This window comes from Streptomyces sp. TG1A-8 (genome assembly GCF_030499535.1).
GTDB lineage: Bacteria > Actinomycetota > Actinomycetes > Streptomycetales > Streptomycetaceae > Streptomyces.
In genome coordinates, this window is sequence record NZ_JASTLB010000001.1 from 2,132,326 (window position 1) to 2,361,050 (window position 228,725).

General features: G+C 72.9%; 197 protein-coding genes, 5 tRNA genes, 6 pseudogenes and 2 riboswitches (2 of these 210 only partly in view). Of the genes and pseudogenes, 67 read left to right on the top strand and 141 right to left on the bottom strand.

Going from position 1 to position 228,725, the window contains the following annotated elements:
- From QQY24_RS08780 to rpsB, 8 genes are all read right to left on the bottom strand, one after another.
- Positions 1-1,468: the 5' portion of an iron ABC transporter permease gene (locus tag QQY24_RS08780; protein ID WP_301972112.1), read on the bottom strand. Its footprint begins 134 nt before the window's first position; 1,468 of the gene's 1,602 nt are visible here — the first part of the coding sequence; its start codon is at positions 1,466-1,468; its stop codon lies off the left edge, out of view.
- A gap of 68 nt (positions 1,469-1,536) precedes the next feature.
- A complete protein-coding gene (locus QQY24_RS08785) occupies positions 1,537-2,619 on the bottom strand; it encodes a thiamine ABC transporter substrate binding subunit (RefSeq protein ID WP_301972113.1) in 1,083 nt (360 codons plus the stop codon).
- A 77-nt stretch (positions 2,620-2,696) separates the two neighbouring features.
- Positions 2,697-2,803, bottom strand: a riboswitch (TPP riboswitch).
- Positions 2,804-2,845: 42 nt separating this feature from the next.
- Positions 2,846-3,952, bottom strand: a complete 1,107-nt coding sequence (gene rlmN, locus QQY24_RS08790; protein ID WP_301972114.1) for a 23S rRNA (adenine(2503)-C(2))-methyltransferase RlmN — start codon at positions 3,950-3,952, stop codon at positions 2,846-2,848.
- Positions 3,953-4,060: 108 nt separating this feature from the next.
- A complete protein-coding gene (locus QQY24_RS08795) occupies positions 4,061-5,212 on the bottom strand; it encodes a phosphatidate cytidylyltransferase (protein WP_301972115.1) in 1,152 nt (383 codons plus the stop codon).
- The gene (gene frr / locus QQY24_RS08800; protein ID WP_301972116.1) at positions 5,212-5,769 is read right to left on the bottom strand and encodes a ribosome recycling factor; all 558 of its coding nucleotides are present in this window, start codon (positions 5,767-5,769) and stop codon (positions 5,212-5,214) included. The genes QQY24_RS08795 and frr overlap by 1 nt, the downstream gene beginning before the upstream one ends.
- 182 nt (positions 5,770-5,951) lie before the next feature.
- Positions 5,952-6,710 carry a UMP kinase gene (gene pyrH / locus QQY24_RS08805; protein WP_301972117.1) on the bottom strand — a complete coding sequence of 253 codons (759 nt, stop codon included), beginning with the start codon at positions 6,708-6,710 and terminating at the stop codon, positions 5,952-5,954.
- A 191-nt stretch (positions 6,711-6,901) separates the two neighbouring features.
- Positions 6,902-7,738, bottom strand: coding sequence for a translation elongation factor Ts (gene tsf / locus QQY24_RS08810; protein WP_301972118.1), 837 nt, complete (start codon positions 7,736-7,738; stop codon positions 6,902-6,904).
- 155 nt (positions 7,739-7,893) lie between these two features.
- Positions 7,894-8,790 carry a 30S ribosomal protein S2 gene (gene rpsB / locus QQY24_RS08815; protein ID WP_301972119.1) on the bottom strand — a complete coding sequence of 299 codons (897 nt, stop codon included), beginning with the start codon at positions 8,788-8,790 and terminating at the stop codon, positions 7,894-7,896.
- Positions 8,791-9,063: 273 nt separating this feature from the next.
- Between rpsB and QQY24_RS08820 the strand changes: the two genes are divergently transcribed.
- Positions 9,064-9,696, top strand: coding sequence for a murein hydrolase activator EnvC (locus QQY24_RS08820; RefSeq protein ID WP_301972120.1), 633 nt, complete (start codon positions 9,064-9,066; stop codon positions 9,694-9,696).
- On the opposite strand, the gene QQY24_RS08825 is transcribed toward QQY24_RS08820, so the two are convergent.
- The 17 genes and pseudogenes from QQY24_RS08825 to QQY24_RS08905 all read right to left on the bottom strand — a co-directional run bounded on the left by QQY24_RS08825 (position 9,686) and on the right by QQY24_RS08905 (position 22,714).
- Positions 9,686-10,243 carry a TetR/AcrR family transcriptional regulator gene (locus tag QQY24_RS08825; RefSeq protein ID WP_301976183.1) on the bottom strand — a complete coding sequence of 186 codons (558 nt, stop codon included), beginning with the start codon at positions 10,241-10,243 and terminating at the stop codon, positions 9,686-9,688. The genes QQY24_RS08820 and QQY24_RS08825 overlap by 11 nt on opposite strands.
- An 84-nt stretch (positions 10,244-10,327) precedes the next feature.
- Positions 10,328-11,170: an RNA polymerase sigma factor WhiG gene (whiG, locus tag QQY24_RS08830; protein ID WP_301972121.1), complete on the bottom strand. Its 843-nt coding sequence runs from the start codon at positions 11,168-11,170 to the stop codon at positions 10,328-10,330.
- A gap of 341 nt (positions 11,171-11,511) precedes the next feature.
- A complete protein-coding gene (dprA, locus tag QQY24_RS08835) occupies positions 11,512-12,672 on the bottom strand; it encodes a DNA-processing protein DprA (protein ID WP_301972122.1) in 1,161 nt (386 codons plus the stop codon).
- Entirely contained in the window at positions 12,669-14,294 is a 1,626-nt protein-coding gene (locus QQY24_RS08840; RefSeq protein WP_301972123.1) for a YifB family Mg chelatase-like AAA ATPase, read from the bottom strand. Before QQY24_RS08840 ends, dprA begins: the two co-directional genes overlap by 4 nt.
- A 1-nt stretch (position 14,295) precedes the next feature.
- The gene (locus tag QQY24_RS08845; protein ID WP_301972124.1) at positions 14,296-14,691 is read right to left on the bottom strand and encodes a YraN family protein; all 396 of its coding nucleotides are present in this window, start codon (positions 14,689-14,691) and stop codon (positions 14,296-14,298) included.
- A 76-nt stretch (positions 14,692-14,767) separates the two neighbouring features.
- The gene (locus QQY24_RS08850; protein ID WP_069765426.1) at positions 14,768-15,076 is read right to left on the bottom strand and encodes a DUF2469 domain-containing protein; all 309 of its coding nucleotides are present in this window, start codon (positions 15,074-15,076) and stop codon (positions 14,768-14,770) included.
- 56 nt (positions 15,077-15,132) lie between these two features.
- A complete protein-coding gene (locus QQY24_RS08855; RefSeq protein WP_301972125.1) occupies positions 15,133-15,666 on the bottom strand; it encodes an NUDIX hydrolase in 534 nt (177 codons plus the stop codon).
- Positions 15,656-16,375 (bottom strand): signal peptidase I, encoded by a 720-nt coding sequence (gene lepB, locus QQY24_RS08860; protein ID WP_301972126.1) that lies wholly within the window; start codon positions 16,373-16,375, stop codon positions 15,656-15,658. Before lepB (QQY24_RS08860) ends, QQY24_RS08855 begins: the two co-directional genes overlap by 11 nt.
- A 68-nt stretch (positions 16,376-16,443) precedes the next feature.
- Positions 16,444-17,376 (bottom strand): signal peptidase I, encoded by a 933-nt coding sequence (gene lepB / locus QQY24_RS08865; RefSeq protein WP_301972127.1) that lies wholly within the window; start codon positions 17,374-17,376, stop codon positions 16,444-16,446.
- The gene (gene lepB, locus QQY24_RS08870; RefSeq protein WP_301972128.1) at positions 17,306-18,418 is read right to left on the bottom strand and encodes a signal peptidase I; all 1,113 of its coding nucleotides are present in this window, start codon (positions 18,416-18,418) and stop codon (positions 17,306-17,308) included. Before lepB (QQY24_RS08870) ends, lepB (QQY24_RS08865) begins: the two co-directional genes overlap by 71 nt.
- Positions 18,411-19,106: a signal peptidase I gene (gene lepB / locus QQY24_RS08875; protein WP_301972129.1), complete on the bottom strand. Its 696-nt coding sequence runs from the start codon at positions 19,104-19,106 to the stop codon at positions 18,411-18,413. The genes lepB (QQY24_RS08870) and lepB (QQY24_RS08875) overlap by 8 nt, the downstream gene beginning before the upstream one ends.
- A gap of 45 nt (positions 19,107-19,151) precedes the next feature.
- Positions 19,152-19,502 carry a 50S ribosomal protein L19 gene (gene rplS / locus QQY24_RS08880; RefSeq protein ID WP_143636014.1) on the bottom strand — a complete coding sequence of 117 codons (351 nt, stop codon included), beginning with the start codon at positions 19,500-19,502 and terminating at the stop codon, positions 19,152-19,154.
- A gap of 134 nt (positions 19,503-19,636) precedes the next feature.
- The gene (gene trmD / locus QQY24_RS08885; RefSeq protein ID WP_301972130.1) at positions 19,637-20,470 is read right to left on the bottom strand and encodes a tRNA (guanosine(37)-N1)-methyltransferase TrmD; all 834 of its coding nucleotides are present in this window, start codon (positions 20,468-20,470) and stop codon (positions 19,637-19,639) included.
- Positions 20,470-21,011, bottom strand: a pseudogene (gene rimM, locus QQY24_RS08890) (ribosome maturation factor RimM). The gene trmD and the pseudogene rimM overlap by 1 nt, the downstream one beginning before the upstream one ends.
- Positions 21,012-21,093: 82 nt before the next feature.
- Positions 21,094-21,333, bottom strand: coding sequence for an RNA-binding protein (locus QQY24_RS08895; RefSeq protein WP_005479813.1), 240 nt, complete (start codon positions 21,331-21,333; stop codon positions 21,094-21,096).
- Between the two features lie 5 nt (positions 21,334-21,338).
- Positions 21,339-21,758 (bottom strand): 30S ribosomal protein S16, encoded by a 420-nt coding sequence (gene rpsP / locus QQY24_RS08900; RefSeq protein WP_301972131.1) that lies wholly within the window; start codon positions 21,756-21,758, stop codon positions 21,339-21,341.
- 359 nt (positions 21,759-22,117) lie between these two features.
- Positions 22,118-22,714, bottom strand: coding sequence for a hypothetical protein (locus QQY24_RS08905; RefSeq protein WP_301972132.1), 597 nt, complete (start codon positions 22,712-22,714; stop codon positions 22,118-22,120).
- 515 nt (positions 22,715-23,229) lie between these two features.
- On the opposite strand from QQY24_RS08905, the gene QQY24_RS08910 reads away from it, so the two are divergent.
- The gene (locus QQY24_RS08910; RefSeq protein WP_301972133.1) at positions 23,230-24,084 is read left to right on the top strand and encodes a class I SAM-dependent methyltransferase; all 855 of its coding nucleotides are present in this window, start codon (positions 23,230-23,232) and stop codon (positions 24,082-24,084) included.
- A gap of 117 nt (positions 24,085-24,201) precedes the next feature.
- Here the strand turns inward: QQY24_RS08910 and ffh are convergent, their stop codons facing one another.
- From ffh to QQY24_RS08935, 5 genes are all read right to left on the bottom strand, one after another.
- Positions 24,202-25,758, bottom strand: coding sequence for a signal recognition particle protein (gene ffh / locus QQY24_RS08915; protein WP_301972134.1), 1,557 nt, complete (start codon positions 25,756-25,758; stop codon positions 24,202-24,204).
- Between the two features lie 231 nt (positions 25,759-25,989).
- Complete coding sequence (locus QQY24_RS08920) at positions 25,990-28,446, bottom strand: [protein-PII] uridylyltransferase (protein WP_301972135.1); 2,457 nt, start codon at positions 28,444-28,446, stop codon at positions 25,990-25,992.
- Between the two features lie 26 nt (positions 28,447-28,472).
- The gene (locus QQY24_RS08925) at positions 28,473-28,811 is read right to left on the bottom strand and encodes a P-II family nitrogen regulator (protein ID WP_301972136.1); all 339 of its coding nucleotides are present in this window, start codon (positions 28,809-28,811) and stop codon (positions 28,473-28,475) included.
- On the bottom strand, positions 28,808-30,151 hold the full coding sequence (locus QQY24_RS08930) for an ammonium transporter (protein WP_301972137.1): 1,344 nt from the start codon (positions 30,149-30,151) through the stop codon (positions 28,808-28,810). The genes QQY24_RS08925 and QQY24_RS08930 overlap by 4 nt, the downstream gene beginning before the upstream one ends.
- A 330-nt stretch (positions 30,152-30,481) precedes the next feature.
- Positions 30,482-31,966: a hypothetical protein gene (locus QQY24_RS08935; protein ID WP_301972138.1), complete on the bottom strand. Its 1,485-nt coding sequence runs from the start codon at positions 31,964-31,966 to the stop codon at positions 30,482-30,484.
- A gap of 457 nt (positions 31,967-32,423) precedes the next feature.
- On the opposite strand from QQY24_RS08935, the gene QQY24_RS08940 reads away from it, so the two are divergent.
- Positions 32,424-33,086, top strand: coding sequence for a bifunctional DNA primase/polymerase (locus tag QQY24_RS08940; RefSeq protein WP_301972139.1), 663 nt, complete (start codon positions 32,424-32,426; stop codon positions 33,084-33,086).
- A 99-nt stretch (positions 33,087-33,185) separates the two neighbouring features.
- Here the strand turns inward: QQY24_RS08940 and ftsY are convergent, their stop codons facing one another.
- The 5 genes from ftsY to QQY24_RS08965 form a co-directional block, all read right to left on the bottom strand.
- A complete protein-coding gene (gene ftsY, locus QQY24_RS08945) occupies positions 33,186-34,388 on the bottom strand; it encodes a signal recognition particle-docking protein FtsY (protein WP_301972140.1) in 1,203 nt (400 codons plus the stop codon).
- 337 nt (positions 34,389-34,725) lie between these two features.
- Positions 34,726-36,144: a sugar porter family MFS transporter gene (locus tag QQY24_RS08950; RefSeq protein ID WP_301972141.1), complete on the bottom strand. Its 1,419-nt coding sequence runs from the start codon at positions 36,142-36,144 to the stop codon at positions 34,726-34,728.
- A gap of 229 nt (positions 36,145-36,373) precedes the next feature.
- Positions 36,374-40,111, bottom strand: a complete 3,738-nt coding sequence (locus QQY24_RS08955; protein WP_301972142.1) for an AAA family ATPase — start codon at positions 40,109-40,111, stop codon at positions 36,374-36,376.
- A 249-nt stretch (positions 40,112-40,360) separates the two neighbouring features.
- A complete protein-coding gene (locus tag QQY24_RS08960) occupies positions 40,361-40,564 on the bottom strand; it encodes a hypothetical protein (protein ID WP_014675251.1) in 204 nt (67 codons plus the stop codon).
- A gap of 390 nt (positions 40,565-40,954) precedes the next feature.
- Positions 40,955-41,236 carry an acylphosphatase gene (locus QQY24_RS08965; protein ID WP_301972143.1) on the bottom strand — a complete coding sequence of 94 codons (282 nt, stop codon included), beginning with the start codon at positions 41,234-41,236 and terminating at the stop codon, positions 40,955-40,957.
- 183 nt (positions 41,237-41,419) lie between these two features.
- Here QQY24_RS08965 and QQY24_RS08970 point away from each other — a divergent pair, with 183 nt between their 5' ends.
- Positions 41,420-42,580, top strand: a complete 1,161-nt coding sequence (locus tag QQY24_RS08970; protein WP_301972144.1) for a CAP domain-containing protein — start codon at positions 41,420-41,422, stop codon at positions 42,578-42,580.
- Between the two features lie 63 nt (positions 42,581-42,643).
- On the opposite strand, the pseudogene QQY24_RS08975 reads toward QQY24_RS08970, so the two are convergent.
- Positions 42,644-43,207 (bottom strand): annotated as a pseudogene (locus QQY24_RS08975) (flavodoxin family protein); the annotation flags it as partial.
- Positions 43,208-43,346: 139 nt separating this feature from the next.
- Here QQY24_RS08975 and QQY24_RS08980 point away from each other — a divergent pair.
- Complete coding sequence (locus QQY24_RS08980; RefSeq protein ID WP_301972145.1) at positions 43,347-43,742, top strand: helix-turn-helix domain-containing protein; 396 nt, start codon at positions 43,347-43,349, stop codon at positions 43,740-43,742.
- Here the strand turns inward: QQY24_RS08980 and mutM are convergent.
- The 9 genes and pseudogenes from mutM to QQY24_RS09025 all read right to left on the bottom strand — a co-directional run bounded on the left by mutM (position 43,715) and on the right by QQY24_RS09025 (position 53,253).
- Complete coding sequence (mutM, locus tag QQY24_RS08985) at positions 43,715-44,575, bottom strand: bifunctional DNA-formamidopyrimidine glycosylase/DNA-(apurinic or apyrimidinic site) lyase (RefSeq protein WP_301972146.1); 861 nt, start codon at positions 44,573-44,575, stop codon at positions 43,715-43,717. The two genes, QQY24_RS08980 and mutM, sit on opposite strands and share 28 nt — an antisense overlap.
- 82 nt (positions 44,576-44,657) lie before the next feature.
- Positions 44,658-45,548, bottom strand: coding sequence for a ribonuclease III (rnc, locus tag QQY24_RS08990; RefSeq protein ID WP_301972147.1), 891 nt, complete (start codon positions 45,546-45,548; stop codon positions 44,658-44,660).
- An 8-nt stretch (positions 45,549-45,556) separates the two neighbouring features.
- Entirely contained in the window at positions 45,557-45,730 is a 174-nt protein-coding gene (gene rpmF, locus QQY24_RS08995; protein ID WP_003951102.1) for a 50S ribosomal protein L32, read from the bottom strand.
- Between the two features lie 2 nt (positions 45,731-45,732).
- Positions 45,733-46,386 carry a DUF177 domain-containing protein gene (locus QQY24_RS09000; RefSeq protein WP_301972148.1) on the bottom strand — a complete coding sequence of 218 codons (654 nt, stop codon included), beginning with the start codon at positions 46,384-46,386 and terminating at the stop codon, positions 45,733-45,735.
- A gap of 131 nt (positions 46,387-46,517) precedes the next feature.
- Positions 46,518-47,621 (bottom strand): ATP synthase F0 subunit B, encoded by a 1,104-nt coding sequence (locus tag QQY24_RS09005; protein WP_301972149.1) that lies wholly within the window; start codon positions 47,619-47,621, stop codon positions 46,518-46,520.
- Between the two features lie 131 nt (positions 47,622-47,752).
- Positions 47,753-48,232 carry a pantetheine-phosphate adenylyltransferase gene (gene coaD, locus QQY24_RS09010; RefSeq protein ID WP_301976184.1) on the bottom strand — a complete coding sequence of 160 codons (480 nt, stop codon included), beginning with the start codon at positions 48,230-48,232 and terminating at the stop codon, positions 47,753-47,755.
- 26 nt (positions 48,233-48,258) lie between these two features.
- Positions 48,259-48,846, bottom strand: coding sequence for a 16S rRNA (guanine(966)-N(2))-methyltransferase RsmD (rsmD, locus tag QQY24_RS09015; RefSeq protein ID WP_301972150.1), 588 nt, complete (start codon positions 48,844-48,846; stop codon positions 48,259-48,261).
- Between the two features lie 202 nt (positions 48,847-49,048).
- Positions 49,049-51,255 (bottom strand): annotated as a pseudogene (gene recG, locus QQY24_RS09020) (ATP-dependent DNA helicase RecG).
- Between the two features lie 195 nt (positions 51,256-51,450).
- Positions 51,451-53,253 carry a DAK2 domain-containing protein gene (locus QQY24_RS09025; protein WP_301972151.1) on the bottom strand — a complete coding sequence of 601 codons (1,803 nt, stop codon included), beginning with the start codon at positions 53,251-53,253 and terminating at the stop codon, positions 51,451-51,453.
- Positions 53,254-53,515: 262 nt separating this feature from the next.
- Here QQY24_RS09025 and rpmB point away from each other — a divergent pair, with 262 nt between their 5' ends.
- Positions 53,516-53,701: a 50S ribosomal protein L28 gene (gene rpmB, locus QQY24_RS09030; RefSeq protein WP_003993230.1), complete on the top strand. Its 186-nt coding sequence runs from the start codon at positions 53,516-53,518 to the stop codon at positions 53,699-53,701.
- A gap of 117 nt (positions 53,702-53,818) precedes the next feature.
- On the opposite strand, the gene thiD is transcribed toward rpmB, so the two are convergent.
- Entirely contained in the window at positions 53,819-54,604 is a 786-nt protein-coding gene (gene thiD, locus QQY24_RS09035; protein WP_301972152.1) for a bifunctional hydroxymethylpyrimidine kinase/phosphomethylpyrimidine kinase, read from the bottom strand.
- Complete coding sequence (locus QQY24_RS09040; RefSeq protein WP_301972153.1) at positions 54,601-55,566, bottom strand: thiamine-phosphate kinase; 966 nt, start codon at positions 55,564-55,566, stop codon at positions 54,601-54,603. Before QQY24_RS09040 ends, thiD begins: the two co-directional genes overlap by 4 nt.
- A 205-nt stretch (positions 55,567-55,771) precedes the next feature.
- Here QQY24_RS09040 and QQY24_RS09045 point away from each other — a divergent pair, with 205 nt between their 5' ends.
- Together QQY24_RS09045 and QQY24_RS09050 are read left to right on the top strand one after the other, a co-directional pair.
- The gene (locus tag QQY24_RS09045) at positions 55,772-56,005 is read left to right on the top strand and encodes an Lrp/AsnC family transcriptional regulator (RefSeq protein ID WP_301972154.1); all 234 of its coding nucleotides are present in this window, start codon (positions 55,772-55,774) and stop codon (positions 56,003-56,005) included.
- A 20-nt stretch (positions 56,006-56,025) separates the two neighbouring features.
- Complete coding sequence (locus tag QQY24_RS09050; RefSeq protein ID WP_301972155.1) at positions 56,026-56,544, top strand: DUF3515 domain-containing protein; 519 nt, start codon at positions 56,026-56,028, stop codon at positions 56,542-56,544.
- 15 nt (positions 56,545-56,559) lie between these two features.
- Here the strand turns inward: QQY24_RS09050 and QQY24_RS09055 are convergent, their stop codons facing one another.
- The 3 genes from QQY24_RS09055 to QQY24_RS09065 all read right to left on the bottom strand — a co-directional run bounded on the left by QQY24_RS09055 (position 56,560) and on the right by QQY24_RS09065 (position 59,651).
- Positions 56,560-57,717: a D-alanine--D-alanine ligase family protein gene (locus QQY24_RS09055; RefSeq protein WP_301972156.1), complete on the bottom strand. Its 1,158-nt coding sequence runs from the start codon at positions 57,715-57,717 to the stop codon at positions 56,560-56,562.
- Between the two features lie 93 nt (positions 57,718-57,810).
- A complete protein-coding gene (locus QQY24_RS09060) occupies positions 57,811-58,821 on the bottom strand; it encodes an NAD(P)H-dependent glycerol-3-phosphate dehydrogenase (RefSeq protein WP_301972157.1) in 1,011 nt (336 codons plus the stop codon).
- Positions 58,818-59,651 carry a 1-acyl-sn-glycerol-3-phosphate acyltransferase gene (locus QQY24_RS09065; protein ID WP_301972158.1) on the bottom strand — a complete coding sequence of 278 codons (834 nt, stop codon included), beginning with the start codon at positions 59,649-59,651 and terminating at the stop codon, positions 58,818-58,820. The genes QQY24_RS09060 and QQY24_RS09065 overlap by 4 nt, the downstream gene beginning before the upstream one ends.
- Before the next feature lie 153 nt (positions 59,652-59,804).
- Here QQY24_RS09065 and cofC point away from each other — a divergent pair, with 153 nt between their 5' ends.
- Both cofC and QQY24_RS09075 read left to right on the top strand, forming a co-directional pair.
- Positions 59,805-60,443 (top strand): 2-phospho-L-lactate guanylyltransferase, encoded by a 639-nt coding sequence (cofC, locus tag QQY24_RS09070; protein ID WP_301972159.1) that lies wholly within the window; start codon positions 59,805-59,807, stop codon positions 60,441-60,443.
- A gap of 9 nt (positions 60,444-60,452) precedes the next feature.
- The gene (locus QQY24_RS09075; RefSeq protein ID WP_301972160.1) at positions 60,453-60,656 is read left to right on the top strand and encodes a hypothetical protein; all 204 of its coding nucleotides are present in this window, start codon (positions 60,453-60,455) and stop codon (positions 60,654-60,656) included.
- 77 nt (positions 60,657-60,733) lie between these two features.
- Here the strand turns inward: QQY24_RS09075 and QQY24_RS09080 are convergent, their stop codons facing one another.
- The 4 genes from QQY24_RS09080 to leuC form a co-directional block, all read right to left on the bottom strand.
- Positions 60,734-61,390, bottom strand: a complete 657-nt coding sequence (locus QQY24_RS09080) for an HU family DNA-binding protein (RefSeq protein ID WP_301972161.1) — start codon at positions 61,388-61,390, stop codon at positions 60,734-60,736.
- Positions 61,391-61,527: 137 nt separating this feature from the next.
- Complete coding sequence (locus tag QQY24_RS09085) at positions 61,528-61,758, bottom strand: hypothetical protein (protein ID WP_301972162.1); 231 nt, start codon at positions 61,756-61,758, stop codon at positions 61,528-61,530.
- A 307-nt stretch (positions 61,759-62,065) separates the two neighbouring features.
- Positions 62,066-62,659, bottom strand: coding sequence for a 3-isopropylmalate dehydratase small subunit (gene leuD, locus QQY24_RS09090; protein ID WP_301972163.1), 594 nt, complete (start codon positions 62,657-62,659; stop codon positions 62,066-62,068).
- Between the two features lie 5 nt (positions 62,660-62,664).
- Entirely contained in the window at positions 62,665-64,089 is a 1,425-nt protein-coding gene (gene leuC, locus QQY24_RS09095) for a 3-isopropylmalate dehydratase large subunit (RefSeq protein ID WP_301972164.1), read from the bottom strand.
- Between the two features lie 208 nt (positions 64,090-64,297).
- On the opposite strand from leuC, the gene ndgR reads away from it, so the two are divergent.
- Positions 64,298-65,017 carry an IclR family transcriptional regulator NdgR gene (ndgR, locus tag QQY24_RS09100; protein WP_301972165.1) on the top strand — a complete coding sequence of 240 codons (720 nt, stop codon included), beginning with the start codon at positions 64,298-64,300 and terminating at the stop codon, positions 65,015-65,017.
- A 310-nt stretch (positions 65,018-65,327) separates the two neighbouring features.
- On the opposite strand, the gene QQY24_RS09105 is transcribed toward ndgR, so the two are convergent.
- The 8 genes from QQY24_RS09105 to QQY24_RS09140 form a co-directional block, all read right to left on the bottom strand.
- Positions 65,328-65,400, bottom strand: a tRNA-Glu gene (locus QQY24_RS09105).
- 28 nt (positions 65,401-65,428) lie between these two features.
- Positions 65,429-65,500, bottom strand: a tRNA-Gln gene (locus QQY24_RS09110).
- Between the two features lie 20 nt (positions 65,501-65,520).
- Positions 65,521-65,593, bottom strand: a tRNA-Glu gene (locus QQY24_RS09115).
- A 29-nt stretch (positions 65,594-65,622) separates the two neighbouring features.
- Positions 65,623-65,695 (bottom strand) — tRNA-Glu (locus QQY24_RS09120).
- A 21-nt stretch (positions 65,696-65,716) separates the two neighbouring features.
- Positions 65,717-65,788, bottom strand: a tRNA-Gln gene (locus QQY24_RS09125).
- A 296-nt stretch (positions 65,789-66,084) separates the two neighbouring features.
- Positions 66,085-67,569, bottom strand: a complete 1,485-nt coding sequence (gene gltX, locus QQY24_RS09130; protein WP_301972166.1) for a glutamate--tRNA ligase — start codon at positions 67,567-67,569, stop codon at positions 66,085-66,087.
- Complete coding sequence (locus QQY24_RS09135) at positions 67,562-68,347, bottom strand: fumarylacetoacetate hydrolase family protein (RefSeq protein ID WP_301972167.1); 786 nt, start codon at positions 68,345-68,347, stop codon at positions 67,562-67,564. The genes gltX and QQY24_RS09135 overlap by 8 nt, the downstream gene beginning before the upstream one ends.
- 479 nt (positions 68,348-68,826) lie before the next feature.
- Positions 68,827-69,015: a hypothetical protein gene (locus tag QQY24_RS09140; protein WP_301972168.1), complete on the bottom strand. Its 189-nt coding sequence runs from the start codon at positions 69,013-69,015 to the stop codon at positions 68,827-68,829.
- 565 nt (positions 69,016-69,580) lie between these two features.
- Here QQY24_RS09140 and QQY24_RS09145 point away from each other — a divergent pair.
- The 8 genes from QQY24_RS09145 (at position 69,581) to QQY24_RS09180 (ending at position 80,249) form a co-directional block, all read left to right on the top strand.
- Entirely contained in the window at positions 69,581-73,474 is a 3,894-nt protein-coding gene (locus QQY24_RS09145; protein ID WP_301972169.1) for a nitrate- and nitrite sensing domain-containing protein, read from the top strand.
- A 9-nt stretch (positions 73,475-73,483) separates the two neighbouring features.
- Complete coding sequence (locus QQY24_RS09150; protein WP_070022333.1) at positions 73,484-73,897, top strand: roadblock/LC7 domain-containing protein; 414 nt, start codon at positions 73,484-73,486, stop codon at positions 73,895-73,897.
- A 111-nt stretch (positions 73,898-74,008) separates the two neighbouring features.
- Complete coding sequence (locus QQY24_RS09155; RefSeq protein WP_019058642.1) at positions 74,009-74,407, top strand: DUF742 domain-containing protein; 399 nt, start codon at positions 74,009-74,011, stop codon at positions 74,405-74,407.
- Positions 74,388-74,963: an ATP/GTP-binding protein gene (locus QQY24_RS09160; RefSeq protein WP_030937832.1), complete on the top strand. Its 576-nt coding sequence runs from the start codon at positions 74,388-74,390 to the stop codon at positions 74,961-74,963. Before QQY24_RS09155 ends, QQY24_RS09160 begins: the two co-directional genes overlap by 20 nt.
- A 379-nt stretch (positions 74,964-75,342) precedes the next feature.
- Positions 75,343-78,615, top strand: a complete 3,273-nt coding sequence (locus QQY24_RS09165) for a nitrate- and nitrite sensing domain-containing protein (RefSeq protein WP_301972170.1) — start codon at positions 75,343-75,345, stop codon at positions 78,613-78,615.
- Positions 78,616-78,625: 10 nt separating this feature from the next.
- On the top strand, positions 78,626-79,039 hold the full coding sequence (locus tag QQY24_RS09170) for a roadblock/LC7 domain-containing protein (RefSeq protein ID WP_004983065.1): 414 nt from the start codon (positions 78,626-78,628) through the stop codon (positions 79,037-79,039).
- A gap of 93 nt (positions 79,040-79,132) precedes the next feature.
- Entirely contained in the window at positions 79,133-79,687 is a 555-nt protein-coding gene (locus QQY24_RS09175) for a DUF742 domain-containing protein (protein ID WP_301972171.1), read from the top strand.
- Positions 79,668-80,249, top strand: coding sequence for an ATP/GTP-binding protein (locus QQY24_RS09180; RefSeq protein ID WP_093769009.1), 582 nt, complete (start codon positions 79,668-79,670; stop codon positions 80,247-80,249). The genes QQY24_RS09175 and QQY24_RS09180 overlap by 20 nt, the downstream gene beginning before the upstream one ends.
- A gap of 177 nt (positions 80,250-80,426) precedes the next feature.
- Here QQY24_RS09180 and QQY24_RS09185 read toward each other — a convergent pair whose 3' ends face one another.
- From QQY24_RS09185 to QQY24_RS09210, 5 genes are all read right to left on the bottom strand, one after another.
- A complete protein-coding gene (locus QQY24_RS09185) occupies positions 80,427-80,618 on the bottom strand; it encodes an acyl-CoA carboxylase epsilon subunit (RefSeq protein WP_301972172.1) in 192 nt (63 codons plus the stop codon).
- Between the two features lie 57 nt (positions 80,619-80,675).
- A complete protein-coding gene (locus QQY24_RS09190; protein WP_301972173.1) occupies positions 80,676-82,271 on the bottom strand; it encodes an acyl-CoA carboxylase subunit beta in 1,596 nt (531 codons plus the stop codon).
- Positions 82,272-82,789: 518 nt separating this feature from the next.
- Entirely contained in the window at positions 82,790-83,305 is a 516-nt protein-coding gene (locus QQY24_RS09195; protein WP_301972174.1) for a hypothetical protein, read from the bottom strand.
- Between the two features lie 546 nt (positions 83,306-83,851).
- Positions 83,852-85,237: a hypothetical protein gene (locus QQY24_RS09205; RefSeq protein WP_301972175.1), complete on the bottom strand. Its 1,386-nt coding sequence runs from the start codon at positions 85,235-85,237 to the stop codon at positions 83,852-83,854.
- 61 nt (positions 85,238-85,298) lie between these two features.
- On the bottom strand, positions 85,299-85,451 hold the full coding sequence (locus tag QQY24_RS09210; RefSeq protein ID WP_301976422.1) for a hypothetical protein: 153 nt from the start codon (positions 85,449-85,451) through the stop codon (positions 85,299-85,301).
- A 469-nt stretch (positions 85,452-85,920) separates the two neighbouring features.
- On the opposite strand from QQY24_RS09210, the gene QQY24_RS09215 reads away from it, so the two are divergent.
- Both QQY24_RS09215 and QQY24_RS09220 read left to right on the top strand, forming a co-directional pair.
- Positions 85,921-87,789, top strand: a complete 1,869-nt coding sequence (locus QQY24_RS09215) for a ricin-type beta-trefoil lectin domain protein (RefSeq protein WP_301972176.1) — start codon at positions 85,921-85,923, stop codon at positions 87,787-87,789.
- 271 nt (positions 87,790-88,060) lie between these two features.
- A complete protein-coding gene (locus QQY24_RS09220; protein WP_301972177.1) occupies positions 88,061-88,663 on the top strand; it encodes a GPP34 family phosphoprotein in 603 nt (200 codons plus the stop codon).
- Positions 88,664-88,835: 172 nt separating this feature from the next.
- On the opposite strand, the gene cimA is transcribed toward QQY24_RS09220, so the two are convergent.
- The gene (gene cimA, locus QQY24_RS09225; protein ID WP_301972178.1) at positions 88,836-90,446 is read right to left on the bottom strand and encodes a citramalate synthase; all 1,611 of its coding nucleotides are present in this window, start codon (positions 90,444-90,446) and stop codon (positions 88,836-88,838) included.
- A gap of 343 nt (positions 90,447-90,789) precedes the next feature.
- Positions 90,790-91,359 carry an agmatine deiminase family protein gene (locus QQY24_RS09230; RefSeq protein ID WP_301972179.1) on the bottom strand — a complete coding sequence of 190 codons (570 nt, stop codon included), beginning with the start codon at positions 91,357-91,359 and terminating at the stop codon, positions 90,790-90,792.
- Between the two features lie 62 nt (positions 91,360-91,421).
- Between QQY24_RS09230 and QQY24_RS09235 the strand changes: the two are divergent.
- A pseudogene (locus QQY24_RS09235) lies at positions 91,422-91,637 on the top strand (integrase core domain-containing protein); the annotation flags it as partial.
- Here QQY24_RS09235 and QQY24_RS09240 read toward each other — a convergent pair.
- The 5 genes from QQY24_RS09240 to QQY24_RS09260 form a co-directional block, all read right to left on the bottom strand.
- Positions 91,634-92,725 carry a branched-chain amino acid aminotransferase gene (locus tag QQY24_RS09240; protein ID WP_301972180.1) on the bottom strand — a complete coding sequence of 364 codons (1,092 nt, stop codon included), beginning with the start codon at positions 92,723-92,725 and terminating at the stop codon, positions 91,634-91,636. The pseudogene QQY24_RS09235 and the gene QQY24_RS09240 sit on opposite strands and share 4 nt — an antisense overlap.
- Positions 92,726-93,040: 315 nt before the next feature.
- Complete coding sequence (locus QQY24_RS09245; protein ID WP_301972181.1) at positions 93,041-94,084, bottom strand: 3-isopropylmalate dehydrogenase; 1,044 nt, start codon at positions 94,082-94,084, stop codon at positions 93,041-93,043.
- Between the two features lie 170 nt (positions 94,085-94,254).
- Complete coding sequence (locus QQY24_RS09250) at positions 94,255-94,386, bottom strand: hypothetical protein (protein WP_015493350.1); 132 nt, start codon at positions 94,384-94,386, stop codon at positions 94,255-94,257.
- Positions 94,387-94,743: 357 nt separating this feature from the next.
- Positions 94,744-96,375: an L-glutamate gamma-semialdehyde dehydrogenase gene (gene pruA, locus QQY24_RS09255; RefSeq protein WP_301972182.1), complete on the bottom strand. Its 1,632-nt coding sequence runs from the start codon at positions 96,373-96,375 to the stop codon at positions 94,744-94,746.
- Between the two features lie 38 nt (positions 96,376-96,413).
- On the bottom strand, positions 96,414-97,340 hold the full coding sequence (locus QQY24_RS09260) for a proline dehydrogenase family protein (protein ID WP_301972184.1): 927 nt from the start codon (positions 97,338-97,340) through the stop codon (positions 96,414-96,416).
- A gap of 178 nt (positions 97,341-97,518) precedes the next feature.
- Between QQY24_RS09260 and QQY24_RS09265 the strand changes: the two genes are divergently transcribed.
- Positions 97,519-98,688, top strand: a complete 1,170-nt coding sequence (locus tag QQY24_RS09265; protein WP_301976185.1) for a CdaR family transcriptional regulator — start codon at positions 97,519-97,521, stop codon at positions 98,686-98,688.
- A gap of 177 nt (positions 98,689-98,865) precedes the next feature.
- Positions 98,866-99,828, top strand: a complete 963-nt coding sequence (locus QQY24_RS09270; RefSeq protein WP_367657985.1) for an MFS transporter — start codon at positions 98,866-98,868, stop codon at positions 99,826-99,828.
- A gap of 217 nt (positions 99,829-100,045) precedes the next feature.
- Here QQY24_RS09270 and serA read toward each other — a convergent pair whose 3' ends face one another.
- The 6 genes from serA to QQY24_RS09300 form a co-directional block, all read right to left on the bottom strand.
- Entirely contained in the window at positions 100,046-101,635 is a 1,590-nt protein-coding gene (gene serA / locus QQY24_RS09275) for a phosphoglycerate dehydrogenase (RefSeq protein ID WP_301972185.1), read from the bottom strand.
- 271 nt (positions 101,636-101,906) lie between these two features.
- On the bottom strand, positions 101,907-102,905 hold the full coding sequence (gene ilvC, locus QQY24_RS09280) for a ketol-acid reductoisomerase (RefSeq protein WP_301972186.1): 999 nt from the start codon (positions 102,903-102,905) through the stop codon (positions 101,907-101,909).
- Between the two features lie 117 nt (positions 102,906-103,022).
- The gene (gene ilvN, locus QQY24_RS09285) at positions 103,023-103,547 is read right to left on the bottom strand and encodes an acetolactate synthase small subunit (RefSeq protein WP_301972187.1); all 525 of its coding nucleotides are present in this window, start codon (positions 103,545-103,547) and stop codon (positions 103,023-103,025) included.
- A 19-nt stretch (positions 103,548-103,566) separates the two neighbouring features.
- Positions 103,567-105,414 (bottom strand): acetolactate synthase large subunit, encoded by a 1,848-nt coding sequence (locus QQY24_RS09290; RefSeq protein WP_301976186.1) that lies wholly within the window; start codon positions 105,412-105,414, stop codon positions 103,567-103,569.
- Positions 105,415-105,656: 242 nt separating this feature from the next.
- Positions 105,657-108,692 carry a bifunctional diguanylate cyclase/phosphodiesterase gene (locus tag QQY24_RS09295; protein WP_301972188.1) on the bottom strand — a complete coding sequence of 1,012 codons (3,036 nt, stop codon included), beginning with the start codon at positions 108,690-108,692 and terminating at the stop codon, positions 105,657-105,659.
- 383 nt (positions 108,693-109,075) lie between these two features.
- A complete protein-coding gene (locus QQY24_RS09300; protein WP_301972189.1) occupies positions 109,076-110,017 on the bottom strand; it encodes a 2-hydroxyacid dehydrogenase in 942 nt (313 codons plus the stop codon).
- Between the two features lie 76 nt (positions 110,018-110,093).
- Here QQY24_RS09300 and QQY24_RS09305 point away from each other — a divergent pair, with 76 nt between their 5' ends.
- Entirely contained in the window at positions 110,094-111,092 is a 999-nt protein-coding gene (locus QQY24_RS09305) for an aldo/keto reductase (RefSeq protein ID WP_301972190.1), read from the top strand.
- Positions 111,093-111,210: 118 nt separating this feature from the next.
- A complete protein-coding gene (locus QQY24_RS09310; RefSeq protein ID WP_301976187.1) occupies positions 111,211-112,353 on the top strand; it encodes a sorbosone dehydrogenase family protein in 1,143 nt (380 codons plus the stop codon).
- A 116-nt stretch (positions 112,354-112,469) separates the two neighbouring features.
- Here QQY24_RS09310 and QQY24_RS09315 read toward each other — a convergent pair whose 3' ends face one another.
- From QQY24_RS09315 to QQY24_RS09370, 12 genes are all read right to left on the bottom strand, one after another.
- Entirely contained in the window at positions 112,470-113,087 is a 618-nt protein-coding gene (locus tag QQY24_RS09315; protein ID WP_301972191.1) for a hypothetical protein, read from the bottom strand.
- Positions 113,088-113,122: 35 nt separating this feature from the next.
- Positions 113,123-113,698 carry a GNAT family N-acetyltransferase gene (locus QQY24_RS09320; RefSeq protein WP_301972192.1) on the bottom strand — a complete coding sequence of 192 codons (576 nt, stop codon included), beginning with the start codon at positions 113,696-113,698 and terminating at the stop codon, positions 113,123-113,125.
- Between the two features lie 181 nt (positions 113,699-113,879).
- The gene (gatB, locus tag QQY24_RS09325; protein ID WP_301972193.1) at positions 113,880-115,394 is read right to left on the bottom strand and encodes an Asp-tRNA(Asn)/Glu-tRNA(Gln) amidotransferase subunit GatB; all 1,515 of its coding nucleotides are present in this window, start codon (positions 115,392-115,394) and stop codon (positions 113,880-113,882) included.
- Between the two features lie 15 nt (positions 115,395-115,409).
- Positions 115,410-115,652 (bottom strand): hypothetical protein, encoded by a 243-nt coding sequence (locus QQY24_RS09330; RefSeq protein WP_301972194.1) that lies wholly within the window; start codon positions 115,650-115,652, stop codon positions 115,410-115,412.
- Positions 115,649-117,148 (bottom strand): Asp-tRNA(Asn)/Glu-tRNA(Gln) amidotransferase subunit GatA, encoded by a 1,500-nt coding sequence (gatA, locus tag QQY24_RS09335; RefSeq protein WP_301972195.1) that lies wholly within the window; start codon positions 117,146-117,148, stop codon positions 115,649-115,651. Before gatA ends, QQY24_RS09330 begins: the two co-directional genes overlap by 4 nt.
- Before the next feature lie 6 nt (positions 117,149-117,154).
- On the bottom strand, positions 117,155-117,451 hold the full coding sequence (gene gatC / locus QQY24_RS09340; RefSeq protein ID WP_030231941.1) for an Asp-tRNA(Asn)/Glu-tRNA(Gln) amidotransferase subunit GatC: 297 nt from the start codon (positions 117,449-117,451) through the stop codon (positions 117,155-117,157).
- Positions 117,452-117,555: 104 nt separating this feature from the next.
- Positions 117,556-118,050, bottom strand: coding sequence for a cupin domain-containing protein (locus tag QQY24_RS09345; RefSeq protein WP_301972196.1), 495 nt, complete (start codon positions 118,048-118,050; stop codon positions 117,556-117,558).
- A 34-nt stretch (positions 118,051-118,084) separates the two neighbouring features.
- Positions 118,085-120,313: a bifunctional diguanylate cyclase/phosphodiesterase gene (locus tag QQY24_RS09350; RefSeq protein ID WP_301972197.1), complete on the bottom strand. Its 2,229-nt coding sequence runs from the start codon at positions 120,311-120,313 to the stop codon at positions 118,085-118,087.
- Between the two features lie 257 nt (positions 120,314-120,570).
- A complete protein-coding gene (ligA, locus tag QQY24_RS09355) occupies positions 120,571-122,766 on the bottom strand; it encodes an NAD-dependent DNA ligase LigA (protein ID WP_301972198.1) in 2,196 nt (731 codons plus the stop codon).
- Between the two features lie 15 nt (positions 122,767-122,781).
- A complete protein-coding gene (locus QQY24_RS09360; RefSeq protein ID WP_301972199.1) occupies positions 122,782-123,789 on the bottom strand; it encodes a methionine synthase in 1,008 nt (335 codons plus the stop codon).
- A gap of 30 nt (positions 123,790-123,819) precedes the next feature.
- Positions 123,820-124,518, bottom strand: a complete 699-nt coding sequence (locus QQY24_RS09365) for an SDR family oxidoreductase (RefSeq protein ID WP_301972200.1) — start codon at positions 124,516-124,518, stop codon at positions 123,820-123,822.
- Between the two features lie 7 nt (positions 124,519-124,525).
- Positions 124,526-125,065 carry a TIGR00730 family Rossman fold protein gene (locus QQY24_RS09370; protein ID WP_301972201.1) on the bottom strand — a complete coding sequence of 180 codons (540 nt, stop codon included), beginning with the start codon at positions 125,063-125,065 and terminating at the stop codon, positions 124,526-124,528.
- A 51-nt stretch (positions 125,066-125,116) separates the two neighbouring features.
- Between QQY24_RS09370 and QQY24_RS09375 the strand changes: the two genes are divergently transcribed.
- Both QQY24_RS09375 and QQY24_RS09380 read left to right on the top strand, forming a co-directional pair.
- On the top strand, positions 125,117-125,440 hold the full coding sequence (locus QQY24_RS09375; protein WP_301972202.1) for a DUF427 domain-containing protein: 324 nt from the start codon (positions 125,117-125,119) through the stop codon (positions 125,438-125,440).
- Between the two features lie 51 nt (positions 125,441-125,491).
- Positions 125,492-126,274, top strand: a complete 783-nt coding sequence (locus QQY24_RS09380) for an alpha/beta fold hydrolase (protein WP_301972203.1) — start codon at positions 125,492-125,494, stop codon at positions 126,272-126,274.
- A 16-nt stretch (positions 126,275-126,290) separates the two neighbouring features.
- On the opposite strand, the gene mnmA is transcribed toward QQY24_RS09380, so the two are convergent.
- The 4 genes from mnmA to QQY24_RS09400 form a co-directional block, all read right to left on the bottom strand.
- Entirely contained in the window at positions 126,291-127,418 is a 1,128-nt protein-coding gene (mnmA, locus tag QQY24_RS09385) for a tRNA 2-thiouridine(34) synthase MnmA (RefSeq protein ID WP_301972205.1), read from the bottom strand.
- A gap of 103 nt (positions 127,419-127,521) precedes the next feature.
- Positions 127,522-128,691, bottom strand: coding sequence for a cysteine desulfurase family protein (locus QQY24_RS09390; RefSeq protein ID WP_301972206.1), 1,170 nt, complete (start codon positions 128,689-128,691; stop codon positions 127,522-127,524).
- Positions 128,692-128,853: 162 nt separating this feature from the next.
- Positions 128,854-129,132: a DUF4190 domain-containing protein gene (locus QQY24_RS09395; RefSeq protein ID WP_301972207.1), complete on the bottom strand. Its 279-nt coding sequence runs from the start codon at positions 129,130-129,132 to the stop codon at positions 128,854-128,856.
- A 32-nt stretch (positions 129,133-129,164) separates the two neighbouring features.
- Positions 129,165-129,332 (bottom strand): hypothetical protein, encoded by a 168-nt coding sequence (locus QQY24_RS09400; protein ID WP_301972208.1) that lies wholly within the window; start codon positions 129,330-129,332, stop codon positions 129,165-129,167.
- A 144-nt stretch (positions 129,333-129,476) separates the two neighbouring features.
- Here QQY24_RS09400 and QQY24_RS09405 point away from each other — a divergent pair, with 144 nt between their 5' ends.
- Entirely contained in the window at positions 129,477-130,169 is a 693-nt protein-coding gene (locus tag QQY24_RS09405; RefSeq protein ID WP_301972209.1) for a TetR family transcriptional regulator, read from the top strand.
- Here the strand turns inward: QQY24_RS09405 and QQY24_RS09410 are convergent.
- Complete coding sequence (locus QQY24_RS09410; protein ID WP_301972210.1) at positions 130,129-131,109, bottom strand: YafY family protein; 981 nt, start codon at positions 131,107-131,109, stop codon at positions 130,129-130,131. The genes QQY24_RS09405 and QQY24_RS09410 overlap by 41 nt on opposite strands.
- Positions 131,110-131,210: 101 nt before the next feature.
- Here QQY24_RS09410 and QQY24_RS09415 point away from each other — a divergent pair, with 101 nt between their 5' ends.
- On the top strand, positions 131,211-131,810 hold the full coding sequence (locus tag QQY24_RS09415) for a TIGR03086 family metal-binding protein (RefSeq protein WP_301972211.1): 600 nt from the start codon (positions 131,211-131,213) through the stop codon (positions 131,808-131,810).
- Here the strand turns inward: QQY24_RS09415 and QQY24_RS09420 are convergent.
- The 10 genes from QQY24_RS09420 to QQY24_RS09465 all read right to left on the bottom strand — a co-directional run bounded on the left by QQY24_RS09420 (position 131,797) and on the right by QQY24_RS09465 (position 143,031).
- Positions 131,797-132,657 (bottom strand): thioesterase family protein, encoded by an 861-nt coding sequence (locus QQY24_RS09420; protein ID WP_301972212.1) that lies wholly within the window; start codon positions 132,655-132,657, stop codon positions 131,797-131,799. The two genes, QQY24_RS09415 and QQY24_RS09420, sit on opposite strands and share 14 nt — an antisense overlap.
- Before the next feature lie 153 nt (positions 132,658-132,810).
- Positions 132,811-133,470 (bottom strand): trimeric intracellular cation channel family protein, encoded by a 660-nt coding sequence (locus QQY24_RS09425; protein WP_301972213.1) that lies wholly within the window; start codon positions 133,468-133,470, stop codon positions 132,811-132,813.
- A gap of 190 nt (positions 133,471-133,660) precedes the next feature.
- On the bottom strand, positions 133,661-135,109 hold the full coding sequence (locus QQY24_RS09430) for an ABC transporter ATP-binding protein (RefSeq protein ID WP_301972214.1): 1,449 nt from the start codon (positions 135,107-135,109) through the stop codon (positions 133,661-133,663).
- On the bottom strand, positions 135,106-136,200 hold the full coding sequence (locus tag QQY24_RS09435) for an ABC transporter ATP-binding protein (RefSeq protein ID WP_301972215.1): 1,095 nt from the start codon (positions 136,198-136,200) through the stop codon (positions 135,106-135,108). Before QQY24_RS09435 ends, QQY24_RS09430 begins: the two co-directional genes overlap by 4 nt.
- Positions 136,197-137,204: an ABC transporter permease gene (locus tag QQY24_RS09440; protein ID WP_301972216.1), complete on the bottom strand. Its 1,008-nt coding sequence runs from the start codon at positions 137,202-137,204 to the stop codon at positions 136,197-136,199. Before QQY24_RS09440 ends, QQY24_RS09435 begins: the two co-directional genes overlap by 4 nt.
- 72 nt (positions 137,205-137,276) lie before the next feature.
- A complete protein-coding gene (locus tag QQY24_RS09445) occupies positions 137,277-139,043 on the bottom strand; it encodes an ABC transporter substrate-binding protein (RefSeq protein WP_301972217.1) in 1,767 nt (588 codons plus the stop codon).
- Between the two features lie 34 nt (positions 139,044-139,077).
- Positions 139,078-140,076, bottom strand: a complete 999-nt coding sequence (locus QQY24_RS09450; protein WP_301972218.1) for an ABC transporter permease — start codon at positions 140,074-140,076, stop codon at positions 139,078-139,080.
- A 362-nt stretch (positions 140,077-140,438) separates the two neighbouring features.
- Complete coding sequence (locus tag QQY24_RS09455) at positions 140,439-141,233, bottom strand: enhanced serine sensitivity protein SseB C-terminal domain-containing protein (RefSeq protein ID WP_301972219.1); 795 nt, start codon at positions 141,231-141,233, stop codon at positions 140,439-140,441.
- Between the two features lie 297 nt (positions 141,234-141,530).
- A complete protein-coding gene (locus QQY24_RS09460; RefSeq protein WP_301972220.1) occupies positions 141,531-142,298 on the bottom strand; it encodes an enhanced serine sensitivity protein SseB in 768 nt (255 codons plus the stop codon).
- Between the two features lie 64 nt (positions 142,299-142,362).
- Entirely contained in the window at positions 142,363-143,031 is a 669-nt protein-coding gene (locus QQY24_RS09465) for an AAA family ATPase (RefSeq protein ID WP_301972221.1), read from the bottom strand.
- Between the two features lie 153 nt (positions 143,032-143,184).
- Positions 143,185-143,284: riboswitch (glycine riboswitch) on the top strand.
- 153 nt (positions 143,285-143,437) lie between these two features.
- On the opposite strand from QQY24_RS09465, the gene gcvT reads away from it, so the two are divergent.
- The 4 genes from gcvT (at position 143,438) to QQY24_RS09485 (ending at position 147,816) form a co-directional block, all read left to right on the top strand.
- Positions 143,438-144,565 carry a glycine cleavage system aminomethyltransferase GcvT gene (gene gcvT / locus QQY24_RS09470; RefSeq protein ID WP_301972222.1) on the top strand — a complete coding sequence of 376 codons (1,128 nt, stop codon included), beginning with the start codon at positions 143,438-143,440 and terminating at the stop codon, positions 144,563-144,565.
- Between the two features lie 108 nt (positions 144,566-144,673).
- Positions 144,674-145,051, top strand: a complete 378-nt coding sequence (gene gcvH / locus QQY24_RS09475) for a glycine cleavage system protein GcvH (RefSeq protein ID WP_301972223.1) — start codon at positions 144,674-144,676, stop codon at positions 145,049-145,051.
- A gap of 14 nt (positions 145,052-145,065) precedes the next feature.
- Positions 145,066-146,331 carry a serine hydroxymethyltransferase gene (glyA, locus tag QQY24_RS09480; RefSeq protein ID WP_301972224.1) on the top strand — a complete coding sequence of 422 codons (1,266 nt, stop codon included), beginning with the start codon at positions 145,066-145,068 and terminating at the stop codon, positions 146,329-146,331.
- Positions 146,332-146,448: 117 nt separating this feature from the next.
- Positions 146,449-147,816, top strand: coding sequence for an L-serine ammonia-lyase (locus QQY24_RS09485; RefSeq protein ID WP_301972225.1), 1,368 nt, complete (start codon positions 146,449-146,451; stop codon positions 147,814-147,816).
- 24 nt (positions 147,817-147,840) lie between these two features.
- Here QQY24_RS09485 and QQY24_RS09490 read toward each other — a convergent pair whose 3' ends face one another.
- Positions 147,841-148,608: a thioesterase II family protein gene (locus QQY24_RS09490; RefSeq protein ID WP_301972226.1), complete on the bottom strand. Its 768-nt coding sequence runs from the start codon at positions 148,606-148,608 to the stop codon at positions 147,841-147,843.
- Between the two features lie 290 nt (positions 148,609-148,898).
- Between QQY24_RS09490 and QQY24_RS09495 the strand changes: the two genes are divergently transcribed.
- Positions 148,899-149,453: a GH25 family lysozyme gene (locus tag QQY24_RS09495; RefSeq protein WP_301972227.1), complete on the top strand. Its 555-nt coding sequence runs from the start codon at positions 148,899-148,901 to the stop codon at positions 149,451-149,453.
- Between the two features lie 22 nt (positions 149,454-149,475).
- Here the strand turns inward: QQY24_RS09495 and QQY24_RS09500 are convergent, their stop codons facing one another.
- From QQY24_RS09500 to QQY24_RS09535, 8 genes are all read right to left on the bottom strand, one after another.
- Complete coding sequence (locus tag QQY24_RS09500) at positions 149,476-150,135, bottom strand: NADPH-dependent F420 reductase (RefSeq protein WP_301972228.1); 660 nt, start codon at positions 150,133-150,135, stop codon at positions 149,476-149,478.
- 187 nt (positions 150,136-150,322) lie between these two features.
- Positions 150,323-150,535, bottom strand: a complete 213-nt coding sequence (locus QQY24_RS09505) for an EF-hand domain-containing protein (protein WP_301972229.1) — start codon at positions 150,533-150,535, stop codon at positions 150,323-150,325.
- A gap of 188 nt (positions 150,536-150,723) precedes the next feature.
- Complete coding sequence (locus QQY24_RS09510) at positions 150,724-151,911, bottom strand: beta-propeller fold lactonase family protein (RefSeq protein WP_301972230.1); 1,188 nt, start codon at positions 151,909-151,911, stop codon at positions 150,724-150,726.
- Positions 151,911-152,711 carry a polysaccharide deacetylase family protein gene (locus QQY24_RS09515; protein ID WP_301972231.1) on the bottom strand — a complete coding sequence of 267 codons (801 nt, stop codon included), beginning with the start codon at positions 152,709-152,711 and terminating at the stop codon, positions 151,911-151,913. The genes QQY24_RS09510 and QQY24_RS09515 overlap by 1 nt, the downstream gene beginning before the upstream one ends.
- Before the next feature lie 93 nt (positions 152,712-152,804).
- A complete protein-coding gene (locus QQY24_RS09520; RefSeq protein ID WP_301972232.1) occupies positions 152,805-153,308 on the bottom strand; it encodes an ATP-binding protein in 504 nt (167 codons plus the stop codon).
- Between the two features lie 282 nt (positions 153,309-153,590).
- Positions 153,591-154,358 (bottom strand): enoyl-CoA hydratase/isomerase family protein, encoded by a 768-nt coding sequence (locus QQY24_RS09525; protein WP_301972233.1) that lies wholly within the window; start codon positions 154,356-154,358, stop codon positions 153,591-153,593.
- Between the two features lie 80 nt (positions 154,359-154,438).
- Positions 154,439-155,665 (bottom strand): Ig-like domain-containing protein, encoded by a 1,227-nt coding sequence (locus QQY24_RS09530; protein ID WP_301976188.1) that lies wholly within the window; start codon positions 155,663-155,665, stop codon positions 154,439-154,441.
- A 183-nt stretch (positions 155,666-155,848) separates the two neighbouring features.
- Positions 155,849-157,081 (bottom strand): Ig-like domain-containing protein, encoded by a 1,233-nt coding sequence (locus tag QQY24_RS09535; protein WP_301972234.1) that lies wholly within the window; start codon positions 157,079-157,081, stop codon positions 155,849-155,851.
- Between the two features lie 214 nt (positions 157,082-157,295).
- On the opposite strand from QQY24_RS09535, the gene glgX reads away from it, so the two are divergent.
- Together glgX and QQY24_RS09545 are read left to right on the top strand one after the other, a co-directional pair.
- Positions 157,296-159,557: a glycogen debranching protein GlgX gene (gene glgX, locus QQY24_RS09540; RefSeq protein ID WP_301972235.1), complete on the top strand. Its 2,262-nt coding sequence runs from the start codon at positions 157,296-157,298 to the stop codon at positions 159,555-159,557.
- Positions 159,558-159,902: 345 nt separating this feature from the next.
- A pseudogene (locus QQY24_RS09545) lies at positions 159,903-160,307 on the top strand (hypothetical protein); the annotation flags it as partial.
- Between the two features lie 30 nt (positions 160,308-160,337).
- On the opposite strand, the pseudogene QQY24_RS09550 reads toward QQY24_RS09545, so the two are convergent.
- Positions 160,338-162,208: pseudogene (locus QQY24_RS09550) on the bottom strand (ABC transporter ATP-binding protein).
- Positions 162,205-163,998: an ABC transporter ATP-binding protein gene (locus QQY24_RS09555; RefSeq protein WP_301972236.1), complete on the bottom strand. Its 1,794-nt coding sequence runs from the start codon at positions 163,996-163,998 to the stop codon at positions 162,205-162,207. The pseudogene QQY24_RS09550 and the gene QQY24_RS09555 overlap by 4 nt, the downstream one beginning before the upstream one ends.
- A gap of 448 nt (positions 163,999-164,446) precedes the next feature.
- Between QQY24_RS09555 and QQY24_RS09560 the strand changes: the two genes are divergently transcribed.
- From QQY24_RS09560 to QQY24_RS09570, 3 genes are all read left to right on the top strand, one after another.
- Positions 164,447-166,504: a M4 family metallopeptidase gene (locus QQY24_RS09560; protein WP_301972237.1), complete on the top strand. Its 2,058-nt coding sequence runs from the start codon at positions 164,447-164,449 to the stop codon at positions 166,502-166,504.
- Between the two features lie 249 nt (positions 166,505-166,753).
- Complete coding sequence (locus QQY24_RS09565) at positions 166,754-168,409, top strand: M4 family metallopeptidase (protein WP_301972238.1); 1,656 nt, start codon at positions 166,754-166,756, stop codon at positions 168,407-168,409.
- A gap of 71 nt (positions 168,410-168,480) precedes the next feature.
- Positions 168,481-169,002 carry a DUF1990 domain-containing protein gene (locus tag QQY24_RS09570; RefSeq protein ID WP_301972239.1) on the top strand — a complete coding sequence of 174 codons (522 nt, stop codon included), beginning with the start codon at positions 168,481-168,483 and terminating at the stop codon, positions 169,000-169,002.
- A 67-nt stretch (positions 169,003-169,069) separates the two neighbouring features.
- On the opposite strand, the gene QQY24_RS09575 is transcribed toward QQY24_RS09570, so the two are convergent.
- Positions 169,070-171,688: a glycosyltransferase family 1 protein gene (locus QQY24_RS09575; protein ID WP_301972240.1), complete on the bottom strand. Its 2,619-nt coding sequence runs from the start codon at positions 171,686-171,688 to the stop codon at positions 169,070-169,072.
- Between the two features lie 387 nt (positions 171,689-172,075).
- Here QQY24_RS09575 and QQY24_RS09580 point away from each other — a divergent pair, with 387 nt between their 5' ends.
- The 4 genes from QQY24_RS09580 (at position 172,076) to glgB (ending at position 179,818) form a co-directional block, all read left to right on the top strand.
- Complete coding sequence (locus QQY24_RS09580) at positions 172,076-174,199, top strand: alpha-1,4-glucan--maltose-1-phosphate maltosyltransferase (protein ID WP_301972241.1); 2,124 nt, start codon at positions 172,076-172,078, stop codon at positions 174,197-174,199.
- Positions 174,196-175,896 (top strand): maltose alpha-D-glucosyltransferase, encoded by a 1,701-nt coding sequence (treS, locus tag QQY24_RS09585; RefSeq protein ID WP_301972242.1) that lies wholly within the window; start codon positions 174,196-174,198, stop codon positions 175,894-175,896. The genes QQY24_RS09580 and treS overlap by 4 nt, the downstream gene beginning before the upstream one ends.
- Positions 175,897-175,982: 86 nt before the next feature.
- Positions 175,983-177,407: a phosphotransferase gene (locus QQY24_RS09590; RefSeq protein WP_301972243.1), complete on the top strand. Its 1,425-nt coding sequence runs from the start codon at positions 175,983-175,985 to the stop codon at positions 177,405-177,407.
- A gap of 170 nt (positions 177,408-177,577) precedes the next feature.
- Positions 177,578-179,818: a 1,4-alpha-glucan branching enzyme gene (gene glgB, locus QQY24_RS09595; protein WP_301976189.1), complete on the top strand. Its 2,241-nt coding sequence runs from the start codon at positions 177,578-177,580 to the stop codon at positions 179,816-179,818.
- A gap of 79 nt (positions 179,819-179,897) precedes the next feature.
- Here the strand turns inward: glgB and QQY24_RS09600 are convergent, their stop codons facing one another.
- The 4 genes from QQY24_RS09600 to QQY24_RS09615 all read right to left on the bottom strand — a co-directional run bounded on the left by QQY24_RS09600 (position 179,898) and on the right by QQY24_RS09615 (position 184,619).
- On the bottom strand, positions 179,898-182,129 hold the full coding sequence (locus QQY24_RS09600; RefSeq protein ID WP_301972244.1) for an AAA family ATPase: 2,232 nt from the start codon (positions 182,127-182,129) through the stop codon (positions 179,898-179,900).
- Between the two features lie 169 nt (positions 182,130-182,298).
- Entirely contained in the window at positions 182,299-182,631 is a 333-nt protein-coding gene (gene trxA / locus QQY24_RS09605) for a thioredoxin (protein WP_301972245.1), read from the bottom strand.
- The gene (locus QQY24_RS09610; RefSeq protein ID WP_301972246.1) at positions 182,628-183,056 is read right to left on the bottom strand and encodes a MerR family transcriptional regulator; all 429 of its coding nucleotides are present in this window, start codon (positions 183,054-183,056) and stop codon (positions 182,628-182,630) included. The genes trxA and QQY24_RS09610 overlap by 4 nt, the downstream gene beginning before the upstream one ends.
- A 183-nt stretch (positions 183,057-183,239) precedes the next feature.
- Positions 183,240-184,619: a cation:dicarboxylase symporter family transporter gene (locus QQY24_RS09615; protein ID WP_301972247.1), complete on the bottom strand. Its 1,380-nt coding sequence runs from the start codon at positions 184,617-184,619 to the stop codon at positions 183,240-183,242.
- A gap of 153 nt (positions 184,620-184,772) precedes the next feature.
- Here QQY24_RS09615 and QQY24_RS09620 point away from each other — a divergent pair, with 153 nt between their 5' ends.
- Together QQY24_RS09620 and QQY24_RS09625 are read left to right on the top strand one after the other, a co-directional pair.
- Positions 184,773-186,398 (top strand): sensor histidine kinase, encoded by a 1,626-nt coding sequence (locus QQY24_RS09620; RefSeq protein WP_301972248.1) that lies wholly within the window; start codon positions 184,773-184,775, stop codon positions 186,396-186,398.
- Positions 186,395-187,084, top strand: coding sequence for a response regulator (locus QQY24_RS09625; protein ID WP_301972249.1), 690 nt, complete (start codon positions 186,395-186,397; stop codon positions 187,082-187,084). The genes QQY24_RS09620 and QQY24_RS09625 overlap by 4 nt, the downstream gene beginning before the upstream one ends.
- 75 nt (positions 187,085-187,159) lie before the next feature.
- On the opposite strand, the gene QQY24_RS09630 is transcribed toward QQY24_RS09625, so the two are convergent.
- Positions 187,160-188,185 carry an ATP-dependent 6-phosphofructokinase gene (locus tag QQY24_RS09630; RefSeq protein WP_301972250.1) on the bottom strand — a complete coding sequence of 342 codons (1,026 nt, stop codon included), beginning with the start codon at positions 188,183-188,185 and terminating at the stop codon, positions 187,160-187,162.
- A 246-nt stretch (positions 188,186-188,431) separates the two neighbouring features.
- Here QQY24_RS09630 and pta point away from each other — a divergent pair, with 246 nt between their 5' ends.
- From pta to pyk, 3 genes are all read left to right on the top strand, one after another.
- Positions 188,432-190,522 carry a phosphate acetyltransferase gene (gene pta / locus QQY24_RS09635; protein ID WP_301972251.1) on the top strand — a complete coding sequence of 697 codons (2,091 nt, stop codon included), beginning with the start codon at positions 188,432-188,434 and terminating at the stop codon, positions 190,520-190,522.
- Positions 190,519-191,727 carry an acetate kinase gene (locus tag QQY24_RS09640; RefSeq protein WP_301972252.1) on the top strand — a complete coding sequence of 403 codons (1,209 nt, stop codon included), beginning with the start codon at positions 190,519-190,521 and terminating at the stop codon, positions 191,725-191,727. Before pta ends, QQY24_RS09640 begins: the two co-directional genes overlap by 4 nt.
- Positions 191,728-191,826: 99 nt before the next feature.
- Complete coding sequence (pyk, locus tag QQY24_RS09645; protein ID WP_301972253.1) at positions 191,827-193,251, top strand: pyruvate kinase; 1,425 nt, start codon at positions 191,827-191,829, stop codon at positions 193,249-193,251.
- Positions 193,252-193,350: 99 nt separating this feature from the next.
- Here pyk and QQY24_RS09650 read toward each other — a convergent pair whose 3' ends face one another.
- The 4 genes from QQY24_RS09650 to QQY24_RS09665 all read right to left on the bottom strand — a co-directional run bounded on the left by QQY24_RS09650 (position 193,351) and on the right by QQY24_RS09665 (position 197,711).
- Positions 193,351-194,820 carry a hypothetical protein gene (locus QQY24_RS09650; protein WP_301972254.1) on the bottom strand — a complete coding sequence of 490 codons (1,470 nt, stop codon included), beginning with the start codon at positions 194,818-194,820 and terminating at the stop codon, positions 193,351-193,353.
- Positions 194,810-195,364, bottom strand: a complete 555-nt coding sequence (locus tag QQY24_RS09655) for a DUF6114 domain-containing protein (RefSeq protein ID WP_301972255.1) — start codon at positions 195,362-195,364, stop codon at positions 194,810-194,812. Before QQY24_RS09655 ends, QQY24_RS09650 begins: the two co-directional genes overlap by 11 nt.
- Positions 195,365-195,480: 116 nt before the next feature.
- Positions 195,481-196,119: a DUF6230 family protein gene (locus QQY24_RS09660; RefSeq protein ID WP_301972256.1), complete on the bottom strand. Its 639-nt coding sequence runs from the start codon at positions 196,117-196,119 to the stop codon at positions 195,481-195,483.
- 620 nt (positions 196,120-196,739) lie between these two features.
- On the bottom strand, positions 196,740-197,711 hold the full coding sequence (locus tag QQY24_RS09665; protein ID WP_301972257.1) for a tetratricopeptide repeat protein: 972 nt from the start codon (positions 197,709-197,711) through the stop codon (positions 196,740-196,742).
- A gap of 209 nt (positions 197,712-197,920) precedes the next feature.
- Between QQY24_RS09665 and QQY24_RS09670 the strand changes: the two genes are divergently transcribed.
- A complete protein-coding gene (locus QQY24_RS09670) occupies positions 197,921-198,544 on the top strand; it encodes a TetR/AcrR family transcriptional regulator (protein ID WP_301972258.1) in 624 nt (207 codons plus the stop codon).
- Positions 198,545-198,568: 24 nt separating this feature from the next.
- Here QQY24_RS09670 and QQY24_RS09675 read toward each other — a convergent pair whose 3' ends face one another.
- The 5 genes from QQY24_RS09675 to QQY24_RS09695 form a co-directional block, all read right to left on the bottom strand.
- A complete protein-coding gene (locus tag QQY24_RS09675) occupies positions 198,569-200,269 on the bottom strand; it encodes a methylmalonyl-CoA mutase (protein WP_301972259.1) in 1,701 nt (566 codons plus the stop codon).
- 92 nt (positions 200,270-200,361) lie between these two features.
- Positions 200,362-200,700: a DUF3817 domain-containing protein gene (locus tag QQY24_RS09680; protein WP_301972260.1), complete on the bottom strand. Its 339-nt coding sequence runs from the start codon at positions 200,698-200,700 to the stop codon at positions 200,362-200,364.
- A 43-nt stretch (positions 200,701-200,743) separates the two neighbouring features.
- Positions 200,744-201,253 (bottom strand): MarR family winged helix-turn-helix transcriptional regulator, encoded by a 510-nt coding sequence (locus QQY24_RS09685; protein WP_301972261.1) that lies wholly within the window; start codon positions 201,251-201,253, stop codon positions 200,744-200,746.
- An 83-nt stretch (positions 201,254-201,336) separates the two neighbouring features.
- The gene (locus QQY24_RS09690) at positions 201,337-201,630 is read right to left on the bottom strand and encodes an MTH1187 family thiamine-binding protein (RefSeq protein ID WP_301972262.1); all 294 of its coding nucleotides are present in this window, start codon (positions 201,628-201,630) and stop codon (positions 201,337-201,339) included.
- A complete protein-coding gene (locus QQY24_RS09695; RefSeq protein ID WP_301972263.1) occupies positions 201,627-201,971 on the bottom strand; it encodes a DUF3817 domain-containing protein in 345 nt (114 codons plus the stop codon). Before QQY24_RS09695 ends, QQY24_RS09690 begins: the two co-directional genes overlap by 4 nt.
- Positions 201,972-202,132: 161 nt before the next feature.
- On the opposite strand from QQY24_RS09695, the gene QQY24_RS09700 reads away from it, so the two are divergent.
- The 4 genes from QQY24_RS09700 to QQY24_RS09715 all read left to right on the top strand — a co-directional run bounded on the left by QQY24_RS09700 (position 202,133) and on the right by QQY24_RS09715 (position 204,790).
- The gene (locus QQY24_RS09700; protein ID WP_301976190.1) at positions 202,133-202,765 is read left to right on the top strand and encodes an AIM24 family protein; all 633 of its coding nucleotides are present in this window, start codon (positions 202,133-202,135) and stop codon (positions 202,763-202,765) included.
- Position 202,766: 1 nt separating this feature from the next.
- Entirely contained in the window at positions 202,767-203,417 is a 651-nt protein-coding gene (locus QQY24_RS09705) for an AIM24 family protein (protein WP_301972264.1), read from the top strand.
- Positions 203,414-204,220 (top strand): AIM24 family protein, encoded by an 807-nt coding sequence (locus tag QQY24_RS09710; RefSeq protein ID WP_301972265.1) that lies wholly within the window; start codon positions 203,414-203,416, stop codon positions 204,218-204,220. The genes QQY24_RS09705 and QQY24_RS09710 overlap by 4 nt, the downstream gene beginning before the upstream one ends.
- A gap of 93 nt (positions 204,221-204,313) precedes the next feature.
- On the top strand, positions 204,314-204,790 hold the full coding sequence (locus tag QQY24_RS09715; RefSeq protein ID WP_301972266.1) for a MarR family winged helix-turn-helix transcriptional regulator: 477 nt from the start codon (positions 204,314-204,316) through the stop codon (positions 204,788-204,790).
- A gap of 266 nt (positions 204,791-205,056) precedes the next feature.
- On the opposite strand, the gene meaB is transcribed toward QQY24_RS09715, so the two are convergent.
- Entirely contained in the window at positions 205,057-206,013 is a 957-nt protein-coding gene (gene meaB, locus QQY24_RS09720; RefSeq protein WP_301972267.1) for a methylmalonyl Co-A mutase-associated GTPase MeaB, read from the bottom strand.
- A 38-nt stretch (positions 206,014-206,051) separates the two neighbouring features.
- Positions 206,052-207,251 (bottom strand): acetyl-CoA C-acetyltransferase, encoded by a 1,200-nt coding sequence (locus tag QQY24_RS09725; RefSeq protein ID WP_301972268.1) that lies wholly within the window; start codon positions 207,249-207,251, stop codon positions 206,052-206,054.
- Between the two features lie 149 nt (positions 207,252-207,400).
- On the opposite strand from QQY24_RS09725, the gene mce reads away from it, so the two are divergent.
- The 7 genes from mce (at position 207,401) to QQY24_RS09760 (ending at position 217,286) form a co-directional block, all read left to right on the top strand.
- Positions 207,401-207,841 carry a methylmalonyl-CoA epimerase gene (gene mce, locus QQY24_RS09730; protein ID WP_301972269.1) on the top strand — a complete coding sequence of 147 codons (441 nt, stop codon included), beginning with the start codon at positions 207,401-207,403 and terminating at the stop codon, positions 207,839-207,841.
- Between the two features lie 208 nt (positions 207,842-208,049).
- A complete protein-coding gene (scy, locus tag QQY24_RS09735) occupies positions 208,050-212,063 on the top strand; it encodes a polarized growth protein Scy (RefSeq protein ID WP_301972270.1) in 4,014 nt (1,337 codons plus the stop codon).
- Between the two features lie 183 nt (positions 212,064-212,246).
- Positions 212,247-213,182, top strand: coding sequence for a cellulose-binding protein (locus QQY24_RS09740; protein ID WP_301972271.1), 936 nt, complete (start codon positions 212,247-212,249; stop codon positions 213,180-213,182).
- Between the two features lie 95 nt (positions 213,183-213,277).
- A complete protein-coding gene (locus tag QQY24_RS09745; protein WP_301972272.1) occupies positions 213,278-214,231 on the top strand; it encodes an ATP-binding cassette domain-containing protein in 954 nt (317 codons plus the stop codon).
- Between the two features lie 4 nt (positions 214,232-214,235).
- Positions 214,236-215,009, top strand: a complete 774-nt coding sequence (locus QQY24_RS09750) for an ABC transporter permease subunit (RefSeq protein ID WP_301972273.1) — start codon at positions 214,236-214,238, stop codon at positions 215,007-215,009.
- A gap of 130 nt (positions 215,010-215,139) precedes the next feature.
- Positions 215,140-216,414, top strand: coding sequence for an ABC transporter ATP-binding protein (locus QQY24_RS09755; protein WP_301972274.1), 1,275 nt, complete (start codon positions 215,140-215,142; stop codon positions 216,412-216,414).
- Complete coding sequence (locus QQY24_RS09760; protein ID WP_301972275.1) at positions 216,411-217,286, top strand: ABC transporter permease; 876 nt, start codon at positions 216,411-216,413, stop codon at positions 217,284-217,286. Before QQY24_RS09755 ends, QQY24_RS09760 begins: the two co-directional genes overlap by 4 nt.
- Positions 217,287-217,296: 10 nt before the next feature.
- Here the strand turns inward: QQY24_RS09760 and QQY24_RS09765 are convergent, their stop codons facing one another.
- Entirely contained in the window at positions 217,297-217,629 is a 333-nt protein-coding gene (locus QQY24_RS09765; RefSeq protein WP_301972276.1) for an ATP/GTP-binding protein, read from the bottom strand.
- A 221-nt stretch (positions 217,630-217,850) separates the two neighbouring features.
- Here QQY24_RS09765 and QQY24_RS09770 point away from each other — a divergent pair, with 221 nt between their 5' ends.
- Positions 217,851-218,879: an LLM class flavin-dependent oxidoreductase gene (locus QQY24_RS09770; protein WP_301972277.1), complete on the top strand. Its 1,029-nt coding sequence runs from the start codon at positions 217,851-217,853 to the stop codon at positions 218,877-218,879.
- A gap of 105 nt (positions 218,880-218,984) precedes the next feature.
- On the opposite strand, the gene QQY24_RS09775 is transcribed toward QQY24_RS09770, so the two are convergent.
- Positions 218,985-219,377, bottom strand: a complete 393-nt coding sequence (locus tag QQY24_RS09775; protein ID WP_301972278.1) for an SCO5389 family protein — start codon at positions 219,375-219,377, stop codon at positions 218,985-218,987.
- Positions 219,378-219,675: 298 nt separating this feature from the next.
- Between QQY24_RS09775 and nucS the strand changes: the two genes are divergently transcribed.
- Positions 219,676-220,347, top strand: a complete 672-nt coding sequence (gene nucS, locus QQY24_RS09780; protein ID WP_301972279.1) for an endonuclease NucS — start codon at positions 219,676-219,678, stop codon at positions 220,345-220,347.
- A gap of 277 nt (positions 220,348-220,624) precedes the next feature.
- Here the strand turns inward: nucS and QQY24_RS09785 are convergent, their stop codons facing one another.
- The 3 genes from QQY24_RS09785 to QQY24_RS09795 all read right to left on the bottom strand — a co-directional run bounded on the left by QQY24_RS09785 (position 220,625) and on the right by QQY24_RS09795 (position 224,796).
- Positions 220,625-223,126, bottom strand: coding sequence for an ATP-binding protein (locus QQY24_RS09785; RefSeq protein WP_301972280.1), 2,502 nt, complete (start codon positions 223,124-223,126; stop codon positions 220,625-220,627).
- A 328-nt stretch (positions 223,127-223,454) separates the two neighbouring features.
- A complete protein-coding gene (locus QQY24_RS09790) occupies positions 223,455-223,778 on the bottom strand; it encodes an STAS domain-containing protein (RefSeq protein WP_301972281.1) in 324 nt (107 codons plus the stop codon).
- Positions 223,779-223,947: 169 nt separating this feature from the next.
- On the bottom strand, positions 223,948-224,796 hold the full coding sequence (locus tag QQY24_RS09795) for a 3-hydroxyacyl-CoA dehydrogenase family protein (RefSeq protein WP_301972282.1): 849 nt from the start codon (positions 224,794-224,796) through the stop codon (positions 223,948-223,950).
- A 556-nt stretch (positions 224,797-225,352) separates the two neighbouring features.
- Between QQY24_RS09795 and QQY24_RS09800 the strand changes: the two genes are divergently transcribed.
- Genes QQY24_RS09800 through QQY24_RS09810 form a run of 3 tightly spaced genes read left to right on the top strand, consistent with a single transcriptional unit; the run spans position 225,353 to position 227,316 of the window.
- Entirely contained in the window at positions 225,353-225,571 is a 219-nt protein-coding gene (locus QQY24_RS09800; protein WP_301972283.1) for a hypothetical protein, read from the top strand.
- Positions 225,568-226,455 (top strand): XRE family transcriptional regulator, encoded by an 888-nt coding sequence (locus QQY24_RS09805; RefSeq protein ID WP_301972284.1) that lies wholly within the window; start codon positions 225,568-225,570, stop codon positions 226,453-226,455. Before QQY24_RS09800 ends, QQY24_RS09805 begins: the two co-directional genes overlap by 4 nt.
- A 12-nt stretch (positions 226,456-226,467) precedes the next feature.
- Complete coding sequence (locus tag QQY24_RS09810) at positions 226,468-227,316, top strand: hypothetical protein (RefSeq protein WP_301972285.1); 849 nt, start codon at positions 226,468-226,470, stop codon at positions 227,314-227,316.
- Here QQY24_RS09810 and QQY24_RS09815 read toward each other — a convergent pair.
- On the bottom strand, positions 227,308-227,949 hold the full coding sequence (locus QQY24_RS09815) for a TetR/AcrR family transcriptional regulator (protein ID WP_301972286.1): 642 nt from the start codon (positions 227,947-227,949) through the stop codon (positions 227,308-227,310). The genes QQY24_RS09810 and QQY24_RS09815 overlap by 9 nt on opposite strands.
- Positions 227,950-228,005: 56 nt before the next feature.
- On the opposite strand from QQY24_RS09815, the gene QQY24_RS09820 reads away from it, so the two are divergent.
- A protein-coding gene (locus QQY24_RS09820) for an ABC transporter ATP-binding protein (RefSeq protein ID WP_301972287.1) crosses the window boundary here: on the top strand, positions 228,006-228,725 show its 5' portion. Its footprint extends 90 nt past the window's final position; only the first 720 of its 810 coding nucleotides appear in the window; it begins with the start codon at positions 228,006-228,008; its stop codon lies beyond the right edge, outside the window.

The following is a 228,725-nucleotide window of genomic DNA, read 5'->3' on the forward strand; positions in this document are numbered from 1 at the left end:
CCACGGCGACCGGGAGCGTCGGGTCGTCCGGGCGCGCGATGAACACCGTCGCCCCGAACTCGCCGAGGGAGACGGCGAACGCGAACCCGGCCGCGACCAGCAGCGCCCTGCGCACCAGCGGCAGGTCGACCTCCCGCCACACCCGCCGGGGCGACGCCCCGAGCACGGCCGCCGCCTCCCGCAGCCGCCCGTCCACCGCCCGCAGCACGGGCAGCATGGTCCGCACCACGAAGGGGACACCGACCAGCGCCTGGGCGAGCGGGACGAGGACCCACGACTGGCGCAGGTCCAGCGGCGGCCTGTCCAGCGCGATCAGGAAGCCGAAGCCGACGGTCACGGCGGAGACGCCGAGCGGCAGCATCAGCAGCGCGTCGAAGCCGCGCACCAGCCGTCCGGCGTCCCGGCGGGCCAGTGCGGCGGCGGCGAGGCCGCCGATCAGCACGGCGATGGCCGTGGCGGCGGCGGCGTACTGGAGCGAGGTCCACACGGCGTGCAGCGGAGCCACCAGGAAGGTGCCGCCGTCGGTGCGCGTCAGCGCCCGGTAGTAGCCGAAGCCGGACGCGTCGAGGGAGCGCCCGACGAGCACGGCCAGCGGCAGCACCAGCAGCAGCGCGACGGTGGCGAGGACCGAGACGAGCAGCGTCCACTGTCCGGCCCCGCGCGGCCGGCGCGCGGTCACCGAGGCGTCGACCAGGTGCAGCGCGCTCTCGCGCCGGCGGACGGTCCGGGCGTGCACGACCAGGACGGCGCCCACCGCGGCGAACTGCACGACGGTGAGCACCGCGGCCGTGGTCAGGTCGAAGACCTCGGAGGTCTGCCGGTAGATCTCCACTTCGAGCGTGGCGAAGGTGGGGCCGCCGAGGATCTGCACCACGCCGAAGGAGGTGAAGGTGAACAGGAAGACCATCAGTGCGGCGGCGGCCACGGCGGGCGCCAGGGCGGGCAGGACCACCTGCCGCCAGGCCTTGGCCGCGGACGCGCCGAGCATCCGGGCGGCCTCCTCCTGCCGGGGGTCGAGCTGGGCCCACAGCCCGCCGACGGTGCGGACGACGACCGCGTAGTTGAAGAAGACGTGGGCCAGCAGGATCGCCCACACCGTGGTGTCCAGCCGTACCCCCCACAGCTCGTCCAGCAGCCCGCCGCGCCCGACCAGGGCCAGGAAGGCGGTGCCGACGACGACGGTCGGCAGCACGAACGGGACCGTGACGACGGCCCGCAGCAGTTGTCTGCCGGGGAAGTCGAGGCGGGCGAAGACGTAGGCGGCGGGCAGGGCGGCCAGCAGGGTGAGGGCGGTGGAGGCGAGCGCCTGCCAGCCGGTGAACCACAGCACGTGCCGGATGTCCGGCCGGGTGACCACGTCCGCCATCCGCCCGAACTGCCAGGCGCCGTCGGCCCTCAGCCCGCGTGCCACGATCGCGGCCACGGGCCAGGCGAAGAACACCGCGAAGAACGCGACGGGCGGGGCCATGAGGCCGAGCCGCGCCGCGCTCCCCGTGCGGCCGCCCCTGCGGGGGGCCGCGCCGGGCGCCGCTCCGGCTACTTCAGTACGAGCGACGTCCACGACTTGACCCACTGATCGCGGTTGGCGGCGATGGTGCCGGGGGACATGGTCTCGGGGTCCTCGGCGGCGGGCCCGTACCGCGTGAAGTCGGCGGGCACCGCGGTGCCCTCCACCACCGGGTAGACGAACATGTTCAGCGGCATGTCCCGCTGGAACTCCCCGGACAGCAGGAAGTCGAGGAACGCCTTGCCGCCCTTGGGGTTCCCCGCGTGGCTCAGCAGCCCGGCGAACTCGACCTGCCGGAAGCAGGTGCCGGCCGCCACGCCGGTCGGGGCGGTGCGGGGCCGCTTCGCGGCGTAGATCACCTCGGCGGGCGGGGAGGAGGCGTACGACACCACCAGCGGCCGGTCGCCGCCGGCCTTGCGGCCTCCGGCCGAGCCGGAGAACTCCTGGTCGTAGGCCTGTTCCCAGCCGTCGACCACTTTGACGCCGTTGGCCTTGAGCTTCTGCCAGTACTCCGGCCAGCCGGTCCCGCCGAACCGTGCGGCGCTGCCGAGCAGGAAGCCGAGGCCGGGCGAGGAGGTGGCGGCGTTCTCGGTGACGAGGAGGTTCTTGTACGCGGGCTTCGCGAGGTCGGCGAAGGTCTGCGGCGGGGCCAGCTTGTGCTCGTTGAAGTACGCCTTGTCGTAGTTGACGCAGATGTCGCCGTAGTCGACGGGCGTGACGCGGTGCCGGGCCCGGTCGAGCTGGTAGGCGGCGCCGACCCGGTCGAGGCCCTTCGCCTCGTACGGCTGGAACAGGCCGTTGTCGAGGGCGCGGGACAGCAGTGTGTTGTCGACGCCGAAGAAGACGTCGCCCTGCGGGTGGTCCTTGGTCAGGATCGCCTTGTTGACGGCCTGCCCGGCGTCGCCGTCCTTCAGGACCCGGACCGTGTACCCGGACCGCTTCTCGAAGTCCTTGAGGACGCTCTTGGAGACGGCCCACGAGTCGTGGCTGACCAGGGTGACGGTCTTGGAACCGCCCGCTCCGCCGGCGTCCGCGCTGCCGCAGCCGGCCAGTGCCGGCAGCGCGATCAGCCCGAGCCCGGCGGCCACGGCCACGAAGGTCTTGGTGTGCACTGGATGTCCTCCTGGGGTTGGCCAGGAAGAGACGCGGCCCCGTCCGGCCTCGGCGGAGGCCGGACGGGGCGCAACAGCTTGAGTGGTGACCGAACTTCCTACCCAGAATGACCTGGGCGAGGTTCAGAGGGTCTGCGGCCGGTTGCCGCACTCTCAGCGCTGTGGCGCTCCCCTGTCGGAATATGCAGATGTACGGCTGGTATGAAGTTGTGGTGACGGGCTCAGGTTACCGCTCGGTGGCCGCCAGCTGACCACAGGCCCCGTCGATCTCCTGTCCCCGGGTGTCCCGGATGGTCACCGGCACCCCGTGGGCCGCGACGGCCTCCACGAACGCCTTCTCGTCCTCGGGCCGCGAGGCGGTCCACCGGGAGCCCGGCGTCGGGTTGAGCGGGATGAGGTTGACGTGCACGGGCCTGCCCCTGAGCAGTCGTCCGAGCCGGTCGCCGCGCCAGGCCTGGTCGTTGATGTCCCGAATGAGCGCGTACTCGATCGACAGCCGGCGGCCCGTCTTCTCCGCGTACTCGAAGCCGGCGTCGAGCACCTCGCGCACCTTCCACCGCGTGTTCACGGGGACGAGGGTGTCGCGCAGCTCGTCGTCGGGGGCGTGCAGGGAGATCGCCAGCCGGCACTTGAAGCCCTCGTCGGCGAAGCGGTGGATGGCCGGCACCAGTCCGACGGTGGAGACCGTGATCCCGCGCTGCGACAGCCCGAGCCCGTCCGGCGCGGGATCGGTGAGCGCCCGGACGGCACCGACGACGCGCTTGTAGTTGGCGAGCGGCTCGCCCATCCCCATGAAGACGATGTTGGACAGCCGCGCCGGGCCGCCGGGCACCTCGCCGTCGCGCAGCGCCCGCATCCCGTCCACGATCTGGTGGACGATCTCGGCGGTGGACAGGTTCCGGTCCAGGCCCGCCTGTCCGGTGGCGCAGAAGGGGCAGTTCATCCCGCACCCGGCCTGCGAGCTGATGCACATGGTCACCCGGTCCGGGTAGCGCATCAGCACCGACTCCACGAGCGTGCCGTCGAACAGCCGCCACAGCGTCTTGCGCGTGGTGCCCTGGTCGGTCGACAGGTGCCGCACGACGGTCATCAGCTCGGGGAACAGCGCCTCCTGGAGCTTGCCGCGCGACCCGGCGGGGATGTCGGTCCACTGCTCGGGGTCGTGCGCGTACCGCGCGAAGTAGTGCTGCGAGAGCTGCTTGGCACGGAACGGCTTCTCACCGATCCCGGCCACGGCGTCCTTGCGCTCGGCGGGCGTGAGGTCGGCGAGGTGCCGCGGCGGCTTCTTGGCTCCGCGCGGGGCGACGAAAGTGAGTTCTCCGGGCTTGGGCATGGTGCTCCCAGTGTCGCAGATCGAATCGCGGGCCCGTGCGGGCCGGCCACGGCAGCGGGCCCCGCCCTGCCGAGCAGGAGGGGGCCCGCAAGCCGTGGCGCGCGCGGCTCAGGCGGAGCCGACGAACACGACCATCAGCAGCCACACCACCGGGGCCGTCGGCAGCAGGGAGTCCAGGCGGTCCATGATGCCGCCGTGACCGGGGAGCAGGGCGCCCATGTCCTTGATGCCCAGGTCCCGCTTGATCATGGACTCGCCCAGGTCGCCCAGCGTGGCACTGGCCGCGACCGCCAGGCCCAGCAGCAGTCCCTGCCACCAGGCGCCGTCGTCGATCAGGAACTGCATGCACAGCGCCCCCGCGACCGTGGCGAACAGCACCGCGCCGAGCAGGCCCTCGCGGGTCTTGCCGGGACTGATGCGCGGGGCCAGCTTGTTCCGGCCGAAGCGCCAGCCGACGGCGTAGGCGCCGGTGTCACTGACGACCGTCAGGACCAGGAAGGTCAGGACACGCCGGGGACCGTCGTCGGCGGTGAGCAGCAGCGCGACGAACGTGGCCAGGAAGGGCACGTAGAAGGCCGCGAACAGGCCCGCGGTGACGTCCTTGAGGTAGCCCTCCGGCGGTTCCGTCATCCGCCAGACCAGCACGGCCAGCGCGGTCAGCGCCATGGCGACCCAGGCGCCCTCGGCACCGCGGACGTACCCGGCGACCACCATCGCCGCACCGCCGACGGCGAGCGGCACCAGCGGCGCCTTGATGCCCTTGCGCTCCTGCAGCCTGCTGGTCAGCTCCCACAGGCCCACGACCACGGCGACCGCGATGACGCCGACGAACACGGCCTTGACGACGAACAGGGACGCGATGATCACCACACCGAGCCCGGCGCCGACACCTATGGCCGCGCCCAGGTCACGGCCCGCGCTCTTCTTCTGCGGCGCGGGGGCCGGCTGCGGGGCGTCGGACATGGGCTCCGGATTCTGCCTCTGGGCTCGGTACGTCTGGGCTCGGAACGTCCCGTCGCGGAACGCCTGGTCCGGGTACGGGGGGCCACCCGGGCGAGCCGCCCCCCGGCCGCCGTCCCGGTCCGCGCCGTACGGAGGCGCGTCGGACACGACGGGCATGGGGCGGGTCTGCTGCGGCGCCTCAGGCGCATCGTACGCGGGACCCGCCGGGGCGGCCCCCTGGACGGGCCCGCGTTGCGCGGGCCCCCAGTACCCGGCCTGCCCGGCGGGCGGTGGCGCTCCCCAGGAAGAGTCGCTCATCAGACTTCGAGCAGCTCCGCTTCCTTGTGCTTCAGGAGCTCGTCCACCTGGGCGACGTACTTCGCCGTGGTGTCGTCCAGCTCCTTCTCCGCGCGGCGGCCCTCGTCCTCGCCGACCTCGCCGTCCTTGATCAGCTTGTCGATCGCGTCCTTGGCCTTGCGGCGCACCGAGCGGATGGAGACCTTGGCGTCCTCACCCTTGCCCTTGGCGACCTTGATGTACTCGCGGCGGCGCTCCTCGGTCAGCTCGGGGAACACCACCCGGATGATGTTGCCGTCGTTGCTGGGGTTGACGCCCAGGTCGGAATCGCGGATCGCCTGCTCGATGTTGCGCAGCGCGCTCTTGTCGAACGGGGTCACGACCGCCATGCGCGGCTCCGGCACGGAGAACGAGGCCAGCTGGTTGATCGGCGTCGGGGCGCCGTAGTAGTCGGCCACGATCTTGTTGAACATCGCCGGGTGCGCACGGCCGGTGCGGATCGCGGCGAGGTCCTCCTTGGCGACCACGACGGCCTTCTCCATCTTCTCCTCGGCCTCGAGGAGGGTCTCTTCGATCACCACTTGCTCCTGCGTGTCTTGAGTAAGGCCCGGCTGCGGTTCCTGTGTCGGGCGGCGGCCGGCTGCGTCGCGTCCTCTTCCTGCACGGTTCCCGACCGGCAGGACATTGTCCATCCCCCGGCCGGGGCGCGTCCCGTCCGTCCCCGGGCGGGTGGCGCACCCCGGGCGCCGGGGTGTGCCGGTCAGTCCCGGCTGCCCTGGTCGCCCACGAGCGTGCCGATCTTCTCACCCTTGACGGCCCGCGCGATATTGCCCTCCGCGAGCAGCTCGAACACGACGATCGGCAGCTTGTTGTCGCGGCACAGCGTAATGGCGGTGGCGTCGGCGACCTTGAGGTCGCGGGTGATGACCTCGCCGTAGCCGAGGGCGTCGAACCTGACGGCGTCCGGGTTGGTCCTGGGGTCGGAGTCGTAGACCCCGTCCACGCCGTTCTTGCCCATGAGCAGCGCCTCGGCGTCGATCTCCAGGGCGCGCTGGGCGGCGGTGGTGTCGGTGGAGAAGTACGGCATGCCCATACCGGCGCCGAAGATGACCACACGGCCCTTCTCCAGGTGGCGCACGGCGCGCAGCGGGATGTACGGCTCGGCGACCTGGCCCATGGTGATGGCGGTCTGCACCCGGCTGTCGATGCCCTCCTTCTCCAGGAAGTCCTGGAGGGCCAGGCAGTTCATCACGGTGCCGAGCATGCCCATGTAGTCGGAGCGGGCACGGTCCATGCCGCGCTGCTGGAGTTCGGCGCCGCGGAAGAAGTTGCCGCCGCCGATGACGACCGCGATCTGCGCGCCGTCGCGGACGACGGCCGCGATCTCACGGGCGATCTTGTGCACCACGTCCGGGTCCACGCCCAGGCCCCCACCGCCGGAGAAGGCCTCTCCGGACAGCTTCAGCAGAAACCGGCCGCGTACTTTGCCGTCGTCGCTCTTCTGGGCCTTGGTGGTCATGGGGATCCCGCCTCTTTCACCTGTTGCACACACGAAGAAGGCCATTGCCGGTGGGGTCGCTTTTCGCTCCCATGCGCGGCAATGGCCTCCTCGTCAGATCTGCTGCCGTCCGCCACGTGCCCGGGTGCGGCGGTGTGCGCGGACGACTGCTGTCGACCCTATCGGGGTCGCGCGTCGATCGCGGTACGGACTCAGATGCCGACCTTGATGCGCGAGAAGCGCTTCAGGGTGACACCGGCCTCTTCCAGGACCTTCTGGACCGACTTCTTGTTGTCGAGCGCGTACGGCTGGCCGAGCAGCGTGGCGTCCTTGAAGAAGCCGTTGAGACGACCCTCGACGATCTTGGCGATCGCGGCCTCGGGCTTGCCCTCGGCGCGGGTGGTCTCCTCGGCGATGCGACGCTCGGACTCGACGACCTCGGCCGGGACGTCCTCCTTGGAGAGGTACTTCGGCGCGAAGGCGGCGATGTGCTGGGCGACGCCCTTGGCGACCTCGGCGTTCGGCTTGTCGAGCTCGACGAGGACACCGATCTGCGGGGGCAGGTCGGGCATCGTGCGGTGCATGTAGGCGGTGACGAAGCCGTCGGAGAACTGCGCGAAGCGGTCCAGGACGATCTTCTCGCCGAGGTTGGCGTTGGCCTCGTCCACGAACGCCTGGACGGTCTTGCCGGCCTCGATCTCGGAGGCGAGCAGCGCCTCCAGGTCGGCCGGGGAGGTCTTGGCGACGTGCTCGGCGATGGCGTTGGCCACGGCCTGGAACTTGTCACCCTTGGCGACGAAGTCCGTCTCGCACTTCAGCTCGACCAGGACGCCGGAGGAGTTGTCGTCGGCGATGATCGAGACCACGGCGCCGTTCTCGGCGGAGCGGCCCTCGCGCTTGGCGACGCCCTTCTGGCCCTTGATGCGCAGCGCCTCGACGGCCTTCTCGACGTTGCCCTCGGCCTCGTCCAGCGCCTTCTTGCAGTCCATCATGCCGGCGCCGGTCAGCTCACGGAGCTTCTTGACGTCGGCGGCGGTGTAGTTCGCCATGAGTCTGTGAGTCTTTCTCGGAAGTCTTGGGAGATCAAGGATCCGCACGGTCCGCGTCCGCGGTCCGCGTGCGGTCGCGGACCGCGGACGCGGTGCCAACCTGCGGGTGGACGGCGGGGGCGGACTTCATGCCGCCCCCGCCGTCGACGCTGGCGTCAGGCCTGCTCGCCCTCGGCGGCCGGGGCCTCGGCGGCGGGGGCCTCGGTGGCGGGGGCCTCGGTGGCGGCGTCGGCGGGCTTCTCGGCCTCGTCGGCCGGCTTCTCGCCCTCGTCGGCCTTCTTCTCGCCCTCGAGCAGGTCGCGCTCCCACTCGGCGAGCGGCTCGCCCGCGGCCTTCTCGCCCTTGTCACCGGTGGCGACGCCGGAACGGGCGATGAGGCCCTCGGCGACGGCGTCGGCGATCACGCGGGTGAGCAGGGTGACGGAGCGGATCGCGTCGTCGTTGCCCGGGATCTTGTAGTCGACCTCGTCGGGGTCGCAGTTGGTGTCGAGGATCGCGACGACCGGAATGTTCAGCTTCCGGGCCTCACCGACGGCGATGTGCTCCTTCTTGGTGTCCACGATCCAGACGGCGCTGGGCACCTTCTGCATCTCGCGGATACCACCGAGGGTCTTCTCCAGCTTCGCCTTCTCGCGGGAGAGGACCAGCAGCTCCTTCTTGGTCAGACCGGAGGCGGCGACGTCCTCGAAGTCGATCTGCTCCAGCTCCTTGAGGCGCTGCAGACGCTTGTAGACGGTCGAGAAGTTGGTGAGCATGCCGCCCAGCCAGCGCTGGTTGACGTAGGGCATGCCGACGCGGGTGGCCTGCTCGGCGATGGCCTCCTGCGCCTGCTTCTTCGTGCCGACGAACATGACCGTGCCGCCGTGGGCGACGGTCTCCTTGACGAACTCGTAGGCGCGGTCGATGTACGACAGCGACTGGAGCAGGTCGATGATGTAGATGCCGTTGCGCTCCGTGAAGATGAAGCGCTTCATCTTCGGGTTCCAGCGACGGGTTTGGTGACCGAAGTGGACGCCGCTCTCCAGCAGCTCCCGCATCGTGACGACGGCCATGGCCGTATCTCCTCGAGTTTCTCGGTTGTGCCGCGCCCGCCGGACGGCGGACGCGCCTGACGCCCGCGGTGCGCCGTTGCCGCGAAGGACCGAGGGGCGCTGATACGAACCGTTTCCGGACCTCGTACCGGGGCGTGCGAAGTCGACCCGGTGACCCGGATCGCCAGAAGAAGTGTACGGGACCGGCGGGGCGGTGGGTGACGCCGCTGTCCACAACCGGGCGGTGGTCCACAGTTCCCGGCCAGGACCGGCGGGGTGCGGGACGGTTCTCCCATGCGACGAGTGAAGCGACGAGTGAAGCGGCGGACGACGCCGGTACCGGCGCTCCGGGCGGCCCCGCTCCTGGCCGCGGCGGTGGCCCTGCTCACCCCGCCGGCCCGGGCACAGCCGCCTCCCCCGGCGCCCCCGCCGCCCCCGCGGGCACCGGTTCCGGCCGTTGCCCGCGCCTGGCCGGTGGGCGTCCGCCCGACGGTGGTACGGGGCTGGGAACCCCCGGCGACGGCGTACGGTCCCGGCCACCGCGGCGTGGACCTGGACGCCGCGCCGGGTACGCCCGTACGGGCGGTGGCGGCGGGCCGGGTGGCCTACGCGGGCCGGGTGGCCGGGCGGGGCGTGGTCTCGGTGGAACTGGCGGGAACGGACCTGCGGACCACGTACGAACCGGTGCTCCCGTCGGTGGAGAAGGGGGAGCGGGTGGCGGCGGGCGAGGTGGTGGGGACGGTGGAGCGGACCGGCCCGCACTGCCGGGCGACGTGCGTCCACTGGGGGCTGCTGCGCGGCGGGGCCTACCTGGACCCCCTGTCCCTGCTCCCGTCCCGGCTGCTGCGCCGGGGCCCGTCGAGGCTGCTCCCGGTGCTCGGGGTCCCGGTCCCCGCCCGGCCGCCGCGGGGCGGGGTCAGCCCCTGACGCCCCGCAGGACCATGGCCACGGCGCAGTCCGTCACCACGGAGGGGTCCTCGGCGGCCCCCAGTTCGATGCGGCGCACCGCCGCGTCCACGATCCCCTGGAGCAGTATCGCCGCCAGCCGGGGCTGCCCGTGCCCCAGCTCCCCCAGCGCCTCGACGACCATCGCCACGAGCCCCCCGTGGGCCGCCCGGATCCTCTCGCGCGCCCCGGCGTCCAGCTCGCTCGCGGAGATCGCGACCACGGCCCGGTGGCGCCGGTCGCCCACCAGTGCCAGCTGCTGCCGCACGTATGCCTCGACCTTGCCCTCGGGGGACCCGGCCCGCTCCATCGCCGACTCGACCTCCGCCGCCCACACGGGGAAGTCGGCCTCGCACAGCTCCTCGACCACGGCGGCCCGCGAGCGGAAGTACTCGTACACGGACGACCGGGCCAGCCCCGTGCGCTCGGCCAGCGCGGGGAAGGTCAGCGCCTCCGTCCCGCCCTCGGACAGCAGGGCACGAGCCGCGTCCAGCAGGGCGGCTCGCTGCATCGACCGGTGCTCGGCCACGGAGGCCGCTCGAATCCTTGGCACGCCGACCACTTTACGGACACCCCGCCCCGGCCGGGAGCCACTCGCCCTGTGACGCCGCCTTCAGCGGCCGAAGCTCGCCAGTTTGGCGCGCAACTGCAGCACCGACTTGGTATGGATCTGGCTGACCCGGCTCTCGGTCACTCCGAGCACGTTGCCGATCTCGGCGAGGGTGAGGCCCTCGTAGTAGTAGAGCGTGACGACGGTCTTCTCCCGTTCGGGCAGCGTGTTGATCGCCCGCGCCAGGAACCTGCGCAGCTCCCGGTCCTCGGCCACCTCCACGGGGTTGTCGGCGGCGGTGTCCTCCAGCGTGTCCATGAGGCTCAGCCGGTCACCGCCCTCGCCGCCGACGTGCAGCAGCTCCTCCAGGGCGACCACGTTGGCCAGCGACAACTGGCTGAACACGGCATGCAGGTCGTCGACCCGCATGCCCAGCTCGGCGGCGACCTCACCTTCCGTCGGGGTGCGCCGCAGCCGCGCCTCCAGCGTGGCGTAGGCCCGCTCGACGTTGCGCGCCTTCTGCCGCACCGACCTCGGGATCCAGTCCAGCGCCCGCAGCTCGTCGATCATCGCGCCCCGGATCCGGGTGATCGCGTACGTCTCGAACTTGATCTCCCGGTCGATGTCGAACTTCTCGATCGCGTCGATCAGCCCGAACACCCCGGAGGACACGAAGTCGGCCTGTTCCACGTTGGGCGGCAGTCCGACGCTCACCCGGCCGGCCACGTACTTGACGAGCGGCGAGTAGTGCAGGATCAGCTGCTCCCGCAGCCGGTCGTCCCCCGTCGCCTTGTACGACCGCCACAGCTCGTCGAGCGTCGAGGGAGCGGGCGGCCGCACGCTGCCACCGTCGCGGGCGGCTGGGGGGATCGCCGCCCGGTCGGACCCGGAGGTGTGCTGGGGCATTCGTCGCCTTGTGCCGTTCTGCCGTGAAGTGTCGTGAACTGCCGTGAGGTGGGGCGTACGGAGGGAGGTGGGGTGCCGTGGGAGGCGGTGGGGTGTCGGGGCCGGCTGGGTGGGCTGTCGGTTCGGTGCCGGGTTGGCGCGGTCTGCGCCACGGCCCTCGTGAGCGTAGCGTGACTGGGCAGTCGCGGTGTGCGAACGACGAGGCTCCACCCTTGCGCGGGTCTCGCCGTCCTGCCGCACGGCGGCGGCCGGCTCCCTGTGCCGCGCGACCGGGTCAAGACGCCAACTCCGGGAACTGGCAAGGGCGTCGGGGCCTCCCCCGGACGGCCGAACACGGTCGGTCAGGACGTACCGCGGCCGGTGCGGACCGAGGTCAGCGCCTGGCGTGTCAACTTCCAGCCGTCGCCGTGTCGTTCGACATACCCGAGCGCCCGGAGCTCGTACAGCCTCGCGATCGCGTCGTCCCGCGTGGTCCGGGCGTCGCGCGCGATCTCGTCCACGTCGGCGGCACGGCCTCCGGGCAGGGCGGCCAGGACCTGCCGGGCGGCGGGGTGCAGCAGGTCCAGCGGGAGGACGGGGCCGCGCCGGGGCGGGGCGAGCTCACCGATGTCGCCCACGAGTTCCACGACCTCGGCGGCGTCGGTGACCAGGAGGGCCTCCGCGCGCAGCAGTTCGTGCACGCCGGCGGAGAGCGCGCTGGTGACCGGTCCCGGCACGCCCATGGTGAACCGGCCCAGCCGCCGGGCGGCCCGCGCGGTGGCCAGCGAACCGCTGCGGCACGCGGCCTCCACGACGACGGTGCCCCTGGTCAGGGCGGCGATCACCCGGTTGCGCAGGATGAACCTGCTCGGTGTCGGGTGATCGCCGGGCGGCAGCTCGCCGACGACGAGTCCCTGTTCCGCGATCCTGTTGATCAGTGCGGTGTGGCCGCGCGGGTAGGGCCGGTCGACCCCGCAGGCCAGGACGGCGACGGTGGCTCCGCCCGCGGCCAGCGCGCCCCGGTGGGCGGCGCCGTCGATGCCGTACGCGCCGCCGGACACGACCACCCAGCCCCGCTCGGCGAGCCCCGAGGCAAGGGAGGCGGCCACGTGCGCGCCGTACTCGGTGCAGGCGCGCGCGCCCACCACGGCGACGGAGCGGAGCGCCCACATCCGCAGGCCGGGCCTCCCCCGCACCCACAGCCCCGTGGGCCGGCCGTCCCCCAGGTCGTCGAGTTGCCCGGGCCACTCGGCGTCCCCCGGGCACACGAACCGCGTCCCGGCCTCCCGCGCGGCGTCGAGGTCCCGCTCCGGCTCGGCCCGCCCGGCCCGCGCGACGAGCCCGGCCCACCGCTCGGCACTCACCCCCGGCAGCGCCGGCGCACCCGTCCGCAGCCTGCGCACCACCTCCTCCACCCCGAGCTCCCGCACCCAGCGCCCACCGACCTCGTCCCCGGGTTCGATCACCCGGGCGAGGAACACCCGCCCGAGCAGGTCCTCGCGCGTGCCGCTGCCGGCGCTCACGCGGATGCCCCGAGGGCCATGGGCACGCCCCGCGGGACGCCGGTGCGCAACTGCAGGGCCAGGGCGACGTCCGTGGCGTCCGGGCGGTCGTGGCCCACGAGGTCCGCGACCGTCCAGGCGACGCGGAGCACCCGGTCGATCCCGCGGGCCGTGAGCACGCCCCGCTCCAGGCTGCGTTCGGCCTCGTCCATCGCGCCGGGGGCGGCGTGGAAGCGGCTGCGCAGTTCCCGGCCGGGCACTTCGCCGTTGGTGCGCCAGACGGATCCGGCGAGGCGGGCGGCGGCCCGCTCCCGGGCCGCGCGCACCCGGTCGGCGACGGTCGCGGTGGACTCGCCGCGGGTGCCCGGTTCCGTGAGCTGGGCGCGGGTGACCGGGTCGATCCCGACGCGCAGGTCGACCCGGTCCAGCAGCGGTCCGGACAGCCGGGACTGGTAGCGGCGGATCGCCGACGGAGGGCAGTCGCACAGGGCGTCCCGCTGCGAGAAGCGTCCGCAGGGGCACGGATTGGCCGCCAGGACCATCAGGAACCTCGCCGGGAACCGGACCACCCCCGCACTGCGGGCGATCACCACGTGCCCGGACTCCAGGGGCTGCCGCAGGGCGTCCAGGGTCCGGCTGTGGAACTCGGGGGCCTCGTCCAGGAACAGCACGCCCCGGTGGGCCAGGGACACGGCGCCCGGCCTGGCGACGCCCGGTCCGCCGCCGACGAGCGACTGCAGCGTCGCCGAGTGGTGCGGGGCGCAGTAGGGCGCGACGTCGATGAGCGGCCTGCCCGGCGGGAGCAGTCCCGCCACCGAATGGACCGCGGTGACCTCCAGGGACTCCTGCCGGGTGAGCCGGGGAAGCACGGCGGGCAGCCGCTCGGCGAGCATGGTCTTGCCCGCGCCCGGCGGTCCTTCCAGGAACAGGTGGTGTCCGCCGGCGGCGGCCACCTCCACGGCGGTGCGCGCCGGGGTCTGGCCCACGACGTCGGCCAGGTCGTGGTCCAGGTCCTGCTGGGCCGCGCCGACGCCGCGCATGCCGGTGGCCGCGCCGCTGCCGGGCATGCGCAGGCCGGCCAGCAGGGGATCGGGGCGTCCCCGCTCCTGCGGTTCCTCCTCGGGCACGGGCTCGTCGGCGAGCACGGCGATCAGTTGCCGCAGGCTGCGGACACCGAGCACCGACACGCCGGGTACCAGCGAGGCCTCGGCGGCGGCGCACTCCGGTACGACCACCTGGTCGTAGCCCGCGTCCGCGGCGGCGAGCACGGCGGGCAGGATGCCCCGCACCGGCCGCACCCGGCCGTCGAGGCCCAGTTCCCCGATCATGACGATGTCGGCGAGGACCCGGGGGTCGATCCGCTCGGCGGCGCCGAGCACCGCGCAGGCGACGGCCAGGTCGAAGCCGGAACCGGCCTTGGGGACCGACGCGGGGCTGAGTCCGACGGTGAGCTTCTTCTGCGGCCACTCGCCGCCGGAGTTCACCACCGCCGCCCGGACCCGGTCCCGGCTCTCCGTCAGGCTCTTGTCGGGGAGGCCGACCAGGGTGAAGGCCGCCACTCCGGGTTCGAGGTCGGCCTGGACCTCGACGACCACGCCCTCGACGCCGACCGGGGCGACGGAGCAGGTGCGGGCGAATCCCATCTCAGGCCACCCCCCGCGCGTGCTCGACGCGAGGGGCGCCCCGACGGGGCACGAGGACGCCCACGAGATCGATGCGGACGCCCCCCGGCGGGGCCCCGCCGTGCGCCTGGACCCAGCGCTCGGCCAGGTCCAGCAGCCGCCGGGCCTTCTCGGGCGTGACGGCGGCCATCGGGTGCTGGAAACCGCCGTCCCTGCGGGTCTTCACCTCGCAGACGACCAGGGTGCTCCCGTCCCGGGCCACGATGTCGATCTCACCGGACCGCCCGCAGCGCCAGTTGCGCTGCAGGATCGTCAGACCGGCCCGCGCCAGCCGCCGCGCGGCCAGGTCCTCGCCGTACCTGCCCAGTTCACTGCGTGCCTTGCTCATGTCGGCACCACCTCCGGCGCCCACGGTCACGCATTCCGGCCCAAGGTGTTGATCTTGGTGGATCACCCGGCGGTTGTGGACAACCCCGTCACCCGGACGGGGGCGGTCAGCCGCCCGGCAGCTCCAGGTCGTTCTTGTTCAGCTCCTCGATGTTCACGTCTTTGAACGTCAGCACGCGGACCTGCTTGACAAAGCGGGCCGGTCGGTACATGTCCCAGACCCAGGCGTCCGCCATGGACACCTCGAAGAACACCTCACCCTGGACCGAGTGCACCTGCATCTCGTAGTCGTTGGTGAGGTAGAAGCGCCGCTCGGTCTCGATCACGTATTTGAACAGACCGACGACATCTCGGTACTCCCGGTAGAGCTTCAGCTCCATCTCGGTCTCGTACTTCTCGAGGTCCTCGGCGCTCATGGCATGTTCCCCTTCAGCCGTGCGGTCCCACCATTGTGCGCCAGTCCGACGAGCCCTCAGACGATTTCCGTGTCCAGGGTCACGGGCCTGGCGGGGGGACCTTCGTCGAGCAGCGTGCGCAGCAGCCCGGCGAGTCTGGTCGGATACACCGTCTCACGTGCCCGGGCCAGTTCCCGACACGTCCACCAGCGCGCTCCGGCGACAGTGCGCCGCTCCAGCTCCGTCAGGCCCAGGGTCCCGGTGGCCGTCCGGCTCGTCCGCGCCAGGTAGTACCACTCGTCCTGGTCCCAGCGGCGGCCCGCGAACGGGAAGGAGCACCGCCGGCGCCACAGCACGGGACCGAGTTCGACGTCGGTGATTCCGGTCTCCTCGGCGAGTTCCCGCAGTGCGGCCTCCTCGTGCGTCTCGGTCCCCTCCAGGCCGCCGCCGGGGGTGAACCACCAGTCGTCGGCCGGGTCGTCCGGCTCGTGGCCGTGCAGGAGGAGGATGCGGTCCTCTGGGTCGAGCAGGACCACCCGGGCCACCTTGCGCAGGCCGCCTCCGTGCGCGTCCCCGGCCGGCCCCGCGGGTTCAGCGGGTTCAGCGGACACCGACGGGCTCCGGCCGGGGGCGGGAGCGGCCCAGGCGCTTGGCGACCGGGCCGTACGCGCCGCCGCCGAGGACCAGCACGGCACCGGCGACGATCATCAGCTCGATGGTGCCCAGCGGGCCCGGCCGGGAGAGGGGGCCCAGGGTCTCGAAGCCGGTGGGGCGCCCGAGCATGCCCTTCACGGGCCAGACGACGGCGTCGACGCGGGCGGACACCGCCGAGCGGGCGACCGTGCCGCCGGCCGCGTCGGTCAGGTGGGCGGTGGAGTCCAGGGAGCCCTGGCGCTCGTCGCCGAGGAGGAACAGCCGGCCCTCGGGGACGGTCACCGCCGGGATCCTCCTGGTCTCGGCCGGGGAGCCCTCGGGGAGGTACGGCTCGTCGATCCGCTTGCCGTTGACGGTCAGCTTGCCGTCCGTGCAGCAGGAGACGGTGTCCCCGCCGACGGCGACGACCCGCTTGACCACGTCGGCGTTGGCGACCCAGTTCTCGTCGCGGAAGACGACCACGTCACCGCGCCGGATGTCGCCGCCGTCGACGCGCTGGGCGAGCACCCGGTCACCGGCGCCGATCGTCGGGGTCATCGAGCTGGTCGGCACGGTGTACGGGCGGTACACCACCGCTCCCCACACGAATCCGCCGAGGAACAGCACGAGGCCCAGTGCCACGGCCAGCCCGGACAGGCGCTGGCCGATCCCGCTCTCACCACTCATGGCCCCGGACCCTACCCGGCGGTACCGGGGCTTGCCCACCCTGCCCGGCGGAGCGGGAGGGCCCGGCCTCAGCGCGCCCCGGTCCGCGTCGCCCGCCTGCGCCGCCACGCCGCCACCGGCAGCACCGGCAGCACGGCCGCCACCGCCGTGCCCTCCGGGGCCACCGTGAGGGACTGCGCGGCCGGGGACCGCTGTCCGAGGCCGGTCTGGTCGAAGGTGTCCGGGACCGGCAGGGTGTCCCAGCGGTTGATCGGCCAGGCCTTGACGATGGCGCGGCCGACGACCTTGTCGACGGGGACCATGCCGTGGTGCTCGTCGGACTGGTTGTAGCGCGAGTCACGGGAGTTCTGGCGGTGGTCGCCCATCACCCAGATGTAGCCCCGGGGGACCTTCACCTTGAACTGGCCGCCCTGGTCGTCCTGGCTGCACGGCGTGTTGCCGGGGTAGACGTACGGCTCGTCCAGCGCCTTGCCGTTGACGGTCAGCGGGCCGGTGCCCTGGCACTGGACGGTGTCGCCGCCGACGCCGATGACCCGCTTGATCAGGTCCTTCTCCTCGGCGGACGGCATCAGGCCGATCCAGCTGAGGACCTTCTGCACCGGGTTCGGATCGGGTGTCGGCTCGCCGGCCAGCCAGTTGTCCGGGTCGTGGAAGACGACGACCTCGCCGCGCCCGGGCTCGGAGCCGAACCACGGGGTCAGCTTGTCGACCAGGACGCGGTCACCCTGCTGGAGGGTGTTCTGCATGGAGTCGGACGGGATCGAGAACGCCTGCACCAGGAACGTCTTGATCAGCAGTGCCAGGACCAGCGCGACGCCGATCAGGATCGGCAGCTCCTTCCAGAAGGAGCGCGGCTGCCTCGGCGGGCGTGCGCCCTCGTCCGTGCCCCCGCCGCCGGTCCGGGGCACCTGCCCGTCCTCCGGCGCACCGTCACCGGCCGCCGGGGAGCCGGAGCCCCCGGACGTCACGGCGCCGTCCGAGGGGGATGCGCCCGCTTCCACGGGGTGCCCGCGGTGCTCCTCGCCGTCGTGTCCCGACCGTGCGCCAACCGCCACATCCCCCACGCCAACTCCTCACTCCGTGCCGCCGCCCGCGCCCTGTGCGGCGCAGGCCCACCACTCCCATAACGAGCGGGAGTTCCGCAGGGGTCGGGAGCTGGGTCATTCGGTTCCGATCGTCGGGGGCAACCCTATGCGACAGCCGCGACGCCGAGGCCGGCCCCGACACGGACTGGACAACGCTTGCGAAGGTTTTAGGTTCCCGCAGGCGCGTCCAGTGGGCGACCGGCCAGCCGATGAACATCGCCCGGCCGACCACCGAGTGCTCGGAGACCGTGCCGCCGTACGGCGTGTTCTGGTGGACCCGGGAGTCCGCGGAGTCGTCCCGGTGGTCGCCCATCACCCACAGGCGCCCTCGGGGGACGGTGACGTCGAAGGGGGTGGAGGAGGGGGCGTTCCCCGGGTACAGGTAGTCGCCCTCGGTCAGGGGTACGCCGTTGACGGTGACCCGGCCCTGTGCGTCGCAGCACTTGACGTGGTCCCCGCCGACGCCGATGACCCGCTTGATCAGGTCCTTCTCGTTGTCGGAGGGCAGCAGGCCGATGAAGGTGAGGCCTTCCTTGACCTGCTTGACGACGACGGGGTCGTGCTTCTCGGTGGTCTGCTCGCCGGCCAGCCAGCCGCCCGGGTCGTGGAAGACGACCACGTCCCCGCGGTGCGGCTCGGAGCCGAACCACGGGGTGAGCTTGTCGACCAGGACCCGGTCGCCGATCCGGATCGTCTGCTCCATGGAGCCCGACGGGATCACGAACGCCTGGACGAGGAAGGTCTTCAGGACCAGCGCGATGAGGACGGCGACACCGACCAGGAGGGGGATCTCCCGGACGGCCGAACGTCTGCGCTTGCGCTTGACCTTGCGCTGGAGCTTGCGGCGCTCCGCGCGCGTGCGGCCCCCGGCGGGCGCGGAGGTGCGGCGGGTACCGGTGGGCAGCGGGTCGTCCGCGCCGCCGCCGGACCCTCCGCGCGGTTTGCCGCGGTTACCCATGGGCGCCCCCCGGGGCGGGCACGCGCGCGTAGGCGGCGGGCCGCCGTACGTGCGTCCAGTGGGTGCGGGGCCACACGATCCAGTCGGCGCGGCCGATGACGTCGCCGACCGGGATCATGCCGCCGCCGGGCGAGCCGAGGTGGTCGCGGGAATCGCTGGAGTCGCCGCGGTGGTCGCCCAGGACGAACAGGCGGCCGGCGGGCACGACGACGTCGAAGGGCACGCTGGAGGGGGCGTCCCCGGGGTACAGGAACGCCGTCTCGTCGACGGACCGGCCGTTCACCCGGAGCCTCCCCTCCTCGTCGCAGCAGACCACGTGGTCCCCTCCCACCCCTACAACGCGCTTGATGTAGTCGGCGTCCCCGAAATACCCGGTTCCGTCGAAGACGACCACGTCGCCGCGGCGCGGCCGGGCACCGAAACGGTACGCCAACTTGTTGACGAGAACGCGGTCCCCGATCCTCAATCCCCGTTCCATGGATCCGCTCGGGATCTGGAACGGCTGCGCCACGAAGGTGCTGAGGAGCAGCAGGAACGCCAGGCAGACGAAGAGGGTGAGGGTGATCCTGCCGCCCGGCAGCCAGTCGGCGGCCCGTGACACCAACGACGAACGCGACCGTCCCTCCGGTCCCGGGGTGTCCGGGCGGGAGGAGCGGTCGCGTTGCGTCGGCTGCGCTTCGGTGTCCATCGGAGAGGGATGCTATCCCGCCCCGCCACGGACTCCGGAAGGCGCTCAGTTGTCGCGCTTCTCCTTGATCTTCGCGGCCTTGCCGCGCAGCTCACGGAGGTAGTACAGCTTGGCGCGGCGCACGTCGCCACGGGTGACCAGCTCGATCTTCTCGACGATCGGGGTGTGCACCGGGAAGGTGCGCTCGACGCCGACGGAGAACGAGACCTTGCGGACCGTGAAGGTCTCGCGGACCCCGGAGCCCTGGCGGCGGATCACAACGCCCTTGAACTGCTGCACGCGGGAGCGGTTGCCCTCGATGACGCGGACGTGGACGTTGACGGTGTCACCCGGGCGGAAGGCCGGGACGTCGCTGCGCAGCGACGCGGCGTCGACGGTGTCGAGCAGGTGGGACATTTCGTCTGCTTTCCTCGCTGATGCCACAGGTCATCAACGGAAACTAGGGGTACGGGAGGTGTGCCGTGCGGGTCGGGCGGGCGTCGTGTCCCCCTGTGGCAGGGGCGCACGCCGGACGGGCGCACAACAGCGGCCTATTCTTCCACGTCCCCGGTCCTGCGCCAAAACCGGCCGTACGGCTCGCCCCCGGGGTCCGGGGACCAGCCCAGGATGGAAAGCATCTCGCGGTCCTTCCTGTCGAAGGCCCGGGGGTCGCAGCGCTCGATCAGGTCGGGCCGGCTGGCGGTCGTCCGCTTCAGCGCCTCGTCGCGGCGCCAGCGGGCGATCCTGCCGTGGTGGCCGCTGAGCAGCACCTCCGGGATGTCCCGGCCGCGCCACACGGGCGGCTTGGTGTAGACGGGGCCTTCCAGCAGGCCGGCCATCGCCCCGGGCGCGAAGGAGTCGTCCCGGTGGGACTCGGCGTTGCCGAGGACGCCCGGGAGCAGGCGGGCCACGGCCTCGGTGATGACCAGGACGGCCGCCTCGCCGCCGGCGAGGACGTAGTCGCCGATGGAGACCTCGTGGACGGGCATGCGGGCCGCGTACTCGTCCGTCACCCGGCGGTCGATGCCCTCGTAGCGGGCCGGGGTGAAGATCAGCCAGGGCCGCTCGGAGAGCGCGACGGCGAGTTCCTGGGTGAAGGGACGGCCGCTGGGGGTGGGGACGATCAGCGCGGGGTCCCGGGCGCCGGACTCGTAGCCGTCGGCGAGGACCGTGTCCAGGGCGTCGCCCCAGGGCTCGGTCTTCATGACCATGCCGGGGCCGCCGCCGTAGGGCGTGTCGTCGACGGTGTTGTGCCGGTCGTAGGTCCAGTCGCGCAGGTCGTGCACGTGGACGTCGAGCTGTCCGCGCGCGCGCGCCTTGCCGACCAGGGAGACGTTCAGCGGGTCGAGGTACTCGGGGAAGATCGTGACGACGTCGAGGCGCATCAGGACTCTTCCCGGGACGACGCGATCTCGGCGCGGTCGTCGATCAGTCCCGGCGGGGGGAGACGACGGCCTTCTGCTGCTCCAGGTCGATCTCGACGACGATCTCCTGCACGAAGGGGATCATCACCTCGCTGCCGTCGGGCCGCTCCACGACGAACAGGTCCTGGGAGGGCAGGTGCGAGACCTCCGTGATGCGCCCGACCCCGCTGCCGTCCTCGGTGACCACGTCGAGGTCGATGAGCTGGTGGTCGTAGTACTCGTCCTCGCCCTCGGGGAGTTCCTCGGGGTCGACCTCGGCGATCAGCAGGGTGTTGCGCAGGGCCTCGGCGGCGGTGCGGTCGCCGACGCCCTCGAAGCGCAGGAGGAGGCGGCCGCTGTGGACGCGGCCGGTGGCGATGGTGAGCGGCCCGGCGGAGGCCGGGTCGGTGGCCAGGACGGCGCCCGGGGCGAGCCGCAGCTCGGGCTCGTCGGTACGTACCTCGACGGTGACCTCGCCCTTGATGCCGTGGGCGCGGCCGATCCGTGCGACTACCAGCTGCACGTGTCCAAATCTCCTGTCGTACGACTGCGGGCCGGGGACGGCCCAGTGGCCCTCCCCGGCCCGAGCCGGTTGCGATGAAGCGTCAGCGGACGTGGTCCACGTCGACCAGGTCGACGCGGACACCGCGGCCGCCGATGGCGCCCACGACGGTACGCAGGGCGCGCGCGGTACGGCCGTTGCGGCCGATCACCTTGCCGAGGTCGTCGGGGTGGACCCGGACCTCCAGCACGCGTCCGCGGCGCAGGTCGCGCGAGGCGACCTGCACATCGTCAGGGTTGTCGACGATGCCCTTCACGAGGTGCTCAAGCGCCTCTTCGAGCATGCTGCTCAGGCCTCGGTGGACTCGGACTCGGCAGCGGCCTCGTCCTTCTTCTCAGCCTTCTTCTTCTGGGTGATCGCCTCACCCTTGCCCTCGTCTTCACCGCCGAGGGCCTCGAACGACGGACGCGTGGCCTTGGGCTCGGCGACGAGCAGCGGCGCCGGAGCGGGCTCGCCCTTGAACTTCTGCCAGTCGCCGGTCTTCTTCAGGATGGCGAGCACGGGCTCCGTCGGCTGAGCGCCGACACCGAGCCAGTACGCCACACGCTCGGCGTCCACCTCGATGACCGACGGGTTGTAGGTCGGGTGGTACTTGCCGATCTCCTCGATGGCCCGGCCGTCACGGCGGGTACGGGAGTCGGCGACGACGATGCGGTAGTGAGGCGAACGGATCTTGCCCAGACGCTTCAGCTTGATCTTGACTGCCACGGGAGTGGGTTCTCCTGGATTTGACGTGGTTGGGCACGGCGGAACTGCCGCGTGGGGTTGCGGTACCCGAGTGCCCGATGGACGCGTCAGCCGGAGGAGAGAGGGGTCCTGTGCGGCTGTCGAGTACAGCTAGCCATTGTGCCACACCCCGCCGGGCGCTCCCGGCCGAGGGTGCGCCCCGTACCGGCCGGCGGCGCGGGAACGGCGCGTGCGCGGTCCGCCCCGGGACACGGGGCGTCACCGTCGTGCGGTCCGCCGCGCGGGTGCAGGAGCGGCGGCCGGACCGCCGCTCCCGCACCCGCGCTCCGTGCCCGGTTCGACCGGCAGCCACGAGATGCCGGTGCGCCGCGGGCCCGCGGTCACGCCGCGCCGGCCACCTCCGGGATCCGGAAGGGCTTGCCGCAGCCGCCGCAGACGATCGGGGCCTGGGCCAGGACCGAGGGGACCACCCGGACGTTGCGGCCGCAGTCGCAGACCGCCTTGACGCGGACGCCACCGCCGGAGGAGCCGTGCCGGGCGGCCGGGCCGCGGAAGGTGCGGGAGGTGTCGGAGGAGGTGGCCGCCGTGTGCGCCTTCAGCGCGCGCTGCAGCCGCTCGATGGTCGGGCGGTAGCGCCGCTTCGCCTCGGGGTTGAGCGTGACCAGCGAGAAACCGCTGCTGGGGTGCGGCTCCTCGGAGTGGTCCAGACCCAGTTCCTCGGCGATCGCGAGGAAGCGGCGGTTGTGGTAGCGGCCGGCCCGGGAGGTGTCGCGGACCCCGCGGGCGGCGGCGATGCCGTGGACTGCCTCATGGAGCAGTCGTTCGAAGGAGAGTTCGTGTCCGCACGCGGACGACGACTCCCCGATCAGGGACTCCGGCGCGGCGAGGTCCGGCAGCTCGGGGTGGTACCGCTGAATGTCGGCCCACGCCTGCGCCAGCTCCGCGGCGAGAACAGGTGGTGTCTGTGTCGTGCTCACGTAATCACAACGAGCGGGGGTACCGCTGTGTTCCTATTCCGGGGCATCCCAAATAATTTGCACGTACCCGTCAGTTGGCACCGATGCGGCCTGACGAGGGCGGGTGCGCTGATCTGCGGAGAAGCCTCACAGCCCGTACCAAGCTGGTGCGTAGGCCACGGCACGGTCCGGCGCACGGGCGCGGACGCGGCGGGGATCGGCGGATGCGCAAGGGGCGATTCGGCCGCTTCGGGGACCGGGCCGCCGTCTCGATGGGCGTACGGGCGTCCGTGTCGTCCGTGTCGTCCGTGAGGTTACCGGGTACCCGTTCACTGCCTGTCACCGGGCCGTCCACGGATTGCCGGGGTGTGAAATCCCGTCACACGCACCAGCAGACCGCAAGCCACGCCCCATGCCCCCTGGACGGCGCCGCGAGCCGGGAGTTACCTGGCATACGTGGAGAGTGCGAGCGCACGGCACGGGGGCCACGCCATCGGGCACAGCGGCGAACTGTCGGCGGATTGGGGCGCTTACCTATGACACCTACGCTCGTGCGGGAACACCTGTCCCACGCGGACCCCGTGCCACCCCGCGTGGACCCGTGCGCACGCGCGCGTGACTGGTCCGAGATCCAGGAGCGGATGCTGGTCCCGCTCTTCGAGACCGTCTACGAGCGACTTGAAGTGGGCCGGGCCACCCGGCTGCTGGGCCTGCGCTGCGGGTCCGGGCTGGCGCTGCTGATGGCGGCGGCCAGAGGAGCCGCGGTCACCGGTGTCGACCCCTCGCCCGAACGGCTGGCCCTCGCGCGTGAGCGCCTGCTGCCGCCGGGCGGCACGCGCGCGCGGACGGGCACGAGGCTCGTGGACGGCACCCCCCGGGACGCGGCCGGCGCGGGGACGCCCGCATACACCCTGGTGACCGTCTTCGAGCCGGTCGGCTGCCTGGCCGACGACTCCGAAGGACTCGGCGGCCTGCTGGCGGGGGCGCTGCCCCTGGCCGGACACGGGGCGGCCGTGGTGCTGGCCGGCTGGGGTCCGCCGGAGCGCTGCGCCACCGCCTCGGTGCTGCGGGTGGCGGCGGAACTGGCCGATCCCCTGCACGGTGCGCGCCGCTGGCGGCCCCCGCTGCGGGACGACCTGGAGCAGGTCGCCCAGCGGGCGGGGCTGAAGCCGGACGGCTCGGGACGGGTGGCCTGCCCGTTCGGGTACGCCGACGTCGACAGCGCCGTGCGGGGCCTGCTGTCGACCGGTCTGTTCGACGCGGCGATCGCGGCGGCGGGCGGCAGGCAGGTGGACAAGGAGCTGGCGGAGGCGCTGCACCCGTACCGGCGCGAGGGCGGGACGGTGTGGATGCCGAACGTGTTCCGCTACCTGATCGCCCGCGTGCCCTAGGGACACCGCCCGCCGCCCGGGCGGCGGGCCGCGGCGGCGCTCACGCCGGGACGTGCGCGGGCCCGGGGCCGCCGGGACGTGCCGCCGGGGGCGGGCCCGGCCCGCGCGGGGGTCGGCTCAGCCCATGAACTTCTTGAACTCGTCCGGCAGCTCGAACTCCTGGCCGCCCTGCTGCGGCAGCCCGAACGCGTTGCCGCCCTGGGCGGCGGCCTCGCGCCGCTGGGCCTCCTCCAGCTCCTGCTGCTTGCGCTTCATCGGGTTGCCGGAGCGCTGCTTGCCCTTGGCCTTCTTCTGCTGCTTCCGGGCCCGGCCGGGGCCGCCGCCCATCCCCGGCATCCCCGGCATCCCCGGCATCCCCGGCATGCCGCCCTGGGCCATCCGGGACATCATCTTGCGCGCCTCGAAGAACCGCTCGACCAGGTTCTTCACCGCGCTGACCTCGACGCCGGACCCCTTGGCGATGCGGGCGCGGCGGGAGCCGTTGATGATCGTCGGGTCCTGGCGCTCGGCCGGGGTCATCGACTTGATGATCGCGGCGGTGCGGTCGACGTCCCGCTCGTCGATGTTCTGGATCTGGTCCTTGATCTGGCCCATGCCCGGCAGCATGCCGAGCAGCTTGGAGATGGAGCCCATCTTGCGGACCTGCTCCATCTGGGCCAGGAAGTCGTCCAGGGTGAAGTCCTGGCCCTTCTTGGACGCCAGCTTCGAGGCCATCTTCTGGGCCTCTTCCTGACTGAACGTCTTCTCCGCCTGCTCGATCAGGGTGAGCAGGTCGCCCATGTCGAGGATGCGGGAGGCCATCCGGTCCGGGTGGAAGGCGTCGAAGTCCTCCAGCTTCTCGCCGTTCGACGCGAACATGATCGGCTTGCCGGTGACCTGGCGGATCGACAGGGCCGCGCCACCGCGGGCGTCGCCGTCGAGCTTGGACAGCACCACGCCGTCGAAGCCGACGCCGTCGCGGAAGGCCTCGGCGGTGTTGACGGCGTCCTGGCCGATCATCGCGTCGACCACGAACAGGATCTCGTCCGGGGAGACGGCGTCGCGGATGTCCGCGGCCTGCTGCATCATCTCCTGGTCGATGCCGAGGCGGCCGGCGGTGTCCACGATCACGATGTCGTGGACCTTGGACTTCGCGTAGCCGATGGAGTCCTCGGCGACCTTGACCGGGTCGCCGACGCCGTTGCCCGGCTCCGGGGCGTAGACGGCGACACCGGCGCGCTCGGCGACGACGCTCAGCTGGTTGACGGCGTTCGGGCGCTGGAGGTCGCAGGCGACCAGCAGCGGCGAGTGGCCCTGCTCCTTCAGCCAGCGGCCGAGCTTGCCCGCGAGGGTGGTCTTGCCGGCGCCCTGCAGACCGGCCAGCATGATGACGGTGGGGGGCTGCTTGGCGAAGCGCAGGCGCCGGGTCTCGCCGCCGAGGATGGTGACCAGTTCCTCGTTGACGATCTTCAGGACCTGCTGGGCCGGGTTCAGCGCCCGGGAGACCTCGGCGCCGAGCGCGCGCTCCTTGAGGTTCTTGATGAACGAGCGGACGACGGGCAGCGCCACGTCCGCCTCGAGGAGGGCGATGCGGATCTCACGCGCCGTGGCGTCGATGTCCGCTTCGCTCAGCCGGCCTTTCCCGCGGAGGTTTTTGAAAGTCGCGCTGAGGCGGTCGGAGAGAGTGTCGAACACGGCGGCGTCGGTCCTCGGAGTCGGGGGCGGTCTGAGCGTCTTCCAGGGTATCCGGCCCGGCAGGGTAACGGACCCCGCCCGCCGCTTTCGGCGTGCGGGGCGCGCCCCGCACGCCGCGGGGGCCGCAGGGCGTCCGGACCGGTCCCGGGAAGACCTCCCGGTCCGGACCTTCCGCGCACGTGTGCGCGGAAGGTCCGGACCGGCGGTCACGGGGTCGGGGAAGACGGGGGGTCAGGCCCGCAGCGTCTCCTCCAGCACGCGCGCCACCGAGGCCGCGTCCTGCTCCGGCAGCGGCGCGCCCGCGCCGGTCGTGACGTAGAAGGCGTCGACCGCGTTCGAGCCCAGGGTGCTGACGTGCATGCTCCGCATCCGCACTCCGGCCTTCTCCAGTGCCATCCCCATGCGGAACAGCAGGCCCGGGGCGTCCTGGGCCCGCACCTCGATCACGGTGGCGTGGCGGGAGGCCGCCGGGGCCACCGTCACGCGGGGCGGCGGCGCCACCCAGCCGCGGCGGCGCGGGTAGGCGGCGTCGCGCTCGGCGAGCCGGCCGGCGATGTCGAGGGTGCCGTCGAGGGCGCGGACGAGGTCGGCGCGCAGGCGGGCGGCCTGCGGCAGGGAGCCGTACTCGGCGGCGACCCGCCAGTTCAGCAGGAGGACCGAGTCGTCGCCGCCGTCGTCGACGTCGTCGGGCAGGGTCAGGGTCCGCAGCTCGGCCGTGCGGACGGTCAGCCGGTGCACGGCCAGGACACCGGCGACCGCGGGCAGCACGCCGGGCCGGTCGGGGACGGCGATGAGCAGCTCGACGCCGAGCGGCTCGGGCTCGCCGCAGGGCTCCTCCGGCACGGGTTCCCGCTGCGCGCGCAGGGCGAGGACCGGGCCGCCGGTGCGGAAGGCCTCGATCGCCAGCCGTTCCTGCTCGGCCGTGGGCGCGGCGGGCTCCGGCTCCCCGGGCACGTCGCCGGCGAGGACGGCGGACACCCGGCGCACCAGGTCGGCGACGAGGGAGCCGCGCCAGGAGGACCAGGCGGCCGGGCCGGTGGCCAGCGCGTCCGCCTCGGTGAGGGCGTGCAGCAGTTCCAGGGTGCCCTGGGTGCCGACGGCCCCGGCGACCGAGCGGACGGTCGCCGGGTCCTCCAGGTCGCGGCGCGTGGCCGTCTCGATGAGCAGCAGGTGGTGGCGCACCAGGGCCGACAGCACCGCCACGTCGGCGCGGTCGAAGCCGATCCGGGTGGCCACGTCCTTGACGATGATCTCGCCGGCCACGGAGTGGTCGCCGGGCCAGCCCTTGCCGATGTCGTGCAGGAGGGCGGCGACGAGGAGCAGGTCGGGGCGGCTGACGCGGCGGGCCAGCTCGGAGGCGCGGACCGCGGTCTCGATCAGGTGCCGGTCCACGGTCCAGACGTGGACGGCGTTGCGCTGCGGGCGGCAGCGGACCCGCTCCCAGTCCGGCAGGATGCGGCTGACCAGGCCCTCCGCCTCCAGCGCCTCCCAGACCTCGACGGTCGGCCGGCCCGAGCCGAGCAGCGTCACCAGTTGCTCGCGGGCCTCGGCGGGCCAGGGCGTGGGCAGCGGGCGCACGGTGCCGGCCATGCGCCGCACGGCGTGCAGGGAGAGCGGGAGGCCGGCCTGTGCGGCGGCGGCCGCGGCGCGCAGCGGCAGCACGGGGTCGCGTTCGGGGCGCGCGGCGCGGGCGAGCACCACCTCGCCGTCCTGCTCGACGACGCCCTCGGCGAGCGGTGACCGCTCGGTGACCGGCTTTGCGCCGCCCAGCATGGCGCGCAGGCGCGGGCGCACGGCGCGCGAGCGCAGCACGCGTCCCACCTCGCGCCAGGTGACGTCGCTGGCGTAGGAGATCACCCGCGCCGCCTCGTACACCTGCCGCAGCAGGGTGTCGGCGTCCAGCAGGCCCAGTTCGGCGGCCACCTGGTCCTGTTCCTGCAGGGCGAGCCGGTCGGTGGCGCGGCCGGTGGCCAGGTGCAGGGCGTCGCGGACGTCGAGCAGGCGCCGGCGGGCGTCGGCGAGGCCCTCGCGCGGGGCGTCGGCCAGCCAGGACGCGGCCACGGCGCGCAGGACGGTGGCGTCCCTGAGGCCGCCGCGGGCCTCCTTGAGGTCGGGCTCCAGCAGGTACTGCAGCTCGCCCTGGCGTCCGGCGCGTTCGGTGCACAGTTCCTGCAGCTCGGGCAGGCGCCTGGGCGCCTGGTTGCGCCAGTCGGCCAGCACGGCGGTGCGCAGTCCGGCGCTCAGGCCCAGGTCGCCGGCGAGGTGGCGGGCGTCCAGGAGGCCGAGCTGGACCTTCAGGTCCTCGCCCGCCGTCCTGCGGGCCTCGGCCGGGGTGCGCACGGAGTGGTCGAGGGAGAGGCCGAGGTCCCAGACGGGGTACCAGAGGCGGTCGGCCAGGGCGGCGACCGCGCCGGGGTCGCCGTCGTCGTGCAGCAGCAGGAGGTCGAGGTCGCTGCGCGGGGACAGCTCGCCGCGGCCGTAGCCGCCCACCGCGACGAGACAGACCCCCTTGACGTCGCCGGCCGCCGCCGTGAAGAGCCCGGCCAGCCAGTCGTCGGTCAGTTCGGCGAGGGCCGCACGGCGCGGCGGCCCGGACCGCGCCCCCTCGGTGAGGAGGCGCAGCCGGGCCGCCGCGTAGCCGCTGGGTCCCGAGTCATCCGCTTCTTTCCGCACATCAGTTCGCGTCACCCAGCGACTCCTGTCTTCCTGTCGTGTCAGAGCGCGTCCGGGCCGCGCTCGCCGGTACGGACGCGCACGGCCGTCTCGACCGGCAGGGACCAGACCTTGCCGTCACCGATCTTGCCGGTGCGGGCCGCCTTGACGATGACCTCGATGAGCTGCTCGGTGTCGTCGTCCTCGGCCAGTACCTCGATGCGGACCTTGGGGACCAGGTCGACGGTGTACTCGGCACCGCGGTAGACCTCGGTGTGGCCCCGCTGGCGACCGTAGCCGCTCGCCTCGGTGACCGTCAGCCCGTGCACGCCGAAGGCCTGCAAAGCCTCCTTGATCTCGTCCAGCCGGTGGGGCTTGACGACGGCGGTGATGAGCTTCATGCGTCCACCTTCCTGCTCTGCGCGGCGGCCGGGCTCGGGGCGTGGGCGGTGCCGGCGACGCCGCCGCCCGCACCGCTGAAGTCGTACGCGGTCTCGGCGTGCTCGGCCTGGTCGATGCCGGAGACCTCCTCGTCCTCGGTGACCCGCATGCCCATGGTCCTGTCGAGGAGGAGGGCGAGGACGGCCGAGGCGATCAGGGAGTAGGCGAGGACGGCGAAGACACCGGCGCACTGCTTCCACAGCTGGTCGAAGGAGTGGTCGCCGTAGAAGACGCCCGTCGCGGTGGACTGGCCCTTGCCGGTGGCGAGGAAGCCGATGAGCAGGGAGCCGATGATGCCGCCGACCATGTGGACGCCGACGACGTCGAGCGAGTCGTCGTAGTTGAACCTGAACTTCAGGCCGACGGCCGCGGCGCAGGCGACACCGGCGACGGCACCGACCGCGATCGCGCCGAGCGGGGAGACCGCGCCGCCGGACGGGGTGATCGCGACCAGGCCGGCGACCGCGCCGGAGGCGGCGCCGAGCGTGGTGAACGCGCCGTGGCGGATCTTCTCGTAGGCGAGCCAGGCCAGCATGGCGGCGGCGGTGGCGACCTGGGTGTTGACGAACATCAGCGCGCCGACGCCGTCGTCGTTGCCGAGCCAGGAGCCGGCGTTGAAGCCGAACCAGCCGAACCACAGCAGGCCCGCGCCGAGCATGACCAGCGGCAGGCTGTGCGGGCGCATCGGGTCCTTCTTGAAGCCGCGGCGCCTGCCGATGACCAGGATGACGCCGAGCGCCGCGGCACCGGCGTTGATGTGGACCGCCGTACCGCCGGCGAAGTCGATCACACCGAGCTCGTAGGCCCAGCCGCCGGCGCCCCAGACCCAGTGGGCGACCGGGAAGTAGACGACCGTGGCCCACAGGACGATGAACAGCGACCACGCCGAGAACTTGACCCGGTCGGCCAGGGCGCCGCTTATCAGGGCCGGGGTGATGATCGCGAACATCAGCTGGAAGACCATGAAGACGAAGACGGGGATGGTGTAGCCGTCCCAGAGGTCCGTGAGGCCGATGTCGCTGAGGCCGACCCAGCCGGAGTTCCACCCGATGAGGCTGCCGGAGTCCGTGCCGAAGGCGAGGGAGAAGCCGTAGAGCACCCACAGGATGGTGACGATGCCCATGCTGATGAAGCTCATCATCAGCATGTTGAGGGTGCTCTTGACGCGGACCATGCCTCCGTAGAAGAAGGCCAGGCCCGGGGTCATGACCAGCACCAGGGCGGAACAGATGAGCATGAAGCCCGTGTTCGCGGATGACAGTTTGGGTGCCTCCGCGGCAAGCGTGATGGCTGGTGCCATCGGCGTCTCCTCGTCGGTTGGTACGGCCCCGTGCGGGCGGTGCCTGAGCGGTCCGGTCAGTGAGGGGCGGGCCGGCTGTGCGCCATGAGATTGACGCAGCGCGGTTTCGGTGGGCGCCCCCCGTTGTTTCGCCGGGGTGACGAAGGCGTCCGGCGTGTTACGCGTCGGTGAAGTGCGGGATGCGCGGCCGGGGGACCGTTATCGTGGCGCGACCTTCCCGGGAGGCGGGGAAACCGGCCGCGGCGGTCCTCTCGACTGACCTGGCGCGGGGGAGCCGGGTCGGGCGGTTCGGGAGGACCGGCCGCGGCCGGGGACCGGGTGCTGCCGCGCTCAGACCGCCTCGGCGGCCTCCGGCAGGTCCGTGGCGAGCTGGTCGACCAGGTCGGCCACCGCGGCGAGCCCGCCGAAGTCGCGGACGGCCGTGTCGACGGTCTTCCGGATACGGGTGTTCACCCGCTCGGAGCGGACCTTCTGGGCGGTCCGCATGGCCTGCAGGGCGTACTCCGTGCTGCGCTCGGGCTCGCGCTGCAGCAGGTGCACGGTGGCCATGCCGATCAGGTTGAGCGCGTACGACCGCTGGTGCTCGGCGTCCTGGGCGAACAGCTCGACGGCCTTGCGCATGAGCGGCTCGGCCAGGGAGGCGTAGGTGGGGCTGCGGCCGGCGACGTAGGCGAGGTCGCGGAAGGAGTGGGAGTTCTCGCCGTACAGCTCGGCCTCGGAGAAGAAGCGGATCCAGTCGGGGTCCGGCTCGTCCCACTCGTCGACCTCGGCGAAGGCGTCCTCGGCCATGCGCACCGCCCGCTTGCACTTGCCGGGCTGGCCCATGTTGGCGTACGCGCGGGCCTCCATCGCATACAGCATGGACTGGGTGCGGGGGCTCGCGCAGTCGCGGCTGCCGTACTGGGCGAGGTGGACGAGTTCCAGGGCGTCGTCGGGCCGGCCCAGGTGGATCATCTGACGGCTCATGCTGGACAGGACGTAGGAGCCGAGCGGCCGGTCGCCGGCCTCCTTGGCGGCGTGCAGGGCGAGGACGAAGTACTTCTGCGCGGTGGGCTGGAGGCCCACGTCGTACGACATCCAGCCGGCGAGTTCGGCGAGCTCGGCGGCGACCCCGAAGAGCCTGCGCGTGGTGGCCTGCGGCTGGGGCTCCTGGAGGAGGTCGGTGACCTCGTGCAGCTGGCCGACGACCGCCTTGCGGCGCAGGCCGCCGCCGCACTGGGCGTCCCACTGGCGGAACATCACCGTGGTGGACTCCAGCAGCTCCAGCTCCGGCCGGGACAGCCGGCCCGGCCTGCGGGAGTCCAGGACGGACTCCGGGACGGACCCGGACGGGACCGGCGAGGCGGGGGCGGGCACCAGCCAGCGCTGGAGGGGCTCGATGAGGGAGGGCCCGGCGGACAGGGCCAGGGAGGTCCCGAGGAAGCCGCGTCGCGCCAGCATCAGGTCGCTGCGGGAGAACTCGCTGAGCAGCTCCACGGTCTGCGGCCCCGTCCAGGGCAGGTCGACGCCGGACGCGGAGGGCGCGGGGCGGGCGGCGCGCAGGCCGAGGTCCTCGACGGAGACGACGCAGCCGAAGCGCTCGGAGAACAGCTCGGACAGGATGCGCGGGATCGGCTCGCGCGGGTTCTCCCCGTCCAGCCAGCGGCGTACCCGGGAGGTGTCCGTGGAGATGTGGTTGGCCCCCAGCCGGCGGGCCCGGCGGTTCACCTGGCGGGCCAGTTCGCCCTTGGACCAGCCGCTGCGCACGAACCAGGAGCCGAGCAGTTCGTTGGGGCGCTTGTCCGCGTTCGCGCCGCCACCGCCGTTGCCGCCCACTGGAACGCCCCCACTTCCCGAGACCACTTGCCGCCGAGTGCGCCGAGCCCTAACAGAATGCCGGTGAACACGGCCTCGCGTCCGCCGGTTCCCACCCTTCGAACGCGGTGGCGGCTTGCCCCCGGCATACCCACGAGTGCATGTGCCCCGAGGCCCCGCGCACTCACGGTAATCCCACGATCACCGGTTCAACCTCGGCCGCCCCGAAAACGCCACCATTCGCCACCCCTTCGATGGAACTCCGGGCGGCCGGCACGCGATTCACTTGACACAGGACCGCCGGAAGTGGGCGGAGCGATGTGCGCTGGGGCGCGCGCCCTTCGGCGCACGCCCCCCGGTGCCACCGGACGCCGCCTTCGTCCCGCGCGAGAGGGGGAAGGCGGTTCCACAGGTCACGTTCCGCTTCCGTGCCGTTCCTCGTCGTAACCACCGGCGCGCTGGACCCGTTGGAGGAGGCATGGACTTCACGATCGGCGGCATCCGCGAGATCCGCTCCGGCGCCCGTCGGCGGGGCCGTTCCCCGGAGTGCACCGCCGTCGCCGAGTTCACCGGGCTGTGCGGCTGGGACGTGGTGCCGGGCGCGCGGGCCGCGGCGGGCGCCTGCTCCTGCGGGCGCTCCGGCTGCCGGGCACCGGGCGCCCACCCCCTCGACTTCGCCCCCGTGGTGCCGGCCGGGGCCACGCTCGCCGAGGTGACCGAGGTGTGGGCCGGGTTCCCGGGCGCCGCCGTGATGCTGCCCGTCGGCCGCTCCTTCGACGTCATCGAGGTCGCCGCGCCGGCCGGGCGGCGCGCGCTGGTGCGCCTCGAACGCATGGGACTGCCGCTCGGTCCGGTCGCCGCGACCCCGGACGGCCGCGCCCACTTCCTGGTCGCTCCCGGCGCCGCCGCCGACCTGCCGCGACTGCTCTACCGGATGGGCTGGGACGACCCGGCCGCCCTGGACCTGCACGGCCTCGGCCCCGGGACGCACATCACGGCTCCGCCCTCCGACCGGGGCGGCCTCGGCCCGGTGCGCTGGCTGCGCCCGCCGGCGCTGGACTCGGCGGCGCGGCCTCCGGCGGCCCGGCTGCTGCTGGGCACGCTGGCGTACGTGGCCCACCGGTCGCGGACCCGGACGTGAACGGCGCCGCACGGCACCGGACACGGCGAAGCGCCCGACCCCGTCCACGTCCCGGGGGCGGGCGCTTCTCGTTGCCGGGCACCTACGCCGGTCCGCGGCTCACTCGCCGATCAGCGCGTCCACGAACGCCTCCGCCTCGAACGGCGCCAGGTCGTCCGCGCCCTCGCCGAGGCCGATCAGCTTGACCGGGACGCCCAGTTCGCGCTGGACCGCGATCACGATGCCGCCCTTGGCGGTGCCGTCCAGCTTGGTGAGCACGATGCCGGTGATGTCCACGACCTCCGCGAACACCCGCGCCTGGACCAGGCCGTTCTGGCCGGTGGTGGCGTCGAGGACGAGCAGCACCTCGTCCAGCGGCGCGTGCTTCTCCACCACGCGCTTGACCTTGCCCAGCTCGTCCATGAGGCCGGTCTTGGTGTGCAGGCGGCCGGCGGTGTCGATGAGGACGACGTCGACCCCCATCTCCTTGCCCTCCTTGACCGAGTCGAAGGCGACGGAGGCGGGGTCGCCGCCCTCGGGCCCGCGCACGGTGTAGGCGCCCACGCGCTCGCCCCAGGTCTGGAGCTGGTCGGCGGCGGCGGCGCGGAAGGTGTCCGCGGCGCCGAGGACGACGGTGCGGCCGTCGGCGACCAGGACGCGGGCGAGCTTGCCGGTGGTGGTCGTCTTGCCGGTGCCGTTGACGCCGACCACCATCACGATGCCGGGCTTGCGGCCCTCGGGTTCGGTCCTGACCGTGCGGTCGGCGTCCGTGCCGACCAGCTTGATCAGCTCCTCGCGGAGCAGGCCGCGCAGTTCCTCCGGGGTGCGGGTGCCCAGCACCCTGACCCGCTCGCGCAGCCGCTCGACCAGTTCCTGGGTCGGCTGCACGCCGACGTCGGCGGTCAGCAGCGTGTCCTCGATCTCCTCCCAGGTGTCCTCGTCGAGGTGTTCGCGGGACAGCAGCGTGAGCAGGCCCTTGCCCAGGGCGTTCTGCGAGCGGGACAGGCGGGTGCGCAGGCGGACCAGGCGCCCCGCGGTGGGCTCCGGGATCTCGATCCCGGGAGCCTCGACGGGGGGAGGCTCCGCGACGACGACCGGTGTCGGGCCGCCCGGGAGATCCACCTCCTCGATGGTCCGGCGCGGTTCGTCGCGCGGCGTCTCGGCCTCGTCGCCGACGTGCGGCTCGGCCGGGGGCGCGGTGATGTCGGGCGCGGAGGGCGGGGGCGGGGGCAGCGGCTTCCTGCGCCGGCTGCCGACGACCAGCCCGCCGAGCGCGCCGAGCAGGACCACGGCGATGACTACAGCAAGGATGACGGTTTCCATAACCCGTCCAGTATCGGCCATGGGGTGCGGCGGCACCCTGCTTGCGACCGTGCGATCCCGTTGCGTCGCACGGGGTGCGGGCGCCGGGCCGGGTGCGGGCACCGGGCCGTGGCCGCCTCCCGCCCACCGGTCCGCGGCCCGCCCCGCGGCCGTGCGCGGCCGGCGCGCGAGCGCCCCGGCCGGCGGTGGCCCCCCGGGGACGCTCCCCCGCCGGGCCCCGCACCGCCGCGTACGGCACCGCCGCCCCCGGACCGGGCAGTGGCCGGTCCGGGGGCGGCGGACGGTACGGGGAGAGGGGCGGCGGGGACTTGGCCCTTCCCCCCGGGTCGGGGTGCGGTCAGCCCATCTCCTCCAGCGTCTTGCCCTTCGTCTCCTTGACGAACTTCAGGACGAACGGGATGGAGAGCGCGGCGAAGACCGTGTAGATCACGTAGGTGCCGGAGAGGTTCCAGTCGGCCAGCGACGGGAAGCTCGCGGTGATGGCCCAGTTGGCGATCCACTGCGCGCAGGCGGCCACGCCCAGGGCGGCGGCTCGGATCCGGTTCGGGAACATCTCGCCGAGGAAGACCCAGACCACGACGCCCCAGGACAGGGCGAAGAACAGGACGAACACGTGTGCGGCGATCAGGGCGACCCAGCCCTGGGTGCTCGGCAGCTTGCCGTCGACCAGGTGGTAGCTGAACGCCCACGCCTCCAGCGCGAGGCCGACGGCCATGCCGACCGAGCCGACGAGGGCCAGCGGCTTGCGGCCGACGCGGTCCACGAAGATCATCGCGATCACGGTGCCGATGATGTTGATGATCGACGTCGTGAAGGAGTAGAGGAAGGAGTCCGTCGGGTCGACGCCGACCGACTGCCACAGCGTCGAGGAGTAGTAGAACGCGACGTTGATGCCGACGAACTGCTGGAAGACCGACAGGCCGATGCCGATCCAGACGATCGGCTTGAAGAGGAAGCCGCCGCCGAGCAGGTCGCGGAAGCTCGACTTCTCCTCGCGCCGCATGGCCGTCTCGATCTCGTGGACGCGCGCGTCCAGGTCGACGCCGCCGCCCTCGACCTCGCCGAGGATCTGCCGGGCGCGGTCGTGCTTGCCGACGGAGATCAGGAAGCGCGGGGACTCGGGGATGGCGAAGGACAGCAGACCGTAGAGGACGGCCGGGACGACCATCACGCCGAGCATGACCTGCCAGGCCTCCAGGCCCATCAGCTTGCCGCGCTGGTCGCCGTCGGCGGCGTTGAGCAGGCCCCAGTTGACGAGCTGGGAGACGGCGATGCCGACGACGATCGCGGCCTGCTGGAAGGAGCCCAGGCGGCCGCGGTAGGCGGGCGGGGCGACCTCGGCGATGTAGGCCGGGCCGATGACGGAGGCCATGCCGATGGCGAACCCGCCGATGACGCGCCACAGCGCGAGGTCCCACAGGGCGAAGGGCAGCGCGGAGCCGACGGAGCTGACCGTGAACAGCACGGCGGCGATCTGCATGCAGCGGATGCGGCCGATCCGGTCGGCTATGCGGCCGGCGGTCGCGGCACCGATGGCGCAGCCGATCAGGGCGACGGCGATGACCTGGGCGAGAGCCGCGGAACCGACGTCGTAACGGTCGCGGATGGCCTCGACGGCGCCGTTGATCACGGAGCTGTCGTAGCCGAAGAGGAAGCCGCCCATGGCGGCTGCCGCCGCGATGAAGATGACGTGCCCGAGATGTTCGGGGTGAGCCGTCCTGGCTTCTGGCTGAGGTGCCTGCGCTGTGCTGGTCACGAAAAACTCCTCGGGCCGCGGCAACGCTGCCGGGGTGGGGTGATCCCTTTCAGGTATCCGGTGAGGCGCGGGTTCACGCCCACTCACACCTGAAGGTAAAAGCAACGTTGCAGAGACTATGCCTTCAAGTTTCGAAGTCAATAGGCCAGGCACTGCGACTTACGAGATATATGGGGTCGTTACGTGTTCAAACCTTGAACTCAGAGTGAAGATGATCTGAAAATGTGCATCAGCGGAGCCGCTGGGAGATCACCTTGGACACGCCATCGCCCTGCATGGACACGCCGTAGAGCGCGTCGGCGATCTCCATCGTGCGCTTCTGGTGCGTGATCACGATCAGTTGCGAGGCCTCCTGCAGCTCCTGCATGATCCGGATCAGCCGCTGGAGGTTGGTGTCGTCGAGCGCGGCCTCGACCTCGTCCATGACGTAGAACGGACTCGGCCGGGCCTTGAAGATCGACACCAGCAGCGCGACGGCGGTCAGCGACCGCTCGCCGCCCGACAGCAGGGACAGCCGCTTGACCCTCTTGCCCGGCGGCCGGGCCTCGACGTCCACCCCGGTGGCGAGCATGTCGTCCGGGTCGGTCAGCACCAGGCGGCCCTCGCCGCCGGGGAACAGCCGGCCGAAGACGCCCTCGAACTCGCGCGCGGTGTCCCGGTAGGCCTCGGTGAAGACCTGCTCGACGCGCTCGTCCACCTCCTTCACCACCTGGAGCAGGTCGGCGCGGGTCTTCTTCAGGTCCTCCAGCTGCTCGCCGAGGAACTGGTGCCGCTCCTCCAGCGCCGCGAACTCCTCCAGGGCGAGCGGGTTCACCTTGCCCAGCCGCTGGTACGCCCGCTCGGCGGCCCTGAGCCGCTGCTCCTGCTCGGCCCGCACGAAGGGCCGGGGCCGGTTGCGCGGGTGCCCGGGGTCCTCGGGCAGCTCCTCGCCCTCCGCGGGCGGGGAGGGCGGCACGGGCCGGCGCGGGCCGTACTCCGCCACCAGTCCGGCCGGTTCGACCCCCAGTTCCTCCAGCGCCCTGGTCTCCAGCTGCTCGATGCGCAGCCGTTTCTCGGCGCCGAGGACCTCGCCGCGGTGCACCGAGTCCGTCAGCTTGTCGAGTTCGGCCTTCAGTTCGCGGCCGGCGGTGCGGGCGGCGGTCAGCTCCTGCTCGCGCGCGGCCCTGGCGGCCTCGGCGGCGGCGCGCTCCCGCTCGGCCCGGCCGAGCGACACCTCGACGTGCGCGAGGAGCTGCCGGGCGCCGGCGGCGACGGCCCCGGCGACGGCGGCCTCGTGGCGCAGCCGGGCCCGCCGCCGCTCGGCACGCGCGCGCGCCTCGCGCTCCGCACGGGCCGCCCGGTCCAGCCCGTCGGCCCGCCCGGCCAGGCCCTTGACCCGCTCCTCGTGCGTACGGACCTGCAGGCGGGCCTCCATCTCGGTCTGCCGGGCGTTGGCCCCGTCGGCGGACAGCCGGTCGCGCACGGAGGTGTCCGGCTCCTCCTCGGCCGGCATCTCCTCGGCGACGGCCAGCCGCTCGGCCAGCTCCTCGGCCTCCTGCACGGCCGCCTCCAGCGCCTCCTGCGCGCGGGCGGCGGCCGCGGCGGACCGCTCGGCCTCCCCGGCGGCGCCGCGGGCCTGTCCCGCCAGCCGTCCGAGCTGCTGGGCCACGGCCGACTTCTCCCGGTCGGCGGTCCGGCGCCGCTCCCCCAGTTCCTCCACGCGCGCGGCGGCCCGGGTGCGCCGTTCGGCCGCCGCGTGCTGCGCCCGCGCCAGCTCCTCGCAGCCCACGGCCAGCTCCGCCAGCTCCGCCGCGGCCTCGTCCACCCAGGCCCGCACCTCCAGCAGGCTGGGCGCACCGGCCGACCCGCCGTGCGCGAAGTGGGCGCCGAGCAGGTCGCCCTCGGCGGTGACGGCGGTCAGCCCGGGGTGCGCGTGGACCAGTTCCTCCGCGTCCTGCAGGGTCGCGACGACGACGATGCCGCGCAGCAGGCGGCGCACGGCGGGCACGAGCTCGGCGGGAGCGCGGACGAGGTCGGCGGCGAAGGGCGGCCCGGCGCGGCGCACCTCGGCTCCGGCCCGGTCCGGCCCGCCGGCGGGCTCCTCGGCCTCCCCGGTGCCGCACGGCAGGCCGCCCGCTCCGCCGTCCGGTGCCGCCCCCGCCCCGGCCGGCGGCCCGGGCACCGCCGCGCCCACCGCGTCCGCACCGCCCGTGGCCGTGGCCGCAGGGGCGGGGGCACCCGGGCCGCCGGCCGGGGCGGGGGGCCGCGGGGAACCGGCCAGCAGCAGTGCCGCTCGTCCGGCGTCCTGTTTGCGCAGCAGTCTGATCGCCTCGGCGGCCGACGCCGGGGTCGTCACGGCGACCGCGTCCGCCGCCGCGCCGAACGCGGCCGCCAGCGCGGCCTCGTACCCGGGCGTCACCTCCAGCAGCTCGGCCGCCGGACCCAGCAGGCCGGTGAGCCGGTCCCGGGCACCCAGCAGCGTGCCGGTGCCGTCCTTGCGCCTGAGTCCCAGCGCGAGCGCGTCGTGGCGGGCCCGGGTGGCGGCGCGCCGGCGTTCGGCCACGGTGGCCGCCTCACGGGCCGCGCCGAGGGCGGCCTCGGCCTCGGCGAGCTGCCGCCCGGCCTCCTCCTGCCGCTCGGCCAGCTGCGCGTCGTCCGCGTCGAGTCCGTCCACCTCGGCCTTCAGCGCCTCGTACTCCTCCCGGGCCCGGACGGCGCGCTCCCGGGCCTCGTCGCGGGCGGTGGCCAGCCGGTCGATCTCGGCCTGCGCGGAGGCGGCACGCGAACGGGCCGCGCCGACCTGACCGGACAGACGGGCCAGACCCTCGCGCCGGTCGGCGAGGGCGCGGGCGGCGTCCCTGAGCCGGCGTTCCTCGCCGGCCAGCTCCCGTTCCAGCCCGGTGCGGTGGGCGACGGTGTCGTCCAGGGCGCGCCGGGCCGCCTCCAGGGCCGCCTCCAGTTCGGCCTCCTGTTCGCGGACGCGGGCGGCCTCGCGCTCCATGTCCTCGGGGTCACGGCCGCGCCGCTCCTCGGGGGGCGCGGAGGCCGCGCTCCGCACGCGGGCGTCGGCCAGCGAGACGGTGCCGCGGACCCGTTCGGCCAGCTGGGACAGCTCGTACCAGGTCTGCTGGGCGCGCTGGAGGCGCGGCGTGAGCCGCCGCACCTCGTCCTCCAGCAGCGACTCGCGCTGCAGTGCCTTCCCCAGCTCCTGCTCGGCGGCCTCCTTGCGCTCCTTCAGCGCGGCCTCGTCGGCGATCTCGGCCTGCAGCGCCTCGCGCAGGCGCACGAGGTCGTCGGCCAGCAGCCGCAGGCGGGCGTCGCGGAGGTCGGCCTGGATGACGGCGGCCCGGCGGGCGACCGCCGCCTGGCGGCCGAGCGGCTTGAGCTGGCGGCGCAGTTCGTCGGTGAGGTCCTGCACGCGCGCGAGGTTGGCCCGCATCGCGTCCAGCTTGCGCAGCGCCTTCTCCTTGCGCCTGCGGTGCTTCAGCACGCCGGCGGCCTCTTCGATGAAGGCACGGCGGCCCGTCGGATCGGCGTGCAGGACGGAGTCGAGCTGACCCTGGCCGACGATGACGTGCATCTCGCGGCCGATGCCGGAGTCGGAGAGCAGCTCCTGGACGTCGAGCAGGCGGCAGGTGTCGCCGTTGATCCGGTACTCGCTGCCGCCGTTGCGGAACATGGTCCGCGTGATGGTGACCTCGGCGTACTCGATGGGCAGCGCCCCGTCGGAGTTGTCGATGGTCAGGGAGACCTCGGCACGGCCCAGCGGCGGACGGCCGGTGGTGCCGGCGAAGATGACGTCCTCCATCTTGCCGCCGCGCAGCGACTTGGCGCCCTGCTCGCCCATGACCCAGCTGAGGGCGTCCACGACGTTGGACTTGCCCGAGCCGTTCGGTCCGACGACGCACGTGATACCGGGTTCGAACCGGAACGTGGTCGCCGAGGCGAACGACTTGAAACCGCGGAGGGTCAGGGCCTTGAGGTGCACGCCTTTGGACTCTACCCGCCGCCGGTATCTCACTCCACGGACACTCGCGACCCCACGGTTTCGCCCATGGGCGGGCAGGGCACACCAGATGTTGAAGACGGTGAAAGGATGCGCGGGGGAAGAAGGCGGGGGAAGAAAGAAGGGACGCCGAAGCGTCCCTTGCAATACTGACAGCCGGATTCCGGTTGTCTGACACTGTGCAGTTGAGACGGGCAGCCGAACCACTGCTGTCCTGGGACGATGCAGCGATCAGGTGAGCGCAGGCTCCGCCTGGTGTGCGTCGATGCTCTCCATGATCCTGTCCTGAGAGGCGGCGGCCGTCAGCGCCTCGTTCTCCGCCTGGATCCGTACGAGCTCGGACTCCAGGTCCTGAACGCGCTGCTGCAGCCGTCGCATCTCGGCGAGGAGTCGAGGGTCGGAGCCGCCGACGTAACCGAGAAGCGCCTTTGCCATGATGGATGGTCCTCCACACTGAGTGACCGACCGATGCGGTGTGGGTCGTGAGGGATTCGCACCCGCGGTGCTTGGCATGCTCCGGTCCTGCTCCGCTGTTGCCATGCCAAACAGCCAAGGTGCGTGGGGCTTTCAGCGTCTCACCAAAAAGTTTGACGGTCAACACGATCACGCGCTGTATTGGCGGGCGAACCCGGGGCGCACGGCCGGGAAGCGGCGGCGCGGCGACTCCTGCGGGGCCCACAAGACGTGACGACCGGCGTCGGCCGACTGTTCCCGCGGAGCCTGCCACGCGAGGCCGTCCTTGGCAACCACCAGGTCGTTTCCACTTCCCGCACGTGCCCGTGGCGGTTCGCCGGGGTCCGGCCCGCGGGGCTCTGCGAAAACGCGTCAGCGGACGGCGAAGCCGTCGTAGCCGCCGCGGGGTGTGTCCCAGATCTCGGTGACACCGTCCACATGACCGGGCGTGTCGCCGCGCTGGAGCCAGTCGAGGAGTCCCTCGCAGCCCGCGCGCGGCCCCTCGACGACCACTTGGACGCGGCCGTCGCCCAAATTGAGAGCAAAACCACTCAGGCCGCCGATCTCCAGCGCCTTGGCGCGCGTGAACCAGCGGAAACCCACCCCTTGGACCCGTCCGCGGACCCAGGCGACCAGTCGTACGTCCTCGCTCATGGGGGCAACCTAACCGCCCGGTGCCGGCTGGGACACGTCCGCCTCCCTTGGCATGGGGTACCGTCCCGACCCAATGAATCTCATATGAAACTCACTCGATCGAGTGGGTTGGGTTGGCCGGAGGGGGTCAGTCGCCCACGGGGCGCCGGGGTCGGCCGCGAGGACGAGGAAGAGGGCAAGGACATGGGACGCCACCGACGCTCCGCCGACGGCCGCGCCACCACCGGCCGGGCCGCGCAGGCCACGCCCACGCGCCGCTCCGGGCCGGACAGCGCCGATCCGCCGCACTCGTACGAGGCCGGGCGCGCCCCCAGGGGCATCGCGCCGTACCTGAACCCCGAGGCGTACACCGAGACCAACGCCAGGAGCACGGCCTACCTCTTCGCCGGGGACGGCGAGCCGTCGCCCGCCTCCCCCGGCGGGAGCGGTTCCACCCCGGTCGGTGGCGGTGGCTCCACCCCGGGCGGCGGCCCCCTTCCGGAAGACGGCCCGTCGGGCGGTCACCGGCGCCGGAAGAAGGCCGCGCGGCCGGTCCGCACGGGGCTGCTCGGCGTCTCCGCCGCCGTCGCCCTCGGCACCGTCGCGGTGACCACGGGCGTGGTGCCGGGGCTGGAGCACTACCGGCTCGGCGGCGGCACGACCACCACCGGCGGCGACCGGGTGCAGGCCGTGGCGTCGCCCGGCAACACGGCCGCCGAGCAGGGCGGCACCTCCGGCAGCGCCGACGCACCGGGCGGGAGCGCCTCCGGCGCCTCCTCCACCGGCAGCGCTCACCGGCGTCCGGCCTCCCCCACCCCGTCCGCCTCCCCCTCGAGGTCCGCCTCCCCCTCACCCGCCCGGACCAAGGCGCCGTCCCGCAAGCCGGCGGCACCGCCGACGGCCACGCCGTCCCGGCCGGCGGCCGCCCCGTCGCACGCGGCGACCAGCGCGCCGGCGCGGACCTCCGCGCCGGTGACGGTGTCGGCGCAGGCCGCCGCCGAGGCCGAGGTGATCAGGCTCGTCAACGAGGAGCGGGCGAAGGTCGGGTGCAGTGCGCTGGCGGCGAACTCCTCGCTGACCGGGCTGGCCGAGGCGTTCAGCGCCGACATGGCCGCACGGGGCTTCTTCGACCACACCGACCCGGACGGCGCGACCCCGTGGGACCGGGCCGCGAAGGCGGGCGTGACCGACCTCGGCGGCGAGAACATAGCCCGCGGCCAGGCGGACGCGGCAGCGGTGATGGAGGCCTGGATGAACAGCGCCGGCCACCGCGCGAACATACTGAACTGCGACTTCAGGACCCTCGGGGTCGGCGTCCACTACGGCGCGGGCGGACCCTGGTGGACGCAGGACTTCGGCTACTAGGGCCCCGTTCGGATCCCGCCGGGCTCGCGGGGTCCGGCCCGGTCGGGGCGGGAGAACCCAGGCGGCCGCGCGACCCCGGGCGAATGCCCGTGCCGTCCGCGTCACCCGGCGTCCCAGGTGCCCCGCCGTGGCCGTGCCGCACTCGTGGACGGCGTCCGGGCCCTCGTCGACGTCGGTCCGGGCCCCGGCGCCCGCGAGGACACCGAGGCGGTTGAGGTCGTTCTCGGAGCCCCCGCTGCTGTTCCGGCCCGGGAGCAGGCCGAGGTGGACCCGGTGCATGCCGTGCTGGGCGGCGAGGATCTGGAAGAACTGCAGGGTGTGCAGCTCGTCGCCGCTCCTGGAACCGGACTTGGTGAAGCCGGCGGCCGGCTTGTCCCGCCGGCCCTGGCCGGGCCAGCGCCCCGAGGCGGCCTCGGCGAAGACGTGGAAGGCGCCGGCGGCGGTGCCCATGTGGGTGGGCGAGCCGAAGACGATCGCGTCGGAGCGGTCCAGCACCTCCCACTGCCCGTCGGTGATCTCGTCGACCTTGATCAGGTGCACCTCGGCGCCGGCGTCGGCGGTACCGGCACGGACGGCCTCGGCGAGCACGGCGGTGTGGCCGTGGCCGGAGTGGTAGGCGACGGACACGACGGGGTGGTCATGGCGATGACTCCTCGGATCACTGGAAGGAGCCCTGCGGCGGTTCAAAGCACTTTCCGCAGGAAAGCACTAACCAATGGTTGGTGCAACCTGTCGGCCAGCGCTGCGGTCGCGTACGCTTGTCGGCATGACCGGCACCACCCAGGAGCAGGACGACCTCGCCTACGACGTGTTCGCCCGGGCGTGCCCCTCGCGCGGCACGCTGGAGCACGTCACCGGACGCTGGGGCGCACTGACGCTCGGCGCGCTGCACCGGGGCTCGCTGCGCTTCAACGAGCTGCGCCGGCGGGTCGACGGCGTGAGCGAGAAGATGCTGTCCCAGACGCTGCACGCGCTGGAACGCGACGGCCTGGTGCACCGCGAGGCACAGCCGACCAACCCGCCCCGCGTGGACTACGAACTGACCCCGCTGGGCCGGCAGGTCGCCGAGCGGCTGCTCGCCCTGATCCACTGCGTGGAGGGCGCCATGGACGACGTCCTGGCGGCCCGCGCGCGTTACGACGGGAGGCGCGGCGCCCTCTGACACGTCGGGCAGAAGTAGCTGGACCGGTTCATCCAGGGACGCCGGCGGACGGGTGTCGCGCAGCGCCTGCACGGCAGGCCCTCACGGCCGTACGCGTCCAGGGCCCGGTTGAAGTAGCCCGACTCGCCGTTGACGTTGACGTACAGGCTGTCGAAGCTGGTGCCGCCCGCGGAGAGGGCCGCGTTCATCACGTCGCGGACGTGGCCGAGGAGCTCCGCGGTGCGCGGCCGGGTGAAGGCCGCCGTCGGCCGCTCGTAGTGGACGCGGGAGCGCCACAGCGCCTCGTCCGCGTAGATGTTGCCGACGCCGCTGATGAGGGACTGGTCCAGCAGGGCCCGCTTGACGGTGGTCCGCCTGCGGCGCAGGGCCAGGTGGAAGGCCTCGTCGTCGAACAGGGGATCCAGGGGATCGCGGGCGATGTGCGCGATGACGCCGGGCAGGCCGTCGGGGGTGTTGTCGTGCAGCGACAGGCCGCCGAAGGTGCGCTGGTCCACGAAGCGCAGCTCGGTGCCGAGGGCGTCGGCGAAGCGGACGCGGACGCGCAGGTGCTTCTCGTCCGGGGCGTCGTGCGGCTGCACCAGCAGCTGGCCGCTCATGCCGAGGTGGGCGAGGACCGACTCGTTCGTCTCCTCCAGCGGCAGCCACAGGTACTTGCCGCGCCGGCTGGGCGTGCCGATGTGGTGGCCCTTGAGGCGGTGCGCGAAGTCGTCGGGGCCCGCCACGTGCCGGCGCACGGCGCGCGGGTGCAGCACCTCGACGTCGGCGACGGTGCGGTGGGCGACCCACCGCTCGAGACCGCGCCGGACGACCTCGACCTCGGGCAACTCGGGCATCGGGACTCCCGTACGGACCGTGGGGGAACCGGGCGCCCGCCCCGGTGCGAGGGACGGGGCGGGCGCCCGGTGCTGCCTTGCGTCAGGCGGGCGCGGACGACGGGTCGCCGTCCTTGGCGGCGATCTCCCGGACCGCCTCGGCCCGGCCCGCGGCCTCGACTGCCGCCGTCACCTGGCCGACGGCCGCTTCGGCCGCCTTGGCGCGCTCGTCCGCGACGGCCCGGATGGACCGCCAGGCGGACTCGGCGGCCTGCTGCTCCGCCTCCTTCTTGCTGCGGCCGGTGCCGGTGCCGTACGAGACGCCTCCGACGCGGGCGGCAGCAGTGAAGGTCTTCTCGTGGTCGGGGCCGGTCTCCGTGACCAGGTACTCGGGCACGCCGAGCCCCTCGATCGCGGTCAGCTCCTGGAGACTGGTCTTCCAGTCCAGGCCGGCTCCGAGGTTGGAGGACTTCTCGATCAGCGGGTCGAAGAGCCGGTGCACCAGCTCGGACGCCGCGTCGAGGCCCTGGTCGAGATAGACCGCGCCGATCACCGCTTCCAGGGTGTCGGCAAGGATGGACGCCTTGTCCCGGCCGCCCGTGCCCTCTTCACCGCGGCCGAGCCGGATGAAGGCGCCCAGGTCGAGGCCGCGCCCCACCTCCGCCAGCGCACGCGAGTTGACCACCGCGGCCCGCAGCTTGGCCAGTTGGCCCTCGGGCAGGTCGGGGTGGGTGCGGTACAGCGTGTCCGTGACGACGAGGCCGAGCACGGAGTCCCCGAGGAACTCCAGCCGCTCGTTCGTCGGCAGACCGCCGTTCTCGTACGCGTAGGAACGGTGGGTCAGCGCACGCACCAGAAGGGCGGACTCAAGCCGGTAGCCGAGCCGCCCTTCCAGAAGCGTGTGGGACGAGGCCGTGTTGTCCGCCTTCTTCTTGGCGGGTGCGTCCGCCTTGGCGTCTTCCGCCTTCTTGGGACTGGACACAGTGCCTCTCACCAGCCCGCTCAGACTTCGAGGACCTGGCGCTTGTTGTAGGTGCCGCAAGACGGGCACGCGATGTGCTGCTGCTTGGGCTCGTGGCAGCGCTCGCACGCAACCAGGGTGGGGACCGCAGCCTTCCACTGCGACCGGCGGTGGCGCGTGTTGCTGCGCGACATCTTCCGCTTCGGAACAGCCACGGCTACTTCTCCTGCTTCTCGTCGGCGCGTGCTGATCGAGGCGCGCCGCCGCTCATCTCGTCCTTCTCGCCGTCTTCGAGTGAACCGGCGAGTCCCTGCAAAGCCGCCCAACGGATGTCGACGGCGTCGTGGTGGTGGTCCGGGTCGTCCGCGAGCCGCACTCCGCACTCGGAGCACAGACCCGGGCAGTCTTCCCGGCACACCGGCTGCATCGGCAGTGCGAGCACCACCGCGTCGCGCAGCAGAGGTTCGAGGTCGAAGAGTCCGTCCTCGAGGAAGAACCTGTCCTCGTCGTCCTCGGCGTCGTCGCCCGGTTCCGCGATCACGCGGCCCCGGTCGTCGGCGTCAGGGTACGAGAACAGCTCCTGGAAGTCCGCTTCGAGCTCCAGCTCGACCGGTTCCAGACACCTTACGCACTCCCCCTCGGTCCGCGCACGGGCGGTGCCCGTCACGAGCACCCCCTCCATGACCGACTCGAGCCGGAGGTCGAGTTCCACCGGGGCGCCTTCCGGCACCCCGATGACGCCCTGGATACCGAGGTCCCGGGGGGCGTCGATCGTGCGGTTCAGGCGCTGCAGCGCGCCGGGCCGCCGCCCCAGCTCGTGTGTGTCGAACACGAGGGGGTTGCGGTGGTCAAGACGCGTGTGGGGAGCCATTCCTGCTTTCGATCTTCGAACTCGGAGGGCCGCCGCCCGTCGGTGTTCCGGGCAGCGGTGATCGCGGACGTACACGCAACCGAAGAGCCAGGATACTGGACCTTTCACTCAGGGCCCAATCCGGTGGCCCGCTACAGGCCGCGGCCCTGCTCGTACGCGCGCAGCTGCTCGGCGCTGATCATGCTCGTGTCGAAGAGGCTGGTCTCGTCGAGGGCGGCGTAGCCCTGCTGGGCCTGCTGGGGTTCCTGCGCCTGCTGGGGGGCGTAGGCGGACTGCTGGGCCCCGTAGCCCTGGAGGGAGGCGTCCGGCGCCGGGGCGTAGCCGGGGGCGGGGGGGTAGGTGTCCGCCTGCTGGTAACCGTACGGGTCCTGCTGGGCGTAGCCGGTCTGCTGCGGGAAGCCGCCGTAGGGGTCGGGCTGCTGCTGGTAGCCGTACGCCGGCTGCGGTTCGTACCGCGGCTCCGGCTGCGCGGGCTCCTGCGGCTGCCGGTCGCGGCGGCCGCCGGGGGTGTCGGCCTCGGCGAGGGCGGCCAGGTCGGCGAGGTAGTCGGCGTCGCTGGAGTGCTGGAAGGTCGTGGTGTCCTCGGCGAGGGCGCCGAGGTCGTCGGTGGCGATCCGGCCGTGCAGTTTCTGCCGGCCGCGGCCGACGGCCTCCAGGGTCTTGGCGAGGACCGCCTCGAAGGCGCCCAGCTTGGCGTCCACGTACTGGTTGGCGTTGTGGCGCAGGGTCTCGGGATCGTGGCTGCGCTCGGGGGCGTCCTCGTCCTCGTAGCCGTTCTCGTCCAGGCCGGGGCCGGTGCCGAGCAGCTTCTCGCGGCCGCGGCCGACCGAGCCGAGGGTCTTGGTCAGGACGACCTCGAAGTTGGCGAGCTTGGAGTCGACGTAGTCGTCGGCCTCGGCGCGGACCTCCTCGGCCTCCTGGCGGGCCTCGGTGAGGATCCGGTCGGCCTCGGCCTGGGCGCGGCGGGCGATCTCGGTGCCGGCGACCAGCGAGCCGCGCTCGCTGCGGGCGTCCTCGATGATCCGCTCGGCCTCCCGGCGGGCCTGCTCGACCATCTGCTCACGGTCGCCGATCAGCTCCTGCGCCTGGGCGAGGGAGCCGGGCAGGGCCTCGCGGACCTCTTCGAGCAGCGCGAGCAGCTCGGCGCGGTTGACCACGCACGAGGCGGACATGGGCATGGACCGGGCACCGGCGACCGTGGAGACGATCTGGTCGAGCTTCTTCTGGACGTCCACCTGTACTCGCCACTCTCTACAGCTGTGTTGGAGACGGACGGGACGACTGTACGGCCCCGGCGCGACCGGCGGACACCGGGTGACGCGCTGTCGCCCGGCCGGGGGTCCCGCGGGCGGGCGGGGCGGCGGGCTCAGTCCTTCCTCAGCCGCCCGGCCAGGGCGGCCAGCACCGCGGGCGGCACCAGGTGGGAGATGTCGCCGCCCCAGGCCGCGACCTCCTTGACCAGGGAGGAGGACAGGAAGCTGTAGACCGGGTTGGTGGGGACGAACAGCGTTTCGACGCCGGTGAGGCCGTTGTTCATCTGGGCCATCTGCAGCTCGTAGTCGAAGTCGCTGACGGCACGCAGGCCCTTGACGATGGCGGGGATGTCGCGCTGCTTGCAGAAGTCGACGAGGAGGCCGTGGAAGGCCTCGACCCGGACGTTGGCGTACTCGGCGGTGACCTCGCGGATCAGCTCGATCCGCTCCTCCACCTCGAACAGGCCTTTCTTGGACTTGTTGATCATCACCGCGACGTAGACCTCGTCGTACAGACGGGAGGCGCGGGCGATGATGTCGAGGTGTCCGTTGGTGATCGGGTCGAACGACCCGGGACAGACGGCGCGGCGCACTTGTGATCCCTCGCTCTCCGGTCCGGTCATCGTGCGTCTTCGCACGTAGAGGCGGCGCGACCGTACCAAAACGTTCCCTCGCCGTAACGACGGGACCGCAGGGCCTCGAAGCCGTCCGGCCAGTGGAACGCGCCGCCTCTGGTGCTGCGCTCCACGGTGACGAGGGCTTCTCCGGCGAGCCAGCCCTCCGAGCGGAGTGTGAGCAGGATCTCCCGAAGATCGCCGTCCCGCACGGCGTACGGGGGGTCCAGGAAGACCAGGTCGTACGGCTCGGCCGGGGGTGCCGTCCCGATGATCTGTTCCGCCTTGCCCGTGCGCACCTCGGCGCCGGGCAGGCCCAGTTCCCGCACGTTCTCCCGGACGGTCCTCGCCGCGCGGGCGTCCGACTCCACCAGGAGCGCGTGGCCCGCGCCGCGGGAGAGGGCCTCCAGGCCCACGGCTCCCGAGCCGGCGTACAGGTCCAGGACCCGTTCGCCGTCCAGCGGGCCGCCGAGGAGGGACTGCCAGGTGGAGAACAGGCCCTCGCGTGCGCGGTCGGAGGTCGGCCGGGTTCCGGTGCCGGGCGGTACGGACAGGCGGCGTCCGCCGGCCCGGCCGGCGATCACGCGGGTCATATGGGGGTTCCTCCTGCGTGGGTGGCTTGCCGTGCCCAGTCTGGCAGGCGGGCGGGACGGGTGCCCGGCCGCCGCCGGACCGCAGCGGGCGGACGGCGGCCGTTCGCGCCCGCGCGGCGGGGCCGCGTGCCGGTGGGGCACCGCCGTCGGCGCGGCGGGACCGCCCGCCGGCCGCGGGCCCGCGGCCCGGGCGACTCCGGTCTCAGCCCTTCTCCAGGTACTGCTCCCGTTCCTCGTCCAGCAGGGCGTCCAGGGCCGTGCGCAGGCCGGGGAGGCGCTCCAGCTCCGGGTCGGCCGCCACCACCGCCGCCGCCTCCTGCCTGGCCTCCGCGATGACCTCCTCGTCCTCGATGACCGCCAGGACCCGCAGGCTGGAACGGGCACCGGACTGGGCCTGGCCGAGGACGTCGCCCTCACGGCGTTCCTCGAGGTCGATGCGGGAGAGCTCGAACCCGTCGAGCGTGGCGGCGACCGCGTCGAGGCGCCGGCGGGCGGGGGCCGCCCCGGGCGTCTCGGTGACCAGCAGGCACAGGCCTGGGGCCGAACCCCGGCCCACCCGGCCGCGCAGCTGGTGCAGCTGGGAGACGCCGAAGCGGTCGGCGTCCATGATCACCATGACCGTGGCGTTGGGGACGTTGACGCCGACCTCGATGACCGTGGTGGCGACCAGGACGTCCGCCTCGCCGGCGGCGAAGCGGCGCATGACGGCGTCCTTGTCGTCGGGGTGCATCCGGCCGTGCAGGACCTCCACCCCGAGGCCCTGGAGCGGACCGCGGGCGAGCTGGTCGGCCACGTCCAGGACGGCGAGCGGCGGACGCCGGGCGGCCTCGTCCCCGGCGGGCTGGTGCTGGACCGCCTTCTTCGGATCGTCCTCCTCGTCGCCGATGCGGGGGCAGACGACGTAGGCCTGGTGGCCGTGCGCGACCTCCTCGCGCACCCGCTCCCAGGCGCGGGCCAGGAAGTGGGGTTTGTCGGCGGCGGGGACGACGTGGCTGGCGATCGGGGAGCGGCCGGCCGGCAACTGGTCCAGGACCGAGGTCTCCAGGTCGCCGAAGACGGTCATGGCGACCGTGCGCGGGATGGGGGTGGCGGTCATGACCAGCAGGTGGGGCGGCTGCCTGCCCTTGCCGCGCAGCGCGTCGCGCTGCTCGACGCCGAAGCGGTGCTGCTCGTCCACGACCACCAGGCCGAGGTCGTGGAACTGCACCTTGTCCTCGATGAGGGCGTGGGTGCCGATGACGATGCCGGCCTCGCCGGTGGCCAGGTCCAGCAGGGCCCGGCGGCGGGCGGCGGTGCCCATGGAGCCGGTGAGCAGGACCACCCTGGTGGCGTGCTCGGCCCCGCCCAGCGTCCCCCCTCGGCCAGCTCGCCCATCATCTCGGTGACCGAGCGGTGGTGCTGCTGGGCGAGCACTTCGGTGGGGGCGAGCAGGGCGGCCTGACCGCCCGCGTCGACCACGGCGAGCATGGCGCGCAGGGCGACGAGGGTCTTGCCGGAGCCGACCTCGCCCTGCAGGAGCCGGTGCATGGGGTGCTCGGTGGCGAGGTCGCCGAAGATCTCCTCGGAGACCTTGCGCTGGCCCTCGGTGAGGGTGAAGGGCAGGCGGTCGTCGAAGGCCGTCAGGAGGCCGTCAGGCTGCGGTCTGCGGGGGACGGCGGGGAGCTGGGCGTCGGCGTGCCGGCGGCGGGCCAGGGCGACCTGGAGGACGAAGGCCTCGTCCCACTTCAGGCGGGCGCGGGCGCCGGCGATGTCGGCCCTGGTCTGCGGGCGGTGGATCCTGAGCAGGGCCTCGGGGAGGGGGAGCAGGCCGCGCCCCTCGCGCAGGGCGTCGGGGAGCGGGTCCAGGGCCTCCTGGGCGCTGGGCAGGACCGTCTGGACGGCCTTGCCGATCTTCCAGGACTCCAGCTTGGCGGTGGCGGGGTAGATCGGGATCAGGGCGCCGGCCCAGGTCTCGACCGTCTCCTCGCCGTCGCCGCGCAGCAGTTCGTAGGCGGGGTGCGCCAGTTGCAGACGGCGGTTGAAGACGGAGACCTTGCCCGAGAACATCGCGCGGGTGCCCGGCAGCAGGTCCTTGTGGGGCTTGTGAACGCCGTTGCCGAAGAAGACCAGTTGGAGCCGGCCGCTGCCGTCCGTGATGGTGACCTCCAGGCGCTGGCCCTTGCCGCGCGGGGCCCTGGCGGAGGCGAAGCTGTGCAGGCGCGCGTCGGCGACCTGGGCGACCACGGTGACGTGCTCGTCCATGGGCAGGTTGGCGAGGTGGGTGAGCTGGCCGCGCTCCTCGTACCGGCGCGGGTAGTGGTGCAGGAGGTCGCCCACGGTGTGCAGGCCGAGGTGCTCGGCCATCACCTTCGCGGTGGCGGGGCCGAGCACCTTCTTCAGTGGTTCTTCCAGTGCGGGCACGGGATCCATTGCACACCACGGCGCCGACAATGGCACGGACGGTGCCGTGTGCGTGCCCGGAACGCCCTGGTCAGGCGGGTCGTCCGAGCCTGGGGCGGCGCGCTGCGGAGGACGGCGCGCCGCGCGTGGGGGACGGCGGGGACTGCGGGGGACGCGGACGGGGACGACGTGGTCCGGGGCGCGTCCGGGGCCGCTCGGGCGGACTCACTCCACTCCGATGAGCAGCAGCGCGCCCTGCCGGCCGCCCCGGTGCACCACCGTGTCCACGGCGAGGTAGGACTCGCGGACGCGGGTCTCCAGGCGGTCGGCGACGCTCCGCGGCGCCTCGTCGCCGACGACCAGGGTGACCAGCTCGCCGCCGGCCTGGAGCATGCGGTCGAGGACGGTCCCGGCCGTGGCGGTGACGTCGCCGCCGATCACCGCCACGTCGCCGTCGATCAGGCCCAGTACGTCCCCGGCCTGGCAGATGCCGGCCGTCGTCCAGGACTGGCGTTCGGCGACGACGACCTCGCCGTAGCGGGTGGCGCCCGCGGCCGAGGTCATCTGGACGACGTCCTCGTCGAAGCGGCGGCCCGGCTCGTGCACCGCGAGCGCGGCGATGCCCTGGACCGCGGAGCGGGTCGGGATCAGCGCCACCCGGATGCCCTCGGCGCGGGCCTGCTCGGCCGCCGCGGCGGCGGTGTGGCGCAGTTCGGCGTCGTTGGGCAGCAGCACGACCTCACGGGCGTGGGCCCGCCGCACCGCCTGCACCAGTTCCCCGCTGGCGGGCGGCTCGCCGGGGCGGGCGAGGACGGCGGTCGCGCCGGCCTCGGCGTAGAGCCCGGCCAGGCCCTCACCGGGGACGACGGCGACGACGGCCCGCTGGGCGCGCTCGCGCGGCGACCGCTCGCCGCCGGTGTGCGCGTCGCCGAGCCCGAAGTGCGTGATCCGGATGCGGTACGGCCGCCCGGCCTCGACGCCCGCCTCCACGGCGGCGCCGGCGTCGTCCACGTGCACGTGGACGTTCCACAGCCCGTCGCCGCCGACCACGACGAGGGAGTCCCCGAGGGCGTCGAGCCGCTCCCGCAGCCGGGCCACGGCCTCGTCGCCGGCCTCCAGGAGGTAGATCACCTCGAAGACGGGACCGCCGGCCGCCTCACCGCCGTCGTCGCACGGCCCGGCCCCGGAACCGGCCGCCCCGTGCCCGTACCCGGCCGGACCGCCGGTGCCTTCCGCGCGCGCGTGCCCGGCCGGGGCGGCAGCGCCCTCCCCTCGCGCGTGCGCCGCCGACTCCGCGGCGGTGACCACGCGGGCGTGCGCGTCGGAGACCGTGTCCGGGAAGCCCGCCGAGGGGTACCGCGCGGCCGGCGCCTCCCCCGTGCACGCCTCCACCAGGGCCCCCAGCACCGCGACGAGCCCCCTGCCGCCCGCGTCGACCACCCCGGCCCGCCGCAGCACGGCCAGGTGGTCCGGAGTCGCCGCCAGGGCGGCCCTGGCACCTTCGTAGGCCGCCCGCACGACCGTCCCGCAGTCGTCCCCGGCGGCCCCGGCGGCCTCGGCGGCGGCCGAGGCGACCGTCAGCACCGTGCCCTCGACGGGGCGGGCCACGGCCTCGCGGGCGGACGCGGCGGCGTGCCGCAGCGCCAGCCGCAGCACCGCGCCACCGGCGCGGGAGGTCTCCCCCGGCTCCTCCCGGACGAGCACCTGCGCCATGCCCCGCAGCAACTGCGCGAGGATCGTCCCGGAGTTGCCCCGGGCCCCGATGAGCGCCCCGTGCGCCATCGCGCGCATCGCGTCGGCGAGCGCCGGCTCCCCGGGCCCGGTCTCGTGCCCGGCGAACACCGCCTCGACGGCGGCGGTGGCCGATTCCACGGTGAGGTAGAGGTTCGTCCCGGTGTCCCCGTCGGCCACCGGATAGACGTTGATCGCGTCGATCTCCTCGCGGGCCCGCCCCAGGGCCCGCAGCGCCAGACCGCACCAGGTGCGCACCGCGAGAGCATCGAAGAACGTCTGCGGCACCTGCGCCACCTGCGCCTCCCTGACTGGCTGGACGTGGGACGCAGCGTAGACCCCGCGGTGGCGGCGGCCTCCGCAGGAGGGCCGGGGCGGGTGCCTGAGCTGCCATGGTAGTTTCGCTGTACGGGCGCAGCCGTTGTATGCTGCTCCGGTTGCCCGATCCTGATCGGGCCATTCCCCCCGGCAGCGCCACTCAAGATCTCAGGTTCTGAGGATCTCGATCCCGGCATGCCGGGATCAACCGTAAGTGCATCTGAAGTCTTTGGAGTGACCCGTGGCTGCCAACTGCGACGTCTGCGGCAAGGGGCCGGGCTTCGGCAACAACATCTCGCACTCGCACCGCCGTACGTCCCGCCGCTGGAACCCGAACATCCAGCGTGTGCGTACCGTGGTCGGCGGGACGCCGAAGCGCGTGAACGCTTGCACCTCGTGCATCAAGGCCGGCAAGGTCTCGCGCTGACGTTTCATCCCCCACGCTCGCGAGAGCAGGGGGGACATCCGCGCGCGGCCACTGTCCGGTTCGCTGCACTGAGCCGGTCCACCTGAGGGTGGGCCGGCTTCTTGCCGTCCCCGTGGCTCAGGCCCGCAGGCGCCAGCCGTGGTCCACCGGCCCGATCCCCGCGCCCAGCGCGAACCCGGCCGCGATCGCCCCGGTGACGTACTCCTTGGCCCGCGCCGCCGCCTCCGGCACGGACAGCCCCTTCGCCAGCTCCGACGCGATCGCGGACGCCAGCGTGCACCCCGTGCCGTGGGTGTGCCGGTTGTCGTGCCGCGGCGCCCGCAGCCAGTGCTCCTCGAAGCCGTCGGTCAGCAGGTCCACGGCGTCCCCCGCCAGGTGCCCGCCCTTGACCAGCGCCCAGCGCGGCCCGTACTCCAGCACGGCCGCGGCGGCCCGGCGCAGGTCGTCCTGCGACTCCACCCGGACGCCCGTGAGCTGGGCCACCTCGTCCAGGTTCGGGGTCGCCACGGTCGCCACCGGCAGCAGCCGCGTGCGCAGCGACTCCAGAGCGGAGGCGGCCAACAGCGGATCACCGTGCTTGGAGACGCCCACCGGGTCCACCACGGCCGGCGCGTCCGTGGTGGAGATCAGTTCGGCGACCGTCCCGACCAGTTCCGCCGAGGCGAGCATCCCGGTCTTCACGGCCTGGACGCCGATGTCGTCCACGACGCTGCGGTACTGGGCGCGCACCGCCCGGGCCGGCAGTTCCCAGGTGCCCTGCACCCCCACGGAGTTCTGCGCGGTCACCGCCGTGATCACGCTCATGCCGTGCACGCCGAGGGCCAGCATCGTCTTCAGGTCGGCCTGGACGCCGGCGCCCCCGCCGGAGTCCGAGCCCGCCACGGTGAGGACGCGGGGGATCACGACTCGATGTCCCCGAAGTGGTCCCAGCCGCCCTTGCTGGTCCAGGGAGCCCCGTCGACCGTGACCTGCGGCAGCGCCGAGGGGCTGAGGACCTCGCCGATGACCTTCCAGCGGGCCGGGAGCTTGGTGTCGGGCGGGAAGGTCGCCACGATCGCGTGGTCCTCTCCCCCGGACAGCACCCACTGCAGCGGGTCGACGCCGACGGCCTGCCCGATGTCGTGCATCTGGGTGGGGATGTCGATGGCGCCGGAGCGGATGTCGATGCGCACCTTGCTGGCCTCCGCGATGTGGCCGAGGTCGGCGATCAGCCCGTCGCTGACGTCGCACATCGCGGTCGCGCCCAGCGCGGCGGCGGCCGGGCCCGCGTGGTACGGCGGCTCGGGGCGCCGGTGGGCCTCCACGAAGGCGCGCGGCGAGTGGAAGCCGCGCGAGAGCACCGCGTAGCCGGCCGCGGACCAGCCCAGCCAGCCGGTGACGGCCACGAGGTCGCCGGGCCGGCTGCCGGAGCGGGTCACCGGCTCCTGGTTGCGCAGGTCGCCGAGCGCGGTGATCGACACCATGATCGTGTCGCCCCGCACGACGTCCCCGCCGACCACGCAGGCGCCCGCGACCTGGCACTCGTCGCGCAGGCCGTCCATCAGCTCGCTCGGCCAGGTGACCGGCAGCTCGGCCGGGACGACCAGGCCGAGCAGCAGCGCGGTCGGCACGGCGCCCATCGCGGCGATGTCCGCGAGGTTCTGCGCGGCCGCCTTGCGCCCGACGTCGTACGCCGTGGACCAGTCGCGGCGGAAGTGCCGCCCCTCCAGCAGGATGTCGGTGCTCGCCACCACCCTGCGGTCGGGCGCGGCGACCACCGCCGCGTCGTCACCGGGGCCGACCCGGACCGCCGGGGTGGTGGTGAGACGGGAGGTCAGCTCCCTGATGAGCCCGAACTCACCTAGCTCACCCACTGTGCCCTTCATTGTCCTCAAGCCCCTTCCGTGCCTGTCCGTGCCCGGTCGCGCGTCCCCAGTGTCCCCGATACGGTCGAGGTGACCGTCAACTTCCGTCCTGTCCGCGCTCCGCCGCGCAAGCCCGCTCCCCGCAGGTCTCCCCGCGGACAGTGGCGACGCGATACCGTGGCGTTCCTTTCCCCCACATGATCCTCGTGGCCGCCCTGGAGGTTCCGTGGTACAGGCGTACATCCTGATCCAGACGGAGGTCGGCAAGGCGTCGACCGTCGCCGAGACGATCGGCAGGCTGCCCGGAGTGCTCCAGGCCGAGGACGTCACGGGGCCGTACGACGTCATCGTGCGCGCCCAGGCCGACACCGTGGACGACCTCGGCCGCATGGTGGTCGCGAGGGTCCAGCAGGTGGACGGCATCACCCGCACCCTGACCTGTCCGGTCGTGCACCTGTAGCCCCCGTCTACCCTTGGCCGGTGAACATCTCGCGGCACCGGTCCCTCGCCCTGCTCGCACCCGCCCTGCTGATCGCGGTCGCGGGCTGCTCCCCGGGCGGCGACGGCGCCACGGTCGCGGTTCCCAGTCCCGACGCGAGGACGGCCGGGCTGTGCCGGGACCTGCACCGGGCGCTGCCCGGGAAGCTGGACGGCTTCGGCCGCGACGACCCCGAGCCCCGGTCCGCCTACACGGCGGGCTGGGGAAGCCCGGCGATCATACTGCGCTGCGGTGTCGTACGGCCGCCGAAGATGGTCGACCCCGAGGTGGCCGAGGGCGGCGACCCGGACGCGCTCGCGGGCGGGGTGGACGGCGTCGACTGGCTGATGGAGAAGCGCGGCGACGGCACCTGGCGGTTCACCACGGCCAACCGTGAGGCCTACGTCGAGGTGAGCCTGCCCGAGGGGATGTCGGGGCAGGAGGCCGGCGCCGCGGTCCTCACCGGTCTGGCGCCCTCGGTCAAGAAGGCGATCCCGGAGGGGATCGCCTCCATGCGGTGAGGCGGGCGCGCGGGGTCAGCGCAGTCCGGTCGGGCGGCGCAGCGCGGCCCGCACCAGGCGGTCCACCAGTTCCGGGTAGCCGATGCCGGTGGCCTGCCACATCTGCGGGTACATCGAGATCGGCGTGAAGCCGGGCATGGTGTTGATCTCGTTGATGACGAACCCGCCGTCCTCGGTGAGGAAGAAGTCCGCGCGGACCAGGCCCTCGCAGGAGGCCGCCTCGAACGCCTCGACCGCGAGCCGCCGCACCTCGGCGGTCTCCTCGTCGGTGAGCGGGGCCGGCACGATGCCGGGCGTGGAGTCGATGTACTTGGCCTCGAAGTCGTAGTAGGCGTGCGCGTCCGGGGGCGGGATCTCGGCCGGGACGGAGGCGCGCGGCCCGTCCTCGAACTCCAGGACCCCGCACTCGATCTCACGGCCCCGCAGCGCGGCCTCCACGAGGATCTTCGGGTCGTGCCGCTGTGCCTCGGCGATGGCCTCGTCCAGGCCGGACAGGTCGTCGACCTTGGTGATGCCGATCGAGGAGCCCGCGCGCGCGGGCTTCACGAACAGCGGCCAGCCGTGCTCGCCGGCGAAGTCGACGACCCTCCTGCGGGCGGCGGACTCGTCCCGCTCCCACTCGCGCGGCCGGATCACCAGGTACGGGCCGACCTTGAGCCCGAAGGAGGTGAAGACCCGCTTCATGTACTCCTTGTCCTGGCCGACGGCCGAGGCGAGCACGCCGGAGCCCACGTACGGGACCCCGGACAGCTCCAGCAGGCCCTGCAGGGTGCCGTCCTCGCCGTAGGGGCCGTGCAGCACCGGGAAGACGACGTCGACCTCGCCGAGCGCCTTGGGGACGCAGCCGGGCTCGCTGTAGACGACCTCGCGGCTGGCGGGGTCGACGGGGAGCACCACCGCGCCCTCGGGCGACTCCGCCAGTTCCTCGACGCTGGGGGTGCGGCGGTCGGTGATGGCCATCCGCTCCGGCTCGTCGGCCGTCAGGGCCCAGCGGCCGTCCGCGGTGATGCCGATCGGCAGGACGTCGTACTTCGTCCGGTCGATCGCCTTGAGGACGGCGCCGGCGGTGACCACGGAGATCCCGTGTTCGGAGCTGCGCCCGCCGAACACGACGGCCACCCGCGGTTTCCGCGACGGCTGCTCGGGGCTCTGGGGAAGGTTCTCGGTGCTCATATCGCGATGAGGGTACCCGCAGGCAGCCGGCAAGTCAGCGCGCGCTCCCGCGCCGTCGCTGAGCGTCGCGCGGACGGTCGCGCAGCGTCGTCCTCAGCGCCTTTCGGGTTTGGCGCTGCGCGACATCAGCTCCTTGACGGCGGTCACCGGCGACTTGCCCTCGTGCACGATGGCGACGACCGTCTCGGTGATCGGCATGTCGACGCCGTGCCGGCGGGCCAGGCCGAGCACGGACTCGCAGGACTTGACGCCCTCGGCGGTCTGCCGGGTGACCGCGATGGTCTCCTGCAGGGTCATCCCCTTGCCGAGGTTGGTGCCGAAGGTGTGGTTGCGCGACAGCGGCGAGGAGCAGGTGGCCACGAGGTCGCCCAGGCCGGCGAGTCCGGAGAAGGTCAGCGGGTCGGCGCCGAGCGCCATGCCCAGCCGGGTGGTCTCGGCGAGGCCGCGCGTGATGAGCGAGCCCTTGGCGTTGTCGCCGAGTCCCATGCCGTCGGCGATGCCGACCGCGAGGCCGATGACGTTCTTGACCGCGCCGCCGAGTTCGCAGCCGACCACGTCGGTGTTGGTGTACGGCCGGAAGTACGGGGTGTGGCAGGCCGCCTGGAGCCGCCGGGCGACGGCCTCGTCGGTGCAGGCCACGACCGCCGCGGCCGGCATCCGGGCGGCGATCTCCCGGGCCAGGTTGGGTCCGGTGACCACGGCGACGCGCTCGGCGCCGACCTGGGCGACGTCGCCGACGACCTCGCTCATCCGCATGGTGGAGCCGAGTTCGACGCCCTTCATCAGGGAGACGAGGACGGTGCCGGGCGCGAGCCGCGGGCTCCACTCGGCGAGGTTGGCGCGCAGGGTCTGCGAGGGGACCGCGAGGACGGTGAAGTCGGCGCCGCGCAGGGCCTCGGCGGGGTCGGCGGTGGCGCGCAGGGTCCCGGGGAGTTCGACGCCGGGCAGGTAGTCGGGGTTGGTCCGCGTGGAGTTGACCGCCTCGGCCAGCTCCGGGCGGCGGGCCCACAGGGTGACCTCGCAGCCCGCGTCGGCGAGGACCATGCCGAAGGCGGTGCCCCACGAGCCGGTGCCCATGACGGCCGCCCGGACGGGCGTGCTCACGTGCCGTTCTCCTCTTCGGTGCGCAGGGCTTCGTCGCCGGCCGGCGTGCTCGCCCGGCTGCGGGACGGCGCCTGCCGGGCCCCCGCGTTCGCGGTCTGCGCCCGGGTCCTGCGGCGCTGCTCGATGCGTTCGCGGCGCGGGTCGTACGGCGTCGCGGGCGCCTTCTCGCCGCGGATCTCCTCCAGCTGGCGGGTGATGGCCGCCATGATGACCTCGGTGGCCTCCCTCAGGACGTCGGCGGTCATCTCCTTGCCGTAGAACCGCGAGAGGTCCACGGGCGGGCCCGCGAGGACGTGGTGGGTCTTGCGCGGGAGGAGGCGGGGCTTCTTGGCGTAGGGCGGCAGCAGTTCGTTGCAGCCCCACTGGGCGACCGGGATCACCGGGCACCTGGTCTGCAGGGCCACGCGCGCGGCACCGGTCTTGGCGGTCATGGGCCAGCCGTCCGGGTCGCGGGTGAGGGTGCCCTCGGGGTAGAAGGCGACGCACTCGCCGCGCTCCACGGCCGCGATCGCGGCCCGGAAGGCACTGAGCGCGTCCGTGCTCTCGCGGTAGACGGGAATCTGCCCGGTGCCGCGCATCGCGGCGCCGACGAATCCCTTCTTGAAAAGCCCGCTCTTCGCCAGGAATCGCGGAACCCGTCCGGTGTTGTACTGATAGTGCGCATACGCGAAGGGGTCCACATGGGAATTGTGGTTCACCGCGGTGATAAATCCGCCCTCGGCCGGAATGTGCTCCATTCCACGCCAGTCCCGCTTGATCAGAACCACCAGCGGCGGTTTGCAGATCACCGCGGCGAAGCGGTACCAGAAGCCGATTCTGCGGCGGGGCACAAGGACACCTTCCTCTAGGGCTGCCACCCCGGCTGGGGCCGCACAAGTGTCGCCCCGGGTCGCCGGTCTGTCGAGAACACCGTACGCCCCGCCCCCGCGCCCGCCGACGGGTCCGGGTGACAATGAACGTGACAAGGGAGGGACGGTACGCCGGTGCAGTGGACCTTGGTCATCCCCCTGAAACCGCTGGCGCGGGCCAAGAGCAGGCTCTCCGACACCGCCGGCGACAGGGTGCGTCCGGGGCTGGCCCTCGCGTTCGCACAGGACACCGCGGCGGCGGCGCTGGCGTGCCCGGCGGTCGAGGGTGTGGTGGTCGTCACGGACGACGCGCTGGCCGGGCGGGAGCTGGCGGCGCTGGGCGCCCGCGTCGTCCCGGACGCGCCGGGCGGCGGCCTGAACGCCGCCCTGGCGCACGGCGCCGCGGCCGTGCGCGCGGTGCGTCCGGGCACCGCGGTGGCGGCGCTCAACGCCGATCTGCCGGCCCTTCGCCCGCGGGAATTGTCCCGGGTGCTGGCGGCGGCCGCCGCATTTCCGCGCGCATTCCTCGCGGACGCCGCCGCACTCGGCACCACCCTGCTGGCGGCGGCTCCCCACTGCGCCCTGCGCCCTGCTTTCGGCACCGGTTCCCGGGCCCGGCACCGCGCCTCGGGCGCCGTGGAACTCCGGCTCACCGGGGTGGACTCGGTACGGCAGGACGTGGACACCGGCGCGGACCTGCGCGCGGCGCTGGCTCTCGGCGTGGGGCCGCGCACGGCGGCGGCGAGCGCGCGGCTGCTGATCGCGGAGCAGTAGGCTGCCGTCATGCAGGCGACCGCGTACACGTACGACCCCGACACCCGCAGCGGGCAGGTGCTGCTCGACGACGGCACCCCGGTGCCCTTCGACGCGGCGGCCTTCGACGCGGGCGGGCTCAGGCTGTTGCGGCCCGGGCAGCGGGTGCGGATCGAGACGCGGGGCGAGGGCGACGCCGTCCGGATCACCCTGGTGACGCTGCAGACCCTGTAGGCACAGGCGTCACACACGCCGCGGGCCGGGCTCCCAGGAGGGAGTCCGGCCCGGCGCGTGATGCTGCCCTGGCGGTCTCAGGACGCCTTGCGGGCAGTGGCCTTCTTGGCGGTGGTCTTGCGGGCCGTCGACTTCTTGGCCGGGGCCTTCTTGCCGGTGACCTTCTTGGCCGGGGCCTTCTTCGCCGCGGTCTTCTTGGCGGCGGCCGTGGACGCGGAGGTCTTCTTGGCGGCGGCGCCCGACGTGGCGGTCTTGGCCGTCGTCTTCTTGGCGGTGGTCTTCTTCGCGGCGGCCGCGCCCCTGCCGGCGGTCGTCTTCTTCGCCGCGGTCGTCCTGGCCGCACCGGTCGCCTTCTTGGCGGCGGCCTTCTTGCCGGCGGCCTTGGCGATGGTGGTCGGCGGACCGGACAGGCTGCCCTTGGGGGCCTTCTTGACCGCGATGTCGTTCTTCGGGAGCTTCTTCGAACCGCTCACCAGGTCCTTGAAGCCCTGGCCCGCGCGGAAGCGCGGCACGGAGGTCTTCTTGACCCGAACCCGCTCGCCCGTCTGGGGATTGCGGGCGTAACGGGCGGGGCGGTCCACCTTCTCGAAGGAACCGAAGCCGGTGACCGAGACCCGGTCGCCCGCGACGACCGCGCGGACGATGGCGTCCAGGACCGCGTCGACGGCATCGGCGGCCTGCTGGCGACCGCCCATCTTGTCGGCAATCGCTTCTACGAGCTGCGCCTTGTTCACGTCTTCCCCTTCGGAGACATCGCCAGAACCAAAGTGTTCAAGCTTTTTCGCACATTAGGCAGATATATACCGCAAATCAAACACGAAACGGGCTTATCACCCTTGTGCCGCAGCGAACTCGGTCGTCCCCTATCGATTCAGTGGTCCTCTTCGGGGATCCGACCCTCGTCGAGGTCCGCGGTGAACCGTTCGAGCCGCCTTTCCGCGCCGGCGGGATCGTGCTTGGCCGAGGCCGTGATGACCAGCAGCTTCCGGGTCAGCGTCATCCGTACGCCCTCCGGGACTTGCAGTGCGCGCACCCTTGCGTGCGCTTCCTTGAGCTGGTTCGCGACCGCCGCATAGAGCTGGAGTTGGCCGTCGTGTCCCATGCACAGATTGTGCCATCTGGGGCGAGTTGTCGCCTGCGCAGGGGGGCAACTGCCGCCTCCAACGGCCCTGTCGGGTGATCCGGACGGCTCGGCCACGGGGGGCGCGTACCCGGCCAACATCCCCGCTAACCTGGGGAGTTGGCCGGAGCGCCGGGGGCGGGCGGGGCTGTTCGGGTGCAGACATGGCTGTACCCCCAATCGTGGCGATCGGGGGTACGGACGGGGTGTTGGGGTGGCCGAAACTCGACCGGCCGGGGCCCGGGCCGGAGCCGGACCGGCTCAAGATCGAAGCCGGGCCGGTTCCGGATCAGACCCGGAGGGTGCGCGGCTTGTGGGAGGGCCGCCCGGTCTCGTAGGCCGCGATGTCTCCCTCGGCCTGCAGGGTGATGGAGATGTCGTCCAGGCCGTTGAGCAGTCGCCAGCGGGAGTTCTCGTCCAGCTCGAAGGGGGCGGTGATGCCCTCGGCGCGCACCTCGCGCGTCTGCAGGTCCACGGTGATCTCCGCGGTGGGGTCCTGCTCCGTGAGCTCCCACAGCGCGTCGACGACCTGCTGGTCCAGCACCACCGTGAGCAGGCCGTTCTTCAGCGAGTTGCCCCGGAAGATGTCCGCGAAGCGGGCCGAGATCACGGTCTTGAAGCCGTAGTTCTGCAGCGCCCAGACGGCGTGCTCGCGGGAGGAGCCGGTGCCGAAGTCGGGGCCGGCCACCAGCACCGTGGCGCCCTGCCGCTCGGGGTGGTTGAGGATGAAGCCGGGGTCCTTGCGCCAGGCCTCGAACAGCCCGTCCTCGAACCCGTCCCGGGTCACCTTCTTGAGCCAGTGGGCGGGGATGATCTGGTCGGTGTCGACGTTGCTGCGGCGCAGCGGGACGGCCCGGCCGGTGTGGGTGGTGAACGCTTCCATGATTCTCAGACTCCAGCAGGCGCGGGGGCGTCGGACAGGTCGGCGGGCGAGGCCAGGTGGCCCAGGACCGCGGTCGCCGCCGCGACCTGCGGCGACACCAGGTGGGTGCGGCCGCCCTTGCCCTGCCGGCCCTCGAAGTTGCGGTTGGAGGTGGAGGCGGAGCGCTCGCCCGGGGCGAGCTGGTCGGGGTTCATGCCCAGGCACATCGAGCAGCCCGCGTGCCGCCACTCGGCGCCGGCCTCCTTGAAGACCACGTCCAGGCCCTCGGAGACGGCCTGCAGACCCACGCGCGCGGAGCCCGGCACGACCAGCATCCGTACGCCGTCGGCGACTTTGCGGCCCTTGACGACGTCGGCGGCCGCCCGCAGGTCCTCGATGCGGCCGTTGGTGCAGGAGCCTACGAAGACGGTGTCCACACTGACCGAGCGCAGCGGCTGGCCGGCCTCCAACCCCATGTACTCCAGGGCCTTTTCGGCGGCGAGGCGCTCCGATGCGTCTTCGTACGAAGCCGGGTCGGGGACGGACGCCGAAAGCGGCGCGCCCTGGCCGGGGTTGGTGCCCCAGGTGACGAACGGCGACAGTTCGGAGGCGTCGATGACGACCTCGGCGTCGAAGACGGCGTCCTCGTCGGTGCGCAGGGTGCTCCAGTACGCGACCGCGGCGTCCCAGTCCGCGCCCTCGGGGGCGTGCGGGCGGCCCTTGAGGTAGGCGAACGTCGTCTCGTCGGGGGCGATCATGCCCGCACGGGCACCGGCCTCGATGGACATGTTGCAGACGGTCATCCGGGCCTCCATCGAGAGCTTCTCGATGGCGGAGCCGCGGTACTCCAGGACGTAGCCCTGGCCGCCGCCCGTGCCGATCCGCGCGATGATCGCCAGGATCAGGTCCTTGGCGGTGACGCCCTCGGGCAGCTCGCCCTCGACGGTGATCGCCATGGTCCTGGGGCGGGCCATGGGCAGCGTCTGGGTGGCCAGCACGTGCTCGACCTGCGAGGTGCCGATGCCGAACGCCAGGGCGCCGAAGGCACCGTGCGTGGAGGTGTGCGAGTCGCCGCAGACCACGGTCGTGCCGGGCTGGGTCAGGCCCAGCTGCGGGCCGACGACGTGCACGACGCCCTGCTCGACGTCGCCGAGCGGGTGCAGGCGCACGCCGAACTCGGCGCAGTTCCTGCGCAGCGTCTCCAGCTGGGCGCGGGAGACCGGGTCGGCGACGGGCTTGTCGATGTCGAGGGTCGGGGTGTTGTGGTCCTCGGTCGCGATGGTGAGGTCGAGACGGCGCACCGTCCGGCCGCTCTTGCGCAGACCGTCGAAGGCCTGCGGGCTGGTCACCTCGTGCAGCAGGTGCAGATCGATGTAGAGGAGGTCGGGCTCGCCCTCGGCGCGCCGGACGACGTGGTCGTCCCAGACCTTCTCCGCGAGTGTCCTACCCATCGCTTTCCCTCCGGCCGGCGAGCGTCCACCGGCCCAACTAGAGATCTTGAGGAGGCGGGCGGCCCCCCGGTGCGCGGCCGGGCCGCCCCTGATCCGGGCGTCCGCCGCCGGGCCCTTGCGGTACACGGGCCACTGTGTGGTTCCAGGGTGGCGCGTTCCACCGAAAATTGAACTTGCGTTTCACAGAGTGAGACGTGAGTATCGTTGCATGGACAACAGCAGCGGCGTCGGCGTTCTGGACAAGGCGGCCCTCGTCCTGAGCGCCCTGGAGTCCGGCCCGGCCACCCTCGCGGGTCTGGTCGGGGCCACCGGACTGGCACGACCCACGGCCCACCGCCTGGCCGTGGCCCTGGAACACCACCGCATGGTGGCACGCGACATGCAGGGCCGGTTCATCCTCGGCCCGCGCCTGGCGGAACTGGCCGCGGCCGCGGGTGAGGACCGCCTCCTGGCCACCGCCGGCCCGGTGCTCACGCACCTGAGGGACATCACCGGCGAGAGCGCCCAGCTCTACCGGCGCCAGGGCGACATGCGCATCTGCGTGGCCGCCGCGGAGCGCCTGTCCGGCCTGCGGGACACGGTGCCGGTCGGCTCCACCCTGACCATGAAGGCCGGCTCCTCGGCGCAGATCCTGCTCGCCTGGGAGGAGCCGGAGCGCCTGCACCGCGGCCTGCAGGGCGCCCGCTTCACGGCGACGGCCCTGTCGGGCGTGCGGCGGCGCGGCTGGGCCCAGTCCATCGGCGAGCGCGAGCCGGGCGTGGCCTCCGTCTCCGCGCCCGTGCGGGGCCCGTCCAACCGCGTGGTGGCCGCCGTGTCCGTCTCCGGCCCCATCGAGCGCCTGTCGCGCCACCCGGGCCGCATGCACGCCCAGGCGGTCATCGACGCCGCGTCCCGCCTGTCGGAGGCCCTGCGCCGCTCGGGCGGCTGAGCCGCACCGCTCCGGGCTCCGGGGAGGGCGGGCCCCAACGCCGCGGCAGGCCCTCCCCGTCGTCCCGGGCACCCGTGCGCCGTGGTGGACCCGGAGCCGCGCGGCGGAGGGGACCGCCGCCGCGGACCCGCGCCTCGTCGTGCACCACTGCCCGGAGGAGCAGGTGGAGGCGGTGGCGCCGACCGCGCCGTACGAGCCGGTACCGCTCGGTCCGCGCCGGTCGGCGGAGACCGAGGGGTCGCGCCGGCGTTTCGGGGAAGTGAGGTGTACACGCGGAAGGGCCCTCCCGGGGAGGGCCCTTCCGATCACGTACCCCCGACCGGATTCGAACCGGCGCTACCGCCTTGAGAGGGCGGCGTGCTAGGCCGCTACACAACGGGGGCGAGGATCTTGCGTTTCCGCAGATCCGAGCTGGTCTACCTGGACTCGAACCAAGACTAACTGAACCAGAATCAGTCGTGCTGCCAATTACACCATAGACCAATGATGGTTTAGACCAGTCGTACCCCCGACCGGATTCGAACCGGCGCTACCGCCTTGAGAGGGCGGCGTGCTAGGCCGCTACACAACGGGGGCCCTAGCGATTCCGACTTGATCGGAACCAGTACCCCCGACCGGATTCGAACCGGCGCTACTGCCTTGAGAGGGCAGCGTGCTAGGCCGCTACACAACGGGGGCTTTGCAGATGAGCTCTGCGAGCTGGCCTACCTGGACTCGAACCAAGACTAACTGAACCAGAATCAGTCGTGCTGCCAATTACACCATAGGCCACTGGAACTCAATCCCTCGCGGGGACCTCGTTCTAGATCGCTCCTCCGGATCCCGGCCTCTCGGCCCGCTCCCCGGCGGCGCAGGAAGAACATTACCCGAAGGTGGACGGGGCTCCAAAACGAGTATCCGGAGCGGGTGGCGCGGGGAGTTCGGCGACGCGGTTCCCGGCCCGCAGGAGGCGGGCACGGGCGGCCGGCGCGGCGGCCCGGCACCTCCGCGGCGGCCGGCCGTCCGCCGCCACGGCGGAGGGGCGGCGCCCGGAGATCCGGGTACCGCCCCTCACGGCGTGGTGCCGGTTACGAAGCCAGCTTCGCCAGCGCGGCGTCGATCCTGGCCAGCGTCTTCTCCTTGCCCAGGACCTCCAGGGACTCGAAGAGGGGCAGGCCGACCGTGCGGCCGGTGACGGCGACGCGGACCGGCGCCTGGGCCTTGCCCAGCTTCAGACCGTGGGCCTCGCCGGCGGCCAGGACGGCCTCCTTGAGGGACTCGGCCGACGCCCAGTCCGCGGACCGAAGCTTCTCGCGGGCCGTGCGCAGCAGGGCGTCGCTGCCCTCCTTCATCGCCTTCGTCCAGCTCGCCTCGTCAAAGACCGGCTCCGGCAGGAAGAGGAAGTCGACGTTGTCGGTGATCTCGGAGAGGACCTTGAGGCGGGTCTGGGCGTGCGGGGCGATCGCCTGCCACTTGACCTCGTCGAAGTCCTCCGGCGCCCAGGGGGCGAACGGGGCCTTCAGCCACGTCCGGCAGCGCTCGGTGAAGTCCTTCACGTCGAGCATGCGGACGTGGTCGGCGTTGATCGCCTCGCACTTCTTCAGGTCGAAGCGCGCCGGGTTGGGGTTGACGTCGGCGATGTCGAAGGCCGCGACCACCTCGTCGACGGAGAAGACGTCCCGGTCGGCGGAGAGCGACCAGCCGAGCAGCGACAGGTAGTTGAGCAGGCCCTCGGGCAGGAAGCCCTGCTCGCGGTAGAGGTTGAGCGAGGCCTGCGGGTCGCGCTTGGAGAGTTTCTTGTTGCCCTCGCCCATCACGTACGGCAGGTGCCCGAAGCGGGGGATCTCCTTGGCGACGCCCAGTTCGATCAGTGCCTTGTACAGGGCGATCTGCCGGGGGGTGGAGGAGAGCAGGTCCTCGCCGCGCAGGACGTGGGTGATCTCCATCAGGGCGTCGTCGACCGGGTTGACCAGCGTGTACAGCGGGGCGCCGTTCGCGCGGACGATGCCGTAGTCCGGGACGTTCTCGGGGAGGTACGTGATCTCGCCGCGGACCAGGTCGGTGAAGGTGATCGCCTCGTCGGGCATGCGGAAGCGGACGATCGGGGTGCGGCCCTGGGCCCGGTACCGCTCGGCCTGCTCGGCGCTCAGGTCACGGCAGTGGCCGTCGTAGCCGGAGGGTCGGCCGGCGGCGCGGGCGGCCTCGCGGCGGGTGTCGAGCTCCTCCTGGGAGCAGTAGCAGTGGTAGGCGTAGCCGCCGTCGAGCAGCTTGCGGGCGACGTCGGCGTACAGGTCCATGCGCTGCGACTGGCGGTAGGGCGCGTGCGGGCCGCCGATCTCGGGGCCCTCGTCCCAGTCGAAGCCGAGCCAGCGCATCGCGTCGAGCAGCTGGTCGTACGACTCCTCCGAGTCGCGGGCCGCGTCGGTGTCCTCGATGCGGAAGACCAGGGTGCCCTGGTGGTGCCGGGCGAACGCCCAGTTGAACAGGGCGGTGCGGACCAGGCCCACGTGGGGGTTACCGGTGGGCGAGGGGCAGAAACGGACGCGTACGGGGGAGCCGGGTGCGCTAGCCACGCTTGACAACCTTGTTGGTGAGAGTGCCGATGCCTTCGATGGTGACGGCGACCTCGTCGCCGACGTTCAGGGGGCCGACCCCCGCGGGGGTGCCGGTGAGGATGACGTCACCGGGGAGCAGGGTCATGGCCTCGGAGATGTTGACGACCAGGTCCTCGATGGAGTGGATCATCTCGCTCGTGCGGCCCAGCTGGCGCTGTTCACCGTTGACGGTGAGCTGGACGGTCAGGTCGTTCGCGCGGTCCAGGTCCAGGTCCGTCTCCACCCAGGGGCCGAGCGGGCAGGAGGTGTCGAAGCCCTTGGCGCGGGCCCACTGCTTCTCGCGCCGCTGCACGTCGCGGGCGGTGACGTCGTTGGCGCAGGTGTATCCGAAGACGACGTCCTTGACGCGCTCGCGCGGGACCTCCCGGCACATGCGGCCGATGACGACGGCCAGCTCGGCCTCGTGGTGCAGCTCCTCGGAGAACGGCGGGTACTGGATGTCGTCGCCGGGCCCGGTGACCGAGGTGGACGGCTTGAAGAAGGCGAACGGGACCTCGGGCACCTCGTTGCCCAGCTCCTTGGCGTGGTCGGCGTAGTTGCGGCCGAACGCCACGACCTTGTTGGGGAGCACCGGGGGGAGCAGCCTGACCTTGCTCAGCGGCACCTTCGTCCCGGACAGCTCGTAGTCCGCGAACGGGATGCCCCTGATGATGTCGAGGACGAGTTCGTCCTGCTTGTCGCCCTCGACCGCGCCGAAGGCGACGTTCCCGTCGATGGAGAACCTGGCGATGCGCACGGGATCCTTGCGCCCCTCATGAGAACCGGCGTACTGACGCCCCAGGTTAACCGGTCGGGCGGCCCGGCGGTCGGTCGGTGCGGCGTGGCGGCGGGGGTCGTTCCGGCGCGGAGTTCCCGCGTGTCCGGACGCCGGATTCCGGACTCCCGCCGCCCGGAAAGTCCCGTTCCCCCGCCGCCACGGCGCCCGCGGCCACGGCAACGACGCCGGTCACGGCCGTACGGCCGCGCACACGGGGCTCCGGACGCCATCCTCGCGGGGTCGGAGGAGGACGTGTGGAGTCGCGGCGGACGCCACGGGGAGGGGGGAAGAGGGGAAGGACGGAAGAGAGCGGAGAAGGGGGAACCGCAGTGCCGGGGCCGGGCGCGGGCGGCGGGGCCGGACGGCGGGCACCGGAAAAGATATAAGGGGCGCGGCCGGGGGACCACCACGAGGCGGGTGGTCCCCCGGCCGCGCCCCACGGGCGTGCCGCCCGTTCGTCACTCGTCGGCCGCCGCCTGGACCGGAACCTCCATCAGCACGGTGCGCCTGGGGTTCGCCGTCTGGGCGGGGAGGTCGACGCGGTGCTCCGGCAGCTCGGGCATCTGCAGCTGCTCAGCGTCCTTCAGGTGTGCCAGGGTCGTGCGCCGCGGGTTGGCTGTGGTGCGGAACATCATCGTCGTCTTCACCGTTGTGTCCTGTGACCTCGTCGCATCGGGTTGGCAGGGCGCGCCATCTTGCAAAGCGTCAGGCTAAACATCCGTTTCCCCGTCATCCCTGCGAACTTCCCATGATCGATGTGTGAGTTTGCTCACGAATCGAAGGACAAAACCGTCAATCCCGGCCGACAACCGCCCTCGAGGAAACGGACATTGCGCGCGTGAAGCTCTCATTCCGCTCCTGATCATGGCGACTGGGACAGCGGACGCCCGACGACGACTCGCAGGAGAAAGACCGTTTTGGACGAGATGGGCTTCCACCCCTCGTAATCCGGTCCTCACATTCCGTCACGGAGGTCACCGCTCGGGGCGCGGCCCTTGTTGGAGATCCGGCACTGTGCTGGAATTCCACGGACCGCCGCGGGAACGAACCGGCGCAGGGGGCGCGACGCAGCGCCGAGCGGCGGCCAGACAGGGGGAACCAGCGCCGGTCACTCAAGACCACACGGGGGGCGTATTCAGGGCGCTCTCCACGACGCCGACACCGTGCCCCTCCGCGAGCGGAGGGGCGCCTGGTCCAGAGGTTGCGACGCTAGTGCAGGGACGTTTCAAGAGGGATGGCAGTGCTTCGGCGGAGCCGGAGCCGCACGGCGGGACCGGCCGCGGTTCCTCGCCCCAGCACGCCCAGAACCCGGGTCCGGGCCCGTCCGCCGACGGCGCCGGGCGCCACGGCGCGTCGTCTGCCAGGGGTTCGTCGAAGGCCGGCGGCCCCGCGCCGTCCGCGAAGGCGGCCAAGACGGCGCCGACCGGCGCCGGCTCGCGCCTGGCCCTGCGCAACTGGCGCATCTCCACGCGCCTGGTGTCGCTGCTCGCACTGCCGGTGGTCGCGGCGACCTCGCTGGGCGCGCTGCGCATCAACCAGTCCTTGGACGACATCCAGCAGCTCGACAACATGAAGCTGCTGACCGACATGACCAAGCGGGCCACCGAGCTGGCCGCCGCGCTCCAGGAGGAGCGCGACCAGTCCGCCGGTCCGCTGGCGCACGGCCTGAAGGCCAGCGACTACACCGTCAAGGGCTACCGGGAGAAGACCGACCGGGCCCGGCAGAACTTCGAGGACGCCACCGAGGAGATCGACGACGCCAGCAGGAACGGCCACCTGCAGGGCGTCCGCGACACCGTGGTCGGGCTGGTCAGCCAGCTGGACACGCTGGCCAAGGTGCGCAGCAGCGCCTACCAGTCGGAGCAGAACTCGACCCAGACGATCGAGGCGTACCACCGGCTGATCACCCAGCTGATCGACCTCTCCCAGTCCATGGCGGAGGCCTCCAGCAACCCGGAGATGATCGAGCGCACCCGCGCCCTGGCCGCGTTCTCCACCGCCAAGGAGTACGCGTCCGTGCAGCGCGCCGTCATCGCCGCGGCCCTGAACTCCACGAACACCAAGAAGGGCAAGCTCTCGGAGAACGACCGCCTCTACGGCGAGTCGGCGTACGAGAGCGAGGGCTCGGAGCTGGCGATCTTCCGGAAGATCTACGCCAGCCAGAACGCCGAGGAACTCCTCAAGCCGATCGAGCAGGGCAACCCGACGATCGAGTCGGCCGACCTGTACGCCAAGCGCTCCCTGGCCTCCCCGGACGGTCTCACCGACCAGCCCGCCCGCTCCTACCGCGACTGGGTGGACGACAGCTCGACCAAGATCGAGCAGATGAAGAAGATCGAGCACACGCTGCTCGAGGACATGGAGCAGAAGGCCCGCGAGCTGCGCAGCGCCTCCGAGCGCGACGCGATCATCTCCGGTGCGCTGATCCTGCTCGTGCTCGGCATCTCGCTCGTCGGCGCGTTCGTCGTGGCCCGGTCCATGATCCTCTCGCTGCGGCGGCTGCAGGAGACCGCCACCAAGGTGGCCCAGGACCGGCTGCCCGAACTGGTCAAGCAGTTGTCGGAGGCCGACCCGCAGGACGTGGACACCTCCGTGCAGTCGGTCGGCGTGCACTCCCGGGACGAGATCGGCCAGGTGGCCGCGGCCTTCGACGACGTGCACCGCGAGGCGGTCCGCCTGGCCGCCGAGCAGGCCCTGCTGCGGGGCAACGTCAACGCGATGTTCACCAACCTCTCGCGCCGCTCCCAGGGCCTGATCCAGCGCCAGCTGTCGCTGATCTCCGAGCTGGAGTCCCGCGAGGCCGACCCCGACCAGTTGTCCTCGCTGTTCAAGCTCGACCACCTCGCGACCCGCATGCGCCGCAACGGCGAGAACCTCCTCGTCCTCGCCGGCGAGGAGCCCGGCCGCCGCTGGACCCGGCCGGTCCCGCTGGTCGACGTGCTCCGTGCCGCCGCCTCCGAGGTGGAGCAGTACGAGCGCATCGAGCTGGCCTCGGTCCCGACCACCGAGGTCGCCGGCCGCGTCGTCAACGACCTCGTGCACCTGCTCGCCGAGCTGCTGGAGAACGCGACCTCGTTCTCCTCCCCGCAGACCAAGGTCAAGGTCACCGGCCACGCGCTGCCCGATGGCCGGGTGCTGATCGAGATCCACGACACCGGCATCGGCCTCTCCCCCGAGGACCTCGCGGCGATCAACGAGCGGCTCGCCTCGCCGCCCACCGTGGACGTCTCGGTCTCCCGTCGCATGGGCCTCTTCGTGGTCGGCCGGCTCTCGCAGCGCCACGGCATCCGCATCCAGCTGCGCCCGTCGGACTCCGGCGGTACGACCGCGCTGGTCATGCTGCCCGTCGACGTGGCCCAGGGCGGCAAGAAGCCCGCTCCCGGCAAGCCCGGCGCCCCCGGGGCGGGCGGCGGTCCGGCGGCCGCGCAGGCCGCGGCCGGGGCGGCCGCCGCCCGGCGCAACGGCGGCGCCCTCGGCGGCGCGCCGGCCGGCGGTGGACGTCTCGGTGCCGGTCCCGGTGCGCGCGGTCAGGTCGGCGCCGGCCAGGGGTCCCGGGCCGCGCTGCCCGGCGCCGGCCAGGGCGGCCGTCCCGGTGCGCCGGGCGGGGCGCGTGGTCCGCAGGGTCCGGGTGCCGGTGCGCCGCAGCAGGACCGGCCGGTCCCGGCGGGTTCCGGTGCGGGCGGCTTCGGCGCCGGCGGCTTCGGCGCGGGCGGTCCGGACGCGGGCGGCTTCGGCGGCCGGGCGCCGGGTGCCGGGCAGGACCTGCAGGCCGCACGGCCCGGCGGTCCGCAGCAGGACCTCTTCGGCGGTCGCGGCCAGGTCCCGACCCGTGGTGGTGCCGGCGCCCCCGACCAGGGCCGCCAGCCGCAGCTGCCGCCGCGCGGCGGTCCACGGGCCGAACTGCCCGGCGCCACCGCGCAGTCGCGCGCCGCGGACTGGAACAACGGGGGCGCCCTGCCGTCGCGCGCCTCGATGGACGCCCCCCGCGGTCACGACGAGCAGGACCCGGCGCAGACCGCGCCCATGCCGCGCATCGACGACCGGCAGGGTCCGGGCTCGACCGCGGAGATGCCGCGGATCGACGCGCAGGGTCCGGCCGTGACGGGTGAGTTCCCGCGCGCCGACCTGAGCGGCGTCAACGGCTCCCGGCAAACCGGCCAGTTCGCCCGTCCCGGCGCCGAGGACCCCCAGCAGACGGGTCAGTTCCAGAGCCCGGGTCCGGAAGGTCCGCAGCAAACCGGCCAGTTCGCCCGTCCTGGTACCCAAGGTTCCCAGAACACCGGCCAGTTCCAGCGACCGGGCACCGAGAACCCGCAGCAGACCGGCCAGTTCCAGCGGCCCGGTACCCAACAGGGCAACGGCGAGTTCGTGCGCTCGGACGTCTTCGGCTCCCCTGCCGCCGGGGAGCAGGGCGGTGCGCAGGACCCGGAACGGTTCGCGGCCCCGCAGGCCTACGACGGCGGGTTCGACAACGGGTTCGGCGGCGGCTTCGACGCCGGCTCCACCGGACAGCACGCGCTGCCCGGCCGCCGGGACCCCTCGCGCACGGGCCAGTTCGAGCGGCCGCAGCCGCCCGGCCGGGACGGCTTCGGCGGCCCGCGCCCGCAGGCCCCGCAGGCCCGCCCGGTCCACCACGAGCCGGAGGCCCTGCCGCCGGCCACCGGCCCGGGCGACGGCCGGACCCCGCTGTACGACACTCTGGAGACCAACTGGTTCCACGGCGGCCAGCAGGAACGGCAGCCGGACCCCGCGCCGGCCGCCCCCGCCCAGCAGCCGCAGTCCCCGGCGCCGGCTCCCCAGCGTTCCGCCACCAGCTCCTGGCGCACCTCGCCGAACGACGAACTCGTCCGGCAGGCCGAGCGCGTGCGGCAGCCCGCGGCGGGTGGTGTCACCACCTCCGGCCTGCCGCGCCGGGTGCCCCGCGCGAACCTCGTCCCGGGCACCGCCCAGCAGCAACAGCACCAAGCCGGTCCGCAGGTCTCGCGTGCGCCTGACGACGTACGCGGCCGGCTGACCAATCTCCGTCGGGGCATCGCTCAGGGCCGTCAGGCCGGCAGCGGCCAGACCGGCAGCTTCCCGAGCCCCACTCACCAGCAGGAGCGTTAGTTGAGTCCGATGAGCCAGGCGGCACAGAACCTGAACTGGTTGATCACCAACTTCGTGGACAACACCCCCGGGGTGTCGCACACGGTGGTGGTCTCCGCCGACGGCCTCCTGCTGGCGATGTCCGAGGGCTTTCCGCGGGACCGCGCCGACCAGCTCGCGGCCGTCGCCTCCGGGCTGACCTCGCTGACGGCCGGGGCGTCCCGGATTTTCGAGGGCGGCACCGTGTCGCAGACGGTCGTCGAGATGGAGCGGGGGTTCCTCTTCCTGATGTCGGTCTCCGACGGGTCGTCCCTCGCGGTCCTGGCCCACCCGGAATGCGACATCGGCCTCGTCGGCTACGAGATGGCACTGCTCGTCGACCGTGCGGGTGCGGTACTCACCCCGGACCTGCGCGCCGAACTCCAGGGCAGTCTGCTCCACTGACCGTCCCCGGCACCACCCGCCTCACGAAAACACCGTCCGGCCGCCACAATCCCCCCACCGGCCCCGTCAGACGGCACGACTGACCGACCTGCTGTCCCGCCCGGAGGATTCATGACCCCGCCCACCGCCTCTCATGATCCGTACGCGGAACCGTACGGAGACGAGGGCGACCAGCCACTGGTACGTCCGTACGCGATGACCGGTGGTCGGACCCGGCCGCGCTACCAGCTCGCCATCGAGGCGCTGATCAGCACCACGGCCGACCCGGCAGCGCTCATGGGACTGCTCCCGGAACACCAGCGCATCTGCCACCTGTGCCGCGAGGTCAAGTCCGTCGCGGAGGTGTCGGCGCTGCTGGCCATGCCGCTCGGTGTGGCCCGGATCCTGGTCGCCGACCTCGCCGAGGCCGGCCTGGTCGCCATCCACCAGCCTGGTGGCGACGAGAACAACGGCGGCGCTCCGGACGTGACGCTGCTCGAAAGGGTGCTCAGTGGACTTCGCAAGCTCTGACGGGGGCCGGGCCACCACCTCCGCGAAGATCGTGGTGGCGGGCGGCTTCGGCGTGGGCAAGACCACGTTCGTCGGCGCCGTCTCGGAGATCAACCCGCTGCGCACGGAGGCCGTCATGACGTCCGCGAGCGCGGGCATCGACGACCTCACCCACACCGGGGACAAGACCACCACCACGGTGGCGATGGACTTCGGCCGCATCACCCTGGACCAGGACCTGATCCTGTACCTGTTCGGCACCCCCGGCCAGGACCGGTTCTGGTTCATGTGGGACGACCTGGTGCGCGGCGCGATCGGCGCGATCGTCCTGGTGGACACCCGGCGTCTCGCGGACTGCTTCCCGGCGGTCGACTACTTCGAGAACTCCGGCCTGCCCTTCGTCATCGCCCTCAACGGCTTCGACGGCCAGCAGCCCTACTCGCCCGACGAGGTCCGCGAGGCCCTGCAGATCGGCCCCGACACCCCGATCATCACGACCGACGCCCGCCACCGCGCGGACGCCAAGAGCGCGCTGATCACGCTGGTGGAGCACGCCCTGATGGCACGACTGCGGTAGCACCCAAATACACGGGCGCCAAGGCAGTTGTGGTGGACCTCGCGGAGCCGGCTGTGGCCTTGGACACGGCCGGCTCCGGTGTTCATAACGTTTCGGCAGAGGAATCGGGAGGTATCGACACGCGTCGCGGTCGGGCGGTGCCCCTATGCTCACGGATGTCCGGCCTTTTGGCGCCGCTCGCTCTGTATGACCGTTTTATCTTCCCCTTACCCGGATGGCGTTCCGGGCTCTCCACTGTTTGGAAGTGGGCTGGATGACGTGCTGGAATGCCTGAACTGCCCCCCAGTCCGAGACGTACTCAAGAGTGGTCTGTGGCGAACCGGGCTCTGAGAGACTGCGGCACGACGTAGGTGCCGACCGCCGAGAGGTTGTTGGTCGAGTGAGGCGAAGCAAGAACGGTCCCGAGCCGTCGGCGCGGGGCAACTTCACCCCGCCGCCGCGCGCTGCGGCGCCCACCCGCACACCCGGCGCGGAGCCCACGGCGACTGCCGCGCGCGGCGGCGGGCGTCTCTCCCCTCGCAACTGGCGGGTGCCGACCCGGCTGAACGCCATCCTGCTCATACCCGTGATGGTCGGCCTCGTCATGGGCGGCTTCCAGGTGAAGAACTCGATCGACACCTGGCAGGAGGCGCGGGACGCGGAGAACACCGCCCGTCTGGTGCGCGCCGCCCTCACCTACGCCGACGCCCTCGAAACCGAACGGGACGTCACCGCGGCCCCGCTGCTGCTGGGCAACGGCAAGCAGACCGTCACCGACGCCCGCAGGCAGACCGACCGGGCGGCCGACGCCTTCGACCGGGCGGCGCTGAACATGCCGCACAAGTCCGGCCTGGAGCGCCGGCTGTCCCTGTTCCGCAAGGTGGAGCCCCGGCTGCAGACGCTGCGCACGACCGCGTACACCGCCAAGGCCACCGGCGTGCAGACCGAAGAGGGCTACGTCGAGGTCAGCCACCCCCTGATGGAGTTCGCCAACGAACTCGGTCTGGGCACCGGCAACATCACCTCCTACGGCCGTACCGTCTACGCCATCTCGCTCACCAAGGCCGCGCTGTCCCTGGAACGCTCGATCGGCATGCACCTGCTGATCAAGCCCGGTCCGGACGACCCGAACCTGTCGACCCAGCGCGTCTCGCTGTCCTCGTACGCCTACCTGGAGCGGATCGCCCGCGAGGAGTACCTCGGCGGTGGCACCGCGGCCGACGCGGCGACGCTGACCGCGGCCGAGAAGAAGATCGCGACGGACGGTGCCGCGCAGGCCGCGGCGGCCGGGCGGGAGGACCCGCACTACGTCCCGCCGCCGTCCAACCCGTCCACGATGGTCGCGGCGCTCGCGACGCTGAAGGACACCGCTCCGGCCACCCGCCGGGGCCTGGCCGCCCGGGGCATCACCGCCGACAACTGGTGGGCGGTGAACACGCTCAAGTACAAGGCCTACCGGCAGATCGAGTCGGACATGGCCGACCGGGCCGTGAACGAGGCCTCCGACATCGCCGACGACGCCAAGACCTCCGCGTTCATCACCGGTGCCGTGGTCGTGATCGCCCTGCTGCTCGCCTTCGTCCTGGCCGGTGCCGTGGCCCGCCAGATGAGCCGCTCGATGCGCCAGCTGCGCAACGCCGCCTTCGGCATCGCCGAGCAGCGCCTGCCGATGCTGGTCGACCAGCTCTCCCGCACCGACCCGGGCCGGGTGGACACCCGGGTGGCGCCGATCCCGATCTCCTCGACCGACGAGATCGGCGAGGTCGCCCGCGCCTTCGACCAGGTCCACCGCGAGGCGGTGCGGCTCGCGTCCGAGCAGGCGCTGCTGCGGGGCAACATCAACGCGATCTTCACCAACCTCTCGCGGCGCAACCAGTCGCTGATCGAGGGCCAGTTGACCCTGATCACCGACCTGGAGAACAACGAGGCCGACCCGGACCAGCTGGAGAACCTCTTCAAGCTGGACCACCTGGCCACCCGTATGCGCCGCAACGGCGAGAACCTGCTGGTCCTCGCCGGCGAGGAGCCCGGCCGCCGCTGGGACCAGCCGGTGCCGCTGGTCGACGTGCTGCGCGCCGCCTCCTCCGAGGTGGAGCAGTACGAGCGCATCGAGCTGTCCGGCGTACCGGAGGCCGAGATCCACGGCCGCGCGGTCACCGACCTCGTGCACCTGCTCGCCGAGCTGCTGGAGAACGCCACCACGTTCTCCTCCCCGCAGACCAAGGTCCGTGTCACCGCCACCCGGCTGCCCGACGGCCGGATCATGATCGAGATCCACGACAAGGGCATCGGCCTGACGGCCGAGGACTTCGCGGACATCAACCACAAGCTGGCCAACCCGCCGACCGTGGACGTCGCGATCTCCCAGCGCATGGGCCTGTTCGTGGTCGGCCGGCTGTCCGACCGGCACGGCATCCGCGTCCAGCTGCGCCCCTCGGGCGAGCAGGCCGGCACGACCTCGCTGGTCATGCTGCCGGACGCGATCACGCACGGCGGCAGCGGCGGGACACCGCTGGACCGCGAGGAGTTCACCGTCTCGCAGATCATCCCGGAGCAGCAGTTCCCGGGTGAGGGCTTCGACCAGCTCCAGCCGATGCGCACGGCGGCCGAACTGGGCTTCGACGACAGCCGGTACACCGACGCCCCCGACGGCGCCCGCGGACTGGACCCGGTGGGCCGCTCGCTGATGCGTGAGGAGCGCCGGGCGGCCCTGGAGGCCCAGGACCACGGCCAGCCGCAGCAGGACACCGCCGAACAGCCCTCCTACGGCGACCAGTTCGACGTACCGCAGGGCTACGACGCCGGCGGTACGGGCTACACCGGGCAGCCGGCGGCCTACGACGGCCGGCAGGCGTACCCGGAGCAGCCCCGGCAGACGTACGGGGAGCAGCCGACCGGCGCGTACGGGGAGGCGTACGGAACGCCGTACGCCGAGCAGTACTACGCGCCGAACGGCGGGCTGCCGCAGGACGGGACGGGTTCCGACGGCGGCGGTTACCCCGATGTCGCGTACCCGGAGCCCGCCCGGGAGGAGGCCGGGTCCGCGCACGCCGCCGCGCCCGACGCCTTCGGCTCCTACCGGACTCCGGCCCCGGTTCCGGCCCACCAGGACGACTGGCCCCGGCAGGACGGCTACCACGACGGCACCCCGGCCCAGTACGCTCCGGAAACGGAGTCGTCGCAGGCCGGTGACGCGAGCGAGCCCGACGGCGTAGGCTTCGACCGTCCGGGACCGGCCTCTCCCGCCGCCCACGGGCTGACCGACGCCGGGCTGCCCCGCCGCGGATCCCACGCGGGCGGTTCCAACGGCTCGAACGGCACGGAGCGCGTGCAGCGGGAAACGCCGGCTCCCGCGCCGGACGGCTCTCCGGGCGGCGACGGCGACTGGCGTTCGGCCAACGACGAGCGCTGGCAGCAGGCCGCACAGCTCCGGAAGCCCAAGGCAGGCGGGGTCACCGCCTCCGGCCTGCCCAGGCGCGTGCCCAAGGCCAACCTGGTCGAGGGCACCGCCGAGAGCACTCCCCAGGGAGGCCCGCAGGTCTCCCGTGCCCCGGAGGACATCCGGGGCAGGCTGAGCAACCTGCGCCGCGGCGTCCAGCGCGGACGCAGCGCAGGCAGTGAAACGAACGGCCAGGGCTTCGGTCCTGACAGCACCTACGACCAGGAGCGTTAGTGTGAGCCCGATGAGCCAGGCGGCACAGAACCTGAACTGGTTGATCACCAACTTCGTGGACAACACCCCGGGGGTGTCCCACACGGTGGTGGTCTCCGCCGACGGACTCCTTCTGGCGATGTCCGAAGGCTTTCCCCGCGACCGCGCCGACCAGCTCGCGGCCGTCGCCTCCGGTCTGACGTCTCTGACGGCAGGCGCCTCGCGTATCTTCGAGGGCGGCAGCGTGAACCAGACGGTTGTGGAGATGGAGCGGGGGTTCCTCTTCATCATGTCCATCTCGGACGGTTCGTCGCTCGCTGTCCTGGCCCACCCGGAGGCGGACATCGGTCTCATCGGGTACGAGATGGCCCTGCTGGTGGACCGCGCGGGCACCGTCCTCACCCCGGATCTCCGCGCGGAGCTCCAGGGAAGCCTTCTCAACTAGTAATCGGACGGTGCGTATTCGCGTCCCGGGGCCTTAAGGTTTCGGGACGCGACTCGACACGGATGGATCCCGGCGCAGTCGGAGGAGGAGAACGTGGCAACACCCCCAGGCGGTCCGTACTCGGACAACTGGTCGTACGGCCCTGCCCAGGGCCCGGGCGACGGCTCCTGGTACGACGTCCCCTCCACCCCCCGCCACCGCCGGCCCTACGCCCCGCAGGGCCCCGGCCCTTCGCCGTACGACCAGCCGCCCGCGCCGCGCATCCAGCCGGTGCAGCCGCACCGCCCCGAACCGGCGCCGGCGGCGAACAACCCCCTGGTGCGTCCGTACGCCATGACCGGCGGCCGGACCCGCCCGCGCTACCAGCTCGCCATCGAGGCGCTGGTGCACACCACCGCTGCTCCGCACCAGATGCAGGGCCAGCTGCCCGAGCATCAGCGGATCTGCAACCTGTGCCGGGAGATCAAGTCGGTGGCCGAGATCTCGGCCCTGCTGACGATTCCCCTCGGCGTGGCCAGGATCCTCGTCGCCGACTTGGCGGAGGCAGGCCTGGTCGCCATCCATCAGCCCGGCGGCGACGAGAACGCCGGTGGCCAGCCAGACGTGACACTGCTCGAAAGGGTGCTCAGTGGACTTCGCAAGCTCTAGCGGCGGTCCTTCCCGCTCCACCACCTCCGCGAAGATCGTGGTGGCGGGCGGCTTCGGCGTGGGCAAGACCACGTTCGTCGGCGCCGTCTCGGAGATCAACCCGCTGCGCACGGAGGCCGTCATGACGTCCGCTTCGGCAGGCATCGACGACCTCACCCACACCGGGGACAAGACCACCACCACGGTGGCGATGGACTTCGGCCGCATCACCCTGGACCAGGACCTGATCCTGTACCTGTTCGGCACCCCCGGCCAGGACCGGTTCTGGTTCATGTGGGACGACCTGGTGCGCGGCGCGATCGGCGCGATCGTCCTGGTGGACACCCGGCGTCTCGCGGACTGCTTCCCGGCGGTCGACTACTTCGAGAACTCCGGCCTGCCCTTCGTCATCGCCCTCAACGGCTTCGACGGCCAGCAGCCCTACTCGCCCGACGAGGTCCGCGAGGCCCTGCAGATCGGCCCCGACACCCCGATCATCACGACCGACGCCCGCCACCGCGCGGACGCCAAGAGCGCGCTGATCACGCTGGTGGAGCACGCCCTGATGGCACGACTGCGGTAGTCCGGCGGCAGCCGACAGGTGGGCGGCCCTCCCCGGTTCGTACCCGGGGAGGGCCGCCCTCGTGTCCGCCGTGCCGGCGCCCGCGGGCCGGCGGTGCCGGACCGCGGGCGGCCGGCCGCGCACACCGAGAAGGGGCCCCTCGACCGAGGGGCCCCTTCTCACCGTTGACGTGCGCTCCTAGTGCCAGCTGTGCGGTGCGCGGAAGCCGGGCTCGCGCTCCAGACGGCGCCAGCCCGCCTTCGGGCGGCCACCGCCGTGGGCCGGGGCCGTCGGGCGGGCGGCGGCGCGGGCCAGCAGGACGGCCGTGAGGGCGGCGACTTCCTCGGGCTCGGCATGGCCCTTCTCGACGCGGATGTCGGGCGTGTTCATGGGTGTCGGTCTCCGTGAGAGAGGGGTCCGCGGGGTTGCCGCGGCGGGTCCGCCCGGTTACTGCGGCGGGTTGCCGTGCTTGCGGGAGGGCAGGTCGGCGTGCTTGGACTGCAGCATCGCCAGGGACTTCACCAGCACTTCGCGGGTCTCGGCCGGGTCGATGACGTCGTCGACCAGACCGCGCTCGGCCGCGTAGTACGGGTGCATCAGCTCGGCCTTGTACTCCTTGACCATCTTCTGCCGCATCGCCTCGGGGTCCTCGGCCTCGGCGATCTGCCGGCGGAAGATGACGTTGGCCGCGCCTTCGGCGCCCATCACCGCGATCTCGTTCGTCGGCCAGGCGTAGGTGAGGTCGGCGCCGATGGACTGGCTGTCCATGACGATGTAGGCACCTCCGTACGCCTTGCGCAGGATCAGCGAAATCCGCGGCACGGTCGCGTTGCAGTAGGCGTACAGCAGCTTCGCGCCGTGGCGGATGATGCCGCCGTGCTCCTGGTCCACGCCGGGGAGGAACCCCGGCACGTCCAGGAAGGTGACGATCGGGACATTGAAAGCGTCACACATCTGAACGAAGCGCGCAGCTTTTTCGCTCGCCTCGATGTCCAGGACACCCGCCAGCACCTGGGGCTGGTTGGCGATGATGCCGACGACCTGGCCGTCGAGCCGGGCCAGGGCGCAGATGATGTTGCGCGCCCAGCGCTCGTGGACCTCCAGGTACTCGCCGTCGTCGACGATCTCCTCGATGACCTTGGCCATGTCGTACGGGCGGTTGCCGTCGGCCGGGACCAGGTCGAGGAGGACGTCGGAGCGGCGCTCCACCGGGTCGGAGCACTCCACCCGCGGCGGGTTCTCACGGTTGTTCTGCGGCAGCAGCGACAGCAGGTAGCGCACCTCGGCGATGCACGTCTCCTCGTCGTCGTACGCGAAGTGGCAGACGCCGCTGGTCTCGGCGTGCACGTCCGCGCCGCCCAGGCCGTTCTGGGTGATCTCCTCACCGGTGACCGCCTTGACGACGTCCGGGCCGGTGATGAACATCTGCGAGGTCTCGCGGACCATGAAGACGAAGTCCGTCAGGGCCGGCGAGTAGGCGGCGCCGCCGGCGCACGGGCCGAGCATGACGGAGATCTGCGGGATGACGCCGGAGGCCCGGGTGTTGCGCTGGAAGATGCCGCCGTAACCGGCCAGCGCGCTGACGCCCTCCTGGATGCGGGCGCCCGCGCCGTCGTTCAGGGAGACCAGCGGGGCACCGGCCGCGATGGCCATGTCCATGATTTTGTGGATCTTGATGGCGTGGGCCTCGCCCAGCGCGCCGCCGAAGATCCGGAAGTCGTGCGCGTACACGAAGACCGTGCGGCCCTCGACCGTGCCCCAGCCGGTGACCACACCGTCGGTGTACGGCTTCTTCGACTCCAGGCCGAAACCGGTCGCCCGGTGCCGGCGCAGCTGCTCGACCTCCTGGAAGGAACCCGGGTCCAGGAGCAGCTCGATGCGCTCCCGTGCCGTCAGCTTGCCCTTGGCGTGCTGCGCCTCGGTCGCCTTCTCGCTGGGGCCCGCCACGGCCTGCGCACGGATCTCGTGCAACTCGGCGACCCGCCCGCGCGCGTCCGCCGGCTCGCCGGTCGGCTCACCCGTCGTCTCTTCCAAAACGGTCATGTAGCGACCATACGAAGGACACCGAGAAAAGCGAGCCGTCGACTCCGTACAGTCTCCGGACCGTTTTCCTGGTACCACTGAACAGAACCACAGCGGTATGCAGCCATTCCGACTGCTCAGAGGGCATCGCCGTTGTGGGGGCACCACAAAGCCGTCACCCGAGCGCCACCTCGCATTCACGGGTGGCGCATGCCATCCCCGGGGTGACACGGACCCTCGGACGGCCGACCGCCGCGCGGGCTCCACGGTGTCGCCGGGCCCCCGGGGCCGAGCGGACCGGGCGGTCCCGGACGAGGTCCGGCGGCCGTCCCGTGCGGGCGGGCCGCCGGCGCGAGGGGTGGCGCGCCCCTGCGGGGCACCGGCGCGCCCGCGGCCGGGGCTCCCACCCTACCCGCCTCCCGGATGCCTGCGGCGGTCGGGCCGGGACCGGGCACGGTGGCGGCCCGGCGGCGGGCACGGGCGGTCCGGTGCCGGCGGGCGGCACGGGCCGGCCGGTGCCACCGGTCACCGCCGCCGGCTCAGCAGCCGCCGCAGTTGTAATAGAGGACGTCCCAGTGGCTGCCCTCGTCGGCGTAGATGTTGCCGGAGCCGGACTTGTACTGGGGAGCGCCGTCACCGCGCAGGCCGATGTAGGTGAAGGTGTTCTTGACGTACGAGGTGATGCAGGTGTTCTTGCCGTAGTCGAGCTTGTAGCCGTTCCAGTGGGAGTACGTGCCCGACGCGTGCCCGGTCTCGGTGCCGCCGGTGATGTTCAGGGCGCAGCCGCTGGCCCCCTTGAGGGTCTGGGCGCCCTGGGCCGTGGAGAGGTTGAGCTGGTCGAAGGACGTACAGGTGGGGTTGTTGCGGTCGGAGCAGTTGCCCGAGGACGACCAGGTGATGCCGACGTCGCGGAACATCCCGGTGGCGGTCGCGTGACTGATCTTGGTGACGGCGAAGGCGTCGGTGGCGGTGCCGACGACGGCGACACCGGGGGCGACGACGAGGGCGAGTGCGGTCAGGACGGAGCGGGTCTTCAGGACCTTCGTGACCTTCATGGGGAGCCTTTCCTGCGGTCGACCGTGCTTCCTGTGGGGCGGCTGTGCAGGTGGTGCACGCCGATGGTGCCCGAGTTCTACGCGCGTCCGCTAGAGGGCGCACGGGATCACTGCGAGCGCGGGCCGCGGTACCGTGCGCTTGATGCCGGCACCGGCAACGCCGACCGCGGCGGCCACCTGGGGACCGCGGACCTCTTGGGGCCGGGGAGTTCCCGGCGATGACCTCCCGCTCCAGCGGGGCCGGGCCCCGGGCGGCGACGGCCGCCGCGTCACCGGCGCCCTGACCGTCCCCGGCGTCACCGGGCCGCTCACCGTCGGCCCGGAGTTCAGCGGCTCCGCCGGGGACCCGTTCGGCAGCGGGCGCGCCGGTTTCGGGGGCGGGGCGGAGATCCTGCGTTCCGAGCGGGGGCCGACGTGGAACGCCGCGCCGCGGACCGGTGGCGTCCCCGACAGGACTGGGCCGGCCTCCGGCGCCCCGGCGACCAGGGACGCGTGGGCCCCGGGCGGTTCGCCGGCCCGCCCCCGGCGCGGCCGTGGGCCGCCCGCTCAGAAGCCTCCGCCGAAGTCCCCTCCGCCGCCTCCGCCGCCTCCGCCGCCGTCGAAGCCGCCCCCGCCGCCGTCACCGAAGCCGCCGCCGAAGTCACCGGGGTCGAAGTCGGCGCCGGAGGTGTCTCCGCCGTCGTAACCGCCGCTTCCGGGGTCCCCGTACCCGAAGTCGCCGTACCCGCCGCCGTAGTCGACCGCGTAGGCGGGTGCGGCCATCATGCTGCCGAGCGCGGTGCCGACGAGCAGGCCGGGCAGGACGCCGCCGCCGAAGTAGCCGCCGGCCCAGGGACCGTAGGCCGGCCCCGCGTCCCAGTAGGGGCGGCGGCCGTAGTCGGTCTCCACCTCGCGGACCGCCGGGTCGCGGCCGTCGGCCAGCCGGGTGGCGTCCGCCGCGCAGACCGGGACCTCGCGGGGTGCGCCGCCGGGCGGAGTCCAGGCGGCGTCGGTGACCGAGGGGCCGTGGCGCGGGTCGAAGAAGCACGGCGGACGGCGCTCCGGCAGCGGGCGGCCCTCCCGGCGGGCGACCAGTTGCGCGAGGGAGAAGCGGCCGTCCTCCAGGGCCTCGGTGACCATGCGGACGTCCTCCGGCCTGCGGGCCCCGGCCATGTACTGCTTGGCCTTGTCGTAGGCGTCCAGGGCCCGTTCGTAGTCCCCGCGCATGGCGTCGTCGGCGCCCGCCTCGGCCGGGTGGAAGTCCAGCCGGTCCAGCTCCTCGCCGAAGGCCGTGATGTCCTCGTCCACGACGACCCGCAGCCGGTCCAGCGCCACCCGCTGCTCCCCGTCGCGGCGCCGCCGGTTGCGGCGGACCAGCGTGTAGGCGCCCGCACCACCGGCCACCAGCACCGCGCCGGCCGTGATCAGCGCCGTGCCGGACACCCCGCCGCCGGAGCCGGCGGAGTCCCAGCCGGCAGGGGCGTGACCGCCCATGTTGGCGAGGGCGCGGTCGGTGAAGTCGGTGAGCTGGGCCCTGGCGTCCTCGCCCTGGACGCTGGACACCAGGTTCTGCCGGGCCGCCGCCGGCAGGACCGAGGAGTCGGCGCGGGCGTCGAAGCGGTCCCCCAGGCGGATGCCGTACAGGCCGGTGACGCCGGTGGCCGTGCGCAGTTCGGCGAAGAGCCGCTGCGCGGGGTAGTCGGCGGGCAGCACCGCGATGAACAGCGGTCTGTCCGCGCGTTCGATGCGTGCGGCGAGTGCGTCGGCGTCGGCCTCGGACAGCTGCTCCGAGGCTGCCGGGTCGACGTAGACCGGACTCTCGCGCAGGGCCCGGGCGATCGTCGAGACGCTGGTGTCCGCGCTCGCGCCGGGCGCGAGCACGGACATGACCACCAGCGTCAGGGCGGCCAGCAGCAGGGCCGGGAGGCTTCGGGTCCGCAGGACGGCCTTCATTCTTCGAAACTACCCGAAGCCCCCCAATTCAGTCATGTGTGCGAGGGGGAAAACAGCGGTCTCACGCGGCCCGGTAGGCCTCCGGCGGTTTCCGCACCGCCTGCGCGTACGCGCCGGTCAGCAGCGGGTGGCCCGCGTCGGCGAAGGGATTCGCCACCGCCTGCGTGATGTCCTGTCCGGCCTTGCGCTGGACGATCAGCCGTGCCTCGGCCACCAGCCGGCGCCCGGTGCGGTCCGCGCCCGTCCGCTCGGCCGCCGCCCCAGGTGAAGATGCCCTCGGCCGGCCGGGAGGCGAAGGGGACCTCGCCCTCGAAGCGGTCGACGGGGAGGGGTGCGGGGTCACCGGCGCCGACGGCGCTGCCCGCCGCGGACACGGGCAGCGGTGCGGTCAGCACGGCGGTGGAGGCGAGCAGGGCGGTTCGTCGCACGGCCCTTCCCCCGGCTCAGGGCGCGCACAGGTGGCTCATGGTTCACTCATGACTTAGATCACGACGTGAGTTAACAAGCGGCCCGCAGAGCCGTCAAGACTTCACGTCAGAAGTGGTGCGGGACCGACGGCGGCCCGGATCAGGGGCGTTGTGCGTTCGGATGCTGAATGCGCGACCCCTTGACGCGGGTGCGCGACCGTCATTTACTCACGGCTCGCATGCCCCCATCCCCCACCGACAGAAGGGCGGCGCACCATGAGAAGACCCCAGCGCGCGACTCGGCTCCTGCTGGCGGGCCTGCTGGCCTCCGCCGGGCTGACCACCCTCGGCGTCCCCCACGCGCAAGCGGCCGGGGAGCAGGTCACGGCCTGGCTCACCACCACCGACGACTCCGGCGGGCGGCACGTCGTGCGCGGACTGCAGGCGCAGACGCCGTTCGCCTTCCAGTCCGGCACCGGTGGCGGCGGCGAGAACATCACCGTGGACGAGAACACCCGCTACCAGACGTTCACCGGCGGCGGCGCGTCCTTCACGGACACCGCGGCCTGGCTGATGAACAGCAGCGGCGCGCTGTCGCAGGCGACGCGGGACGCGACCATGCGCAAGCTGTTCTCGCCGACGGATGGCATCGGCCTGTCGTTCCTGCGCAACCCGATGGGGGCCTCCGACCTCGCGCGGTACGGGTACACGTACGACGACGTGCCGGCCGGGCAGACCGACCCGAACCTGGCCAAGTTCTCCATCGCGCACGACCTCGCCGACGTCGTCCCGCTGACCAGGCAGGCCCTGCAGCTCAACCCGTCCCTGACGGTGATGGCCTCGCCGTGGACGGCGCCGGCCTGGATGAAGGACAGCGGCTCGCTCAACGGCGGCTGGCTGAAGGCGGAGGACTACGGCGCCTACGCCTCCTACTTCGTGAAGTACCTCCAGGCGTACAAGGACCAGGGCGTCAACGTCTCGTACGTCACCGCGCAGAACGAGCCGACGTGCTGCTCGGGCTATCCGTCGATGAGCTGGAACGCGAGCGGGCTGGCCTACTTCACCAAGAGCGAGCTGCTGCCCAAGCTCCAGGCGGCGGGCCTGTCCACGAAGGTCCTCGCGCACGACTGGAACTGGGACGTCTACGACTCCTACGCGGCCCAGACCGTGGACGACGCGGCGGTGCGCAACCACCCCAACTTCGGCGGGATCGCCTGGCACGGCTACGGCGGTGACATCGCCAAGCAGACGACCGTGCACAACCAGTACCCGACGCTGGACGCGTTCGGCACCGAGCACTCCGGCGGCACCTGGATCGCCAACCAGCAGCGCGAGGACATGTCCGACATCATCGACTACACGCGCAACTGGGCGAAGTCGGTGACCAAGTGGTCGCTCGCGGTGGACCAGAACATGGGCCCGCACAACGGCGGCTGCGGCACCTGCACCGGGCTGGTCACCGTGCACAACGGGGACGGCGCGAGCGGGAGCGTCGACTACACCGTCGAGTACTACGACATGGGCCACCTGACCAAGTTCGTCCGGCCGGGCGCGCAGCGCATCGCGTCCACGGCGTCGGCCGCCGTGCCGAACGTGGCCTGGCGCAACCCGGACGGCAGCAAGGCGCTGATCGCGTACAACGACTCCTCCTCGGCGAAGAGCGTCACCATCAACTGGGGTTCCCAGCACGCGACCTACTCGCTGCCCGGGAAGACCTCGGCCACCTTCACCTGGTCCGGTGCCCAGGCGAGCGGCGGCGGCCAGAGCGGCTCGTTCGTCGGCCTCGCCGGCAAGTGCCTGGACGTGGCGAGCGGGTCGACCGCGAACGGCACGGCGGTGCAGCTCTACGACTGCAACGGCAGCACCGCCCAGAAGTGGACCGTGGCGGCCGACGGCTCGATCCAGGCGCTCGGCAAGTGCCTGGACGTGGTGTCGGCCTCGACGGCGGACGGCGCGAAGGTCCAGCTGTACGACTGCAACGGAACCGGTGCGCAGCGGTGGTCGTACAACGCCTCCACGGGCGATGTGGTGAACACGGCCGCCAACAAGTGCCTCGACGTGACGGACAACTCCTCCGTCAACGGGGCGAGGGCCCAGATCTGGACCTGCACGGGGGCCGCCAACCAGAAGTGGAAGCTGCAGTAGGGCGGAGTCCGGCAGGCGCGGTGCCGCGGCGGCGGGCTCCCGCCGAGCGGCGGTCGCCGGGCGGCTGGGGGACGATGGGGGGACCGGCGGTCGCGCCGGTCTCCTCCACCGAGGGAGCGGCGGGCATGCGCGGGTTCCCGGCCGGGGCCTCCGTCCCGGTGCCGGAGGGCACCGGGACGGAGGAGGCCGCCCGGCGGCGGGCCGCCGGGGCCGTCCGCTCCCGGCCGTCCGCCCCGCCACGTCCCCGAGTCCGTCCGTCCCGGAGCGCCGTATGACCACACCGCAGGATGTGTTCCTCGTCGGCCTGGACGTCCCCGGCGACCGCCCCGTCGAACAGGGCGACCTGTCGCTGGCGCTCGCGGGGGCCGAGCTGATCGACCTCCTCGGCGTCCGGGCCCTCACGCTGGAGGGTGAGCGCATCGTGCCCGGGCCGCTGCCCACCACGGGCAACCGGCTCCTGGACGAGGCGGGCGCGGCGCTCGTCCGCGGGGAGCCGTACGAGACGGTCGAGGACTGGCTCTGGCGGCGGGGACAGGGGCTGGCCGCGGCCTACCGGGACGTCCTGGAGTCCGAGGGGCAGCTCACCGGCAGACCCCGGCGCTGGCCGTCCCTGCGGCGCGCGGGCGGCGCCCCGGCCGACACCCCCGCCCGGCGGCGCGCGGCCGACCGCTGGTGGGCCCGTGAACCCGTCCTGGCCGGACTCGCCGCCGCCCTGGGCATCCGGGACGGACGGCCGGCCGCGCAGGAACCCGACGACGAGGCGGTCGTCACCGTGCTGGTGGCGGTCGGCGACGCGGTGACCGAGCTGGAGGCCGTGCGCGAGCGGCGGCGCATCGAGAACGCGGCCTTCGACAACATCTGGCGGGCGCCCTGACCCCCGCAACATCTGGCGGCCGCCCTGACCTCCGCTGCCGGACCGGTTCGCCGACGACCCGGGAGCCGCCCCCGCCGCCGCGGAGGCCGGCGCGTCCGGCGGCAGGCCGCGGGCCGGGTTTCGGGGCGGAGGAGCGCCGGCCCCGGTCCCGGCCCCCGGCGGGCGGCCGCGACTACTCCGCCGGCTCCACGCCCGCCCGCAGCAGGCCGTAGGTGTAGGCGTCCTCCAGGGCCTGCCAGGAGGCGGCGATGACGTTCTCCGCCACGCCGACCGTGGACCACTCCCCCGCGCCGTCGGAGGTGGAGATCAGCACGCGGGTGGTGGAGGACGTGCCGTGCACGCCCTCCAGGATGCGGACCTTGTAGTCCACCAGTTCCAGCCTGGCGAGCTGCGGGTAGATCTTCTCCAGGGCCACGCGCAGCGCCCGGTCCAGGGCGTTGACCGGGCCGTTGCCCTCGGCGGTGGCCACGATCCGCTCGCTCTTGGCCCACAGCTTGACCGTGGCCTCGTTGGCGTGGGTGCCGTCGGGGCGGTCCTCGACGATGGCCCGCCAGGACTCCACCCGGAAGTACGTCGGGGGCCTGCCCTCGACCTCGCTCCGCAGGAGGAGCTCGAAGCTCGCGTCGGCGGCCTCGTAGGTGTAGCCCCTCAGTTCCCGTTCCTTCACGCGCTCGACCACGCGGCCGACCAGTTCGCGGTCGCCGCCGAGGTCGATGCCGAGTTCCTTGCCCTTCAGCTCCACCGAGGCGCGGCCGGCCATGTCGGAGACCAGCATGCGCATGGTGTTGCCGACCAGCTCGGGGTCGATGTGCTGGTACAGGTCCGGGTCGACCTTGATGGCCGAGGCGTGCAGGCCGGCCTTGTGGGCGAAGGCGGAGACACCGACGTAGGGCTGGTGGGTGGAGGGGGTCAGGTTGACGACCTCGGCGATGGCGTGCGAGATGCGGGTCGTCTCGCGCAGCCTGCCCTCGGGCAGGACCTTCTTGCCGTACTTCAGCTCCAGGGCGGCGACCACCGGGAAGAGGTTGGCGTTGCCGACGCGCTCGCCGTAGCCGTTCGCCGTGCACTGGACGTGGGTGGCGCCGGCGTCGACGGCGGCCAGCGTGTTGGCGACCGCGCAGCCCGTGTCGTCCTGGGCGTGGATGCCCAGCCGGGCGCCGGTGTCGGCGAGGACCGTGGAGACGACCGCGTGGACCTGCGCCGGGAGCATGCCACCGTTGGTGTCGCAGAGGATGACGACGTCGGCGCCGGCCTCGGCCGCGGTGCGGACGACCGCCTTGGCGTACTCGGGGTTGGCGCGGTAGCCGTCGAAGAAGTGCTCGCAGTCGACGAACACCCGGCGACCCTGGGCGCGCAGGTGGGACACGGTGTCGCGGACCATCTCCAGGTTCTCGTCCAGCGTGGTGCGCAGCGCGAGTTCCACGTGCCGGTCGTGCGCCTTGGCGACCAGCGTGATCACCGGGGCACCGGCCTCCAGCAGCGCCTTGACCTGCGGATCCTCGGCCGCCTTGCCACCGGCCCGGCGGGTGGCGCCGAAGGCGACCAGCTGGGCGTGCCGGAAGTCGATCTCCTGCCGCGCGCGGGCGAAGAACTCGGTGTCCCGCGGGTTGGCACCGGGCCAGCCGCCCTCGATGAAGCCCACGCCGAAGTCGTCCAGGTGCCGTGCGATGGCGAGCTTGTCCGCGACGGTGAGGTTGATGCCCTCGCGCTGCGCGCCGTCGCGCAGCGTGGTGTCGAAGACGTGGAACGAGTCGTCGGGCTCGCTGGTTGCCGTCTCGGTCATGGTCTCAAGGCTCCTGTTGTGGATCTTCGGTCTTACCGGAATGACCGGCTCCACCGTCCCCCCAATACTCCCCCGCGCTCGGTTCCCGGCTGCGGGTGGGCCGGAAAACGAAAAAACCCCTCGCGGGTGCGAGAGGTCTGCGCGCGGGTCGGGGACGACGGTGGCCACCCGCACCTGGTCGTACGAGGTGGTCACTGCGGACCGGCGCGCCTGCTGCCCATAATCATGGCGAACGAGAGCACGCGGGCAGTCTGGCACAACCCGGCTCCCGGATCACCGCCCGTCTCAGGATGCGGTCGCCGGTGTGGACGCGCCGTGGCGCACGGCACGGGTGGGAGCGGCATCAGACGGCCGGGACGGCCGGTGCGAGGAGCGCGTCGGCGAGGAACTCCCGCACGTGCGCCATGACCCGCTCGTAGTGGTCGATGTAGGAGGAGGCGGCCCAGTGGCCGTCGGCCTCCAGGACGGTCGGGGCGGGGACCTCGACCACCTCCAGGCTGCGTCCGCGCGCGTGGGTCGCCGCCCTCAGGATGCCGATGGCCTCCTCGGTGACCTCGTGGGCGGGGTGGGCCGGGTCCGGCTGGCGGTGGGCGACGACCACGCCGGGGCGGGCGAAGGCGGCGACGATGTCGACGTGGCCGAGGGTGCCGTAGCCGCCGGTGGTCCCCCGTGCCCCCCGGGCGGCGGGGAGGGGTGGTCGCCGGTCAGGCCGCGCGGCGGCCAGACGGCCCTGCGGGTGCCGAGGTGGGCGTGGATCTCCGCCTCGACCCGCGCGCGACCAGTGCGGGTTGCGCTCGGGGCCCGGCTGGACCGTCTCGGTCAGCAGCACGGTGCCCTCGCCGTCGACGTGGATCGCGCCGCCCTCGTTGACGAGGGGGCCGCGGTAGCTCTTCGCGCCCGCGAGGTCCGCCACGTGCGCGGCCAGCCCGGCGTCGTGCTCCCAGCGGGCCCAGTCCTGGGCGCCCAGCCGTTGAACGTCCAGACCGGCCGCAGACCAGCGGCAAGGTCGAACGCTTCAGCCGCGCCCTGCTCGACGAATGGGCCCGCGCCCGCCCCTACCGCTCAGAAGCCGAACGGCGCGAGACGTTCCCCGACCGGCTGCACACCTGCACTCACCGCCGCGGACACACCGCGCTGAAAGGCCAACCACCCGCCAGCCGCGTCCCCGACCTCACAGGGCGGTACACCTAGGCCAGCAGGTGCATCCAGCCGTGCCGGTCCTCGGTGATGCCGCGCTGGACGTCCAGGAGGGCCCGGCGCAGGCGGAGCGTGACCTCGCCGGGCTCGGCGCCCGACTGCTTCCACTCGGCGCCGGAGCTGCGCTTCACCGTGCCGACCGGGGTGATCACGGCCGCGGTGCCGCAGGCGAAGACCTCGGTGAGGGTGCCGTTCTCGGCGTCGCGCTGCCACTGCTCGACGGAGACGCGGGCCTCCTCGGAGGCGTAACCGAGGTCACGGGCGACGGCCAGCAGGGAGTCGCGGGTGACGCCCTCCAGGATGGAGCCGGTCAGGGTGGGCGTGACGATCCGGTCGCCGTAGACGAAGTACAGGTTCATGCCGCCGAGTTCCTCGACCCACCGGTGCTCGACCGCGTCGAGGTAGCAGACCTGGTCGCAGCCCTGGGCGGCGGCCTCGGCCTGGGCGAGCAGCGAGGCGGCGTAGTTGCCGCCGGTCTTGGCGTCGCCCATGCCGCCGGGGACGGCGCGGACGCGGTCCTCGGACACCCAGATCGACACCGGCTTCACGCCGCCGGGGAAGTAGGCGCCGGCCGGCGAGGCGATGACGACGAACAGGTACTCGTTGGCGGGCTTGACGCCGAGACCGACCTCGGTCGCGATCATGAAGGGACGCAGGTAGAGGGACTCCTCGCCACCGTGCGCGGGCACCCAGTCCTTGTCCTGCCGGACCAGGGCGTCACAGGCCTCGACGAAGGTCTCGACGGGCAGCTCCGGCATGGCCAGGCGCCGGGCGGAGCGCTGGAAGCGCTTGGCGTTCTGGTCCGGGCGGAAGGTGGCGACCGAGCCGTCGGGCCGGCGGTAGGCCTTCAGTCCCTCGAAGATCTCCTGGGCGTAGTGCAGGACGTTGGTGGCCGGGTCGAGCGGGATCGGCGCGTACGGGACGAGCCGGCCGTCGTGCCAGCCGCGGCCCTCGGTCCACCTGATCGTCACCATGTGGTCGGTGAAGTGGCGGCCGAATCCGGGATCGGCCAGGATCGCCTCGCGCTCTGCGGCGGCCAGCGGGTGGGCGGAGGGCTTGAGCTCGATCGTGGGCGTCGTCATGAGCGAGGATCCTTCTCTTCCGGGCGGAGGTCGGGGCGGCTTCGGGCTCGGCCCGCGGTCCGGGGAGGACCCCCGGAGGACGCGGCACCGGTGATGGCGGGCCGCGCCCGTGCCCGCACCCCCAGTCGTCGGTACTGGGACGTCCGGGTTCTCCCTCATACCGCGGCTCCGCGCTCGATTATCGCGCGGGGGCGGCGGGGGACGGAATCGGGGTGGAGCGGCGCGGGGCCGGTGGTGGGACCCGGCGGAAACACGCGGAAGCCGCCGGGTGGTCGCTGTGACCCGGCGGCTTCCGAGCGGTGCTGCCCGGCCGGGTCAGCCGGCTACTCGGGCGGCGAGCGCGTCGCCGATCTGCGCGGTGCTGCGCGCGGGCAGGGACGCGCGCTCGGCGAGGTCGGCGACGACCGCCCCGTCGATGCGGTCCGCCTCGGCCTCGTGGCCGAGGTGGCGCAGCAGCAGGGCGACCGACAGGACGGTGGCGGTGGGGTCGGCCTTGCCCTGTCCGGCGATGTCCGGCGCCGAGCCGTGGACCGGCTCGAACATGGACGGGAACTCGCGGCTGGGGTTGATGTTGCCGGAGGCGGCCACGCCGATGCCGCCGGCGACGGCCGCGGCGAGGTCGGTGATGATGTCGCCGAAGAGGTTGTCGGTGACGATCACGTCGAACCGCTCGGGCTGGGTCACCAGGAAGATGGTGGCCGCGTCGACGTGCAGGTAGTCGGTGGTGACCTCGGGGAACTCCCGGGCCACCCGGTGGAAGGTGTCCGTCCACAGGTGCCCGGCGAAGGTCAGCACGTTGTTCTTGTGGACCAGCGTGAGCTTCTTGCGCGGACGGGCCTGGGCGCGGGCGAAGGCGTCACGCACGACGCGCTCGACACCGTAGGCCGTGTTGACGGACACCTCGGTGGCGACCTCGTGCTCGGTGCCCCGGCGGATGGTGCCGCCGTTGCCGGCGTACGGACCCTCGGTGCCCTCGCGGACGACGACGAAGTCGATGTGCGGGTCGCCGGCGAGCGGGGTCGAGAAGCCGGGGAGCAGCTTGCTCGGGCGCAGGTTCACGTAGTGGTCGAAGGCGAAGCGGAGCTTGAGCAGGAAGCCGCGCTCCAGAACGCCGGACGGAACCGAGGGGTCGCCGATCGCGCCGAGCAGGATGGCGTCGTGCCGCTTGAGGGCGTCGAGGTCGGCGTCGGTGAGGGTCTCACCGGTGGCGTGGTAGCGCTTGGCGCCGAAGTCGTACTCCTCGGTCTCCAGCTTCACGTCCTGCGGCAGGACGGCGGAGAGGACCTTGAGACCCTCGGCCACGACTTCCTGGCCGATGCCGTCACCGGGGATCACTGCGAGATCGATGCTGCGAGACATGTCGGCACCCTACTCCTCGTCCCAGTTGATGACACGCGCCGTCCGTCATGCGGACGGCGCAGGTACCCGGACCGGTGGCGGACACGGAGCCCGCCCGAAGGCGCGGCGCGGCGGACGGGCCGCGCCGCACCTGTCGCGGGTGCGGCTCCCGGCTCGGTGGGCGCGCCGGCTCAGTGGCCGGTCTCACCGCCGTTGTCGCGGCGGTCGAGGGCGCGCTGGAGGGCGGCGGCGGCGTTCTTGCGGTCGGACTCGCTCGTGCGGGACACGTGGCGGACCCGGCGGCGGACGGTCGTCTCGGCCATGGGACATCGACTCCTTCGGAAAGCCGCGGAGAACCGGAGTACGGCAAGAGGGGTACGAGACGCCAAAGGGGCGGGAGAGCGGTGCCGCAGGGATTGCCTGCACGGGGCCCGGCTCACTGACCGCCATTCGCTGGATCGAGCGATGCGTTCGGCTCCTACAAAACTAGGGGAGCCGGACGCATCTGTCTGCACAATTACTCGGACTTCCTACTATCTGAGACGGCGAACCCGCCCGCCCCGCGGTGACCTGGGACGATGCGGGACGCCGACGACGACCGGCCGACCCGGACACGGCGACGGGCCGGGAAGCCCGCCCGGTGGCGGGGCTTCCCGGCCCGTGCCGGCCGGGGCCGGCGGTCAGCCCATGTGCGGGTAGGTGTAGTCGGTCGGCGGGACCAGGGTCTCCTTGATCGCACGGGTCAGCGTCCAGCGCAGCAGGTTCTGCGGGGCGCCGGCCTTGTCGTTGGTGCCGGAGGCGCGGCCGCCGCCGAAGGGCTGCTGGCCGACGACGGCGCCGGTCGACTTGTCGTTGATGTAGAAGTTGCCCGCGGCGTACCGGAGCTTCTCCATCGTGCGGGCCGCGGCGGCGCGGTCGTTGGCGATGACCGAGCCCGTCAGGGCGTAGTCCGACACCGACTCCATCTGGGTCAGCATCTCGTCGTACTTCTCGTCCTCGTAGACGTGCACGGCGAGGATCGGGCCGAAGTACTCGGTGGTGAACACCTCGTTCTCCGGGTCGGTGCACTCGATGACGGTCGGGCGCACGAAGTAGCCGACCGAGTCGTCGCAGTCGCCGCCCGCGACGATCGTGCAGGCGGGGTCCTGCCGGGCGCGGTCGATGGCCGCCTTGTTCTTGGCGAAGGCGCGCTCGTCGATGACGGCGCCGATGAAGTTCGAGAAGTCGGTGACGTCGCCCATCGCGATGCCGTCGACCTCGGCGGCGAACTCCTCCTTGAAGCCGGAGTTCCAGATCGACGCCGGGATGTACGCCCGGGAGGTCGCCGAGCACTTCTGGCCCTGGTACTCGAAGGCACCGCGGGTCAGGGCGGTCTTCAGGATCGCGCGGTCGGCCGAGGGGTGGGCCACCACGAAGTCCTTGCCGCCCGTCTCGCCGACCAGGCGCGGGTAGGAGCGGTACTTCTCGATGTTGTTGCCGACCGTCTTCCACAGGTACTGGAAGGTCTTGGTCGAGCCGGTGAAGTGGATGCCGGCCAGGTCGCGGTGCGCCAGCGCGACCTCGGAGACCTCGATGCCGTCGCCGGTGACGAGGTTGATGACGCCCTTGGGCAGGCCCGCCTCCTCCAGCAGCCGCATCAGCAGGACGGCCGCGTGGGTCTGGGTCGGGGACGGCTTCCAGACCACCACGTTGCCCATGAGGGCCGGGGCGGTGGGCAGGTTGGCCGCGATCGCGCTGAAGTTGAACGGCGTGATCGCGTAGACGAACCCCTCCAGCGGGCGGTGGTCCAGCCGGTTCCACACGCCCGGGGAGTTCGCCGGGGGCTGCTCGGCGAGGATCTGGCGGGCGTAGTGGACGTTGAAGCGCCAGAAGTCGACCAGCTCGCAGGGGGTGTCGATCTCGGCCTGCTGGGCGGTCTTGGACTGGCCGAGCATCGTGGAGGCGGCGATGGTCTCGCGCCACGGGCCGGACAGCAGCTCGGCGGCGCGCAGGATGATCGCCGCGCGGTCGTCGAAGGCCATCGCGCGCCAGGCCGGCGCGGCGGCCAGCGCCGCGTCGATGGCGTCCTGCGCGTCCTGCCGGGTGGCGTGGCGCAGGGTGCCGAGCACGGCCCCGTGGTTGTGCGGCTGGACCACCTGGAAGGGCTCGCCGCCGCCCATCCGCTTCTCCCCGCCGATGGTCATGGGCAGGTCGACCGGGTTCTCGGCCAGCTCCTTGAGCCTGGCCTCCAGCCGGGCGCGCTCGGGCGAGCCGGGGGCGTAGCCGTGCACCGGCTCGTTGACCGGGGTGGGGACCTGGGTCACAGCGTCCATGAGATCCGTAACTCCTTGCTGGGGGCGGGTGGGTGGGCTCAGCCCTTGCTGACCATGGAGCGGAGGAAGAACCGCAGGTTGGCGGGCTTCTCCGCGAGGCGGCGCATGAAGTAGCCGTACCAGTCGGTGCCGTAGGCGGTGTAGACCCGCATGCGGTGGCCCTCGGCGGCGAGCCGCAGGTGCTCGTCGCCCCGGATGCCGTAGAGCATCTGGAACTCGTACTCGGCCGGCTTGCGCCCGGCCCGGTGGGCCAGTTCCTGGGCGATGGAGATCAGACGCGGGTCGTGGGACCCGACCATCGGGTACCCCTCTCCCTCCATCAGTGTCTTCAGGATGCGCACGTAGGCCTTGTCGATCTCGCGCTTGTCCTGGTACGCGACCTCGGCGGGCTCCTTGTAGGCGCCCTTGACCAGACGGACCCGGCTGCCGGCGGCGGCGAGGCGGCGGGCGTCCTCCCCGGTGCGGAAGAGGTAGGCCTGGATGACGCAGCCGGTCTGCGGGAAGTCCTTGCGCAGCTCCTCGTGGATGGCGAACATCGAGTCGAGGGTGGTGTGGTCCTCGGCGTCCAGGGTGACCGTCGTGCCGATGGCCGCGGCGGCCTCGACCACCGGGCGGACGTTGGCGAGGGCCAGCTCGTGGCCGCCCTCCAGCGCCTGGCCGAACATGGACAGCTTGACCGACACCTCGACCTTCTCGCCCAGCCGGAGCCGCTCCAGGTGGGCGATCAGCTCCAGGTAGGCGTCCCGGGCGGCCCCGGCCTGTCCGGGGGTGGTGATGTCCTCGCCGACGACGTCCATCGTCAGCTCCAGGCCGCGGGCCGTCAGGTCCTCGATGACCGGCACGATGTCGGCCACGGTCTCACCGGGGATGAAGCGGTCGACGACCTGCTTGGTCACCGGGGCCGCCGAGATCAGGCGTCGCATCCGGTCGCTGCGCGACGCGGCGAGAATCACGGGACCCAGCACGGGGCACCTCCACAGACAGGGCCGAAAGGCCGCCACCCGGCTTTCGGGTACGGCACGGAGAACCACCGTGAAACCTAGGGATCTCTTCGATCGTGGGCCATCGACAGCTGTCACGCATCCGTTCCCGGGTTCTCGGACAGATGTATGAAGCGGCTGGAAAGTGCGGGAGAATGCCCGGGTGGCGGCGGACTACAAGGGTGACTACCAGGAGCTGGTGGACGAGATCTCGGAGCTGCTCGGCGCCCCGGCGACCCTGGAGAACCGCGACTTCGAGCTGATCGCCTTCGGCGCGTACGACAGCGACGGCGAGCTGGACCCGTCCGCCCTGGACCCGGTGCGCACCCGCTCGATCCTCACCCGCCGCTCCACGCCGGCGGTGCGGGCGTGGTTCGAGGGCTTCGGCATCACCCGCGCGACCGGGCCGGTGCGGATCCCGCCGGCCCCGGAGGCGGGCGTGCACCGCGGCCGCGTCTGCCTGCCGGTGCGCCACCGGGGCGTCGTGCTCGGGTACGTCTGGCTGCTGGACGGCGAGCCGGGTCCGGACGACCGGCAGCTGACCGCCGCCCTGGCGGTCGCGGCCCGCATCGGCGCCCTGCTCGCCGACGAGGCGCAGGCCGGGGCCGACCTGACCCGGGAGCTGCGGGCGGTGCTCACCGCCGAGCGGGGCTGGCAGCGGGACATGGCGGTGGCGGAACTGCGGACGGCGCTCGGGGCGCGCGCGGACGGGCCGCACACGGTGGTGTGCGTGGCCCCCTGGCCCTGTGCCGACCCGGACGACGCCCCGTCGGTGCGGACGATCCCGGGCGCGACCGCGCTGTGCACGGTGCCGTGGGGCACGACCGCCCAGTCCCTGGCCCTGCTGGTGCGGCTGCGCTCGGCGGACACGGTGTCGCCGGCGGTGTCGGCGGCGGGACGGCTGCTGGACCGGGCCGACGGCACGGGCGCCGCCGGGGTGGCCGCGGCGCGCACCGGGCTCGCCGGGCTGGGGGAGGCCTGGCAGGAGGCGGTCGGCGCGGCCCGCGCGGCGCTGGCGGAGCCGGGGCTCGGGCCGGTCGCCGAGTGGGCGCACATCGGTCCGTACCGCGTGCTGACCGCACTGCCCCCGGGGGCGGCCCGCGATCCGGCGGTCGCCCCGCTGCTGGTCCCGGCCCACCACGAACTGGTCCGCACCGCCGAGGCCTACCTGGACTGCGCGGGCCAGGCCGGCCGGACCGCCGCCGCCCTCGGCATCCACCGCCAGACCCTGTACTACCGGCTGTCCCGGGTGGAGCACCTGACCGGGCTGGACCTGGACGACGGCGAGGACCGGCTGTTGCTGCACATGGCGCTGAAGGCGGGGCGGTTGTAGGGCGCGGGCCGGCGGGCCGCCACGAGGTCCGCCACGGCCGGGACACCGGGGATGCGGGTGACGGGCGCGGGGCGCGGCCCCGGGGCGCTCAACCGCGTCCGGCGTCCTCCATGACCCGCCGCAGCCCCTCGGTGAGCCGGTCGGCGGTGGTGGCCGAGTCCGCGTGGAGCACTTCTGGTGGGGGTCGGTGTTCCTGGTCAACCCGCCCGCCATGGCCCTGCTGCCGGTCCTCGGCCCGGTGCCGCTGCCGGAGTCGCGGGATCCCGGGCCCGGCCGCTTCGACGCGCCGGGCGTCCCGCTGTCGGTGGCCGCCGTGCTCCCCGTCGTCTACGGCCTGAAGGGAGTCCCCTCCGAGGGCTGGCACCCGCGGTACGTCGTCGCGGTGGCGGCCGGTCTGTTCTTCGCCGTGCTCTTCGCCCACCGCCAGCGCACCCCGGCCTCCCCGCCGATCCCGCCGGCGCTGCTGCGGGGCCGCGGCTTCACCCGGCGCTGGTGCTGATCCTGGTCTCCGCGTTCGGCATGATGGGCTCGGCCCTGTTCACCACGCAGTACCTGCAGTCGGTCCTCGGCCGCAGCCCGCTGCAGGCGGCGCTGTGGAGCCTGCTGCCGCCGGTGCTCATCGGCGTGGCCGCGCCCGTCACCGGACAGCTCGTCGCCCGTGGCGCGAACCGCGGCCACGTCGTCGCCGCCGGCTTCGACGTCTCCGCGGCCGGCTACGCACTGCTCGCCCGGGCCGGCGCCGGCTCCCTCTGGCTGGTGCTCACCGGGGCCGGCGTCCTGACCTGCGGCGCGGTGACGGTGATGTCCCAGCTGACCGACCTCGCGATGGGCACGGCCCCGGTGGCACGGGCGGGCACGGCCTCCTCCCTGCTGGAGGCCGGCACCGAGTTCGGGGGCGCGCTGGGCATGGCGGCCTCGGCTCCGTCGGCACCGGGATCCACCGGCACGAGATGCCGGCCGCGCCGCCGGCCGGGGCCCGCCAGACCCTCGGCGGCGCGCTCGCGGTCGCCGGCCGGCTGCCGGGGCGTACGGGAGAGGCCCTGGCGGCGGCCGCGCGGGAGGCCTTCACCAGCGGGATGCGCGGAGCGGCGGTCGCGGGGGCGGTGGTGCTGGTCCTGGCGGCGGTCGCGGCGGCCGTGACGCTGCGCGGGATCCGCGGGTGCCGGCCGGCGGGCGCCGGGTCGCCGGCGAAGGACACGGGGACGGCCGTGGCCTGAGCGCCCGGGCCGGCACGGGGGGACGCCGGACGGGCCGGCCGGCGTCCTGGCGCACGGCCCGTCCAGGGCGAACGGGGTTCCGGGGGCGCCGTCCCCGCGCGTGACGGCCTCACGCGGCCGTCACCCGGGACGAACGTGCCTCAGACCAGGTTCACCGAGCGGGCGGAGGTCGCGCCGATCTCCGCGGCGACCTCGGCCAGCACGGTGGGGCCCACCGTGTCGTCCACGGTCAGGACGGCCAGCGCCTCCCCGCCCACGGCCGCGCGGGCGACCTGCATGCCGGCGATGTTGATGCCGCCCTCGCCGAGGATGCGGCCGACGGTGCCGACGACACCGGGACGGTCCTCGTAGCGCAGGACGGCCATGTGGTCGGCGAGCGCCAGGTCCACGTCGTAGTCGCCGACCGCGACGATCTTCTGGATGTGCTTGGGGCCGGCCAGCGTGCCGGAGACCGACACCTCCTCGCCGTCCGCCAGCGTGCCGCGCACGGTCACCACGTTGCGGTGCTCGGCCGACTCGGAGCTGGTGGTCAGGCGCACCTCGACCCCGCGCTCCTGCGCGAACAGCGGCGCGTTGACGTAGGACACGGTCTCGTCGACGACGTCCTCGAAGACGCCCTTGAGCGCGGACAGCTCCAGCACCTTCACGTCGTGCTGGGTGATCTCGCCGTAGACCTCGACGTCCAGCCGGACGGCGACCTCGCCCGCGAGGGCGGTGAAGATGCGGCCGAGGCGCTCGGCGAGCGGCAGGCCCGGCTTGACGTCCTCGGCGATGACCCCGCCCTGGACGTTGACGGCGTCCGGCACCAGCTCGCCGGCCAGGGCGAGGCGGACGGACCTGGCGACGGCGATGCCCGCCTTCTCCTGGGCCTCGTCGGTGGAGGCGCCGAGGTGCGGGGTGCACACGACCTGGTCCAGCTCGAACAGCGGGGAGTCGGTGCAGGGCTCCTTGGCGTACACGTCGAGGCCGGCGCCGGCGACCCGGCCCTCCTTCAGCGCCGCGTACAGCGCCTCCTCGTCGACGATGCCGCCGCGGGCCGCGTTGACGATGCGCACGCCCGGCTTGACCTTGCGCAGCGCCTCGTCGCCGATCAGACCGAGTGTCTCGGGGGTCTTGGGCAGGTGGACGGTGATGAAGTCGGAGACCTCGAGCAGTTCGTCCAGGGAGAGCACCTTGACGCCCATCTGGGCGGCCCGCGCGGGCTGCACGTAGGGGTCGTAGGCGACCACCTTCATGCCGAAGGCGGACATGCGCTGGGCGACGAGCGCGCCGATGCGGCCCAGGCCCACGACGCCGAGGGTCTTCTCGGCCAGCTCGACACCCGTGTACTTGCTGCGCTTCCACTCGCCGTTCTTCAGCGCGGCGTTGGCCTGCGGGATGTTCCGGGCCGTGGAGAGGATCAGGCCGCAGGCCAGCTCGGCGGCGGTCACGATGTTGGAGGTCGGGGCGTTGACGACCATCACGCCGGCCTTGGTGGCGGCGGCGACGTCGACGTTGTCCAGGCCGACGCCGGCCCGTGCGACGACCTTGAGCTTCCTCGCCGCGGCGATGGCCTCGGCGTCGACCTTGGTGGCGGACCGGATCAGGATCGCGTCGACGTCGGCGATGGCGGGGAGCAGTTCGGCTCGGTCGGCACCGTTGGTGTGCCGGATCTCGAAGTCCGGGCCGAGCGCGTCGACGGTGGCGGGCGACAGCTCTTCAGCGATGAGTACGACGGGTTTCGAGCTCACGTGAGTCCTCACAAGTCCAATGCGGACGGCCGTCCCGACGGCCGCTGGCGGAGGGGTGCTAGCCGCGTGGAAGACGCACGACGCTGTGGGCCTGACGCGTATGTTGCGCAGCAGTCTAGTGGCGTCGTGGTCGTCGTATTACGCCGCTGCGGAAGGATCACCCGTCCGTGGCCGGACGGGTTGGACAACGGTGCCCAGACGGATCGGAGAGGGGGCGGGAGGGTGGGGAAAGGGGGCCGGAGCAGTGTGCCCCAGCCCCCTGACACGGGGCTTACGCCTCCTCGTCGACCCAGCTCATCAGCTTGCGCAGCTGCTTGCCGGTGGTCTCCAGCAGGTGCTCGGAGTCCTGCTGCCTGTACTCGTTGTACTTCTTCAGACCGCCGTGGTACTCGTCCATCCACTGCCGCGCGAAGGAGCCGTCCTGGATCTCGGCGAGAACCTTCTTCATCTCGGCCTTGGTGGCGTCGGTGACGATGCGCGGGCCGGTGACGTAGTCGCCCCACTCGGCGGTCTCGGAGATGGACCAGCGCATCTTCTCCAGGCCGCCCTCGTACATGAGGTCCACGATCAGCTTCAGCTCGTGCAGGCACTCGAAGTAGGCGATCTCCGGCTGGTAGCCGGCCTCGGTCAGGGTCTCGAAGCCCGCCTTGACCAGCGCCGCGGTGCCACCGCAGAGGACGGCCTGCTCGCCGAACAGGTCGGTCTCGGTCTCCTCGGTGAAGGTCGTCCTGATGACGCCGGCGCGGGTGCCGCCGATGCCCTTGGCGTACGACAGTGCCAGCTCGAAGGCGTTGCCGGAGGCGTCCTGCTCGACGGCGGCGATGCACGGGACGCCGCGGCCCTCCTCGTACTGGCGGCGGACCAGGTGGCCCGGGCCCTTCGGGGCGACCATGCAGACGTCGACGCCGGCCGGGGGCTTGATGAAGCCGAAGCGGATGTTGAAGCCGTGGCCGAAGAACAGCGCGTCGCCGTCCTTCAGGTTGTCCTTGACGGACTCCTCGTAAACCTGGCCCTGGATGGGGTCCGGGACCAGGATCATGATGACGTCGGCCTCGGCGGCGGCCTCGGCCGGGCTCACCACGCGCAGGCCCTGCTCCTCGGCCTTCGCCCTGGACTTCGAGCCCTCGTGCAGACCGACCCGGACGTCGACACCCGAGTCGCGCAGCGACAGCGCGTGGGCGTGGCCCTGGCTGCCGTAGCCGATGACCGCGACCTTGCGGCCCTGGATGATGGACAGGTCGGCGTCAGCGTCGTAGAACAGCTCGGCCACTTTGGGTTCTCTCCTTGGTGTGCTGATGGTGCGTCCCACCGTATGCCGGTGGGGGGAGGGGGGTTCCGGGGTCTCGGCATACGGGCGGCCGTGGTCACCGGCCGCCCGCGCACGGCCCTATGCGGTTCGGTCCAGGGCGCGCAGCGACCGGTCCGTGATCGACCGGGAACCGCGTCCGATCGCGATCGTGCCGGACTGCACCAGTTCCTTGATGCCGAACGGCTCCAGCATCTTGAGCATGGCGGACAGCTTGTCGGTGGATCCGGTGGCCTCGATCGTGACGGCCTCCGGGGAGACGTCGACGGTCTTGGCGCGGAAGAGCTGGACGATCTCCACGATCTGGGAGCGCGTCTCGTTGTCGGCGCGGATCTTCACCAGGACGAGTTCGCGCTGCACGGCCTGGCCGGGCTCCAGCTCGACGATCTTGAGCACGTTGACGAGCTTGTTGAGCTGCTTGGTCACCTGCTCCAGCGGCAGGTCCTCGACGTTCACCACGATGGTGATGCGGGAGATGTCGGGGTGCTCGGTGACGCCGACCGCGAGCGAGTCGATGTTGAACCCGCGGCGGGAGAACAGGGCGGCGATCCGGGCGAGGATGCCCGGTGTGTTCTCCACCAGGACGGAGAGCGTGTGCTTGGACATGTCTTCGGGTCTTCCTCGCTCAGTCGTCTTCGTTGTCGCCGAAGTCGGGGCGGACGTCCCGCGCGGCCATGATCTCGTCGTTGGAGGTGCCGGCGGCGACCATCGGCCACACCATCGCGTCCTCGTGGACGATGAAGTCGACGACGACCGGGCGGTCGTTGATGGAGTTCGCCTCCTCGATGACCCTGTCCAGGTCCTCGGGGCGCTCGCAGCGCAGGCCCACGCAGCCCATCGCCTCGGCCAGCTTCACGAAGTCCGGCACGCGCGTGCCCCTGGCGTCCGGATTGACGTCCTCGGGGCCGCTGTGCAGCACGGTGTTGGAGTAGCGCTGGTTGTAGAAGAGGGTCTGCCACTGGCGGACCATCCCGAGGGCACCGTTGTTGATGATGGCGACCTTGACCGGGATGTTGTTCAGGGCGCAGGTGGTCAGTTCCTGGTTGGTCATCTGGAAGCAGCCGTCGCCGTCGATCGCCCAGACCGTGCGGTCGGGCCGGCCGGCCTTCGCGCCCATCGCGGCCGGGACCGCGTAGCCCATGGTCCCGGCGCCGCCGGAGTTCAGCCAGGTGGCGGGCCTTTCGTACTGGATGAAGTGCGCGGACCACATCTGGTGCTGGCCGACGCCCGCGGCGAAGATCGTGCCCTCGGGGGCGAGCCGGCCGATGCGCTCGATGACCTGCTGCGGGGACAGCGAGCCGTCCTCGGGCAGGTCGTAGCCGAGGGGGTAGGTCTCGCGCCAGCGGTTCAGGTCGCTCCACCAGGCGGTGTAGTCGCCCCGGTGGCCCTCGCTGTGCTCCTTCTGCACGGCCTGGACCAGGTCGGCGATGACCTCGCGGGCGTCACCGACGATCGGCACGTCGGCGGCGCGGTTCTTGCCGATCTCGGCCGGGTCGATGTCGGCGTGCACGATCTTGGCGTGCGGGGCGAAGCTGTCCAGCCTGCCGGTGACGCGGTCGTCGAAGCGGGCGCCGAGGGCGACGATCAGGTCGGCCTTCTGCAGCGCGGTGACGGCGGTGACCGACCCGTGCATGCCCGGCATCCCCACGTGCAGCGGGTGGCTGTCGGGGAACGCGCCGAGCGCCATCAGGGTGGTGGTGACGGGCGCTCCGGTGAGTTCGGCGAGGACCTTCAGCTCGGCGGTGGCACCGGCCTTGAGGACACCGCCGCCGACGTAGAGGACGGGCCGCTTGGCGGCGGTGACGAGCTTGGCCGCCTCGCGGATCTGCTTGGCGTGCGGCTTGGTCACCGGGCGGTAGCCGGGCAGGTCCGTGACCGGCGGCCAGGAGAAGGTGGTCTTCGCCTGCAGGGCGTCCTTGGCGATGTCCACCAGGACCGGGCCCGGACGCCCGGTGGAGGCGATGTGGAAGGCCTCCGCGATGGTCCGCGGGATGTCCTCGGCCTTGGTGACCAGGAAGTTGTGCTTGGTGATCGGCATGGTGATGCCGACGATGTCCGCCTCCTGGAAGGCGTCCGTGCCGATCGCCTTGGAGGCGACCTGGCCGGTGATCGCGACCATCGGCACCGAGTCCATGTGGGCGTCCGCGATCGGCGTGACCAGGTTCGTCGCACCCGGGCCCGAGGTCGCCATGCAGACGCCGACCCGGCCGGTGGCCTGCGCGTACCCCTCGGCCGCGTGACCGGCGCCCTGCTCGTGGCGGACCAGGACGTGCCGGACCCGGGAGGAGTCCATCAGCGGGTCGTACGCCGGGAGGATCGCACCGCCGGGAATGCCGAACACCGTGTCCGCGCCGACCTCCTCGAGGGAGCGGATGAGGGACTGCGCGCCCGTGACGTGCTCGACGGGGGCGGACTGCTGTCCTCCGGAACGGGGCCGCGGCTGCGGATGGGCCCCGGTGGCCTGCTCGGTCATCGTCATTCTCTTCTCGATGCTGAGGGTTTTTGCGAGGTTCGTGCGCTGTGCGGCTGCTGTACGGCAGGTGCCCGTGCAACAAAAAACCCCTCGTGCCATAGGGCAAGCGAGGGGAGCGCGCCGGCGAGGTCGCTGGGGGTTCCGGATCGTCCTCCGGTGGATCCCAGCTCAGCCGACGCGCTGTCCAAGTACGAGAATTCGGGTGCGCATGGAACTGACCCTCTCCCGGCACACACCACCTGTCAAGTGGGTGGGACGGGAGTCTCAGCATGTGAACGAAGGGCTGTACCGCCACCGAAGACGGCGGACACGCCTGCGGTGTACACCCCGGATCCGCCCCCACCGGCGAAGACCGGCTCGGCCGGTGCGTGCGGCACCGGATAATGGCCGGATCCGAGCGCCCGGCGCAGCCGGTACTCCTCCAGCGGCCCGGAGAACGCCATGCCCTGGGCGTGCGTGCAGCCCATCGCGCGCAGCGCCATCACCTGTTCCGGCAGGTCCACGCCCTCGGCCACGGACTGGAGCCCCAGGTCGCCGGCGATGCGCAGCAGCCCGCTCGTGATCTTGTGCAGCGGAGCGGACTCCACGACCCCCTCGACCAGGGTGCGGTCGAGCTTGAGGATGTCCACGGGCAGCTTCCTCAGGGCCGTGATGGTCGCGTAGCCGCTGCCGAAGCCGTCCAGCGCGATCCGCACCCCGAGCCGGCTGAGCGCGGCCAGCCGCCGCTCCAGTTCCTCCAGACAAACCCGGGGGTCGAGGTCGCACAGTTCGACCACCAGCGCGCCGGGCGGCAGGCCGTGCCGGTTCAGCAGCGCCTCCACCGAGCCGAGCGGCACCGAGCGGTCCAGCAGCCGCCGGGCGCTCGTCCGGACGGTCACCGGGACGACGAGTCCGGCGGCGGCCCGCTCCGAGGCCCGCTCGACGGCCTCCTGGAGGATCCAGCGGTCCAGTTCGGCGGTCTTGTCGGCGTCCTCGGCCACCCGCAGGAACTCGGCCGGGGTGAACAGCACCCCCTGGGAGGAGCGCCAGCGCGCCTGGGCGGAGACCGCCGTGACGCGGCCGTTGCGCAGGCAGACCACCGGCTGGTGCAGCAGCGTGAACTCGCCGTCGTGCAGCGCGGCCCGCAGCCGGGTGGCCAGCTCGGCCTTGCGCACGACGTCCTGCTGCATCTGCGGCCGGTACAGCACCACGCGGCCCTTGCCGGCCGACTTGGCGCGGTACATGGCGAGGTCGGCGTTGCGCAGCAGCTCGCCCGCGCCGAGGCCCGGTTCGGCGAAGGCCACGCCGATGGAGGCGTTGACCCGGACATCGTTGCCGTCGATGGCGTACGGCTGCGAGAGGGTCGTCCTGAGACGGTCGGCGAGCTCCACGATGTCGCGCTCCCGGGCGGCCCGGTCGTGGGTGCCGTCCCCGACGATCAGGGCCGCGAACTCGTCGCCGCCCAGCCGGGAGGCGGTGTCGCCCTGGCGGACCGCGTCCTGGAGCCTGCGGGCGGCCTGGACCAGCAGTTCGTCCCCGGCCTGGTGCCCGATCGTGTCGTTGACCGCCTTGAAGCCGTCCAGGTCGATGAAGAGCACGGCCGTGCCGCGCAGGGCGGCGCCGCGGTCGGTGGCGCGGCGGCCGGACAGCGCCTGCTGGACGCGCCGGGTGAACAGCGCGCGGTTGGGCAGGTCGGTGAGCGGGTCGTGCTCGGCGTTGTGCTGCAGCTGGGCCTGCAGCCGCACCCGCTCGGTGACGTCCCGGCTGTTGAAGATGAGGCCGCCGTGGTGGCGGTTGACGGTGGACTCGACGTTGAGCCAGCCGCCACCGCCGGACCGGAAGCGGCACTCGATGCGGGTGGTGGGTTCGTCCTGGGGCCGGGCGGCGAGGAAGCGGCGCACCTCGTGCACCACGCAGCCCAGGTCCTCCGGGTGGATGAGCGCGGCCAGTTCGGTGCCCACCAGCTCCTCGGCGGGCCGTCCGTAGACCCCGGCGGCGGCCGGGGAGACGTACCGGAGGATGCCGTTGGGCGCGGCGATCATGATGACGTCGCTGGAGCCCTGCACCAGGGAGCGGAAGTGGCTCTCCTTCTGCGCCAGCTCCTGGGTGAGGGTGATGTTGTCGAGCAGCATGATGCCTTGGCGGATGACCAGCGCCAGCACGACGGCGCCCGCGGTGACCAGCACCACGTGGTCGGGCCGGCGACCGTTGAGGACGTTGTACAGGATGCCCAGGGTGCAGACGGCGGCGGCGAGGTACGGGGTGAGCGCGGCGAGGGAGCCGGTGAGCGGCCGTCCCGCCGGGTACCGGCCGTGCTCGCCCGCCGGTCCGGGCACCGGCGGGGGCACGGACACGGGCGCGGGCGGCGCGCTGCGCTGTCCCGGCACGTGCTCGTGGACCACGCGTGTGTGCCCGTCGGGGGCGCGCCGTCCGCCGTCCCGTGCTCCGGGGTGCCGGGAGGCGGCCCAGGGGGCGTAGGCGAGCAGCAGCGAGCCGCCGAACCAGCCCGCGTCCAGCAGCTGTCCGGAGTGGTAACTGCCGTGCAGCAGCGGTGAGGTGAACAGCGCGTCGCACAACACGGTCAGGGCGAGTGCGCCGATCGCGGTGTTCACCGCCGTGCGGTTGCCCGGAGCCCGTCGGAAGTGCAGGGCGAGGACCATGCTGACGAGCACGATGTCGAGCAGCGGATAGGCCAGGGAGAGCGCGGTGTGCGCCACGCTCGGCCCGTCGAAGCGGGCCGCCTGGGCGAGCGCCAGGCTCCAGGAGAGAGTGAGCAGCGAGCCGCCGATCAGCCAGGCGTCCAGTCCCAGGCAGATCCAGCCGGCTCTGGTCACCGGTCGTTTGGCGAGGACGAGCAGGCCCACGATGGCGGGCGGCGCGAAGCAGAGGAAGAACAGGTCGGCGTAGCCCGGGGTGGGCACGGGCCGCGCCAGGACCACCTCGTACCACCCCCACACGGCGTTGCCGAGGGCCGCCATCGCCGAGGAGAGGGCGAACAGCAGCCAGGCCGGCCGGAAGCGGATCCGCGGGCTGCGGCCGTAGAGGAAGCAGGAGACGGCGGCGGCGCCCGCCGCCGCGCTCAGTCCGAAGTCGCCCATGATCAGCGCGAGTGTGTCGGAGCCCCAGTTGAAGGCGGACCCGACGGCGTAGGCCGCGCAGACGAGGGCGAGGGCGAGTTGCTGGACCACGCGCCCGTCGCCGACGGCCGGCGGCCGGGGCGGCGCTCCCTGCGGCAGCGGCGCGCACGGCGCGCTGTCGCGTACGGCGGCCGTGGTCGTCACGGTGGTCGACGCGTTCACCGGGGCCTCCCGGTCCGCGTCGCCCCCGGGTCGCGCGCGTCCCGGTGCGCCGGGCGCGCGTGCCTCCTGCGCACGCTGTGCCTGAGGTGGTTGCCGTGATGGCCGGCGTGATGGCCGCGTCCGTCCGTGGCCGTGCGCCACGGTCGCCGTCGGCGGCTCCGCCTCGTCGGATCGGTGGTCCATAGGCCGTGCATCGCCCGTCGCCCCCCTCACAGATCTGAAATGTCCATCCCCGGCGCCGAAACGGTCAGCGGCGCGTCCCCTGTCGGGACGATACACCAGGATCGTCACTCAGGGACATAGCTTCTCTACTCTCCGTGACGACCAGCGGAGATGCCGGCACGCCCTGCGTCCGAAAGGTTGCGGAGGGTGCCGGAAGCGGGTTATGGGCCCGTTGTCAGGATCATGTTCCTCAGGGGCTCGCGGTTCACGAACCTGTTCAGCTGGTCCACCAGCAGCCGCCGGGCGCGCGGCGCGAAAGCCGAGGTGGGGCCGCCCGCGTGCGGGCTGATCAGCACACCGGGCGCCCGCCACAGGGGGTGCTCCGGCGGCAGCGGCTCGGGGTCCGTCACGTCCAGGGCGGCGGTGATCCGGCCGCTGCGCACCTGCGTGAGCAGCGCGTTCGTGTCGACGACGGGTCCGCGGGCGACGTTGACGAGCAGCGCCCCGTCCTTCATCCGGCCCAGGAACCCGGCGTCCACCAGGCCCCGGGTGGTCTCCGTGAGGGGCGTGGAGAGGATCACGACGTCCGCTTCCGGGAGCAGCGAGGGCAGGGCGGTGAACGGGTGCACGGGACCGCGCGCCGTGGCACGCCCGGAGCGCGCGACGCGCGCCACCCGCGCGAGTTCGAAGGGTTCGAGCCGGTCCTCGATGGCGGCGCCGATGGAGCCGTAGCCGACGATGAGGACACCGCGGTCGGCGAGGGCCGGGCGGAACCCGCCGAGCCACTCGCCCCGGTCCTGGGCCCGCACGAAGTCGGGGACGCCGCGCAGGGAGGCGAGGATCAGGGCCAGCGTCAGCTCGGCGGTGCTGGCCTCGTGGACCCCGCGCGCGTTGCACAGCCGCACCCCGGCACGCAGATGGGGGAGGCCGGGCTCGACGTGGTCGATGCCGGCCGAGAGCGTCTGCACGACCTGGACGGCCCCCATCGCGGGCAGCGGACGTACGCCCACCGTCGACGGCTTCATGTAGGGCACGACGTAGAAGACGCAGTCGCCCGGGTCCGCGGGGAACTCCTCACCCCCGTCCCAGAACAGGTACCGGGGCCCCTCGGGCAGTCCTTCGATGTCCTCCGGCGGGAGGGGAAGCCATACGTCTGCGGTCATGCCCAGGAGGCTATGTCAGGCGAACACCCGTGCAGAGGTTAGGTTGGGGGCCGGGCTGAGGGAGGTTCACGGGCAGGTGGAGCGCAGGACGATCGGCGCGGGGGCGCCCGCGGTGGGGGCCGTCGGACTCGGGTGCATGCCGATGAGCTGGGCCTACAGCGGGTCCCGGCGGCGCGGCGAGGAGTCGATCAGGGCGGTGCACCGGGCGCTGGACCTGGGCGCGACCCTGCTGGACACGGCGGACATGTACGGGCCCTTCACCAACGAGCTGCTGCTCGGACGGGTGCTGAAGGAACGGCGCGCGGACGCCTTCGTGTCGACGAAGGTGGGGCTGCTCGTGGGTGAGCAGCACATCGTGGCCAACGGCCGCCCGGGGTACGTGAAGCGGGCCTGCGACGCCTCGCTGCGGCGGCTGCAGACGGACGTGATCGACCTCTACCAGCTGCACCGCGCCGACCCGGAGGTCCCGGTCGAGGAGACGTGGGGCGCGATGGCCGAACTGGTGCGGGCCGGAAAGGTGCGGGCGCTGGGCCTGTGCGCGGTGGGCGCGCGCGGCGGGCGCCGCTCCGGGTCCCGGCCGTACGACGCGACCCTGGGCCAGCTGCAGCGGGTGCAGCAGGTCTTCCCGGTGGCCGCGGTGCAGGCCGAGCTGTCGGTGTGGTCGCCGGAGGCGCTGGAGGCGCTGCTGCCGTGGTGTGCGGAGCGGGGGGTGGGTTTCCTGGCGGCGATGCCGCTGGGCAGCGGCTTCCTGACCGGCACGCTCACCCCGGGCGAGGGCTTCGAGCCGGACGACCCGCGCGCCCGCCACCCGCGCTTCACCGCCGAGATGATGGCCGCCAACCAGCCGATCGTCGCGGGCCTGCGCCGGATCGCCCGCCGCCACGGCGAGCACGTCACCCCGGCCCAGGTGGCCCTGGCCTGGGTCCTGGCCCAGGGCCGGCACGTGATCGCGGTGCCCGGCACCAAGCGGGAGCGCTGGGCGGCGGAGAACGCGGCTGCGGCCGGGCTGCGGCTGACCCCGCGGGACCTGGTGGAGGTGTCCTGGCTGCCGGCGGCGCAGGGGTCGTGGGACTGATCGCGCGCATGCGGCGGGGGCGGATCGGGAACCCTTCAGGGCGCGAGCGGTGTACGACCGGGCGAAGCCGCCGCCCGGACGCCGCCCCGAAGGGACCGTGACCGTGCCACGTCGAACCGTGCCCGCCCTGCTGGCCGCGGCCGCCCTGCTGCTGTCGGCCGGCTGCTCCTCCGGCGGCGACGGGGGGTTCCCGGCCGGCGCGCCCAGCTCACGGGCGGGCACGGCGCCGGGCCCCTCCGCGCGGGCCACCGGGCCGGCCCCGCCGGCCAAGGGCTCGGTGAAGGTGCTGCGCACGGTGGCCGAGGGCCTGAGGAGCCCGTGGGGCCTGGCCCCGCTGCCCGGCGGGGGTCTGCTGGTCTCCTCCCGCGACGAGGGGACGATCACCCGGATCGACGGCCGGACGGGCGCGAGGACCGAGCTGGGCAGGGTGTCCGGGGTCTCCCCGGACGGTGAGGGCGGCCTGCTCGGCATCGCCCTGTCCCCCGCCTTCGCCTCGGACCGCATGATCTACGCCTACTTCACCTCCGCCTCGGACAACCGCATCGTGCGCGTGCTGTACGACGGCAGGAGGCCGGCCGGTGAGCAGCTGGGCGCCCCGGACACCGTCTTCAAGGGAATCCCCAAGGGGTTCGTCCACAACGGCGGCCGGATCGCCTTCGGCCCGGACGGGATGCTCTACGCGGGCACCGGCGAGAGCGGCGAGCGGGGTCTGGCGCAGGACCGCGGGTCGCTGGGCGGCAAGATCCTCCGGATGACCCCGGAGGGCGAACCGGCCCCGGGCAACCCCTTCCCGGACTCCCCGGTGTACTCGTACGGCCACCGCAACGTGCAGGGCCTGGCCTGGGACGCCCACCAGCGGCTGTTCGCCTCGGAGTTCGGGCAGGACACCTGGGACGAGCTGAACGCGGTCGAGCCGGGCGGCGACTACGGCTGGCCGGACGCCGAGGGCAGGTCCTCCAACGCCCGCTTCCGGAACCCGGTGGCCCAGTGGCACACCGACGACGCCTCGCCCAGCGGCATCGCGTACGCCGACGGCGTGATCTGGATGGCCGGGCTGAAGGGCCGGCGCCTGTGGCGGATCCCGCTGGAGGGCACCCGGGCCTCGGCGAGCCCCCAGCCGTTCCTCACCGGCGCGTACGGCCGCCTGCGCACGGTGGTCGCGGCGGGCGGCGACAGGCTCTGGCTGGTGACGAGCAACACGGACGGCCGGGGCTCGCCGAAGAAGGGGGACGACAGGGTCCTGGAGGTCCGGGTGAGGTGAGCGGAGCCGACCGCCGGCCGGGGGTGGGTGCGGCCCCTTTCCGGCGGACCGGGGTCCCGGGGCGCGCGGGCACGGGCGGCGCAGGATTCCCCGGGCCCCCGCGAAGTGCGCGCTCCTCAGCCGGCCGAGGGCAGCCCCAGCAGCGCGCCGGAGTACTTCAGGACGGCCAGGAGCAGGCCGACGACGCCGAGCGAGACGCCCGCCCACGCGACCGACTTGATCCAGGCGGCCTGCGGACGGCCGGGGGTGCCGAACGCCGGCCGGACGAGCACGACCACGCCGGTGATCAGCGCGAGCACCGCGAACAGGCCGGCCCACAGGGCGGTGGTGCGCCAGGCGTCGCCGTAGACCTCCTTGATCTGCGTGGCGACGCCGGCCGTGGTCGAGGTCCTCAGCTGGCCGACGAGGGTCTCGCGGGCGGCGGCGACCGTGCCGATCCAGCCACCGGTGAGCGAGACCAGGCCCAGCGCGGCGGAGACGACGGCGCCGGCGCCCTGGCCGACCCCGGACTGCTCCCGCTCCCCGGACCCCGCGTCGGCGGCTCCCGCTCCCGCCTCGTTCCCCGCTTCCGCCCCCACCCCTGTTCCCGCCTCCTCGGCGGCGTCCCCGGCCGGCCCCCGGTGCGGTTCCGCACCGCCGGCCGCGGCCCGGGCCGCGCCGGTGGCGTCCGCCCCGGCCGCCCCCGGCTCCTGCTCGTCGTCGGTCCTGGTGACGTCGTCCGTCTTCGTTGCCATGCCCGGAACCGTACGGACACTGTCTGAGAGGCGCCTTAACGTGCGCGGCGGGCGCCCCGTCCGCGCGCCGCCCGCCACTCGGGGGCCAGCACCGCCCAGATCTCGGTGTCCGCGCGCACACCGCGGTGCGGGTGGTTCTCCCGGAGCACGCCCTCACGGGTCATCCCGAGGCGCCGCGCCACGTTGAGGCTGCCTTCGTTGGCGGAGGAGGCGCGCCACTCCGCGCGGTGCATGCCGCGCTCCTCGAACGCCCAGTCCAGCAGCACGCGCATGCCGCGGGTGACGAGCCCGCGCCCGGCCGCCGCCGGCTCCAGCCAGCAGCCGGCCTCGCAGACCCCGCTCGGGGTGTCCCAGACCCGGAACAGCAGGCCGCCGACCAGTTCCCCCTCCAGCCAGATCCCGTGCAGGCCGCCCGCGTCGGCGGCACGCCGGTCGGCGTACGACCGGATCCAGGCGCGGGCGCCGTCGAGGTCGCCCACCACGTCCGGCAGGCCGATGTGCCGGCCGATGTACTCCCGCCCCCGGTCGATGTTGGCGAGCAGTTCCGGCGCGTGCCAGACCTCCAGGGGGCGCAGTTCGGCGCCGTCCTGGCCCAGGGATGCCGCGTACATCGTGCCGCTGTTCCTTCCGCCGTCGCGTCACCGGGACCGCCCCGGGCCTCCCACGGGCGCCCCCGCGTGCGCCCCGGCCGGACCGGTCCTCCGGCCCCGGGCCGGGGCCGGTGCGGGCACCGGGGCCGACGGCGCGGCCCCGGAGCGGATGCCTCCGGGGCCGTGCCGGCCGTCGCCCGGGTCAGCCCTCGCCGACGCCGAGCTTCTCCAGGATCAGCTCCTTGACGCGGGCCGCGTCGGCCTGGCCGCGGGTGGCCTTCATGACCGCGCCGACCAGGGCGCCGGCCGCGGCCACCTTGCCGCCGCGGATCTTGTCGGCGACGCCCGGGTTGCCGGCGATGGCCTCCTCGACGGCGGCGGTCAGCGCGCCCTCGTCGGAGACGACCTTCAGGCCGCGCTTCTCCACGACCTCGTCCGGGGTGCCCTCGCCCGCGAGGACGCCCTCGATGACCTGGCGGGCCAGCTTGTCGTTCAGGGAGCCCTCGGACACCAGGGCGGTGACCCGGGCGACCTGCTCCGGCGTGATGGCCAGTTCGTCCAGCGCCTTGCCGGACTCGTTGGCGCTGCGCGCCAGTTCGCCCATCCACCACTTGCGGGCGGAGGCCGCGTCGGCACCGGCGTCGATCGTGGCGACGATCGGGTCCAGCGCGCCCGCGTTGAGGATCGCCTGCATGTCGGTGGCCGAGACGCCCCACTCCGCCAGCAGCCGGTTGCGGCGGGCCAGCGGCAGTTCGGGCAGACCGGCCCGGATCTCCTCGACCCACGCGCGCGAGGGCGCGACCGGCACCAGGTCGGGCTCCGGGAAGTACCGGTAGTCCTCGGCCTCCTCCTTCACGCGGCCCGAGGTCGTCGACCCGGTGTCCTCGTGGAAGTGGCGGGTCTCCTGGACGATCGTGCCGCCGGACGACAGCACGGCCGCGTGCCGCTGGATCTCGAAGCGGGCCGCGCGCTCCACCGAGCGCAGGGAGTTGACGTTCTTCGTCTCCGAGCGCGTGCCGAACCTGTCGGCGCCCTTGGGCATCAGCGACAGGTTGACGTCGCAGCGCATCTGGCCCATCTCCATGCGGGCCTCGGACACGCCGAGCGCGCGGATGACCTCGCGCAGCTCACGGACGTAGGCCTTCGCCACCTCGGGGGCGCGCTCGCCGGCGCCGACGATGGGCTTGGTGACGATCTCGATGAGCGGGATGCCCGCGCGGTTGTAGTCGAGCAGGGAGTGGGACGCGCCGTGGATGCGGCCGGTGGCACCGCCGACGTGCGTCGACTTGCCGGTGTCCTCCTCCATGTGGGCGCGCTCGATCTCCACGCGGAAGGTCTCGCCGTCCTCCAACTGGACGTCGAGGTAGCCGTTGAAGGCGATCGGCTCGTCGTACTGGGAGGTCTGGAAGTTCTTCGGCATGTCCGGATAGAAGTAGTTCTTCCGGGCGAAGCGGCACCACTCGGCGATCTCGCAGTTCAGCGCGAGCCCGATCTTGATCGCGGACTCGACGCCGGTCGCGTTGACCACCGGCAGGGCGCCGGGCAGGCCGAGGCAGACGGGGCAGGTCTGCGAGTTGGGCTCGGCGCCCAGCTCGGTCGAACAGCCGCAGAACATCTTGGTCCTGGTGCCGAGTTCGACATGGACCTCGAGGCCCATGACGGGGTCGTACGACGCCAGCGCGTCCTCGTACGACACCAGGTCGGTCGTGGTGGTCACGGTGTTACTTCCCTCTCAGCCCAGCAGGACGTCGTCGTCGCCCAGCCGCTTCAGCTCGCGGTAGAGGATGGCGAGGCCGGTGACGATGGCGGCGGCGGACACGGCGGCGTCGATCAGGCGCAGCGTGTCGCTCTCGGAGCGGGCCAGATTGGCCTGCTTGGCGACGCTGACCGCGCCGAACGCGGTCGTGGCCATGGACAGGTACAGGCCGGACTTGGACTTCTTGAATCCCTTGGCCTTGGACAGTGCCTTGCTCACAGCGACGGAGCCTCCTCCAGCAGCGGGTGTCCCCACTTTTCCACGAAGGCGGCCTCGACGGCGGCGCCCACCTTGTACAGCCGGTCGTCCTTCAGCGCCGGGGCGATGATCTGCAGGCCCACCGGGAGGTTGTCCTCCGGGGCGAGGCCGCAGGGCAGGGACATGGCCGCGTTGCCCGCCAGGTTGGCCGGGATGGTGCACAGGTCGGCGAGGTACATCGCCATGGGGTCGTCGGCGCGCTCGCCGATCGGGAAGGCCGTGGTGGGCGTGGTCGGCGAGACGATGACGTCCACCTGCTCGAAGGCCTTCTCGAAGTCGCGCGTGATGAGGGTGCGCACCTTCTGCGCGGAGCCGTAGTAGGCGTCGTAGTAGCCGCTCGACAGGGCGTAGGTGCCGAGCATGACGCGGCGCTTGACCTCGGGTCCGAAGCCCGCCTCACGGGTGAGGGAGGTGACCTCCTCGGCGGAGTGCGTGCCGTCGTCGCCCGTCCTGAGGCCGTAGCGCAGGCCGTCGAAGCGGGCGAGGTTGGAGGAGCACTCGGAGGGGGCGATCAGGTAGTACGCCGACAGGGCGAGGTCGAAGGACGGGCAGTCCAGCTCGACGATCTCGGCGCCCAGTTCCTTCAGCAGGGCGACGGACTCGTCGAAGCGCTGCACGACGCCGGCCTGGTAGCCCTCGCCGCGGAACTGCCTGACCACGCCGACCCGCATGCCCGCCACGCTGCCGTTGCGGGCGGCCTCGACCACCGGCGGGACCGGCGCGTCGATGGAGGTGGAGTCGAGCGGGTCGTGCCCGGCGATGACCTCGTGCAGCAGGGCCGCGTCCAGGACCGTGCGGGCGCAGGGCCCGCCCTGGTCGAGGGAGGACGAGAACGCCACCATGCCGTAGCGGGAGACCGCGCCGTAGGTCGGCTTCACGCCGACCGTGCCGGTGACGGCGGCCGGCTGGCGGATGGAGCCGCCGGTGTCGGTGCCGATGGCGAGCGGCGCCTGGAAGGAGGCCAGCGCGGCGGAGGAGCCGCCGCCGGAGCCGCCGGGGATCCTGGTGAGGTCCCAGGGGTTGCCGGTGGGGCCGTAGGCGCTGTTCTCGGTGGAGGACCCCATGGCGAACTCGTCCATGTTGGTCTTGCCGAGGATGACGACGCCGGCGGCCTTCAGCCTCCGGGTGAGCGTCGCGTCGTACGGCGGGATCCAGCCCTCGAGGATCTTCGAGCCGACGGTGGTCGGGACGCCCTCGGTGGTGAAGATGTCCTTGAGCGCGAGCGGGACGCCGGCCAGCGGGCCGAGCTCCTCGCCGCGCGCCCGCTTCTCGTCCACGGCGCGGGCCTGGGCGAGCGCGCCCTCGCGGTCGACGTGCAGGAAGGCGTGGACCTTCTCGTCGACGGCCTCGATGCGGGCGAGGTGGGCCTCGGCGACCTCGACGGCCGTCAGCTCGCCGGAGGCGATCCTCGCGGCGGTCTCGGCGGCCGTCAGCCTGATGATGTTGGTGTCCGTCATGACGGTTTAGTCCTCCCCCAGGATCTGCGGCACCTTGAAACGCTGCTGCTCCTGGGCCGGGGCGCCGGAGAGCGCCTGCTCGGGGGTGAGCGAGGGACGGACCTCGTCCGGCCGCATGACGTTCGTCAGCGGGAGCGGGTGTGAGGTCGGCGGCACGTCTTGGTCGGCGACCTCGCTGACGCGGGCGACCGCGCCGATGATGTCGTCCAGCTGTCCCGCGAAGTGTTCGAGTTCTTCGGGCTTCAGCTCCAGACGCGCCAGCCGGGCGAGGTGGGCGACCTCCTCGCGCGTGATGCCAGGCATGCAGCGATCCTCTGGGGTGAGTGCGTGTGGTTTGGGCCCAATCCTATGGGGCGGGGCCGGGTGTCCGTGAAACGCTGTGCCGGGCCGCCGGCTCCCGGGTGCCGTCAGCCTCGGCGTCCGTCCCAGGTCCCGCTCCTCAGGAAGTGGTTGTCGTACCGCTCCTGGACCTCCAGCAGGCTCTCGGGGGTGAGTTCGCCGAGACGGACGCGCTGGAGGTGGCGGAAGTAGTCGAAGCGCTCGACACCCGGGGCGATGACGATCAGGAGGTCGGCGGTGCCGCCGGGAGGGGCGGCGAAGGCGTGCGGGCGGCCGGGCGGGACGACGACCAGGTCGCCGCGGCGGGCGGTGACGACGACGTCGCCGGACAGCAGTTCCGCCTCGCCGTCGAGCAGGAAGAACATCTCGGCGGAGTTGCGGTGCAGGTGGGGACGGGCGCCGTCGGCGCCCTCGGTGAGGGTGACGCGCACGGTGGACAGGGCGCCCCCGCTGGCGCTGCTGTCGGCGAGCAGCTTGACGGCGACGGGCGCCCGGCCGACCACCTCGGCCTGCGCGTCGCGGACCAGCACGGTTTCCTCGAACGTCGGCACGAACAGGGACATGGTCCTCCTGGACGGGCGGGCGGGCTCTCGGCGGTCACTCGGCGGCGGGCAGCGCGGCGCGGGGACGCTGCCAGCCGCAGGAGCTGCGCGCGCGCAGCCAGGCCGTCATCTCCTGGGGCGGCATCGCGGCGGCGACCAGCCAGCCCTGCACCGCGTCGCAGCCGAGGTCGCGCAGCCGCTCCCAGGTCTCGTCGTCCTCCACGCCCTCGGCGACGACCAGCAGGCCCAGGGAGTGCGCCAGGTCGATCGTGCAGCGCACGATCTCCGCGTCCTCGTGGTCCACGGCCAGCCGGGCCACGAACGACCGGTCGATCTTCAGCTCGCTGACCGGCAGCCGGCGCAGGTGCACCAGCGAGGAGTAGCCGGTGCCGAAGTCGTCCAGGGACATCTTCACCCCGTGCCCGGTGAGCGCGGCGAGGGCGTCGGCGGCCCGCTGCGGGTCCTCCAGCAGGACGTGTTCGGTGATCTCCAGCTGGAGCGCGCCGGCCGGGACACCGTGCCGGGCCAGCCGGGCGGCGACCGATCCGGCGAACCCGGGGGTGTGGACGTCGCGCGGGGAGACGTTGACGGCCACCGGCACCCGCAGTCCCTGCGCCCGCCAGCGGGCGACCTGTCCGAGCGCGGTCTCCAGGACGTACTCCGTCAGGTGGGGCATCAGCCCCGAGGACTCGGCGATCGCGATGAACTCGTCCGGCGGCACCTTCCCGCGCTCGGGGTGGACCCAGCGCACCAGCGCCTCCAGCCCGGCGACCTGTCCGTCGAAGCGGACCTTGGGCTGGTAGTGCAGCTGCACCTCGTGCGCGTCCAGGGCCCGGCGCAGGTCGCCCAGCAGGCCCAGCCGGTCGGGGGTGTTGGAGTCCCGCTTGGACTCGTAGACCTCGACGCCGGTGCGGTCCCGCTTCGCCTGGTACATCGCCACGTCGGCCCGCCGCAGCAGGCCCTCGGCGTCCAGGGCGTGGTCGGGGAAGACGGCGACGCCCGCGCTGGCCTCCAGCACGAGGGTGAGTCCGTCGAGGTCGAGCGGGGGGCCGAGGGCGGCGACCAGGCCGCGGGCGATGCGGGTCGCCGACGTGGTGGAGTCGGCGACGGGCAATAAGACGGCGAATTCGTCGCCACCGAGCCGGGCGGCCTCCGCTGCGGGCGGCAGGGCGAGTCGGAGCCGGTCGGCGATCTGCAGCAGCAGCCGGTCGCCGGCGAGGTGGCCGAGCGTGTCGTTCACCGACCGGAACCGGTCGAGGTCGATCAGCACGAGGGCGGTGCGGGCGTCGATGCGGTCGGCGTCGTCCAGGGCCGTCCAGATCCGCTCCAGCAGCCACTGCCGGTTGGGCAGCCCGGTGAGCGGGTCGCGCAACTGCTCCTCGGCGCGGGCCCGGGCCATCCACAGGGTGGAGTCGAGGGCGATCAGCGGGATCGCGAAGAGCGGGAGCAGCAGGGGTTCGGCGTCGGCGACCACGCACACCAGCGGGGCGATGCCGAGCGTCGCGACGGCGACCAGGCCCTGTCTGACCAGGGCGGCGCGGGCGACGGCGGCCAGGGCCTCGCCGCGCGGGGCGTGCAGGTACCACAGCAGGCCGCGGGCGACCGTGAGGTAGACGGCGGCCGCGAGCACCACCTCGGGCACGGTGGCGGGGCTCCAGCCGGCGGGCCGCCAGGGCGCCTCGACGCTCGGTACGCGGCCGAAGGCGCCGAGCACCAGGGCGCCGGCGCCGATGCCCAGGATCTCCACGGCGCCGTGCAGCACGCCCTGCCGCCGGCGGTGCCGCCTGGCCGTGCCGACCAGGACGACGACGGTGAGGCTGACCATGCCGGCGGGCATCCAGCCGTACAGCAGCAGGACGGCGAGGGTGAGGGCGGCGCCGGAGCCGGTGCCGCCCCACCAGCGGGCGCGGCCGAGCATGACGAGGTGGCCGACGATGACGCCGGTGAGCAGGGCCAGCGACCAGCCGACCGCGCCGCCCGGGAAGAGGGCGTGGTGTCCGGTGAAGGCGCGGTGGAACCCGGCGCCGAGGACGCAGGCCGCGGCGGCCACGGCGGCCAGGGACAGCGGGGGCAGGGGCAGGCGCCGGCCGGGGGCGGCGCCGGGCGGGGTGAGGGCCTGCGCGAGGGGGGCGTGCGCCTCGGCCGCGGTGCCCGGTGCGGTGGGGCGGGTCCGGCCGTCCGGGCGTTCGCCGCGCCGGCCCGGCCACCGGTGCCCACGCCACGCGCCCGTGCGGCGGCTCAGGCGCAGCCGTACGTGCGGGGCGGCGCTCTCGCTCGGTTCCATTCCCGTCCCTCTCACAGCCGGCGGTGCCCACGCCACGCGGCCCGTTGCCCGGCAACCGTCTGCGGCTCCGCGTCGAAAGACCCTTCCCCGCGCCCCGCGGGCACGGGGATGCCCCGACCGCGGCCGGGCACGGCAGGTGCACGTTCCCACAGTAGGCCGCGCGGGGCGGCCCCGGACAACGGTCGCCGACGGTTGCCCGAATGCGTACGGGCCACCCGTATGCATCTGATATGCGCCGAACGGGTGGCCTTCAACCGCTACTCCTCGGTCGGAAGCGCGACTTCGGCCGCCGCGTCCGGGCCCCGCTCCAGCAGGACGCCGAAACCGTCCTCGTCCAGCACCGCAACCTTGAGCTGCACGGCCTTGTCGTACTTCGAGCCGGGGTTGTCACCCGCGACGACGAACGAGGTCTTCTTCGACACCGAACCGGTCACCTTGGCGCCGCGGCTCTGCAGGGCCTCCCTGGCACCGTCCCGGGTGAACTTCTCCAGCGTGCCGGTGACGACGACGGTGAGTCCCTCCAGCGGGCGCGGCCCCTCCTCCTCCCCGGACGACCGGTCCTCCAGCGGGACTCCGGCCGCCTTCCACTTGCGGACGATCTCGCGGTGCCACTCCTCGGCGAACCACTCCTTGACGGCGGCGGCGATGATGGGGCCGACGCCGTCGGTGGCCGCCAGCTCCTCCTCGGCGGCCTGTTCGATCCGGTCCAGGGAGCGGAACTCGCGTGCGAGGGCCTGGGCCGCCACCGGGCCGACGTGCCGGATGGACAGCCCGTTGAGGAATCTGGCCAGTGGCCGCTGCTTGGCCGCCTCGATGTTCTCCAGCAGCGCGAGGGTGTTCTTCTTCGGCTCGCCCTTCTGGTTGGCGAAGACCGTGACGACCTTCTCCTCACCGGTCCTGGGGTCCCGCTTGGGCAGGCCGCTGTCCGGGTCGAGGACGTGGGCCTTGATGGGCAGCAGCTTCTCCACCGTCAGGTCGAACAGGTCGCCCTCGTCCACCAGCGGCGGGTCGGCCGGCTCCAGCGGGCGGGTGAGCGCGGCGGCGGCCACCTGGCCGAAGTGCTCGATGTCCAGGCACTCGCGGCCGGCGAGGTAGGCGACGCGCTCGCGCAACTGGGCGGGGCAGGTACGGCCGTTGGGGCAGCGGAGGTCGATGTCGCCCTCCTTCATGGGCCGCAGCGGTGTCCCGCACTCGGGGCACTCGCCCGGCATGACGAACTCCCGTTCGCTGCCGTCGCGCAGGTCGGCCACCGGGCCGAGGATCTCGGGGATGACGTCACCGGCCTTGCGCAGGACGACCGTGTCGCCGATCAGCACGCCCTTGGCCTTGACGACCTCCTGGTTGTGCAGGGTGGCGAACTCGACCTCGCTGCCCGCGACCGTGACCGGCTGGACCTGGGCGTACGGCGTGATGCGGCCGGTGCGGCCGACGCCCACCTTGATGTCGACGAGCCTGGTGTTGACCTCTTCGGGCGCGTACTTGTACGCGATCGCCCAGCGCGGGGCGCGCGCGGTGGAGCCGAGGCGGCCCTGCAGGCGCAGTTCGTCCAGCTTGACGACGACACCGTCGATCTCGTGTTCGACGGAGTGGCGGTTCTCGCCGTAGTGCGCGATGAACTCCCGCACGCCGTCGAGGTCGTCCACCACCCGGTTGTGCGGGGAGGTGGGCAGGCCCCAGTCCTTCAGCAGGCCGTAGGCCTGGGAGAGGCGGGTCATGCCGGTGAAGCCCTCCAGGGCGCCGATGCCGTGGACGACCATGTGCAGCGGGCGGGAGGCGGTGACGCGCGGGTCCTTCTGGCGCAGCGAACCGGCGGCGGCGTTGCGCGGGTTGGCGAAGGGCTTGTCACCGCCGGCGACCAGGCGTTCGTTGAGTTCGAGGAACCTCTCCATCGGGAAGTAGACCTCGCCGCGGATCTCCACCAGGTCGGGCACCTCCGCGCCGTGCAGGCGGTCCGGGACCTCCGTGATCGTGCGGACGTTCGGGGTGATGTCCTCGCCGGTGCGGCCGTCGCCGCGGGTGGCCGCGCGGGTGAGGCGGCCGCGTTCGTAGGTGAGGTTGACGGCGAGGCCGTCGACCTTCAGCTCGCACAGGAAGTGGTAGTCCTGGTCGCCCAGTTCCCGCGCGATGCGGTCGGCCCAGGTGGCGAGTTCGTCGTCGTTGAACGTGTTGTCGAGCGAGAGCATCCGCGAGCGGTGCTGGACGGCGGTGAACTCCGTCTCGTAGGAACCCGCGACCTTCTGGGTCGGCGAGTCCGGGGTGCGCAGTTCCGGGTACTCCTCCTCCAGTGCCTGCAGCGTCCTCAGCAGTTCGTCGAACTCGGCGTCGCTGACGACGGGGGCGTCCTTGACGTAGTACCGGAAGCGGTGCTCCTCGACCTGCTCCGCGAGCCGGGCGTGCTCCTCGCGGGCCCCTGCGGGCACCGCCGTCGTCTCCGCTTGCTTGTCGCCGGCCACCGTGTGGTCCTCCCGTTACTCTGGGTTGTCCGCGAGGGATCTCGCCGCCCGGACGCAGTGGGCGAGCACCTGGCGCGCGTAGGCGGGGGAAGCGCCCGCCAGACCGCACGCCGGGGTGACCGTGACCGCTTCCGCGAGCAGCCCCGGGCGCAGCCCCAGCCTGCGCCACAGCGTCCTGACACCCATGACGCTACCGGCAGGGTCCGACAACGGGCCGTCCGTGCCCGGTACGACACCGGTGAACAGCCGCGTACCGGCCTCCACGGCCTCGCCGATCGCGTCGTCGTCACGTTCGGTGAGCAGCGAGAGGTCGAAGGAGACGGCGGCGGCGCCCACCCGGCGCAGCAGGGCGAACGGCACGTCGGGCGCGCAGGAGTGGACGACGACCGGTCCGCCGCCGTGGACGCCGACGACGTCGCGCAGGGCGGCCTCCACGACCTGCCGGTCCACGGCCCGGTGGGTGCGGTACCCGCTGGCCGTGCGCACCCGCCCGCGCAGGACGGCGGTGAGGGAGGGCTCGTCGAGCTGGAGGACGATCCGGGCGCCGGGGACCCGGCGCCCGACCTCGTCCAGGTGGAGCCGCAGGCCCTCCGCCAGCGAGGCGGCGAGGTCGCGGCAGGCGCCGGGGTCGGAGAGGGCGGCCTCGCCGTTCCTCAGCTCCAGGGCGGCGGCCAGCGTCCACGGCCCGACCGCCTGCACCTTCAGGTCGCCCTCGTAGCCCTGCGTGAACTCCTCCAGGGCGTCGAGGTCCTCGCGCAGCCAGGAGCGGGCCCGCCCGGTGTCCCGGCCCGGCCGGTCGCCGAGCCGCCAGCCGCTGGGCTCCACGCGCGCGTACAGCTCGACCAGCATCCCCGCGGTCCGGCCGATCATGTCGGCGCCGGGGCCGCGGGCGGGCAGCTCCGCGAGGAAGGGGAAGTCCTCGAGGCTGCCGGTGACGGTCCTGGCGGCCTCCCTGGCGTCGCCTCCGGGCAGGGAGCCGATGCCGGTGGCCCCCGGGAAGTGGAACTCGCTGTTTTCGCTCACCGGAGCAGCCTACGGAACCCCGGGGGCGGCTCAGCGCCCCGGCCGGACCGTCAGGTCGTTGACCTCCGCGTCCCTCGGCAGGTCCAGGGCCAGCAGGATCGTGGTGGCGACCGACTCGGGGTCGATCCACCGGCCGGGATCGTAGTCCTTGCCCTCCTGCTGGTGGACCTTCGCCTGCATGGGGCTGGCGGTGCGGCCGGGGTAGACGGAGGTGACGCGGACCCCGTTGCCGTGCTCCTCCTGGCGCAGGGAGTCGGCCAGGGCCTTCAGGCCGTGCTTGGAGGCGGCGTACGCGGACCAGCCCGCGTGGGCGTTCAGACCGGACCCGGAGTTGACGAAGACCACGTGGCCGCGGGCGGCGCGCAGCTGGGGCAGGAAGTGGCGGGTCAGCTCGGCGGGCGCCACCAGGTTGACGTTGAGCTGGTGGCGCCAGGACCGGGGGGTCAGCTCGGCGACCCCGCCGAGGTCCACCACGCCCGCGACGTGCAGCAGCGAGTCCACCCGGTCCGGCAGCGCCTGGTGGGAGAACGCCCAGGACAGCTTGTCCGGGTCCGCGAGGTCGCCCACCAGGGTGCGCGCGCCGGGGTACCCGGCCGCCAGCTCCTTCGCGCGGCCCGCGTCGCGCGCGTGCAGGACGAGGTCGTCCCCGCGCGCGTGCAGGCGGCGGGCGACGGCCGCGCCGATGCCGGAGCCGGCTCCGGTGATCACATGAGTTGCCATGCCCGCCATGCTCGCATCACCGGGCGGACAGGGACTCCTCCAGGTGGGCCAGCGCGCCGGCCGGCTCCGCGGCGAAGAACACCAGCTCCGACAGCGGGCGGGGCAGGAAGCCCTCGTCCTCCATGCGGCGGAACTGCTCCTCCAGGCCGTCGTAGAAGCCGGCCGTGTTCAGCAGCACCACGGGCTTGTCGGTGCGGCCGTGCTTCTTCAGCTCCAGGATCTCGGTGGCCTCGTCCAGCGTCCCGGTGCCGCCCACCATGATCACCACGGCGTCGGCCTTCTCCAGCAGCAGCCTCTTGCGCTCGGCGAGGTCGGCGGCGACGACCATCTCGTCGGTGCCCGGGCGCGCCTTGTTCGCCAGGAACTCGACCGAGACGCCCAGCAGCCGGCCGCCGGCCTCCTGCACCCCGTCGGCGACGACCTTCATCAGGCCGACGTCGGAACCGCCCCACACCAGGGTGTGCCCGCCCTTGCCGAGCAGTTCGGCGAACTCGCGCGCGGGGCGCGTGTACCGCTCGTCGAGGTCGGCGGCGGAGAGGAAGACGCAGATGTTCATGACGTCCACCGTACGCGGGAAGAAGCCGGTCCCCGCGGGTACTGTCCCGGTATGACCCAAGGACACAGCATCACCATCGAACGGGGCGGGCGGCACGTGCGCGTGGTGCACGGCGACCAGGTGCTCGCGGAGACCGACCGGCCCCTCGTGCTGCGCGAGACGGGCTCTCCGGCGCGGTACTACATCCCCGCCGAGGACGTCCGCCTCGACCTGCTGACCCCCTCCGACACCCACAGCTTCTGCCCCTTCAAGGGCACGGCGTCCTACTGGTCGCTGCCGGACGCGCCCGACCTCGTCTGGGCGTACCCGGACCCAAAACCGGCCGTGGCGGAGATCAAGGGCCACCTCTGCTTCTCCGAGGCCGAGGTGTCCTGACCGTCGTGTCCTGACCGGGGAGCCGCGTCCGGTGCGGCAGTCTGGACGGACATGGACAAGAAGACGACTTCCCGCGACGGGACGTCCCTCGCGTACGGGGTGGCCGGCCGGGGGCCGACGGTGATCCTGGTGAGCGGCGCGCTGTCCACCGGCGGCACCGTGGCGCCCCTGGCACGGCGGCTCGCGGACGCGTGCACGACCGTCGTCTACGACCGTCGGGGCCGCGGCGGGAGCGGTGACACCGCGCCCTACGCGGTGGAGCGCGAGGTCGAGGACCTGGCGGCGCTGATCGACGCGGTGGGCGGCGGGGCGGCGCTGTACGGGGTGTCCTCGGGCGGCGCGCTGGTGCTCCGGGCGGCGGCGAGCGGACTGCCGGTCACCCGGGCCGCGGTGTACGAGGTGCCGTTCGCCGACTTCCTGGCGGGCGGCGCGGAGCGGGAGGCCGTCTACAAGGACCAGCTGGGCAGGGCGCTCGCCCAGGGCCGGCGCGGCGATGCGGTGGAACTGTTCCTGCGCCTGACCGGCCTCGGCGAGGCCATGATCCAGCGCGCCCGGCAGTCCCCGATGTGGGCCGGCCTGGAGGCCGTCGCGCCGAGCCTGGCGTACGACGACGCGGTCATGGGCGACGGCCTGCTGCCCCGCGACCGGCTGGCGGCGCTCCCCGTGCCGGTGCTGTCCGTGGCGGGCGGGGCGAGCCCTCGGTGGATGCGGGAGGCGGGCCGGGCGGTGGCGCAGGCGGTGCCCCGGGGCACGCACCGGATCCTGGAGGGGCAGACCCACGCGGTGGAGCCGGAGGTGCTGGGGCCGGTGCTGGCGGAGTTCTTCGCCGGGTGACCCGTCGTCCGCCGGGTCACACCGCCGCCGACGCGCGCGTGGTGGACGCGATCGTCGCCGAGCCGACCACGCGGGTACCGTCGTACAGGACGATCGCCTGGCCGGGGGCCACCCCGCGGACCGGCTCGGCGAAGGTCACGCGCAGTTCGCCGCCGACCGGTTCGGCGCTCACCGCGGTCTCCCCGCCGTGGGCGCGGAGCTGGGCGGTGTAGGTGCCGGGGCCGGCGGGCGCGGTGCCGCACCAGCGGGGCCTGACGGCGGTCAGGGCGGTGACGTCCAGGGAGGCGGCCGGGCCGACGGTGACCGTGTTGGTCACCGGGGAGATGTCCAGGACGTAGCGGGGCTTGCCGTCGGGGGCCGGGGTGCCGATGCGCAGGCCCTTGCGCTGGCCGATGGTGAAGCCGTACGCGCCCTCGTGCGTGCCGAGCCGGGTGCCGGACTCGTCGACGATGTCGCCCTCCGCCCGGCCCAGCCGCTTCGCGAGGAAGCCCTGGGTGTCGCCGTCGGCGATGAAGCAGATGTCGTGCGAGTCGGGCTTCCTGGCCACGGCCAGGCCCCGGCGCTCGGCCTCCGCGCGGATCTCCTCCTTGGTGGTGACCGTGTCGCCGAGCGGGAACAGGGCGTGGGCGAGCTGCCTGTCGTCCAGCACGCCGAGGACGTAGGACTGGTCCTTGGCCATGTCGGAGGCGCGGTGCAGTTCGCGCGAGCCGTCCGCGCCCACGACCACCCTGGCGTAGTGGCCCGTGCAGACCGCGTCGAAGCCGAGGGCGAGCGCCTTGTCCAGCAGCGCGGCGAACTTGATCTTCTCGTTGCAGCGCAGGCAGGGGTTCGGGGTGCGTCCGGCCTCGTACTCGGCGACGAAGTCCTCGACGACGTCCTCGCGGAAGCGGTCGGCGAGGTCCCAGACGTAGAACGGGATGCCGATGACGTCGGCGGCGCGGCGGGCGTCGCGCGAGTCCTCGATGGTGCAGCAGCCCCGCGCGCCGGTGCGGAAGGACTGGGGGTTCGCGGAGAGCGCGAGGTGGACGCCGGTCACGTCGTGGCCCGCCTCGACCGCCCGGGCGGCGGCGACGGCGGAGTCCACGCCGCCCGACATGGCGGCGAGGACGCGGAGGGGGCGGGTGCGCTGCGGGGTGTCAGTCATAGCCCTTCCAGGGTACGGGGGCGCGGGAACCGGGACCGCCGGACATCCGCCGGCGGCCACCGGGGGCGGGGCGGACCGGCGGCCGGGGCGGCGGGCCCGGGCCTCAGGTCAGGCCGGCCGCCCGGGCCCGCTCCACCGCCGGTCCGATCGCCCGGGCGACCGCTTCGACGTCGGCCTCGGTGGAGGTGTGGCCGAGGGAGAAGCGCAGGGTGCCGCGGGCCAGGTCGGGATCGGTGCCGGTGGCCAGCAGGACGTGGCTGGGCTGGGCGACGCCGGCGGTGCAGGCGGAGCCGGTGGAGCACTCGATGCCCTGGGCGTCCAGCAGAAGCAGCAGGGAGTCCCCCTCGCAGCCGGGGAAGGTGAAGTGCGCGTTGGCCGGCAGGCGGCCCCCGGGTGCCGGGTCGCCGCCGAGGACGGCGTCCGGGACGGCCCGCAGGACGGCGTCGGCCAGCCGGTCCCGCAGTGCTCCGATCTCGCGGGCGAACCACTCGCGCCGCTCGGCGGCGAGCCGGCCGGCCACCGCGAAGGAGGCGATGGCGGGCACGTCGAGGGTGCCGGAGCGGACGTGCCGCTCCTGGCCGCCGCCGTGCAGCACGGGCACGGGGGCGTGCTCGCGGCCGAGGACCAGCGCGCCGATGCCGTACGGACCGCCGATCTTGTGGCCGGAGACGGTCATCGCGGCGAGGCCGGAGGCGGCGAAGTCGACCGGGACCTGCCCGAAGGCCTGGACCGCGTCGGCGTGCAGCGGGACGCCGAACCCGGCCGCGACCTCGGCGAGTTCACGGACCGGCATGAGGGTGCCGATCTCGTTGTTGGCCCACATGACGGTGGCCAGGGCGACGTCGCCGGGGTCGCGGGCGATGGCCTCGCGCAGCGCCTCGGGATGGACGCGACCGTGGGAGTCGACGGGGAGGTACTCGACGGTGGCGCCCTCGTGCTCGCCGAGCCAGTGCACGGCGTCCAGGACGGCGTGGTGCTCGACGGGGCTGGCCAGGACGCGGGTGCGGGCCGGGTCGGCGGCGCGGCGGGACCAGTACAGGCCCTTCACCGCGAGGTTGTCGGCCTCGGTGCCGCCGGAGGTGAGGACGACCTCGCTGGGACGGGCGCCCAGCGCCTCCGCGAGGGTTTCGCGGGACTCCTCGACCGTGCGGCGGGCCCGGCGGCCGGAGGCGTGCAGGGAGGACGCGTTGCCGGTGATGCTCAGCTGGGCGGTCAGTGCCTCCGCCGCCTCCGGGAGCATCGGGGTCGTGGCGGCGTGGTCGAGGTATGCCATGGTGGGCCCGATTCTACGGCGCGGTGCGCCGCGCCCGGCCCCGGCCGTGCGCATCCGTGCCCGCGCCGCGGGCACCCGGAGCCACCGCGGGCCGTGCCCGCCGCGGCGCCCTGCGGGCGGCCGGGCCGCCCCGCCGTCCCCGGGGCCGCGCCCGCGGCCGGCTCACATGCTCCACGACACGGTGTGGGACGTCTGCATGGCGATCGCCAGGACCGCCAGGTCGGCCACGCCGAGGGCCAGGCCCAGGCAGGCGCGTCCGCGGCGGGTCGTGCCGCGCCACAGGGAGACGGCGGCCAGGACGACGGCGACGGGGCCGAGGAAGACGTTGAGCACGAGCAGGCCGAGGAGGCCGAGGACGAAGGACGCCACGGCCATGCCGTCGGCGTCGCGGGTGCGCGGCCGGGTGTCGGCGCAGCCGGTGGCCGGTGCGGTGAGGTGCATGGTGCTCAGCTCCTGGAGGTCGGTCCGGACGGTCAGTTGGCCGAGGTGCGGCGACGGCGGCCGTGACGCTCGCGGAGCGCGAAGACGCCGAGCCAGACGGCGATGACGACGGCCGCGGCGGCGCTGACGTCCAGTGGTGCGTGGGCGACGGTGCCCAGCACGACGCCGAACAGCATGAGCGCGGCGACGAGGAACAGCATGGGGTGCGATCTCCCTCCGAGGTGTCCCGGGCAGGTCCCGTGTGACATTTGGGTGAACAGTTGTAGTAACACTTGTTCACTGACATCGAGTCTAACGCGCCCCGCGGCTTTCCAATTACGGAGAACAGTTGTTAACTGGATGACATGAGTCACACGCTCGGCATCCGGCAGGCCCAGAAGCAGAAGACCCGGCAGGCGTTCCTGGACGCCGCGCTGGAGCTGCTGGAGGAGCAGAGCCTGAGCAGCCTGGGCCTGCGCGAGGTCACCCGGGCCGTCGGCGTGGCCCCGACCGCCTTCTACCGCCACTTCCGCTCCACCGCCGACCTCGGCGTGGCCCTGGTCGACGAGGCGCTGGGCAGCCTGCACCCGATGGTGCGGACGACGGTGTCCGCGGCGGGCGACAGCGAGGAACGCATCGCGCGCGCCATCGAGCTGATCGCCGGCCACGTGGACGCGTACCCCGCGCACGTCCGTTTCATCGCCCGCGAGCGGCACGGCGGGGTCCAGCCGGTGCGCGAGGCCATCCAGGCCCAGCTGGCCCGGTTCGCCGCGGAGGTCGGGGCCGAGCTGTCCCAGGACCCCCAGGCCGCGGGCTGGAACGAGGACGACCTGCTGATGCTGGCGCACCTCTACGTCGACCAGATGCTGATCACCGCCTCGCTGTTCCTGGACGCGCTGGAGGCACCGCGGGAGGAGCGGGAGCGGGTCACCCGGCTCGCCGCCCGGCAGTTGCGGCTCATCAGCATCGGCCGCCGGCACTGGCTGGACCGAGGCGGCCGGCGGCGCCCCGGCGGGGTCAGCCCCCGGCGTCCTCCGCCTCCCGGTACAGGGCCGTGACGGAGCGGACCGCCGCCAGCAGCTCCGCGCGGGCCTCGGGCGGGTCGAGGACCTCCACCTGGTCGGAGAAGCCGAGCAGGTGGCGGACCGCGCGCAGCACCGGGTAGGTCAGCCGGGCGGTGACCCACTCGCCCTCGCCGTCGTCGTGCAGCGGCTCGGTCAGCTGGGCGGCGGCCATGCGCCGGAACATGTCGAGGCGGGCGCGCCGGATCCGGACCGTGACGTCGATCGCGTCCGGCGGCCGCTCCTCCACCCGGCGGCGCACCACCTCCCAGACGTCGGCGAGTTCGACGCCGGGCCGGCGCCGCACGGGTTCGTCCAGCGGGCGGGCCGAGCGCACCCGGTCGGCGCGGAACAGCCGTGGTGCGCCGCGCCGGTCGGCGACCAGGTACCAGACGCCGGCCTTGGCGACCAGACCGTAGGGGTCCACGGTGTACGTGCGCGGCTCGCGCTGCCCGCTGTGCCGGTAGCGCAGCCGCAGACGCCGGTCGGAGAAGACCGCGTCCTGCAGCACCTCCAGGTCGACGGTCCGGTGCGGGCCGCCGCGCCAGCGGGTGGCGTCCACCATGATGCGGCGGCCGGCGGCCTCGGCGGCGGGCCGGTGCGGTTCCGGCAGGGCCGCCATCACCTTGCGCAGGGCCGAGCCGAGCGCCGCGTCCAGGCCGAGCGCGGCGTGGGCGCCCCGGGCGGCCAGGACGAACAGGGCCCGGGACTCGTCGGCGGTCAGCCCGGTGACGTCGGTGCGGAACCCGGCGAGGAGTTCGATGCCGCCGTGCCGGCCGCGCTCGGCGTAGACGGGGACGCCGGAGGCGGACAGCGCCTCGACGTCCCGGTAGATGGTGCGGACCGACACCTCCAGCCGGCCGGCGAGTTCGCGCGCGGGGACGCGGCCCCGGGTCTGCAGGAGCAGCAGGATCGACAGCAGCCGGTCGGACTTCACGCGCCAAGGATTCCGCCGCCGCGGAACCCGGCGCAAATGCTGACGGGTTCTGTCAGGTTATCCGCGCATCCTCGGCGTACCGACCAACGGAGAGGCACACCATGACCACCACCGGTTTCACCGACCCGCGCCCCGTCTACACCCGCGCCACCGAGCAGGCGGCGGCCGTCATCAGGACGGTGCGCCCCGAGCAGCTCGGCGACCCGACGCCCTGTTCCGAGTACGACGTACGGGCCCTGCTGGCGCACGTCGTCGGCGGCACCCGGCGGACCGCGGTGGTCGGCGAGGGCGGCGACGGGTTCGCGGTGGACCCGTCCGTCGGGGGCGTCGGGGACGACGGCTGGGCGGCGGCCTACGACGAGGTGCGCGCCCGGGTGCTGAAGGCCTGGGAGAGCGACGAGCGCATGACCACCACGGTGCGGGTGCCCTGGGGCGAGGTCCCCGGCCACGCGGCCCTGTCGGGCTACGTCATGGAGATCGTCACCCACACCTGGGACCTCGCCGAGGCCCTGGGCCGCCCGCACGGACTGGACCCGGAACTGGCCGAGTTCGCCCTCGCCAACGCGCGGCGCGTGCTGCCCGACTCCCGCCCCCGGGACGCCGCGACCCCCTTCGACGCCCGCCGCGAGGCCTCCGAGGGGGCCGGGGCCTACGAGCGGCTGGCGGCCTGGATGGGGCGTGCGCCGCTCAGCCGAGCCTGACGCGGGCCAGCTGGCGCGACTGGGCGACCAGGCGGTCCTCGCTGTCCCAGACCTCGGCGTCCTCCTCCAGGAAGCCGCCGGCGAGGTTGCGGGTGGTGATGGACACCCGCAGCGGGCCGGGGGCCGGGCGGTGGCGGACGTGGACGGTGAGTTCGATCGTGGGCACCCAGCCCTTGAGGCCGATCTCGAAGGCGGTGGGCGGCAGGGCGTCCACGGCGAGCAGGAGGGACAGCGGGTCGGCGTCGCGGCCGTCCGCGAGGCCGAACCAGGCCCGCATCTCGCCCTTGCCGGAGGGGGCGCCCAGCGCCCAGCCGAGGGTGGCCGGGTCCAGCTTGAGCAGCAGGCGGTCGGTGATGGCCGAGCTGCCGGGGACCGGAGCGGGTGAGTCGTCCGGCCCGAAGCACCGCTCCAGGGGCGGGATCGCGGGCGGGGTCGCCGTCGTGCGGACGTCGTCGGGGAGTGCGGCGAGGTCGCCGTAGGAGGCGAGGACGCGGATGCGTTCGACCTCGTCGCCCTCGTCGTCGTACTGGAAGAGCGAGGCCTGGCCGGTGGAGAGGGTGCGGCCGGTGCGCACGGTCTGCGTGCGCACGACCGCCCTGCCGGGCCGGGACGCGGTCAGGTAGTGCGCGGAGACGGTGAAGGGGTCCGGGTGCGGCAGGGCGTCCGCGAGGGCCCGGCCGAGCACGGCCAGCAGGTAGCCGCCGTTGACGGCGTTGATGATGGTCCAGCCGGCGGAGAGGTCGATGTCGTACACGCCGGGACCGCGCCGGACGACGGCCGTGTCGCGGTCGAACTCGCTGTCGCCGATCACGGCCCGCGTGGCGGGTGCGGAAGCTGCTTCTGACATGGCTGAACGGTACAACAAGAGATTACTAAGCGGTAGCTTTGAACGGTCCGGCGGGATGGCGGACCGGCCCGCCGGACACCGGGGGCCGGACGGCTCCCCGGACCGGGACGGGTCCCCCGTCGGCCCGCCCGCGCCCCGCGGGAGCACCCGCGTCTAGTCCTCGGTCACCGTCGAGCGCCGGTTCCACGCCCGCGGCGCCCGCCAGTGGAACCGCATCGCGAGCAGCCGCAGGACGAAGGCCGTGACGACCGCGAGGGCGCTGGTGAGCGGGGTCAGGACGTCGTGGCGGATGCACAGCACCACCATCGTGGCACCGACGATCGCCGGGACCGCGTACAGGTCGCGGTCCCAGCGCAGCAGCGACGGCACCTCGTTGGCGAGCACGTCGCGCAGCACGCCGCCGCCGACCGCGGTGGCCAGGCCCAGGGTCGCGGACGCGGTCAGGCCGAGCCCGTGGTCGTACGCCTTGGTCGTACCGCTGACGCAGAACAGGCCGAGGCCGGCCGCGTCGAAGACCAGGACGGCCGCCTGGATCCGCTCCACGTGCGGGTGCAGGAAGAACACCACGAGCGTGGCGAGCAGCGGGGTGACGAAGTAGCCGAGGTCGGTGAACGCGGCCGGGGGCACGGCCCCGATGACCAGGTCGCGGAACATCCCTCCGCCCAGCGCGGTGACCTCGGCGAGCACGGCGATGCCGAACACGTCGAAGTTCTTGCGGACGGCCAGCAGCGCGCCGGAGATCGCGAACACGAAGATGCCGATGACGTCGAGCGTGTGCTGGACGGAGGGACTGAAGAGTTGCTGGAGCTGCACCCGGACATTCTCACCCGCCGGCGCGTGTGAGCCTTGCGAAGCAAGGCTCACCGGACGGCCTTCCCGCGGTGTGGACGCTCACACGGGCGGGGCCTCGGACCGGCCGGTGCACACCGAGGGCCGTCGCGGTCGCGGCGGCCCTCGGTGTGCGGTACGCGTGCCGGGCCGGCGCGGGCCGGCCCGGCACGGGCTACTCGTCGGCCGTGTCCCCGGCAGCCGCGGTCCCGGCCTCGCGCGCCGTCTGCTCGGCGACGGCCTCCGGCGCCCCGGACGGGGCGTCGGCGGCGGCACCGGTGGAGCCGGTGGCCTCCTCGACGGGCCCGTCGGCCCCGGGCGCGGCCTTCCCGGTCGAGACCCTGTCCCCCGGACCGGTCCCCGGACCGGCCGCCGGCGCGGTCCCCTCGCCGGCCGTGTCCCCGGCAGCCGCGGTGCCGGCCTCCCGGGCGGCGGCGTCCCCGGGGGCCGCCGCCCGCGCGGACGCCGCCGCCCCGCGCGCCGCGCCGTCGGAGACCACCGCGTCCGGCACCAGCTGCGAAGCCTCCTTCGCCGCCGACAGCAGGACCGTGTCCTGCGGGGCCTGGTCGGCGAAGTTCTCCGGATGGTGGCAGGCGACCCGCTGGCCGGCCCTCAGCTCCACGAGCTGCGGCTCGGTCGTCCGGCAGATCTCCGTCGCCTTCCAGCAGCGGGTGTGGAAGCGGCAGCCCGAGGGCGGGGCGATCGGCGACGGCACGTCACCGCGCAGCAGGATGCGCTCGCTCTTCGCACCCCGCCGCCGGGGGTCCGGCACCGGCACCGCCGACATCAGCGCCTTGGTGTACGGGTGCATCGGCGCCTCGTACAGCGAGGTGCGGTCGGCGATCTCGACGATCTTGCCCAGGTACATCACCGCGATCCGGTCCGACACGTGCCGGACCACCGAGAGGTCGTGCGCGATGATCACGTAGGTGAGGCCCAGTTCCTCCTGGAGGTCGTCCATGAGGTTGACGACCTGGGCCTGGATCGACACGTCGAGCGCCGACACCGGCTCGTCCGCGACGACCAGCTTCGGCTTCAGGGCGAGCGCGCGGGCGATGCCGATGCGCTGGCGCTGGCCGCCGGAGAACTCGTGCGGGTAGCGGTTGTAGTGCTCGGGGCTGAGACCGACCAGCGACAGCAGCCGCTGGACCTCCTTCTTGACCCCGCCCTCGGGCTCCACGCCCTGGAGCCGGAAGGGCGCCGAGACGATCGAGCCGATGGTGTGGCGGGGGTTCAGGGAGCCGTACGGGTCCTGGAAGATCATCTGGATGTCGCGGCGCAGCGGGCGCATCCGGCCGCTCGACAGCCGTGTGATGTCCTGGCCCTCGAACGTGATCCTCCCGCCGGTCGGGTCCTGGAGGCGGGTGATGACCCGGCCCATGGTCGACTTGCCGCAGCCCGACTCGCCCACCACGCCCAGGGTCTCGCCCTTGCGCACCTCGAAGTCGATGCCGTCGACGGCCTTCACGGCGCCGACCTGGCGCTGCAGGATGCCCTTCTTGATCGGGAAGTGCTTGGTCAGTCCCTCGACCCTGAGCAGCACCTCGCGGTCCGCGGAACCGTCCCCGGGAGCGGACGCCTGCTGCGGGACCACGGCCCCGTCCGTCTTCTTGGTCTCACTCACAGCTTCGGCGCAATCTCTTCGGTCCAGATCCGCTCACGGTCCTCGGCCGGGAGGTGGCAGGCGGACCAGTGCCCGGTGCCCACCAGTTCCAGCTCGGGGCGCACCGTGCGGGTGACGTTCCCCTTGGGGATGTCCGCGTACGGGCAGCGCGGGTGGAAGGCGCAGCCCGAGGGGACGTTGATGAGGCTCGGCGGCGAGCCCTTGACCGGGATGAGCCGTTCGGAGGTCTCGCGGTCGATGCGGGGCATCGAGCCGAGCAGGCCCCAGGTGTAGGGGTGCTGCGGCCGTTCGAAGACCTCGTCGGCCGGGCCGCGCTCCACGCACCGGCCGCCGTACATCACCAGGACGTCGTCGGCGATCTCGGCGACCACGCCGAGGTCGTGGGTGATCATGACCACCGCGGAGCCGAACTCCTTCTGCAGGTCCCGGATCAGGTCGAGGATCTGCGCCTGCACGGTCACGTCGAGGGCGGTGGTCGGCTCGTCCGCGATGAGCAGCTCGGGGTTGTTCACCAGCGCCATCGCGATCATGGCGCGCTGGCGCATGCCCCCGGAGAACTCGTGCGGGTAGCCGTCGACGCGCTTGGCGGGCTCGGGGATGCCGACCCGGTCGAGCATCTCCACGGCCCGCTTGCGGGCGACCTTCCTGCTGACGTCGTGGTGCACCCGGTACGCCTCGACGATCTGGTCGCCGATCTTGTAGTACGGGTGCATCGCGGACAGCGGGTCCTGGAAGATCATCGCCATTTCCCGGCCGCGGAGCTTGCGCACCTCGTCCGGGGCCGCGGAGACCAGCTCCTTGCCGTCCAGCCAGATCTCGCCGGACATCTGCACGTTCTTGCCGCGCGCCCCGAGCCGGTGCAGGCCCATGATCGCCAGCGAGGTGACGGACTTGCCGGAGCCGGACTCGCCGACGATGGCGAGGGTCCTGCCCTTCTCCAGCGAGAAGCTGAGCCCGTCGACGGACTTGACCAGGCCGTCGTCGGTCGGGAAGTGCACCTTGAGGTCGCGGACCTCCAGGAAGGCTTCGGGCGCCCGGCGGGCGGGGGCGGGCTCCCCCGCCGTGGCGCCGGTCTTGGAGAGTTCGGTCACGAGAGCCTCACCCGCGGGTCGGCGGCGGCGTAGAGCACGTCCACCAGGAGGTTTGCGAAGACGACGAAGAAGGCGGCGAGGAGCGTCACGCCGAGGATCTTGGGCAGGTCGTTGTCGGTGATGCCCTGCACCGCGTACTGGCCGATGCCGGGCAGCGAGAACACCGACTCCGTGATCACGGCACCGCCGAGCAGCAGGCCGATGTCCATGCCGAAGACCGTGATGATCGGGGTGAGGGCGGCGCGCAGTCCGTGCCGGGTGACGACGGTGCGCTCCCGCAGGCCCTTCGCCCGGGCCGTGCGGATGAAGTCCTCGTTCATCGTCTCCAGCATGCCCGAGCGGGTGAGCCGCGCGTAGATGGCGGAGTACAGCAGGGCGAGCGAACACCACGCCGGGAAGAGGGTGTTGGCCCACTGCGAGGGGTTCTCGGTGAACGGGACGTAGGTCTTGCCGAAGATCGGCCACTGGTACTCGAAGAGCAGGATCGCCAGGTTGCCCGTGAAGAACATGGGCAGCGAGACGCCGGTGAGCGCGACGCCCATGAAGGCCCGGTCGAGCACCGAGCGCGGCCTCAGCGCCGAGACGACACCGGCCACCACGCCCGAGACCAGCCACAGGACGGCAGCGCCCACGGCCAGTGAGAGGGTGATCGGAAGACGCGAGGTGAGCTCCGGCCAGACCGCCTGGTGGTTCTTGAAGGAGTAACCGAAGCAGGGCGCGTCACAGTGCACCGTGGTGGGGCCGAGGTCGTAGGTGGCGCCGGCCACGATCCCCTTGATGAAGTGCCAGTACTGGACGTAGACGGGCTGGTCCAGACCGAGGTTGTGCTTGACAGCGGCGATGTCCGCCCTGGACGGGCTCTTGCCGATGTACTGCTGCGCCAGCTGGTCCGCCGTCTGGCCGACGAGCCGCGGCAGCAGGAAGAAGATGGCGAAGGTGACCGCGGAGACGACCAGCAGCAGGATCACTGCCGCGAACGTCCGGCGGAGGATGTACGAGATCACGGGGACCGGCGCTGGTGCCCGCGGGCCGCGAAGCCCGCGGGCGCCAATGCCTTCACCTGCCTTCCGAGGCTGCTACTTCGACGCGACGCCGATGTTGAGGTAGTCGTACTGACCGCTGAAGGCCGCCGTGGAAACCAGGTTGGTGTAGTTCTGCGGGCGGGCCAGCAGGACCTTGAAGTAGGTCAGCGGGACGAGGACGGCATCGTCCATGGTCTTCTTGTCGATCTGCGTGTAGAGGCTGTTGCGCTCGGCGTCGTCCTGGGTGCCGATCGCCTTGCTCAGCAGGTCGTTGACCGCCTTGCTGTCGTACTGCGACAGGTTGGTGTTACCGGACTGGCTGATCGCCTTGCCGTTCAGGATCTGCTGCAGGAAGCCGTAGCCGGAGGGCCAGTCGGCACCCCACTGCATCATGATCAGACCGATGTTCTGCTTCTCGGTGAACTTCGGCACACCGGCGTAGTCGGTGAAGTACTTGCCCGACGGGTACTGCTTCAGGTTGGCGTTGATGCCGACCTTCTTCAGCGAGTTGATGATCGCCGTGGCGGCGTCGATCTCCTGCGGGCGGTCCGAGCGGGCCGAGATGTTGGTCGTGACCGAGGACTTGCCGCAGGCCTTCAGCTGCGCCTTGGCCTTGGCGGCGTCGCCCTTGTTGCCCGAGGAGGCGTAGACGTCGGACTTCTGGTAGCCCGGGATGTCCGGCGGCAGGACGGTGGAGGCGATGTCGCCGCGCACCGGGCCGCCCTCGGCGGTCTGCACCGAGACCTTGTCGATCGCGTACTGCACGGCCTTGCGGCACTCGGCCTTGTCGAACGGCGCAACCTTGGTGTTGATCGCCATGTACACCAGGCGGCCGCCGAAGGTGTTGTCCGTGGCGGCCTTCTTCGAGTTGTCGGTGAGCACCTTGGCCTGCGTGGAGGCCTGGACGCCCGTGCCGGCGAGGTCGATCGCGTCACCGGCCAGGACGTCCTGGTCGATGGTCTCCGGGTTGACCTTCAGCTTGACGACGATCTTGTCCGGCAGCTGCTTGCGCAGCGGGTCGGTCTTCGCGTCCCAGTTGGCGTTGCGCACGAGGACGGCCTGCCTGCCGTCGTCGTAGCTCTGGAACTTGTACGAGCCCGAGGAGACGATGTGCTTGACGTAGTCGACGCCCGTGTCCTTGGCCTGCGGCACCGGAGCCGTCTGCGGGGCCGCGACCAGGTAGTCGAACTCCTGGAAGGCCTGCTTCAGGTGGAAGACGATCGTGGTGTCGTCCGGCGTCTCGATGGAGGACAGGCCCTTGGCGCTCTTGTCCTTGTAGGGGCCCTTGTACTTGTCGCCGCCGGCCAGGAACTGCTGGAAGTAGTTCGGGCCGAGGGAGAGCACGTCACGCGCGAAGTTGGAGCGCTCGACGGCGTACTTGACGTCCTTCGAGGTGATCGGCGTGCCGTCCTCGTACTTCAGGCCCGCACGCAGCTTGTACGTCCAGGTCTTGCCGCCGTCGCTCGACACGCCCTTGCTGGCCGCGAGGTCCGGGACGAGGGTGTTGCCCTTCGAACCGGGGCCCGGCTGGAAGGTCATCAGCGGACGCGCCCACAGCCGGCTGAGGTTGTACATGTACGCGTAGTACGTGTTGCCGGGGTCGAACGAGTCCGGGACGTCGGACAGCTCGTAGGTGAGCGTGCCGCCCTTCTTGTCGGACGCGTTGACGACGCCCTTGGTCGCGGCGTTGGCCCCGGCCGACGTGTTGTCCTTCTGGTTGTCATCGGCCTTGCTGCAGCCCGCGAGAAGCAGGCTGACGGAGCCGATGGCCGCGGTGGCGGCCAGCGCTGACCTTCGCATGATGGGAGCTTTCCCCTCCATTGATCGGAAAATTTTCGGGCTCTCGCGGCAGGCGTCAGCGGCTGCGCGGGTCGAGAGCGTCGCGGAGACCGTCGCCCAGCAGGTTGAACGCCAGGACGGTCACGAAGATGGCGAGTCCAGGAACGATCATGTACTGGGGATCGACCTGGTAGTAGGTGACCGCCTCGCGGAGCATGCCGCCCCAGGACGCCTGCGGGGGCTGGATGCCGACGCCGAGGAAGCTCAGCGACGCCTCGAAGAGGATGTTGGTCGGGATGAGCAGCGTCGAGTAGACGATGATCGGGCCGACCAGGTTGGGCATCAGCTCCCGGAACAGGATGTACGGGGCCTTGGCGCCCATGCCCCGGGAGGCGTCCACGAACTCGCGCTCGCGCAGGGCGAGGGTCTGGCCGCGGACGATCCGGCCCAGGTAGGGCCAGTTGAAGAAGCCGATGACGAAGATGAGCACGCTCAGGTGGAGCGGCAGCCCGTTGAGGCCGAACGCGCCGCCTTGCAGGGTGGCGGAGATCGCGATGGCGAACAGCAGGAGGGGGAAGGCGAGGAAGGTGTCCATCAGCCGGCTGATGACCGAGTCGACCCGGCCGCCGTAGTAGCCCGCGACCACGCCCAGGATCGCGCCGATGACGTTGGACAGGATGGTCGCGCCGAACGCGACGACCAGCGATACCCAGGAGCCCTCCAGGATCCGGGTGGCGATGTCGCGGCCGAACTTCGGGTCCACGCCCAGCAGGTGGTCCAGGCTCATCCCGCCCCAACTGCCCTTGGGCAGGGAGGTGTCGGGAGTGATCAGGTCCTGGTGGAAGGCGTTGGGGTCGAGGCCGAACAGGGCCTGGAGGGGGCGCGAGAGGATCGCGAGGACGATCAGCAGGATCACGATGACGCCGCCGGCGACGGCGGCCTTGTCCCTCTTGAACCGGGACCACGCGATCTGGCCCAGGGAACGACCCTCGATCTGCCCCTTACCGGCACCCTCCAGCACAGCCTCCGGCTGTGCCTCGGCTGCCGCCCCGGTGGTCTCGATCGGTGCGGTCACGGTGAGCGACCCCTCTCGCCGGTGGTGACCGGCCTGCGCCTGCCGCGGATTGCGGCTTTGTCGACTTGCCATCGATCACGAGGCCTGCGGACTCGTGTCTGAGTCGCGAGTCTTCAGCTTCGTCGCGATCACCCGCCAGGGGGGACGGGGAAAGTATGCGCAACCGTGATGCAGTCCGGGGGATTCCGTTATCCGATCGGCGGGTAACGGCGAACGGACGCGGGGCAGTTGGGACCTAACGACAATTTTTGCGTGGTTCGGGACGTTCGGCCGTCATCTACGCGCGAAGAGACGGGCCGGGAACGTGGATCCTGCCGCCGGGACTCCCCAGCGCCGTTTCCGGCGGACCGCCGGCGGACCTGTCAGTAGCCGCTGCCTACCGGAGGGTAGCCGTACCCGGTGGCCGGGGCCTGCGGCGGGGGCGGCGCCGCGTGGGCCCCGCGGTCGTAGAACGGGCGGGCGTTGGCCCGCATCCACATCACGACCGGGTCGTGCTCGTCGGTCATCGCCACCGTCGACACGGGCAGCCCCTCGGGGACGGCGCCGACGGACTGCTGCATCATCGCGCGCACCGAGTCCACCGCGGCCGGGGAGGTGTCGTACACGTCCAGGCCCAGGGCGAGGTACGGCGCGCCGAGCGCGGGCTGCACCCAGGCGCGGCGCAGCGAGCGCAGGGCCGGGGTGCGGTGGGCGTTCTGCGCGAGCAGGGCGTAGAACTGCGGGATCTCGATGCCGGGTTCGGACAGGCGCAGCGGGCCGGCGGGCTGGCGGTCCAGGCCGGTGGCGATGCGGCGCAGGTCCGGCCAGGGGACGCCGACGCCGCCGCCGGGGGCGTGCGGGTTGAGCCAGAGGCCGTAGTGGTCCGGGTAGAGCGTGCGGGCCACGTCGAGCCCGTCGGCCACCTCGTAGGAGCGGTTCCAGCCACTGGCCGACAACTCCTGCGCGGACGTCACGCAGGGGGCGTAGGGGAAGCCGTCCACCTCCATGTTCCCGTACTGGGCGTCCGGGGATCCGGCCTGGCCGTGCCACAGCAGCATCCAGACCTGGCCGGAGGACGGGGTGGCGAGGGCGCGCAGCAGTGCCTCGTAGGCGTCGTAGCGCCCGGGGGTGACCTGGCGCAGCATGTGTTCGACACTGCCGCTCGGGCTCGCGCTCACCTGTCTTACCGCCCCTTCTCGTGGAGTGCCCCGCGTGTGGGGGACAGCTTATGCGTCCGGTGGCCCGGGGCCCGGTGTCCGTCCGCGGCCCCCGGCGTCCCCCGGGCCGGGCGGCGGTGCCGGCCGCTGGGGCCCGTCGTCCGGACCCCGCCGGGCTCGCGGGCCCCGGCACCGCACCCCGCCGCGCCGTCGTCGGCTGCCGCGGCTGCCGCGGCTGCGCCGTGACGCCCTCCCCCGCCTCGCGGTGCACGGCGCCGGACCCCGCTCCCCGATCCGGCCGGATCCGAACGAAAGACCCTAGTGGCCGAACTGGTAGAAGGGACGGACGCTGGTCCTGAGCCAGTCGGCCACCGGGTCCTGGGCCACGTCCAGCAGCACCAGGTTGACCGGCCACCTGACCGGGACCCTGCCGAGGGCCCTGCCGAGGGCTTCCAGGGGGAGGGCCCTGAGGTCGCCCTCCGTCTGGGACAGCTCCACGCCCACGAACATCACCGGTTCGGCCGTCTCGACGGCGGCCAGGCAGCGGCGGGCCGCCAGGACCACGCCCGTCCCGGCGAACTCGGCGGAGGCGGCGGAGAGGAAGTCGACCGGGTCGTCCTGCCAGTCGGGCTCGAAGAGGCGGACGCGGCCGCCGGAGCCGGGTCCGTCCAGCGGGGTGCGGCCGGTCCGGCACAGCTCGGCCACCGCCTCCGGCGGGAGCGGGACGCCGACCACCCCGCCGGGGTTGACGGCGATGCCCGCCTGCGGGGGCAGGCCGCGGGCGAACTCCACGGCCGGGGCGATGGTGTAGGACAGGTGGGAGCCGGCCGCCTGGCGGAACTGCTCCTCGGAGCTGAAGACCGGCACGTAGACCTGGCCGTCGATCTCCAGGGTGGGCAGGTCCAGCGCGCCGCTGTGCGGGCCGCCGCCGTTGGGCAGCGGGACCCAGACGAAGCTGCGGCCCAGGACCTCCACGATCCGGCCGCCGGCGCCGGGTGCCCCGAGGGAGACCGAGAGCACCTCCTCCAGCTCGTTGCCGGGCCAACCGCCGTGCGGGTGGGGGTGCGCCTGTGCCGGGAAGTCCATCTGCCTACCGCCTGCCGAGAACCGTGCTGTGGCCCAAAAGGCTAACGGGTGCCCGGGGCGGTCCTCAGCCGGTGAACACGATCCGCCGCAGGGCGTCCGCCGCGGCCCGGTCCAGCAGGACCGCCGAGCCGCATCCCGCGGGCGGCTCCCCCCTCTCCACCGCGTCCAGCAGGCGGGCGCTCGCCCTGCGGTGGCGCCGGAAGGCGTACCGGGACACGCCCCGGCCGCGCTCGCGCTGGCCCTCCCGGGCGGTGCCGGGGGCGACGTCGAGCAGGAGCAGGTGCAGGGTGCCGCCGCGGCGGCGCGCCTCGTGGGCCAGCCAGGCGCGCACCCAGGCCTGGGTGCCGCAGTCGTGCACGACGGCTCCCTCCCCGGTGCGCAGGACGCGGCGCAGCCCGGCGTAGTGGGCGAGGCGGACCAGGGGGCGGTAGAGGGCGTACGGCAGGCGGCGGGGCAGGCGGGCCGCCCAGCGGTCGCGGGCGTCCTGGGAGTCGACGCGGTGACCGGGGACGGCGCGGCGCATCAGCGTGGACTTGCCGCTGCCGGGCAGGCCGGTGACCACCACCAGGTCGCGGGGGCCGAAGAGCAGGGCGTGCGGACTGCGGCCGGCGCGGTCGCGCAGGTCACGGACGACCGGGGCCGGGCGCCCGGCCGCGCGCCGGCGGGCCGGGGCGGAGGGCTGCTGCGGTACCGCGACACCGGCGGTGGCGGCGCAGGCCGTGGTCCTGTTCACCGTGATCGTCCTCCCCAGTGGGCACGGTCGTCTCATGCCCGTCGCGTGTAAAGGGAAGGTAATGCCCGATGTCCGGCGGTTCGGTGCGCGTTCGACCACAGGTCCGTCACGACGAGCCGCTATAGTGTGCCCCCCAACTGCATACCGGCCGCTTGAATCCGCGCGGGAGAGTCCCCGGCAGCACTGACGCCGGGGCGCCGAAGGAGCAAGTCCCTCCCTTGAATCTCTCAGGCCCCGTTACCGCGCGGGCGAGGCACATCTGAAAAGCGGGCCGCCGTGACGGCGGTCCCACCCACGGTGCAAGCCGTCGACCACTCCCAGCGAGGGTCGCGGCGAACCTCTCAGGTTCCGATGACAGATGGGGAGGAAGATTCCTCGCCCGTCATCCCTGGGAGACGACCGACCGATGAGCAGCACCGACCCCACCGGACCGCGCCGTACCGCGCTCGATGCCCTGCACCGCTCGCTCGGCGCGACGATGACCGACTTCGCCGGCTGGGACATGCCCCTGCGCTACGGCTCCGAACGCGACGAGCACATCGCCGTGCGGACCCGGGCCGGCCTCTTCGACCTCTCCCACATGGGCGAGATCACCGTCACCGGCGCCGGAGCGGCCGCCCTCCTGAACCACGCCCTGGTCGGCGACATCGCCTCCGTCGGCGTCGGCCGCGCCCGCTACACCATGATTTGCCGGGCCGACGGCGGCATCCTGGACGACCTGATCGTCTACCGCCTGGCCGAGGCGGAGTACCTGGTCGTGGCCAACGCCTCCAACGCCCAGGTGGTGCTGGACGCGCTGACCGAGCGGGCCGGGGGCTTCGCCGCCGAGGTCCGTAACGACCGGGACGCGTACGCCCTGATCGCGGTCCAGGGCCCGCGGTCCCCCGGCATCCTGAAGTCCCTCACGGACGCCGACCTGGACGGCCTGAAGTACTACGCCGGCCTGCCCGGCACGGTCGCCGGCGTGCCGGCACTGATCGCCCGTACCGGCTACACCGGCGAGGACGGCTTCGAGCTGTTCGTGAAGCCGGAGCACGCCGTGGAGCTGTGGCAGGCGCTGACCGGGGCCGGTGAGGGCGTCGGCCTGGTGCCGTGCGGCCTGTCCTGCCGGGACACGCTGCGCCTGGAGGCGGGCATGCCGCTGTACGGGCACGAGCTGACCACGTCCCTGACGCCGTTCGACGCCGGGCTCGGCCGGGTGGTGAAGTTCGAGAAGGAGGGCGACTTCGTGGGCCGCGAGGCGCTGGCCGAGGCCGCCTCCCGGGCCCGGGAGAACCCGCCGCGGGTCCTGGTGGGCCTGGTCGCCGAGGGCCGCCGGGTGCCGCGCGCCGGGTACGCCGTCGTCGCGGGCGGCGCCCGGATCGGCGAGGTCACCTCCGGCGCCCCCTCCCCCACCCTGGGCAGGCCGATCGCCATGGCCTACGTCGACGCGGCGTACGCGGCGCCGGGCACCGGGGGCGTCGGCGTGGACATCCGGGGCACCCACGAGCCGTACCAGGTCGTGGCACTGCCCTTCTACAAGCGCCGGAAGTGACACCGCCGTGCCCGCGGCGGTGATGTCGGGCACACCGGCACCGCTCACGCGCGCCCTCAGCACTCCCCCCTTCACCAGCACTCCCCCGCGTACAGGAGAATTCAGGCCATGAGCAACCCCCAGCAGCTGCGCTACAGCACGGAGCACGAGTGGCTGTCCGCCGCCGAGGACGGCGTCGCGACGGTCGGCATCACCGAGTTCGCGGCCAACGCGCTCGGCGACGTCGTCTTCGCCCAGCTCCCCGAGGTCGGCTCCACGGTGACCGCGGGCGAGACCTGCGGCGAGCTGGAGTCGACCAAGTCGGTCTCCGACCTGTACTCGCCGGTCACCGGTGAGATCACCGAGATCAACGAGGACGTCGTCGCCGACCCCTCGCTGGTGAACTCCGCCCCCTTCGAGGGCGGATGGCTGTTCCGGGTGCGCGTCACGGAGGAGCCGGCCGGCCTGCTCTCGGCCGACGAGTACACCGCCCAGAACGCCGGCTGAGGAGTCGTGGCCGTATGACTGTCCTGAACACGCCCCTGCACGAGCTGGACCCGGAGATCGCCGCCGCGGTCGACGCCGAGCTGGTCCGCCAGCAGTCGACGCTGGAGATGATCGCCTCCGAGAACTTCGCGCCGCTGGCGGTGATGGAGGCGCAGGGCTCGGTCCTGACCAACAAGTACGCCGAGGGCTACCCGGGCCGCCGCTACTACGGCGGCTGCGAGCACGTCGACGTCGCCGAGCAGATCGCCATCGACCGGATCAAGGAGCTGTTCGGCGCCGAGTACGCCAACGTGCAGCCCCACTCCGGCGCCTCCGCCAACCAGGCGGCCCTCTTCGCGCTGGCCCGGCCCGGGGACACCATCCTCGGCCTGGACCTGGCGCACGGCGGCCACCTCACCCACGGGATGCGGCTGAACTTCTCCGGCAAGCAGTTCGACGTGGTCGCCTACCACGTGGACACGGAGACCGGCCTGGTCGACATGGCCGAGGTCGAGCGGCTGGCCAAGGAGCACCGCCCGAAGGTGATCATCGCCGGCTGGTCGGCGTACCCGCGGCAGCTGGACTTCGCCGCGTTCCGCCGGATCGCCGACGAGGTCGAGGCGTACCTGTGGGTCGACATGGCGCACTTCGCGGGCCTGGTCGCGGCGGGCCTGCACCCGAACCCGGTCGAGTACGCCGACGTCGTCACCTCCACCACGCACAAGACGCTGGGCGGTCCGCGCGGCGGCGTCATCCTCGCCCGGCAGGAGTTCGCGAAGAAGCTGAACTCGTCCGTCTTCCCCGGTTTCCAGGGCGGTCCCCTGGAGCACGTGATCGCGGCCAAGGCGGTCTCCTTCAAGGTCGCCGCCTCGGAGGAGTTCAAGGAGCGCCAGCGGCGTACCGTGGAGGGAGCGCGGATCCTCGCCGAGCGGCTGACGGCCGCCGACGCCCGCGCGGCCGGCGTGAACGTCCTGTCCGGCGGCACGGACGTCCACCTCGTCCTGGTGGACCTGCGCGCCTCCGAGCTGGACGGCCGGCAGGCCGAGGACCGGCTGCACGAGGTCGGCATCACGGTCAACCGCAACGCGGTCCCGGACGACCCGCGCCCGCCGATGGTCACGTCGGGCCTGCGGATCGGCACGCCCGCACTGGCCACCCGCGGCTTCACCGCCGAGGACTTCGCCGAGGTCGCGGACGTGATCGCCGAGACGCTCAAGCCGTCCTGCGACACGGAGTCCCTCAAGGCCCGGGTGAAGGCCCTGGCCGGCAAGCACCCGCTGTACCCGGGTCTGAACAAGTAGATCCGTTCCACCCCGTACCGCGCACGCCGCACGACCCGGAAGGCGTGCGCGGTACGGGCCGGTGCCCACCCCCGCACCGCACCCCCTTGTGCACCACCCCCGTAGCGAGGAGTTCCCGTGGCCGTCTCGGTCTTCGACCTGTTCTCGATCGGCATCGGCCCGTCCAGCTCCCACACGGTCGGCCCGATGCGCGCCGCGCGCATGTTCGCCCGCCGGCTGCGCAACGAGGGCCTGCTGGAGTCGGTCGCGTCCCTGCGCTGCGAGCTGTACGGCTCACTCGGCGCGACCGGCCACGGCCACGGCACCCCGAAGGCGGTGCTGCTCGGCCTGGAGGGCGCCTCGCCGCGCACGGTGGACGTGGAGACGGCCGACGAGCGGGTGGCGGGCATCCGGCGGGCGGGGCGCCTGCGGGTCCTCGGCGAGCACGAGATCCCCTTCTCCTACGACGACGACCTGGTGCTGCACCGCCGCGAGGTGCTGCCGTACCACGCCAACGGGATGACGGTCCGGGCCCGCGACGCCTCCGGCGCGGAGCTGCTCGCCAAGACGTACTACTCGGTCGGCGGCGGCTTCGTGGTGGACGAGGACGCGGTCGGCGCGGACCGCATCAAGCTGGACGACACGGTCCTGAAGTACCCCTTCCGCACCGGCGACGAGCTGCTGCGCCGCACGCGGGAGACGGGTCTGTCGATCTCCTCGCTCATGCTGGAGAACGAGCGGGCCTGGCGCACGGAGGAGGAGATCCGCGCGGGCCTGCTGGAGATCTGGCGGGTGATGCGGGAGTGCGTCCGGCGGGGCATGTCCCGCGAGGGCATCCTGCCGGGCGGGCTGAGGGTGCGGCGCCGCGCGGCCGTCTCCGCCCGCCAGCTGCGCGCCGAGGGCGATCCGCTGGCGCACGCCATGGAGTGGCTCACCCTGTACGCGATGGCGGTGAACGAGGAGAACGCGGCCGGCGGCCGCGTGGTGACCGCCCCCACGAACGGCGCGGCCGGGATCATCCCGGCGGTCCTGCACTACTACATCGACTTCGTCCCCGGCGCCGACGAGGACGGCGTGGTCCGCTTCCTGCTGGCCGCGGGCGCCATCGGCATGCTGTTCAAGGAGAACGCGTCCATCTCCGGCGCCGAGGTCGGCTGCCAGGGCGAGGTCGGCTCCGCCTGCTCCATGGCCGCGGGCGCGCTGGCGGAGGTGCTGGGAGGCTCGCCGGAGCAGGTCGAGAACGCGGCCGAGATCGGCATGGAGCACAACCTGGGCCTCACCTGCGACCCCGTCGGCGGCCTGGTGCAGATCCCCTGCATCGAGCGCAACGGCATGGCCGCGGTGAAGGCGGTCACGGCGGCCCGGATGGCGATGCGCGGCGACGGCTCGCACAAGGTGTCCCTGGACAAGGTCATCAAGACGATGAGGGAGACGGGCGCGGACATGTCCGTCAAGTACAAGGAGACGGCGCGGGGCGGCCTGGCGGTGAACATCATCGAGTGCTGAGCGGAGGGGACCGGGACGGCCGCGTCAGCGGTTCGCCGGCACGGAGGCGCCGGCCGGGGCCGGGCCCAGGGCCGCGTGGATGCCCGCCCAGACGGACGGCTGTCCGGGGACGAGGAAGAAGTGGCCGCCGGGCAGGACGTGGCGGGTGAAGGCCCGGCTCGTCAGCTCGGCCCAGCGGTCCACCCCCTCGGTCCGGACCACGGGGTCGTCCGCGCCGGTGAACGCCGTGACCGGCACCGGCAGGGGCGGCCCCGCGACGTGGCGGTAGGACTCCACCAGCGCGAAGTCGTTGCGCACGTAGGGCAGGATCAGCTCCCGCAGCTCCGCGTTGTCCAGTGCCTCGGCCTCGGTGCCGCCCAGCCGCCGCAGCTTGTCGACGACCGCCTGGTCCCCCTCGCCCGACACCCGGTCGACGGCGCGGTCGGGATCGTGCGCGGCGGCGCCCCCGGAGACGAACAGGTGCACCGGCGCGACGCCCGCGTCGGTGAGGAGCCGGGCGGTCTCGTAGGCGACCAGGCTGCCCATGCTGTGCCCGAACAGGGCCACGGGCCGGTCCAGCAGGGGCCGCAGCTCGTGCGTGACCATCTCCGCCAGCCGGCGGGCGTCGCCGACCAGGGGCTCGCCCAGCCGGTCGGCGCGACCGGGGTACTGGACCGCGCACACCTCCACGGCGGGCGAGGCCGACCGGTGCCAGGTCCGGTAGAACGCCGCGGAACCGCCCGCGTGCGGGAAGCAGACCAGCCGCGTCGCGGCGTGGGGCCGCCTGTCGAAACACCGGAACCAGTTGGACATGCCCACCCCGTACTCGCGCTCCGCACCGACGGCCGCGGCGCCGGGCCGCCCCCTGACGGTGGGTGGCCTCCCGACGGGTACACCCGGCCGGCGCGATGCTAACACGGGCCGGTGGTGCGGAGCTTGGGCCACTGCGGCGCCGACACAAGCCCCTGACCAGCCAGTTGGCCGCGTCCGTGGCCCGGGGGCCCGGCCCTGCGGGCACGCGTCCGGGGCGGGAGCGCGGCCGGGTCCCGGGCGACGCGCCGCTGTGATGTTCCGACCGGGCCGCCACAGGGCACAAACCACCCATGCTGCACGGCATCGACATAAGCGCGTACCAGTCGTCCTCGTACGACACGGACGGCATCTCGTTCGTCTTCATCAAGGCGACGGAGGGCCGTTCGTACATCAATCCGAAACTGTCCGCCCAGACCAAGCGGGCCCGGGACGCCGGCCTGGTCGTCGGCTTCTACCACTTCCTGTGGCCGGGCCACATCTCCGCCCAGGCCGAGTACTTCGTCGCGCACGCCCCCGAGAAGGCGGGCGACCTGCTCGTCGTCGACTGGGAGACGACGAGCGAGGGCACCCATGCCAGCAACGCGGAGAAGGACCAGTTCATCCGCAAGGTGAAGGAACTACGGCCGCACAACCGGGTGCTGCTGTACGCCAACCGGAACTACTGGCTGAACGTGGACACCACCTCGTACGCCGGCGACGGCCTCTGGATCGCCGACTACGTGAGCGCGGGCAATCCCCGCATCAAGGCCAGGTGGCGCTTCCACCAGTACACCAGCGACCCGCACGACAAGGACGTGGCCGACTTCGCCAGCAAGGCCGCACTGCGCGAGTGGGCCACGCCCTGAGGCGTCCCGGGCCGGCAGCGGCCTAACCGCGGAAGTCCGCCGGCCGTTCCGGGGACGCCGCCGTCAGCGCCTTCTTCACGGCCTCCACGCCCGCCCGCAGGCCGTAGACCGGGGTGCCCGGCTGCTGGCGCCAGGAGTCGTCCAGGCCGCCCGTGTCGACGGTGTCGAAACCGAGCGCGTCGATGAGCTCGCGGACGCGCCGCTTGGCGGCCTCGTCGTCGCCGGCGACCGGCAGGGCGATGCGGTCGGGATCGCCGGCCGGGCGGGGGCGGTCCAGGATGTCCTGGGCGTAGGTGCCGTTGAAGGCCTTGATCACGGGATGGCCGAGGTGCCGTTCGGTCCAGCGGCTCTCGGTCAGGCCCTCGTCCTCGATGGCCGCGATCCGGCCGTCGCGCTGCGGGTAGTAGTTGCCGGTGTCGATCACGGCGACGCCCTCGGCCGCGCCGTCCAGCAGGCCGGACGGCAGGTCGGGCACCGCCTTCAGGGGGACGGTGACCACGACGACCTCGGCCCCCCGGGCCGCCTCCTGCGCGCGTACCGGGGTCGCGCCGGTCTCCTCGGCCAGTTCCGCGAGCGTCTCGGGGCCGCGCGAGTTGGCCACGGCCACGTCGTGGCCGAGTGCGGTGAGCCGCCGGGTGAGGTTGCCGCCGATGTTGCCCGCGCCGATGATGCCGATCCTCATGACAGGTCCCTCCAGTTCGATGCATGCGCATGCTCCTGACGGAGGGCGTCAACCCCGGTCGCGGACCGGCTATTCCGGCGGGTGCGCCAACCGGGTGAGGCCGGCCGGAACCGGGGGCGGAGCCGTGGCCGGACGCGGCGGAGGGGGCGCCCGCCACCACTCGGGGCGGGCACCCCCTCCGGGCGCGTCACTTGCTCAGGTAACCCCAGAACTCGTCGAACGACAGCACCTTGTCGCCGTTGAGGTCGCGGGTCCTGATGAGGGCCTCCGCCACCGTCTCGGTGACGTTCCAGTCACCCTGCCGGGCCAGGGCGGACTTGAACTCCGCCGCGGTGATGAATCCGTCACCGTCCGCGTCGATCCGCTGGAACTGCTTGCGTGCTTCCTCGATGTCCGCCACCGATCCGCCCCTTTTGCTCGTGTTTCCCGCGCCGTACTGGCGTACTGACGCTGGTCAGATTAACGGCCCGTACGCGCCTCCGGTGCGGCGCCCGCCCGGGCGGGACCCCCGCGGGCGCGGGACGGGGTCCCCCCGGACGCCCGTCGGCGCGCGGGCACCGGGCGGGCGGGCGGCCCGGCGGCGCCGCTTCAGCGGAAGATGCCGGTGTGCCCCAGGGAGTAGCGGCCGGGCTGCGGGTAGACGGCGAGGCCGTGCGGGCCGCCGCCGACCTTGACGCGGGCCAGTTCCGCGCCGGTGCGGGTGTCGATGGCGTACACCTCGGCGTCGTAGCGGCCCGAGAGCCACAGCACCCTGCCGTCGGCCGAGACCCCGCCCATGTCGGGGCTGCCGCCGCCGGGCAGGTGCCACTTCCTGGTCAGCCGGCCGCGGGTGAAGTCGAAGACCGAGACGGAGCCCTCCCCCCGGTTGGAGACGTACATCTCGCGCGAGTCCCGGCTGATGTACAGCCCGTGGGCGCCCTTGCCGGTGGCGAGGAACCGCGGCTCGGTGAAGGCGTCGCCGTCCAGGATCCACAGCCCGTTGGCCATCATGTCGGCGACGTAGAAGCGCTTGCCGTCGGGGGAGATCTTGACGTCCTGCGGCATGGCGCCCCGGAACGGCAGCTTCTGCCGGGCGACGACCGCCATCCGCGCGGTGTCGACCTTGAGCAGGTCCCCGCTGAACTCGCAGGAGACGATGAAGTACCGCCCGTCAAAGGAGAAGTCGGCGTGGTTGACGCCGTAGCAGTCCACGGGCACCGACCTGACGACCCTCATGGTGTGCGCGTCGCGGAAGACGAGCCGGCGGTCCATGGAGGCCATGACGACGGCGTGCTTGCCGTCGGGCGTGAAGTAGAGGTTGTACGGGTCGTGCACGTCGACCGGCGTGCCCGCCCTGCCGGTGCGCGGGTCGATCGGGGTGAGGCTGTTGCCGAGGTCGTTGTTGACCCAGAGGGTCCTCAGGTCCCAGGACGGTACGACGTGCTGGGGCTGCCGGCCGACCGGGATGGTCCCGACGACCTTGTAGGTGCGGGGGTCGATGACGGTGACGGTGTCGGATTCGGTGTTGGGGACGTACACCCGGGCGGGGAAGTCCCTGACGACCGGGGAGAGCCGGCCCGGCCGGTCGGCGGCGTAGACGTCGGCCGGGTCCTGCACCGGCGGCATCCCGGGCAGGGCGTTCGCCTGCCGCCCCCTCACCTGCGGGCGGTCCGGGGCGGTGCTGCCGCGGGCCTCCCCGGCGCGGTGCGGGGTGCCGTCGCCGCACGCGGACAGCAGGGTCAGGGCGGCGAGGGCGGCACCGGCGGCCAGCAGGCGGGCGGCGTTCGTGGATCGCATCAGCTCAGCAGCTCCGTGGTGGTGACCGCGCGCAGTCCGCGGCGGCCGAGTTCGTCGAGTACGGCGGGGAGGGCGGCGGCCGTGTCGGGATACCCGAAGTGCAGGCTCACGACCGAGCCGGCCCGCGCCTCGGCGAGGACCTTGCGGGTGACGGCGTCGGCGCCGGGGCGGGTGTGGTCGAGCGAGTCGACGTCGTAGGACAGCACGTGCGGGTAACCCGCGGCGCGGGCCAGCCGGATGACGAGCGGGGAGGCGGCCGGGGAGCGGGAGGGGCGGAACCAGGTGCCGATGGAGCCGGTGAGCCGCCTGAGCCGGTCCGCGCAGTCGGTGATCTCCCGGCGGGCCTCGGCCTCGGGCAGCGCGTTGACGGCGACGTGCCGCTGGGTGTGGTTGCCGAGGTCGTGCCCGCCGTCCAGGATGCGGCGGGCGAGGTCCGGGTGGGCGTCCAGCCAGGTGCCGACGGCGAGCACGGTGAGCCGGGCGCCGCGCTGTTCGGCGGTGCGCAGCAGGGCGCCGGCCAGGCCGGGGTCGCCCTGGCCGTGGAAGGTGAGGGCGACCTGGGGGCGGGTGCGCGGACCGTGGGTGATCTGGGCGGGCCGGCCGGGGCGGGCCCGGGGGGAGGGCGCCGGGCGGGAGGCGGCCGGGGGGCGGCCGGACGCGCGGGCGGGCGGGGCGGGGGTCGCGTCGTCCGGCGGGGCGTCACGGCCGGCACCGCAGCCGGCTGCGAGCGCTCCTGCGGCGACGAGCCCGGCGCCCGCCCGCAGCGCCCCGCGTCGGTTGGTCGTGGTCACCCGCACCATTTAAGGGGTGAAGGACGGGAAAACCACCGATTGACCCCTTTGTGGGGCTTTTCCGGGTCGCGGCGCGGTCCGGCCCGCAGCGCGGCCGACGGCCTAGTGGCCGGCGACCTTCATCTCGAACCACGTCGTCTTGCCGCGTGGCAGCAGGTCCACGCCCCAGCGGTCGGCCAGTTCGTCCACCAGGAACAGGCCGCGGCCGCTGACGTCCGTCTCCCGGACCGGCATCAGACAGGGCAGCCCGCGCGAGGGATCGCGGACCTCGACGCGGATCCAGCCGCGGCGGCGGCGCATGCGGAGGACGAAGACACGGGCTCCGGTGTGGCGCACGGCGTTGCCGACGAGTTCGGAGACGAGCAGGACCACGTCCTCGGTCATCCCGGGGGGCAGCCCCCAGTGGCGCAGGACGACGACCTGGGCGAGCCGGCGCGCGGTGGCGGCGGACTCCGGGCGGGACGGCAGCGGGACGTCGGCCTCGGCGGGGTTGCCGTACAGGTCCAGCGCCTTGAGCGCTCGCTCGTCCTCGACCGCGGGCGACCAGCGCGCCGCGGTCGCACGACTGTCTCTCCGCGGCTGTCCGATGCCCTCCAGCCCCGCCATGCCCCCATGATGGCCGCCCCCGGGGGGCTCCGTGGCCGTTCCGGAGGAATACGCCCCCCGTACGCTCCCGCCGCCCACCCCCCCGCCGGCATATGCCGGCGACATGCCGATGTCCGGAGCAGCCCGTGCGACCTGCGGTGACGGCTCACTTCCGGGCAATCGTCAGGCTCCCTCGACGAGGCAGGCTTAAGGTTGCGTTAAGGCTCCCATAAACCGCCCCATTGAGGGACCCGGATCGGACAACCCGTCAATTAAAAGGCTTTCGGGGAAAGTTCACGAGGTTCAGAGGAACTTCGCCTTGCCCGGTCCTTCCTCCACGAAACTGCGCATTCCCCGCTCGCGGTCCTCGGTGGCGAACAGGCCCGCGAACCAGTTGCGCTCCACGGCCAGCCCGGTGCCCAGGTCGGTCTCCAGGCCGGTGTCGACCGACTCCTTGGCCGCGCGCAGCGCGATCGCCGGGCCCTGCGCCAGCCTCGCGGCCCAGGCGTGCGCCTGCTCGTACACCTCGGCGGCCGGGACGACCCGGTCCACCAGGCCGATGGCGAGGGCCTCGTCGGCCTTGACCTGGCGGCCGGTGAAGATGAGGTCCTTGGCCCGGGAGGGGCCGATCAGCCGGGGCAGGCGCTGGGTGCCGCCGGCGCCCGGGATCAGGCCGAGGAGGATCTCGGGCTGGCCCAGCTTGGCGTTGTCGGCGGCGATGCGGAAGTCGGCGCACAGGGCCAGTTCGCAGCCGCCGCCGAGTGCGTAGCCGGTGACCGCGGCGACGACGGGCTTGGGGATGCGGGCGACGGCGGTGAAGGAGTCCTGCAGGGCGCGGGCGCGCAGGACCATCGCGGCGTGGTCCATGTCCTGCATCTCCTTGATGTCCGCGCCCGCCGCGAACACCCGCTCGCCGCCGTAGATCACCACGGCGCGCACGTCCTCGCGGCGGGTGGCCTCCTCGGCGAGTTCCTTCAGCCGGTCCTGGACGGCGACGTCCAGCGCGTTCATCGGCGGACGGTCCAGACGCAGGGTTCCGACGCCTTCGGCGACTTCGAGAGTGACGGTCATGCCGAGCAGGTTAACGGGGACCGACGGCGGCGGGCCCGGTGCCGTCGGTCACGGCACCGGGCCCGCGCCCGCGGCCGGGGTCACTTCTTCCAGTCGGCCCAGGACATGTTCCAGCCGTTGAACCCGTTGTCCGGGGCCACCGTCTCGTCGTGGGAGTTCTTGACGACCACCACGTCGCCGACGATCGAGTGGCTGAACATCCAGGCGGCCGGGGCGGAGGCGTCGGAGCCGCCGCGCACGTCGCGCAGGCCGACGCAGCCGTGGCTGGCGTTGTAGTGGCCGAAGGCGCCGCCGCCCCAGTAGTTGCCGTGCAGGAAGGTGCCGGAGGTGGTGAGGCGGATGGCGTGCGGCACGTCCTTGATGTCGTACTCGCCTCCGTAGCCCACGGTCTCGCCGTTCATCCGGGTCACGGTGAGCTTCTCGCTCATGACCATCTGGCCGTTCCAGGTGTCGTAGCCGGGCTTGCCGGTGGTGACCGGGATGGTCTTGACGACCCTGCCGTCCTGGGTGACCTTCATCGTGTGCTTCCGGGCGTCCACGACGGAGACCTGGTTGCGGCCGATGGTGAACTCCACGGTCCTGTGCTGCTTGCCGTAGACGCCCTCGCGGCCCTGGACGCCGTCGAGGTCGAGGTCGACGGTGACCTTGGTGCCCGCCTTCCAGTACTTCTCCGGGCGGAAGTCCAGGCGGTCGTTGCCGAACCAGTGTCCCTCGACGTCGACGGGCGGCTCGGTCCTGATCCTGACGGCCTTCTCCACGTCCTCGGGACGGGTGATGCCCCGGGTGAAGCGGAGGGAGAACGGCATGCCGACGCCGACGGTGGAGCCGTCCTCGGGGGTGAAGTGGCCGACGAAGGTGTTCTTCGGCGTGAGCGTGGTGAACGTGGAGTCCTCGGCGGCCTCGCGGCCCCGGGAGTCCTTCGCGACCGCGTGCACGGTGTACCTGGTGGCGGCGGCCAGGTGGGCCGACGGGGTCCAGGAGGCACCGCCGCCCGTGATGCTGCCGTCGACCTTCACGCCCTTGGCGTCCTGGACGGTGACCTCGGTCAGCCTGCCCCGGGCGACGCTGACCTTCAGGGCGCCGCTGGTGTCGACGCCCTTGGCGCCGGTCGCGGGCGCGATGCTGACGGCGGCCGCCGACTGCCCGCCCTGCCGCGCACCGGGGCCGCCGCCCTCGGCGTCCCCCGCCCCGGACCCGGAGTCCCCGCCCCCGCCACAGGCGGTCAGGGACAGCAGCAGGGCGCCGGCTATGACCCCCGGCCCCTTGCGGCCCCGCCCCCGGCTCCTCGCCGGCCCCGCCCCCGGTATCGGCCGCACGTTCAAGTCGTTCTCCCCTCCAGAGCCCCAGGTCAGGCCCATGCCCCCGCGCGTCCGGCGCGCGCATTGGCGCATAGTAACCGCCGGGTTCGGAGCGGGGTGCGGGGCGAATGTCACCGTTCCGTCGCAACTTCCGCCGTGCGCCGCCGCCCCGGACCCGGGGCCCTGATCCGGTCACTCGACCGCGCCGCCCGCCTTCCACTCCCGCCAGGTCATGTTCCACCCTCCGAGGCCGTTGTCGGCGGCGACCGTTCCGTCCCGGCTGTGCACGACCTCGACGACGTCCCCGATGAGACTGCGGTCGAAGAACCAGCCCGCGGGGGTGTCCGGGCTGCCGCCCTTGACGTCCCTGAGGCCCACGCAGCCGTGGCTGACGTTGGCCCGGCCGGGGGCGTCCGGCGCCCAGTAGTTGCCGTGCAGGAAGGTGCCGGAGTCGGTGAGCTTCATGGCGTGCGGGACGTCGGGGATGTCGTACTCGCCGCCGAAGCCGACCGTGCGGCTGTCCATGCGGGTCACCTCGTACATCTCCATCACCACCATCCTGCCGTTGTAGGTGGCGGTCCCGGGGGCGCCCGCGGTGACCGGCACGGTGGCCAGCAGCCGTCCGTCGCGCCGGACCTGCATGGTGTGCCCGGCCGCGTCGACGCGGGAGACCTGGTCGCGGCCGACGGTGAAGGCGAACGTCCGGTCCTGCAGCCCGTAGACCCCGGGCGCCCCTTCGACGTCCCGCAGCCGGAGGCCGACGGTGACCTCGGTGCCGGGCTTCCAGTAGTGCTCGGGGCGGAAGTCCAGGCGGCTCCTGCCGAACCAGTGCGGCCGGATCTCCACGGACGGCCTGGCGGTGACCCGCACGGCGCGTTCGACGGCGGCGCGGTCGGTGATCCCGTGGCTGAAGGAGAGGGAGACGATCATGCCGGTGCCGACCGTGGAGCGGTTCCCGGGGGTGACGTAGCCGATGAACCGCTCCTCGGGGACGTACGTCGTGAAGGTGGTGTGCCGGGCCGCGCGGCGGCCGTGGGCGTCCCGCGCGACCGCGTCCACGGTGTACTCGGCGGCGAGGGCCAGCCGCTTCTCGTCCGGTTCCCAGGTCCGCCCGTCGGCGGCGATGTGCCCGGGGACCGGGGAGTCGCGGGCGTCCTGGGACCTGACGACGCTCACCCTCTCCAGCCGGCCGCCGGGCGCCCGCACCCGCAGCCGCCCGCCGGGACGGACGACCCCGCTGCCGTCGTCCGGGGTGACGCGGATGACGTCCTCGGGGGCCGGGGGCCTGCCGGGGGGCCCGCCGGTGCCCAGCGGGCCCCGGCCGTCCGCGGAGCAGCCGGCCGCCCCCGCCAGCAGTCCCGCCCATGTCAGTACGGCGGCCAGCGCGGCCCCCGCGCGCCGTGCGCGTCCTTGTACGTGCCTCACACGGGACTCAACGACGCGGCGGACGCGGGGAAACGTGAGTGCGACCCCCGCGCTGGGCAGAACAGGGGGGAGGACGAGGAAGGGGAGCCGCCGCGCCGCGCCGGAGCCGTCGGGGCGCAGCCGTACCGGGCGGCCGGGCGTGCCGCGGGCCGGGAGGTCCGGGCACGGCCGGCCCCCGGGCCCCGGGGCGATCCACGGGAAGAGGGGCCGACAGGTGACGAGCGCAGCCGAGCAGCGGGCACGGGCGAAGGAGCCGGCCGCCGAGAGCGGGCACCAGGCCGCGGCGGCCGGCGGCGCCCGGCGCCCCGTGCCGTCCGGCCCGCCCGTGTGGCCGGGTGCGCCGACCCCGCTGGGGGCCCGGTTCCGGGTCGGCCCGGACGGGGTCGCGGGCACCAACTTCGCGCTGTGGGCGGGCGGGGCCGAGGCGGTCCGGCTGTGCCTGTTCGACGAGCGCGGCCGGGAGGCGCAGGTCCCGCTGACCGAGCTGACGCACGAGATCTGGCACGGCTTCGTGCCGGGCGTGATGCCCGGGCAGCGGTACGGCTACCGGGTGGACGGCCGCTGGGACCCGTGGACCGGTGCCCGCTGGAACCCGGCGAAGCTGCTGCTGGACCCCTACGCGCGGGCGGTGGACGGGTCCGGGGACAACGACTACGGCCGGCTGCCGCCGGAGGTCTACGGGCACGTGCGGGACTGGCCGGAGCAGCACGTCGCCGACACCGTGCGCGACGACCGGGACTCGGCGCCGTTCGTGCCCAAGGGGGTCGTCGTGCACGACGACGACGACTGGTCCGGCGACCGGCGCCCCAAGACGCCGTGGGCGGACTCGGTGATCTACGAACTGCACGTGCGGGGCTTCACCCGGCTGCACCCCGGCATCCCCGAGGAGCTGCGCGGCACCTACGCGGGGCTGGCGCACCCGGCCGCCCTGGACCACCTGGTGCGGCTGGGCGTCACGGCCGTCGAGCTGCTGCCCGTCCACCAGTTCGCGCACGAGGACCACCTGCTGCGCCGGGGCATGAGGAACTACTGGGGCTACAACTCCATCGGCTACTTCGCCCCGCACGCCGCCTACGCGGCCTCCGGCACCGCGGGCCAGCAGGTCGGCGAGTTCAAGCGGATGGTCCGCGCGCTGCACGCGGCCGGCATCGAGGTGATCCTCGACGTGGTCTACAACCACACCGCCGAGGCCGGGGAACTGGGTCCCACGCTGTCCCTCAAGGGCATCGACAACCGCGGCTACTACCGCCTCCAGGACGACGCCCGCCGGTACGCCGACTACACCGGCTGCGGCAACACCCTGCACGTCGTCCAGCCGCAGGTGCTGCGCCTGATCACGGACTCGCTGCGGTACTGGGTCACGGAGATGGGCGTGGACGGCTTCCGGTTCGACCTGGCCGCCGCGCTCGCCCGCTCCATGCACGACGTCGACATGCTCTCCCCCTTCCTGGCGGTGATCGCCCAGGACCCGGTGCTGCGCCGGGTGAAGCTGATCGCCGAGCCCTGGGACATCGGCTCCGGCGGCTACCAGGTGGGTGCCTTCCCGCCGCTGTGGACGGAGTGGAACGACCGCTACCGCAACGCCGTGCGGGACTTCTGGCGGGGCGCGCTGCCCGACGTGCGCGACCTCGGCTACCGGCTGTCCGGTTCCAGCGACCTGTACGCCTGGGGCGGCCGGCGCCCCTACGCCTCGGTCAACTTCGTCACCGCGCACGACGGTTTCACCCTGCGCGACCTGGTGTCGTACGAGGCCAAGCACAACGAGGACAACGGCGAGGACAACCGGGACGGCACGGACGACAACCGGTCCTGGAACTGCGGGGCGGAAGGGGAGACCGACGACGGGCGAATACGGGCGCTGCGCCGCCGCCAGCTGCGGAACCTGCTGACCACCCTGCTGCTGTCCACCGGCGTGCCCATGCTGGTGGCCGGCGACGAACTCGGCCGCACCCAGGGCGGCAACAACAACGCCTACTGCCAGGACAACGAGGTGAGCTGGCTGGACTGGTCCCTGCTGGACGACCCGGCCTGGCGCCCCCTGTTCGACCTGACCTCCCGGCTGATCGCCCTGCGCCACCGGCACCCGGTGCTGCGCCGCCGCGCCTTCTTCTCCGGCCGCGCCCACTCGGCGGACGGGCTGCGCGACCTGGCCTGGTTCACCCCGCGGGGCGAGGAGATGACCGAGGGCGACTGGTACGCCCCCGCGGCCACGCTCGGCATGTACCTGTCCGGGCGGGACATACCGGGCCGGGACGAGCGGGGCGCGCCCGTCCTGGACGACAGCTTCCTGGCCGTGCTGCACCCGGGCGACCGGCCGGCCCGGTTCGTCCTGCCGGGGCCGCCGTGGGCGGAGCGCTACGAGGTGGTGGTGGACACCTCGCGCGAGGACCAGACCGGGGCGCCGGGCACGGTGCACCGGGCGGGCGCGCGGATCACGGTCCCGGAGCGGGCCGTCCTGCTGCTCCGGGCGGAGTAGGGCCCGCCGCTCCCGCCCGCTCCGCCGCTCCCGGCGGGGCGGGCCCGTGCCGCCGGTGTCGGCCGGCCCCGTGCGACACCCGCGTGTGACACGGGTCACGTCCGCCGGATGCAGTGCGGGAGGGGGTGCAGGGCCTTTCCTCTGGTGCGGACAGCCGGCGAGGGCGGGGACCGTGGACGGAGCAGGCCCGGGCCGGTGGGTACGACGCGTTCGTGGCGGCCCGCCGGTCGGTGCCGTTCCGGCCGGCCCGGCTGCTCACCCGGGACGGCCGGCACCGGGCCGAGGACCTGTTGCGGGGCCCCGGCCGGGCTGCGGTCCGTCCGGCCGGAGGCCGCCGGGGAGACATCGGGCGCGTGGGCGCACGGCTTCGACTACGGCAGGCTGGCCTTCAAGGTGCTCACCTCCGTCCCCGTCGGCCACTTCGACTACCTGTTCGCGTGGCCGTTCGCGGACGCCGTCTCGGTCGGTGTGGTCCTGCTGGCGTGCGCGCTGCTGCCGCTGCTGCTGCGGCTGCGCCCCCCGGCGGTGCTGGTCGTCCACACCGTGCTCACGCTGGTCCTGGTCCTGGGCAGCCGGCAGATCTTCGCCAACGTCTCCCGCTACCTGCTGCCCTGCTTCCCGCTGTTCGTCCCCCTGGCCCTCGGCATGCGCCGCCTGAGCCTGCCCGTCCAGTGCACCCTGCTGGGCATCGCCGCCGTGGCCTCCGGCTCGTACGCGGGCTACGCGCTGTTCGAGCTGGGGATACCGTGATCCCGCCCGCCCCCACCGGGCGGGACCCGGTCACGCCAGGCTGTCCCGCCACGCCCGGTGCAGGTCCGCGAACCGGCCGGTGCCCGCGATGAGTTCGTCCGGGCGGCCGTCCTCCACGATCCGGCCGCGCTCCATCACCAGCACCCGGTCCGCGATCTCCACGGTCGACAGCCGGTGGGCGATCACCACGGCGGTACGGCCCCGCAGCACCGTCGACATCGCCCGCTGGACGGCCCGTTCCCCGGGGACGTCCAGCGAGCTGGTCGCCTCGTCCAGGATCAGCACCGCCGGATCGGCCAGCAGCGCCCGTGCGAAGGCGACCAGCTGGCGCTGGCCGGCGGAGATGCGCCCGCCCCGCTTGCGGACGTCCGTGTCGTACCCGTCGGGCAGCGCGCGGATGAACCCGTGCGCGCCGATCGCCTCCGCCGCCCGCTCGATCTCCTCGCGGGTGGCGTCGGGCCGGCCGATCGCGATGTTGTCCGCGACCGTGCCGGAGAACAGGAACGCCTCCTGCGTCACCATGACGACCCCGCGCCGCAGTTCGGGCGCCGCCAGCTCGCGCAGGTCGACGCCGTCCAGCAGCACGCGGCCCTCGGAGGGGTCGTAGAACCGGGCGAGCAGCTTGGCCAGGGTGGACTTGCCGGCGCCCGTGGAGCCGACCACGGCGACCGTCTGCCCGGCCGGCAGGGTCAGGTCGAAGCGGGGCAGTACCTCGCCGCCGGTGCGGTAGGTGAACCGGACGCCGTCGAAGACGACCTCCCGGCCCGGGAGGCCGTCCTCCAGCGGCGGCAGTCCGCGGGGGTCCGACGGCTCCGGCACGGACGGGGTCTGCGCCAGCAGCCCGGCGATCTTCTCCAGGGAGGCGGCGGCCGACTGGTAGGAGTTGAGGAACATGCCGAGCCGGTCGATCGGGTCGTACAGCCGCCGCAGGTACAGCACGGCCGCCGCCAGCACGCCCAGCTCCAGCGAGCCGGACGCCACCCGGTGGGCGCCCCACAGCACGATCGCCGCGACCGCCGTGTTGGCCACCAGCCGGGAGCCGACCACGTACCGGGCCATCTCCAGCAGCGCGTCGCCGTTCGTCCGCTCGTGCCGCCGGTTCAGCACGGCGAACTCGGCGTCGTTGGCGGCCTCCCGCCGGAAGGCGCGCACCGGGCGGATGCCGTTCATCGTCTCCACGAACTTCACGATCACCGCCGCGATCGCCGTGGACCGCGCCCCGAACACCCGTCCCGCGCGCCGCTGGTAGAGCCGTACGAGCAGGTACAGCGGCACCAGGGACGCGACCGCGACCGCGCCCAGGCCCGGATCCAGCCACAGCAGCATCGCCGAGATGTAGACGAAGGACAGCACGACGGTCACCAGTTCCTGCAGCCCCTCGTTGAGGAGCTCGCGCAGCGACTCGACGTCCGTCGTGGAGCGGGAGATCAGCCGGCCCGAGGTGTAGCGCTCGTGGAAGTCGACGCTCAGCGCCTGCGCGTGCCGGAAGATCCGGCCCCGCAGGTCCAGCAGCACGTCCTGGCTGACCCGCGCGGAGGCCACGGTGAACGCGGACTGCAGCCCGCCGGAGGCCAGCGCGCACAGCAGGTAGCCGACGGCCACCGCGGCCAGCGGACCGCGGTCGTGGTCCCGGAAGGCCGGTACGGCGCGGTCGAGGGCGTACGCCACCAGCAGCGGGCCCGCCTGCGCGGCCGCCTGCTGGAGCAGCAGCAGGAGCATGGCGCCCGCGGCCCGGGCCCTCGGGGGGCGAGCAGCGAGCGCAGCAGGCCGGCCGTGGCGCCGGGTGCGACGGGCAGGACGTCCCGGTCGAAGGGGTCACCGGTGGTGCCGGCGCCGTCCGGGTCCGGAGAGCGGGAGGGGTCGTCGTCCGCGGCCGGGGTGGCGGTCGTCGTGGTGGTCATCGGCGGTCCCCTCGTTCCTCGCCGGACATCAGGTGCGCGTACTCGGCGTCGGCGCGCAGCAGTTCCTGGTGCGTGCCGACGGCGGTGATGCGGCCGCCCGACAGCAGCGCGACCCGGTCGGCGAGCAGCACGGTGGACGGGCGGTGGGCCACGATCAGCGCGGTGGTGTCCGCGAGGACCCGCCGCAGCGCGGCCTCCACGGCGGCCTCCGTGTGCACGTCCAGCGCGGACAGCGGGTCGTCCAGCACCAGGAACCTCGGCCGGCCCACGACCGCGCGGGCCAGCGCGAGGCGCTGCCGCTGGCCGCCGGACAGACTCAGCCCCTGCTCGCCGACCCGGGTGTCCGCCCCCTGGGGCAGCGCGTGGACGAACTCGGCCCGGGCGACGGCCAGGGCCCGGTCCAGCTCCGCCCTCCCGGCACCGTCGGCGGCTCCCATCAGCACGTTCTCGCCGACGCTCGCCGAGAACAGGGTGGGGTCCTCGAAGGCGACCGCGACCTCGGCCCGCAGTTCCTCCCGGGACATCGCGGTGATGTCCACGCCGTCGAGGGTGATGCGGCCGGAGGTCACGTCGTACAGGCGCGGCACGAGGGCGGTGAGGGTCGTCTTCCCGCTGCCGGTGGCCCCGACGAGGGCCATGGACTCGCCGGGGCGGATGTGCAGGTCGACGCGGTCCAGGAGGGGCGGGGAGCCGGGCGGGGCGTCGGGGTGGCGGAACCGGACGCCCTCGAACCGCAGGCCGTCCGCCGCGGCGGCCCGCGCGCGCGGGCGCGCGGCGGTGCCCCCGGCCGTCTCCTCCTCCGGCGCCTCGTCCCGCACCTCGAAGTACCGCTCCGTCGCCGTCGCCGCCTCCTGGCTCATCGCCAGCAGGAAGCCGATCGAGTCCACCGGCCACCGCAGCGCGAGTGCCGTGCTCAGGAAGGCGACCAGCGTCCCCGCGGACAGCTCCCCGTCGGCCACCCGGACGGCGCCCAGCACCAGCGCCGCCCCGATCGCGGCCTCGGGCAGGGTCACGATGACCCCCCAGATGGTCGCCAGCAGCCGTGCCTTGTGCAGTTCCGTGCCGCGCAGCCGGCCCGACAGCAGGTGGAAGGCCCGCGCCTGGCTGCGGTGCCGGCCGAAGCCCTTGATGACGCGGATGCCGAGCACGCTCTCCTCGACCACCGTCGTCAGGTCGCCGACCTGGTCCTGCGCGCGCCGCGCGACCTCGGCGTACCGGCGCTCGAAGACCACGCAGGTCCACATGACCGGGACGACGGGACCGAGGATGACCAGCCCCAGCACCCAGTCCTGCACCAACATGATCACCACGCCGACGAGGATCGTCACCGTGTTGACGAGCAGGAAGGTCAGCGGGAAGGCGAGGAACATCCGCAGCAGCATCAGGTCGGTCGTGGCCCGGGAGAGCAGTTGGCCGGACGCCCACCGGTCGTGGAAGGCCGCCGGCAGCCGCTGCAGATGCCGGTACAGGCCGGCCCGCATCTCCGCCTCGACGTGCGACAGTGGACGGGCCACCAGCCAGCGCCGCGTCCCGAACAGGACCGCCTCGACGATGCCGAGCAGCAGCAGGCACAGCGCCCCGAGCCACACCCCGGCCGGGTCCCGGCCGGCGACCGGCCCGTCGACCATCCACTTCAGGACGAGGGGGATCACCAGCCCCGTGCAGGAGGCGACGACCGCGACGACCGCGGCGGTGAACAGGCGGGCCCGCACGGGGCGTACGTACGGCCACAGCCGCAGCAGGGTGCGGACGGCCGAGCGGTCCCGGGTGGTTGCACGTGTCGTGGACATCGACGCGAGCCTACGGATCCGCACGCGCGGCGCCCACTGGGTTTCGGCCGGACCGCCGGCCGCCGGTCCGGGACCGGTGCGTCCGGCCGGCGTCACCGTCCCGCGCGCCCGGGGCGGACACCGGCCGCTCCCGCGCGTCCTGACGGTCCGTCCGGCGGAGCGGCCGTCGCCCTCCCGGGGACCAGGACGGCGAACGGTCGCATAACGAACACGGATATCCGGACAACGGACCATTTCCGGCCAAGTTGGTGACATGGTCCTGACAGGTCACCCGATCCCCTGCCACTCTTCCCACGGCCGGCTCACAGCGGCTCCACACCTCCCGCACATTTCTCGTGACCCGGCCGCGCACGTGGTTCCGCGTACCGCCCCGTTCTGCCCGGACGTCCCGACCCGCCGTCCGGTCTTCCCTGGCCGCGCGACCCGCGGTCACGCAGAAGGAGTCAGTGTGAGAAGCACCTCCCGCAGACGCACCCTCCGCGCCACGCCCCGCACCGCGCACCGCCGCACCGCCGCCGTCGCCCTCGCCGGCGTCGCCGCCCTGATCTCCGCCGCCGTCCAGGCGGGCGCCGCGAGCGCGGCCCCGGCCGGACCGCGGACGGGCGGGGCCGGCCCCGCCCACCTGGCCCTCGCCCTCACCCCCTCCCAGCGCGCCGAGCTGATCCGGCACGCCGACGCCGCGAAGGCGGACACCGCCCGCGCGCTCGGCCTGGGCGCCCGGGAGCAACTGGTCGTCCACGACGTCGTCGAGGACGTCGACGGCACGCTGCACACCCGCTACGAGCGCACCTACGCCGGCCTGCCGGTGCTCGGCGGCGACCTGATCGTCGACACCGCGAGGTCGGGCGCGACCAGGCGTGTCGTCAAGGCCACCGACGCCGTCCTGGAGGTCCCCGGCCTCACCCCGGCCGTACCGGAGTCGGCCGCCGAGCGGCAGGCCGTGCGGCGGGCCGAGTCCCTCGGCGGCACCCGGTCCACCGCCGACAGCGTGCGCAAGGTGGTCTGGGCCGGCTCCGGCAAGCCCGTCCTCGCCTACGAGACGGTCGTCGGCGGCCTCCAGGACGACGGCACCCCCAACCAGCTGCACGTCATCACCGACGCCGCCACCGGCAAGAAGCTCTACGAGTACCAGGGCATCGAGACCGGAACCGGCAAGACCCTGTACTCCGGCACGGTCACCCTGAACACCACGCTGTCGGGCTCGACCTACCAGCTGAACGACACCACGCGCGGCAGCCACAAGACCTACAACCTGGCCCACAAGACCTCCGGCACCGGCACGCTGTTCACCGACGCCGACGACGTCTGGGGCACCGGTGTGGCCTCCAGCTCCACCACCGACCAGACGGCCGCCGCCGACGCCGCCTACGGCGCCGCGGTCACGTGGGACTTCTACAAGAACACCTTCGGCCGCAGCGGCATCAAGAACAACGGTGCCGCGGCCTACTCCCGCGTCCACTACGGCAACTCGTACGTCAACGCGTTCTGGGACGACAGCTGCTTCTGCATGACCTACGGCGACGGCTCGGGCAACACCCACCCGCTGACCTCGCTGGACGTCGCGGGCCACGAGATGAGCCACGGCGTCACCTCCAACACCGCCGGCCTCAACTACTCCGGCGAGTCGGGCGGCCTGAACGAGGCCACCTCCGACATCTTCGGCACCGGCGTCGAGTGGTACGCCAACAACGCCTCCGACCCCGGTGACTACCTCATCGGCGAGGAGATCAACATCAACGGCGACGGCAGCCCGCTGCGCTACATGGACAAGCCCAGCAAGGACGGCGGCTCCGCCGACTACTGGTCCTCGTCCGTCGGCAGCAAGGACGTGCACTACTCGTCCGGCGTCGCGAACCACTTCTTCTACCTGCTGTCCGAGGGCAGCGGCGCCAAGGTGGTGGGCGGCGTCGGCTACGACTCGCCGACCGCGGACGGACTGCCGGTCACGGGCATCGGCCGGGACAAGGCGCTGCAGATCTGGTACCGGGCGCTGACCACCAAGTGGACGTCCACCACCAACTACGCGGGCGCCCGCACCGGCACCCTGGCGGCGGCCGGCGAGCTGTACGGAACCACCAGCGCCGAGTACGCGGCCGTGCAGGACGCCTGGGCGGGCGTCGGGGTCGGCACGCGCTCCGGGGGCGGCACCGGCGGCGGCACGTCGTACGAGAGCACCACGCCGGTGGCCGTTCCGGACAACGGGCCGGCGGTGACCTCCTCGATCACCGTCTCCGGCAGGACCGGGAACGCGCCGGCAGGCCTCCGGGTGGGCGTCGACATCGCGCACACCTGGCGCGGTGACCTGGTGATCGACCTGATCGGCCCGTCGGGCACCGCCTACCGCCTGAAGAACTTCTCCTCCTCCGACTCGGCGGACAACGTCAACGAGACCTACACGGTCGACGCCTCGTCGGAACCGGCCGACGGCACCTGGAAGTTGAGGGTGCAGGATCAGGCCACTTATGACACCGGGACGATCAACGGGTGGAAGCTGACGTTCCCGTAAACCACACGCATCGAACCCGGTAACAGGGCGGCGCCCGCGGCACCTCCGCCCTCGAACGGCACCCGTTCACACGGCTGCAACATTCACCTGACGGTCGACTTTCAGCCAACATCACTTCAGGGTCCTGACATGTACGCGCCCCTGATGTCACTCTCTCTCCACCCGCCGCAGCACACAGCAACTCCACATCGGCCCACTTCCGGCCAGTAACCCCACGCTGTCCGGTCTCCCCCACGAGAAGGAGCTTCCGTGAGCCCCCTCTACGCGCGTCACAAGCGCACCACTCTGGCCATCGCCACCGCTGTCGCCGCCGGAGCCCTACTCTCCACCGGTCTGACCACCAGTGCCTCCGCCCAGACCCCGGCCGGGTCCGCCGCCGCCAAGCCCCTGGCGGCCGCCCCGACCACCCTGACCGCCGCCGCCCGCACCACGCTGATCCAGCAGGCGCAGGCCGACGCGGCCGGGACCGCGCAGCAGATAGGCCTCGGCGCCAAGGAGAAGCTCGTCGTCAAGGACGTCGTCAAGGACGTCGACGGCACGCTGCACACCCGCTACGAGCGCACCTACGCCGGCCTGCCGGTGCTCGGCGGCGACCTGATCGTCCACACCGCCAAGTCGGGCAAGACCGAGGGCGTCACCAAGGCGAACAAGACGGCCATCAAGCTGGCCTCGCTCAAGCCGCAGATCACCGCCGCCAAGGCGGAGAAGCAGGCCGTGAGCGCCGCCCGGACGCTGGGCTCCGCCAAGACCTCCTCGGACGGCGCCCGCAAGGTGATCTGGGCCGGCTCCGGCAAGCCCGTCCTCGCCTACGAGACGGTCGTCGGCGGCCTCCAGGACGACGGCACCCCCAACCAGCTGCACGTCATCACCGACGCCGCCACCGGCAAGAAGCTCTACGAGTACCAGGGCATCGAGACCGGAACCGGCAAGACCCTGTACTCCGGCACGGTCACCCTGAACACCACGCTGTCGGGCTCGACCTACCAGCTGAACGACACCACGCGCGGCAGCCACAAGACCTACAACCTGGCCCACAAGACCTCCGGCACCGGCACGCTGTTCACCGACGCCGACGACGTCTGGGGCACCGGTGTGGCCTCCAGCTCCACCACCGACCAGACGGCCGCCGCCGACGCCGCCTACGGCGCCGCGGTCACGTGGGACTTCTACAAGAACACCTTCGGCCGCAGCGGCATCAAGAACAACGGTGCCGCGGCCTACTCCCGCGTCCACTACGGCAACTCGTACGTCAACGCGTTCTGGGACGACAGCTGCTTCTGCATGACCTACGGCGACGGCTCGGGCAACACCCACCCGCTGACCTCGCTGGACGTCGCGGGCCACGAGATGAGCCACGGCGTCACCTCCAACACCGCCGGCCTCAACTACTCCGGCGAGTCGGGCGGCCTGAACGAGGCCACCTCCGACATCTTCGGCACCGGCGTCGAGTGGTACGCCAACAACGCCTCCGACCCCGGTGACTACCTCATCGGCGAGGAGATCAACATCAACGGCGACGGCAGCCCGCTGCGCTACATGGACAAGCCCAGCAAGGACGGCGGCTCCGCCGACTACTGGTCCTCGTCCGTCGGCAGCAAGGACGTGCACTACTCGTCCGGCGTCGCGAACCACTTCTTCTACCTGCTGTCCGAGGGCAGCGGCGCGAAGACCATCAACGGCGTGTCCTACAACTCGCCGACGTACAACGGCTCCGCCGTCACCGGCATCGGCCGCGCCAAGGCGCTGCAGATCTGGTACAAGGCGCTGACCACGTACATGACCTCGACGACCAACTACAAGGCCGCCCGCACGGCGACCCTGAACGCGGCGTCGGCCCTGTACGGCTCCTCCAGCGCCGAGTACCAGGCCGTGGCGGCGGCCTGGGCGGCGGTCAACGTCAGCTGACCTGACGGTAGTCGATGTCGGGCGGTACCCGGGAGGCGATTCTCGCGGGTACCGCCCTACTCTTGTGACCCATGTCCTCGGCGCCCTTCACCTACGAGCCGGTCGGCGCGACGCGCGACGACCTCGGCTTCTGCCCGCCCGGCTTCCACCCGATGTTCGTGCGCACGCGCCTCGGCGAGGGCCCGGAGCTCTTCCGCCGGGCGGCCGAGGCGGTCCTCACCTGGCGGATGCACCGCGCGGTGGGCGTCGGCATCGACGCGGGCGCCGACCGTGCGGCCCCCGGCGTGGACGTCACGGTCACCCTGGCCGGCCTGGTCAAGGCCCCCTGCCGTGTCGTGTGGACGGTGACGGAACCCCGCCGCGCCGGCTGGGCCTACGGCACCCTGGCGGGCCACCCCGAATGCGGCGAGGAGGCCTTCGTGGTCGACCGCACCGGCGACGGCACGGTCTGGCTCACGGTCGCCGCCTTCAGCAGGGCGGCCAGGTGGTACTCCCGCGCGGGCGGCCCGGCGACCCGCGGCCTGCAGCAGGCCCACGCCCGCCGCTGCGGGGCGGCCCTGCGCCGGCTGTGCGCGGAGCCGGAAGGGGCCTGAGGCGCCGGAGGCGCACGGGCCGGCGCGGCGGACACGGGGTGCCCGCCGCGCGGCGGCTCCGCCCCGGTCAGCGCAGCAGCACCCCCGAGCCCGCCACCACGTCCTGCGGCGGGACGGCGACCAGGCCGGTCTCCGCGGCCGAGGTGAGCAGGCGGTGGGCCGGCAGGATGCGGACCGTGTAGCCGTAGGGGCCGGTGCGGTCCAGGCAGAGGGGCCCCTCGTAGAGCCACCGGCCCTCCGGGTCGGGGTTGCCGACCGGTTTCAGCGGGACCGTCGTGGCGCCGGTGATGCGGTCCTCGGAGTCGACGCGGCCGGAGACGGCCTGGACCTCGACGTCGTCCGGGGCGAGGCCGCCGAGGGCCACCCGCACCCGCAGGCCCACGCTGGTGCCGAGCTCCGCGGTGGCCGTCGTCACGGTCGTCTCCACGTGGCCCACGCCCACGCCGGGCCAGGCGGCCCGCACCCTGGCCTTCCAGTCGGCCAGCTCGCGGGCGGTGTCCGGGGTGAGCGCGCGGTGGGACAGGGCGGCCGGCGCGTACAGGCGGTCGACGTACTCGCGGACCATCCGGCCGGCCAGCACCTTCGGCCCCAGCAGGGTGAGCGTCTGGCGGACCATCTCGATCCAGCGGTCGGGCAGACCGCCCCGGCCGCGCTCGTAGAAGCGCGGGGCCACCCGCTGTTCGAGCAGGTCGTAGAGGGCGGCGGCCTCGATGTCGTCGCGGCGGTCGGGGTCGGTGCCCGTGCCGTCCGCGGTCGGGATGGACCAGCCGAAGTCCGGCTGGAACCACTCGTCCCACCAGCCGTCCAGGACCGAGAGGTTGAGGCAGCCGTTCAGCGCCGCCTTCATCCCGCTCGTGCCGCAGGCCTCCAGGGGGCGCAGCGGGTTGTTCAGCCAGACGTCGCAGCCGGGGTAGAGCTTCTGCGCCATCCCCATGCCGTAGTCGGGCAGGAAGACGATCCGGTGGCGGACGCGCGGATCGTCGGCGAACCGCACCAGCTCCTGCACGAGCCGCTTGCCGCCGTCGTCCGCCGGGTGCGCCTTGCCCGCGACGACGATCTGCACCGGGCGCTCCGGGTGCAGCAGCAGCTCGGTCAGCCGGTCCCGGTCGCGCAGCATGAGCGTCAGGCGCTTGTACGACGGGACGCGGCGCGCGAAGCCGATGGTCAGCACGTCGGGGTCGAGCACGCCGTCGATCCAGCCCAGCTCCGCGTCCCCGGCGCCGCGCTGCCGCCAGGACGCCCGCAGGCGCCGCCGCACCTCCAGCACGAGCTGTTCGCGCAGGGTCCGGCGCAGCTCCCAGAGCTCCTGGTCGGAGATCTCGGTGACCGAGTCCCAGCGTTCGGAGCCGCCGACGGTCAGGGCGTCCTCGGCCCGCTGGGCGCCGACCCGCCGGGCCCCGAGCCCGAGCACCTCGGGGGCGACCCAGGTCGGCGCGTGCACCCCGTTGGTCACGGAGGTGATCGGCACCTCCTCGGCGTCGAACCCCGGCCACAGCCCGGCGAACATCTCCCGGCTGACCTGCCCGTGCAGCAGGGACACGCCGTTCGCCCGCTGGGCCAGGCGCAGGCCCATCACGGCCATGTTGAACAGGTTCGGCTCGCCGCCGGGGTAGGTCTCCCGGCCCAGCTCCAGGATCCGCTGCACGTCGATGCCCGGCAGCTCGGCGTCCGGCCCGAAGTGGCGGGTCACCAGCTCCCGGTCGAACCGGTCGATCCCGGCGGGCACGGGGGTGTGCGTGGTGAACACGGTCCCGGCCCGCACGGCCTCCAGCGCCGGGTTGAAGTCCAGTCCCGACGCGCACAGTTCGGCGATCCGCTCCAGGCCGAGGAACCCGGCGTGCCCCTCGTTGGTGTGGAACACCTCGGGCTCCGGGTGCCCGGTGAGCCGGCAGTACGCCCGCACCGCCCGGACACCCCCTATGCCCAGTAGCATCTCCTGCAGCAGCCGGTGCTCGCTGCCGCCGCCGTAGAGCCGGTCGGTCACCCCGCGCTCGCCGAGGTCGTTGTCCTCCACGTCGGAGTCGAGCAGCAGCAGCGGCACCCGGCCGACCTGGGCGAGCCAGATCCGGGCGTGCAGCCCGGTGCCGCCGGGCAGGGCGAGGGAGACCCGGGCCGGTGCGCCGTCGGTGTCCTTCAGCAGGGTGAGCGGCAGTTCGTTGGGGTCCAGCACCGGGTAGTGCTCCTGCTGCCAGCCGTCCCGGGACAGGGTCTGGCGGAAGTAGCCGTGCCGGTAGAGCAGGCCGACGCCGATCAGCGGGACGCCGAGGTCGCTGGCCGCCTTCAGGTGGTCGCCGGCGAGGATGCCGAGGCCGCCGGAGTACTGGGGCAGCGCGGCGGTGATGCCGAACTCGGGCGAGAAGTAGGCGACGGCGGCGGGCAGCCCGTCGCCCTGCCGCTGGTACCAGCGCTCGCCGGTCATGTAGTCGTGGAGGTCGTCGGCGACCGCGGTGAGGCGGCGCAGGAACCGGCGGTCCTGGGCGAGCTCGGCGAGCCGTGCCGTGCGCACCCCGCCCAGCAGCCGCACCGGGTCGCCCTCGGCGACGGCCCAGCGTTCGGGATCCACTGACTGGAACAGGTCGCGCGTCTCGGCGTGCCAGGACCAGCGCAGATTGCGCGCCAGGTCGCTGAGCGGCCGGAGGGGCTCGGGGAGAACGGGACGGACGGTGAACCGACGGATCGCCTTCACATTCCACCTCGGACGCGTCGCGGGGTGAGACGCACGGCGCTGTACGTCTCGTCGTCACTGTCGACGGTAGTGGTTACTGGAGGGTCGGTGGGGACGAACCGGAACCGGGTGTCGGTGTGCCGGAAGCAGAGGCGGCGGTCGCGGGGGGCGTGGAGAACGTCCGACCGGGCACCCGGAGAAGGGAGCGGTCCTGTGTCCGGACGGAAGTGTGCAGACGAACGAGCCAGAAGTTGACGGAATGCCGGATTGCCCGCTCATCCAGGGTGGAAAGCTCTCCCGGTACGCCCCACAGCGCACCACGGCACCTCCAGCACGTCCGTACCGCCGCAGGACCCACCTCCCCTCGTCCATCCGCCCACACCCCCGTTGACGCGGACAGGAGCGGTCATGCCCGCCAAGCACCACTCGTCAGCACCCCCGACAAGCAGCAAGGGAGCAGGAAAGAAAGCAGCCGGCAAGAAGCCCGGGAAGAACGCGGGACACCCGCTCGACCCGGGCCCGTCCCGGGAGCTTCCGCCCTTCGCCGGTGCCACCGCCGTCGGCCGGATACCCGTGCTCGACGTGCGCCCGGTCGTCCAGCAGGGACGCAGACCGGCCAAAGCCGTGACCGGCGAGTCGTTCGAGGTGTCGGCCACCGTGTTCCGGGAGGGGCACGACGCCGTCGCCGCGAACGTCGTCCTGCGTGACCCCGAGGGCCGCCCGGGCCCCTGGACCCCGATGCGGGAACTGGCGCCGGGCACCGACCGCTGGGGTGCCACCGTGACCGCGGGCGACCCGGGCCGCTGGACCTACACCGTGGAGGCGTGGTCGGACCCGGTCACCACCTGGCGGCACCACGCGGAGGTCAAGGTCCCGGCCGGGATCGACACCGGCCTGGTCCTGGAGGAGGGCGCTCGGCTCCACGAGCGGGCCGCCGCCGGGGTCCCCGAGGAGCTGCGGGACGTCGTCCTGGCCGCGGTGGCCGCCCTGCGGGCGGAGGACCGCCCGCCCGCCTGGCGGCTCGCGGCGGCGCTGGCGCCGGGGGTGGTGGAGGTGCTGGCCCGTCACCCGCTGCGGGAGCTGGTCACCGCCTCCGACCCGATGCCGCTGCTGGTCGAGCGCGAGCGGGCGCTGTACGGCTCGTGGTACGAGTTCTTCCCCCGTTCCGAGGGCACCGCCGAGCAGCCCCACGGCACCTTCCGCACCGCCGCCCGCCGGCTGCCGGCCATCGCCGGGATGGGCTTCGACGTCGTCTACCTGCCCCCCGTCCACCCCATCGGCACCACCTTCCGCAAGGGCCCGAACAACACCCTCACCGCCGGCCCCGACGACGTCGGCGTGCCCTGGGCGATCGGCTCCCCCGAGGGCGGCCACGACGCCGTCCACCCCGCGCTGGGCACGCTGGAGGACTTCGACCGCTTCGTCGCCCGCGCCCGCGAGCTGGGCCTGGAGATCGCCCTGGACTTCGCCCTGCAGTGCTCCCCCGACCACCCCTGGGTGGACAAGCACCCCCAGTGGTTCCACCACCGCTGCGACGGCACCATCGCCCACGCCGAGAACCCGCCCAAGAAGTACCAGGACATCTACCCCGTCGCCTTCGACGCCGACATGGACGGCCTGGTGCGCGAGACGGTGCGGATCCTGCGCCACTGGATGGCGCACGGGGTGCGGATCTTCCGCGTGGACAACCCCCACACCAAGCCGGTGGTCTTCTGGGAACGGGTCATCGGCGAGGTCAACCGCACCGACCCGGACGTGATCTTCCTGGCCGAGGCCTTCACCCGGCCCGCGATGATGCACACCCTGGCCCAGATCGGCTTCCAGCAGTCCTACACCTACTTCACCTGGCGCAACACCAAGCAGGAACTGACGGAGTACCTCACCGAGCTGTCCGGGGAGGCGGCGGCCTACATGCGGCCGAACCTCTTCCCCAACACCCCCGACATCCTGCACGCCTACCTCCAGCACGGCGGCCGGCCCGCCTTCGAGGTCCGCGCCGTACTGGCCGCCACCCTCTCCCCGGCCTGGGGCATCTACAGCGGCTACGAACTGTGCGAGAACACCCCGCTGCGCGAGGGCAGCGAGGAATACCTCGACTCCGAGAAGTACCAGCTCAAACCCCGCGACTGGGAAGCCGCCGCCCGCGAGGGCCGCACCATCGCCCCCCTCATCACCCGGCTCAACGCCGTCCGGCGCGACAACCCGGCCCTGCACCGGCTGCGGAACCTGCGCTTCCACCACGCCGACAACGACGCGGTGATCGCCTACTCGAAGCGGTCCGGGTCGAACACGGTTCTGGTGGTCGCCAACCTCGACCCGCACCACACCCAGGAAGCCACGGTCTCGTTGGACATGCCACAACTCGGCCTGGAATGGCACGAGTCGGTGCCGGTGAGCGATCTGCTCACCGGCGAGACCTATCACTGGGGCAGGGCCAACTATGTGCGACTGGAACCGGGCCGCAGGCCCGCGCATGTCTTCTCGGTTCTGCGACCGTCCCACCCGCAGATCGGAGGGTCACCCACCACATGATCGTCAATGAGCCCGTCCCGGACACCTTCGAGGACACCCCAGCCAAGGACCGCCACCCGGATTGGTTCAAGACCGCCGTCTTCTACGAGGTCCTGGTGCGCTCCTTCCAGGACAGCGACGGCGACGGCGTCGGCGACCTCAAGGGCCTGACCGCCAAGCTGGACTACCTGCAGTGGCTGGGCGTGGACTGCCTGTGGCTGCCGCCCTTCTTCCAGTCCCCCCTGCGCGACGGCGGCTACGACGTCTCCGACTACACCGCCGTCCTGCCCGAGTTCGGCGACCTCGCCGACTTCGTGGAGTTCGTCGACGCCGCCCACCAGCGCGGCATGCGCGTGATCATCGACTTCGTCATGAACCACACCAGCGACCAGCACCCGTGGTTCCAGGAGTCCCGGCGCGACCCGGAGGGCCCCTACGGCGACTACTACGTCTGGGCCGACGACGACAAGCAGTACCAGGACGCACGGATCATCTTCGTCGACACCGAGGTCTCCAACTGGACGTACGACCCGGTGCGCAAGCAGTACTTCTGGCACCGCTTCTTCTCCCACCAGCCGGACCTGAACTACGAGAACCCGGCCGTGCAGGAGGAGATGATCTCCGCACTGAAGTTCTGGCTGGACCTGGGCATCGACGGGTTCCGACTGGACGCCGTGCCGTACCTGTACCAGCAGGAGGGCACCAACTGCGAGAACCTGCCCGCCACGCACGAGTTCCTGAAGCGGGTGCGCAAGGAGATCGACGCCCAGTACCCCGACAAGGTGCTGCTGGCGGAGGCCAACCAGTGGCCGGAGGACGTGGTCGACTACTTCGGCGACTACCGCTCCGGCGGCGACGAGTGCCACATGGCCTTCCACTTCCCCGTCATGCCGCGCATCTTCATGGCCGTGCGCCGCGAGTCCCGCTACCCCGTCTCGGAGATCCTCGCCAAGACCCCCGCGATCCCCTCCAGCTGCCAGTGGGGCATCTTCCTGCGCAACCACGACGAGCTGACCCTCGAAATGGTCACCGACGAAGAACGCGACTACATGTGGGCCGAGTACGCCAAGGACCCGCGGATGCGCGCCAACATCGGCATCCGCCGCCGCCTCGCCCCCCTGCTGGACAACGACCGCAACCAGATCGAGCTGTTCACCGCCCTGCTGCTGTCCCTGCCCGGCTCGCCGATCCTCTACTACGGCGACGAGATCGGCATGGGCGACAACATCTGGCTCGGCGACCGCGACGCCGTGCGCACCCCCATGCAGTGGACGCCCGACCGCAACGCCGGCTTCTCCTCCTGCGACCCCGGACGCCTCTTCCTCCCCGCGATCATGGACCCGGTCTACGGCTACCAGGTCACCAACGTCGAGGCCTCCATGGCCTCCCCCTCCAGCCTCCTGCACTGGACACGGCGCATGATCGAGATCCGCAAGCAGAACCCCGCCTTCGGCCTGGGCTCCTACACCGAACTGCAGTCCTCCAACCCCGCGGTGATCGCCTTCCTGCGCGAGTACGAGGACGACCTGGTGCTGTGCGTGCACAACTTCTCACGCTTCGCACAGCCCACGGAGCTGGACCTGCGGCAGTTCGGCGGCCGGCACCCGGTCGAGCTGTTCGGCGGGGTGCGCTTCCCCGCCATCGGCGAGCTGCCCTACCTGCTGACCCTCGCGGGCCACGGCTTCTACTGGTTCCGGCTGCGCCGGGAGACCGCCTAGTCCGGCCGGGTGGGGCGGTTTCCGCCGCCCCACCCGGGGCACGCGAGAGTAATACCCCGACGACCCGGGGAAAGGACGTGACGCCCATGGCGGAGACGGTCGCCCCTTCCGGCACCACCAGCACGACCCACCACCTCCTCACCTCGATCGAACCGCTGCTGCGCGAGTGGCTGCCGAGGCAGCGCTGGTTCGCGGGCAAGGGACGCCCGGTCACCGGCTTCACCCCGGTGGCCGTCACCGAACTGCTGCCCCCCGACGGCCGTCTGGGCCTGTACCACCTGCTGGTCCGCGTCCACCAGCCGTCCGCCCTCGGCGCCCCGGCGCACGTCGGCGACTGCTACCAGCTGCTCATAGGCGTGCGCGAGGCGCTGCCGCCCTGGCTGGCGCCCGCGCTGATCGGACACGTGGAGGACGGACCGCTCGCCGGACGTACGGTGTACGAGGCCCTGTACGACCCGCGGCCCGCCGAAGTGCTCCTGGAGGCCCTGCGCAGCCGGGCCCGCATCGGCGGGCTGCGTTTCGACCGGGACCCGCACCAGGAGATAGGCGACGGGCTCGTGCCCCGGCTGATGACCGCCGAGCAGTCCAATTCGTCCGTCGTCTACGGAGATACGTTCATCCTGAAACTGCTGCGCCGGGTCGTGCCGGGCGTCAACCCCGATCTGGAGATCCCCCTGGCGCTGGCCCGCGAGGGCTGCGCCCGGGTGCCCGCGCCGACGGCGTGGCTGCGGGCCGAGGCGCCCGGCGAACCCGAGGAGCCGTACGTCCTCGCGGTGCTCCAGCCGTACGTGACCGGCGCCACCGACGGCTGGGAGCTGGCGCTGCGCGAGCTGGCCGGGGGCGGGGACTTCACCGACGAGGCACGGGCCCTGGGGCGGGCCACCGCCGAGGTGCACACCGCCCTGGCCCGTGCCCTGCCCACGGTCACCCTAGGCCACGCCCAGCTGCGGCAGCTGGTGGACGGCATGACCGAGCGGCTGACGGCGGCCCTCCAGGCGGTGCCCGCCCTGCGGCCGTACGAGGCGGGGCTGCGCTCCGCCTTCGAGGCGCTGGACGGCCTGGCCGCCGAGGGCCAGACCTGGACCGCCCAGCGCGTCCACGGCGACCTGCACCTGGGACAGTGCCTGCGCGCACCGTCGGGCGACTGGTCGCTGATCGACTTCGAGGGCGAGCCGGCCCGGCCGCTGGCCGAGCGGCGCATGCCCCAGCCCCCCGTGCGGGACATCGCCGGGATGCTGCGCTCCTTCGACTACGCGGCGCACTCGGCGGACCCGGTGGACCCGGACTGGGCGCACACCTGCCGGTCCGCCTACTGCGCCGGCTACGCGGAGGTCACCGGCCGCGACCCGCGCACCGATCCGGTGCTGCTGCGCGCCTACGAGACCGACAAGGCCGTCTACGAAGTCGTCTACGAGGCCCGGCACCGCCCCGACTGGCTCGCCGTACCCCTGTCGGCGGTCCGCCGCCTCGCCGCGTCCGAACCGACCCTCGCCCGGGAGACCCGTCCGTGACGTCCAAGAAGTCAGCCCCCTCGAAGCACAGGTCCGACAAGAGCAAGGCCGCCGGGTCCAGGGCCGGGAAGAAGGTGGCCCAGGAGGTGCAGGAAACCCCGAAGACGCGGGAAGCGCAGACGGCGGCGGTCGCGGGGCAGGCGCAGGAGGTGCCCGCGCGGGAGGCACCGGTGCGGGAGGCGCCCGCCGCTTCCGTCGCGAGCGCGTCCGCGCTGGAGGTGGCCGTCTCCCCCGCCGTGGACGCCGGCGACCGCGAGCGGCTGCTGCACGGCACCCATCACGCCCCGCACTCCGTCCTCGGCGCCCACCCGGTCCCCGGGGGGGTCGCCTTCCGGGCGTTCCGCCCGTACGCGCAGGCGGTCACCGTGGTCTCCGGGGACCTGCGGGCGGAGCTGCACGACGACGGCGACGGCTTCTTCTCCGGGCTGCTCCCGCTCGCCGAGGTCCCCGCCTACCGGCTGCGCGTGACGTACGACGGCACCGTCCACGAGACCGAGGACTCCTACCGCTTCCTGCCCACGCTCGGCGAGCTGGACCTGCACCTGATCGGCGAGGGCCGGCACGAGCAGTTGTGGCAGGTGCTCGGCGCGCGGGTGATGACGCACCAGGGCGTGACCGGCACCCGCTTCTCGGTGTGGGCGCCGAACGCGCGGGGCGTGCGGGTCACGGGGAGCTTCAACTTCTGGGACGCCACCGGCTTCCCGATGCGCTCGCTCGGCTCCACCGGGGTGTGGGAGTTGTTCGTGCCGGGCATCGGCGAGGGCGAGCTGTACAAGTTCGAGATCACCCGCCCGGACGGCTCGCGCACCGTGCGCGCCGACCCGATGGCCCGCCGCACGGAGGTCCCGCCCGCCACGTCCTCGATCGTGCACGCCTCGCACCACGAGTGGGGCGACGCGGAGTGGATGGCGCACCGGGCGGACCGGCCGGTGCACGAGGCGCCGTTCTCGGTGTACGAGGTCCACCTGCCGTCCTGGCGGCCGGGCCTGACCTACCGCCAGCTCGCCGACCAGCTGCCCGCGTACGTCAAGGAGATGGGCTTCACGCACGTGGAGCTGATGCCGGTCGCCGAGCACCCCTTCGGCGGCTCCTGGGGCTACCAGGTCACCGGCTTCTACGCGCCCACCGCCCGCATGGGCACGCCGGACGACTTCAAGTACCTGGTGGACCGGCTGCACCAGGAGGGCATCGGCGTCCTCATGGACTGGGTGCCGGCCCACTTCCCGCGGGACGAGTGGGCGCTGGCCGAGTTCGACGGACTCCCGCTGTACGAGCACCACGACCCGCTGCGCGCCGCCCACCCCGACTGGGGCACGCTGGAGTTCGACTTCGGGCGCCGCGAGGTGCGCAACTTCCTGGTCGCCAACGCGGTGTACTGGTGCGAGGAGTTCCACATCGACGGGCTGCGCGTGGACGCCGTCGCCTCCATGCTCTACCTCGACTACTCGCGCGGGCCGGGCCAGTGGGCGCCCAACGAGTTCGGCGGCCGGGAGAACCTGGACGCGGTCGCCTTCCTGCAGGAGATGAACGCCACCGTCTACCGGCGCTGCCCGGGCGTGGTGACCATCGCCGAGGAGTCCACGGCCTGGGACGGCGTGACCCGCCCCACCCACCACAAGGGCCCGAGCGGCTTCGGCGGCCTCGGCTTCGGCCTGAAGTGGAACATGGGCTGGATGCACGACTCGCTGCAGTACATGAGCCACGAGCCGGTGCACCGCAAGTACCACCACCACGAGATGACCTTCTCGATGGTGTACGCCTACAGCGAGAACTACGTCCTGCCGATCTCGCACGACGAGGTCGTCCACGGCAAGCGGTCCCTCGTGTCGAAGATGCCCGGCGACTGGTGGCAGCAGCGCGCCGGCCTGCGCGCCTACCTGGCCTACATGTGGGCCCATCCCGGCAAGCAGCTCCTCTTCATGGGACAGGAGTTCGCCCAGGGCGCCGAGTGGTCCGAGGTGCACGGCCCCGACTGGTGGCTGCTCGACCCGGCCTACGGCGCGGAGGCCGACCACCGGGGCGTGCGGGACCTGGTGCGCGACCTCAACGCCACCTACCGTTCCACCCCCGCCCTGTGGCAGCGGGACATCGACCCGGCGGGCTTCCAGTGGATCACCGGCGACGCGGCCGACGACAACGTCTTCGCGTTCCTGCGCCTGGACGCCGACGGCAACCCCCTGCTCGCGGTCTCCCACCTGGCGCCGGTGGTCCGCCCCGACTATCGCCTCGGGGTGCCGGAGGACGTCCCGGTCTGGCACGAGTGCCTCAACACCGACGCCGGGAGGTACGGCGGCAGCGACGTCGGCCGGCCGGACGTCGTCAAGCCCGAACCGCAGGGCTGGCACGGCCGCCCGGCGAGCATCCGGCTGACCCTGCCGCCGCTCGCGACGGTGTGGCTGCGGCCGGCCTGAGGTTCCGAAGGAGCGGCCGGGCGGCGGCCGGGCGCACTCCGCCCGGCCGCCGCCCGCGTGCCGCCGGCCGCCGCCCGCCTCACCCTGCCGGGGACAGGCCCGGCGGCAGCGTCCCGGTGTGCAGCACGCCCAGCCGCTGCGTGGCCCGGGTCAGGGCGACGTACAGGTCGCTCGTGCCGTAGGCGGACGGCTCGACCACGAGGACGGAATCGAACTCCAGGCCCTTGGACTGACGCGGGTCGAGCAGGACCACCGTCCGGGTCAGGTCCGGCTCGGCGCCCGCCGTGACCCCGTCCAGCCGGGCGGCCAGCCGCCGGTGCAGTGCGCGCGGGGCGACGACCGCCAGCCGGCCCTCGTCCGGGGTGAGTTCGGCGACCGCCTCGGCGACCGCGCCGGGCAGGTCGCCGGTGACCCGGCGCACCCAGGGCCGTACGCCGGTGGAGCGGACCGAACGCGGCGGCTCGAAGTCCGGGTTCCCGGCCCGGACCACGGCCGCGGCCAGGTCCATGATCTCGGACGGGGTGCGGTAGTTGACGCCGAGGCGGGTGTGCTCCCAGCGGTCCTCGACGTACGGCCGGAGGATGTCCGTCCAGGAGCCGACGCCGGCCGCCTCGGCGGTCTGGGCGGGGTCGCCGACCAGGGTCATCGAGCGGGTCGGGCTGCGCCGCATCAGCAGGCGCCACGCCATCGGCGACAGCTCCTGCGCCTCGTCCACGATGATGTGCCCGAACGCCCAGGTCCGGTCGGCCGCGGCCCGCTCGGCGGCGCTGCGGTGGTCGGCCTCCTCATGGCGCTCGGCGAAGCGCTCGGCGTCGATGATGTCGTGCGCGGACAATACCTCGGAGGCCTCCGGATCATCCTCCTCCTTGTCCTCGAACTCGTAGGTGCGGGAGGCGTACGACACGTCGAGCACCCCCTGCGCGTAGGCGACCTGGGTCTCCCGCTCGTGCTCCGCGCGGGCGCGCGCCAGCCGGTCGTCCTCGCCGAGGAGTTCGGCGGCCTCGTCCAGCAGCGGCACGTCCGCGACGGTCCAGGCCCGGGTCACCGGGCGGCGGACGGCGTCGGCGTCCGCCTCGCAGAGGTAGCCGTCCGGTGCGGCGAGGAAGTCGGCGACGAGCCGCCGGGGGGTGATCCGCGGCCACAGTTGGTCGACGGCGGACCGGACCTCGGGGTTCGCGGCGAGTTCGTCGCGGATCTGGGTGAGGTCGGAGGGGTCCAGCAGGTTGCTGCCGTCGTACGGGTCGGTGCCCACGCGCTCGGCGTACAGGTCGGTGAGCGCGTTGAGGATGTGGCCCTCGAAGTACTCGCGGGAGGCGTTGTGCGGGAGCCCGGCCGCGCGGGTGCGCTCGCGGGCGACGCCCACCAGGCCGTCGTCCAGCATCAGCACCTCGCGGTCGTGCTCGACGGCGATGACCGGGTCGGGCAGGGCCTGCCGGTCGCGCACGACGGCGGCGAGCACGTCGGCCATGTCGGCGCGGCCCTTCACGGCCGCCGCCTCCGGGGTGTCGGCGGCGGTGGCCCGCACGCCGGGGAACAGCTCGCCGACCGTGGCCAGCAGCACCCCGGTCTCGCCGAGGGAGGGCAGCACCTCGCCGATGTAGCCGAGGAAGGCGGGGTTGGGGCCGACGATGAGCACGGCACGGCGGGCCAGCAGCTCCCGGTACTCGTAGAGCAGGTAGGCCGCGCGGTGCAGGGCGACCGCCGTCTTGCCGGTGCCGGGACCGCCCTCCACCACCAGTACGCCGCGGTGCGGCGCCCGGATGATGCGGTCCTGCTCGGCCTGGATGGTCTGCACGATGTCGCCCATGCGGCCGGTGCGCGCCGAGTTGAGCGCGGCCAGCAGCACGGCGTCCCCGGAGGGGTCCTCGTGGCCGGTGCGGGTGGCGTCGCCGAGGTCGAGGATCTCGTCGTGCAGGGCGGTCACGGTCCGGCCGGCGGTGGCGATGTGCCGACGGCGGCGCAGGCCCATCGGGGTGTGGCCGGTGGCCAGGTAGAAGGGGCGGGCGACGTCGGCCCGCCAGTCGATCAGGACCGGGGTGCGCTCCGCGTCGTCCTCGCGCAGGCCGATCCGGCCGATGTGGTGGCGGGTGCCGTCGGCGAGGTCGATCCGGCCGAAGCAGAGCGAGCCGTCGACGGCGTTCAGGGTGGCGAGCAGGCCCGAGCGCTCGGCGACCAGGATGTCCCGCTCCAGCCGCGCCTGCCTGGGCGTGGCCCCCTGGGCGAGGGCGTCGGTGACCGAGACCTCGGTGTCGCCGCGCAGCACGTCCACGCGCGCGTACAGACCGTCGATGAATTCCTGTTCCTGCCGCAATTCATCATCTGGAAAGCCGGTGTTTGACAATTCCGCTCCCGCCCGGATATACTGTGCTCACTGAGCTTCTTCCGCGACTTTCCCGTGAGAAGTCGCGAACCATTGAATATACGCAGAGAAATCCCCCGGGCGCAATTGCCCGGGGGATTTCTCGTGAGCCGGTGCCGTCCTACAGCAGGTCCGCCAGCTCCTGCAGCAGGCGCCGTTTGGGCCGCGCCCCCACCATCGACCGCACCGGCTCACCGTCCCGGAAGACCATGAGGGTCGGCGTGGACAGCACGCCGTACGCCACCGCCGTCCCCGGATTGCGGTCCACGTCCAGCCGTACGACCTTCAGCCGCTTGCCCTCCTCGAAGGCGATGTCCTTCAGCACCGGCGCCAGCTGCCGGCAGGGCCCGCACCAGTCGGCCGTGAACTGCACCAGCACCGGCAGGTCGGCATCGATCACCTCTGCCGCGAAATCCGCGTCCGTCACCTCGGCCGGTCCGCCCGTCGAGTTCACCGTGTCAGTCCTCCCAGTTCGCACCCGGGTTCCGGACCTCCCGGAACCAGCGACTCGGCGGCCAGCTCGTCCCGGGCCCGCTCCGCCCGCGCCAGCTGTGCCGCGACCCTCTCCCGCACCGCCGTCAGCTGCCCGACGAGCGCGTCCAGCTCCTCCAGCTTGCGCCGGTAGACCACGAGCGAGGCCGGGCAGGAGTCGCCCTGCGGGTGCCCGGCCCGCAGGCACTCCACGAACGGCCGCGTCTCCTCCAGGCCGAACCCGAAGTCCTGCAGCGTCCGGATCTGCCGCAGCAGCCTCAGGTCGCCCTCGTCGTAGGTGCGGTGTCCGTGCTCGTCGCGCCGTGCGGGCAGCAGCCCCCGCGCCTCGTAGTAGCGCAGGGTGCGGGGGGTGGTTCCGGCCCGTGCGGCCAGCTCGCCGATTCGCATGGTGCCGACCGTAGGCGTTGACGTGGGCGTCAGGGCAAGGCCTGCCACCGCGCCGGTGGCCGGGGCGGGCGGGGAGCCGTGGCGGGGGGTCCTCCACGGCGGCCGGCCGGAAGCCCGGCCCCGGTTCAGGCGGGGCCGGGCTTCCGGGGACGGGGGCGCCGCGCCCCGGCGGGGGCGCGGGGCTCAGGCCCTGGCCGGCTCCTCCTCCCGCGCCCTGGGCCCCTCGCCGGCCGCCGGCCGGCCCTCGTCCAGCAGCGTGGTCTCGTCGAACGGCAGCTCGCCGGCGAGCACGCGCCGGACCCGGTCACCGTCGATCTCCTTGGTCCAGGTGCCGATCAGCACGGTGGCGACGGCGTTGCCCGCGAAGTTGGTCAGCGCGCGCGCCTCGCTCATGAAGCGGTCGATGCCGACGATCAGTCCGACGCCGTCGACCAGCGCGGGCTTGTGCGACTGCAGACCGCCGGCCAGCGTGGCCAGGCCCGCCCCGCTGACGCCCGCCGCGCCCTTGGACGCCAGCAGCAGGAACAGCAGCAGCGGGATCTGCTCGCCGACGGACATCGGGGTGCCGAGGGCGTCGGCGATGTAGAGGGAGGCCATGGTCATGTAGATCATGGTGCCGTCGAGGTTGAAGGAGTAGCCGGTCGGCACGGTGATGCCGACGACCGGCTTGCTGACGCCCAGGTGCTCCATCTTCGCGATCAGCCGCGGCAGCGCGGACTCGGAGGACGAGGTCGACAGGATCAGCAGGAACTCGCGGGCGAGGTACTTCAGCAGGGAGAAGACGTTCAGTCCGGCGACGATCCGCAGCACGGCGCCGAGCACGACGAACACGAACAGCACGCAGGTGACGTAGAAACCGAGCATCAGCACCGCCAGGCTCTTCAGCGCGTCGAGGCCGGCGGACCCGACCACCGCCGCGATGGCGCCGAAGGCGCCGATCGGCGCGGCCCACATGACCATGGCCAGGATGCGGAAGACCAGCCGCTGGACGTGCTCGACGCCGCGCAGCACCGGCTGCCCGGCCGATCCCATCGCCTGCAGCGCGAACCCGGTGAGCAGCGCGACGAGCAGCGTCTGCAGCACCTGGCCCTCGGTGAAGGCGGACACGAAGGTCACCGGGATGATCGACAGCACGAAGTCGACCGGCGGCAGCGCTTCGCTGGAGACCTGGGCGTGCCCGGTCTGCTTGAGCGCGTCGGTCAGGTGCAGCCCCTCGCCGGGGTGCAGCACGTTGCCGACGACGAGCCCGATGGCGAGCGCGACCAGCGACATCACGAAGAAGTAGCCGAGCGCGATGCCGCCCACGGCACCGACCTTGGCGGCCTTGCGCACCGACCCGATCCCGAGCACGATCGTGCAGAAGATGATCGGCGAGATCATCATCTTGATCAGGTTCACGAAACCGGTGCCCAGCGGCTTCAGCGCGACGCCCGCGTCGGGCCAGACGAGCCCCACGGCGATGCCGAGCCCGACCGCCGCGACGACGGCGACGTACAGGTAATGGGTCCGGTCCCGCCGCGCGCGGGGCGCGGCGGGTGCCGTATCGGGGGTGGTGGCGGCCACGGCTGCCCTCCTTGACGTCTTCGTCGGCGAACACCGGCGTGCGGCTCACGTCCGGGCCGAGCGGGGGAACGCCGTGACTATCTCCCGCCCGGTGGTGGCGGTCACCCTTCCGTTCATTTAGTTCACGCCCGCTCAAAGGGGCAGACTGCTGGCATGCGTCTGCCGCCCCTCCCCCGGCCCCGCAGCCTGGCGGGCCAACTGTTCGCCATGCAGGCCGTGCTGGTGGCGGTGGTCGTGGCCGGGTGCGCGCTGTTCACCTACGTCAGCGACCGGCGGCAGGCCGAGGACGCGGCGGCCCGTCACGCGACGGCCGTGGCCCGCTCGGTCGCCGACTCCCCCTCGGTCGGCGCGGCCGTCCGCACCCCCGACCCCACCGCCGCGCTGCAGCCGTACGCCCTGCGGGTCACGCGGGACGCGAACGTCGACTTCGTCACCATCATGAGCCCGCGGGGCATCCGCTGGACCCATCCGGAGCGCAGGCAGATCGGCCGGCACTTCCTCGGCCGCACCGGCCCCGCCCTGCGCGGCCGCACCTTCACCGAGACGTACACCGGCACGCTCGGCCCGTCCGTCCGCGCGGTCACGCCGGTGCGGGACGGCGGCCGGATCGTCGGCCTGGTCAGCGCCGGCATCAAGGTGGAGGCGATCAGCGAACGGGTCCGGGGCCAGGTGACGGCCCTGCTCGGCGTCGCGGGCGGCGCCCTGCTGCTGGGTGCGGTCGGCACCTACGTCGTCAACGCCCGGCTGCGCCGCCACACCCACGGCATGAACGCGACCGAGCTGAGCCGGATGCACGACTACCACCAGGCGGCGCTGCACGCCGTCCGCGAAGGGCTGCTGATGCTGGACGGGCGGCACCGGGTGGCGCTGATCAACGACGGCGGCCGGGAGCTGCTGGGCGTGGGCGGCACCGCCGATCCGGACGTGATCGGACGTCCGGTGGCGGACCTGGGTCTGCCGGCGCCGCTGACCGGCGCGCTGCTGTCCTCGGCGCCCCGGGTGGACGAGGTGCACCTGACCGCCTCGCGCGTGCTGGTGGTGAACACCTCACCGGTGTCGGGCGGGGAGCGCCGGGGCACGGTGGTCACCCTCCGGGACGTCACCGAACTGCAGGCGCTGACGGGCGAACTGGACTTCGAGCGGGGCTTCAGCCAGGCACTGCGCTCCCAGGCGCACGAGGCGGCGAACCGCCTGCACACGGTCGTGTCGCTGATCGAACTGGGTCGGGCGCAGGAGGCGGTGGAGTTCGCCACGGCGGAGCTGGAACTGGCGCAGGCCCTGACCGACCGGGTGGTGGCGGCGGTGGGGGAACCGGTGCTGGCCGCCCTGCTGCTGGGCAAGACGGCCCAGGCGAACGAGCGGGGCGTGGAGCTGGTGGTGTCGGCCGACAGCCGGCTGGACGACTCGGTGCTGCCCTCCGGCCTGCCGGCGCGCGAGCTGGTGACGATCCTCGGCAACCTCATCGACAACGCGGTGGACGCGGCGCAGGGCAGCGCGCGGGCGCGGGTGACGGTGACGGCGCGCGCCCTCGCCGCCGGGCTGGTGCTGCGCGTCTCGGACACCGGCCCCGGTGTCGACCCCGCCCATGCCGACCTGGTGTTCCGGCGGGGGTTCTCCACGAAGCCGGCCGGACCCGGCGGGCGGGGCCTGGGGCTGGCGCTGGTCCGGCAGGCCGTCACCCGGCTCGGCGGAACGCTGGAGGTCGCGCGGGCGCGGGAGGGCGGAGCGGTGTTCGAGGCGCGGTTGCCGCTGCCCGCGGCGGTGGGGGGCGGCGGATGACGCACGAGGGGCCGCCCATCCGGGTCCTGGTGGTGGAGGACGACCCGGTGGCCGCCGACGCGCACGTGATGTACGTCGGGCGGGTGCCGGGGTTCGTGGTGGCGGGCAGGGCGCACACGGGCGCGCAGGCCCGCCGCGTCCTGGACCGCACGCCGGTCGACCTGCTCCTGCTGGACCTGCACCTGCCGGACGTGCACGGGCTGCGGTTCGCACGCGCGCTGCGGGCGGCGGGGCACCACGCCGACGTGATAGCGGTGACCTCGGCCCGCGACCTCGCGGTGGTGCGCGAGGGCGTCTCGCTGGGGGTGGTCCAGTACGTCCTGAAGCCGTTCACCTTCGCCACCCTGCGCGACCGCCTCGTCCGGTACGCCGAGTTCCGCGCGGCGGCGGGCGAGGCGAGCGGCCAGGACGAGGTGGACCGGGCGCTGGCGGTGCTGCGCGCACCGTCGCCCGCGGCACTCCCCAAGGGCCTGAGCGGCCCGACCCTGGAGCGGGTCACCGGGGCCGTCCGGGAGGTGACCGAAGGGCTGACGGCGGCCCGGGTCGCGGAGGCGGTGGGCATCTCGCGCATCACGGCGCGCCGCTACCTGGAGCACCTCGTGGAGGCCGGCAGGGCCGAGCGCAAGCCGCTGTACGGGCAGGTCGGCCGGCCGGAGCTGGTGTACCGGTGGGTGCGGTCGCGGTGAGCACCCGCGCGCTCCCGCTCCCGCGGTGCTGCGGTCTCCCGGTGCTGCGGTCCCGCCGCCGCGGCGGGCCGGCGCCTAGAAGACCGACTCCGCCTCGTCCATCCGGTCCTTCGGCACCGTCTTCAGCTCGGTGACCGCCTCCGCGAGCGGCACCATCACGATGTCGGTGCCGCGCAACGCGGTCATCCTGCCGAAGTCGCCGCGGTGCGCGGCCTCGACGGCGTGCCAGCCGAAGCGGGTGGCGAGGACGCGGTCGTAGGCGGTGGGGACGCCGCCGCGCTGGATGTGGCCGAGGATGACCGGCTTGGCCTCCTTGCCGAGGCGGCGCTCCAGCTCGTACGCCAGCGCGGTGCCGATGCCCTGGAAGCGCTCGTGGCCGAACTGGTCGATCTCGCCCTTGCTGTAGTCCATGCTGCCCTCGGCCGGGTGGGCGCCCTCGGCGACGCAGATGACCGCGAACTTCTTGCCGCGGGCGAACCGCTCCTCGACCATCTTGACCAGGTCGGCGGGGTCGAAGGGGCGCTCGGGCAGGCAGATGCCGTGGGCGCCGGCGGCCATGCCGGACTCCAGGGCGATCCAGCCGGCGTGCCGGCCCATGACCTCGACCACCATCACCCTTTGGTGTGACTCGGCCGTGGTCTTCAGGCGGTCCATGGCCTCGGTGGCCACGCCGACGGCGGTGTCGAAGCCGAAGGTGCGGTCGGTGGAGGAGATGTCGTTGTCGATCGTCTTGGGCACGCCGACGACGGGCAGGCCCGCGTCGGAGAGCATGCGGGCCGCGGTCAGCGTGCCCTCGCCGCCGATCGGGATCAGCGCGTCGATGCCGAACTCCCCGACCATGTCGGTGACCCGCTCGCAGGCCTCGCGCAGCCGGTCGCGCTCCAGGCGGGAGGAGCCGAGGATGGTGCCGCCGCGGGGCAGGATGCCGCTGACCGCGTCGAGGTCGAGGGCACGGTAGTGGCGGTCCAGCAGACCCCGGTAACCGTCCTCGAAGCCGATGACCTCGTCGCCGTACTGCGCCACCGCGCGGTGCACGACCGACCGGATCACGGCGTTCAGGCCGGGGCAGTCGCCGCCTGCGGTGAGAACTCCGATGCGCATCGTGCTGTGTCTCCTGCTCGCTGTGGGTACCGGTGAGCCGGGTCGATTGTTTCACGTCTCGGGGGGCGATGGGGGCATGATGGGCGCTTTAACCGGCACCGGGGGTATTGTCAAGAGGGTCTTGCTCACCTCGGTGGGCGATTTTTGTGCCCGGACATGACGGCCGGGCGGCCGGGACGTTGGCCGGGGCGGCCGGGGCGGCCGGGACGGACGAAGCGCAGGGAACGCAGGGAACGGAGTGCACACGTGACGCGCAGCGTGTACGTGACCGGGATCGACCGCGGCGACGGCCGCCAGGTCGTCGAACTGGGGGTCATGGAGCTCCTGACCCGGCAGGTGGACCGGGTGGGCGTCTTCCGGCCCCTCGTCCACGACGGGCCGGACCACCTGTTCGAGCTGCTGCGGGCCCGCTACCGGCTCTCCCAGGACCCGGCGACCGTCTACGGCGTGAACTACCAGGAGGCGTCCGCGCTCCAGGCCGAGCGGGGCACCGGCGAACTGGTCTCCACGCTGGTCGACCGCTTCCACCTGGTGGCCCGCGACTACGACGTCGTGCTGGTCCTCGGCACCGACTTCGCCGACACCCAGCTGCCCGACGAGCTGTCCCTGAACGCCCGCCTCGCCAACGAGTTCGGCGCCTCCGTGATCCCGGTGGTGGGCGGCCTCAGGCAGCCGGCCGAGTCGGTGCTGGCGGAGACCCGCAACGCCTACCGGGCGTACGACGGCCTCGGCTGCGACGTCCTCGCCATGGTCACCAACCGGGTGGCCCGCGAGGACCGCGACGAGATCGCCGGGCGCCTCGCGGACCGGCTGCCGGTGCCCTGCTACGTGGTGCCCGACGACCTCGCCCTGTCCGCGCCGACGGTCGCGCAGATCGCCCGCGCCCTCGACGCCCGGGTGCTGCTCGGCGACGACTCGGGGCTGGCCCGCGACGCGCTGGACTTCGTCTTCGGCGGGGCGATGCTGCCGAACTTCCTCGGCGCCCTGACCCCGGGCTGCCTGGTGGTGACCCCGGGCGACCGCGCGGACCTGGTCGTCGGCTCGCTGGCCGCGCACAGCGCCGGGACCCCGCCGATCGCCGGTGTGCTGCTGACCCTGAACGAGGTGCCCAGCGACGAGATCCTCACCCTGGCCGCCCGGCTCGCCCCGGGCACCCCGGTGGTCGCGGTGTCCGGCAACAGCTTCCCGACCGCCGAGCGGCTCTTCTCCCTGGAGGGGAAGATGACCGCGGCCACCCCCCGCAAGGCGGAGACCGCGCTCGGCCTGTTCGAGCGGTACGCCGACACCGCGGACCTGGCCCGCCGGGTCTCGGCGCCGAGCAGCGACCGGGTCACGCCGATGATGTTCGAGCACAAGCTGCTGGAGCAGGCCCGTTCCGACAGGCGCCGGGTCGTGCTGCCGGAGGGCACCGAGGAGCGGGTGCTGCACGCGGCCGAGGTGCTGCTGCGCCGGGGCGTGTGCGACCTGACCCTGCTCGGGCCGGTCGACCAGATCCGCAAGAAGGCCGCCGACCTCGGCATCGACCTCGGCGACTCGCAGCTGATCGACCCGGCCGTCTCGGACCTGCGCGACTCCTTCGCCGAGCGGTACGCCGCCCTGCGCGCCCACAAGGGCGTGACCGGGGAACTGGCCTACGACGTCGTCGCCGACGTGAACTACTTCGGCACGCTGATGGTCCAGGAGGGCCTGGCCGACGGCATGGTCTCCGGCTCGGTGCACTCCACGGCGGCCACCATCCGGCCCGCCTTCGAGATCATCAGGACCCGGCCGGACTCCTCGATCGTCTCCTCCGTGTTCTTCATGTGCCTGGCCGACAAGGTGCTGGTGTACGGCGACTGCGCGGTCAACCCGGATCCGGACGCCGAGCAGCTGGCGGACATCGCCGTCCAGTCGGCGGGGACGGCCGCGCGGTTCGGCGTGGAGCCGCGGATCGCGATGCTGTCCTACTCCACCGGGACCTCCGGCTCGGGGGCCGACGTGGACAAGGTGCGCGCGGCGACCGAACTGGCCCGCACGCGGCGGCCCGACCTGAAGATCGAGGGGCCGATCCAGTACGACGCGGCCGTGGAGCCGTCCGTCGCCGCCACCAAGCTGCCCGGCTCCGAGGTCGCCGGGCAGGCCAGCGTGCTGATCTTCCCCGACCTCAACACCGGCAACAACACCTACAAGGCCGTGCAGCGCTCGGCCGGCGCGATCGCCGTCGGCCCGGTCCTGCAGGGCCTGCGCAAGCCGGTCAACGACCTGTCCCGCGGCGCGCTCGTCCAGGACATCGTCAACACCGTCGCCATCACGGCGATCCAGGCCCAGACCCCCAGCGAGAAGGCAATCCCCCAGTGACCGGCACCCGTGTCCTCGTCCTGAACTCCGGTTCGTCGTCGGTGAAGTACCAACTGCTCGACATGCGGGACACGAGCCGGCTCGCCGTGGGGCTGGTCGAGCGCATCGGCGAGCGGACCTCCCGGCTGCGGCACACCTGCGTCGCCACCGGCCAAACCAGGGAGCAGAACGGACCGGTGGCCGGCCACGACGCCGCCCTGAAGGCGGTCGCCGGGGAACTGGCGCGCGACGGGCTGGGCCTGGACTCGCCGGAGCTGGCCGCGATCGGCCACCGGGTGGTGCACGGCGGCATGTTCTTCACCGAGCCGACGGTCGTCGACGACGCCGTGCTCGCCGAGATCGAGCGGCTGGTCCCGGTCGCGCCGCTGCACAACCCGGCCAACCTCACCGGGATCCGCACCGCGCGGGCGCTGCGCCCGGACCTGCCGCAGGTCGCCGTGTTCGACACGGCGTTCCACACCACGATGCCGGAGTACGCGGCGCGCTACGCGATCGACCCGAAGGTCGCCGACCGGCACCGGATCCGGCGCTACGGCTTCCACGGCACCTCGCACGCCTACGTCTCCCGGGCGACCGCGCGGCTGCTGGGCAAGGACCCGTCCGAGGTCAACGTCATCGTGCTGCACCTGGGCAACGGCGCCTCGGCCTCGGCGGTGGCCCGGGGCCGCTGCGTGGACACCTCCATGGGGCTGACGCCGCTGGAAGGGCTGGTGATGGGTACCCGTTCCGGTGATCTGGACCCGGCGGTCATCTTCCATTTGGCGCGCGTTGGCGGAATGTCCATGGACGAGATCGACACTCTCCTCAACAAGGGGAGCGGTCTGTTCGGGCTGTGCGGGGACAATGACATGCGGGAGATCCGCCGCCGGATCGACGAGGGCGACGAACACGCGGCCCTGGCCTTCGACATTTACATTCACCGGCTGAAGAAGTACATCGGCGCCTATTGCGCGGTACTCGGCCGCGTGGACGCGGTCGCGTTCACGGCCGGGGTCGGGGAGAACGCGGCACCGGTGCGGGAGGCGGCGATCGCGGGCCTGGAGGGGCTGGGCCTGGCGGTCGACGGTGAGCTGAACGCCGTGCGCAGTGGTGAGGCGCGGCTGATCTCCCCCTCATCCGCGCGCGTGGCGGTCGCCGTGGTGCCGACGGACGAGGAACTGGAGATCGCCACGCAGACGTACGCACTGGTCGGAAAGAAGAGCTGAGCAATACAACGCGGTAACACGCCTGAGCGCGCGCCCGCCCATTTGCATCTTCCGTCAGCCGGAATATTCCGCAGCGAAACAAACCGATAGGATCGCCCCATGCGCCGTTCGAAAATCGTCTGTACCCTCGGCCCCGCGGTCGACTCCCACGAGATGCTCGTCACCATGATCGAGGCGGGCATGAACGTGGCCCGCTTCAACTTCAGCCACGGCAGCCACGCCGAGCACCAGGCGCGGTACGACCGCGTCCGGGCCGCCGCCAAGGAGACCGGCCGCGCCATCGGCGTCCTCGCCGACCTCCAGGGCCCGAAGATCCGCCTGGAGACCTTCGCCGAGGGGCCGGTCGAACTGGAGCGCGGTGACGAGTTCGTCATCACGACCGAGGACGTGCCGGGCGACAAGCACGTCTGCGGCACGACGTACAAGGGGCTCCCGAACGACGTCTCGCGCGGCGACCAGGTCCTGATCAACGACGGCAACGTCGAGCTGAAGGTCCTGGACGTCGAGGGCCCGCGGGTGCGGACGATCGTCATCGAGGGCGGTGTCGTCTCCGACCACAAGGGCATCAACCTGCCCGGTGCGGCCGTCAACGTGCCCGCACTGTCCGAGAAGGACGTCGAGGACCTGCGCTTCGCCCTCCGCATGGGCTGCGACCTGGTCGCCCTGTCCTTCGTCCGGGACGCCAAGGACGTCACCGACGTCCACAAGATCATGGACGAGGAGGGCCGCCGGGTCCCGGTGATCGCCAAGGTGGAGAAGCCGCAGGCGGTCGACAACATGGAGGACGTCGTGATGGCGTTCGACGGCGTGATGGTCGCCCGCGGCGACCTGGCCGTCGAGTACCCGCTCGAAAAGGTCCCCATGGTGCAGAAGCGCCTGATCGAGCTGTGCCGGCGCAACGCCAAGCCGGTGATCGTGGCGACCCAGATGATGGAGTCGATGATCACCAACTCGCGTCCGACCCGCGCCGAGGCCTCCGACGTGGCCAACGCGATCCTGGACGGCGCCGACGCGGTCATGCTGTCGGCCGAGTCCAGTGTGGGCGCCTATCCGGTCGAGACCGTCAAGACGATGTCGAAGATCGTCCGGGCGGCCGAGCAGGAGCTGCTGTCCAAGGGCCTGCAGCCGCTGGTGCCGGGCAAGAAGCCGCGCACGCAGGGTGGTTCGGTGGCCCGCGCGGCCTGCGAGATCGCCGACTTCCTCGGCGGCAAGGGCCTGATCGCCTTCACCAAGTCCGGTGACACCGCCCGCCGCCTGTCCCGCTACCGCGCGGCCCAGCCGATCCTGGCCTTCACCACCGACGAGGGCACCCGCAACCAGCTGACGCTCAGCTGGGGCGTGGAGTCGCACGTGGTGCCGTTCGTCAACAGCACCGACGAGATGGTCGACATGGTGGACCAGGAGGTGGCGAAACTGAACCGCTTCGACGCGGGCGACACCGTCGTCATCACCGCCGGCTCTCCCCCCGGCGTCTCGGGCACCACCAACATGGTCCGCGTCCACCACCTCGGCAGCACCGGCTGACGCACGGTCGCGAGGACCCCTGTACGACGCCGAGGGCGCCCCCTGGACCAGGGGGCGCCCTCGGCGTCGCGCGGCTCCCGAACGGGCTCGTGCGACCGCTCAGTCGGTCGTGTACAGGTGCATGCCGGGCACGTGCAGGTTCCCGCCGAACTGGGCGGCCTGGACCACCTTGGCGTTGGTGAAGTAGATCAGCGGGATGTTCAACGGGGGCGGGCTGTCGGGGCTGAACGTCACCGGGACCAGGCCGAACAGGTCGCCCGAGATGCTCTCGGTGTACATCACCGTGTCGCCGCCGGTGATGGTGGACGTCGAACCGGGGGCCGCCTGGACGTGGTAGGTCTTGCCGGCCTGCGCGTCCTTCACCGTCTGGTGCAGGTCGCCGATGTCGGTGCCGCCGGAGATGACGTACTTCAGTACCTTCTTGATGGTGCCGTTGGCCGTCCTGACCTCGACGATGCCCTGGTAGTCGGCGTCCTTGAGCAGCAGCGAGCTGGCGTTCAGGTACCACGGGTCGTCCGCCACCGGGACCTTGTTGTCGACACCGCTCTCGTCGTCGGTGGCCACCGGGCAGTCGCCGGCCGGCGCGCTCGCGTCGGCCGACGGGCTGGGCGCGGCCGACCCGGCGGCGTCCCCGGCCGCGTCCCCGGCCGTCTTCGCGGTGTCCCCGGCCGCCTTGGACACCGCGCCGGTGGCGCCCTCCACCGTGTCCCGGATCGTCCCGCCGGCCTGGGAGACGGTGTCCTGGACGGCGCCGGAGGCGCCGCCGGACGCCTTGCCCGGGGACGAGGAGGCCGCCGGGGAGTCCGTCCCGGACGAGGACGACGAGGACGACGAGGACGACGAGGACGGGGGCGACGAGGACGGGGGCGACGACTGCGAGACGGCCGGTGCCGGGGCCGGCTCCGCGGACGCGCCGGAGGCCTTCTTGCCGCCGGTGAGGATGCCACCGAGCGTGTCGCCGAGGGTGCCCAGCAGGCCTCCGCCGCCGCTGCCGCCCGCCGACGGGGCCGGCGCGGCCGTGTCCCGGGAGTCCGGCGCACCCGTGTCCGAGCCGGAGCCGGAGGACTGCGCGGTCGCCGTGGGCTCGGGCGCGGCCTTGTCGTCGGAACCTGAATCCGGCGAAGAGGCGGTGCCCGTGCCCCCGGCGTCCTCGGTGCCCTTGGCGTCCTCCGTGTTCCTGGTGTCCTCCGTGTCCTTCGCGCCCCCCGTGTCCTCGCCGCCGGCGGTCGCCGTGGGGGTGGGGGTGGCCGTGCCGGCGGACTCGCCGGTGGAGGGCGACGGCGAGGCCGAGGCGTCCTCGGCCTCCTCCAGCGCGCTGACGCAGTCCTTGTACTCCGCGGCCTTCTGGCTGTTGGACGCCGACGCGCCGCCGTTGTCGGCGAGGGCGAGGCTCGACGTGAAGCCCATGCCCATGAGGACGGCCGTGGGCATCGCCACGGTGACCATCGCCTTGCCGGCCGGCATGTGGAACCTGTTGAACAGCGGCTTCTTGGGGGCCGCGTGGCGTGGCCCGGTTCTCGCACGGGACGCGTCCACATCCATCCCGTGGGTCACCTCGTCAGCCGGCACTGTGCCTCCCGTTCGCCCCGTTGGCCGGGCTCGTTCCTGACAGGTCGTTCGGTGCGCCCGTCCCGTACGCGCCCTGGTGGGGCAGCGGCAGGGCCCCGGGGGCGGCGCCCTGGGCCGGCGCGGGCCCGGCCGGCGGCTCCGGCTGCGGCGGCGCGCCCGGCGACCAGGCCACGGCCATCGCGCCGCCGATGAGGGCGAGCAGGAAGCCCACGACGAAGCCGCCGAAGTTGGACACGGGCAGGGACACCAGCGCCAGCAGGATCGCGGCGATGCCGGCGAAGGTCCGGACGTGCTTCTGGAACCAGAGGCTGACGCCCAGGACGATGAGCAGCACGCCGATGATCAGGGATCCCGCTCCGGCGGTGGTCGCCATCGCCAGCGTCAGGTGTCCGAGCTGGAGGTGGAAGTACGGGAAGTACATGATCGGAAGGCCGCTGAGCAGGACGTAGAGTCCGGCCCAGAACGGACGCGTGCCCCGCCAGGCGCGGAACTGCAGCCTCCGGCTGGTGAACTGGCCGGGGGCGGCAGGAGTCTCGGCGCTCATGGAAAACAGCTCCCTGGTGCGGCGTTGCTGTGGTGGTGATGTGAGCCGCGCCCGACGGCGCGGACGAGAGCGGACGGGCGGGGGCGCCATCGGCTCCCCCGCCCCTCAGCGCGTGCTCAGTAGCACTCGTGCGTACCCGTCGACAGCGACATCTTCAGGCCGCTGAGCTTGAAGGTGCCGGCGGTGGTCGCCCACGCCGTCTGCTTCACGTCGTCCAGCGTGGCCTTGTCGGCCTGCTGCGCGAAGCCGTAGGGGTTCGACTGCTCGCCCCCGCCCTTCATGCCCGGACCCTTGGAGGCGTCCTTGGCGGCCACACCGATGTCGATGTTCTCGAACGTCGCGTCGGCGTTCAGGTCGGCGACATCGATGTAGATGTTGTCGGCCTGCACCTTGTCGTGGCCCGCGCCGCCCGCCCTCAGGATGAGGCTGACGGAACCGAACACCGGGACGTCCGGGGTGACCACGGACTGGCACAGGTTGGTGATGTCGGCGTGCTTGAACGCCGAGACGGCCACCGGGTGGGCCGTCTTCTTGCCGTCCAGCGTGTAACCGTTGTCGATCGCGCCGTACTGCGCGAAGCCGGTACCGACCAGCTGGTCGGCGGACACCTTGAACGACTGACCCGACACGCTGAACGAGGCGGCGAGAGCGCCCTGTGCGAGGGCCACACCTATACACGCCGTGGCGGCCACGCTGGGCACCATGACCACAGCGAACCGCTTCCATCTGGTCCCGCCACGCACCTGGGACTCCATATTTCCTCCTTCTCGGACGTACATCTCCTGGCCCGGACTCGCCCCAGTCGGCGGCTCGGCCGGGCAGGGATGGGAGAAGTGCTACGTCCTCGGGAAGGGGAGCGCCCGCGCTCGGTGGCGCGAACCGCGACCGAATCACCGGCGATCACCCCCGAGCGACAACCACTGGTCGCGCCTGACACGCATCACGCACAACCTCTGGACAGGCTTCGCCGGTGCGGCGAAGACCCCCCTGCCCTAGAGCCGGCGCCACTGCCGCCGGCTCTGCTCGGTGGGGACCCAGAGTCTCCCGTGACCCGACCGGTTGCCGGGCTGCGGGAATGGACCGAGCGTGGCCGATCGTGGTGCATTCCGGCCGCCTGCACAAGGGGGTTCGTTACTCGCTAGTAACGGCCGGATAACCGAACCCTGCCCCAGCGGTCCCGGAGCGCCACACTCGGTGGCTCCCCAGGGCAGAGCAAAGCCGTTGATCCCCGGACTAACCCAGACAGACCAACGGCTTTGGCTTACTTGGAGTAACAGGCGGCCCGATCGCCAAGATTTGGCAAAGCGCGGTCGCTTCGACCCTTCATGGCGAATCTTTCACCCCGGCATCACGTGCCGTGACGTTTAGCGACTGGTCAGAACAGCGCCCGTGCGAGCGCCCTGCGCGCCCCGACCACCCGCGGGTCCTCCGGCCCCACGACCTCGAACAGTTCCAGCAGTCGGCGGCGCACCGCGTCGCGGTCGTCGCCCGCCGTGCGCCGCACGGTGTCGATGAGCCGCCCGAAGGCGTCCTCGACGTGGCCGCCCACCAGGTCCAGGTCGGCGGCCGCGATCTGCGCCGCGGCGTCGGCCGGCTTCCCGGCGGCCTCCTGGCGCACCCGCTGCGGGTCCATGTCCTGCACCCGCTGGAGCAGTTCGGCCTGCGCGAGGCCGAGCTTGGCCTCGGGGTGGGCGGGGTCGTCGGCCAGCACGTTCCGGTAGGCCCGGACGGCGCCGTCGAGGTCGCCGGCGTCCAGGGCCTGCGCGGCGGCGTTCAGCGCCGACTCGTACGGTCCCGCCGGCGCCTCGGCGGACGGGGCGCCACCCGGCTCCGCGTCCGGGTCGACGGTCAGGCCGGTCAGCCCGAAGCGCTGCTCGGCCACCTGCACCAGTTGGTCCAGGGTCTGCCGGATCTGCTGCTCGCCGGCCGCTCCCTGGAACAGCGGCAGCGCCTGTCCCGCCACCACGGCGAAGACGGCCGGGATCCCCTGGACCCCGAACTGCTGCATCAGCATCTGGTTGGCGTCGACATCGATCTTCGCGAGGAGGAAGCGCCCGCCGTACTCGACGGCCAGCCGCTCCAGGACCGGGCTCAGCTGCTTGCAGGGCTGACACCACTCGGCCCAGAAATCGATGACGACGGGTACTTCGGCGGAGCGCTGGAGGACGTCGCGCTCGAAGCCGGCCTCATCGACGTCGATGACGAGGTCGGCCGGGGAGACGGCGCCCGTCCCGCCCCGCCGGGCGGCTTCGGCGCGCGCCTGCTCGGCCTTGGCCTTGGCCTCCTGGGCCGCCTTCACCGCGGCGAGGTCGACGACACCGCTCATGGACATGTTCCGTGGCTGCATGCGTCCATCCTCCCCCGTTCCGGCGCGTGAAGGAAAAGGCCCCGTCGGTGGCGCCGGGTCCCCACCCCACGCCGGTGCACGTCGCCCGTGTACGTCCGTCACGCGCTTTCGCTACGACCCGTAGCGTAATGCCATCGGGGTCCTCCGCGACACCACGCCCCGGTGATCTCCCTCACGGCACCACGGGACCCGCCGGTTATGGTCGTGGTATGCAGAGCCGCCCCCCCGCCGCCCGCACCGGGCGCCCGCGCAGCGCCGCCGCGGACGCCGCGATCCTGGCCGCCACGCGGCAGGCTCTGGTGGAACTGGGCTGGTCCCGGCTCACGCTGGGGGACGTGGCGACCCGGGCCGGGGTCGCGAAGACGACGCTGTACCGCCGCTGGCCCGGCAAGTGCGAACTGGTGGTCGACGCGGTCGCCGAACTCTTCGACGAACTGCGGCTGCCCGACCGCGGCTGCCTCGCCGCCGACATCGAGGGGGTGGTCCTGCAGTTCGCGGCCATCCTGGGCCGTCCGGAGGCCAGGAGCGGGCTGATGGCGGTGGTCGCGGAGTCCACCCGCGACGACGCCCTGCGCGAACGCATCCGCGCCTCCATCGTGGACCGCCAGAAGCGCCTGGTCCTGGAGGGCCGGGCACGGGCACAGGAGCGCGGCGAACTGCCTGCCGAGCCGGATCCGGCGGAGACGGCGCGCACGGCGGACCTGATCTTCGACATGGTGGCGGGCGCAGTGGTCCACCGCACCCTGGTCAGCGGCGAACCGGCGGACGAGCAGTGGGTGCGGGGCTTCACCCGCGTCCTGCTGCTGGGGCTCACCGCGCGGCCCGCGCGGTGAGCCCCGTGCACGCACCCGGCGGGGTCAGAACCCGGCCGGTTCCGTGTACACCCCCCACTCGTCCCGCAGCACGCCGCAGATCTCGCCGAGGGTCGCCTCGGCCCGTACGGCCTCCAGCATGGGCCCGATCATGTTGGTGCCCTCCCGCGCGGCCGCCAGCATGTCCTCCAGAGCCGAGCGCACCGCCGCCTCGTCCCGCGCGGCCTTCCGCCCGGCGAGCGCCCGGACCTGCTCCCGCTCCACCTCGTGGCTGACCCGCAGGATCTCCAGGTCCCCGGTGACCGACCCGGTGTGGACGTTCACGCCCACGACCCTCTTCTCGCCCTTCTCCAGAGCCTGCTGGTACCGGAACGCGGACTCCGCGATCTCGCCGGTGAACCACCCGTCCTCGATCCCGCGCAGGATCCCGGAGGTGATCGGGCCGATCGGGTGCCGCCCGTCCGGGTGCGCCCGCAGGCCCCGCTCCCGGATCTGCTCGAAGATCTTCTCCGCGTCGGCCTCGATCCGGTCCGTCAGCTGCTCGACGTACCAGGAACCGCCCAGCGGGTCCGCCACGTTGGCGACCCCGGTCTCCTCCATCAGCACCTGCTGCGTGCGCAGCGCGATCTCCGCGGCCTGCTCGCTGGGCAGCGCCAGCGTCTCGTCGAGCGCGTTGGTGTGCAGCGAGTTGGTCCCGCCGAGCACGGCGGCCAGCGCCTCCACGGCCGTGCGGACCACGTTGTTGTACGGCTGCTGCGCGGTCAGCGAGACCCCGGCGGTCTGCGTGTGGAAGCGCAGCCACTGCGCCTTCTCGCTCCTGGCGCCGTAGACGTCCCGCATCCACCGCGCCCAGATCCGCCGGGCCGCGCGGAACTTGGCGATCTCCTCGAAGAAGTCGACGTGGGCGTCGAAGAAGAAGCTGAGCCCCGGCGCGAACACGTCCACGTCGAGACCGCGCGAGAGCCCCAGCTCCACGTATCCGAACCCGTCCGCGAGGGTGTACGCCAGCTCCTGCGCGGCCGTGGACCCGGCCTCGCGGATGTGGTAGCCGGAGACGGAGAGCGGCTTGTAGGCGGGGATGCCGGCCGCGCAGTACTCCATGAGGTCGCCGATCAGGCGCAGGTGCGGCTCGGGCTGGAAGAGCCACTCCTTCTGGGCGATGTACTCCTTGAAGATGTCGGTCTGCAGGGTCCCGTTGAGCACCGAGGGGTCCACGCCCTGCCGCTCGGCGGCGACCAGGTACATGCAGAACACGGGCACGGCGGGACCACTGATCGTCATGGAGGTGGTCACGTCGCCCAGCGGGATGTCCTTGAACAGGACCTCCATGTCGGCGGCCGAGTCGATGGCCACGCCGCAGTGCCCGACCTCGCCGAGCGAGCGCGGGTCGTCGGAGTCGCGGCCCATGAGCGTCGGCATGTCGAAGGCCACGGACAGCCCGCCGCCGCCCGCCGCCAGGATCATCTTGTACCGCTCGTTGGTCTGCTCGGCGTTGCCGAACCCGGCGAACTGGCGGATCGTCCAGGTACGCCCGCGGTAGCCGGTCGGATGGAGCCCGCGCGTGAAGGGGTACTCCCCGGGCCAGCCGATCCGCTCGAATCCCCCGTACGTGTCCCCCGGCCGCGGCCCGTACACCGGCTCCACGGGATCGCCGGAGAGCGTGGTGAAGTCTGCGTCGCGCTTGCGGGCGGCGTCGTAGCGGGCCTGCCAGCGCCGGCGGCCTTCTTCGATGGCGTGAGCGTCCATGTCCCCGAATTTACTTGGACGTCCTAGTAAATGTCGATGGGCAACCGCCGCACGGGTGCCGTACGGCGGTCGGGGTCGGGGGAGGCGGCGGCTCAGGCCTCGGCGGCGGCGGGGGCCCGCTCGGCGAAGCGGGGCTCCAGCTCCCGGCTGATCCCGCGCTCGACGAAGAACGCGGCCGTCGGGACGGTCCCCGCCAGCAGCACCCACAGCTGCTTGCCGACCGGCCACTTGGCCTTGGAGCCCAGGTCGAAGGCGAACACCAGGTAGACGACGTACAGCCAGCCGTGCGCGATGGCGACGACCCGGGTGAAGTCGGCGGCACCGTCGACGTCCAGCCCGTACTTCGCGATCATGCTCAGGCACAGCAGCACCAGCAGGACACCGGTCGTGTAGGCCATGACGCGGTAGCGGGTCAGCACGCTCTTCTTCATGCCCACGAGCGTAACCGTCCGTCCCGGGAGGTCCCGTCCCGGGTCATTCGTCCTCGAAGTCGTGCGCCGCGACGCGCAGCGGACGCAGCATCGCGAAGATCTCCGCGCACTCCTCGGCGTCGTACGCCCCGAGGCCGAAGTCCATCGCCATCAGGTCGCGGGTGGCCGCGTCGACCACCTCGCGGCCCTTGCCGGTGATGACGGCGAGCGTGCCGCGGCCGTCGTCGGGGTTGGGCCGCTTGGCCACCAGTCCGGACCTGACCAGACGGTCCACGGTGTTCGTCACGGACGTGGGGTGCACCATCAGCCGCTCGCCGATCTTGGACATCGGCAGCTCGCCGGCCTTGGAGAAGGTGAGCAGCACCAGCGCCTCGTAGCGCGCGAACGTCAGCCCGTACGGCTTGACCACCGCGTCGACCTCGGCGAGCAGGATCTGGTGCGCGCGCATGATCGAGGTGATCGCGGCCATGGACGGCACGTTTCCCCAGCGCTGCTTCCAGAGTTCGTCGGCACGTGCGATGGGGTCGAAGGCGAGACTGAGAGGCTTCGGCACGTCATCAGACCCTACCGGCCGGTCATATGCCGGTCAGCTCCGTCTCGCCCTTCGGTCCGGCGGGCGGGGGCGCCGCGGCGGGACTACCGCGCCAGGTGCCGTTCGACCGTCTCGACCTTGGCGGTGAGGCCGTCGCTCACGCCGGGGCGGATGTCGGCCTTGAGGACGAGGGAGACCCGCGGGGCGCGGGCCTCGACGGCGGCGACGGCGCGCCGGACGACGTCCATGACCTCGTCCCACTCGCCCTCGACGGAGGTGAACATGGCGTCGGTGCGGTTCGGCAGCCCCGACTCGCGCACCACGCGGACGGCGTCGGCGACGTACTCCCCCACGTCCTCGCCGACCCCAAGCGGCGTCACGGAGAAGGCGACGATCATGCGTTCACGACCCCTTCCTTGCGGGCGCGGGCGGCGATGACGGCGTCCTGGGCCTCGCGGCGCAGCCTGCGCTCCGCGAAGAAACCGCCGGTGGGCAGGACGGAGAGGACGAAGTACAGGGCCGCGGTGCCGGGGCTCCACCTGGCGCGGTTCCAGGCGTCCGCCCAGAAGAGCACGTACAGGATGAACAGGACGCCGTGGACGGCGCCCATCACCGGCACCGCGTTGAAGTCCGTGGTCCGCTTCAGGACCGAGCAGACGAGCAGGAGGAGGAAGGACACGGCCTCCGGCGCCGAGACCAGGCGGAGGCGGCGGAGGGCGGAAGCTGTCTTGAGGTCCACGGATCACCTTCGGTGGGAGGGTCGCTGACGACGCGGTCACGGTGCGGACCGGCCTTGTGAACGCAAGCACAAGGCCCGCCCATTGTGACAAACACCGGTGCGCGCGGCACGGGAGGGGGCTGTCCGGCACGGGCCGCCCCCGCTAACGTCACAGCGTGGCGATGTTCCGGCTCCAGGGGAGCAAGGTCCTCGCCGTCGACATGACCGGGGACGCCGTGAAGGCGAAGAACGGCTCGATGGTCGCGTACGACGGGGAGATGTCCTTCAAGAAGCTGAGCGGCGGCGGCGAGGGGCTGCGCGGGATGGTGACGCGGCGGCTCACCGGCGAGCAGATGACGGTGATGGAGGTGCGGGGGCACGGGACCTGCTGGTTCGCCGACCGCGCCGCCGAGATAAACCTGGTCGACCTCCGGGGGGACAGGCTCTGGGTCGAGTCGAGCAACCTGCTCGCGACCGACGCGGGGCTGCGCACCGGCACGACCTTCACGGGGCTGCGCGGCGCCTCGCAGGGCAACGGGCTGTTCACCACGACCGTCGAGGGGCACGGACAGGCGGCGATCACGTCCGACGGGCCGGCCGTCGTGCTCCGGGTCGGCCCGCAGTACCCGCTGGTCGTCGACCCGGGGGCCTACATCGCCCACCAGGGCGAGGTGCGCCAGTCCTTCCAGTCCGGCGTGACGTTCCGCACGCTGCTGGGGGAGGGCGGCGGCGAGGCCTTCCAGATCCGCTTCGAGGGCGACGGGCTGGTCTACGTCCAGCCCAGCGAGCGCAACACGATCGCGGGGGACCTCTGACATGGCGTTCCGGGAACTCAACCCGAAGATGGTCGAGGCGACCGTACGGCCCGGGCAGCGGCTGTTCAGCCAGCGCGGGGCGATGCTCGCCTACCGGGGGGAGGTGTCCTTCACCCCCAGCGTCCAGGGCGGCCAGGGCGGCCTGGCGTCCATGATCGGACGGCGGGTGGCCGGCGAGGCGACCCCGCTGATGGCGGTCGAGGGCAGCGGCACCGTGCTCTTCGGGCACGGTGGCCACCACGTGCACGTCATCCACCTCTCCGGCGACACCCTGTACGTCGAGGCCGACCGGCTGCTCGCCTTCGAGGACACCCTCCGGCAGGGCACGGTGTTCCTGGGCTCCCAGGGCGGGGTCATGGGCCTGGTGCGCGGCCAGGTCACCGGGCAGGGCCTGTTCACGACCACGCTGCAGGGGCGGGGGTCGGTCGCGGTGATGGCGCACGGCGGCGTCTTCGGGATCCCCGTCACCCCGCAGCGCCCGGTGCACGTGGACCCGCAGGCGTACGTCGCCCACCACGGCGAGGTCCGCAACAAGCTGTCCGCCGCCCTGGGCTGGCGCGACATGGTGGGCCGCGGCTCGGGGGAGGCATTCCAGCTGGAGCTGAGCGGCAACGGCACGGTGTACGTCCAGGCCTCGGAGGAGAAGCTGTGAGCACGTACGGGAGCGCGGGCGGCCCGGTGGTGCACGACCCGGCGACCCTGCCCGCCGACGACAACGTGAACAGCTACACGTTCTGCGTGGAGCTGAAGGGCGGGCAGTGGTTCCTGCAGAAGGGGAAGATGATCGCCTACTACGGGGCGATCGAGTTCAACGGGATCGGGCACGGCCGGCTGGACCGGCTGGTGCGCACGTCCTTCCATTCGCCACTGCACGCGAGCGACTGGGTGGTGGCGGAGGGCTCGGGCAAGATGCTGCTCGCCGACCGGGCCTTCGACGTCAACTCGTACGACCTGGACGACGGGAACCTGACCATTCGCGCGGGCAATCTGCTCGCTTTCCAGCCAAGTCTCGCGCTCAAGCAGTCGATCGTGCCGGGCTTCCTGACCCTGATCGGAACGGGGAAGTTCGTGGCCGCCTCCAACGGCCCGGTGGTGTTCATGGAACCACCGGTCCGGGTGGATCCCCAGGCCCTGGTCGGCTGGGCCGACTGCCCCTCCCCGTGCCACCACTACGACCACGGGTACCTGACGGGCGTGCTGGGCGGCCTGCGGGCGCTGACGGGGCTCGGCGGGGCCTCCGGTGAGGAGCACCAGTTCGAGTTCGCGGGTGCCGGGACGGTCCTGCTGCAGTCGACGGAGACCCTCGTGCCGGAGGTGGCCACGGGGGCCGTTCCGCCGGGGCCGGGGGTACCCGGCGGTGGCGGGGCGGCGCCGGGAGGTCACGGCCCGCACACGCCGGGCGCACCGCGCCTTCCCGGACAGCTCGGGGACCTCCAACGTCGCTTCGGGCTGTGAACGGTAGTCTGCGGAGTGTGACTTCGAACGCGTGCGCACATGTCACACCACCCAAGGCAGTTCATCATTCAACTTCTTAGGTAGACTTCATTCATGGAGACCGAAACGGCCACGCGCTGGCTGACCGATGCGGAGCAGTGCGCCTGGCGCACCCACCTGGAGGTCAACAGGCTGTTGACGTACCAACTGGAAAAGGACCTGCAGCCGTTCGGGCTGACGATGAACGACTACGAAATCCTCGTCAACCTCTCCGAGTCGGAGGACCACAGGATGCGGATGAGCGACCTCGCCTCCGCCACCATGCAGTCCAAGAGCCGGCTCTCGCACCAGATCACGCGGATGGAGAACGCCGACCTGGTGCGCCGCGAGAACTGCGAGTCGGACCGCCGGGGCCTGTACGCCGTGCTGACCGAGCACGGCAGGGAGACGATGAGGAAGGTCGCGCCGCACCACGTGTCCTCGGTGCGGCGGCACTTCATCGACCTGCTGTCGGCCGACGCGCTCATAGAGCTCGACAAGTCCCTCAAGCCGGTCGCGGAGCACCTGAGGGGGCAACGGGGGCGTCCCTGACGTCCGGCCGCGCCCCGGGGCGCCGGGACACCCGCGTCCCGGGGCCCGCTCCCCCGGTGTCCGGACCGCCACGCGTCCCCGCGTGCCGGGCGGCCCGCCCTCCGCGCGGCCGGTGCCGCCGCCGGCACCTCCCGCCGGCAGGGAGCGCGGCCCGGGCGGCAGGGCACCGGGCGGCCCTGTCCGGCCCGCGCCCGCACCGCCCGCGACTCACCCCGCCCCCATGTCCCCGTCCGCGCCGGGCCCCGCCCCGGCGCGGGGGGGCGGGGTCAGTTTTCGGTCAGGCCCGCCACCAGTTCGTCCGCCGCGCGGTAGGGGTCCAGTTCGCCGGCGACGATCCGCTCCGCCAGGGCGCTGAGCCGGCGGTCGCCGTGGAGGTCGCCGATGCGTTCGCGCAGGGCCGTGACGGCGATCGTCTCCACCTCGCGGGCCGCGCGGGCCCTGCGGCGTTCGGTGAGGACGTCCCGCTCCTCCATCCAGGCGCGGTGCTTCTCCAGGGCCTCGACGACCTCGTCGACGCCCTCCGCACGGGCCGCGACCGTCTTCACGATGGGCGGGCGCCAGTCGCCGGGGCCGCGGGCCTCGCCCAGGCCCAGCATGTGGTTCAGCTCGCGGGCGGTGGCGTCGGCGCCGTCCCGGTCCGCCTTGTTGACGACGTAGACGTCGCCGATCTCCAGGATGCCGGCCTTCGCCGCCTGGATGCCGTCGCCCATGCCGGGGGCCAGCAGGACGACGGACGTGTCCGCCTGGGAGGCGATCTCCACCTCCGACTGACCGACGCCCACCGTCTCCACCAGGACCACGTCGCAGCCCGCCGCGTCCAGCACCCGGATCGCCTGGGGCGCCGCCCACGCCAGGCCGCCCAGGTGGCCCCGGGTCGCCATCGAGCGGATGTAGACGCCGGGGTCGGAGGCGTGCTCGGACATGCGGACCCGGTCGCCGAGGAGGGCGCCGCCCGAGAAGGGGGACGAGGGGTCGACGGCCAGGACGCCCACCCGTTTGCCCTGTTTGCGGTACGCGGTGACGAGCGCGGAGGTGGACGTCGACTTGCCGACGCCGGGCGAGCCCGTCAGGCCGACCACGTAGGCGTTGCCCGTGAGCGGGGCCAGCGCCGCCATGACCTCCCTGAGCTGCGGGGACGCCCCCTCCACCAGGGAGATCAGCCGGGCCACGGCCCGCGGCCGGCCGTCCCTGGCCTGGGCCACCAGAGAGGAGACGTCCTGCATCACAGCTCCGTTCGCTTCGCGGTCGTACAGGTGGGAAGTCAGGCCTTCGGAACCCGCAGGATCAGTGCGTCGCCCTGGCCGCCGCCACCGCACAGCGCGGCCGCGCCGACCCCGCCGCCCCGGCGCTTGAGCTCCAGCGCCAAGTGGAGCACGAGCCGGGCGCCGGACATGCCGATCGGGTGGCCCAGGGCGATCGCGCCGCCGTTGACGTTCACCTTTTCCGTGGACACCCCGAGGTCCTTCATTGACTGCACCGCGACCGCGGCGAAGGCCTCGTTGATTTCGATGAGGTCGAGGTCGGAGACCTCCAGCCCCTCCTTCTTCAGCGCGTGCCGGACGGCGTTGGAGGGCTGCGACTGCAGGGAGTTGTCCGGGCCGGCCACGTTGCCGTGCGCGCCGATCTCGGCGAGCCACTCCAGGCCCAGCTCCTCGGCCTTGGCCCTGCTCATCACGACCACGGCCGCCGCGCCGTCGGAGATCTGCGAGGAGGATCCGGCGGTGATGGTGCCCTCGCGGGAGAAGGCCGGACGCAGCTTGCCCAGGGACTCCACGGTGGTGTCGGCCCGGATGCCCTCGTCCTTGCTGAACAGGACCGGCTCGCCCTTGCGCTGCGGGATCTCCACCGGGGTGATCTCGGCCTCGAAGACGCCGTTCTTCTGTGCGGTCGCGGCCCGCTGGTGGGACAGGGCGGCGATCTCGTCCTGCTCGGCGCGCCCGATGCCGAGGCGGGTGTTGTGCTTCTCGGTGGACTCGCCCATGGCGATGTCCTCGAAGGCGTCGGTCAGGCCGTCGTACGCCATCGCGTCGAGCATCTGCACCGCGCCGTACTTGAAGCCCTCGCGGGACTTCGGCAGCAGGTGGGGGGCGTTGGTCATGGACTCCTGGCCGCCGGCGACGACGATGTCGAACTCGCCGGCGCGGATCAGCTGGTCGGCCAGCGCGATCGCGTCCAGGCCGGACAGGCACACCTTGTTGACGGTGAGCGCCGGGACGTTCATCGGGATGCCGGCCTTGACGGCGGCCTGGCGGGCCGGGATCTGCCCCGCCCCGGCCTGGAGCACCTGGCCCATGATCACGTACTGCACCTGGTCGCCGCCGATCCCCGCACGGTCGAGGGCGGCCTTGATCGCGAAGCCGCCGAGGTCGGCTCCGGAGAAGGACTTCAGCGAGCCGAGCAAGCGCCCCATGGGCGTTCGCGCGCCCGCGACGATCACCGAACTGGTCGTGGCAGAAGACATGGGCTGCGATCCCCTTACCGGCCTGCACGGCCAAGGAGTGAACGAGGGTTTACTTCGAATGTACTGAGGGGCGGTCCGCGGCGTCATCGGGCCGCCGGTGTGATCGCGCGCACGTTGCGTAACCATGCGCCGGGCGCTGCACTGGGTCCATGCTGACGCGAATCGACCACATCGGGATCGCCTGCCACGACCTCGACGCCACCGTCGAGTTCTACCGTGCCACGTACGGCTTCGAGGTGTTCCACACCGAGGTCAACGAGGAGCAGGGCGTCCGCGAGGCCATGCTCAGGATCAACGGGACGTCCGACGGCGGCGCCTCCTACCTGCAACTGCTGGAACCGACCCGGGAGGACTCCGCGGTCGGCAAGTGGCTGGCGAAGAACGGGGAGGGCGTCCATCACGTCGCCTTCGGCACGGCGGACGTCGACGCGGACGCCGCGGACATCCGCGGCAAGGGCGTGCGCGTGCTGTACGACGAGCCGCGGCGCGGCTCCATGGGGTCCCGGATCACCTTCCTGCACCCGAAGGACTGCCACGGCGTCCTGACGGAACTGGTCACTTCGGCCCCGGTTGAGTCACCTGAGCACTGACCCCCGTACATATGGGCCGGTAGGGTTGGGGGCGGTCGTCCTCGTAGGCGGGGGGCGACCGCATGCCGGGGTCCGGGTTTCGGGGGACGAGCGTCGGGTCAGCAGCCCGTGCTCCGCCGTTGATCTGACACCATTCCCCGGGGGCCCCGTCCGGCGGATGGACGGAGCTCGTTGGAGAAACTGACCAGGGGACGGATGGGACCGCGCAGTGCGGGGCTACGAGAGCCAGGAGCGAGAGCCGGCGGCTGACGTCGACCACCTCTCTCGGTTCGAAGCCGAGATGAAGCGGCTGAGGACCGAGCGGGAAAAGGCGATCCAGCACGCCGATGACCTCGGCTACCAGGTCGAGGTGCTGCGCGCCAAGCTGCACGAGGCGCGCCGCACCCTGATGACCCGGCCCGCCTACGACGGCGGTGACATCGGTTACCAGGCCGAGCAGTTGCTCCGCAACGCCCAGGTGCAGGCCGACCAGTTGCGCCAGGACGCCGAGCGGGAGCTCAGCCAGGTCCGCGCCCAGACCCAGCGCATCCTGCAGGAGCACGCCGAGCAGGCCGCCCGCCTGCAGGCCGAGCTGCACCAGGAGGCGGTCACCCGCCGCCAGCAGCTCGACCAGGAACTGGCCGAGCGCCGGCGGACCGTCGAGTCGCACGTCAACGAGAACGTGGCGTGGGCCGAGCAGCTGCGCGCCCGTACCGAGCAGCAGGCCCGCCGGCTGCTGGAGGAGTCCCGCGCGGAGGCCGAGCAGGCCATGGCCGCCGCCCGCGCCGAGGCCGAGCGGCTGACCCGGGAGGCCCGCGAGCGGCTGCGCGGCGAGGCGGAGGCGGCCCGCACGGAGGCCGACCAGATCCTGCGCCGCGCCCGTGCCGACGCCGAGCGGCTGTTGAACGCCGCCTCCGCGCAGGCCCAGGAGGCCGCCGACCACGCCGAGCAGCTGCGCAGCTCCACCACCAGCGAGTCGGACGCCGCCCGCCGCCGGGCCGCCGAGCTGGGCCGGGCCGCCGAACAGCGCATGACCGAGGCCGAGGAGGCGCTGCGCAAGGCGCAGACCGAGGCGGAGAAGCTGGTCACGCAGGCCAAGGAGGCCGCCGCCAAGGCGCTCGCCAGTGCCGAGGCCGCCAACGAGACCCGTACCCGCACCGCCAAGGAGCAGGTCGCCCGGCTGGTCGAGGAGGCCACCAAGGAGGCCGAGTCCACCCGGGCCGAGGCCGAGCAGCTGGTCGCCGACGCGCGGGCCGAGGCCGAGAAGGTCGTCGCCGAGGCCGCCGAGAAGGCCCGCAGCATCGCCGCCGAGGAGACCGCCACCCAGTTGTCCAAGGCGGCGAAGACCGCCGAGGACGTGCTGAACAAGGCGTCCGAGGACGCCAAGAAGACCACCCGGGCCGCCGCCGAGGAGGCCGAACGGATCCGCTCGGAGGCCGAGACCGAGGCGGACCGGCTGCGTGCCGAGGCGCACGACATCGCCGAGCAGCTCAAGGGCGCGGCGAAGGACGACACCAAGGAGTACCGCGCCAAGACGGTCGAGCTGCAGGAGGAGGCCCGCCGGCTGCGCGGCGAGGCCGAGCAGCTGCGCGCCGACGCGCTGGCCGAGGGCGAGTCCATCCGGGCCGAGGCCCGCCGGGAGGCCGTCGCGCAGATCGAGGAGGCGGCCAAGTCCGCCGAGGAGCTGCTGGCCAAGGCCAAGGCGGACGCCGACGAGCTGCGCCAGACCGCGACCACGGACAGCGAGAAGGTCCGCACCGAGGCCATCGAGCGGGCCACCACCCTGCGCCGGCAGGCCGAGGAGACCCTGGAGCGCACCCGCAAGGAGGCCGAGCGGCTGCGCGAGGAGGCCGCCGAGCGGGCCGAGGCGCTCACGGCGGACGCCGAACGGGCCGCGCGCGAGCTGCGCGAGGAGGCCGAGCGGACGGCCGAGGCCCGGCGCGCGGAGGCCGCCGGGGAGGCGGCCCGGCTACAGGCGGAGGCGCAGGAGCGGCTGGCGGGGGCCGAGCAGGCACTCACGGACGCGCGCGAGGAGGCGGCCCGGATCCGCCGGGAGGCCGGCGAGGAGACCGAGCGGCTGCGCGCGGAGGCCGCCGAGCGGATCCGCACGCTCCAGCAGCAGGCCGAGACCGAGGCCGAGCGGCTGCGCACCGAGGCCGCGTCCGACGCGTCCGCCTCGCGCGCCGAGGGCGAGGCCCTCGCCGTGCGGCTGCGCTCGGAGGCCGCCGCCGAGGCCGAGCGGCTGAAGGCGGAGGCGCAGGACACCGCGGACCGGGTGCGGGCGGAGGCCCAGGCCGCGGCGGAGCGGCTGGGCGCCGAGGCGTCCGAGACGCTGGCCGCCGCGCAGGAGGAGGCCGCCCGGCGCCGCCGCGAGGCCGAGGAACTCCTCGGCGCGGCCCGCGAGGAGGCCGACCAGGAGCGCGAGCGGGCCCGTGCGCAGAGCGAGGAGCTGCTCGCCTCCGCGCGCAAGCGGGTGGAGGAGGCGCAGGCCGAGGCGACGCGGCTGGTCGCGGAGGCCGACCGGCGCGCCGCGGAGATGGTGTCCGCGGCCGAGCAGCACGCGCAGCAGGTGCGGGAGTCCGTGGCCGGGCTGCAGGAGCAGGCGCAGCAGGAGATCGCCGGGCTGCGCTCGGCCGCCGAGCACGCGGCGGACCGGACCCGCCGGGAGGCCGGGGAGGAGGCGGACCGGGTCCGCACCGACGCCTACGCCGAGCGGGAGCGGGCGAGCGAGGACGCCTCGCGGCTGCGGCGCGAGGCGAACGAGGAGGCGGAGGCCGCCAGGGCACTGGCCGAGCGGACGGTGGCGGACGCCGCGACGGAGGCCGAGCGGCTGCGCTCGGACGCGTCCGACTACGCCCAGCGGGTGCGCACGGAGGCCTCGGACGCGCTCGCCGAGGCCGACCAGGCCGCCGCCCGCACCCGGGCGGACGCCCGCGAGGACGCCAACCGCATCCGCTCGGACGCGGCCACCCAGGCGGACACGCTCATCACGGAGGCCCGCAACGAGGCCGAGCGGCTGCAGACCGAGACCGCCGCGGAGGCCGAACGGGTCCGCACCGAGGCGCTCGCCGAGGCCGAGCGGCTGCGGACCCGAACGGCCGCGGAGGCCGAACGGGTGCGCACCGAGGCGCTCGCCGGGGCGGAACGGCTGCAGACCGAGACCGCCGCGGAGGCCGAACGGGTCCGCACCGAGGCGCTCGCCGAGGCCGACCGTGTCCGTGCGGAGGCCGTGACCGGCGCCGAGCAGCTCATCGCGGACGCCACCGGCGACGCGGAGCGGCTGCGCACCGAGGCCGCCGAGACGGTGGCCTCCGCCCGGCAGCAGGCCGAGCGGCTGCGCACCGAGTCCGAGCGGGCCCGGACCGAGGCGGAGACGGAGGCCGAACGGCTCGTCACGTCCGCGCGGCAGGAGGCCGAGCGGACCTTGGACGAGGCCCGCAAGGAGGCCAACAAGCGGCGCTCGGAGGCGGCCGAGCAGGTCGACACGCTCATCACGGAGACCGCGGCCGAAGCCGACAAGCTGCTCACCGAGGCCCAGCAGCAGGCGCTGAAGACCACCGCGGAAGCCGAGTCGCAGGCGGACACGATGGTGGGCGCGGCCCGCAGCGAGGCCGACCGGATCGTGTCCGAGGCGACCGTCGAGGGCAACTCGCTGGTGGAGAGGGCCCGTACGGACGCGGACGAACTGCTGGTCGGTGCCCGCCGGGACGCGACCGCCATCAGGGAGCGCGCGGAGGAGCTGCGCGACCGCATCACCGCGGAGATCGAGGAGCTGCACGAGCGGGCCCGCCGCGAGGCCGCCGAGACGATGAAGTCCACCGGCGACCGCTGCGACGCGCTCATCAAGGCCGCCGAGGAGCAGCTGGCCAAGGCCGAGGCGAAGGCCGAGGAGCTGGTCTCGGAGGCCAACTCCGAGGCGGGCAAGGTGCGCATCGCCGCCGTCAGGAAGGCGGAGGGGCTGCTCAAGGAGGCCGAGCAGAAGAAGGCGTCGCTGATCAGGGAGGCCGAGGAGCTGAAGGCCGAGGCGATCCGCGAGGCCCGGCGCACGGTCGAGGAGGGCAAGCGCGAGCTGGATATCCTGGTGCGCCGGCGCGAGGACATCAACGCCGAGATCTCCCGCGTGCAGGACGTCCTGGAGGCGCTGGAGTCCTTCGAGGCGCCGGCCGCCGGCAAGGACGGCGGAGTCAAGGCGGCCGCCACCGTCGGTTCCCCCCGATCGGGTGGCAAGGCGTCGGGCGACTAGCGAACGAGGACGGTTCTGATGTGTTCTGAGGTCTTTGCCCGGGTTTTCGGCGAGCAATCGGACGGTCAGCCACTCAAAAGAGGTGTCATTCTCCAGATCAAACACGTATCCGCTCGATGACACACCGCATCGGCGCCTAGGATTCCCCCTATCACCTCACCGGTCTCATTCGACAGGAACCCCATGAGCGACACTTCCCCCTACGGCTTCGAGCTTGTGCGGCGTGGGTACGACCGCGCTCAGGTGGACGAACGAATCTCCAAGCTCGTCTCCGACCGTGACAGCGCTCTCGCCCGCATCACCGCTCTGGAGAAGCGCATCGAGGAGCTCCACCTCGAAACGCAGAACGCCCAGACCCAGATCACCGACGCCGAGCCGTCGTACGCGGGTCTCGGCGCGCGGGTCGAGAAGATCCTCCGCCTCGCCGAGGAGGAGGCCAAGGAGCTGCGTGAGGAGGCCCGGCGCGCGGCCGAGCAGCACCGCGACCTCGCCGAGTCGGCGGCCCAGCAGGTCCGCAGCGACGCCGAGACGTACGCCTCCGAGCGCAAGGCCAAGGCCGAGGACGAGGGCGTCCGGATCGTCGAGAAGGCCAAGAGCGACGCGTCCCAGCTGCGCGCCGAGGCGCAGAAGGACGCACAGTCCAAGCGCGAGGAGGCCGACGCCCTCTTCGAGGAGACCCGCGCCAAGGCCGCGCAGGCCGCCGCCGACTTCGAGACGAACCTCGCCAAGCGCCGCGAGCAGTCCGAGCGCGACCTGGCGTCCCGTCAGCAGAAGGCGGAGAAGCGGCTGGCGGAGATCGAGCACCGCGCCGAGCAGCTCCGCCTGGAGGCGGAGAAGCTGCGCACGGACGCCGAGCGCCGCGCCCGCCAGACGGTGGAGACGGCCCAGCGCCAGGCCGAGGACATCGTGGCCGACGCCAACGCGAAGGCCGACCGGATCCGCTCGGAGTCCGAGCGCGAGCTGGCCGCCCTCACCAACCGTCGCGACAGCATCAACGCCCAGCTGACGAACGTCCGCGAGATGCTCGCCACGCTGACCGGCGCCGCGGTGGCCGCCGCCGGCTCCAGCACCGACGACGACTCGGTCTCCCGGGGCGTTCCGGCGCAGCAGTCCCGGTAACCGGCCGGCTTTCCGAGGGGCGGCGGGACCCGGTCCCGCCGCCCTTTCGCGTGCCCCGGGTGGCAGGCGTCCCGGGGCCGTCCTAGCGTGGCCGCATGATCGAGCTGGAGGGGCTGACCAAGCGGTACGGGGACAGGACTGCGGTCGACGGCCTCACCTTCACGGTCGGGCCCGGCATCGTGACCGGGTTCCTCGGGCCCAACGGCGCGGGGAAGTCCACCACCATGCGGATGATCCTGGGGCTGGACCACCCCACCGCCGGCGACGTCCGGATCGACGGCAGGCACTACGACCGCCTGCGGGACCCGCTGCGGTCCATCGGGGCCCTGCTGGACGCCAAGGGCATGCACGGCGGGCGCAGCGCCTACAACCACCTGCTGTGCCTCGCGCAGAGCAACGGCATCCCCCGGCGGCGGGTGGACGAGGTGCTCGGCGTCGTGGGGCTCACCGCGGTGGCGCGCAAGAAGGCGAAGGGGTTCTCGCTGGGGATGGGGCAGCGGCTGGGGATCGCCGGGGCGCTGCTCGGGGACCCGCGGATCCTGATGTTCGACGAGCCGGTCAACGGGCTCGACCCCGAGGGCATCCACTGGATCCGGAACCTGATGAAGTCGCTGGCCGCGCAGGGCCGGACCGTGTTCGTGTCGAGCCACCTGATGAGCGAGATGGCGCTCACCGCCGACCACCTGGTCGTCATCGGGCAGGGCAGGCTCCTGGCGGACACCTCCATGGCCGACTTCATCCGGCAGAACTCCCGGTCCTTCGTCCGCATCCGCACCCCGCAGCGCGAACGGCTCCTCGACGTGCTGCACGAGGCCGGGATCACGGTCGTGGAGACGGGCGGCGGGGCGCTGGAGGCGCCGGGCGGCAAGGCCGAGCGGATCGGGGAGCTGGCCGCCGGGCACGGGGTCGTGCTGCACGAGCTGAGTCCGCGGCAGGCCTCGCTGGAGGAGGCGTTCATGCAGCTGACGGCGGAGTCGGTGGAGTACCACGCGCACGCCGGGTCCGAGCCCGCCCCACGGGGCGCGGGCACCGGCTGGAAGGGGGCCTGAAGCCATGGCGGCCGTGCAGGTCATCCGGTCCGAGTGGACCAAGATCCGGTCCGTGGCGTCCACGGTGTGGACGCTGTCCCTGGCCGTGGTGGTCACCATCGCCCTGGGCATGCTCATCTCCGCGCTGTCCAGGCACCAGTTCGGCTCGATGCCCGCGCGGGAGCGGCTCTCCTTCGACCCGACGTTCGTGAGCTTCGCCGGGATGAGCCTGGGCCAGCTCGCCATGATCGTGTTCGGGGTGCTCGTCGTGTCGAACGAGTACAGCACCGGCATGATCCGCGTCTCCCTGGCCGCCGTGCCGCAGCGCGGCACCTTCCTCTTCGGCAAGATCGCCGTGGCCACCGCGCTCGCCCTGCTGGTGGGCATGGCCACCAGCTTCGCCGCGTTCTTCCTCGGCCAGGCGATGCTCGGCCCGCTGCGCACCCGGCTCGACGACCCCGGTGTGCTGCGCGCGGTGATCGGCGGCGGGCTGTACATGACGCTCATCGCCGTGTTCTCCATGGGCGTCGCCGCGATGCTGCGCTCGCCGCTGCTCTCGCTCGGCATCCTGATGCCGTTCTTCTTCCTGATCTCCAACATCCTCGGCAACGTGGACGCCACGAAGAAGGTGGGGCAGTTCCTGCCGGACCAGGCCGGCAGCCGGATCATGCAGGTGGTCCCGCGGGCCGGTGACGACACGCCCTACGGTCCCTGGGGCGGGCTCGGCATCATGGTGCTGTGGGTGCTCGCGGCCCTCGCCGGCGGCTGCCTGCTGCTCAAGCGGCGGGACGCCCAGTGACGCGTCCCCCGCCCCGCGCGGGGTCCTTCCTTTGCCTTCTCTTGGCCGGAACCGCGGGCACCCGGATATCCTCCTAACCCTTACGGGGGCGTGTGCCCCGCTGTCCTGAACCTTTCGATGGGTGCGGAGCATGATCGAGGCTGTCGGCCTGACCAAGCGCTACGGCGACAAGACCGCCGTGCACGACCTTTCCTTCCAGGTGCGGCCGGGCGCCGTGACCGGCTTCCTCGGACCCAACGGCTCCGGCAAGTCGACGACCATGCGGATGGTCCTCGGGCTGGACAATCCGACGTCCGGCACGGTGACCATCGGCGGCTACCCGTACCGCAAGCTGCCCAACGCGCCCCGCCAGGTCGGCGCGCTCCTCGACGCCAAGGCCGTGCACGGCGGCCGGACGGCCCGCAACCACCTGCTGTGCCTGGCCCAGCTCTCGGGCATCCCGGCCCGGCGGGTGGACGAGGTGCTCGGGGTGGTCGGCCTCCAGGAGGTGGCGCGGAAGCGCTCCAGGGGCTTCTCGCTCGGCATGGGCCAGCGCCTCGGCATAGCCGCGGCGCTGCTCGGCGACCCGCAGGTGCTGCTGTTCGACGAGCCGGTCAACGGCCTCGACCCCGAGGGCATCCTCTGGGTGCGCAACCTGATGAAGGCCCTCGCGGCCGAGGGCCGCACGGTCTTCGTCTCCTCCCACCTGATGAGCGAGATGGCGCTGACCGCCGACCACCTCATCGTCATCGGGCGCGGACAACTGCTCGCCGACATGAGCGTGCGTGACTTCATTTCGGCCAACTCAGCCGGCTTCGCGCGCGTCCGCACCCCCGACGCTGAGCCCGGGCTGCGCGAGAAGCTGACCTCCGCGCTCACCGGGGCCGGCGGCCACGTGCTGCCCGAGCAGGACGGCGCGCTGCGGGTGACCGGGCTGCCGCTGCCCCGCATCAGCGACCTCGCGCACGAGGCGGACGTCCGGCTGTGGGAGCTGTCGCCGCACCAGGCCTCGCTGGAGGAGGCGTACATGCGGATGACGCAGGGCGTCGTGGACTACCGCTCCAGCACCGACCGGAAGGCCGGCCTCCAGCAGCCCCCGCCGCCCGGCGCCCAGCCCCCCGTGCCGGTGCCGGGCCAGGGCCAGCCGGGCTGGTACGCCCCACCGCCGCCCCAGCAGGGCGGCCGGCCGTTCGCGCCGCCCGCGGGCCCGTACGGCGGCGCTCCCGCGGGTCCGTACGGCGCTCCCGGCGCCGGCGCCCCGAACCCGTACGCCGCGCCGCCCGCACCGGCCCCCGCCGCCCCGCCCGCACCGCCCGCCCCGCCCGCACCGCTGCAGGACCCGGCCGCCCCGGTCCGGCCCGCGTCCGCCCCCGCCCCGGCTGCCGGCCGGCTCCAGCCCCAGACCCAGCCCGAGGACGCCCGATGAGCACCCACCTGCCCCCGATGCCGCAGGCCCCCGCCGCCGCGCCCGACCGGCAGGCGGCGCCGGGCGGCCCGTACCCCGGTTACAGCTCGCCCATCCCGGTCGTGCGCACCCACCTCGGGCACGCGCTGGCCTCCGAGTGGACGAAGATCAAGTCGGTGCGTTCGACGATGTGGACGCTCGGCGTGTTCCTCCTCATCGTGATCGGCGTCGGACTGCTCGCCGGGATCGCGGTCAGCCACTCCGGCGACCAGTCCGGCCAGGACGCGCTGGGCCTCGGCTTCTTCGGCCTGCTGCTCGGCACGATGTGCATCATCACGCTCGGCGTGCTCACCACCGCGTCCGAGTACGGCACCGGCATGGTCCGCACCACGCTGACCGCGTGCCCGAGCCGGGGGCGGGTGCTGGCCGCCAAGTCGATCGTGTTCTTCGCCGTCGCCTTCGTGGTGACGCTGGCCGCCGCGTCCTTCGTGGCGGTGCTCCAGACCTCCCTGCTGGGCAGCCACGGCGCGGACGGCCCGACCGGCGGGCAGTGGCTGAAGGCCACCGTCGGCATCAGCCTCTACATCGCGCTGCTCGGGCTGCTCTCGCTCCTGACGGGCTCGGTGATCCGGCACTCGGCGGGCGCCATCACCATCATGATCGCCGTGGTGCTCGCCCCGCTGGTGATCGCCCTGTTCATGAACGCGTCCTCGCTGGGGGAGTTGCAGCAGGCACTGTTCGAGTACTCGATCCCGAGCCAGATGGGCGTCTTCTACGACAACGCCCTGAGCCGGTCCGGCCCGACCGGCTGGGACCCGCTGTGGATCATGCTGGGTGTGACCGCGGCGGTGTACGCCGGGGCCTACGCGCTGCTACGCAACCGGGACGTGTAGCCGGCCGCGCTCAGAACCTCGGCGCGTTGCGGGACCGCTGCACCCGTGTGGTGCGGCGGTCCTTCGCGTTCCAGCACGCCTTGTGCCAGTGGCGGCGGTCGTCCACGCCCGAGTACTCCGGCCAGGCCACCACGTGCGGGACGCCGGAGGGGATCAGCTGGTCGCAGCCCGGGCAGCGGTAGGCCTTGCCCTGCGTGCCCGCCCCGGCGACGTGGCGCACGCTCCAGTCCTCGCCCTGCCAGTTCTCCGTGGACTGCCATCCGCCGTACCGGCCGGCGCGGTCGTCCTCGGCGCTCCGGCCGGACGATCCGGCTGCCTTGGGTCGGTTGCGGCGCGGGGACACGGGACACCTCTCGGGGCTCTGCGGGAAGCACGGGCGGCATCCAGCGTACGCGGCGCCCGCCGGGGCACGCGGAACGCTCCGGCCCCCACGAGTCCCCCGCGGGACGGCCCGGTGCGCGGACGATCGGCGACTTCCGCCTTCGGGGCCGTGTCCTGCGCACGTGCCGGACGGTTGTGCCGGGCGGGGGAGCTCCGGTCGGAGCCGAGGAAGCGGGAAGTGCGATGCGCGTAGGAAGTTTTGTGCCGGCCGCCCAGTTCCCGGGCCAGGGCCCCGGGGAGGCCCTGCACCGGGCGGTCCGCTCGGCGGAGGCCGCCGAGGAGGCCGGTCTGGACACGGTGTGGCTGGCCGAGCACCACTTCGTGCCGTACGGCACCTGTCCGTCCGCCGTCACGCTGGCCGCGCTGCTGCTCGGCCGCACCCGCCGGCTGCGGGTCGGTACGGCGGTGAGCGTGCTGCCCACCGCGCACCCGGTCGCCCTCGGCGAACAGGCCGCGCTGCTGCACGTGGCGAGCGGCGGACGGTTCACGCTGGGCGTGGGGCGCGGCGGCCCGTGGGTGGACCTGGAGGTGTTCGGCACGGGTCTGCGGGCGTACGAGCACGGGTTCCCCGAATCACTCGATCTGCTGGTGCGCTGGCTGCGCGAACCGTCGGTCGCGGCCTCGGGCGAACGCTTCCGCTTCCGGGAGGTGCCCGTCGTGCCCCGCCCCTCGGAGGCGCTGACCGGGGCCCTTGGCCCGGAGGTCGTCGTCGCCTGCACCTCCCCGGCGAGCGTGGGGCTGGCCGCCGAGCGCGGGCTGCCGATGCTGCTCGGGATGCACGTCGGGGACGAGGAGAAGGCCGAGATGGTCGCCCTGTGGCGGCGCCGCGCACGGGCCGCGGGACGGCCGGCCGAGGAGATCGCGGACGCGGCCCACGTCTCGGCCGGCGTCTGCCAGCTCGCGGACCGGCGCACCGACGCCGTGGAGACGCTGCTGAAGGCGATGCCGGGCTGGTTGAAGCAGGGCCTCGAGGCCCACGTGACGGTCGACGGCCGGGCGCGCGTGATGCGCGATCCGCACGCCTACACCGAACTGCTCTGCGAGCTGCACCCGGTGGGCACCCCGCAGCTCGCGGCCGACCGGCTCGCGGCCACCTCCGAGCGCACCGGCATCTCCCGCTTCGCCCTGCTCGTCGAGGGCTCCGGCGATCTCGCCGCGACGGAGGAGAACGTGCGGCGCCTGGGCGCCGAGGTGCTGCCCCGGCTGCGCTGACCGGCTACCGGCTGCCCGGGGGCTTGCCGCTCCGGCCCCGATGCACCTCCCACGGGTGGAGCGGCAAGCAACGGCTCACTGCGTCAACGGCGTCGAAGCCGCGCGTCAGCAGTCCCGCAGCTCCGGCGACTGGTTGAGCAACTGGTTGCGCGCCGACGTGAAGCGGGCCAGCGTCTGGTCCACCGAGGCGTCCAGGGGGAACACCGCCACCCGGTGGCAGTTCTGGAAGGCCAGCCGTACCCCGAAGTGCCGCTGCAGCGCACCGCGTATGGCGTCACTCGCGAGCGCGCGCAGCAGCTGACCGCGTGCCTGCTCGTCCGGCGGGGGCGTCTGGTTGTCGGCGAAGGGTCCGCCGTCCACCTTCAGCTGGGCCACCAGCGAGCTGATCGTCTCCCACGCGTAGGGCAGGGAGGTCCGGACGCAGTCGACGAATGCTGCTTCGTCGACCTCGCCTCGCTCGGCCTGTTCGAGTAGGGCCGGTGAGACGTCGAGCGACATGGGTTCTCCTCTCGCACCCCCGACGAGCAGGGGTTGCCGGACGGATGAGGGAGCTCACGACACCGGACACGCTCCGTACACGGATCGCGATCTCCCGTTCTCCACCGTAGGCAACGGCCGGTGACCACACCAGCAGAACACGTATATGGAACGGTCGGGTTGGGCCCACTATCGGCCAGGGACGAACAAGAGTCACAAGGGGCAAAGCGGGTGAACCGGCGGCCCCGTGGTGCGGGCGGGGACGGGTGGGGGTGGGCGGATCGCGTGGGCTCCCCGGTGTCGAGTAGCGTTGCCGACCATGCGTCTCGTCATTGCCCGGTGCTCGGTCGACTACGCCGGCCGGCTCACCGCCCACCTGCCCTCGGCGCCCCGCCTGATCCTGGTCAAGGCGGACGGCAGCGTCTCCATCCACGCCGACGACCGGGCCTACAAGCCCCTCAACTGGATGTCGCCGCCCTGCACGTTGAAGGAGGGCGCGGACGACGGGGCGGGGGTCTGGACGGTCGTCAACAAGGCGGGCGAGAAACTGATCATCACGATGGAGGAGATCCTCCACGACTCCTCGCACGAACTCGGCGTGGACCCCGGCCTGATCAAGGACGGCGTGGAAGCGCACCTGCAGGAGCTGCTCGCCGACCGGATCGAGACGCTGGGCGAGGGCTACACCCTGATCCGCCGCGAGTACATGACCGCGATCGGCCCCGTCGACATCCTGTGCCGGGACGCCGACGGCGGGACCGTCGCCGTCGAGATCAAGCGGCGCGGCGAGATCGACGGCGTCGAGCAGCTCACCCGCTACCTGGAGCTGCTGAACCGCGACCCGCACCTCGCCCCGGTCCGCGGCGTCTTCGCCGCCCAGGAGATCAAGCCGCAGGCCCGCGTCCTGGCCACCGACCGCGGCATCAGCTGCCAGATCCTCGACTACGACGCCCTGCGCGGCATCGAGGACGACAAGCTCCGCCTGTTCTGAGCGGGACCGGTCCCCCGGACCGCCGGCGCCCGCCGCCCGTCGCCCGGGGGCGGTGACCGTGCGCCGCTCCCGCTCCCCCACCGCCCCCGCCGGGGGCGGGCATCCCGCGGAGGGGAGACGACCGCCGCGGCGGCGGCCCGCGCCGCTGCGTCACCGTGCCGGTGCCCGCAGGCCCCGGCCGGCCACCGCCGGGGGAATCCGCGCCGCCGGCCACCGGGCCGGGACACGGCCCCGCACCGCGCACCGCCGCCCCGGCCCGCACGCCCGGTCCGTGCCGCTACATCACCGTGCCGGCCCCGGAGGTCCCCGCTCCGCCGCTCCGCGTGGTGTCCGGCGACGTGGAGGTGAGCGTCGGGCCGCCGGCGGAGTCCGTGGTCGACGGGGCGGTGCTGGTCGACGGGGACGTGGACGGAGTGACCGGGGCGGAGCTCGACGGGGGCGCGGTGGACGGCGAGCCCGAGGGCGTCGGCTTCGAGGGGGCCGACGTCGACTGCGTCGGCTTCGTCGGCTTCGTCGGCTTCGTCGGCGTGGGCCCGGACGGCGTGGGGGACGTGTCCGTGCCGCCCGGCGCCTTCGTCCCCGACGGGTCCGCCGAAGGCGTCGCCGGGGGGGCCGGGTCGTCCGCCGTGCCGTACGTGCCGTCGGGGCCCGGGTTGGTCGGGGTGGCGAGCGGTCCGGCCGTGGCGGCCCCCGTGCCGTCGCCCTGCTCCGGCACCGCGCCCAGGCTGCCGTCGCCCGGGGCCTGGGTCGCGGACGGACGGGCGTCGGCCTTGCCGGCCGGGTTCTTGCCGGTGTCCTCCTGGGACGTCATGCCGAGGGTCACGACCGCGCCCAGCACGGCCACGAGCAGCGCGCCGGAACCGGCCGCGACCAGGTTGCGGCGGGTCGCCCGGCGTGCGCCGTCCCTGGCCCCGGGCACCACCGGAAGCCGGTGGGTGGCGAGGGTGTCGCCGACGGGGCCGGACGGCCGGTGGTCCGCGGGCGGCCCGGCCGGCGACGGCTCCCCCTCACGCGCGTCCGGTCCCTCCTCGCCCGCCCGCACCAACGGCCCGGGGACGTCGCCCGCGCGGTCGGCGACCAGCGCCAGGGCGCGGCGCCCGGCCACGGTGCCCGGCTTGTCGGCGAGCGCCCCGCGCAGCCCGATGGAGGCCTCCAGCTCGGCACGGGCCCGGTCGAGCTGCCCGCCGCACAGCGCGAGGACGCCCAGCTCGTGGTGGAAGTAGGCCTGTTCGGCCACCTCGCCGGACAGCCGGGAGGCCTCCGCGCCGAAGCGCAGCGCCCGTTCCCAGGCGCCCCAGTGCAGCCCGGCGGCGAACGCGGGCGCGGCCGTGCGGGCGAGCCGCACCGCGCAGCCGTCCGCGTCCTCGGCCCCGGTGCCGTCCCCGGCCTGCGGCGCCGCGCCCGGCACGAGCACCGCGAGGGCCGCCAGCACCGCGTCGGCCTCGGCGCACACCCGTTCGGGGGTGACCGAGGGGTGCCCGGCCCACCAGGCGTAGTGCTGGGCCGCGGTGCGGGCCCGGGCGGGGGCGTCGGCGTCGTAACCGGCGGCCTCCAGCTGGGTCTGCACACCGGCCGCGAGGCGGTAGCGGGAGCCGACCGGGGAGACCAGTCCGCAGTCGGCGAGTTCGCCGAGCGCGGCGTCCGCGTGGGTGTCGCCGACGAGGGCGGGCAGGTGCGCCTGGTGCGGCACCTCACCGCCGAGCGCGACGGCGAACCGCAGGGTGGCGCGGGCGGAGGCGCTGAGCCGGGCGGCGAGCAGCGGCGCGGGCGCGGCGGCCTCGCCCAGGGACGGCAGCGGGACGTCCTCCGGCTGTGCCGCCGGCAGGGACACCTCGGCGGAGACGCGCACGTTCTCGAAAACGCCGTACTCGTCCACCGCGCCGGTGCTGGCGCGCAGTTGGTCGCGCTGCCGCAGCAGCGCGCCGGCCTGCACGAACCGCAGCGGCAGGCCCTCGGACTCGAACCACAGGTCGCCCGCCCAGTTGGCCTCCTCCTCGGTGAGGACCCGGCCGACCGCGCGCTCCAGGATCTCCACGCCGGCCCTGCGGTCCAGGCCGCCGAGGAAGACCTCCTCGACGTCGGCGTCCGCGGAGGGCGCCGGAACGTCCGGGGTGGCGGCGAACAGGTACGCGCACTCGGGGGTGGCGTCGAGCAGTTCGTCCAGGGCGGCGCCGCCGAACCCGAGGTCGTCCACGACCACGACCGCGCCCGCCCGCCTGGCCAGGTCACGCAGTTCGTCCGGTTCCGGACGGTGCAGCGGGGCGTCGTGGACGGCGTGGACGAGGTCGTGCAGCAGCTCGGCGGCGGTGCGGTGGAAGCCGGTGAGGCGGACCACGCCGTCGGGGGCGAGGTCCAGGCAGTCCTCGGCGACGAGGTCGAGCAGGGCGGTGCGGCCGGAGCCACCGGGGCCGGTCAGGCGCACGGACCGGCCCCGGGCCAGCAGCCGCACCAGGCGCTCGCGTTCGTCCTGGCGTTCCAGGAGCGCGGGCGTGGGCCGGGTCGGGCCGGGCGGCACGGGCGGGCGGGAGCCACGCTCGGTGCCGGCGCGTTCGGCCGCGGTGAGTTTGCGGGGCCGGCCGGGCCGTTCGCCCGGCGGGCAGGGTTCTATCTCGCTGCCGTCGACGGGATTGATGGTCAGCAGGAAGTCGCCGGAGACGAGCCGCACCATGCGGGCGGGCGCGGGCGAGCTCGGCGCGAAATCGGCGGTGAGGGGTTCCCGGGGCGGGCGTCGGCTCGGAGCCTGGCCGTGCTGCTCGGGTCCCGGCGTGATCGGGTCCATGGGTTCGAGTCCCCCAAAAGCGTCGTGTGCCCTGTGTCGGCCCCTCCCGGCCTGCTGCACACCGCGCTGTCGCTTCTGGTCCGGGCCCGCTCGAGGGCCACGAGGCAGCGGGCGAGCGAACCCTAAACCTTCGCGTGGTGTCTGCGACAGGGCGGGGTGCCGCGCGGTCCGAGACGTCACGGTCCGGCGAGGATTGCCCCCCGGCGTGCGGTTCGGACACCGCATCCGGGTCTCCCCCGTCGGCCGGTTCACACCCGGTGTGTCCCACGCCGGGTCGCACCCGGTGCACTGTGGGCCGGTTGGCGCCCGGGGCGTCCCCTACGGTACGTCACACCCGCGGCAGCGACTCCACGCCGATGCCGCCCTCGATGGCGAGGATGCGGTGCAGCCGGGTGGCCACCAGCAGGCGCTGCAGCTGGAGCGGTACGCCCCGCAGCACCAGGCGGCGTCCGCAGCGGCCGGCCCGCCGGTGGACACCCATGATCACCCCGAGGCCGGTGGCGTCCCAGGAGTCCAGTTCGGACAGGTCCAGCACCAGGTTGCCGACTCCGTCGTCGACGGCCGAGTGCAGGGCCGTACGGGCGTCCGCCGCGCTGCGGACGTCGAGGCGGCCCCCGACGACCAGCTCGGCGTGGTCGCCCCTGATGTACATATGCGCTCCCCGTTGAGTGCGGTGCGGCGGACTCCGTGACGGTGATGGTGGTCGTGCTGTGCAACGTCTGACCGCGTGCGCGGCGAAGCGGTTGCTGTTCGTGGGTGAACCGATACCCGATTCACCCCGGGGGGTGATCCCCCGGGGCGTGCGTCCGTGCGGGCACGGGTCAGTACGTGTAGAAGCCCTGCCCGCTCTTGCGGCCGATGTCACCGGCGTCCACCATCCGGCGCATCAGCTCCGGCGGGGCGAACTTCTCGTCCTGGGACTCGGTGTAGATGTTGCTGGTGGCGTGCAGCAGGATGTCCACGCCGGTCAGGTCCGCGGTGGCCAGCGGGCCCATGGCGTGGCCGAAGCCCAGCTTGCAGGCGAGGTCGATGTCCTCGGCGCTCGCGACACCGGACTCGTAGAGCCTGGCGGCCTCCACGACGAGCGCGGAGATGAGCCGGGTGGTCACGAACCCGGCGACGTCCCGGTTGACGACGATGCAGGTCTTGCCGACGGACTCGGCGAACTCCCGCGCGGTGGCGAGGGCCCGGTCGCTCGTCTTGTAGCCGCGGACCAGTTCGACGAGCTGCATCATCGGCACCGGCGAGAAGAAGTGCACGCCGACGACCCGCTCGGGCCGCTCGGTGACCGCCGCGATCTTGGTGATCGGGATGGCGGAGGTGTTGGAGGCGAGCACGGTGTCCTCGCGCACGAGCCCGTCGAGCGCGCGGAAGATCTCGTGCTTGACCTCCAGCTTCTCGAAGACCGCCTCGACGACGAGGTCGGCGTCGGCGGCGGCGTCCAGGTCGGTGGTCGCGGTGATGCGCCCGAGGGCCGCGTCGGCGTCGTGCGCCTCCAGCCTGCCCTTGGCGACGAACTTGTCGTACGAGGCCTTGATGCCGTCGGTGCCACGCTTGAGTGCCTCGTCGGTGACGTCCCGCAGGACGACCTCCCAGCCGGCCTGCGCGGCGACCTGGGCGATGCCGGACCCCATGAGACCGGCCCCGATGACGGCGAGCTTCCGTGCCACTCCGACTCCCTGAAAGCTGTTGGTGTCTGACCCTCCGGCGGACGATAGCGCTCCGGAGCGACGGTGTGACCGGTAAGTAACGCGCGTCACGTCTCATCTGACGGACGTCACACCGGCAGCGGTACCGGGCACCCAAGGAGGGGCTTCGCGCGCCCCGTTCGGCCCGTCCGCCGGCCCCCGCCGGGGCGCGGGGCGCGCGGGGGACGGAGCCGTGCGGCCTCCTCTTGGGGTGTTGCTTCAGCACAGGGGGCCGCACGGCTCCGGGTGCGGCGTCGAGTGGCGCCTCGGCCTCCATGATGGGGGGCGGGCGCGGCCCCGCGTGCGCAAAGGCGGCGTTCCCCCTCGAAGGGTTGAATCATTCGCCGTTCGCGCCGCGCGCCGGGGGTGGCGCCGGGTAGCGGAGCCGGGCGGACCGGGTCATTGTTCCGTAACCCCGTGATCACGTGGCGTGCCGGGCGGCGGCCGGGCCATGCTGGCGTCCCCTTCCTGACGGCGCTTCAGCACCGTTGGCAGGAAGGGACGTTGGAGTGGACCTCCCTCACAGAAACGATGTGCGATGTCGAGTAAGAAGGTGGTGACCGTCGCCGTCCTGGTGGCGGTCCTCACGTGGAGCACGGTGATGACCGTGCTGGGACAGGTCGCGGCCGTGGCCGCCCTGCTCCCGTCCCTGGGCCTGCTCGTGCAGCAGACCGCCCAGGCCCTGACCGGGCCCGACGGCTCCCGCGCGCCCGCCTCCCCCGTCCCTCCCGCCGCCGGGGAGGAGCCGCCCCGATGACCCTGCCCCCTGGCACCGGCCAGCCGCCCCCGCCGCAGGCGGGCGGCAGGCGGGGACGCAAACCGGCCCCGATCTCCGAGGCGGCGGGCCTGTCGCACCGGGCCTGGCTGGAACCGGTGCGCGACTTCGTCTTCTCCAGCGGCCTGACCCTGGACGACCTCGTCGACCGCTCCGGCTACTCCAAGACCCGCATCAGCGAACTCCTGCGCGGCAACGGCTACTACCCCGCCTGGGAGATCACCTTCAGCGTGATACGCGCCCTGGGACTGCCCGTGCAGCCGATGCGCCGCCTGTGGAGCGCCGCGGCGCGCGAGGCCCACAAGGAGCCCGACTGGATCCGGCACTGCATCCGGCAGGTCGCGTGCGAGCCGGAGACCCCGCCCCTGGCCCACCGGGCCTTCACCGAGACCGTGCGCGCTCCCTACACCGCCTACGCGCGCACCTTCCTGCTGACCGACGACCGCGTCCGCTGGGCGGTGGGGGAGACCTTCGACCTGCTGTGGCTGTCCTGGAGCACGGCCGTCAGCAGCGAGAACCTGCGCCGCAACGCCTGGCGCCTGCTGCGCTCGCGCGTGATGGCGCGGGCCGGCCACCGCGAGGGCCGTCCCGACCTGCGCGCCGCGGTCTTCTCCACCGAGGAGGCCAGCGGCAGTGTGCCGGACCGCCTCGTCGTCCTGACCGACCTGGTGGACCTCTTCGACGCCATCGCCCGCCTCCCGCACGACCACATGGACGTCGTCGTGCTGCGCCACCTGTGCGGCCTCGACCTTGAGGAAACGATCCCCTACGTCACCGGCCTGAGCCCGGCCATCGCCCACGCCGTCGACCACCACGCCCGCGCCGCCCTCGAAGACCTGCTCCGCCCCTGCAGCCCCCGGGAGTGAACCCAGACCGCCATGAGCGCCATCGACGCCCTCCTCGCCCGCGCCCGCCTGCACGACGGCCCGGGTGCCCCCGCCGACACCGTCCCCTACGAAGACAGCGCCTACCCGGAGCAGGCGTACGACACCGTCGCGCCCGTCGGCGAACCGCCGGCCGACGCCGCCGCGGACCGTCACCTGCGCACCCTGTGCGACCTCGTCCTGACCGCCCTCGCCCCCGGGACCCTGCGGTTCCTCACCGACCAGCTCCCCGAGCCCGAGGGCGCCTGGCGGCTCGGCTGCGCCCTGAGCGTCGCCGGGATCGAGGAAGGGGCCCGTTTCTGGTGGCAGTACGCCGCCGGCGCGGGACACACCCCGGCCGCCTACTGCCTGTCCCTGCACCACCGTGCCCGCGGCGAGGCCCACGCGGCCGCCCACTGGTACGACCAGACCGGCCTCGACGCCCTGACGGACCACGACACCGTCCCGGTCACCGGCCTGTGCCCGCCGGTGCTGTGCACCTTCGACGCGTCCGTGCCCACCGTGCTGCGGATACTGAGCCGGCTGGCCCCCGCGGACCCGCGGCCGCGGCCCCACCGCGCCGACGCCGTCACCAACTACGTCGCCCTCGCCGTCCAGCGCGGCTACGCCCGTCATCCGGGCGTCGAGATACCGGTGCCCGGCCCGCGCTTCGCCGACCGCGTGAGCTTCCTGCTCACCTGGACCCCGCCGTGGAGCGGCACGGGCACGGGCGTCTTCAACCCGGCCCTGCCCAGCCGCGCGGGCGAGGCCTCCCCGCGCGGGCCGCGCGGACGCGGCACGGCGGCGCGGGAGCCGCAGGGCGATCCGGTGAAGTGGGTGATCTCCGTCAGGGCGTCACGATGAGCCGCGCACGGCGTAGGTGAGGACCCGCTCGCTCAGCAGGTCCTCGATGTCGTCGAGGAGGACGAGCACTTCGCGCGAGACCTCCTGCGGCGAGCGGCCCCGGACCATCTCGCGGCCGATGACCGCCATGACCGTGCTGTGCGCCCAGCCGATCTGACCGGCCATCAGGTTCGGCAGTTCGTCGTCGTCCGCGGCGCCGGTCTCCTCGCGCAGGGCCTGTTCGAGGTTGGCCTGCACCTCCTGGGCGATGGCCCACAGCCGGGAGCGCAGCGCGGGCGCCTCCTCGATGACCCGCTGGAAGCGCGTGTAGCCGGGGATCAGCCCCACCCGGGGCGACACGGCCTCGATCTCCTCGCGCAGCTCGCGCAGGACCGCGGCGGCGGCGGACTCACCGTCCGGACGGCCCCGGACCCAGCGGGCGAGGCGGTCGACCATGCCGGCCGAGCGGTCGAAGAAGAGGTCCTCCTTGGCCGGGAAGTAGTTGTAGACGGTGTTGACCGAGACGTCGGCGGCGGCGGCGATCTCCGCGACCGTCACCGCGTCGAAACCGCGTTCGAGGAACAGTCCCGTGGCGACGTCCGAGATGTACTGCCGTGTCTGCCGCTTCTTCCGCTCCCTGAGCCCCTCAGCCATGCCCCCATCCTAACTTCGTTGGGTACGGAGAAATTTTGGTGGCGTTGCAATTTTTCATGAACTCTGTTTTTCTGGCCGGCATGACAGCGGTCATCAGCGCGGCCGGACTGGCCCGCACCTTCCAGACGAAAGCCGGCCCGGTCGAGGCCGTGCGGTGTGTCGACCTCACCGTCCGCGAGGGCGAGATCCTCGGCTTCCTCGGCCCCAACGGAGCCGGCAAGACGACCACCCTGCGGATGCTCACCACGCTGCTCCGGCCCACCGGCGGCGCGGCCACCGTCGCCGGGCACGACCTGGCGGGCGACCCGGCCGCGGTGCGCGCGGCCTGCGGTTACGTCGCCCAGTCCGGCGGCACGGACCCGCAGGTCCCGGTGCGCGAGGAACTGGTCACCCAGGGGCGGATGTACCGCCTGCCGAAGGCCGCAGCGGTCGCCCGCGCCGCGGAACTGGCCGGTGAACTGGGCCTCACCGAGCTGCTCGACCGGAAATCGGGCGCGCTGTCCGGCGGCCAGCGGCGCCGTCTGGACATCGCGATGGCCCTCACGCACCGGCCGAGGGTGCTCTTCCTGGACGAACCGACGACCGGGCTCGACCCCGGCAGCCGCGCCGACCTGTGGGACCTGGTGCGCCGGCTGCGCGACACCCACGGCACCACGGTCTTCCTGACCACCCACTACCTGGACGAGGCCGACGCCCTCGCCGACCGGCTCGTGATCGTGGACCGGGGAGTCGTCGCGGCCGAGGGCACCCCGGGCGCGCTCAAGCTGCGGTACGGC

What these genes read in the sequence shown, in the direction of transcription:
- rlmN (WP_301972114.1), bottom strand. Translation starts at nt 3,952, where the DNA reads ATGCCCAAGCCCGGAGAACTCACTTTCGTCGCCCCGCGCGGAGCCAAG.
- QQY24_RS08795 (WP_301972115.1), bottom strand. Translation starts at nt 5,212, where the DNA reads ATGAGCGACTCTTCCTGGGGAGCGCCACCGCCCGCCGGGCAGGCCGGG.
- pyrH (WP_301972117.1), bottom strand. Translation starts at nt 6,710, where the DNA reads ATGACCACCAAGGCCCAGAAGAGCGACGACGGCAAAGTACGCGGCCGG.
- tsf (WP_301972118.1), bottom strand. Translation starts at nt 7,738, where the DNA reads ATGGCGAACTACACCGCCGCCGACGTCAAGAAGCTCCGTGAGCTGACC.
- rpsB (WP_301972119.1), bottom strand. Translation starts at nt 8,790, where the DNA reads ATGGCCGTCGTCACGATGCGGGAGCTGCTGGAGAGCGGCGTCCACTTC.
- QQY24_RS08820 (WP_301972120.1), top strand. Translation starts at nt 9,064, where the DNA reads ATGCGACGAGTGAAGCGACGAGTGAAGCGGCGGACGACGCCGGTACCG.
- whiG (WP_301972121.1), bottom strand. Translation starts at nt 11,170, where the DNA reads ATGCCCCAGCACACCTCCGGGTCCGACCGGGCGGCGATCCCCCCAGCC.
- QQY24_RS08840 (WP_301972123.1), bottom strand. Translation starts at nt 14,294, where the DNA reads ATGGGATTCGCCCGCACCTGCTCCGTCGCCCCGGTCGGCGTCGAGGGC.
- QQY24_RS08850 (WP_069765426.1), bottom strand. Translation starts at nt 15,076, where the DNA reads ATGAGCGCCGAGGACCTCGAGAAGTACGAGACCGAGATGGAGCTGAAG.
- lepB (WP_301972126.1), bottom strand. Translation starts at nt 16,375, where the DNA reads ATGAGTGGTGAGAGCGGGATCGGCCAGCGCCTGTCCGGGCTGGCCGTG.
- lepB (WP_301972128.1), bottom strand. Translation starts at nt 18,418, where the DNA reads ATGGGTAACCGCGGCAAACCGCGCGGAGGGTCCGGCGGCGGCGCGGAC.
- lepB (WP_301972129.1), bottom strand. Translation starts at nt 19,106, where the DNA reads ATGGACACCGAAGCGCAGCCGACGCAACGCGACCGCTCCTCCCGCCCG.
- rplS (WP_143636014.1), bottom strand. Translation starts at nt 19,502, where the DNA reads ATGTCCCACCTGCTCGACACCGTCGACGCCGCGTCGCTGCGCAGCGAC.
- trmD (WP_301972130.1), bottom strand. Translation starts at nt 20,470, where the DNA reads ATGCGCCTCGACGTCGTCACGATCTTCCCCGAGTACCTCGACCCGCTG.
- QQY24_RS08895 (WP_005479813.1), bottom strand. Translation starts at nt 21,333, where the DNA reads ATGCTCGAAGAGGCGCTTGAGCACCTCGTGAAGGGCATCGTCGACAAC.
- QQY24_RS08910 (WP_301972133.1), top strand. Translation starts at nt 23,230, where the DNA reads ATGACACCTACGCTCGTGCGGGAACACCTGTCCCACGCGGACCCCGTG.
- QQY24_RS08925 (WP_301972136.1), bottom strand. Translation starts at nt 28,811, where the DNA reads ATGAAGCTCATCACCGCCGTCGTCAAGCCCCACCGGCTGGACGAGATC.
- QQY24_RS08930 (WP_301972137.1), bottom strand. Translation starts at nt 30,151, where the DNA reads ATGGCACCAGCCATCACGCTTGCCGCGGAGGCACCCAAACTGTCATCC.
- QQY24_RS08940 (WP_301972139.1), top strand. Translation starts at nt 32,424, where the DNA reads ATGGACTTCACGATCGGCGGCATCCGCGAGATCCGCTCCGGCGCCCGT.
- ftsY (WP_301972140.1), bottom strand. Translation starts at nt 34,388, where the DNA reads ATGGAAACCGTCATCCTTGCTGTAGTCATCGCCGTGGTCCTGCTCGGC.
- QQY24_RS08960 (WP_014675251.1), bottom strand. Translation starts at nt 40,564, where the DNA reads ATGGCAAAGGCGCTTCTCGGTTACGTCGGCGGCTCCGACCCTCGACTC.
- QQY24_RS08965 (WP_301972143.1), bottom strand. Translation starts at nt 41,236, where the DNA reads ATGAGCGAGGACGTACGACTGGTCGCCTGGGTCCGCGGACGGGTCCAA.
- QQY24_RS08970 (WP_301972144.1), top strand. Translation starts at nt 41,420, where the DNA reads ATGGGACGCCACCGACGCTCCGCCGACGGCCGCGCCACCACCGGCCGG.
- QQY24_RS08980 (WP_301972145.1), top strand. Translation starts at nt 43,347, where the DNA reads ATGACCGGCACCACCCAGGAGCAGGACGACCTCGCCTACGACGTGTTC.
- mutM (WP_301972146.1), bottom strand. Translation starts at nt 44,575, where the DNA reads ATGCCCGAGTTGCCCGAGGTCGAGGTCGTCCGGCGCGGTCTCGAGCGG.
- QQY24_RS09000 (WP_301972148.1), bottom strand. Translation starts at nt 46,386, where the DNA reads ATGGCTCCCCACACGCGTCTTGACCACCGCAACCCCCTCGTGTTCGAC.
- rsmD (WP_301972150.1), bottom strand. Translation starts at nt 48,846, where the DNA reads ATGACCCGCGTGATCGCCGGCCGGGCCGGCGGACGCCGCCTGTCCGTA.
- QQY24_RS09040 (WP_301972153.1), bottom strand. Translation starts at nt 55,566, where the DNA reads ATGAAGGGCACAGTGGGTGAGCTAGGTGAGTTCGGGCTCATCAGGGAG.
- QQY24_RS09055 (WP_301972156.1), bottom strand. Translation starts at nt 57,717, where the DNA reads ATGAGCACCGAGAACCTTCCCCAGAGCCCCGAGCAGCCGTCGCGGAAA.
- QQY24_RS09075 (WP_301972160.1), top strand. Translation starts at nt 60,453, where the DNA reads ATGCAGGCGACCGCGTACACGTACGACCCCGACACCCGCAGCGGGCAG.
- QQY24_RS09085 (WP_301972162.1), bottom strand. Translation starts at nt 61,758, where the DNA reads ATGGGACACGACGGCCAACTCCAGCTCTATGCGGCGGTCGCGAACCAG.
- leuD (WP_301972163.1), bottom strand. Translation starts at nt 62,659, where the DNA reads ATGGAAGCGTTCACCACCCACACCGGCCGGGCCGTCCCGCTGCGCCGC.
- leuC (WP_301972164.1), bottom strand. Translation starts at nt 64,089, where the DNA reads ATGGGTAGGACACTCGCGGAGAAGGTCTGGGACGACCACGTCGTCCGG.
- ndgR (WP_301972165.1), top strand. Translation starts at nt 64,298, where the DNA reads ATGGACAACAGCAGCGGCGTCGGCGTTCTGGACAAGGCGGCCCTCGTC.
- QQY24_RS09150 (WP_070022333.1), top strand. Translation starts at nt 73,484, where the DNA reads ATGAGCCAGGCGGCACAGAACCTGAACTGGTTGATCACCAACTTCGTG.
- QQY24_RS09155 (WP_019058642.1), top strand. Translation starts at nt 74,009, where the DNA reads ATGACCCCGCCCACCGCCTCTCATGATCCGTACGCGGAACCGTACGGA.
- QQY24_RS09170 (WP_004983065.1), top strand. Translation starts at nt 78,626, where the DNA reads ATGAGCCAGGCGGCACAGAACCTGAACTGGTTGATCACCAACTTCGTG.
- QQY24_RS09185 (WP_301972172.1), bottom strand. Translation starts at nt 80,618, where the DNA reads ATGAACACGCCCGACATCCGCGTCGAGAAGGGCCATGCCGAGCCCGAG.
- QQY24_RS09190 (WP_301972173.1), bottom strand. Translation starts at nt 82,271, where the DNA reads ATGACCGTTTTGGAAGAGACGACGGGTGAGCCGACCGGCGAGCCGGCG.
- QQY24_RS09195 (WP_301972174.1), bottom strand. Translation starts at nt 83,305, where the DNA reads ATGAAGGTCACGAAGGTCCTGAAGACCCGCTCCGTCCTGACCGCACTC.
- QQY24_RS09205 (WP_301972175.1), bottom strand. Translation starts at nt 85,237, where the DNA reads ATGAAGGCCGTCCTGCGGACCCGAAGCCTCCCGGCCCTGCTGCTGGCC.
- QQY24_RS09215 (WP_301972176.1), top strand. Translation starts at nt 85,921, where the DNA reads ATGAGAAGACCCCAGCGCGCGACTCGGCTCCTGCTGGCGGGCCTGCTG.
- QQY24_RS09220 (WP_301972177.1), top strand. Translation starts at nt 88,061, where the DNA reads ATGACCACACCGCAGGATGTGTTCCTCGTCGGCCTGGACGTCCCCGGC.
- cimA (WP_301972178.1), bottom strand. Translation starts at nt 90,446, where the DNA reads ATGACCGAGACGGCAACCAGCGAGCCCGACGACTCGTTCCACGTCTTC.
- QQY24_RS09240 (WP_301972180.1), bottom strand. Translation starts at nt 92,725, where the DNA reads ATGACGACGCCCACGATCGAGCTCAAGCCCTCCGCCCACCCGCTGGCC.
- QQY24_RS09245 (WP_301972181.1), bottom strand. Translation starts at nt 94,084, where the DNA reads ATGTCTCGCAGCATCGATCTCGCAGTGATCCCCGGTGACGGCATCGGC.
- QQY24_RS09250 (WP_015493350.1), bottom strand. Translation starts at nt 94,386, where the DNA reads ATGGCCGAGACGACCGTCCGCCGCCGGGTCCGCCACGTGTCCCGCACG.
- pruA (WP_301972182.1), bottom strand. Translation starts at nt 96,375, where the DNA reads ATGGACGCTGTGACCCAGGTCCCCACCCCGGTCAACGAGCCGGTGCAC.
- ilvN (WP_301972187.1), bottom strand. Translation starts at nt 103,547, where the DNA reads ATGTCCAAGCACACGCTCTCCGTCCTGGTGGAGAACACACCGGGCATC.
- QQY24_RS09290 (WP_301976186.1), bottom strand. Translation starts at nt 105,414, where the DNA reads ATGACCGAGCAGGCCACCGGGGCCCATCCGCAGCCGCGGCCCCGTTCC.
- QQY24_RS09300 (WP_301972189.1), bottom strand. Translation starts at nt 110,017, where the DNA reads ATGACCGCAGACGTATGGCTTCCCCTCCCGCCGGAGGACATCGAAGGA.
- QQY24_RS09315 (WP_301972191.1), bottom strand. Translation starts at nt 113,087, where the DNA reads ATGGCAACGAAGACGGACGACGTCACCAGGACCGACGACGAGCAGGAG.
- QQY24_RS09320 (WP_301972192.1), bottom strand. Translation starts at nt 113,698, where the DNA reads ATGTACGCGGCATCCCTGGGCCAGGACGGCGCCGAACTGCGCCCCCTG.
- gatA (WP_301972195.1), bottom strand. Translation starts at nt 117,148, where the DNA reads ATGACGGACACCAACATCATCAGGCTGACGGCCGCCGAGACCGCCGCG.
- gatC (WP_030231941.1), bottom strand. Translation starts at nt 117,451, where the DNA reads ATGCCTGGCATCACGCGCGAGGAGGTCGCCCACCTCGCCCGGCTGGCG.
- QQY24_RS09345 (WP_301972196.1), bottom strand. Translation starts at nt 118,050, where the DNA reads ATGTCCCTGTTCGTGCCGACGTTCGAGGAAACCGTGCTGGTCCGCGAC.
- QQY24_RS09350 (WP_301972197.1), bottom strand. Translation starts at nt 120,313, where the DNA reads ATGGAACCGAGCGAGAGCGCCGCCCCGCACGTACGGCTGCGCCTGAGC.
- QQY24_RS09365 (WP_301972200.1), bottom strand. Translation starts at nt 124,518, where the DNA reads ATGGCGGGCATGGCAACTCATGTGATCACCGGAGCCGGCTCCGGCATC.
- QQY24_RS09370 (WP_301972201.1), bottom strand. Translation starts at nt 125,065, where the DNA reads ATGAACATCTGCGTCTTCCTCTCCGCCGCCGACCTCGACGAGCGGTAC.
- QQY24_RS09375 (WP_301972202.1), top strand. Translation starts at nt 125,117, where the DNA reads ATGACCCAAGGACACAGCATCACCATCGAACGGGGCGGGCGGCACGTG.
- QQY24_RS09380 (WP_301972203.1), top strand. Translation starts at nt 125,492, where the DNA reads ATGGACAAGAAGACGACTTCCCGCGACGGGACGTCCCTCGCGTACGGG.
- mnmA (WP_301972205.1), bottom strand. Translation starts at nt 127,418, where the DNA reads ATGACTGACACCCCGCAGCGCACCCGCCCCCTCCGCGTCCTCGCCGCC.
- QQY24_RS09390 (WP_301972206.1), bottom strand. Translation starts at nt 128,691, where the DNA reads ATGGCATACCTCGACCACGCCGCCACGACCCCGATGCTCCCGGAGGCG.
- QQY24_RS09395 (WP_301972207.1), bottom strand. Translation starts at nt 129,132, where the DNA reads ATGCACCTCACCGCACCGGCCACCGGCTGCGCCGACACCCGGCCGCGC.
- QQY24_RS09400 (WP_301972208.1), bottom strand. Translation starts at nt 129,332, where the DNA reads ATGCTGTTCCTCGTCGCCGCGCTCATGCTGTTCGGCGTCGTGCTGGGC.
- QQY24_RS09405 (WP_301972209.1), top strand. Translation starts at nt 129,477, where the DNA reads ATGAGTCACACGCTCGGCATCCGGCAGGCCCAGAAGCAGAAGACCCGG.
- QQY24_RS09415 (WP_301972211.1), top strand. Translation starts at nt 131,211, where the DNA reads ATGACCACCACCGGTTTCACCGACCCGCGCCCCGTCTACACCCGCGCC.
- QQY24_RS09420 (WP_301972212.1), bottom strand. Translation starts at nt 132,657, where the DNA reads ATGTCAGAAGCAGCTTCCGCACCCGCCACGCGGGCCGTGATCGGCGAC.
- QQY24_RS09445 (WP_301972217.1), bottom strand. Translation starts at nt 139,043, where the DNA reads ATGGAGGGGAAAGCTCCCATCATGCGAAGGTCAGCGCTGGCCGCCACC.
- QQY24_RS09460 (WP_301972220.1), bottom strand. Translation starts at nt 142,298, where the DNA reads ATGGACTTCCCGGCACAGGCGCACCCCCACCCGCACGGCGGTTGGCCC.
- gcvT (WP_301972222.1), top strand. Translation starts at nt 143,438, where the DNA reads ATGAGCAGCACCGACCCCACCGGACCGCGCCGTACCGCGCTCGATGCC.
- gcvH (WP_301972223.1), top strand. Translation starts at nt 144,674, where the DNA reads ATGAGCAACCCCCAGCAGCTGCGCTACAGCACGGAGCACGAGTGGCTG.
- glyA (WP_301972224.1), top strand. Translation starts at nt 145,066, where the DNA reads ATGACTGTCCTGAACACGCCCCTGCACGAGCTGGACCCGGAGATCGCC.
- QQY24_RS09490 (WP_301972226.1), bottom strand. Translation starts at nt 148,608, where the DNA reads ATGTCCAACTGGTTCCGGTGTTTCGACAGGCGGCCCCACGCCGCGACG.
- QQY24_RS09495 (WP_301972227.1), top strand. Translation starts at nt 148,899, where the DNA reads ATGCTGCACGGCATCGACATAAGCGCGTACCAGTCGTCCTCGTACGAC.
- QQY24_RS09500 (WP_301972228.1), bottom strand. Translation starts at nt 150,135, where the DNA reads ATGAGGATCGGCATCATCGGCGCGGGCAACATCGGCGGCAACCTCACC.
- QQY24_RS09510 (WP_301972230.1), bottom strand. Translation starts at nt 151,911, where the DNA reads ATGCGATCCACGAACGCCGCCCGCCTGCTGGCCGCCGGTGCCGCCCTC.
- QQY24_RS09515 (WP_301972231.1), bottom strand. Translation starts at nt 152,711, where the DNA reads ATGGTGCGGGTGACCACGACCAACCGACGCGGGGCGCTGCGGGCGGGC.
- QQY24_RS09520 (WP_301972232.1), bottom strand. Translation starts at nt 153,308, where the DNA reads ATGGCGGGGCTGGAGGGCATCGGACAGCCGCGGAGAGACAGTCGTGCG.
- QQY24_RS09525 (WP_301972233.1), bottom strand. Translation starts at nt 154,358, where the DNA reads ATGACCGTCACTCTCGAAGTCGCCGAAGGCGTCGGAACCCTGCGTCTG.
- QQY24_RS09555 (WP_301972236.1), bottom strand. Translation starts at nt 163,998, where the DNA reads ATGTCCACGACACGTGCAACCACCCGGGACCGCTCGGCCGTCCGCACC.
- QQY24_RS09570 (WP_301972239.1), top strand. Translation starts at nt 168,481, where the DNA reads ATGTCCTCGGCGCCCTTCACCTACGAGCCGGTCGGCGCGACGCGCGAC.
- QQY24_RS09580 (WP_301972241.1), top strand. Translation starts at nt 172,076, where the DNA reads ATGCCCGCCAAGCACCACTCGTCAGCACCCCCGACAAGCAGCAAGGGA.
- treS (WP_301972242.1), top strand. Translation starts at nt 174,196, where the DNA reads ATGATCGTCAATGAGCCCGTCCCGGACACCTTCGAGGACACCCCAGCC.
- QQY24_RS09590 (WP_301972243.1), top strand. Translation starts at nt 175,983, where the DNA reads ATGGCGGAGACGGTCGCCCCTTCCGGCACCACCAGCACGACCCACCAC.
- QQY24_RS09610 (WP_301972246.1), bottom strand. Translation starts at nt 183,056, where the DNA reads ATGCGAATCGGCGAGCTGGCCGCACGGGCCGGAACCACCCCCCGCACC.
- QQY24_RS09620 (WP_301972248.1), top strand. Translation starts at nt 184,773, where the DNA reads ATGCGTCTGCCGCCCCTCCCCCGGCCCCGCAGCCTGGCGGGCCAACTG.
- QQY24_RS09625 (WP_301972249.1), top strand. Translation starts at nt 186,395, where the DNA reads ATGACGCACGAGGGGCCGCCCATCCGGGTCCTGGTGGTGGAGGACGAC.
- QQY24_RS09630 (WP_301972250.1), bottom strand. Translation starts at nt 188,185, where the DNA reads ATGCGCATCGGAGTTCTCACCGCAGGCGGCGACTGCCCCGGCCTGAAC.
- pyk (WP_301972253.1), top strand. Translation starts at nt 191,827, where the DNA reads ATGCGCCGTTCGAAAATCGTCTGTACCCTCGGCCCCGCGGTCGACTCC.
- QQY24_RS09655 (WP_301972255.1), bottom strand. Translation starts at nt 195,364, where the DNA reads ATGAGCGCCGAGACTCCTGCCGCCCCCGGCCAGTTCACCAGCCGGAGG.
- QQY24_RS09660 (WP_301972256.1), bottom strand. Translation starts at nt 196,119, where the DNA reads ATGGAGTCCCAGGTGCGTGGCGGGACCAGATGGAAGCGGTTCGCTGTG.
- QQY24_RS09665 (WP_301972257.1), bottom strand. Translation starts at nt 197,711, where the DNA reads ATGCAGCCACGGAACATGTCCATGAGCGGTGTCGTCGACCTCGCCGCG.
- QQY24_RS09670 (WP_301972258.1), top strand. Translation starts at nt 197,921, where the DNA reads ATGCAGAGCCGCCCCCCCGCCGCCCGCACCGGGCGCCCGCGCAGCGCC.
- QQY24_RS09675 (WP_301972259.1), bottom strand. Translation starts at nt 200,269, where the DNA reads ATGGACGCTCACGCCATCGAAGAAGGCCGCCGGCGCTGGCAGGCCCGC.
- QQY24_RS09680 (WP_301972260.1), bottom strand. Translation starts at nt 200,700, where the DNA reads ATGAAGAAGAGCGTGCTGACCCGCTACCGCGTCATGGCCTACACGACC.
- QQY24_RS09690 (WP_301972262.1), bottom strand. Translation starts at nt 201,630, where the DNA reads ATGATCGTCGCCTTCTCCGTGACGCCGCTTGGGGTCGGCGAGGACGTG.
- QQY24_RS09700 (WP_301976190.1), top strand. Translation starts at nt 202,133, where the DNA reads ATGTTCCGGCTCCAGGGGAGCAAGGTCCTCGCCGTCGACATGACCGGG.
- QQY24_RS09705 (WP_301972264.1), top strand. Translation starts at nt 202,767, where the DNA reads ATGGCGTTCCGGGAACTCAACCCGAAGATGGTCGAGGCGACCGTACGG.
- QQY24_RS09715 (WP_301972266.1), top strand. Translation starts at nt 204,314, where the DNA reads ATGGAGACCGAAACGGCCACGCGCTGGCTGACCGATGCGGAGCAGTGC.
- meaB (WP_301972267.1), bottom strand. Translation starts at nt 206,013, where the DNA reads ATGCAGGACGTCTCCTCTCTGGTGGCCCAGGCCAGGGACGGCCGGCCG.
- QQY24_RS09725 (WP_301972268.1), bottom strand. Translation starts at nt 207,251, where the DNA reads ATGTCTTCTGCCACGACCAGTTCGGTGATCGTCGCGGGCGCGCGAACG.
- mce (WP_301972269.1), top strand. Translation starts at nt 207,401, where the DNA reads ATGCTGACGCGAATCGACCACATCGGGATCGCCTGCCACGACCTCGAC.
- QQY24_RS09740 (WP_301972271.1), top strand. Translation starts at nt 212,247, where the DNA reads ATGAGCGACACTTCCCCCTACGGCTTCGAGCTTGTGCGGCGTGGGTAC.
- QQY24_RS09745 (WP_301972272.1), top strand. Translation starts at nt 213,278, where the DNA reads ATGATCGAGCTGGAGGGGCTGACCAAGCGGTACGGGGACAGGACTGCG.
- QQY24_RS09750 (WP_301972273.1), top strand. Translation starts at nt 214,236, where the DNA reads ATGGCGGCCGTGCAGGTCATCCGGTCCGAGTGGACCAAGATCCGGTCC.
- QQY24_RS09755 (WP_301972274.1), top strand. Translation starts at nt 215,140, where the DNA reads ATGATCGAGGCTGTCGGCCTGACCAAGCGCTACGGCGACAAGACCGCC.
- QQY24_RS09760 (WP_301972275.1), top strand. Translation starts at nt 216,411, where the DNA reads ATGAGCACCCACCTGCCCCCGATGCCGCAGGCCCCCGCCGCCGCGCCC.
- QQY24_RS09770 (WP_301972277.1), top strand. Translation starts at nt 217,851, where the DNA reads ATGCGCGTAGGAAGTTTTGTGCCGGCCGCCCAGTTCCCGGGCCAGGGC.
- QQY24_RS09775 (WP_301972278.1), bottom strand. Translation starts at nt 219,377, where the DNA reads ATGTCGCTCGACGTCTCACCGGCCCTACTCGAACAGGCCGAGCGAGGC.
- nucS (WP_301972279.1), top strand. Translation starts at nt 219,676, where the DNA reads ATGCGTCTCGTCATTGCCCGGTGCTCGGTCGACTACGCCGGCCGGCTC.
- QQY24_RS09785 (WP_301972280.1), bottom strand. Translation starts at nt 223,126, where the DNA reads ATGGACCCGATCACGCCGGGACCCGAGCAGCACGGCCAGGCTCCGAGC.
- QQY24_RS09790 (WP_301972281.1), bottom strand. Translation starts at nt 223,778, where the DNA reads ATGTACATCAGGGGCGACCACGCCGAGCTGGTCGTCGGGGGCCGCCTC.
- QQY24_RS09800 (WP_301972283.1), top strand. Translation starts at nt 225,353, where the DNA reads ATGTCGAGTAAGAAGGTGGTGACCGTCGCCGTCCTGGTGGCGGTCCTC.
- QQY24_RS09805 (WP_301972284.1), top strand. Translation starts at nt 225,568, where the DNA reads ATGACCCTGCCCCCTGGCACCGGCCAGCCGCCCCCGCCGCAGGCGGGC.
- QQY24_RS09810 (WP_301972285.1), top strand. Translation starts at nt 226,468, where the DNA reads ATGAGCGCCATCGACGCCCTCCTCGCCCGCGCCCGCCTGCACGACGGC.
- QQY24_RS09815 (WP_301972286.1), bottom strand. Translation starts at nt 227,949, where the DNA reads ATGGCTGAGGGGCTCAGGGAGCGGAAGAAGCGGCAGACACGGCAGTAC.